The following is a 230686-nucleotide window of genomic DNA, read 5'->3' as shown; positions in this document are numbered from 1 at the left end:
ATAGTAAGTACGTCTACTGGATTAAACTGCCCAAATTTTTCCCCATAATTATGATTCCCAATCGTTGTATGTGCAGAATTTCTAATTAACTTTGAGGTTAATTGAAAAGAGGGAATATGATTAGTATTAACATAACTTTCTTCCATATCTATTGAACTATTATAATGTGCTAGAATTTCTTCTAAATACTTTGTTGGTCTCAATTCATTATGGGCGACAGATAACCTCTTATCACGGGCCGTTACATAAGCTTTCTTATCCATTTTTTGATTTTCTTTATATTCAGGACTAATTTCTATAGCAAACGATGCATAGCAATAACGCGAATCAATATTGATGTTTTCAAATAAATATTTACTATTAAATTTCTTAAATTGAAGAAAGTCTATGTTTTTATTTACTAAGACATTTTTCACATTATATAAAAGGTGCCCAGCATCAAGAAATGAAGCATAAAGAGAAAATTCACTATAAAATCTAGTTAGATTTAGTACATCACTTAAACCAAAAATGTATAATCTATCTCTCTTATAAATACTTGAATCTATTTCACTATGCGAGACAAGCAACAATTGATCATCATAAATATTGTAATAGTAGAACAATCCATCTATAAGAAATAGTAATTTTGCCGTGTGTAGACTCCTTACAGATGGGGAATTATTGTGATCATGATAATAACTCAGAATATCGTATCTCTTTATCTTAAGCGTATGTTCAATTACATCATTAATTAACTGTATATATTGTTCAATATGACCATGATGTTGGTTGTCTCTATTGATGTATTCTTTGTTAAAAGGGGTCAGAATATGAAAGCTGGAATCGTCCGTATTTATATAGCGATCAGCGGAGTAACTCTGATAATATTCCGTTTCTAATTTACGAATACTTGTATTATGGGAAAGGGTGTGGTTCACGATTCATCACCTCAGTTTCGCCATTTAGACCGTTTAACACGACAGCTTGTTTAATTCTGTCGCGATTAATATTTTGGTACAAATAACCAAATCCTATATTTTGCATGGTTGGAGCAATTATTTTCACACAATTTAAGCCTAGATTTTTTAAGGTATTACTTGATAAATTAGCTTGGTAAATTTCATGATGTTTCGTTAACTTTGTAATAAGTGCGTCAAATAGCTCACCTTGATTTGAAAATCTGTTTAAATAGGTAGACCGTTTTTTTATCAATTCCTTAGCATCCATTACCAGATCAGTTTGAATAGCAAAATCAAAAGCAAATCTCATCCTTGGTGATGAATACAAGTAAAGATGGTCCTCGAGCTTCTCTATTTTTTTATAATCCTCTACAAAGTCAGTCGGATCAATACCTTTGTATATTCGTTTTTGATACATCATGAACGAGCGTATTGATGTTGACGCTTCCACAAGTGCAGATTCGATAGCATCCTCAGGATTAATGTGTGTCCCAGCTGTTGTATAAAAAGCAATTTTTTCTTCATCATCTTCTACTAGTTCAATTAAAACCCAAAAAGAAGGTACTTCACTTTCCAAGGTTACATCAAATATATGGACCTTATATCCGATAGATTGCAAGTAGGCAATCATCAAATTGATGTTTTTATTTCCTAGATTCGTGATTCCTTCTACTTTTATTGGACTGGATTTGGAGTACCAATGAACTAAAAAGGAATCCCGTTCAATAATCTCAAATATTCCACCAAGAGCTGCCTCAATCGTATTTGAGCCCAGGGCAATACCATTCGAACTATCCAGTAGGTACCTTTTATTATGTGGTTTATCATAAAAGTCATGTGTAGAGAAGTAAATAACTTCTTCCGGAATTAACATATACTTCTTTTGATTGAAGGAATACGCATATCGCCAAAAAATATCAGTGTTATTTGAATATTGCTCAACTTGCACAAATTCTTCTGAGAACAATGATTCAGGTAAATGACTAAATCGATAAAGCGATACAAAATCTTCCATTTGCTCCGCAAGATATTGTTCGCTAGCATAATATCCACTTGTTGATGGAGGGGCAACTCCATGGAACCTTTCAAGCCCTTCTAACAAAGCTGTAAAGAAGGAACCCTTATAGGTTTCTTGTCTACCATGTGCATCAAATTTTCTTCTTCCTAATGTGACGTACAAACTGATAAGCGGCATACTATCCGAAATGTTCCGACTATGTGTGTCAAAAAGACCGAACAATGGATGTAAAAAACTATCCATATCTTTAAGAAAAACACGAATTGTCTCATCAAATGACTTTGTTCTATATCCGTAATTCATTATATCGTTTGTTGGAATAATAGCATTTTCCTCTAGCAGTCTAATTGTTTCTTCTTCCGCACAAACATTACATTGAGGATATTTAATCATTAGCAACTTATTAATTTCTTTCGTCAGTAGATTATATGCATAGTAGTAATGTCCTTCTTCCTTAATAACCTCCTGCTTTAATTGTTCCAATATCTTTAAATCAAGTTGATCCATTTCACGCATAAATGAAGAGGTATGATATAAACCTTTGTCTTCAATCCTTTTTCGAACACATTCTATGCAACCTAATTTATGAGACTCGTATGCTACAACAGTAAATTGATTAACTTCATAAGTAACTAAACCCTTCTCCCTAGACGCTAACATTTTGATAGGTCTTCACCTCAATCTTTCGAACAACCAAATTTAATTCGCTTAATTGTTCTTCATACTTCCATGCATGTTCTACTGTGTGCAGGTTAGAATGCTTAAATAAACGTAATCCATTCTCTATAAAACTTTTTTCGTCGGGTGCTTCAAAACTATTTAACACACTATAATCCATTCGTAATAAATCTTCTATTTCTGAATGGGCAGTAGGTCTTATAATAGTTGAAATTGTTTTTTGAGGATTATTCTTTATTAAGATGTAATGTAATGCCAACTCAAACATTTTATGTTCCATATTTAACGTCTTTTTTCCATCTGTATACAACTTGTCATTTTCCCTATCGTATAGGTAGACTGTATACGAATTGGAGTTGCTATACTTCTTAACAAAAAATTCCGGAGCAATGTTAAGTGTATGTAAATACTGGGATAATTTTTTATTGGGATAATTCGTTTGCTCAATCTTATAAATCGTGTAAGGTTCTTCCACAGATTGTAATAGTAATAGCACTTTATCCAGATAATAAGAATCTGGAGTAGACACCATCCAATCTGCTTGTTTTAAATCCTTATTCAAATAGTAAGATAGACCGTTTACAATAGATTTCATGGCTGTTTCAATGTAATCTAAACCTGCATATACAAAAGTATCTTTTGTTACACTATCAGTTAAGGAATAGGTAGCGAATCCCATTTGAAATAAGTCACCATGAAGATCCTTCCAACCCGAAACAGAAATCGGTATATCTGGATTCCGATTAATGAACGACTCAAAATCCCCAATATAATCCAAGTCTCCCTTAGAATGTGTTGGTTCTGGAAAAGAAAACTCTTCCACAGTTTGCTTGTAATCTTCTATATCTAAATCATATTCATAAAACTTTCCTTCTTTATTTAAGGAAAAAGTTGAGAGGGATATGCCAACGATAGATTTTATCATGTACAACATGGCATAATATGGACCCACTTTATATAGTAGGGATTCCCTAGAAAGCATATTACCCTTAACCATCATAGATTTATTATATGGTGCTTGATTGTTAGTACGATTTATACCGACTAATTTGTCAGCTGATAAAGATAACTCGATGACACGTTGATGTGTATCGACATATTCCATGCTGATGACCCAATCATTATTCTTAAGTTCTCCTCTCATTTCTCGGGAAACAGTTACATCATTTTCAACTAACAACTCTTTTAATGCAGGAAATTGTCGATCCACTTCTGGGGTGATGTAAACTAATACTTCATCCAACAAACGACAACTTTGTAGAATATCTTTATTCGTAGGTAGATATTGTAATAACACCCTAAACCAACTATATTGGAAATAGTTTGATAAATTATAAGAAGTAGGATAGATTAAGATGGATCCAGCATCATATAATACTTTTAATAGTTTCATTACATATTTTTCATCTTCGTATTCTTTTAGTAGATCACGAATTGCAATCTCACTTCTGGAGGTATTTAGTAGTTCTATTAGTAATTCATATTGTTCCTGAGACGTTTCAATGGATATCTCTTTAAAATACGTTTTAATAATACTTTTATTTTCATCAAAATAAACCATTGAATTTTGCCGATTCAAGATTAAGAATCCTTCCATCTTCCTCTCCACCCTTCTGATAAATTTCATAATTTAGTTCTTTCGCATAGGGACCAGAATTACTTAAATACTCTTCCATAAATAATAATTTTAATACGGACTTATCAAATCCATCGACGACTTCTTTTTCAAATACTTTAACAGATAAGGGATTCTCTATATTAATATAGAGAGGTTTAAACTTAAGAAGCTCCTCATCATTTAATTGTGTGCTTCGATCAATTACAATAAAGAATTCTTTATCAAGTTCTAATTTTGAGAAAACTATATTTAAACGTTTGTAATACTCAAAATCACTTTCCATTTCTTTTCTAGTTATTTCATCTTGAATGAATGTTAAACAAACTCTCTTTCTAGTAAGAATAATATTGTCATACGTTATTCTAGGAATATGTTCTTTCTTAACCATCTCGCCTAATTTGTAATACATTGCCCCAGATGTGAACATCTGTAGTAATATCGCAATATACCCAGGCATATAAGTTGGAGAAAGGGATCCTCTGAAACAAATTTTTGCTTCCTTACCATTCTTATCAATAAATCTTAATAAGTTGTCATGTATGTCCACTTTAAAGTCTTCCACCATATGAAGAGATTCATCATTCTCCATTGTAAATCTACGAGTTCCAACCCCAAGTGTGTAGCATTCTCTACTAAGTCTTTGTTCCTTCACATTGCCATTAAAACCGTATGTGTCTGTTAATTCGTAGTAGTTGTTATCATCGTAAAAATCTCTTATATAATTCTGATAGTCGTCATCCTCATGTAAATAGTCTTTAAAATAGTTCATGAATCGAGCCAAATATCTTTCTTGCCCTTCATATAACGAATTTATGATTAGGTTGTCTTGATTGATTTGAGCAAAGACACCAGTACTTATTCCTTTTTCCAGTCGGACCTTATCGGGTATTTTTTGAATATATGTATCAATCAAATCTTTGATGTCAATAGAACTTGACGTATCATTTTTACAAAGTTTATTTATATCCTCTATAAAATTATGTTTTAAATTGTCCAATTCCCTTAGCTCTTCTGATTGAAACTGTTCAGAGGCAATATATGCTGGATTTTCCCAATAGTTCATCATATCCTTTGATAATTCAAACAATATAGAGAAAAAATCACTATCCATTTCTAGGTAATCCTGAATACCTAAGCTTTTTAATCTCGCAGCAAATTCATATCGTAATCTAATACTGGTATCAAAGATTAGTGTAAATTTCTGTATTTGCTTGAGTGGACTCAAGAATTGATTCAAAACCTTACTCTCCATAAATTCTACATCGGAATAATAGCCGTCCTCATAAAAGACTTGATTAGAAGAAAAATTAATACCTGTTGTATCTTTAATTTCTTTCAAAATAGAGTTAAGTCTTTTAAAGTAGGAATGTTTTTCATGTATATCTCCTGCAGAAGATATTTGCTTGGAAGTTTCGTATATTTCATCAAGATAGGTGATTAGTTTGATGTAGGCTTTCTCTTCTAATATGTGAATTAACTTATTTTTAATATCTTCAACTAAAGCCTGATAATTTTTTTCATTAAATCCAATTACAGGTATTAGTAATCCGATTTTTAAATAGTTGCGAATAATAAAACGGATCTTTTCTTTTGGAATTTCTTTCCCTAGTACCGAGTGAAGTTCATCAAAGGATAAATTGTTATCCATATCCTTCTCATTGAAAAGGTCAACAAGGGACTTTGGTATCTTCAACTTTCCTAAGCGTTCCTCTGACAGATACACTTTTGCTCTTTCGGTGTTATCCTTTTTTGAAAGGAACTCGATATAATGCTGTCCATTTTCTGTAGAAATGGAAAACGGTGGAATAGTATAAGTAATGTTTTCAATGAATAGATTGGAATTATATAAATAATAGAAAGTCATTTTATAAACAAACGTATAGTTTAACGAAACGGATTTATGATAGTTTTCAGCGACAATATTACGATCAGAGAACTGAACTCTACCAACATTTGTTATATCACTAAAAGGACTTGTTTTAAGAGCTGATCGACTAATGAAATTGTATAACGTACTTTCTATCTTACGATGTTTACTTTTATGCTCCTCAAGAGGTGTATGTATATAGGATGTTAATTTAGAATAAATCTGTGGGTTAACCATGTGCAATCCTTTTGATATAGAAGGATTTTCTTTCAAGATATCTATAAATCGTTGCCTCACTTCTGTCAAACTATTGCTATACATAGATTCTGCACTCTCTGTTAAAAAAATATATTGATTAAACAAACTATTAAATTTCACAATTTCTTCATTTAGAATTTCTGGAACGAGTTCTTGTATCTCATAAGAACTATTAACAAATCTATGAAACTTATTTTTTCTTAGATATCTAATGGAATTCAACATTAATGAATTATTTGTTTTCTTCAGTAGTTCATTAAGATTGTCAATAATTTTCTCACGGGAATTGTTTAATAATTTTTCTAAATGATCTATTTCCTGAAAAATACCGGTATCAAATTCATGTCTTATTGCGCTTTTTTCTAATATATTTTCTCTTTTTAACACAAAAGGATTTACATTCATTATTAAACCTCCAACCCTTTATTTGATTGTATAAAGGACTTCACCATTAAAATAAGCTTCATAATATTTTACAACAGAGTAGGCATAGAATTGTTTCTCAGCCATACTTTGTTCAAATAACGGGAGGCTTAAGTAAAATAAATTTACGATGTCCCTAAATATAAGCATTTTTTTAGAATGAATAAATTGCGCTAGTTCACCCGTTTCATCTAAACTCAATAGATCACTATGAAATTCATTGTTTAAAGGAGCAATTTCTCTTTTTAATAGCTCAAGCTGCGGCTTTAATCCTACTCCCTCTTCAGGATCATCATAATTTTCTAATCTAAAGTTTTCATTCATTTCTTCAGCTATACTAGTCCACTTAGCTTCCCACTTTTGCATCAAAGCTTTCAAATCATCTCGTAGTATTATTTCATTGTTATTAAATAGTTCAGTTCTTTTTTTCTCAAAGTTTTCCTTGATATTACTTTGCAAACCTCTAACTTCAATATTAGATAAGAATCCTTGAGCATGGGATAAAAATGTTAGATGACCATTTTTCGGTCCTTCCTCATATAGTGTTGCTATAAAACGGAATTGATGTAAAAATAGATGTGCTTTTTCTTTGACCGTTAAATCTTTAAATTTCCCTAAGATTTCTAGGTAAATTTCGTTTAGCCTAATTCTATATTGGTCAAAGATTTTGCGATGTTGTTTCGAATTATAGATTCCACTCTTTTTAGGTCTTATATGGACTTGTCCATGTTCAAATAATACATCCACATTAACATTATCTCGATATTCAACTTCTACTAATGTTTTTTGCTTTTCCCTATATAAATCTTGTCTTTGTTTAAGATAATCCTTATCTATTGGATTTCTATTTGTATATTCCTGTACAAAGTCTTTTAATTCATCTATCAAATATTTTTCTTCTGAACCATTACGGAATACGATCATTGTGTTTGGCCCATGCTGCCAATCATTATCAAGATAATAACTATCTTTTAAATTCTTAAGAGTAGTATTATTCGTGATTTCCAGGATAAGTGGTATTTTAACTTTCTCATAGTTATAAATACTAATAGGCATACAAGAACACTCCTTTTTAGATCTACTAATCTAGTTCTACAAATTACGTATAAAAGGCAATCTCAGTTAATTTACTACTGATATCCGTTTATTATTAAGGTAGTTCAATTCTACTAGCCTACCTAATGTGTTTTCAAATAACGCTTCTGCTTGGGTCCGATTAACTTCAAATTTATTAATTAGTTCTTCTCTTATCGATTCATTAGAAGCACCTTTTAATAATCCTTCGAAAACCATTGCAACAATTGAATTGATTTTTAATAACTTAAAACTTCTACTTTCAATGATAATTGGCGTCTTTTGTATGAACACAAGATAAACATGTTCTTTTACAAAAGAATTACCTTTCGACATAGCGTTTGAAAAAATATGCGATTTACATGATGTTGATACGGCTACATCACGGAAGTTGGTATCTTTAAAAAGAGAAACATTCTGCAGCAAGTATTTGATGACATTGGAAGCATTTATATATTCATCAATATATTGGTGTTTCCTTCTAATTTCACAAAATTGTTCTCTACTCATAAAATCGGGTAGCATAGCGCATTTGGAGCAACTATCTGTTACCGGGCACTTGCTACAACCCCGAACCTCTTGCTCTTCTTCCGTTATTTGGACCGCGTTACTAACTACATTAATATAGGAGCTTGTAAGATTACCAATTGTTCCACTACATCCTCCACAAGGTCGGATAGTTTGATTGTCATCCAGATGGAACCGATGTAGTTTCGTTAGGTGACATTGTTCAGGGCCACCCCACCTGCATCCATCCATTAAGAAGCTCGAAATCTCATACAAGTGACGAAACTGTCCGGTTTGTATAAAGTGTTCCATATCAAGAAGGAAGTGTTCTAAGTCTTCTTGTGTGTGAATAGATAAGAAATTATAGTCATCTAATAGGCCTACATCATTTGCTTTCCTATAGGGCGCTTTTAGGACCTTGATTTGTGCATAACGGTTATGATCGTCTATCTGAAGTTTCTCTACATACATCTCATCAGTCTGGTAAACTTGATGGTAATGCGGTAGAAATGTCCCATGTTTCCTTGCTTCATCCATGTTATGGTCAAATATATCATTTTTCTCACGGACAAAATCATCGTGGATGCTATAGAACAAGTCCTTCCCTGTAGATGAATCTTGTTGATTTGTTGTATTAATGATTGCACTATTTATCCCAAGAAATTTACTTAAATTATGATAAATCTTAGGACCTAAGTATTTATCCTGAACTCCTATATGCTTACTATTACCGCCAGTAAAATTATAAGGATAGTAGCCACTTAAAAAAGAAATATAGCCATTAACAAGGGCTCCTTCTGGTCTTATAGATAACAGTTTATTTTGATTAAGAAAATACTTTACTAAAGATGGTGGATACTCTCGCCGAAAATTCATTCCACTTGAAATTGCAATTGAACTGCTATGGGGCAAATATCTCACTTTCCCAACTATTTCTTCTGTGTCATTTAGCCTATTAATTATAAAAAATAGTTCTTTCCTCTTTACACCCGAAATATTTTCTGGTAAATTAATACTATATAAAATATTCAATTTATTAGAATCTACTATCTTAGTAATGGTTTTCATTTTAGAAATTGCATTTTCATAATCTGATTCATATAAATGAATCTCTAGATGACTGAAGTTATGTAGTATGAGCGACTGAAGAATATCGATTGATAGTTTGTTCAAACTGACTTGTCCAGAAAATGCAAATGAATATCCTGCTGATTTTACAGATTTTAAAAAGGTATTGAGTAACTCTACGTTAGCAAGCATGTCATGATCTAAGAATTTAATCGTTCCTTGTATACCTTGTGATTGGAACAAACGGAAATCTTCCAAAAGTTGATTAACGATATATGTAGAATCTAGTGCCAGAGAATTGTTCAGGGTAGATACATCTAATCGAGTGCCATAGGAATTCACTTGTTTTGCTAGTATATTTCCCGTCTTATATGGAGATGGTGTATATCGAGTAGTTTGATTTATTGATAAGTACGTATCCCTGTTATGAAAGATGGTAGTTTCTTTTCCAGGATTACCACTTAAATTCTTTAACTCAAGGAATATATTTTCAGCTAAATTAGTAGTAATGACTATATCATAAGTATTTTGTTTAGATATGTATTCCCTATAATTACTAGAAATTAACCCTGTCCAAATTATCGTATAATGGGAATCAAGTTGTTTTAACTTGCGAGTGAAAATCTGGGTAACATCATCATTCTTCTCATCCAGATAAAATATAAATACTCTATTATCTATGGTAACCATATCATCTATTAGATTGTGTATTAATGTAGGATTTTGTTCGAGATACTGGGTCGTATGTATTCCTTTATCAGCCAAGTAATTTCGTATATATGCTAAATCAAAATGGTTATGTGCTGTTATAAGATTGTCACTATCTTTTTTAAAATAAACAAGTGTAGCAAGAGAATTTATTTTGAACATCGAAGTCACAACCTTTAAATGAATTTACGAATTTATAAAATCGTTCAATAATAAGATTTAGAAGGGTCGGCAAACCCATAGCATTGCACAACCCTTCTAAAACATGTTTACCATAGAAGTGGAATCATGTTGTAGAAGAGCACGCCCGAGCTTGAGCACTCAAAACATGTTTTACCTTGGGAGTAAAATCATGTTGTAGAAGAGCACGTAGAGCTTGAACCACACGTAGAGCAGCCGCTACTAAATGCTGAGCCACTAGTAGCTGCCGTCTCTGGTAGAGCTGTTGCTTCGTTGATATCGATGAACTCAAGTTCTTCGATATCCGCAAACAATTGGTCAATTTTTGAATTTTCATTGACTTTCTCAAGAACGTTTGACATATTTATCACCTCCTTTAAATAATTAAACAACTGTGTAGCCATAGTCTATAACAATATTTTGGCCCCTAATACCATCACTTTTTTCAGACATTAAAAATTCGATGGCATTAGCAACTTCGATAGGTGTTACTAATTTTTTATAAGGGATTCTATTAACTAGCTTTACACCTGGGAAACTTTCAAAATAAACTTTGTTTTCCTCTGTTATTACATAAGTTGGAGAAACACAATTTATCTTAAAATCCTTATTTGAGTATGTTGCAAAATCAACGGTTAGATTCTTTACTAGTTGGATAATAGCTGCCTTTGATGGTCCATAATCAACACGATCCTCATGTCCTACAATCCCGTTTTGTGATGCGACACACACTACAGAAACTTTATCCGAAAATAAGTTGTAAACTCGTTTTAAGAATTTTACAATTCCAAATAAATTTATATCGAATGTTTCTTGCCAAGAATCTGCTGTCGATGTAAAAAAGTTCCGCATATAATTAACACCCGCTAAATATATCACACCATCAATACTCAAATTCTTTTCTTTAATCACTTCATAAACCTTATCAAGCTCTGTTTCTGATGTAATATCATAAGATAATTGAATAGCTTGGTTACCTTCAAAGATTTCTTCCTTGAAAGATTTATCTATACGAATTTGAAAATGATCCTTTAAAGTATTCCTAACAGCTTGTCCAATTGTTCCCTCTGAACCAATGATTACAATATTCCCCAATAACTACACCTCAATCAACATTTAAGTTCCTATGATATCCTTTCAATAAATTCATAAAAATATTTCTTAATGGACTTATGTTTATCCGGAATGTATTTTTGCAATTCCATAGAATCCATATTGTTCTTTAAATAGTACTCTAGCAAAAGTAAGAATACTTTATTTATTTTATAATTCCTATTTATGGAAATATTATATAAATAATATTGATCGTCTATAACTAAACCAATTAAATTAAAGTTTTTATGTTTTTGTAAAAAACTTTTACTAAAGAATGTATTAAACGGGGTAACCATATACATCTGCTTTTTTTCTAGTAAAGCTGAAATGTTAATAACCATGGGGTATATTGCCATTGCTGGAGTAATCATATTATTCTTCATGTAACTTATGAAGTTTACCAATACGTAAAAGTCTTCATCAAAGTTTGTAGTTATGCGGTTTTTCCTACCATAATCTCTGTAGATGCCTTCTTCAAAATAGAATAATCGATTATTTCTTTCAATGTTCATTATGGTTGAATAATCAATAATGCCATTAGTAATTTGATGATTCAACACTTTCCCACTATCTTGAAAGGATTTTATACCTTCCAAAATTTCTTCTTTGTCCATATGAATAAGATTCATTGATTCTATTTTTTCTTTCTCTTTTTGGAAGTTTACCATTATTAGAAATAGATTCGATGAGATATTCATATCAGACTTATCATAAAAGATTATTGCATTGATAGCACAATTCTTTAGAATACTATTATCTATACAACTTAATAGTTCTTTTTTTTCAACATACAAGTGTTTTATGAGATTATTTTTAATGTTTAAAGGATAATGGCCAGTTAACATCAGATGCAACTCATTCTTTATGGGGGATGTATCCTTTTTAAAATTAGCATATGAATCTAATTTGTTAGGAAACAATACTTGGAGGTTCTTTTTTAACAGAGTAGTAGAATGACCAGTTTTCAATTCTAAATTATTATTTAATGAATGGAAACGGATAGGGTAGTTACTGTTTAAAAAATCCACAAATTTATGTATTCTATCGCCATCACATATAACCACATAATCCGTTACGTTAAGATATTCAAGAAAGGAATAAAAATCATTTGGTGTGTTAACGTTAAAATCAATTAAATCAATAGAGACTAGCTCATTAACAGTAGATCCTAATAATTGATTTGCCATATGAAACATTCCATTTGCGTCCTCATACACGTATCCCACAGCAAGCACTCTATAAACAACACCTTTTTTAATGTATTGTTATTTTCGTCTCAATTCTATCACCTCTATGAAAATAAGTAAATAAGTTTTTATAAAATTTTTATAACTTATAATATTTCTTGAATTTAAATAACTATTTAGCTATATTAACATTAACTTAAAAAATTAATAGAATGATAGATTATCAATGTTAAATACTTATTGGGTTATATTTTGAATAAAATAGAATAGAGAGGTGTTTTAATGAGTACGAAGAAAAAGCTTTATCCATATGTACACCCCTTAAAACCAGTATCATATGGACTTAATTTACCAGAAATAATTCGAGGGGAGGGAATATACATCCAAGATACACAAGGGAAAGTCTATATAGATGGGATAAGCGGTCTATGGAATGTTTCAATGGGTTATGGCAATCCAAAAATTAGAGAGGCTATAATAAATCAGTTAGACGAAATTCCTTATGTCAATCCTATACAACATAGCAACCCTACTACTGTAAGGTTTGCAGAACTATTATTGGAGCTTGTCCCAGAAAATATAGTAAATGTTGTCTATACGTGTACTGGTTCAGAGTCTACAGAGCTAGCAATTAAAATTGCCCGTAAATACAACCAACTTAGAAGTAGACCTCATAAAAACAAAATTGCCACACTAGATTTATCCTACCATGGTACGTATTATGGATCCATGAGCATCAGTGGAGTTGATCGCGTAATATCGGAAGACTATGGTCCTAATTTAACAGGTATGCTATTTTTACCTACCCCCGTTAAGAAATACCCTAATAAAGATAATAGTAATACCCTTGAAGAGATTGAGGAAGAATTGCATAATATTTTTAATAGAGAAGGGCAAAACATTGCAGCACTTATAATGGAACCCGTACTTGGTTCCGGGGGTTCAATTCCTCTTCCAATAGAATATGTTCAGATGTTAAAGGAGTTCTGTCAGGAACATGATATTTTGTTGGTTATAGATGAAGTAGCTACTGGTTTTGGGAGGACTGGAAAAATGTTTGGGTTTGAGCATTTTAACATTGAACCAGATCTCATATGCTTGTCTAAAGGAATAAATAATGGATATCTACCTTTAGGGGCTACTTTAATTAGTAATAAAATCTACGAGGCCTTTGCAGACCAAAACACCCAAATCGATCATTTGTCTACACAGAATGGTAATCCATTGGCTTGTGCCGCGGGAATAGGCACGTTGCAATTAATTAATGACACAACGTTACTAAATCATGTGACGAATATAGGCGAATACTTAAGAAGCGAAATCCATCATACACTATATGACCATAAGAATTATTCCGAAATCCGTGGTAAAGGTCTTATGATGGGTATTGAATTGGTCAAAAATAAAAAGTCTTACGATTGTCTCAGTTATGAAAATATTAGTGAACTTGTTCAGATTTTTACTCAAAAAGGACTAATTGTTTATCCATTTTACAATCATCCTCGTACAACTGGAATACATTTATTCCCTCCATTTACCTTAACTAAAGAAGAGGCAGATGAAATAGTTATGATTATCAAAAAGGTATTCAATCAAGTAATTTTTTGATTTTCATTGTGTGAATTTAAGCCAACATAACTTATTACGAAATCATAGCATTGTGAAAGGAGAGTTCCCTCACGTATTCGGTAAATAGTGGGACAGTTCCTCAGCGCTTTAAAGTGATAAAGCACTGAGGGACTGTCTCCTAGGTATTTAACTCCTTTTTTCAATCGTAACCCTTCTTACAATCAAAAAGGAAACGATGAAAAGTAACAGTCCAACTCCTAGTATTTGATAAAAGAACAATATATCTGTTTGCTTTAAAAGGTCAGCAATAAATTCGTAAATCCACCCTTTAGCAATTCCAAATAATAAGGCAATCGCAAGGATCCCCGCCACTGCTCCCCCACCAGCGAACCCATATTTATAGAATAATAGACCTATAACAAACATAAAGGAAAGTAAGAAAACCATAATACAAACGTCAATTAATACTCTGTTTATCCAGGTATCCTCAACAGCCATTGCTGGATGAAGAAACATAAAGGATGTTAAATCAGTATTCTTGGCAAGGAGTACTACAAGTTCTTGAATCGTACTTGCAATGATTGCCTTGAGTACTGCTAGACTTAGAAAGAATAAGCCAAGACTAATATAAATATTTTTACGAGTGGCTCCTATTTTAATTGCAAATGGTATATACTCCTTCACTGTCATAAACCCTAAAACAGCACAGTAAAAGTAAATTGCAAACGGAAAGCCAAATGCCATCATTCCATCCTCTACACCTATTAGATAATAGGCAAATGCAATGGCAACTACTAAAACTAAAAGTAGAATGGACCAAAATATTAAAATACTACGCTTAAGATCGTTAAAGTAAAAATATAATAAGCCTTTCACTTGATTATTCATAACTAAGCCCCCTTCTTTTCTGTTAGGTAAATCATCAATTCTTGTATTGGTACACCTTCAGCAGAAAGACCAGCAATTTTCGCCTCTTCCACTTGCCCAAAAATATATGCCGTCATCATACCTGCAAGTTTTTTTGTTGTAATTACTTCTTTGTTTTTAATAAATTCCTCTACCTCTTGAATAGTTCCAGACACCGCACAAGCACGATTTCGCAAAATATCTGCATCTTCTTGTAATGCTAATTTTCCATCTTGTAAAATTAGTACTTCTTCAAACATTAGGCTTACTTCATCGATCAAGTGAGTAGAGAATATAATAGTTCTTGGTTCTTCCTCGTACTCCCTTAATAAAATATCGTAAAATTTCTTCCGTGCAGCTGCATCAAGTCCAATATATGGTTCATCAAATACAGTAATTGGCGCTTTACTAGCTAGGCCAACAATAATACCTAGCGCCGATTCCATTCCTTTAGATAGTGCTTTTACTTTTGCTTTTAGATCCAGATTGTACTCCCTTACTAGATCTTGGGCTAACCTTTCATCCCAACACGGGTAGAAATAGGAACTAATTTTTAATACATTTTTTATCGATAATTCCTTTTTAAAATTTTGCCCTTCTTTAATTAAACAAATCGATTCAGTTAATCTTTGGTTATCAAAAGAAATTTCCCCATCTATTAAGATTTCCCCACTCGATGCAATAATTTGGCCTGCTAAGATTTCCATAAACGTAGTCTTACCTGCACCATTACGACCTAGAAGTCCATAAATTTTAGGTTCCTCTAGAGTAAATGACACTCCCCCTAATGCTAATTTACTACCATATTTCTTTGTTAAATTTTTAACTTCAATCTTCATACCTGTTCCCCCTTCATCATATTCATTAAGTCAGCTTCACTAATATTGAGTTTTTTAGCTTCTTCTTTTAATGGCAAAATATAATGTTCAAAAAATGTTTTTTTACGCTTTTCAATCAAAATCTCTTTCGCATTGTTCGTAACAAACATGCCGACACCCCTTCTTTTATACAAAATTTCCTCCGTAACAAGCTCATTAATCCCTTTTGCAGCTGTAGCTGGATTAATCTTATAAAAGGCTGCAAATTCGTTTGTTGATGGGACCCTCTCCCCCGCTTTTATGTCGTTATTAATAATCGAATCTTCTAGTTGTTCTTTAATTTGAAGGAATATTGGCTTGTTATCATCCAAATTGTTTTTCATCTTCAAGCTCCTTCGTTAAGTGGTTAATTACTTATGTAACTAACCATATAACATATCGTATTTTATGTCAACATAATTTGTTAATATTCTTTTATTAATAAAAGGGACAGCCCCTCACCAATTTATCACTTTAAAGCGGTGAGGGACTGTCCCCTTAACTCATATCATTTACTTTCTAGTAGTCCATGAAGTGGTGTCTTTTGTGGATAAATAAGATAGTTTTCTCCCTCTGTATGAACAACTAAATCTCCATATACTGCAGTAGAAAATATATTCGTTTCTAGATCAAATAGCTTTTTTATGACACGATTTACCGGGTGGCCATAATCGTTGTATTTACTGTACGTTATAATTGCTACATCAGGCTCAACGATTTCAAGAAATTTTTCTGAGCTACTTGTTTTTGAACCATGATGGGCAATTTTGATAATTTCTGCACGAACATCATATTTTTTAGCAACTTTTTCTTCTTGCTCGTCTTCAATATCTCCTAAAAACAAAAAATCTATATCATTATAGCTAAGTTTTAAGGCAATTGATGATTGATTATTATTCTTCCTTTTGCCATAAGCATTTAGGATTCTAAAATCAATTAAGGAATCAATCGATATATTTTCCCCTTCTTTCGCAACTACCAGTGGGATTTCCTGTTTCCGTACCTCATTCATGTAATTGGCATATGCCCTTGTAATATGAAGCTTTCCCGAGTCCAGTATTTTCGTGACCTTGAATTCCTTCATTACCGCAGGAAGCCCACCTATATGATCCCTATCTGGATGTGTAGCAATCAGCAGATCAATCTTTTCGACTCCCAATTCCTTTAAATACTTGACTACTTTCTTTCCAGCCTTAGGTGACCCACCATCAATTAATATAGTTTTCCCGTTTGGAGTTTTTACAACTATACTATCCCCTTGACCGACGTTAATAAAATGCACTTCCATCTTTTTGGCTGGCTGACTATGTGCAGGTGTACTGTCTAACGCCGCAAAAAATAGGAAAAATGCAATCAAAAAAGAAAAAAATCTTCTGTATTGCAGCATGACGGATACATCCTTTATAAAAGAGTTCGTTATTATCTTTTCACGTTCTTGGGGAATTATGATGTGAAACCTTTTTAATTTTTGTTCGTAAAAGTAATTAGACTAAAAAATAGGGGATGTTTAGATTTGTTTAGGGGGCTCACATTAGTTGGGAAAATAAGTTTTTGGATTGGGATTCTTTCTGTTGTATTAGGCATTATTCTTTTTGTTGAAAATAATGTACCAATAAAGGAGCAATATTTATCCTTTAGTTTCGTATTTTTGGGGATTGCTTCTTTATTGTCTGCTTATTTAACTAAAAAAGAATAACTGCTGGAAAAAGAAGGATATTCCATACTAAATGTTTTAGGGGGAATTGTTATGAGTAAAAAACTTCATACTTTAGAGGTATTAGCTAAGTTAGAAAATTAAATAAAGGTGGAGATTTTTATTAGCGTCGCTATGGTAGAAGTTACTGTGTCTAAAGAAAATCATGATTTAAATGAACGGGAATTAAAAATTGTAGAAGTATTACTATTAAATTTAGCTGCACATGCCAATATGATAGCAACTAAAGGTAATATGATGTTCAATCCTTTGGATAAACAAAATCATGATTTATTTTCTTTCCAGTTTACTTGGCAAAAATCAATAACAGAAGAAACATATAAAGAATTTATTGAGACTCTGGAGAGACGATATCATACAGCTCTTATGATGTGTGAATTGGAAGATATTTCGATTCGTCATCAGGAGAATTCTTATTTACTAAAAAAGTAAGCTGTTGCTTGCTTTTTTCTTTACAAAAAAACGCATTGGAAACTAATCCAATGCGTTTTAACTTTCCCCGAATAAATTAAGCTTTACTTACGACTACTTCTCCATTCTTCACAGCTACATGGAATTTATCCACATTTCCTTCTTCTAATAGAAGATCTGTTAAAGGATCCTCAATTTTATCTTGGATGACACGGCGAAGTGGACGAGCGCCAAATTTAGGGTCATATCCAAGTTTAACAAGTACTTTTTTCGCGTCATTTGTAATGGTAATTTCAATATTATTTTCCTTAATTGTGTTAGTAAGTTCACCTAGCATTAGATCAATAATGCTCATTAGGCTTTCTTCTGTTAATTCATTGAAGTTAATAATAGCATCAATTCGGTTTAAGAACTCCGGTTTAAAGTAAGCACTTAAGTTCTCCAACACAGATACAGACTCATGTTTTTCTTTGTTAAAACCAACAGTGATTGGTTTTAAACCAGTTCCCGCATTACTTGTCATGATAATAACTGTATCTTTAAAACTAACCTTTCTACCTTGAGAATCTGTTAGATGACCATCTTCCATGATTTGAAGGAACATATTTTGAACATCCGGATGTGCTTTTTCAATCTCATCCAATAGTACGATGGAATAAGGTTTACGACGTACACGCTCTGTTAATTGGCCGGCCTCGTCATGTCCAATATATCCTGGAGGAGCTCCAATAAGTTTAGACACGGAATGTTTCTCCATATATTCACTCATGTCAAGACGAATCATTGCCTCACGATTACCAAATAATTCTTCAGCAAGTGCTTTAGTTAGCTCGGTTTTACCAACTCCAGTTGGACCAACAAATAGGAATGTTCCAATTGGGCGATGCTTTGATTTTAACCCTGCACGGCTGCGACGGATTGCTTTCGCTACCTTGTCAACCGCTTCTTCTTGTCCAATTACTTTTTTTAGGAGATTTTCACCGATGTTTTTCATTTTTTCTTGTTCGTCTGCTTGTAGTTTTGTCACAGGAATACCTGTTTTTTCTTCTACAATCAATTGGATATCGGATACATCCACATCTATTACTTGTTCTTCGCCTTTTGCTTTTTCAAGTTGTTTCTGTAATTGTATTTCTTGATAGCGTAGGTTTGCTGCTCTCTCATAATCTTCTTGCTCTGCAGCCGCTTCTTTTTCATTTATTACTTCATCTAGTCTATTTTGGATGGAGTTTGAATCTTTTTGTGCGTTTGCTAAATTCAAACGGGAACCAACTTCATCCATTAGGTCAATCGCTTTATCTGGTAAGAATCGATCTTGAATGTAACGATCTGATAATGTTACAAATGCTTGGATTGCTTCCTCAGAATAACGGACTTCGTGGAAAATTTCATATTTATCTTTAATACCATTTAAAATTTGCACTGCTTCTTCAGTGGATGGTTCCTTGACGATAATTGGTTGGAATCGTCGTTCAAGTGCTGCGTCTTTTTCAATTTGTCGATACTCTTTTAAGGTTGTAGCACCTATGATTTGTAGCTCACCACGAGCTAAAGCTGGTTTTAGTATATTACCTGCATCCATTTGAGAGCCTTCAGCAGTACCAGCACCAACTAGTAGGTGAACCTCATCGATAAACAGAATTGTCTCTTTGCGTTGTTGTAATTCTTTAATTAGTTGTTTCATTCGCTCTTCAAACTGGCCACGAACCCCAGTATTTGCAACAAGGGATGCAACATCTAAAATATATACTTCTTTATTCATTAATTTTGCCGGTATTTGACCTTCTGTAATTTTAAGAGCTAATCCTTCCGCAATTGCTGTTTTACCAACACCAGGTTCACCAATAAGAACTGGGTTGTTTTTTGTTCTTCTATTTAAAGTTTCGATGACACGCTTAACTTCTTGGTCACGGCCAATTACCGGGTCAATGTCACCCGCACGTGCAGCGTCTGTTAAGTTTCTACCTAATTGATCTAATAATCCATTTCGTTTAGTTTGTTTTTGTTTCGTTTTTGTCGTTGTATGTGAATTCATTTCACCATTACTTTGGAAAAAGTTTGACGCAAAATCATTTTCATGACTGCCCGAAAATGGGTTTTGGAAAAATCCATTTTCACTCATCATATTATCTTGGATTTCACGGAAACATGAATTGCAAAGGTGCATCTGCATCTTCTCGTTATTCATTTGCATTGCCATATTGATATTTGCTTCATTGACACCACATTTTTGACATTTCATATCTTCCATTCCTCCTAATTCAATCATTTCAAGATCAAATTTGACTTTGACTATCTTTGACCTTATGACTTTATTATACTCTGACCTTTTTTGACTTTCAAGTATTTTGAAGAATTTTTTGTGGTGGTTCTGGAAAAAGATAGTACAGTTATAGTTGAAACCCTTGCTATGAGTCATTCTATCCAAATATCATGGCAATATGATGTGTACAACCATCATATATTTTTTTTCAACCTAATCATCATGTCAACATGATGCATACAACTCTCTTATACTTCAATTCAACCAGAGGTTCCTTGTAATAAGATGTAAACAACCCTTCCATACTTCACTTCAAACCAACAGAAAAAGCAACCAAGTCCGGCTGCCTTTCCATTCAATCTATTGAGAAACCTTCCGTTCTGTTTCTCTCTTCCGCAATTCAACTCGTCTAATCTTTCCAGAAATTGTCTTCGGTAATTCTTTAATAAACTCTATTTCCCTAGGATACTTATATGGTGCGGTTTGATTTTTTACATAATCCTGAAGTTCTTTTACAAGCTGTTCATTTTCACCTTTTACATTATCTTTCAGAACAACAAAAGCCTTTACAATACTTCCACGTACTTGATCTGGACTTGCGATTACTGCGCATTCTTGAACATATGGATGCTTTACAAGAGCATCCTCTACTTCAAAAGGTCCAATGGTATATCCTGAGCTAATTATAATATCATCACTTCTGCCTTCAAACCAAAAGTAGCCATCCCCGTCTTTTCGTGCCTGGTCCCCCGTTATATAAAAGTCGCCTCTACGGGAGTGATTCGTGCGCTCTTGGTCTTTGTAATATTCCATAAACAGTGCAGGACTGTTCAAGCGAACAGCGATATCACCAACCTCATTCACTCCAACAGGTTCTCCAAACTCATCGACAATTTCCACATCATTACCTGGAGTTGGCTTCCCCATGGAACCAGGCTTTACCTCCATACCTTCCATTACACCTAGCAATAACGTATTTTCAGTTTGACCATAGCCGTCACGTACTGTTACATTAAAATACTTACGGAAGGTATTTATCACCTCTACATTCAATGGCTCACCTGCAGAGACCGCGCTATTTAAATTAGGGAGTTTATACTTAGATAAATCGTCAACTTTAGCCATTAGTCGATATTCTGTTGGTGTACAGCAGAGTACATTAATTTCTTGTTCTTCTAATAGACTTAAATATTTTTCTGCATTAAATCTACCATTATAAATAAACCCAGTTGCACCCATTCCTAGAACAGAAAGAAATGGACTCCAGATCCATTTTTGCCAACCTGGTCCTGCAGTAGCCCATACTTTATCCCCAACATTCACACATAGCCAGTGTTCTGGTGCGGTTTGCAGATGGGCAAATCCCCACCCATGTGTATGGACAACTCCTTTTGGATTTCCTGTTGTTCCTGATGTATAGGAAATAAAAGCTATATCATCACGTGTAGTTTCTACTATAGGTAACTCATTCGAGGCACCGTCCATTAATCCAGTCAAGTAATGCCACCCCCCTACTGGATCCCCAACTGAAAATTTGGTTAGAGAGTCATATTCGTTCAGATTTATGTATTGCTCTGTGAAGCTAGAGTAACTAACAACACCGTTAACTTCTCCATGGCTAATTCGATATTGAAGGTCTTTGGTTTTTAGCATTTCTGAACTTGGAACAACAACAATTCCCACTTTCAATGCCGCTAAGTACACTTCATAGGCTTCAATTCTCCTAGGAATCATGACAAGTAATTTATCTCCTGGTTTTAGACCATTTTCAAGGAATACATTTCCGATCTTATTTACATTTTTCATTAATTGCCCATATGTAATTTCCGATTTATTTCCTTCTTCATCTTGCCATATTAGAGCTTTCCTCTCCTCGTCTTTGGCATGTTTCTCAAATTCCATAACGATGTTGTAATTCTTAGGAGCAATTAGATCTTCTCGTTTCATTCTATCAACTCCCTATTGTTATTTAGGGAACATTATAACAATAATTTAGAAATTTTAAAATAATTATTTTTTACTATATAGGAGAGACAACGCATGAATAAGTAAACTGAAAGAAAAATGCTCCCCTCTCAGCATTATCGTGATGTAAGGGGAGCAATTCTATTTAAACTTATGATTAGTAACCATAAATCGGTTGCGGCAATTTTTCCTTTAATACAAAATCATCTAAACTTTTGAAAGTGTAACCTTCCTTTTTCAAATCTTGGATTATTTTACCTAGTGCTTTTGCATTATCCTCAGAAACTGCATGAAGTAGGATAATGGCTCCTGGATGTACTTGATTCATTACTTGATCATACGCGTACTGCCACCCTTTTTGAGCATTTGTATCCCAATCAATAATTGCTATTGACCAAAATACATGAATATATCCTAATTCGTTTGCCCACTCAAGGGTTTGTTGATTAAACATTCCTTTAGGAGGTCTAACATATTTAATGTCTTTTTGCTTAGAAGCCTTCGAAACAGCTTGTTCTAACGTTTCTAATTCTCGCTTCATTACATCTTTATTGACTGTTGTAAAATCTGGATGATGATAGGAATGGTTCCCTATTATATGGCCTTCATCAACCATTCGCTTTATTAAATCAGTTGCTGAATTTACGTAGTGCCCTGTTACAAAGAAAGTAGCAGGAACCCTCTCCTTCTTTAATACATCCAAAATCTCATCGGTAAAGCCTTGCTCATAGCCATTATCAAACGTTAAGTATAGTGTTTTTTCACCGGATCCATCTACATAATATGCACCATGTTCTCGTAGAATTTCGCTATACTTGCCGACATCCGGAATTTCATGATTTGAATTTTTCTTGTATCCCCAACCATAACCCCGAGCTTCTACCTCATTAAAATGAACACAAAAAAAGGCAAGAAAAAATATCAGGGTGGTTACCATTAATTTACGCATAGATACCCCACCTATTTTTTTCTTACCTTTTGCAAAAACCAAGATTTTTATTCTACAAAAATAATGATGCTGCCCAACCAAAAATAAATAAAGGAATATTAAAATGGATAAACGTTGGTACACAGGTATCCCAAATATGGTTGTGCTTACCATCCGCATTCAATCCTGACGTCGGTCCTAATGTACTGTCAGAAGCTGGAGAACCAGCATCCCCAAGGGCACCGGCTGTACCAATTAATGCAGCAGTTGCTAGTGGTGAAAAACCAGCAGCCACGCAAATCGGTACAAATAATGCTGCGATAATTGGAATCGTACCAAAGGATGAGCCAATTCCGATTGTAACAACTAATCCCACTAGTAAAAGCACAAAAGAGATCAATACTTTATTATCCCCTAAGAACCCAGATGAAACCTCGACTAACGCATCTACTGCACCTGTTTCTTTTAAAATTGTCCCGTAGCCAGATGCAACAAGCATCACAAATGCAATCGTACTCATCATACTGACACCATCAGCAACAATCTTATCACTCTTAGAAAACGGAACAACGATGAAGGCAACCATCAAGATAAGTCCGGTTAATGCACCTACAACTAGGTTTCCTGTGACAATTTGTACGATAAGCGCACCTAAAATGGCCACAATTGTAAGTAAATGTTTTCTATTAAAGGTCACTTTTTCTTCCGTCGGTTTAACGAAATCAGCCATACCTTCTACATCAAGAAGGGCATCTTTATCTTTACGATATGTAAAGAATACACCAATTAATAATCCAACTATCATCCCTAACCCAGGGATTAGCATTGCTAGTGATACTTGACTCAAGGTAATTTCTGCACCGTTTTGCGTCATGCCGTCAAGAATAATTCCATGGAATATAAGTCCAAACCCTGCAGGTATCATGACATATGGAGCTTTCAGACCAAATGTTAGTGCTAGTGCAACTCCTCGTCGGTCAATACGCATCTGATCAAATAGCTTTAATAAAGGTGGTATCAGAATTGGTATAAATGCAATATGAACTGGTACTACGTTTTGTGATAAGGAAGCAACACCTGCGATGGCAAGTAATAACATTGTCTTCTTACCTGTTAAGATTCTGATTAAGAAATTTACTAATAATGTTGTAATTCCTGTATAGCTAATAGCTACAGCAAAGGCACCTAATAGCACATAACTTAAGGCGGTATTGGCTTGCCCACCCATTCCACTAACTAGCATTTCAATTGATTCTATTAAATTTAACCCTGCCATTAATCCAGCTACAACTGCTGAAATGATAATGGCCACAATAACATTCACTCGAAACAAACTTAAAATTGTCATTAATAATACCGAAACAACTACTACCCATTCCATTTTCTCTTCCCCCTAAGAAACTATCACTTTATTACTTTATCATACTAAAGCATTAAAGTGATAAAATCAACCCTAAATTTAGAAAAAATTAATGATCCTATCTATTTTTCCTAATGAAAAGCTAAGAGTCATTTAATCTTAAGCATTTTTGGTTTTTATTCATTCTTCTTTTTGCATGGTTCTGTAGTCGAAATGATGTATAGTAAAAAGCCCTGCACACGTACAGAGCCTTTTTACCGATACATAGCTACTTTATCTCAACCGAAAACGATACATGGTCTTGAATTGGAATCCAAGCACCAATTCCTTGCTTTGTAACATTTTTAATAACTAGTGATTTTTTGGTGCCTTTCAACTGGATATAAACTTCTCCAAATGTTACCTTCCCTTTTTCATTTACAGCTGGAGCAAACGCATGTAAATAACCATATTTTTGTTGTGGAACACTATAGGAATTTCCTTTTTTTGTCCCTGCTCCAATAGTTGTTGCATAGGAAAGAGGTAATTTTGTTTCTTGTTTTGCTTTCATAATCATCATTTGCTTCACATCATCTGGGTTGGCAATTTTATTTGTCAACGCACCTTTAATTTCCTTTTGTGCCTGCTGGTTATAGCTTAATTTTTGAGCATCTTTGCCACCAATATTATTTAGCTCATTAACATTTATATTTTGATACTCCCAATTAATATTGGTATCATCAGATTCGTAGTTAAGTGGCCAGCGTCCCAAAAAGACCATTCCACGATAACCAAAACCAATTGGTGATGGATCAATGGTCGATTCATTTAGCATTTTTATCAGATTTGGATTACTTATTGGGACCTCTGTGCTATCCATTAATTCTTTTGTCAATTCGCTTGGCTCAATTACTTCTTCGTCTTCTGTAGAATTAGGAAATGTATTTTCTTTTGAAATATCCACGACATGACTTGGTATTTCAAATTCGTTCTTAGTTTCAGCCTTTTTTTCTGCAGCAGAGATCATAATTGGAGCTTGGAGCACTAGTAGAAATGTAATTAATGCTATGATATATTTATTCTTCATCTGTCCATTCCTCTCTTTTTGGCAGTACAGGAAGTATAAAAACTTTTCTGTCCTGCATAAGTGCAACTAAGGCATCCGCCTAAAAGCTAATACCTTAGTTTTCTAACCTTAGTTTTTCGAGGGTTATTATTTTTATACATATATGTCATCTTTAGGGGGAACAAAATGATTTTAAATCGATTTCGTTTTTGGATTCTTATAGCACTTGTCATGATTTCAGGGTTATCTCAAGGCATGCTTCTACCGCTTCTTGCAATTATTCTAGAGCAAGGGGGAGTTTCTTCCGCTTTAAATGGGTTACATGCGACAGGACTTTATATAGGGGTCCTCTTAGCATCACCATTTATGGAAAAACCCATGCAGAAATACGGGTTTAAACCCATTATTATCATCGGTGGTTTACTCGTTATTATTTCGTTAGCATTATTTCCGGTTTGGCAATCACTTTGGTTTTGGTTCATTTTACGGGTTGCGATTGGAATTGGCGATAATATGCTACACTTTGGTACACAAACATGGATTACTTCCACAGCAGATAAACATACTCGTGGAAGAAGTATCTCCCTATATGGAATGTCATTTTCATTTGGGTTTGCGCTTGGACCTCTGTTGACAAGATTACTTGAAGTAAATGAAGCACTTCCATTCATCGTTTCTGCATTATTGAGCATGATTGTTTGGTCCCTCATGTTATTTGTAAGAAATAATTGGCCAAATACAGAAGAAGATATGGGTGTTACAACAACAAAAGAAAGTTCACTTAAAAGATTTATTCAAACAACAAAAATAGCATGGATTGCCCTGCTTCCCCCATTAGCATATGGATTCTTGGAAGCAACATTACATGCAACATTTCCAATCTACGGATTACGTATTGGGCATGATGTACATCTACTCTCCCTGATTATTCCTTGCTTTGCGGCTGGGAGTCTGATAACACAGTTACCACTTGGGATATTAAGTGATCGCATTGGTAGAAGAAAAATACTGTTGATTATCCTAACCTTGGGCCTACTTTGCTTTATCGGGGCAGCATTTTTAGAAGAATCTGTTGTTGCTTTATTTACGTTCTTTACTTTAGCAGGGATGTTCGTAGGCTCAACTTACTCCATGGGAATTTCCTATATGACAGACCTTCTTCCACCATCTCTACTGCCTGCCGGAAACTTACTATGTAGCATCGCTTTTAGTATTGGTAGCCTTGGAGGACCTTATATCGGTGGATTATTTATTCAATTTTTGCCAGGAGTATCATTCTTTTATATGATTGCTATTGTGTTGGGATTTATCATTATAGCGATGGTGTTGAAGAGGAATAATGTTACAGCAATTAGAGGCTGATTACTACTTTGCAAAAAGGGAACAGCACCTTTCTCTCAAAAAAAACAGGAGGTCCAAAATCATTGGATCTCCTGTTTTATATATTTTCCATATCTAGTCTCAAGGCGATTTTGTAGGAAGGATATTGCAATACCAATTGGCCAGTAGATTAATGCTACTAAAATATACATGGTCATTGCATCAAAAGTACGTCCTGCTACAATCTGAGATTTTTGGAATAGCTCTGGAACCGTAATAATCGCAGCTAATGATGTACCTAGCATGATACTTAAAAAGACATTTGCTAATGGAGGGATTGCAATACGAATAGCTTGAGGCAATATGATAACTCTCATCGCTTTCCAGTATCCAATATTTAATGCCTTAGCTGCTTCCCACTGTCCTTTATCAACACTTGATAAAGCTGCACGATAAATCTCTGCAATATAAGCAGCACTATTTAAACCAAAAGCAATGGCAGCAGCTACGAATGCGGTTAGTTCAATTCCTATAATCGGAAGACCGTAGTAAATCAGAAATAAGAATACAATAATTGGTGTACTCCTCATGAAAGAAATGTAGATTCTTGAAGGCCATCTTAATAAAACAGCATTCGAACTCCTGCCTAATGAAATAAAGAACCCTAAGAGCAAACCGATCACCATTCCAAGAATAGCTAGGGAAATGGTCATTGGTACACCTTCTAGTAAAAAAGGTAAACTTTCCCAAGCTAATTGGAAGTCAAACAAGTTTTTTAGTTGTACGTGATCAATTTCAAACATAATATCTCCTTACTCAATGCCTTCGATTTCAATAACTTCCTCTTCTGGTTCCTTAGAAACATCAAGTCCCCCGAAAAACTCTGCTGAAATCTCCGTTAAAGTGCCATCTTCTTTCATCTCAGCAATAATCTCATTCACTTTCCCTAACAACACTGTTGCATCTTTTTGTACGACAACATTATTTGTTGTTGGGTGGAATTTCAAATCAGGATGCAACGTAATATTGAAATCAGGAAATGCTTGAATCGCAAGACTTTGTAGGTAATAATCATTAATTACTGTATCTGTTCTACCATTGTGAACATCTCGTAAATATGCGTCATTTGTCACATTACCATATGTAACTACTTCAGCATCAAATTTTCTTGCAATATCACTATATACTGTTGTAGCAGCGCCACCTGCTTTTTTCCCTTTTAAATCTTCCAGGGTATGAATACCAGATAAATCGTCTGCACGAACAATCATAGTTGCAAAGGAATGTTTAACAGGTTCTGAGAATGCAAACTTTTCACGACTTGCTTCTCTTGGCCCTGCTTGAATCATATCAACGCGACCACTTTGCAGTGCAGAAAGCATCGCATCAAATGCCATCGTCTCAAATTTAACTTCTACTCCTAATCGTTCTCCAATTTCACGAAAAACCTCAACATTATACCCTGTTAATTCATCCGAACCTTCAGGATAATAGGATGCCGGATATAACGTTCCAGCAGTACCGACTACAAGTTCACCAGATTCTTGAATGGAATCCCAAATTTTGTCTTCCGCTTTTTCTTCATAAGAATCATTTCCACAAGCTCCTAATATTAGTAACACCGTAAATAACATTGACAAAACTGTAAACTTTTTCATTCAAAAGCTCCCCCTTTTTCATCTGTTATACCTATTATAACGATTCTGATTGTAACAGGAGAAATTAGTTAAATCAAATACTTTGATTAAGATAAAAATTCTGTTATTGAATTATTATTAAATTTTATGAAACAATATATAGTTTATACTTATTCATTGACTCTAAAAGTAGTTGTGATAAAATTAAAATATATACTAATTAATAATAATTCTAATCTAGTTGTAAATGATTATTAATTTCATTTAGGAGGGGATAAACATGGAAGTTAAGAATAGTATCTCACCATTATTTAATTCAAAACGTGAGGAAAAGAGCTTTTTAAATAAAGTTCAACCTCATACGGAACTTATTGCAGCACTTATTAGCGGTGTTATTATTCTTTTTACATGGCTTTCAGAAAACTATATTTCTGATTCTACGTTTGTTATCTTACACCTACTTGCCTTTGCAATAGGTGGGTTTGCAAAAGCGAAAGAAGGAATTACAGAAACAATAAATAATAAAGAGCTTAATGTTGAAATGTTAATGATTTTTTCTGCTATTGGATCCGCAATCATTGGTTACTGGACAGAAGGTGCTATTTTAATCTTCATATTTGCTCTATCAGGAGCTCTTGAAACATACACCATGAATAAAAGTAAAAATGAAATCTCTTCTCTACTAAAGCTCCAACCAGAAGATGCTACAAGAATTTCAAATGGAACAGAAGAAGTTGTTTCCGTAAATAAATTAATTATAGGAGATTTAATTTTAGTTCGGGCTGGAGAAAGAATTCCCGCTGACGGTACGATTACGAAAGGATCGACTACAATTGATGAGAGTGCTATAACAGGGGAATCAATTCCAGCAACTAAAAATATAGAGGATGAGGTATTAGCTGGAACCGTTTCACTTGATGGAACAATTACGGTAAAGATAACTAAAGCTGCACATGAAACTATGTTCCAAAAAATTATTAATATGGTTCAATCTGCACAAGAAGAAAAATCCCCTTCTCAGTTATTTATTGAACGTTTTGAGGGAACTTATGTGAAGGTTGTTTTAATTGCTTTTGGGATTATGATGTTTTTACCATATTTTCTTTTTAACTGGTCATTAGAAACTAGTATATATCGAGCAATTATTCTCCTTGTTGTCGCATCACCATGTGCGCTCGTTGCATCGATTATGCCTGCAACTCTATCCGCAATTTCAAATAGTGCTCGAAAAGGTGTTTTATTTAAAGGTGGCATCCATTTGGAAAACCTAAGCCAGATTAAGGCGATTGCCTTTGATAAAACAGGTACATTAACAAATGGGAAATTAATCGTGACGGATGCATATTTCACTTCCGATAGTGATGAAAATGAAGTTATTACAATATCTGGAGCAATCGAAAATGAATCTACACACCCAATTGCTAAAGCTATAACAGCCTATAGCCATGAAAAAGTCGGCAATATAAAAATACAAGTTAACAATATGAAAACTATTCACGGAAATGGCGTAGAGGCGGAGATTGATGGTAAGCTTTGGCAAATTGGCAAACCGGATTATGTTGGTAAACAACTTGCTGAATCATTCCATGATGGAGTCTTATCCAAATTAGCAACTGAAGGGAAAACAGTAGTATTTGTTAAAACGGAAGGAAAAATTGTCGGTGTCTATGCTTTAAAGGACACCATTCGAAGAGAAGCGAAGGTTGCTATTAAAAACCTCCAAACTCAGGGAATTAAGACCATCATGTTGACTGGGGATAACGACCTTACTGCTAAAGCAATCGCGGATGAAGCTGGTATTGATTCGTATATTGCTAACTGTCTCCCAGAAGAAAAGGTTAACCATCTTAAACAATTACGTGACATTCATCATAATGTTGCCATGGTTGGTGATGGGATTAACGATGCACCTGCTTTAGCAACTGCGAACTTAGGGGTTGCTATGGGAGAGGGTACGGATGTTGCGCTTGAAACTGCGGATGTTGTTCTGATGAAAAATGATTTGTCTAAGATTACGAATGCTATTGAGCTTTCCGGTCGGATGAATAGGATTGTGAAACAGAATGTTGTTTTTTCTATTGGTGTTATTGCTATATTGATTCTTTCAAATTATTTAGAGGTATTGGACCTTCCTTTGGGGGTTATTGGGCATGAGGGGAGTACGATATTGGTTATATTGAATGGGTTGCGGTTATTAAAATGAATTTATATTACTTTCTGGCCGTGACCTTGGCCCGGATACACTGCACTTTTACTTCCAGTGCAGGGGTAACATCTGCTCGAAAAGACCTCGCAGTGTATACCTTGCCACGGGCGGCTTGTGAGCCTCCTCGCTCGTTCCGTGCTGCCTTGTCTGACCGATGCCTTTCCTCCCATAGGAGTATCCGTGTATTCGGCCCACTCAAGTTATAAACCTAAATTTATCCAACTACACTATACAAAACCATTATTAACAACACAAACCAAAAATGGAGCCACGCTTTTTAAGTCAGGCTCCGTTTTTGATTTTGCTTAGGGTTGCGTTGAGGATGCCACCTACTATGACGATGAAGGCGGAGATGTAGAACCAGATCATTAGTGTTATGACTGCTCCTAGGCTTCCGTATGTTGCGGAATAATGACCTAGGTTCGAGACGTAGAATGAGAATACATAGGATGTTAATTGCCAAGCTACTGTTGCAAACAGGGCACCCCAAAATGCCTCTCGAAAGAATACTCTAACGTTTGGTGCAATTTTATATAGAAACAGAAAAACAATAAAGAATACGACAGATGTAAGTACCCAGCGTAACATTTCCCATACAGATAGAAAGTCATCAGATAATCCCAAAAAGGAAAATAAATAAATACCAATCATTCTACCAAGTACGGGGAGTAGGATGGCAAGTACGAGTACTCCAATCATCGCAAACGTTAGACCTATAGCAATAAGTCTAGATACAATGAAAAACCGGTCCTCCTCTACCTCATAAGCACTATTCAACACCCTCATAATGGCATTAATCCCATTGGATGCTGCCCATAATGTACCGATAATTCCTATCGATAATAGTTGTCCATTTTGTTGTGAAACTAAATTCATTACGTTTTCCTCAATTATTTGCATGGAGTCGGCAGGGGCAACTGATGCTAGCATACGAATTAAAATATTTGCATCAACTGGCAAATAACCGACTAATGTAATGACAACAACTAGTAACGGAAAAAGTGATAATAGAAAGAAATAAGCTAATTGTGCGGATAAGCCAAATGCTTCTTCTTCAAATATTCGCCCAATTAGCTTTTTTATAAATGTAATGATTTGATTCAAACTCCAACCTCCTATATAGGCTTCAGCCTTCTAGTCTTTTTGGTTTTGAAGTTACTCTAGCTATTGAATTCTCTACAGTTTGCAGAGCATTAGCGGCATTTTCCGTTTGATACACAAGGCTTTCACTAAATTCCTCCATTGCGATTCTTGCATTATGGATAGATAAGACAGGATTCTTAATAATATCTGTAGATTTATCCTTTGCTACTGAAAGTTTATGTTTCGTATAGTTTCTCGTTTCCCAATCAAATAATGCTGCTGCACCACCTAAAGCTGCTCCAATAGCAATACTTGAAATCAATCTTCTTTTACCCATGTGGACCACTCCTTTTTGTTATATGTTATGCATTTCCTTAATATACGAAAGAAGTTTAGAACATCCTTCCATAACTAGTTCATATGTGTAATCAAAGTTACCTGTATAGTATGGATCGGGAACTTCCTGCTCTCTAGCTTCCTCCACAAAGTCCATTAATTTCGCAACAACTATTTGCTCATTCTGCGAGTTAATGTTCCGTAGGTCTTTTATATTTTGGTCATCCATCGCAATAATATAATTAAAATCATCCCAATCTTTTTTAGAAACTTGTCTAGCCTTTATTCCCTCATATGAAATATTTAGTTGATCTAATACTTTTCTCGTACCTTGGTGAGGCATCTCACCAACATGCCATCCACCTATACCGCCAGAATCCACTTCCATTATATTCGTCATCTTTTCTTTTACGATCAAATCCCGAAAAACCGCTTCCGCCATAGGAGAACGGCAAATATTGCCAAGACAAACAAATAACACTCGAATCATTAGCCTAACCACCTTTCAAACCTATTATAATCAAACTTGTTCACAGAATTAAGTGAAATGATTAAATAGTATGTAATTTATATTGAATGTTCTAAATATTATATCTATAATAGGACAAAAGGGAGGGAAAAATATGCAAGAGATAATCAACAATATTAGTAGTTTTGTCTGGGGACCACCAACACTCATATTAATTGTTGGTACTGGTATATACTTGACACTACGATTAGGATTTTTGCAATTTCGTACACTTCCATATGCTTTACGACTCGCATTTAGCCCTAAAAGACAAGACAAAGCTTCAAAAGGAGACATTAGTCACTATGAAGCCTTAACCACCGCCATGGCGGCCACGATTGGGACAGGGAATATCGTTGGGGTAGCAACAGCGGTAGTACTAGGTGGGCCGGGTGCCGTTTTCTGGATGTGGATTACCGCATTATTTGGAATGGCAACAAAATACGCCGAAGCCATCTTAGCGGTAAAATACCGTGTGGAAAACAGTAAAGGTGAAATGTCTGGTGGACCGATGTACTACTTAGAAAAAGGATTAAATGCGAAGTGGCTTGGTATACTTTTTGCAATCTTTGGTGCGATAGCTGCATTTGGTATTGGAAACATGGTACAATCTAACTCCGTTTCTGATGCGTTAGAAAGTTCCTTTAGCATTCCAACTTGGGCAACAGGTATTGCTCTAACATTATTTGCAGGTTTAGTTATTATTGGTGGTATTAAGAGTATTGGAAAAGTAACTGCTTTCTTCGTTCCGATTATGGCTTTATTTTATGTACTTGGTGGACTTGTCATTATTGTAATGAATTTTGATATTGTACCTGCAGCAATTAGCTTAATCTTTACGGATGCCTTTTCAGCTAGTGCTGTTGGTGGTGGTATACTAGGTACCGTAATTCGTTATGGGGTTGCACGTGGAGTATTCTCCAACGAGGCAGGACTTGGTTCTGCGCCAATTGCAGCTGCTGCTGCCAAAACGGACTATCCTGGCCGTCAAGCACTAGTATCCATGACACAAGTATTTATTGATACTATTATTGTCTGTTCTATTACAGGAATTACGATTGTTATGGCAGGATTAGCCGGTAATGGCTTAGAGGGCGGACCACTTACACAAGCATCCTTTGCACATTTCCTAGGTGACTGGGGTGGCTACATCGTAACGATTGGTATTGTACTATTCGCCTTCTCTACACTTGTTGGTTGGTCTTACTATGGTGAAAAATGTTTTGCATACTTATTTAACGATAAAGTAGTTCCAATTTATCGTGTTGCGTTTGTTATCGCTATTTTCTGGGGAGCAGTACAGACTCTAGATCTAGTTTGGGGTATTTCCGATGTCATGAACGCATTAATGGCAATACCGAACTTAATCGGTCTACTCGGACTTTCCGGTGTAGTTGTTTATGAAACAAAGAAATTCTTAGAAGTTGCTAAGCAGGAAAAAGAACAAGAAAGACTCGCGAAAACTTCTGGAGAATAAGTAATAGTTACTGGGTAGTGGTTAAAATAAATAAAGGGCAGTTTTTCTCTCATGTGGGAGAAAAATTGTCCTTTTCTTCTTGAATAGCATTGTGTTGGATTGGTTTGTGTTTCTATTAGATAGTTTTTCTGTTTTTACCAGGACTCTGTCCTTAAGAATGGTTCTATTAGACAGACTCAATGCTTTACTAGGGATTCTGTCTTTGAAAATAGCTCTATTAGATAGTTTCACCTACACTGCCATGTGAAGCAAACAAACCACTAACATCATATCAATCCTCCAACAAATAACCTGCTTGTCTTAATGCTTCACATGCCTCATCCAATTGCTTCTCATTATCCGCTTCAATCGTATGTAAATGAATTCCTTCTGTTAGCTTTGATAAGAGGGAAGCCCCTGTATTCTTCAATTCAGTTAAGAAAACATCTGCTTCTCGTCTATTTTTTATCATTAAGGAACCAGTAATATCTCCGTATATTGGATGTTCCACCATAACATTTCGTATTGTAACTCCATAATCGACTAGTGTATAAAGCTCATCGGCTGTTTGTTCAGGGGTATGTCGAACGACTACAACTCTTGATTTTGTTTGTTCAAGATTACTTTCTTGTAAATACACATATCCTCTTGCAGTTGCAATGATTGGTTCACCTGTGGCCTTTAGCAAAGAAATATCTTGTACAATCACTTGGCGACTTACATTTGTTCGGGTAGATAATTCTTTACCAGTAATAGGATCAACCTCTTCTTTCAACCAGGACAAGATTAATTGCCTGCGTTTCTCCCCAAGAATTTTATTTGATTCCTTGTTCATTTTCAGAACCTCCGTATAATATTTAGACGATTATCTAATTAATAACGTATCTACTATTATATCCTATCACGCTTTGCTCGCAACAAACCAAAAAAAACAAAATTAATGATTGATTTCTAGCTCAAGATGTGTAAATATATGTGTAAAGACACATGTAAACGACAGTCTTGTTTTACTATTAATCTACTAAAGGAGACAAACGAAATGAGTAAAAAACTTTCAAAGAGCATTTGGGGATTTGTGATTATTGTAACAATCCTCCTCGCTTACATTATTCCATATACCGTATTATCTGATGTGCATGCTTGGTATGGGAGTTTCTTATTCTGGGGAATAGCTGGTCTTGTCATCATACTTGCAAACATTGTTCTTACTAGAGATTGGAGAGAGTAATTTGAATACAAGCTTAATTATTTGGGGAATTATTATTTATATTATTATCGCTTCAGCTATTGCATTGTTATCCCGAAAAGGAAATCTCCCTGGAATGTCAGGATACTTTATTGGAAACCGAAAAATGAACGGTATATTATCAGCCCTTAGCTATAGTGCAACAACCTATAGTGCTTTTATGATGGTAGGTTTAGCAGGACTTACTTATCAAGGTGGAGTTGGTGCACTAGGTTTTGAAATTATATATTTTATTGGGGTTTCCTTAATACTAATTTTCGGACCTAGATTTTGGTTAGCTGGGAAGAAGAATGGTTATGTGACACCGTCTGAAATGCTTGGCGATCGTTATCAGAGTAAAACGGCAGCTGCAGTTATTTCACTAATGAGTTGTTTATTTTTAATTCCTTATAGCGCGGTACAATTAGCTGGGGTTGGATATCTGTTACAAGGAATGACCGATAATGCCATTCCATTTTCAGCTGGGGTCATTATAGCGGTTGTTTTAGCAGTATTCTTTTCTTATACAGCAGGGATTAGATCCGTTGTTTGGACTGACTCACTACAAGCAATTTTCATGATTATTACATCAACCACTGTTGTTATTATCATTGTTCATTCACTTGGGGGCTTTGGTCAATTTTTCGAAAACCTTCAGGTAAATCAACAAGGGACCTTATCTGTGCCAGGAAATGGTTACTTTAGCTTCCTAACTTTCTTGGGATTAACAATACCATGGTTCTTCTTTAGTATTTCTAATCCACAAGTAAGCCAGCGGTTATTTATGCCGAATTCCTTTAAAGGTCTTCGACAAATGTTAATTGGTTTTCTTGTTTTCGGTTTTATTTATACCTTTGTTTCTGTAATGTGGGGATTTTCTGCTTTACAACTATTCCCAGATTTAGAAAAAGCAGACCTTGCAACGCCAGCATTACTATCATCAGATGTCGTACCACCACTTTTAGGTGTCATTGTTATGGTAGGAATCTTAGCTGCAGCAGTATCCACCATCGACTCGATTATGTTGACATTATCATCTATGTTTGCACGAGATGTTTATGGAAATATGAAAAGCCGTCCAGATGATAATAAGCAACTAAAAGTAGGTAAAATTGTTATTCCTGTCATTGCCATCTTAGCCTATGCTTTTGCTGAATTAGAATTGAACCTAATTGCCGTATTATCAGTAGCTGCTTCTTCCGGATTAATAGTTGGAGTACCAGCCATTGTAGGTACATTTTTCTGGAAACGTGGAACAGCTGCTGGCGTAATCGTCAGTGTAATTGTTAGTGCATTAATTGTATTAGTACTTGAAGCGACCGGGACAAAGCCACTTGGATTAGGTTCTGGCATTTGGGGGTTAATCCTATCAACGGCTTTATTTGTTGGGATTAGTCTTGTCACACAAGCACCTAAAGAGAAAGCGGAAGAATTTTTAAGTTTGATGAAGGAACACCGTAAAAAGACGATATAACTATAGAAAGTCCGTGACTACTAGCTTGTGTCACGGACTTTTTGTTTAAAGAGATGTTAAGCATGTGAATCACTTTATACCATTTTCTTTAAAGCCCCCTAGCTACTCTGCTAACGGTACAATACACGACTCATCATTATTCTTCGCTGCATTTACATAACTCGAAACATTGTATGCTGTAAGCTCTTCTGGTTCTACATGAAAGAGAAATTCATGTGCCTCAACTGGCTCCATACGTTCTGGCGCAATCCACTCATCTTCCTTTTCCTTAGGTAAAATAATGGGCTCACGATGATGAATTTCTTTCATAAACGGATTAGCGTCGCGGGTTAAGATCGTACAAGTAAATAGATCCTTATTATTATGACTCCATTTATCCCACAATCCTGCAAATGCGAACAACTTACGATTAGCAATGTGGATACGTTTCGGTTGTTTACTTCCATCTTCATTTCTTTTCCACTCATAAAAACTATCGGCTATAACCAAACATCGTTTTCGGGACATAAGATTTTTAAAGCTCGGTTTTTCATGTGCGGATTCACTTCTAGCGTTAATCATTTTGTAACCAATTTTTTCATCCTTTGCCCATGAAGGAACGAGTCCCCAGCGCAGGTAGCCTGCACGTTTCTTTTTCCCGTCATGAATAATTGCAAGTACATTTTGCCCTGGTGCGATATTGTAACTTGGATGATAATCTCTAATCTCTTGTTCAATTCCAAATTCCTCTAGAATTTCTAGTTCATCTGCTAGCATCGTATATCTTCCGCACATATCCTAATCCCCCAATCAAAAAATACTTAAATCCCATTGTGATGCGATATGCTTTAATAATTTCATCCCTGCAATGCTGTTTCCTCTGTCTTCTAGTGCGGGGCCATATACGCCAATTCCACATCCTTCTATAAAAGGAAATTGAGCAGTTCTCACCCGTGGCGGTGAAAGGGCTACAATTCCACCTGATACACCACTTTTGGCTGGGATACCGACATAGGTTGCAAATTTTCCGGATGCATCATACATCCCACATGTTAGCATTAACGCTTTGGTAATTCGAGCGATTTGCCGTGGGATTATCTCCTCTTCACTATCAGGATCTTCTCCATCATTTGCCAAAATTAACCCTATTCTAGCTAAATCCGCGACCGTGGTCTCGATTGAACACTGTTTAAAGTAAGTTTCCAGGGTTACTTCAAGGGATGACTCAAGAAATCCTGTTTCTACTAAATAATAGCCAATAGCTCGGTTTCTTGCAGAGGTTTCATCTTCTGATATAAAGACCTGCTGATTAATGTTTGGTCGATAACCGATAATTTTCTCCAGTAAACCAAAGACTGGCTCTAGTTTCTCCTGTGAGTTTTCCCCTTCTAATAGTGAGGTAACCGTTATAGCCCCAGCATTTACGAAGGGATTAAAAGGTTTATTCAGGCTTTTCATCTCTAAGTGCATAATCGAATTAAATGCCTCACCAGTTGGTTCTACATCTACCCGGTCCAGTACATAACCAACCCCTCTTTCCATACAAGCAACAATAAAGGTTAGCATTTTAGAGATACTTTGGATTGTAAATGTAACATCAGTATCACCGGAACTTATAGTCATACCGTTCTTTCCATAAATAGCAATCCCAAGGTGATCTGGGTTAGCTTCAGCTAGTACTGGGATATAGGAAGCCACTTTACCTTCTTGAGTTGTCTTTTGATAAAACGCTACCCAATCATCCACATAATTTTGTAACCATTCTTTATCTATTTGTGTATTTAAATTCATTGTACCTTGAACCATAAAACTCACCTCAACTTCTAAACATTACATCCTACTATTTCTAGTATGCATCGATACGATTGGGATAATGATTTTATTTGTACAAAAAAACAGCGGGAAAACCATCCTCCCAACTGTTTGTATATTCCCAGATGTATGTTATCGTGTAGTAATTACGAATTCCTCTTTTATTTTTTCCTGTTTGTTTGTTTGAGGTAGCCCTGACTGAACAATGTCTTGAAGCTCTTTAGCAAGCTCTGCACTTTTTAATGATGCATAGTTTTCTGGAAAAATTGGATCATGAATAGTCATGCTTACTGATGTACCATTAACTCGTCCATTATTCTCCTCAAGCATCTTATAGGTTCCATTAATTGTCACCGGAACAATAGGAACATTTGCTTTTGTTGCCAAACGAAGACTCCCAGGCTTAAACTCATTAAGCTCTGCCCCTTTACTTCTAGTACCTTCTGGAAAAATCACAAGAGAATAACCGTTTTTTAGATTTTCAATTCCTTGATTTATTGCGTTCATAGACTGACGACGGTCTGTACGGTCAATAAATACACAATTTAATAATCCCATCCAAGATCTAATAATTGGTAGCTTGTTAATTTCTTTTTTTGCAATAAAGCCAATTGGCTTATCTAGATGTCCTAAGAAGGATAAAATATCAAATAAACCTTGATGGTTTGCAACGTACAGCACGGCTCCCTCTGGTACTTTTTCTCTTCCTGTTACCTGGACAATCGTACCGGTTGCTTTCATAACCTTTGCAGAAACATTCTGTGGTGTTTCAAATATCTCTTTTCTTATTTCAGCTGTTGTTGGTTGTTGGTATAATCGCTTTGCTTTTTGTAATTTAAAAATACTGCCTATAACTAAAATAACTGCATATGTATAAATCTTGATTGTAAATAACATAATGTTCCCCCCAAGACTTTATTATACTGCTAAAACGATGATGTTCAAGGAACATTTTCTTACCTGCTAATAATCATCATTAATCCGTTATTCCATTTTCTTAATAATCTCTTCTTTAAGTTCTCTATCATTAAAGAGATCGTACCAAGAATTGTCTCTAGCTAGTACTTGCAAATCTAATAATATAAACCCAATTATTTCTAAACTTTTCTTTACGGATGTTTCTTCCTCATCTGTAATGGTTCCTTTTTTCAGTGCTTCTTCCAGGATGAGTTGAACGTCCCTAAGCATATTTCCAATCTCATGAATATTGTTAGAAGGCTTAAAGTACATCTTTTGTTTGTCTTGCAATTCTCTAATATAGCTAGACAGAAATTGTTTTCCACTATCCGTCTCGAGTGCCTCTTCCAAATTTGTCTCTTTAATCTCCCTAACAAAATAGCGTGTATCACTTACTAAGTGATAATAGTCCATGCCAGTTTCATTTTTCATGTTTCTTATTTCTTTATATAATGATGAACTTAAGAGCATCAGTAGAAAACAAGATAAAACTAATATCCCAATTACCATATTTTTTTTCATCAAATCCCCAATATTTGCTAGATTATCTTATTAATTTCACTACAAAATTCTGAAAAAATACCAATGAGAAAAAGGACGGTATTCCTAGAATACCGTCCTACACTACTTACCAATAAATTGTTGGGTCCAAACAATATCTTCTTTTACGAAACCTACGCCAATATGCGTATAGTTAGCATTCAAAATATTTTCACGGTGCCCCTCACTATTCATCCAAGCTTCCACAACTTCCTCAGGAGTAAACTGGCCTCTTGCTATATTTTCTCCTGCAGTATAGTACGTAACACCAAATTGATCCATCATATCAAAAGGGGAACCGTATGTTGGACTTGTGTGGTCAAAATAATCTTGTTCCGCCATATCGACTGACTTTGCACGGGCTGTCTCCGCAAGCTTTGCATCCACTGACAATGGTGCTAAACCATGTTTTGCTCGTTCCTTATTTGTTAATTCTACTACCTGTTTTTCAAATACCCCTTGATTAACCGTGTTATCAATACGTTTTATAAACTGCTGTGTCCAATGAAATCCATCCGCAGAAAAGCCAACACCTATATGTGTAAAATCTGGATGTAAAATGTTTTCCTTATGACCTTCACTAGTCATCCAATCCTGCACCACCTCTATCGGTGATGTTTGCCCTCTTGCAATATTTTCACCTGCCGAGTAATACTTCACTCCAAAACTATTCATCATATCAAAAGGGGAACCATACGTTGGACTATCATGGGAAAAATAGTCATCACCAGCCATATCGAGCGACTTTTCTCGTGCAACTTCTGCTAATTTCTTATCTAGCTTTAAATGTTTTAACCCTCGTTTTTCTCTTTCTATATTAGTAAGCCTTAGGACCTCTTGTTCAAACTCAGTTTGATCGACAATTATTTTTTTCGGAGAACTTTTTTTCTGCTTGGGCTGTTTTTCTTTAATTTGCTTTTGTTCGACATTAGGTTTGTCCTCTTGTTTCTCAGGTTTTTGAACAATAACTTCTTGTTCCGTTTCCGTTATCACTTTTTCTTTCTTTATAGCCAATACTTGTTTATTTAGTTCTTTCCAATCTATCTGTGCTAAGAGATCCTTATGCATATCTTGTGGTATGTGAAAATATTCATCTATTGTGGAAGCAGTATATTTATAGAACGATCCATCCTTGAAAATGTATCTTTCAAATCCTTTATTTTCTGCTAATACGAATCCTGGTATTACAAAAATTGTAACAAATAAAAAGAGTAATCCTACTCGTATGTATTTATACTTCATGTTGCTTGCACCCCCTTACATGAATTTTCTACAAGGATTCGACAAAGCTAATTTCATTATCGCATGTTATTACATCAATGGATTTTCCAGTTTTATTACAATTGTTTAAAAATGTAAAGCAATTGAAACTTGAGTTCGCGCTGAAAATACCTTATTTTATATAGTAGCGTCACTTTTTTAGACTTAACCCAATTATTGCTAATAATGTTAACTAGATTGCAGATAATAATAATATATTGTCTTTTAACACCCATAAATTATTTGTCGAACTAGAATGTTATATCGAAATACTATTCGTCATCATTGGAGGAACTCATTATGTTTTCTAATGCAGAAATCGGAATCGATTTAGGAACTGCAAATATACTTATTTATTCAAAGAATAAAGGAATTATCTTAAATGAACCATCGGTTGTAGCAATCGATATTAATACAAAGCAAGTTGTGGCAGTTGGACAAGAAGCAAAAGAGATGATTGGTAAAACACCGAGAAACATTGTACCAATCCGCCCATTACGAGATGGGGTTATTGCGGACTATGATATTACCGCACAAATGCTAAAGGCTTTCTTGAAAAAAGTAAGCAAAAAACTCGGCATGTCCATGCGTAAGCCAAATGTAGTTGTTTGTACACCATCTGGTAGCACAACCGTCGAAAGAAGAGCAATTCATAATGCGGTGACAAGCTATGGTGCTAAAACTGTTCATTTAATTGAAGAACCTGTAGCTGCAGCAATTGGTGCTGATCTACCGGTTGATGAACCAATCGCTAACGTGATTGTTGATATTGGTGGAGGTACTGCTGAGATCGGTATTATTTCGCTTGGAGGAGTAGTTTCTTCTAGCTCTGTTCGAGTTGGTGGAGACAAGATGGATGATGAGATTATCCAGTACATCCGCAAGAAATACAATATTTTAATTGGTGAACGTACTGCTGAAAATGTGAAAATGGAAATTGGATATGCACATCCAAATCACAAAGAAGAGTTTGTGGATATTCGTGGCCGCGATATGGTCACTGGTTTACCAAAAACTATCTCCATTTCTTCGCAAGAGGTTTATGAAGCAATCAAAGAATCTCTTGAGCGAATTTTACATGCAATCCGTGTAACACTGGAAAACTGTCCACCTGAATTAAGTGGTGACATCGTTGATCACGGAATCGTTATTACTGGCGGTGGCTCTTTATTAAAAGGTATGCAAGAATGGCTTGCAAATGAACTATCAGTACCAGTTCATTTAGCACCAAATCCTTTAGAGTCCGTAGCGATTGGTACTGGTAAAGCGATTAAGATGATTTCTAAGCTTGAAAAGGCTGCAAAGTAGTAATCTAACGGGGGTTTTTGGCTCCCGTTTTTTTGTTAGACTATGATTGGGGATTTAATATATGTCCTCTTGTTCGGGCGGATGCTTCCGGAACTTGGGTATGGCTCTGTTGCTCGGGTGCATGATCCGAATCCTCGAGCACATGGTTCCGAAGCTCAGGTGCATACTCGGAATTCTCGGGCTCATCTATTTTAGGCACATCCCCTCCCTCATCATAATAAACTCATTAAAATTATACAATACCTGTTTACAAATTTTTCAGAATACATTAAACTATATGAAAGAGTCATGTTAAAACGCTTACACCGTTCGTCCGCATGACCTTTCCTGAATTTTTTTGAAGTTAATTTTACTGCCTAGCTTGTTCACAGCTCAAATCCTGATCTGTTTCAACAAGCCTTAAGCCAGTTCAAGATGATTACAGCAATTTGCTGTTTTCATTTTGAATTGGCTTTTTTTATTGAAAATAGAAAGGAGTGAAGCCGTGTCAGGAGCTTTAGAGAAAATAAGAGTTCTTGATTTAACTCGGGTCCTTGCAGGTCCGTACTGTACGATGATTCTTGGGGATCTCGGTGCTGAGGTTATCAAGGTTGAAGCACCTGGTGGAAGTGACGAAACGCGGAAATGGGGGCCACCATTTCAGAACGATGTTAGTGCCTATTATCTGTGTGCAAACCGCAATAAAAAAAGTATCACGCTCAACCTTAAATCAGAAGAAGGCATCGAAACGATTAAAAATCTGGTAAAGGAATCAGATGTTATCATTCATAATTTCAAAACAGGAACCATGGAACGTTTCGGAATTGATTATGAACAACTAGCCCAGATAAATCCGGGCATTGTTTACTGCTCCATCACTGGTTTTGGGGAAACTGGTCCATATAAAGATTTACCTGGCTATGATTTTATCATTCAAGGGATGAGTGGGTTGATGTCCATCACAGGAGATGAGCAATCTGGACCGCAAAAAGTTGGTGTGGCAATTACGGATATTCTAACCGGCTTATATGCAGCAATTGGTATCCAAGCCGCATTATTAGAACGAGAAAAGTCTGGAAAAGGGCAAAAGCTTGATCTCTCACTATACGATACTGCTGTTAGTGCACTGATTAACATAGGTAGTAATTACCTAATGTCTGGAAATATCCCATCCCGACTTGGAAATCATCATGCCAATATCGTGCCATACCAAACGTTTCAAACAATGGATGGAGAAATGGTGGTTGCTGTTGGAAATGACAATCAGTTCAAAGCTTTTTGTACTATTTTAGGAAAAGATCAATATAGTGAAGATGAGCGTTTTAAGACAAATCCAGCTCGTGTGGAAAATCGTGACATCATTGTTCCGCTAATCCAGGATGTCCTTTTGACCAAACCTACCAGTTACTGGCTAGATAAATGCCATGAGAATAATATTCCATGTGGGCCGATTCAAAACTTGGAGGAAGTCACGGAAGATCCACAGTTACATGCGCGAGACATGTTCCTGGAAGCAGATCATCCAACTGCTGGACTTATCAAAATGATTGGTAGTCCATTAAAACTATCTCGGACTCCTGTTTCATTGCGACACCACCCTCCAAATGCGGGTGAGCATAATCATGAAATCTTACATTCTAACAAATCTAATTTTAATTAATAGGAGAGATGACAAATGAATTTTAATTTTACAGAAGAACAAAACATGTTACGAGATACGGTGAGAAGTTTTGTAGATAAAGAGATTATGCCGTATATTGCTGATTGGGACCGGCAAGGACAATTTGACCCAAATATATACAATAAGCTAGCTAACCTTGGCTTAATGGGTGTTTGTATCCCTGAAGAGTATGGTGGAAGTGGCATGGATTATAATGCTCTCGCCATTGTGTGTGAAGAGCTTGAACGTGGGGATACTGCATTCCGTACAGCTGTTTCTGTTCATACAGGTCTTAATTCTATGACTCTACTACAATGGGGAAATGAAGAGCAAAAGCAAAAATATCTAACACCTCAAGCTAAAGGTAATAAAATTGGGGCTTTCGGTTTAACAGAGCCTGGTGCTGGATCTGACGTTGCAGCCTTACAATCTACAGCAGTTAAGGATGGGGATCATTATATTTTAAATGGCTCAAAAACATGGATTTCCCTATGTGATGTTGCAGACCATTTCCTAGTGTTCGCTTATACAGAAAAATCGAAAAAACATCACGGTATTTCTGCATTTATCGTAGAACGAACTTGGGATGGATTCTCTTCAAAAGCAATCAAAGGAAAACACGGAATTCGTTCCGGTAATACTGGTGAGATTTTCTTTGATAATGTAAGAGTTCCTGCTGAAAACCTACTTGGTGAAGAAGGAGAAGGTTTTAAAATTGCGATGTCTGCACTTGATAATGGTCGCTTCACTGTTGCTGCAGGTGCAGTTGGTCAGATCATGGCTTGTATCGAATCAAGTGTAAAGTATTGCCATGAACGTGAAACGTTTGGCAAATCAATTGGCCGCCATCAACTAGTACAACAAATGATTGCAAAAATGGAAGCTGGTCTACAAATGAGTCGCCTTCTAGTATATCGTGCTGGAGAACTAAAAAACGAAGGAAAGCGTAATACTAGAGAAACTTCTCTTGCAAAATGGCAAGCATGTGATTTTGCCAATAAAGCAGCAGACGATGCTATGCAAATTCATGGTGCTTATGGTTATTCAGATGAATATCCAGTGGAGCGTTACTTACGTAACTCAAAAGCTCCAGTTATATACGAAGGAACACGCGAAATTCACACAGTCATGCAAGCAGAATATGTTCTTGGTTACCGTACAGATAAGCCATTAAATAAAATGCTACCAGCATGGAATCCAGATAAAGAATTAGTCTAAATTAACCCATAAAAAATCGCACCTGCAAATTGATAGAATAATGCAGGTGCGATATGCTTATTTATAGAATAAAAGATATTTTGGGGAGGATTGTACATGATTTCAACGTTAACAAAGAGTATCTATATAAATGGAGAATGGCGTGAAGTGGATGAATCAAAGACACAAACTGTCTACAACCCAGCAACCCTAGAACCAATTACAGACGTGTCATACGGTGGACAAGAAGAAACTAAGGAAGCGATTGAAGCAGCATCTAAGGCTTTCCCTGCCTGGAGTGAAATGACCGGAAGACAGCGTTCTCGTGTACTATATAAAGCAGCAGAACTCATGCGCAAAGATGCAAAACGACTGGGTGAAATTTTGACTAGAGAACAAGGAAAACCACTAAACGAAGCGATTGGCGAAGTAAAAGGAGCCGCGGGATTTTTACTTTGGTATGCAGAAGAAGCATCCCGCGGTTACGGGGAGTGGATTCCTTCTTCCGTTAAATCAAAGCGTATGTTAGTTATTCCTAAACCGATTGGTGTAGTTGGAGCAATCACACCGTGGAATTTCCCATCATCCATGATTACGAGGAAATTAGGTCCCGCATTAGCTGCAGGATGTACGGTTGTATTAAAGCCATCACCAGAGACTCCTCTATCAGCTATTGAGATTGTAAAGATTTTTGAAGAAGCTGGCATGCCTCCAGGTGTTGTTAACTTAGTAACTGGAGATGCACAAGCTATCGGAAAAGAAATGCTAACAAATAAAGATGTAAAGCTTATTACCTTCACCGGCTCTACTGCTGTTGGAAAATACTTAATGCGTGAAGCTGCAGATCAAGTGAAGAAGGTATCCCTTGAGCTTGGAGGTCATGCACCAATCATCGCCTTTGAAGATGCTGATATAGACAAAGCGACTACGTTGTCTATCGCAAGTAAATTCCGTAACAACGGGCAAACTTGCATTTGTGCAAACAGACTATATGTTCATGAATCGATTGCGGATGAATTTACTGCTTTATTAAAGGAAAAGTTAGAGAAGATGAAAGTTGGTTCTGGACTAGAAGATGGTGTAGAACTTGGACCATTAATTAGTGAGCAAGCTCGTGAAAAGGTTGAAGCTCATCTTGCGGATGCCCTTGAAAAAGGTGCTGAAATTGTATCTGGTGGAAACAAATGGGACGGTGAGTTACAAGGTTATTTCTGCCCACCGACTATTGTTAAAAACGCAAAAGATGATATGGTGGTAATGAACCAAGAAACTTTTGGACCACTTTTCCCTATTCAATCGTTCACGGATGAAGATGAAGTGATTAAAAAAGCAAATAACACGGATTACGGCTTGGCTGCATATATTTTCACAGAAAACACGAGGCGCACATTACGCGTTGCAGAAAAACTTGATTATGGTATGGTCGGTGTGAACGATGTCTTCCCTTCTGTTCCAGAAGCGCCATTTGGTGGCATTAAGCAATCTGGTAGTGGTGGTAAAGAAGGCGGACATCATGGAATGGATGAATTTTTGGAGAAGAAGTTAGTTTCGATAGCGATTGATTAATTACAAAGATCGGTATAGCAGTTTTACTATACCGATCTTTATCTAATATTCAACAATCAATTCTCCGTGAGGACCTAATTGGTACTCATACAACTTTCCATCTTCATGATAAAAACTAATTTTGTAGGAATCTATTTCATTATCTTCGTTCCATGTAATATATAGTTGAGCCTGAGTCCTATTATCTTTTGTTTCCTTATGTTGCTTCACTTTTCCACCCTCGAAGTAAGACAGATCACCTTCACGGAAATTAAATTGCCACTCTTCATCAATGGATTCAGACTCTGCTTTAACATAAAGTTCACCTATTAATTGTTGAATGAATTCCTTCGTCATACCTAATGTAATATTTTCACTAATTGCCATTACCATTTCATTATCAAATCTTGTTAATATTTCGCCCGTATTTTTGGGATCATCTTGAAAATCCGCAAGAGTGCCCTTTGTAAGATTTAAAATTAAACCTGATTGATAATCTCCTGTTAGCTCAAATGATATTTCTTTCTTATCTTTAATATTAAGGAAATATTGGGATGATGTATAAAGTGTTTCACCTTCTTTATTCATTTTTCCTGCTTGCTTCTCCTTGATAATTACTTCCAAGATAACTGGGTACTCTAAGTCTATATCATCCTGAGTGATCTGAAATTCAAAGGATCCACCTTGTTTTATCGATGACCCATTGGCATTCATATTACCTTGGGTAGTTAATTTCTCACCCTGATATATATTTAATTCCATTGAAGGAATTTCAGAATTTGTGTTATTTATTACCTCGATTTTTACCGCTTCTTCACTAATTGTTCCCGAACTGGAATCCTGTGAACCAACAATTCCATTATTGCTTATAAAAGGAAGATCGTTATTACTCAATAAGGAAGTGACTACAACAAATAAAAGAAATAACGTAATGGCTGATGCAATATAGTATTTCCATTTAGTTATAAGCTTTTTAGATTTATGAGGACTATCGTTAATACTGAAATTTATACTATTAAATAACTCCATTCTCTCTTTTTCTGAAAGACTTACCTTTCGACTAATGGATTTAAAGTTTTTATTAAACTCATCTAAATCGAACCGTTTCATGTCGATAGTCCTCCTTCTCTAATTGTTTTCTTAGTGCAGACAACCCTCTAAATAATTGTACCTTAACTTTATTTTCGGTCCATTCCAAAATCTGTGCAGTTTCTTTAATAGAAAACTCCTTTATTTTCCTTAGTATAATGACATCACGATATGAGCGTTTTAGTTTACCAAGAGCCATATATAATTCCTTCTCTGACTCATTCAAAACTGCCATTTGCTCTGGTGTTGGAGCATTTTCCTTTAGGATTGCAAAGGAATCGGTTAGATATGTAATAGGCTTTTTCTTGCGTATGAAATCTATTGTTAGGTTCCTAGCGATACGGAAAAGCCACCCTCTTGCGTTCTCGCCTTGAAAGGTTTCAAGATTACTATAAGCTTTAATAAACGTGTCCTGTAAGATATCTTTTGCTAGCTCATGATCACCTATCAAAAAGAATACGTAATTATAAATATCATTACTATAGGATGAATACCACTCGCTAATCTGCTCTTTCCTGAAGTGTTGGTCCATGACCTCAAGTCCTCTCAAAATATGAATTCACTTAAACAACGAAGCGGGCTTTAAAAAGTTACACCTGACAATTTCTTTTTTTATAAACAAAGGCGCTCTATAATGAGCGCCTTTAGATTTTCAACCTCTTCATTAAATGGATAAACATATTTAAATCCATTCCACCCAATATTTATAATGTATATACAACAAACTCTTCAAACTTCTCTTCTTCCTCCGAAAAAGGATTATGATTACTCTCCTCAAATATCGTTAAAGAAGCATTCGGGATTAGCTCAGCAATCTCTATCCCAAACTTCATAGGGCATTGTGCATCATATTTACCTGTATAAATAAAACTTGGTAGATTTACACTTCTAAGTTCCTCTCGAATATCATAGGTTGGATACTCTACTTTTCTAAAATAATCTAATCTTGGTCCCACTGTCTTACCGCTATTTGGCTTCTTCATTGACTCTTGAAGTTTCTCTTCAGAATAATAAGACATTAGTGCCCACTCGTATCCTACTTCTCTCCGTTTTTCAATGGGAGTAGTCGGGTCTTCTAATAAATTCATAATCTCTACGATTCGATTAAAGTTTGGATTCTTACTACAATAAATGGAATCCGGATCTGCACCATACTCATAGCTTGCTGCAGCCCCACCTGCAATAATCTTGGTTAATGAATCTGGACTATTAATTGCATATTTTAAAGCAAGCATGCCTCCCGTTGAATGTCCAGCAATTCCCCACATTTCATGACCTAGCGCTTCTCGAATTGCTTCTAAATCCAATACAGTATTATCCATACTATACTCACTCTCATCAACAGCTTGAGCAGAGTTTCCTGCCCCCCTCAAATTAATAAGGTATACATGATAATGTTCGGTAAATGGGTTGGCAAAAGAATTACCTTTTTCGTTATAGGCACTATAATGATGAGTTACCGCAAGAGGCTCTCCTTCACCTTTTTCGAATAGCTCAAATACTCCTCTATTTGTTTCTATTAATCTCTGTTTCCACATAAATAATTTCCCCCTTGTATTTTTTTATCTTATTAAATTCTAGCAATATAATCATTGATGATGGGTATATCAGGAGGGCTAATATTATCAGGAAGGTCTTGTAAACTAAAAAAGTTCAGTTCTTCCACTTCACTCTCTTCCTTTTTTAGCCCACCCTCATAGTTTTTACAAGTAAAAACAGCTACAACATTATGAACCTCATCACCATGAGGATATTTATAGTAGAACTCCTCACCAGAATAAACATTTAATAGGTTTAAACTTTTCGCAATAAGTCCTGTTTCCTCTAGTAACTCTCTTTCAGCAACTTCTTGTAACGATTCACCTGGTTCCATTGAGCCACCAGGTAAGCCCCAGCAGTTATTATCCTTTCTCAGCTGTAGTAAAAGTCTATCTTTCTTATCAATCACAAGCACGCATGCTCCTACCATAATTAGAGGCTGTGAGCCTACCACTTTCCTTAACTCTTTTATGTATCCCATATGTACTCTCCATTTATATTCAATCTATTTTTTGAATCTATTTTTTTCATTTCACTCAATATATAATCTCTTAAACAAAGAAGCCCTTTTTTATCTATTTTACTAGTATCAGATTTGCCGGAATAATCATTAACAATATTTTGTATAATACTTTTCAGCTTGGGAGGTAATATATGTAACCCCCACTCCCCTGCTTCCTGTTTAGAAGAAATTACTCCTTCCTTAAGATACCAATACACACGAAGCAAATTTAAAGAACAATATATAGGGTTATCTACTATACCTACTAAGCAATCTTCAAAGTCTTCCATAATAGAAGATAAGTAATCTGATTTAGGAACTGAAGGGAACACTTCAACAATTGGCTTTCCCTCTAAACATATTCCCCGATGGTTAATTATCATTATATAAGCTGCTAAATCCGGATCCAAATTGATTGAATCATTTATAAATTCACCTGTTGCCCTATTAATATCATCCTTATACCGTTCTCTCCAATGCTCACTAAAATGAAAATCAAATGGACATGGATGTTGCCAGTTATGTAATTGGCTCATATTCAGAACGCTAATTTCGATTGGAAAGGGAGAGTTAGAATGCGAAAGAAAAAGCTGTGCCAATCTCCTTTTAGTTTTCCTAGATATAGGTTCCTTTGTAACTAGTATAAGATCTATATCACTTCTATTTGGGTTAAATCCTCCCATAGCTAATGAACCATGAAGGTATATACCAATGATATTATGATTACAAATCTCATTAATCTCTGCCTGCAGAGTTAAAACAAATTTTTCTATATTTGAAGTACGCGTTTCCCACGAATAAGACATTTAGATTCCTCTATCTATATAATATTTTGGTCCAACCATGCTTCCACTATCCGAAAGAACCTATCTTCCTTCCACAAAAGCAATGTATCCATTTCACCAATCTCTTTTTCAAAATCCTGAAACATGCAATCAGCTACAAAATAACCTAACCTTGTGAAACCAAAAGTTTCCCCTCCATTAATGGAAAACCACTCTTTAAAAATCTCTTTATTCGATCTACCACTACGCAGATCCTCCGTAAACTTTTTTAATAGTACTTGCCTATTTCCTCTAGCAAATTTCAGCCACTCGTCCCCATTATCCGTATAAGAAAAATATATAGAATCATTTAAATCTGGAACAATCTGTTTTGAAAAATGAGTCGCTGTACCTTCTTGTAGCAACCATGTATATGGATGGTCCCACTGAACTAATTTCCAATCCATGTGATGCTTATTGGAAAAAATATTATGTGCAGCATGTCCAAACTCATGTGCAATCAATACTTTTAGCGGATCCTCTTTATAGGTTAATCTCTCCATTGCCAACGTAATATCTGGGATAATTTTATGATTCGTGTAGCCATTAGAACCATATGCACCCACAATTAGGTTAACCGTAATAGGAAAATTAAGTTGATAGTTTGATTGATATGCTTGTTCAACAATTTCTATCAGCTTAACAATACGGTCATGAACCTTTTCTATCGAATCCCAATCAGTTGGGTATTTTTGAATGGCTTGATTAAGCCGTATATCAGTATTCTTACAATGAATTTGAAAATAGAAATTGAAAATATCAGGGTGTTTTTCATAGTACTGTCTTAAGCTTTGAATAGTAAGGTTATCTGGAAAGGAACCAAATGTATCATTAATATTCATTCTCTTTATCCACCTTTCTACTTTTTTCACTATACTGTAAGATTAATTACCTAGAACAACAGTGGAAATCAGCTAAAAACAAGATGTTTGTCCAATTGTACCCTCAAGTTTTGAATAAACTATCACGTAAGATAATTTATAGATAAGGAGGGATAGAAGTGAAATTATACCTTGATCCCGGTCATGGTGGATCTGACCCCGGTGCACAGGGAAATGGCTTAAGGGAAAAGGATATTAACCTTGATATAGCTTTAAACATTCAAAGTCTCCTTACAAACCAGTATGAGAATGTATCCGTTAAGATGAGTAGAACTAGTGATATTACTAAAAGTTTAGTTCAGCGAACAAATGAAGCCAATTCATGGGGCGCGGATTATTATGTATCTATTCATTGCAATGCTTTTAATGGATCTGCACAAGGCTATGAAGATTATATTCATAGCGCTCTAACTGACTCCTCTCAGACCGCTAAATACCGAGATATACTTCATGCAGAAATTACTAGTGTAAATCAATTACAGAACCGCGGGAAGAAGAAAGCCAATTTTCATGTCCTACGAGAATCTACTATGCCTGCAATTTTATCAGAAAATGGGTTTATTGATAATAATCATGATGCTGCTTTGATGCGTGATCCTTCATGGCGACGGAAAGTTGCCCAAGGACATGTTAATGGCATTGCTCGTGCATTCAATCTGAAACGAAAGGATACAAATCCAGGTCCTTCTGTTTTGTACCGTATTATTGCTGGGTCCTTCCAATCGATAGACAATGCGGAAGAACGTGTCGCACATCTCAACAGACACCAAATTGACTCCTTTATTTCCTCCGTTACGGTTTCCGGAAAGCGTTGGTTTCGAGTGCAAGCAGGCGCATTTACAAACCGTAATAACGCAGAGGAACATCTTGCAACTGTAAAACGTGTTGTTTCGGATGCTTATATTGTACAGGAGTAACATTAATGAAAAAAAGAATAGTCAATGATAGTTCACTTTCGGTTTAAAAAATAGACATTGACTGGTTCCTGTGACATTACAAGGTTAAGCCCGATTCGAAGCTGGAATTGGGCTTATCCTTTCCCTTTAATCAAGTTTTTGTAATTGTAACCTTTCCTTCTCTATTATTTTCATGATCCCATTCCACTTGAATCTCAAACGTTCCTTCTTCAAAAAATAATGGAAACCGTCTTTTTATTGATATTTGCATTGGGAGTTTTAGAGCTTCTTCTTTGTCCACCCATACAACTTGCCCCTCGGGGCCATCTTCTATTAATTGACCTTTATAATCATTAGTTATGTAATTGAAAATCATATAACGATCATTCGCGACAGGATTTACATATTCATACAATCCTTTATATTTAAGATTGCTTACTTCTAATCCTGTTTCTTCTTTCACTTCACGGATAGCACTTTCCACAAAACTCTCCGGAAATTCAACCTTTCCACCTGGTGGTATAAACCCTTTAAAACTATCATGTTGACGATCTAGTAGAAGCACCTTATTACCAGTTTGAATCATACAAACTGTCCAAAATTTGTAGTTAATAGTACTGCACATTTACTTCACCTAATTGTCTAATTAATATTTATTATCTTTATTCTAACAAAAAATCAGTACTCCACCATTCATTTTTAGAAAATTTCTATCATTAATTACTCAAGTATTATGCTATTATTGAATTATCTATAATATATTGGTATGAAGTTCTAGATTAATTGATTTTAGGAAACTAAGGGGAGAAAAATCAATGTCAGAAAATCAAGATGTTTTATTTGAAAAAGAAGAGACAGAGAAAGTCAGTACTGGTAGTCAAAGGGTAGAAGGAGAGCCTACTGCGGCATTTAAAGGTGCATCATGGGCAGCCTTATTAATTGGTGTATCAGCTTACTTTATTGGCTTGTTTAATGCTACAATGCAGCTGAATGAAAAAGGATATTATTTTGCTGTTTTAGTCTTTGGTTTGTATGCTGCAGTATCTTTGCAAAAGGCTGTAAGGGACAAAGAAGAAGGTGTACCAGTTACTAATATTTATTACGGGATTAGTTGGTTTGCATTAATCATAGCCATATCGTTAATAGCTATAGGCTTATATAACGCTGGAAGTATTACATTAAGTGAAAAAGGGTTTTATGGAATGTCATTTGTTCTAAGTATATTTGCTGCAATAACCGTTCAAAAAAATATCCGAGATACACAAAAAGCAAGAGAAAAAATTATGTTATAGATTACATAGAAATTTCTAGCGTTATTAAAAAGAAACAGAAACCATCATGGAGGATAGTTTCTGTTTCTTTCATGATAAACAAACTCCCTTACAAGGATGAAGCGCCCTTCCTCTTTTCCAAATAAACCCCATACTGCTTATGCAAATCTTTAAGCGCGGAAACAATTGCATTGCCGGCTTTTCCCATGTAATGCCTTTTCACCGATTTAATGGGATCCTCTATCCCATCCTGCAAACTATATCCACGTAATAATTGATGAACAAAGTCACGACCATGTTCGGTTGCAAGGGTGCAACTCGCGGCCACAATCACACCATATTTTCGATCTATTTCAGCTGTGATGGTCAAGGTTTCATACATATTCTGTGCTGCCATTCCGGCCGGCAATCTAGCATGTCCTGCAATAAAAACTGTATTCATTTAGTCTACCACTCCTTGAATAAAACCACGAAATCCTAGTTTCCTAGATATAACTGCAGCTGTTTCCTTTGACTTCGCTTTGATTGTTTTCAGATTATCACCTTCGAAGTATGTAGATAAGCCACTAATCGTTAAGGCTGCAATAACACGATTATGATAATCATAGATTGGATAAGAGATACCAGTAGTATTTTCATCTTGTTCGCTAATACTATAAGAGTAGCCTTCCAAACGAATTCTTTGGAGTTCATCTTCAAATTTTATCCGGTTTATTCTACCCTTTGTTTCAGCTTGATTAAGGATCACTTCTTGTTTCTCTTTTGGTAGATTAGCCAATAAAAGCTTTGGCCCTGAACCAACATATAAGGGGGAGCTCTTACCAATCCTCGTGTATAAACGAATGGCTTTTGAGCTTTCCACTTTTTCTATATAAATTGCTTCGTTATGGTTGATGACCACCAAATGGACTGCTTCTTGAATTTCATTTGCCAAGGTTTCCATATAGGGATATGCAACTCGCCTTACTTCCAACTGGTCGGAAACAAGTTTTCCTAACTCCAAAAGCTTCAGCCCTAAACGATAGCGACTGTCATGCTCATTTTCCTTTAGCTTATAAACGAAGTTCATCGATTCAAGGGTCGTAAGCAAACGATAGGCCGTTGGTTTTGGAAGATTGGCACGTTCGGAAATTTCCTTAAGGGAAAGCTCATAGGTTTTTTCATCAAATAAATTTAATAGATTGAGTGCTTTCTTTACACTTTGATTCATTTCTATTCTCCTTGCATTCGCAATTAGAAAAAGGTCCCTCCGCGGTGCGCGCAGAGGGATAACCTTTATGCTTTAACCTTGGAACTAGATGTCACCAAAGATTCCTTAATTTGAACTCCCCGTTTTGCCATCTCGTTAATGTAGACATCACCAGGTACACTTTGTTCTGGTGGATATACACCCTTTTTAGCAATTGTTCCATTACCAATCATTTGGGCAACAACGGAGATGGTATTTGCTGTTGCTCTTGCCATAGCTGTTACGTTATGTTCGCGATCCTTAAACGTTGCCATTTCATATTGATAAGTAGTTTCTTCTCCATCCTTGACTCCAGAAACAACTACACGTAGAAGCACCGCATCATCTCGATCGCCTAGTTCAACAATTGGATCAAGAACTTTTAGGAAAACTTCTCTTGGCTTAATTTTTTGACCTCTTAATTCAATCTCATAATCATTGCGAGTAAGATTTAAGTCAACCAGTAATTGAAACTTCTCCGCATGACCTGGGTAACGAATAGTCTTATATTCGAGTGTTTCAATGTCAGGATATGAGATGGAAAGTGTTGATGTTCCACCAGAAGTATGGAAAGCCTCTAATGGACCAAACTTTTCAAAATGAAGACGCTCCACTTCGGATAGAGAAGGAACTTCCTGTTTTACACCGTTTCGAATAATTAAGGACGGATCTGTGTAATGATCAAACAGACCTTCCATCGAGAATACATGGTAGTACTCTAGTGGTGGTTCTGGCCTTACTGGAATTCCACCTACATATAGTTTAATAGATTTTAATTCGTCTAGTTTGCTTGCTCCATAGCCTGAAAGAATGTTAATCATTCCGGGTGCTACTCCAAGGTCAGGAATTAAGGTTACATTTGCAACTTCAGCATCTTCGTGCATAGCTAGAACTTTATCGGTTATATGTCCGATATGGCCGCCTAAATCGACGGAACTTACTCCAACTTGGATTGCTGTTTTGGCTACGATTTCGTTAAAGGAGTAAAATAGTGCATTTATTATGACGTCATATTGGCGCATGAAGTTTGCTAGTTCTTGTTCGTCTGATGCGTTTACTTGGAATGCGGTTAGTTTTGGTGAGTTTAGTTGGTCTACTACTTGTTGTGCGCGTTGTAGGTCGATGTCTGCTAGGCCTATTGCTGTTACTCCTTCGCTTTGTGTTAGGTCTCGTGCTGCTTCTTTTCCCATTAATCCTGATCCTAATACTCCGACTTTCATCGAATCACTCCTTTTGTGAATTATCATGATAATATTTTATTAACTTTCTGGTCAGGTCCGCGGTGGGAATAGACTTCGCTTTCCGTGGGCGGCTGGTGAGCCTCCTCAGAGCTAAAGCTCTTGCGGGGTCTCACCGATGCCTATCCTCCCACAGGAGTCTCCGTGTATTCCCACCGCTCAGTGCATCTATATCTGTTACTTTAAATCACATTACACTACCATTTAAAAAGTAATACTTACTCCACATCAATCTGTGCTCTTTGTAACTTTCCACTATAATCTACATACACGGATTTCCATTCGGTGTAGACGTCTAGGGCTTGGATGCCGGAGTCGCGGTGGCCGTTTCCGGTGCCTTTTGTTCCTCCGAATGGTAGGTGGATTTCAGCTCCTGTTGTTCCGGCGTTTACGTAGACGATTCCTGTGTCTAGGTCGCGTTGTGCTTTGAATACGCGGTTTACGTCTTTTGTGAAAATAGAGCTTGATAGACCGTACGCTACGCTATTGTTTACCTCAATAGCTTCTTCAAAGCTTTTAACTGGAACAAGTGATACTACTGGACCAAAGATTTCTTCCAGTGCGATGCGCATTGTGCTTGTTACATCCGTGAATAATGTTGGTGCAAAGTAGTTTCCATTTGCATGGTCACCTTCTGTTAACTCAAATCCACCGGCTAGAAGTTTTGCACCTTCTTCTTTTCCTATTTCGATATATTGCTTTATCTTCTCGATACCAGCTTTATTAATGATTGGTCCAACTTTATTAGTAGAATCTAACCCATTGCCAATGGTTAATTTTTCCATTTCAACTAGTAAACGTTCTTCCAATGCTTCTTTTACATCTTCATGAACGATGACACGACTACATGCTGTACAGCGTTGACCACTTGTTCCAAAAGCACTCCATAGGATACCTTCTACAGCAAGGTCTAAGTCTGCATCATCCATTACGATTACTGCGTTCTTTCCTCCCATTTCTAGAGAAACCTTCTTCAACTGGCGACCACATTCCGCAGCAATATTACGTCCAACATCATTTGACCCTGTGAAGGAGATTACACGAACATCATCGTGATGAACCATAGCATCTCCAACTTCTGAACCACTACCGAATACAACGTTTATAACACCCTTCGGTAGGCCTGCTTCTTCAAATATTTTTGCAAGTTCATATGCCATAATTGGAGTTTCTGTTGCCGGTTTCCATACCACTGCATTACCGGCTACAATTGCCGGGAAGGACTTCCAAGTCGCAATCGCAATTGGGAAGTTCCACGGGGTAATAATTCCAACCACTCCGATTGGAGCACGAACACTCATGGCGAATTTATCTTTTAGTTCAGCAGGTGTCGTTTGACCAAATAGGCGTCTACCTTCACCCGCCATATAAAATGCCATGTCGATTCCTTCTTGAACTTCCCCACGAGCCTCCTCAATAACCTTTCCATTTTCCATTGTAAGAAGCTGTGATAATTCTTCTTTTCTGTCCTTTAGAAGATAACCAACACGATATAATACTTCTGCGCGCTGTGGTGCAGGAACTAATGCCCACTCTTTTTGTGCCTTTTTTGCAGCCTCAACTGCTGCATTTACACTATTAGCATCTGATAACGGAACATCTAGAATTGTTTCGCCAGTTGCAGGGTTAATAACAGGGGTAGTTTTTTCAACTTCCACCCATTCTCCATTAATAAAGTTTGCTAGTTTTTTTGTTTTCACTTCTGCCATTTTGTAATAACCTCCTAATAATATTTGCATTATTTATAGTTATTGGGACTATCCCCTCAATGATGATATGGTTGATGTGACTGAGATATTCTCTACATCCGTCATGATTTCAATCACTGTAGGTAAACCACTTGTCAAAGCTTGAGTTAGCGCATTTCGAAATTCATCTATGGTAAATACCGTGTAGCCCTCTGCTCCAACTCCATTTGCCAAAACTCGGAAGGAAACCACTCCTAAATCTGTTCCTATCACTCTTTCGGGATAATGCATTTCCTGATGCATACGGATTGTTCCATAGCTGTTATTATTGAAAACTAGTGCAATAACAGGTACTTTCTCCCTTACAGCAGTCTCAAGTTCTTGGAATGTCATCATAAAACCCCCATCACCTGAGAGGGAAACAACGGTTTGATTTGGCACAGCTAGCTTTGCACCAATTGCCGCTGGAAGCCCATATCCCATTGCACCAGAGGTTGGTCCGACATAGGTATTCTTCTCCGTAAAAGGATAGAATCCATGTAACCACCCCGCAAAGTTACCGGCATCATTCGTGATTAATGCATCTTTAGGCAACATCTCTACAAGTGCTTGTATGACATGTTTGTTAATAACATCTTTATCGGTAACTTCTAAACTACTTACCCCTACATAACGTAGTCGACTTTCTTCCGCCCATGATGGCCACAAGCTAGTAAGTTCCACCTCAACTAATGCCTCTAACGCCTGTTTCATATCAGCAATTATACCTAAGTCAGGAGGATAAACCTTGCCTATAACATCTTGCTCGATATCAATATGGATAAGCTTCTGTTCCGCTGATAACAAAGAATAGTCCTGTGTGGTTACTTCGGATAATCTAGTGCCTAATGCCAAAATCACATCTGCTTCCTTCACCGTTTCCAAAATTCTTTTAGGAGTTCCTAAACCTAAATGTCCAACATACAGATCGTGGTTATTTGGAAATGCATCGTGACGACGAAATGCAGACATAACTGGAATTTGTAATTTTTCAGCAAAACAGACCAATTCTTCTTCTGCCTGTGAAAGCTTCACACCACCGCCAGCAATAATTAGTGGCTTTTGAGCTTCTTGTAATATGTTCTCTACTAGAATGATTTCCTCTTTGGAAGGGGAAGGTTTGGGTATCGTTATTTCCGGACCAAAGTGCATTTCCGTTTCAACTGGTAACACATCCTCCGGTAGCGAAACAACTACTGGGCCTGGTCTTCCCGAACGAGCAATTCGAAATGCTCTTCCAACTATCTCCGGCATTCGCTCCGGGTCCTTTACTTCAACTGCCCATTTTGATATCGGCTTGAAAAATTGATCCAAATCTACTTCTTGGAATCCTTCGCGACCACGGAATTTACTATGTACCTGCCCTAGGAAGACAACCATTGGTGTGGAGTCCTGATAAGCTGTATGAACTCCAATGGATAAGTTAGCAGCCCCAACTCCTCTTGTCGCAAGTACCACACCCGGTTTATGAGAAGCTTTCGCATAACCCTCCGCCATAAATGATGCTCCGCCTTCATGCCTTGCTGAGACCAAATCTATGGATGGTTCATCATAAAGTGCATCTAAGAGAGGCAAATAGCTTTCACCTGGTACACAAAACACCTTTTGAATGCCCTCCCTTTTTATACATTCAACGATTGCATGTGCCGCGGTCATTTTCGTTTTCAACTGAGTACTCATGACAAACTCACACCCTTACTTGTAAAATCTTTCATTCTTCTGATTACCTCATCAATACGTTCAAGCTCTACAGATAGAGAAATTCGAATATACCCTTCACCAGACGGACCAAAAGCAGTACCTGGAGTTACAATGACCCCTGCTTCTTCCAAAAGTTTCTCTGAAAATTCCGCTGATGTATATCCTCTTGGAATCTTCGGCCAAATAAATATCGAGCCTCGTGGCTTTTCAACTTGAAAACCAGCTTCTAGTAAGCCTTGATACATACGTTCCATTCTTGCTTTAAATATTTCATTATGTTTTTTCACATCTGATAAATCGCTTCTTAAAGCAAGTGCTGCGGCCTTTTGAATGGCTAGAAATTGGCTAGTATCAATATTACTTTTGTAGGTGTGAAGAGCCTTAATTAACTCTTTATTTCCTACAACATAACCAATCCGCCATCCCGTCATATTAAAACTCTTGGATAACGAACCAAACTCAACAGCTACTTCCTTAGCATTTGGAACTTGAAGAATACTTGGTGACTTGTATCCGTCAAACGTAACTAAATCATAGGCAGCATCATGAATAACTGCTATGTTATTCTGCCGTCCGTATGTAATCGCTTCCAAAAAGGTATTTAATTCGACAGTTGCTGCTGTTGGATTACCTGGATAATTTAAGAACATTAGCTTGGCATCCTGTTTATCCTGTTCCGATACTTGATCATACATTGGTACATAGCCATTTTGTAAATCCAACGGAAGATATGCACTATTACCACCGGCTAAATGTACCGCTGTTTTGTATACGGGATAACCTGGATCAGGAATAAGAACCGTGTCACCAGGATTAATAGCAGCCTGAATAAGATTGGCAATTCCCTCTTTAGAACCAATTAACGTTAACACTTCTGTCTCCGGATCTAACTCAACCCCATAGTGGCTCTGATAAAAATAAGCTACTGCTTCTCTAAATTCTTTACTACCATCATAGGGGGAGTATCGATGATTAATAGGATTTTGTACTTCCTCACAAAGCTTCTCCATAATAAACTTTGGAGTTGGTAGGTCTGGTGCGCCGATCCCTAAATCAATCACATCCATACCAATGGCCTTCAGTTCCTCTTTTCTCTTTTGAAACCTAGAAAAAAGATATGGCGGTAAGTCCTTTACCTTGTTTGATACGTACATGGTTCTACCCATCCTTCCGTTTCAACATACGAAATGCTATTTCATATATCTGACATTAGTATAAAGGTATTAATTAAAATTTTCAATTATTATTAAAAAACTAAATATTTTTGTTACAATAAATACAGAAAGCGCTTACTTATCTAAAAAGAGGTGATCATAGTGAATACTAGTAGAGAGTTCGCTCGTATCTTAGATCAAAATGATTCTTTAAAAGATTTCCGAGAAGAATTTTATATTTCAAATGAAAAGATTTATTTGGATGGAAACTCTTTAGGTCTCCTGTCCAAAAGATCGGAGAAGGCTGTTTTAGATATCCTGAATTCATGGAAAACATTAGCAATCGATGGTTGGACAGAAGGAGAATACCCTTGGTTTTATTTATCCGAAGAAATTGGAAAGCAATTTGCCTCTCTTGTTGGCGGAGAATCTAAGGAACTTATTGCTACTGGCTCTACCACCACAAACCTACATCAACTGCTAGCAAGTTTTTATCAACCAGAAGGTAAGAAAACTAAAATCCTTGCTGATGAATTAAATTTTCCATCGGATATTTATGCTATAAAGAGTCAGATCCAATTAAAAGGCTATGACCCCAATGAGCACCTAGTACAAGTGAAAAGCAAAGAAGGTCATTTGCTTGAAATAACGGATATAATTGATGCTATGACAGACGATATTGCATTAATCGTTCTTCCTGGTGTTCTTTACCGCAGTGGACAAATTCTGGATATGCAGGCTATTACACATGCAGCACATGAACGAGGTATCCTAATTGGCTTTGACTTATGCCACTCTATCGGTTCTATTCCACATGAATTATCCAAATGGGGTGTTGACTTCGCCTTCTGGTGCACATATAAGCATCTAAATGGAGGTCCAGGTAGTGTTGGTGGAATTTACGTAAATGAACGACATCTTGGTATGGAACCTGGACTTTCTGGGTGGTTTAGTTCTGCAAAAGAAAAACAATTTGACTTAGAGCATGAATTAACTCCCGCATCAACGGCAGGTGCTTTTCAGATAGGCACACCACATGTTTTAAGCATTGCACCGCTTATTGGCTCTCTTACAATATTTCAAGAAGCTGGGATGGAATCTATTCGTAAAAAATCACTACAATTAACCGACTATCTTATCAACCTAATAGAAGCTGAGTTAAAAGACTATAGCTTTGAAATTACCTCTCCAAGGGAACATGATGCTCGTGGTGGTCATATTTACTTAACACACCCACAAGCAGCGAGTATTTGTAAGGCTTTAAAAGCAGATAGAATTGTTCCAGACTTCAGGAGCCCTAACGGAATAAGATTAGCCCCGGTTGCCTTGTATAATACGTTTGAAGAAGTTTGGCAAACTGTTCTAACCCTAAAAAAGATCATGAAAGAAGCCCGTTATAGAAAATATGAAAATAGAAGAGGAGTAATTGCTTAATGACAAAATGGATTGATATTACACAACCCTTAACAAACGATATGGCGCACTGGCCCGGTGACAGACCTTTTAAGTATGAAGTAGCTGCTACCAAAGAACAAACCGGGTCTGCTAATATTGGAAAGATTACAACCAGTGTCCATATAGGAACCCATGTTGATGCTCCTTTTCACTTTGATAATGATGGAAAGACAATGGAACAAATTCCTATCGATATTTATATCGGGAAAGCACTTGTCATCGATGTAAGTGAATATAAGACTATAACACCTGAGGTGCTGGATAAATATAATTTAGATGGCGTGAAACGATTATTAATTCGAACTTCACTTACAAATAACCCAAAATTATTTCCTGAAGTCATTCCTTTATTAGACTCTAGCATTGGTGAATACCTAGCAAGAAAAGGTGTAATTTTACTTGGTGTAGATATGCCTTCTGTTGATCACATAACTAGTAAAACACTAGACACCCATCATGCTCTTCACCGAAATGGGATTCACATTCTAGAGAACATTATGCTTGACGATGTGGAGACCGGGGAATACGAGTTAATTGCTCTTCCCTTAAGAATTGTTGGTGGAGATGGTAGCCCTGTCAGAGCGGCACTTAGACCCCTTAAGGAGGAAAATTAACGTGCGAGAGGAATATATGTGGGAGTTACACTCCGATGACACAGGTGCCCATACGGATTTTAAAGAAAAGATGACCTATGGTGACTATTTACAGCTTGAGCTACTACTGGATAGCCAAAAAAGGCTTTCTGACCATCATGATGAAATGTTATTTATCGTCATACATCAAGTAAGCGAGCTTTGGTTAAAGCTAATGATCCATGAAATAGAGGCTGCGACTGTTGCAATTCAAAAGGAAGAATATCAATCCGCTTTTAAGATGCTTGCCCGTGTATCTAAGATTCAATCACAAATAATACAGTCCTGGGATGTACTTTCCACCCTAACACCTGCTGAATACATGGAGTTTCGTAATTTCTTAGGTAATGCATCTGGCTTCCAGTCCTATCAATATCGTTTGGTTGAATTTGTATTGGGATACAAAACACCCCATATTGTAAAAATCTATGAAAAGAATCCCATACTACATAAACGTTTAAAGACAGCGTTCGAGGCACCTGGACTTTATGATGTTTCCATTCAAACGTTAAGTAAACAAGGATTCAGTATTAACGAGTATGTTTTAAATCGAGATTTCTCTAAAAAATATGAGCAAGATCCTACAGTAGCTGATGCATGGTTAGAGGTTTATCGTAATAAGGATACATACTGGGATCTTTATCAATTAGCTGAGAAACTTGTTGATATTGAAGACTGGTTTCAACAGTGGCGATTCCGACATATGAAAACAGTAGAGCGGATTATTGGCCATAAAATTGGTACTGGTGGTACTTCAGGTGTTGGATACCTGAAGAGTGTATTGGATCATTACTTTTTTCCGGAGTTGTGGGAGATTCGAACGAAATTATGAAAAAGTGCTTAGAGGTTTCGATTAGACCTCTAAGCACTTTTAACTACTTAGTTATTACCGTTCCCTTTATTACCATTTCCATTATTACCTTTGTCATTATTTCCGTTATTGCCTTTGTTTTCTTTCTTCTCTGCTTTTTCTATTGCCTTTTCAGCCTTTTCTTGTTTTTTCTCTGCTTTCTTTTCTGCCTTTTCTAAAGCTTTTTCTGCTTTCTTTTGTACTTTTTCAAGTTCTTTTTCTGCTTTTTTATTGTCTGGTTTTGCAACTTCCACTATTTCTAGATTTTTTGTTTCTTTTGTGATTTCCTGTTTCTCTTCTGTTATTGGAGCTTCAACAGTTAGTGTTGCTTCTCCTTCAGAGTCTTCAATTACAATTTTTTCATCATCTGTTATAATTTCTTCTTCTAATTCAACTTCGTCTTTATTCACTATTTTACTAGCTCGTTTTTCAAGTTTATCTGCTAACTTAGCAAATGATTTTTCAATATTTTTCATAATTGCAGCTTGTGCTTTCGGATTATCGATTTTTGCAAGAACTGCTGATAGAGCATTGATGTTGTTAGCAATTTTCACTTTAACCTGTGCAACATCTTCATCCTCAACCACTACTTCTTCGTCTTCCTTTACATCCTCTTCTTCTACTACTTCATCATCGGTATTTTCAGTTGCTCCTTCTGTTTCAGATGATTCTTTACTTTCTTCTGCAGTACCTTCTTCAGTAGCTTCCTCTTCAACATTATCACCAAGTGTTAATTGTGCTTTTTCATTATTATCAAGAGCTGATTGAAGCAATTCACCGGCTTCATCATATTTGCCTTCTTGAATGAGGGCATTTGCTTCTGCAATACGTTCCGCAGCAAGTTCTGCTAATAATTGACTCTTTTTATAATCATTAAATGTTAATGCTAGTTGGATTTTTTCTTGCATTACTTCAACAAAGTAAAAAAAGTCTCCAGGGATAAGTCCTACTTCAACTTCCTCTTCTTCTGTTGCTTCTTCTTCACTTACTTCTTCTTCAGTTGGATCTTCTTCAACTGTCTCTTCGGTATTTGCTTCTTCCTCAGATGTAACGGTTTCTGATGATTCTTCTTCTTTAATTACTTCATCCGTGTTTATTTCATCTACTGTAGAATCTCCATTCGTTGTACCTTGTGATTCTGTGACTGTTAAATTTCCCTGATCACTTTCATCTGCTAGTACAGTAGCTGCCCCGGATGTTACTACTACAGATACTAGCACTGTACTAGTTACTAGACTTGTTAGTTTGTGTGAAAATTTCATGTATACATTTCCTCCCCAGAATTTTGTTTAAATAATTGCATTAAGAAAATTCGGGGTGTTGGACAAATATATGTCTTAATTTGATGAAAAACATAAAAATGTTACTATTTTCCTATGCTTCCTTTAGATAGAAACAAAAGAAAAGGCCCCCTATTTTGGGGGCTTTAGCATTAAAGATCTTCAAGGATTCGGAAGACTACTTTGTACTTTTCTTCGTCCATTAAGTCTGTGATGTGAACTTGTTTACCATGGCCGAAAATTACTTCTGTATCTGTCATAGCGATTACCATTGTTTTGGTGTTGTTTTCAACGTCTAGAAAAACATCGCCAACTACTGGTTTGACTACATCTTCATCACTATCGGTTAGATAGGTGATGGATTCGTCTTGTATCTGTTGTTCTTCTGGGACGAGGCTTTTATCGTAATATGCGATTTCTTGGCTTGCTTCTTGCCTTCCTGGAACCATTACGACATATTCATGATGTTTTACCCCATTATCCCTTGTAGTAACAACATTTCCATCTTCAATACTTGATACCTTTTCAATTGAATTTAGAGAATAGTGATCTAAAAAATCTGGAGCAGGTTTTGTGATTAATATATAATCACCAGGATTCGGTTTCTTATTCTCATCAATCGTATATCGCTTGCCATAAAAAATAAATGTGTCATTATGTTTTGGCTTGTAGAATGAAATATCAATGGCACTCGTTAATACCTGTTTCATATCTTTCAACCGATATAGATGGACTGATTTTTTAAACATTGGTTTAACAGCATATACTTTATGTAACTCATTTTGATAAAAGACAAACTGACCTTTACGAACTTGAAATAACTTCACAGGAATTCCTCCTAGGAAAGAATTTGAATAACGGATAAATAAAGACTATCCTTATCATTTGTAACAATTACAGATTTAAACATATTATCTTCCATCATCGTACATTCTCATCCATATGAACAAAAGGAAGATCTGTATTCACTGTTCCTAAAATTTGCTTTACCCTTATTTTCTCACCTTCTAACCATTTTCCAAAATCAAAAATAATCGGTTCCCGATCACCGCCCAATACAAACCAGGCCATTAATTCTTTAGGGAAATACGCAGAGGTGTGAATAGTGCCTGCCCAATTTTTATATTGGTCAGAAAAAATTCCTTTATCAGAATCATTCATCATACGAAATGCCAGATATGCATCTGTTACGAGTTGCTCTTGTTTCTCAATTGCCTCCATCCGCCTATAAGAATCATCCAAATGGTAACGATTTTCATGTGTTAACACCTCAAAATGATTCGTACAAACGTTTGATTGACGCACATGAGTCCCTCGTGGAGTCGCTTCTACGATAAAGGTCTCTCCAGATTTGTCTAATACAATATAACTAAAAGAGTGGCGATGTGGTACTTCTTCAAGCATATGAACAGCCTCATTCACATTAGCACAATTTTCTAATATCATTCTTCCAATCATATTACAAATGAAGCCATCCCCTGGTTTCTTACGATGCATAAAATTATAACCCATAGCTAGACCTTTCTCATTCATACCATCCATTCTTCCGGTAATTCGCTGAGAAGGACCAATGACAGCATATCCTTGGTCTGTCGGAGCAAAGATGGTATATCTTCCCTCATAAGTCTTAGGGTGATAATCATAATTTCGAATCATATAATCTGAATCAGTAAAAATGGAACAACCACTCCGCATATAATGAAGACGGTAGCCACCAAACTCACGAAGAACTTCACCGATATCCCACTCTAGAGCATCTTGTAATCCTAATAGCTCCTCCCAAATACCAGGGGCAAACGGTAGTATCGCATTTTTTACTTCTTGCTCATCAATAATGAAGTGTTGTTTCCTAATTTTCCAGATTCGTTTTCTATTTTGTATTGTTAAGGAATCCTTTAACAATTCCCCTTGCATAAATCCAAAGTCATAGTGAGATCCTCGAAATTGTATAACATCACTGTAGATATGCTTCACATTGATCACCCCTTGCATAAATAATTAGGATAGAACCAACCAATGATCCTATCCTAATGTTAATTTTCTAGTTCTTCTATCAATAAGGAAAGCTCTTCCCAGCGTTCCATTTTCGCATCTAGCTCTTCTTGTATCTTTTGTTGTTCAGCAAATAAGTTTTGAACTTTTTCCGAATCACTTCCTGCCTCCACAATTCCTTCCTCTAGCTCTACTATTTTTTCTTCTAAAGATGCAATTTTGTCCTCAATCTCATTCCATTCCTTCTGTTCCAGGTATGAAAGTTTCTTTTTTTGTTTTGGCTTCGTATCTTCTCTGGTTATCTTGGGGCCATTCTTTTCTACCGGTTGTGCATCTTCTTGATACTCACTATAATTACCATAAAAAAGACTTATCTTACTATTCCCCTCAAATACTAGTAACTTCTCCACTACGCGGTCTAAGAAGTATCGGTCGTGGGAAACGGTAATAACAACGCCTGGAAAATGATCTAAATATTCCTCTAACACACCTAAGGTTTGCGTATCCAAGTCATTAGTGGGCTCATCAAGAAATAATACATTAGGCTCATCCATTAATATTTTTAAAAGATATAGACGGCGGCGTTCTCCACCAGAGAGCTTGCGAATATAATTATATTGTTCAGAACGAGGAAATAAGAACCGCTCTAGCATTTGTTCAGCTGAAATGGCATCCCCATCTTTTGTATATATTACTTCCGCTACTTCTTTGATATAATCCACCACACGCATTTCACCATTTAATTCTTCATCACCTTGTGTATAATAACCTATTTTCACTGTTTCACCGATGATTACTTCTCCGTTATCTGGTTGAATACGATGCGCCATAATGTTAAGTAGTGTTGTTTTTCCCGAGCCATTAGGTCCGATAATACCAACTCTATCTCCAGGGATGATTAACTGGCTAAAGTTGTTTATGAGCTTACGTCCCTGGAATGACTTTTCAATTGCTTCTAATTCAATAACTTTTTTACCAAGGCGAGCAGACCCTACATGGAACTCGACATTATGATGGTCCGTATTGAAGGTTTTTTCTTTCATATCATGGACTCGTTCTATTCGAGCCTTCTGTTTTGTTCCTCTAGCTTTAACACCAGCTTTTAACCAAGCTAGTTCTCTTCGCAACGTATTGGCATGCTTTTGTTGGTTGCTGCGTTCTAATTCTTCTCTTTCTGCCTTTTTCTCTAGGAAAATCTCATAATTTCCTTCATACATATACAGATTCCCTTTATCTAACTCAAAGATTTTATTGTTTACTCGGTTTAAGAAATATCTATCATGCGTTACAAGTAATAGAGCTCCCTTAAAACTTTGCAAATATTTTTCTAACCATTCCACAGTTTCATTATCTAAGTGGTTTGTAGGCTCATCTAATATTAATAAATCAGCAGGTTGAATTAACGCTTTAGCGATGGCAATCCGTTTACGCTGGCCACCAGAAAGCTCAGTAACACTTTTATTAAAATCAGTTATTCCCAGCTTCGTTAAAATTGTCTTTGCAGTAGTATTAGCCTCCCAAGCTTCATACTCATCCATTTTTTGCTGAGCTTTCATTAAAGCTTGTTGAACCTTCTCATCTTCTGGTGCTTCTGCTAATTTTTGCAATGTCCGTTCATATTCGCGCATGACTTTCATGATCATTGCATCACCATAGTAAATCTGCTCAATTACAGATAAGTTAGGATCTAACCAAACTTCTTGTGGTAAATACTCTATCCGATAGTCTTTTGGTGCTTGGATGCTTCCCGCTTCAGATGAATCTATACCAGCTATCACTTTTAAAAAACTCGATTTTCCCGTACCATTAACTCCAATTAAGCCAATACGGTCCTGTTCTGTAATCGTACATGTTAAATCTTTAAATAAGATCTTATCTCCATAAGATTTTTGTAGATTGTCAATTGTTAGCATAGAAAAGCCCTTCCTTATTAACATGCATAATATGCCCTGAATCAGACATCACCTGCATTTTCTACTTTAAAACATTGTAATTAATTTGAATTCTTTTTACTTCGAATGACTTCTTTCACGCATAGTACAATTAATAGTAGTAGCCATGATGTCACAATATAGAAGATCATTTTACTCAATTGATTCATTTCATCTAAGAAAAATAGCATACCTATCCAAACAGCAGCTATGATTAAAATTTGATATAGTAAAGGTTTCATCTTAGTTCCCCCTCAGATTCTAAATAATAGTTTACATGACACATTTATATTTTACCATTTGTATGAAAAAAACGGGGATAACAACTAATTGTTGCCATCCCCGTTTTATTAAAATTGGTTTATTATATTTGCCATCTCGATAGCTGATATAGCAGATTCTGATCCTTTATTACCGGCTTTTGTTCCAGCACGTTCAATGGCTTGCTCAATCGTTTCGGTAGTAAGTACCCCAAAGATTACTGGTTTCTCGGTTTCTAATGATACGCGCGAAACTCCCTTTGCCACTTCACTACTTACATAGTCAAAATGTGGTGTTGCCCCTCGAATAATAGTTCCTAAAGTAATGACCGCATCATATTTTTCATTCTGAGCCATCTTTTTGGCTACTAATGATATCTCAAATGCGCCTGGAACCCAGGCAACATCAATATTTTCCTCTTTTACATCATGTCTTTTCAATGTGTCAATTGCACCATCTAATAACTTGCTAGTAATAAACTCGTTAAACCTTCCTACTACGATTCCAATTTTTAAATTACTTCCAACTAACTTTCCTTCGAATAAATTTCCCATTTATCTATCTCCTTTATTGTTCCTTTGTTATTGTGTCACCTGTTTTTTTTGATTTTGGCGATATACGACTAAATCTTCAATGGATATTAGTTTTAGATCTAGTTGTTTGGCCATTTCAACTAAATCTGGTAATCGGGCCATCGTTCCATCTTCTTTAATAATTTCACAAATTACACCAGAAGGTGATGCACCGCTTAAGATTGCGAGGTCAATAGCAGCCTCTGTATGACCTCTTCGAACCAGAACACCACCATCCTTCGCAATAATAGGGAACATATGGCCTGGCTTCTTAAAATCTGTTCTCTTGGCATTAGGGTTAACAATTTCTTGAATCGTTCTAGAACGTTCTTCTGCACTAATCCCTGTTTTGGTGGTTATATGGTCAACACTTAGGGTAAAAGCTGTTCCAAGAGGATCTGTGCTTTGTTCCACCATTATTGTAAAACCTAATCTATCAGCAAGGTCTTTTTGGATGGGTACACAAACTAATCCTTTTCCATATGTGATCATAAAATTTATAATATCCGGTGTTGCTCTATCTGACAAAGCTAAAAAATCACCTTCATTTTCTCGATTTTCATCATCAACTACAATAATCGGTTTTCCTGCTTTTAAATCTTCAACTGCTTCATCAATTTTATTAAACATTCTTTCCACCCTTTACATAAAACCATTTTGTCTTAATAAATCTGTCGAAATTCCTGTTTTTTGTTGTGTATTATCCTGGTATTGATTAAATAAATGATGAACATATTTTGCCAGCGTATCACATTCAATATTCACTATTTCTCCTTGCTTCTTTTCGCCGACTACAGTTTCATGAACAGTATGAGGTATCAGTGATATGGTCACAACATTTTTATTAACATTAAAGATTGTTAGGCTTGTTCCATCAACCGTTATCGACCCTTTTAACATTAAGTATTTTTCTAACTCTTCCGGGACCCTTATATCGTAATAAATGGCATTTTCTTTTCTATTTCTTCTTATAATCAAGCCAGTCCCATCCACATGCCCAGAAACAAAGTGCCCGCCAAATCGACCATTTGCAGCCATAGCTCGTTCTAAATTTACCGTTGACCCACTACTTAAGTCCTTTAACGATGTAGATTTAAATGTTTCCGGCATAACATCAACCTGAAATTCCTTCGATGTAAAATTCGTAACCGTAAGACAAACTCCATTCACAGAAATACTATCTCCAAGCTTTACATCATCCAATATTTTCTGTGCTTCAATAGCCATCTCAATAGAGTTCTCAGATACTTTTTGAACACTTTTTACGGTACCCTTCTCCTCAATAATTCCTGTAAACACTTCTGTCACCCTTTCGCGTCTAATTAAAAACAATGCAAAAAACCCCTGAATATTCATCAGGGGCATAAGGACAGAATTTTTTAGTAAACAAAACAAGCATAGGAATATACAAATGCTAAAAGCATAAGACACTCCACGCCTATAAGTCTCCTACAAAATTCCTTCTCCCATCCAGACTATACTGTCGGCTCTGGATTTGCACCAGATCCACCGTATGAACTAAAATGCTCACACGGGTCACGGACTTAGAAGTTTTAACTTCATCACCGCCGGTCGGGACTTTCACCCTCCCCCGAAGGAATACGTAAAAATATTCGATTGTGTTTAGTATAAATCCTTTTTATATCAGATTCAAATCCTTTGCACTAAATTACAATTAACTACGTGATTATCTAGTCATTATCGGTCATAATATAAGTATTGAAATATACAATGGGGGAATTCTCATGGCATTACAAAAGGGTGAAAAAAATTGTATCACGGATGTTCAGGGTGTACTAGTAGGGCATAAAACATTATATAAAAAGCTTAATGAGGAAGAAACTATTTGCACAGGGGTAACCGCAATCCTACCACACCCTCGTAATCTTTTCTATGAGAAGGTAAGGGCGGCAAGTCACGTTATAAATGGGTATGGAAAAACTAGTGGACTCGTTCAAATGGAAGAGTTAGGTTTAATGGAATCACCAATTATGCTGACTAATACTCTAAGTGTGGGTCCAGTCATGGAAGGTACAATTTCTTACATGTTAGAGCAAAATAAAGAGCTTGGTACTTCTGCTGGGACATTAAACGTAGTCGTAGGAGAATGTAATGATGGTTTTTTAAATTCGATGCGACTGCAAGCGGTAAGACCTGAACATGCAATCGAAGCCATTCAAAACGCAAAAAGTAGTGCAACAGAGCAGGGAGCAATTGGTGCTGGGAAAGGAATGATTTGCTTTGGTTATAAAGGTGGAATTGGTACTGCATCTCGTATTGTAACAGCAGCGGAGGAAAAATATACAGTAGGATGCTTAGTACTAAGTAATTTTGGAGAAGGTGATAATGCGCTATTTGCAGACTTTCCAAAAAAGAAGAACCCAAATAGTACGGATGGATCGATCATGATGATTGTTGCTACAGACGCCCCACTTTATGATAGACAACTAAAGCGAATGGCAAAACGTACTGCAGCAGGGCTTGGTAGAGTCGGTAGCCATATGGATAATGGAAGTGGGGACATTGCAATTGCTTTTTCTACAGCCAATACATACCAACATAATGCTAATGGTCACCTAGATTCAATATCTTATCTTCGGGATGACCACAAAGCAATGAACCAATTATTCCAAGCAGTAGTTGAGGCGACTGAAGAAGCAATAATAAATTCGTTGAGATATGCTGAGACCACGGTTGGACAACGTGAGAGAAAAATAGAGAAGGCACCACTTTGATGTGGTGCCTTTGGTTTTTTCAATTTTAGGGCACATGGTCCGAGCTCCCGGGCTCATAATCCGACTGTTCAGGCGCATGGTCCGGATTCTCGGGCCCATGCTCAACCCCTAATATCGCTAGGAATTTACACCCAAATCACTTCCTACTTTTCACCATAAACAACTTAGGCTCATCTGCCCTAAATAACATCAATTTATCCGTAACTGGATGATTAAATGATAATATTTTTGCATGAAGACCTAATCTTCCAATTTCATTTGTCTTTGCACCATATTTTTTATCCCCTACAACAGGATGACCCATGTCACTCATATGCACACGGATTTGGTTTTTACGCCCTGTTTCTAGTTTTGTCTCTAGGAGAGTGAATTGTTTATTCCCTTGGATTCGGCGGTAATGTGTGATTGCTAGTTGGCCTCCCTTATCTTGAACCGAGTACATTTTATGAGTTTTACTTTCCTTTAACCATGATTTTATGGTTCCTTCTGGCTTCTTTACTTCCCCTTCCACCAATGCTACATAAGTGCGTTCTTTGACGATTTCCTTCCAATTATCTTGGAGCTTTCGTTTTACTTTTTCACTTTTTGCAAACATCATGACACCAGAAGTTTCTTTATCCAGTCGATGAACAACAAATACGCGATTTCCCGGATTCTGTCGTCGAACATGTTCCATTAACTGGTGTAGTACGGTTCTTCTTTTTTCTTTTTCTGTGGCAATCGAAAGGATTCCTGCATCCTTATTGATAACGATGATGGAATTATCTTCATATAAGATTTCCAATCCAATTAGCGTGCTTTCTTTAACTGCGACCTTGTTTTTTAATACGCTAACTTGTTGGCCTGGTTGTAGTAGGTAATTGTGCTTTGTCTCAATATGATCATCAATTTTCACCTGTCCACGAGTTAAGATGGATTTGACAGAGTTTCTACTTCGATTAGACATCTGTTCTAATAAAAATGGTAACAATTCAACCTGTTTCTTTACCTCAAAGTTCATCGTACCGTTTCTTTGTTGCTCTTGTTTTCGAAATGACATGTTTGGACTCTCCTAATCTTCATCTTTTACATCAATGTCTTCTGGAATTGGTTCGTGTAAATAATCCTGAATCATCAATTTGTATTTTTCTACTTGTTCAAAATAAGTGGTAAACTGTCCTTTATTGACAAGATACTGTTTCCCATCATGGATTGCCCGAATTTTCCCTTGCAATATTAAAGACTTCACTCTCTGTTCATTTATGGATAAATATTCTGCTAGTTCTGGTATTGTTACGTACAACAAGAACACATCCTTTTCCCTGAAATTATCATGAAAGTGAATAACCAATCCTAACTTTACTAAATTATTCAATAGTAAATTTTTCCTATTTATACTATAATCACCTTATAAATAATTTACAGCAACTAACAGGAGAATTATACACGAATGCGTTTAAAATTAGAAAAGATAGATATAAACTATAATTTATATAATTCCCCAAAAAAGAATACAGAGTATATCGTTTTAATTCATGGTCTGGGTTTAGACTCAACAATGTGGGATCCACTAATCCCTTATTTACAAGAATATTATCATATTCTAACATTCGATTTGAGAGGTCACGGCACAACTAAAGGTCAAACCGATCATATCACGTGGGATCTGTTAATAGAAGACTTCCATACTTTACAATCAGAACTACGTCTGGAAAAATTCCATTTGGTTGGTCTAGGGTTTGGTGGCAACTTAGCTATTAAGTTCAATGAGACATACCCAGAAAAGGTAAAAAAGCTCATTCTTACTTCTACTTACATGTATTTTCCAGAAGTTATTACGCAAAAGGAATTACAAAAACGGAAAAATCTTGTCACTGACGGTAATATGTCCGAGCTTACCAAGAATATGATTCATCAAATTGTTTATAACCTCACACCTGAGACAGAATTTTTACTACTCATGGCTTATGCAAAAGTTGAACAAACCACTTATTTCAACTTATTGAAGATGCTTGCTGAAACGGTAAAACTAGATGACTTAAGACACATTGATAAAGAAGTTTTGCTTATTCAAGGTGATAAAGATCCACTTTTTCCAACCCAGCAGAACAATCTCTATCAAAATTATTTAAAAAACTCCGTAAACTATATCGTACCTAATTCCTCTAACCTCGTTCCATTAGATAACCCTTCTAGTTTTATCACTCTGGTTGGACATTTCATTAAAGAAGGAATTAACGGGAACTTCAATGCGATCATGGAACAAGAATTTACAAACAACTATGAAGATCTACTATTAAAGCCATTTAATACGTTTGAAATAAATATCCTGAATGGTTTTTCCGTAAAGTACAAAGGTGTAGCGGTTGAAGGAAAATGGAATCAACGTAAAGCAAAAAATTTATTAGCCTATCTTGCTTATCATAATCCTTCTACAAGAGAAGATTTGATTGAAGAATTTTGGAGGGAAAATGATTTAAATAGTGCAAAGAATAATTTACGAGTCGCACTTAATCATTTGAAAAGAATTTTACAAAAGCATAATTTAGAATCACATTTACAAATTGGCCGTGACCAGATTAGTTTAGTTGGGGACATATCTTTCGACCTATCTAACTACATGCACCTACTTCAAGTTTGCAGTGTCGAAATAAATCCCATTAGAAAAAAAGCTTTATTTGATGAACTATCTCACTTATATCAGGAAAGAATGTTTCTTGATATGTACGATGACTGGCTGCTTTCCATTCAACAAGAAATTGATATTAGGATTCACGCAATTTCTAAGTTGATGAAAAAGAGATAAGAAATATTACAATCAGTTAATACAAAAGGAAGCTTGGGACAATTAGTAAACCCCAAGCTTTTTTGATAATTTTTTTTAATACATGATTTATTATCTTTATTAATCTAATTATTGAGGGAGCGTTGTCTATATTCTAAAAACTCGACCTTAGGTACATCCAAAGCACTACAAAGTGCATCGATTGGATAAAGGTTTTTCAAGGATTCAATTGCTTTATACTTTTCCTCTTCCCCTTGAAGAATCATTTGCAAGTAAGATTTTAATGCCTCTACTTCCATTTTTAATTCTTCAATCTGTTTTTCAACCGAATATTCATTACTTGTTTTCTCCACATGATGAATAGATCGTTCAAAGGCATTAGGGCCTTCTTTTTTGTATTTTTTAATCCATTCATAAACGTTATCACGATGTCTAATGCCTAAGTCTTGGATGACCTCTTGAACAGGTTGATCCTCGTCAAGAACACGTCGAATCGCTTCTAATTTTATCTGTTTACTATATCGGCTGTATGGCTGTCTATTTTCCAACCCCATCACCCCTATTACTGAAAAGTTACCTTAGTTCAAAGTGAGATAGATTTATCATACTATATGCACCATTACACATTCATTACAAGACACAGCACTGAGAAATTATTATGTTAATCCTTCCTTCTAGAAGCATTATTTCCCGCCCCGATAGCAATTCCTATCGCAATGCCAATGGCTAATTATCCAATGCAACTCCAAAAGCGACACCCAACGCAATACCGAGAGCTATTCCACCGCCATTATACTTTTTGCTTTTCTTTTCGCTCATCCTCCTCACCCCACACATATCTTTACGATTATACGTAGCCCTATGTTTCACTTTTCATAGCCTAACTTTCTCCAATTGAATAACTTCCCGGGGTCTACCTTTCTTTTCGGTGCATAATCGTCATGTCCAATTACATGATATCTATCTTTTGGAATCGTTGGATATCGATTATGCAGAGTATCCAATAATAACGATAGTGAGTTATATTGATCTTCTGTGAATCCAATAAAACTAGGATCAAGGTTATTGTAAATCTCCTCTGAAATACTAGGGACTAATTCATCTTTTGTGCCGATTCCCATTAATTCAATACCAATCGAATACTCATTCATGTCATGGTCGAAGAATGGAAGATTGGGTAAACTATTTCTACCAGCATGGTAAGCAACCCGATTATCTGATACGAATTGATAAATATCGCCTTCACGGCCAATTACATAATGTGTGGAAACCCCATACTCTGCTAATAAAAAGTATATATCTACAATGTTAAATGGAGAATCTGGCTTCGACTCGATATTACTAATAGAATGAATAACAATATGTGTTATTGGCTTTATTCTCGTTTCAGAATATTGAATTCCTAAAGGGAGTTCTTTAGTGGATAATGCATCTTTTGACTGAGCGGATATAGAGTAAAATGGTATGAATGCTAGTAGGAATAAACTTGTTATGATTCTTCTGCTCATAAGGGTCCTCCCCAGTTATGATTACTACCTCTTAACCATTCTTTTTGTGATTCACCAAAAAAAAGCTTACAATGTGTTGGAGGAAAGGAGATACATCTATGAATATAAACTACCCATTACCCAACGAAATCACTAATCTTTTAAATCAAAAAAGAAACAGTCCCGATACATTTCAGGAGTTAATTAGACCAGGTGGTTATATGCCACCAACCATCGATTTACTTATGGATGCCATTACCGCATTAAGTATGGGAAAAAACATTTTACTAAAGGGTCCTACAGGAGCTGGTAAAACAAAGTTTGCTGAAACACTTTCCAACCTGTTTAACCAACCTATGTTTAGTGTGAACTGTTCCGTCGATTTAGATGCAGAAAGCTTACTCGGTTTTAAAACATTGGCCTATCAAGGAGAGAAACAGGTTATCGAATTTATTCCAGGCCCAGTCATCAACGCGATGACACATGGTACTTTTTTATACATTGATGAGGTAAATATGGCAAAGCCAGAGACACTACCCTTAATAAATGGTGTACTCGATTACCGGAGAACCATCACGAATCCATTCACCAATGAAACAATTACAGCAACTGGCGGCTTTGGTGTAATCGCAGCAATAAATGAAGGATATATTGGAACGGTGCCATTAAATGAAGCCTTAAAAAACCGCTTTATCGTATTAGAGATTCCTTATATTGAAGGGCAACAATTAAAACAGCTAATTCAGTCGAATACAAAGTTGACGGATGAAACAATGGTTAACCTATTTGTGAAATTGTCTTCTGACTTAATCCAAGCTGTCACACAGGGAAAGCTTTCTGAGGATGCCGCATCCATTCGAGCTTTATTAGATGCTTGTGATTTAAGTGTACTTATCCCTCCAAAACGTGCTATCCTTCGTTCTATTGTGGACAAGCTAGATGAGGAAAGAGAAAGGGAATTTGTGAAGAACTTAACGGAAACTTATTTTTAGTTAGGAGAATTAGCATGCATGTCTTTAATGATGCAAGGGTCGATACAAATCTTTTCTTACAGCTTCAAGACCTTGCTACCGTTTTATCTGGTGATGTGGATCTAAAATTCGACTATAATTATGGTTCATTGATCGATCTTGTCGATTATAAACTCACGGCCAGTAGCTTTTGGGATAATACCAATCCTAGCATTAAAGAACCTGGTCTTAAGACAGATGTTTACCTACGTGCACTTGGTACGTTGAGACATTCCACTTTACCGGAGATGAAAGTTTTCGTGGAATCCATCACTGAATCCCACTTGCCTAAATTTGCTTATCAATTATTTGCTCTGCTTGAAGATCTCCGTCTAGAGGAAATTATTAAGCATGATCGACCTGGGACTGTACAAGCATTTTCAGTTAGAAGAAAAGCATACCAGCATTATTTTGGAACCCAATTAGTCGTTAATGCAAATCGAAATTTCCAATTAGATGAACTCTTTTGTTTAATTTACCTGCAACTTGCAGCAGACAATCCTGAGCCTGCTTTTCCAAAGGCAACAACTAGTCAGATTCAACAGTTGGAAGAGCTTAAATCACTTCTATTTCAAGTGTTTGAAGCAAGAACCACCTCTGAAACAGCTAGAATTGCCGAACAAATCGTATTTCAGCTATCGGGATATAAGGATACATTAAATGAGTACTTTGTCTTCCCTGTCAGTCATATAGAACGCTACGAAAAAAATACATTATTTGATGAACTGACTCGAACAGATCCTCTTGCAAATTGTGATTTTGAGATGGTGGACCAAGATGAAAGTGAATACTTTGATCAAGAATTTTCCACTTGGCACCGTGAAAATAAAAATGAAAATCGCAAGCAGAACTTCCTTCAATTTGAGCTAGAGCAAGGTACGAAAACAAGTATTTTAGGGGGAGGTGCTCGCGAAACCGAAGATGGTGACCAAGCAATGGCTTCTATTCAAGGTGCATCAAGTCAAAGTAAGCAAAATGACTACTCTGAAATGGAAGCACTGGAAAAAGAAGAGACACCTCATAAGGGTGGCCAGTCTGATGAATTTGGCGAGGAAAATAAGGATGCTGTAAAAATTGATAAAGTGGCAACAAAACCTACTAATGACGATATGGAAACTTATCAGATTTTCGTAGCAGATATAGAGCCATATAAACGAAAGCTAGCGAAGACGATTGAGAAGACCATTGAGCATAAAAAGAATCAGCCTAGACAGGACCTTATTTTCGGCAGGTTATCTAAGAAACTACTACCTATCGTATTAGAGGAAAATCCAAGAGTTTTTTACAAAAAGCATGAAGATTCCAAGGAATTTGATGCGGCATTTACGTTGCTCGTGGATTGCTCTGCGTCTATGCATAACAAAATGGCGGAGACAAAACGTGGAATTGTGCTTTTCCATGAGGTATTAAAGCACTTAAAAATCCCTCATTCCATTGTTGGATTTTGGGAGGATGCAAATGAGGTCAAGGAAGATTATCAACCTAATTACCTGCACAGAGTTCATTCATTTACCGATTCGTTTTACGAGCAAAATGGACCAAAGATTATGCAGTTGGAACCAGAGGAAGATAACAGGGATGGATTTAGCATTAGGGTCATGTCAAAGGAACTTATGGATAGAAGAGAAAAGCATAAGTTTTTACTTGTATTCTCTGATGGGGAGCCCGCCGCTGCAAATTACGACCAAAATGGCGTTGTGGATACGAATCTAGCCGTAACGGAAGCACGAAAGAAAGGAATTAGCGTTATTGGTATGTTCCTAGCCAATGGAGAAATCGAAGAACGCCAAGACCTAACCATGCAAAATATATACGGAAGAGAACGGGTCATGGTCCCAAGCGTCCAAGAACTGCCAGACCACTTTGCCCCCCTGTTGAAGAAACTCCTACTGAAATTGGTGTAGAGGTGCCTGTCACTTCCCGAATTATGTCGAACCACCTCCCTTTCCCCGAATAGCATATAGCATATTTATGTTAATGGGGAGTGAAGAGAAAGTGGGATACTTCCAACACTTCAACCTGGTTATAATTATTATGCATTAGCACAGCTGTTTTCATGATAAATAAAGAATATGAGAAATACATTCAAGTCTATGAAGAAATAGAAAGACTAGCCCGTGTTATGGCTGACGCAATTTCTGATGCCATGATCAAATATTACCTAAATATGTTTTAATGAAAAGCCTGTTACTCCTCCGACAAATTTCGAGGAGTGACAGGTACCATATTCCAACTTTTTAATAGTAGTTTAATTGCTTCTTCGAGTGCTGTTTCGGGTATTCCTGCAAATCCTAATATGATTCTTGGTTGGGTATTGTTTTGTTTCTCCATCGTATAGGTGGATAGTGGGTATATTTTGATACCCTGTTGTTTTGCCCTTGTAACCAATTCCTCTTCACCCATACCGTTATTAACTTCTAATACAACATGAAAACCCGATATATCTCCTGCTACTTTTACTTTTTTTGGATATAATTTTAATAATTCTACGGTTGTCTCCATTTTCCTCCGATAAACTTTCCGCATGCGGTTAAGGTGTTTTTCAAATTCCCCTTGTTTCATAAACTGTGCTAGAATATGCTGGTCAATCCTTGATACAGTGCATTGGAAAAATGATAACTCCTTCTGATAGCGCTCCATCAATCCTTTAGGAAGTACCATATAACTTATTCTAATCGAAGGAATCAATGACTTTGAAAAAGTTCCTAGATAAATCACTTTTCCACCTTGGTCCATACTCTGTAAGGAAGGAATGGACTTTCCACTATAGCGAAATTCACTGTCATAATCGTCTTCTATAACAAAGCGATTGCTTCGATTGGCTGCCCAGTTCAATAGTTTTATTCTTCTATTTGCCGAAAGCACGGAACCATATGGAAAATGATGAGAGGGGGTTACATATAGTACATCGATCTTTATGTGTTCAAGAGAATCTACTTGAACCCCGCTATCATCCACCTTAAGTGAACAAACCTCATTCGGATAGTTTTTAAGAATACTAGAAATCACATGATAACCAGGATCCTCTACACCATAGGATACCTTATGTCCTAGCAACAGAATCAACTGCTGTAATAAAGTTTCTACCCCAGCACCAAGAATAATATCGTCTGGTGAAGAGTGGACCCCTCTAGCTTGATAGAGATAATTTGCAATCTCTTCTCTTAGCACATATTCCCCTTGCCTATCTCCCATTAAAAGCAGGGACTGATGTTCTTGATTCAACATATTTTTGGTGTACTTCCTCCATTTTACAAAGGGAAAGTTTTCTGTATCTATCTTACTCGGATGGAAATCATATCGGATTTCTTGATTCTTTTGCTTAGGAGTTTTTTCCTGTCGATTAGCTGTTTGAACATACTCTAAATCCTCATAGGTCAAAACGAAATATCCTTTTCTTGCTATTCCCTCCACATAGCCTTCCGCTACCAATTGGTCATATGTTGTTTCCACTGTATTTTGGCTTATTTTAAGAAATTCAGCTAACTTCCGCTTTGATGGTAATTTCGTCCCATACGGGATCCGCCCTTCCAAGATTTCATTTTTAATAAATGCATACAATTGTTCATACAGTGGTATTTCATTTTCTCGATTCAGATTACAAGATAACATATCCATATTTACTAATCCCCCTTAACTGGCATCATCAAAGTCTATTAATCTGACACTTTCAACAATGCCAACTACCTACTATAATAAGATAAAATTTTAAAATTAATCAACTAAATGAATCGATTGGAGTGTTAGATTTGGAAAGACAACTAGGAACTGAGGTTGTAAAAAGAGGAATGGCTCAAATGCAAAAGGGTGGCGTCATTATGGACGTTGTCAATAGAGAGCAAGCAATGATTGCTGAAGCAAGTGGCGCTGTTGCAGTAATGGCACTGGAACGAGTACCATCCGATATTCGTGCAGCTGGTGGTGTTGCTAGAATGGCAGATCCACGGCTAGTCGAGGAAGTGATGAGTGCCGTCACCATTCCAGTTATGGCAAAAGCACGTATCGGTCATATTGTGGAGGCACGTGTATTAGAAGCGATGGGTGTAGACTATATTGATGAAAGTGAAGTATTAACACCTGCCGATGAGGAATTTCATCTTCTAAAAAGTAATTTTACTGTACCATTTGTGTGTGGTTGTCGAGATTTAGGTGAGGCAGCAAGACGTATTGGTGAAGGTGCTTCTATGCTTCGGACAAAAGGGGAACCTGGGACAGGAAACATTGTAGAGGCAGTACGTCATATGCGTATGGTTCAAGCACAGGTGCGTAAAGTTACTTTGATGAGTGATGATGAATTAATGACAGAGGCTAAAAATCTAGGCGCACCTTATGAAATCTTAAGACAAATAAAAGATGCTGGAAAATTACCAGTAGTAAACTTCGCTGCAGGTGGTGTTGCAACACCGGCAGATGCCGCACTAATGATGGAAATAGGTGCAGATGGTGTTTTCGTTGGTTCTGGTGTATTCAAATCAGATAGTCCAGAAAAATTTGCAAGTGCCATTGTCCAAGCAACAACTTACTACAATGACTATGACCTAATCGGAAAACTCTCTAAAGAACTAGGAACGCCTATGAAAGGCATAGACATTGCCAAACTAAGCCAAGAAGAAAGAATGCAAGAACGCGGCTGGTAGCCCTTTGTATGCTGCTGGAGCCTGGTTTTAGGGTGCCACTTCCCGAGTTATGTCGAATGAAAAATAAGGTTCCAGGCACCAATTGATTTTGTTGAAAGGTTGTGAGTTTATGAACCGTATGAAGATTGGTGTTCTTGGGCTACAGGGTGCTATTCAAGAACATATAAAACAAATTGAAGCTTTAGGCTGTACCGGTGTTATTATTAAACATCCAGAACAATTAGAACTCATTGATGGGTTGATTCTTCCTGGTGGGGAAAGCACTACTATGAGAAAGCTAATTGATCGATACGGTTTTTTCGAACCTATAAAACAGTTTAGTGCCAACGATAAACCTATTTTTGGAACTTGTGCTGGCATGGTATTGGTTGCGAAAGAACTATCCGAATCACACGATGGTCATCTCGGTTTAATGGACATCTGTGTAAAACGAAATGCCTTTGGTAGACAAGTAGAAAGCTTTGAGGCAAAACTTGATGTGAGTGGTATGGAAATACCTTACCCGGCTGTCTTTATCCGGGCACCTTATATTGAGAAGGCATATACAAACGTCGATGTACTAGCTACCTATGAGAATAATATCGTTGCTGCTAAACAGGACCATATTTTAGTAAGTGCATTCCACCCAGAACTCACTGGAGATACCAGATTTCTACAGCTTTTTGTAGAAATGGTGAAAGATTCTCGGAAGACTGCGACAAATTAAGGAAATAAACAAACCAAAAGGTATAATTCCACTTGGTTTGTTTTTTACGCATACTAACTTATAATCCAATGAAACTTTCCCTGTTACAATTCGTATATTATGTATAACTTTCTTGGGGAGGGAAGAGAATGGAAATGGGTTACTCAATGGATCCAGGTTTTAGTTTTTTTGAAGATTTATTTCCTATAATTTTCGGTCTTATTTTTATAATAATTTTACTAGTCTTTATTACTGGAGCATTTAAAGGGGTTTCAGAGTGGAGGAAAAATGAACAATCTCCACAATTGTCAGTACCAGCTATTATTAAAAGCAAGCGCACTAATGTAAGTCATCATCACGGCAATGACCACCATGGACATACGAGTACTACATATTACGCAACATTTGAATTTGATAGTGGTGACAGACAAGAATTTCGTCTATCCGCTAGAGAATATGGTCAGATCGCTGAGAATGACCTTGGTATTCTTACATTTCAGGGTAGTAGATTTTTAGGATTTGAAAGAAGTAGAGAATAGAAAAGTGCCAGGCACCCTAATGACAAATTGTTCGTGGTACCTGGCACTTTATCGATTTAATCTAATTATTTTGGTATTTAACGCCTGAGTCCTTTTTCACATTGCTCGCTGCTTCATCAACCATAGAAAGTAAGGTGCCCCTATGATTGCAACCAATATCCCTGAAGGAATTTCATTTGGCGCTAATACCGTACGACTAAATAAATCTGCAGTTACTAATACCATGCCACCAATTAATGCTGTTACAGGCAATAAACGCTGACTGGTAGGACCCATTAATAATCGAGAGAAATGCGGAGCAATTAATCCCACAAAACCAATTGTCCCCACTGCCGCAACACTAAATGCAGCCAAAACAGTTGCATAAAATGCTAACTCGAAACGGGTAGACATCACGTTTACACCTAATCCTTTCGCCGTATCATCCCCAAATGCTAATATATCCATTCCTCTTAGACGATATAGCAGAATTGGAAATAGAATCACAATCGGCCAAATTAATAATTGGAAGAACTCCGCCCAGCCTCTAGCATATGTAGAACCCGAAAGCCAAGTTAAAGCTGATGCTACGGCTAAATCTGATTGTACAACTAAAATTTGTATAATTGCTGAACCAAGAGCTGAAATCCCAATACCTAGTAGTGCAAGAATAGTTGGCTGAAACTTAGCTCGTATAGCTAATATCATGATAAGGATAAAAAATAAAAATGCCCCAATGATTGCCCCTACCGGAATCCAAACTGCAGATACCCCAACCACAAACATCGTGAGTAAAGCACCAACACCAGCACCAGAAGTAATCCCAATCACTGAAGGATCTGCCAGTGGATTACGTAACACTCCTTGAAAAATTAAACCACTTACTGCCAAGGCCATCCCCGCAAGCAAAGCTACTAATGCTCTAGGCAACCGAATTTCTAATACCAAATTCTGCATAAATTCATTTCCATCTCCGAAAAAAGCCTGCCATGTCAGAATGGGCTCAAACCCATAGTTTCCAGATGCCAAACTTATTCCTAGTACCATCAATATGGAAACCCCTAAAACAGTTAGAACAGTAGGCAATGAATATTTTGATGCACTTTTCCCTGCAATTACGGATGTATTCTCTTCTCCATATTTCGTCTTATTCATTTTAAGCACCAAATAAATTAGCCAAGGTGCTCCAATAAGTGCGGTAATGGAACCGACTGGAAGTTCTGAGAAGGAAGGATCTATTATCCGAGCTAAGACATCTGCAAACAACAAAACATTTCCACCCCAAATAAATGAGGCAATTAATAATGGCAAATGCTTTCGATAACCAATTAGCTTAATAATATGTGGTGCCACTAAACCAACAAACCCAATTGGACCAACTACACTAACCGTTACAGCAGTTAATAATACAGCTAAAGTAACCGAGGTAATCTTAACAAAAGCTACCTTTTGCCCTAAAGCAGTTGCAACATCATCGCCTAGTGACAGCGTATTTAATTGATTTGTCATTAATAGGAGTAAAACTAACCCAACCAAAACAATCGGAAGTGAAAACTGGACACCAGACCAATCATTTTGAACAAGTGTACCAGACCCCCATAAGAATAGTCCCGCAGTTTCATTTTCATAAAAGATTTGAAGTACACTAGTTAAAGATGAAAATAAAAGAGAAACTATCATTCCTGCTAGGACCATACGTACTGGTGTCGCTTTATTACCACCAGATAAGATGTATACAATAAAAAAAGTAATGATTCCACCTAAAAAAGCAATACTAATCCCATTCCCCATTAAGGAGGCCGGGAAGAATACTGTAGCAAGTACAACCGCAAAATATGTACCAGAATGAATTCCTAATGTACTTGCGGATGCTAAAGGATTTCGTGTAACAGTTTGGAGGATAACTCCAGCTACAGCTAAAGCTCCTCCAGCAACAATACCTATTACCGCACGTGGAAGTCTCAAGCCTCTTACAGTATAATGTGCTAAGTTATCCTCTGGTTGGAAAATTGCGTCCATAATAGTACCTAGCGGAATAGCAACACTCCCCTGATTAAGATGAATAAACGTTAATATACATAAAAGGGCGGTTCCACCACCAAAGGTAAGAACCGCTTTTATTAATTTTTGAACAGATATATTCATTCAAATCACTCTTTTACCATAGCATTAACAAGTTGCTCGGTTAAAACTTTTGCTGATAGTACACCACCAAATGTCCATGTATCACCAGGTAATGCATGCATATTATCATTTTGCACAAAGCTCAATTTCTCCCAAACAGGATTACCCTTTAACTGATTCTCAAAGATATTATCTTCTTCCTGAACAATATAAAGGAACTGAGGATTTTTATCTTGGAAGTTTTGCAGTGTTTCAACTGTTACTTCACTGTAGCCATATATTTCAGCTTTATCAGATTGGTAAGCATTTTCAAATCCTAAATTGCCCATAATTTTTGCAACCATTGAGTTATCAGTAAACAGTCGAATAACTGGCGTGTTTTGAGATGAGTATGCTTGGGTTGCAAGATAGGTTGAACTTTCAATATTGGCATCAGTCACACGTTGTTTCTGTTCTTCTGTAAAGCTTTCTAAATCAGTTAGTACTTCTTTTGCCTCGAGCTCGTTATCCACAATCTTAGCTACCGTATTAAACTCATTAATCATATTTGCATAATGATCTTTAACTGCTTCTTCCCCATATGGAGAAAAAGTGACAACAGGTGCTATATCTTCTAGACTGTCAATAAATTGTTCATGGCGAAAATCCACTGCAATAATTAAATCTGGATTCAATCTGGATATCGCTTCTAAGTTTGGTTCTTGACGAGTACCCACATCTACTACAGAATCGTCAAATTCTTTTTCAATATTTACCCATTGATGAAATCCATCTAAATCAGCAACACCAACTGGTTGAATCCCAAGTGCAAGTAAATGTTCCGCAAATGACCATTCTAAAACAACGATACGTTCAGGAGTACCATCAATTGTTTGTTCTCCATAAGCGTCTTCTATTGTTATAGTTCTTTCTTCCATATTTGAATCCGTATCTTTTTCACTGGACTCGTTATCTTTTGAATCATTGGTAGAACCACAAGCTCCTAACAACACGACTAAAACTAATCCTAAAAACATTACTAATTTTTTCATCACACACGCTCCTCCACCTTTAAGTCTGATTTTACCCATTCGATTTTATGTTCAATTGGAGTTCTTTCTTTTCCTTTTGGCACTTTATTTGGATAACCAATCTGTACGACTGCTACCAATTTATGTTTTTCAGGCGAAAGTCCGATATCACGTATAAAAATCTTATCACGAAGCGTTTCTTTCGCTGTCCACATACTCCCTATTCCCTTTTCCCAAGCAAGTAATTGAAGGTTCTGGATATATGCACATACAGCAGCAAAATTTTCATCGTCCAAATATCCATTGTCTTCTTTTTCTATGTAAAATAGAATGTGATGCGGAACTGATTTGAAAAATCTATCATACGCAAGCCGTGCTTGTTGAAGCTTATCAGCACTTAATGTTTTCAAGTATCCTAATCTTATGTAACTATCGACTATCTTTTCTCCAAAGGATGATCTTGCATCATCCTCGTAAATTCTTATTTTCCAAGGTTGCTTCATATAATGATTCGGTGCATAAGCAGCACCATTCATAATCTCTAACAGTAATTCCTGGCCAACTTTTTCTGGTTTATAATCTAAAATCGTACGCCTCTCACGTATTACCTTTCTTACGTCGATTATCATCACCGCCCATTAATTGAAAATGATTCTCATTATCACACGCTTTATTATAATTGGTATTTTGTATTTGTCAATTATATTCTTATTATTCCTCGAAATAAAAAAACCATCAATGGATGGTTTAACTATTATTTCTTTTAATGTTGGAGATTGCTGGGAGTATTTGGCGTCCATTTCCATGTGGAATACACATTGGTGTACCATAAATAGGATCAAATACAACATCACATTTTAATCTAAAAACTTCTTCCACTAAATGACAGGTAACAATCTCTTCGGGTTTCCCTTGAGAACTCACCTTTTTATCTTTAATCGCAATTATATGATGTGCATAACGACATGCTAGGTTTAAATCGTGCAGGACCATAACAATGGTGCGCCCATCTTTTTCATTTAAATTATATAATAAGTCTAGTACATCAATTTGATGGGTCATATCCAAATATGTGGTTGGTTCGTCTAACAACATAATTTCAGTCTGTTGTGCCAATGTCATCGCTATCCAAGCACGTTGCCTTTGACCACCAGATAGAGAGTCTACGCTCTGGTCTTTTAAATCAATCATATTGGTTAATTCAAGTGCCTCATGTACTGCCTCTTCATCTTCATTGGTCCATTTCTTAATAATACCTCTATGTGGATGCCTTCCTTGTTTCACGAGATCTAAAACAGTAATACCTTCAGGTGATATAGGTGTTTGTGGTAATATGGAAAGCTTTTTCGCCACTTCTTTCGTTTTCATTTTGGCAATATCTTGGCCATCTAGCACAACGCCACCATTTTTCGGTTTTAACAGACGTGCCATTGACCTTAATAGTGTAGATTTCCCACAACCGTTTGCACCGATTAGAACAGTGATTTTCCCCTTTGGAATCGTTATATTTAAGTCATCTATGATAAGCTTATCCCCATAACTGATCGATAAGTCCTTTGTCGATAATGTCTGCATTGGATTCGCTCCTCTACATCCTGCTTGCGTAATCTTTTATTACATCTATATATTATATAGCTTTTTCTTATTAATCATAACCTAAGTGTATGGTGTATTAGCCTAATAGTCAATGATAATCATTTTCATTTAGAATGGATTTCATCTTTTAAATGTTCATGAATCTAATATATACTAGAATATAATACTAAATATGATACCTATTAAAAGGAGAAAGATCCCATGTCCTTATCATCTGATATCGTAATCACTGGAAATAAAGTGTTTACAGGAACTACTGACCAACCGGTACCAGCAGCTATATTAATTCGTCAAAATAGAATAATAAACGTGATTGAAAAAGAGGAAATAAATCATTATATCTCAGAAAAAACCAAGCTACATGATTTTGGTGATAAACTTATCATGCCCGGATTTCATGACTTTCATATTCATTTATTATTAGGTAGCATGTTAACGAATAGTGTTCAGCTTCAAGCTGCAACTTCGGCGTTAGAAGCTGCCAATCTCGTAGGCAAATATGCATTAGAGAACCCAGACCTCCCCATTATTATTGGAAGTGGATGGGATAACAATGCTTGGCTGGACAATGGAATTGTGCATAAACGTTATTTAGACGAAGCAGTGTCAAATCGTCCAGTAATACTCTATCAAGCTGAATTCCATAGTGTTTGGGTAAACTCTACCATGTTGGAGTTGGCAGGGATTAATGGACAAACCCTTAATCCCGAATTTGGGGAGGTAGTCATAGATGAGAATGGTGAACCCACTGGTCTATTATTAGAACATGCAGTCGGGATAGTAACAAGAGCTATGCCAATGGATACAAGACATAAAGAACAGCTATTAGAACAGTTTTTGCAAGAAGCTGCACAATATGGTGTCACCTCTGTTCACGATTTACTAAGATTACCCGAAATGAGCACAGAGGAAGCTACTATTTATGCAGATTTTGAAGAAAAAAGAAAACTAACTGCGCGGGTTCATTTTGTTGCTCCATTAAATGGAGATATATCTGAAGCAAAAAGACTTCGAGACATGTATCATTCCAATATGGTTCAGTTTACTGGTTTCAAGCAATTCATTGATGGCGTAATTACTAGCTATACTGCGTATTTGGAGGAACCATATACTAATAAACCAGAGACTTTTGGAGGAACTGTTTTTCCTGAAGATTTAATTAAAAAATGGACAGTTGAAGCAGACAAGGAAAATTTCCGTGTTCGTTTCCATTGTATCGGGGATAAAGCGGTTAAATTAGCATTGGATACTTTTCAAGAAGCACAACAACAAAATGGAAAACGAGATGCAAGACACGCTATTGAACATATCGAAATGATTAAAGAAGAAGATATTCCACGGTTTGGGGAATTAGGAGTATTAGCCTCCATCCAACCAGAACATATAAACGGCTCCTCCTATGAGGTCTTCCAAAATTTAATTGGAGAGGAACGCATGAATTTCTATATGCTACAGAAAACCTTAAAGGATGCTGGTGCTACATTAGTATATGGTAGTGATTATCCTGTAGTTGGATTAAATCCATTAACGGCTATTTATCGTGCAGTTACTCGACTTGATGATGCGGATGTTTGTTGGAATAAAAATGAGAAAGTAACATTAGCAGATGCCTTAAGAGCATACACATTTGGACCAGCTTATGGGGCTTTCCGTGAACAAGAATTAGGTACATTGGAGATTGGAAAACTAGCTGATTTGATTGTTTTAGACCGTGATTTATTCAGTGTTCCCCCTGAAGAGATTATGTCTACCAATGTAATTTTTACTATGGTAGATGGAAAAGTAGTTTATGAAAAGGATTAAATGCAAAAGCCAGTTCAAATGAACTGGCTTATCTTTACAAAACATTCTCCACAAAAACTTGCACAATTATAGCAATAGTAACGATCCTTAAAATCGGCTTCAAATAAGTCGGTTTTAATTTTTCTGCTAAACGTACCCCTATTTGCGCACCAATTACAGAACCACAGAGTAGTGTTAATGTTAATCCCCAAATAATTACTCCTGAAGAGATGTACATCATGGCAGCACCAATACAACTCGAAAAAGTGGCTAACCTTGTATAGCCTACAGCTCGAATATAATCAACCTTTAAATATGCAAATAGGTAAAGCATCAATGTCCCCTGTCCTGGTCCGAATAATCCATCATAAATTCCAATACTATAAAGGCCAGGGATACTTATTCTGGTTGGCTTCAATATATTGCCTCCGGTAAAATTCCGCTTCCCAAGCATTGAGGTGACCAAGGCAAAAAATAATAGAATAATTGCAATCACATAAAGGTGTTCAGCTGATATTAAGGATGCAATGAGGCCTCCACTAATACCACCAATAACGCTAATTGGAATAATCCAATAGCACTCCTTCATTGCCATTTTCTTTTGCCTTAACAAATGAAAAAAGCTAGAAAAAGCACTGACCGTATTGGAAACTTTATTCGCCCCAATGCTTGAATGAATAGGAACTCCTAATAAAAGCATCATTGGTAAACTTATTAATCCTCCCCCACCAGCAATAGTACCTAATGTAGTGGAAATAATACCTGTAAAAAAGATAATCAAGTATTCCATCTGCACCGCCTCCTGTATTAAGTATAGTCTTCTTATAGTATAAGTGAAAATACTAATTTAATATCAACATATATAATTAATACTTATCGGAACAAAAATAAAAAACACTTGGCTAATTGGTACACAAAAATAACCAAGCATTTTTTATCTATATTTTTTCTTAATAATTTCTATAAATTGATTATCTATTCCAATGACGATGCTGTGCCACTGCTTCAACAAACCGATTGGCAAAATTAGTACTATCATCAGTAATAACACCCGGTTTATTGGTAAACTTGTTAACATGCAACCAGTGTACTCCTTCACCAGTAGCCCCAATTGTTTTTTTATGGCTATAAGCCTCATCAAGGAAATGTGCAACCTTCTGATTAAACCTCACATCCTTACTGCTTCCTCGCACCATATAGACGGCATCATATAATACAGAGTCTGTCGTATAAACGTTTTGTGTTGCTTCTAACTGTACACCATTTGTGCCTGCTACAACTCCTTGATCCTCACTTATTATTTCTAGCACTAACCCTTCTGCATTCCAATAATTATGCACCGATTTTACTATAGGACCATTAAAACCCTCTGAAAGTATTACGGCAACTTTTCTCGTTTTAGCTGCCATAGGCGTATTTAATTGCTAAGGGCTGGAGATGACTTTGTAACGGTTGATTCCCAACTTTTTGGTGGTGCGACCCCAACATTCCAGTTGCTCATCTTAACGGTCATTTTTCCGCTTATCTGTCATTGAACCTACCTCCCCATTCATTGATATGATTTAGAAGACAAATTTATCCATATGAATTGAACTAAACAAGTAAAGCGCATACTAAAACATAAAAATATGTAGAGGAGATATTTTATAATGGGAGCAATAGAAAGAAGTGGTTATCGATTTGAACCAGAATTTAGTGTGATTGAACAAAATGGTGCGATTCATGTTTATCATGATGGTGAATTTCTGGAGGAGATTACCTTTACTTTTTCGGGAAAATATCCACTTGTTGATAAGATTGAAGAGTTAGTGGATGAGTATTGTTTAGAGCATGGATTGTAGATAAGTGTATTTGGTACGGAAGCTAAGGTTTCTGTTATTGGGCATATGATTGGATAATTTGGGCACCAGGTTAGCTTTTCAGATACAAACTTATAAACAATAGGAGCATGATTTCAATTTAAGGGAGCATGTTCCTACCAAAAGGTAGTATGAATTGATATTTCATTCCCATAGTCGACTATCCTCAACTAAAAAGCCCACCTCATAAGGTGGACTTATCACTCAACATTAAACTAATTTATAATTCTTATGGTTAATCACAGTCTTTATCGGTTCATCGCGTACTTTATTATGGCCAATCTCCACAATCACAGAGTTTTCTCGAACTACAAGAACTTTACCTTTTTTCCCTTTATGTTCTCCAGTCATAATTTCAATTAAATCGCCTTCATTTGCCTTTGTTTGTTCTGTCATAACATTACTCCTTCATTGCTTCATTTTACATTGTTACTAGTATGACTCATGACATCCGTTCAGATTCACAAAAAGTTATAATAAATACATATGAATTCCCTCCAACTGAATAATTATATCACTTTATTTCCGTTCAGTTTCAGGATAAGTCTTCTACTATATAAATAAATCTATGATTGCTTCAATCGTATCACTTTCTAGCAATACCTTCATTCCAATCCCAATAAAAACAACTGGAATGAGTATCCGTTGAAATCGTTTTACAAATCGATAGATGTTTTTCATTGAACCCACCATATGCCAAATCCCACACCAGATAGGAATCATGATGAGAAAAGTGATGATTGCAAGGATGATTTCATTCCAAGTTAGGGAAGTGAAATAGGGAACATAAATTGCCAATTCTTCTGCACCACCTACTACAGCAATTATCGCAACCCTTAAAGTGAGGTTGCTGAACATCGATATTTTGTTCAAAATCCCAGGACTTTCATTGTCTTCATCATTTTCCATTAATTCCATAACTCCTATAATGATTGGCAGTAACCCTAATAAGCCTGTCCATTTTCCAGCAAAAGAAGATATCCCAGAAATTGCAATAATTGCTAATACAAGAATGAAGGTCATTCCAATTTGTTGACCTATATATACTTGTCGTATTTGCTTTTGGTTCCTAGCATGGGCAAATAATAAAATTAAAACAAGCATTTCATCGATACCAGTAGCGATAAATGTTATGATCATTGTCATGATTGTAGCCATCAATTTATTTCCCCCTAATATAAGCTTGTACTAGAATTATAAGCTTTGTTATAGAGGAATAGACCATGATTACATATAGTCTTTGCATATATTTAAATCTAGAGCAAAAAATAACTTCATATTACTTATTCTCGGGAGGCAAACCATGAAGGCTGTCACATATCAAGGAAAATATGAAGTTGCGGTTAAAGATGTTGAAGCACCAATGATACAAGATAAAGAAGATGTAATAGTAAAAATTACATCCACTGCGATTTGTGGTTCTGATTTACATTTGTATCAGGGGAATTTTCCATTGCCGATTGGATATGTTATTGGACATGAACCGATGGGAATTGTGGAAGAAGTCGGACCTGATGTTACAAAGGTTAAGAAGGGAGATCGAGTTATTATTCCATTTACGGTCTCTTGTGGTAAGTGTCATTATTGTAACCATGATTTAGAAAGTCAATGCGATAATTCAAACCCTCATTATGACTCAGGGGGCTACTTTGGTTACTCTGAGAAGTTTGGAAATTATCCAGGTGGACAGGCTGAATATTTACGCGTCCCATTTGGAAATTTCACCCCTTTTAAAATTCCAGAGGATTGCGAGCTAGAGGATGAATCCCTTCTGTTCCTATCTGATGTACTGCCTACTGCATATTGGAGTGTGGTAAATGCCGATGTTAAAAAAGGGGACACGGTTATTGTCCTTGGTTGTGGACCAATAGGGTTGATGGCCCAACAATTTGCTTGGAAACAAGGCGCTGAGCGAGTTATCGCAGTTGACTATGTTACAAATAGACTGGAACACTCTAGACAGATGAATAAAACGGAAGTATTCGACTTTACACAAGATGAGGATATGGGTGAGACCTTAAAAGAAATAACCAAAGGTGGAGCTGACGTCGTAATTGATTGTGTTGGCATGGATGGTAAAAAGTCGCCTGCGGAATGGGTTGGGCAGAAATTAAAGCTTCAAGGTGGAACGTTAGGACCGATTCAAATTGCTACAAAGGCAGTTCGAAAAGGCGGTACTCTACAGATTACCGGCGTTTACGGTGGCCTTTACAACATGTTTCCACTAGGACCATTCTTTACTCGAAATATAACCATTAAAATGGGACAGGCACCAGCAAGACATTTCATGCCCCATTTATATGACATGATCATAAATGAAAAAATTGATCCTAAGAAAATTATCACACATAAACTGCCTTTAGCAGAAGCCTCTCACGGGTATAAGATTTTTAATGATAAAGAGGATAATTGTATTAAGGTAGTCCTGAAACCTTAGGTGGTTTTGGTCGATGCAGTGTTGCTTCTGGTTGATGCTTTTATTAACTTAGTCTTTTAAGACCATTATTATAGACAGATTTTATGCTTTTCCAGTAACTTTGTCTTTTATAGCCGCTCTAATAGACCGATTTTTCGATTTTCCAGAGGCTTTGTCTTTTACAAACTGACAGTTGTTCCAACATTTCATTGAGGGATTAACAATAAAAGGTGCTTTTCCACTAAATATGGATAAGCACCTTTCATATTATTATTGAACAAATTCATTTGTTAAACGAATAAATTCCTCAGTATCTTTTACCATTAACTGAATACCAGCTGACCAGAAGTCTTCTTTTGTGATATCTACTCCAAGATGTTTCTGTGCAAGATCTTCTACTTTCATGGAACCTGTGTCTTGCAGTAATGCAATATATTTATCCTCAAAGCCCTCTGGTTTTTTCAGATATTCTGCATAGATTCCTAAGCTGAATAGGAAGCCAAAGGTGTACGGGAAGTTATAGAATGGTACACTATCGATGAAGAAGTGTAACTTGCTGCACCAGAAATGTGGATGATAGCTATCTAGACTGTCAACATACGCTTCCTTCTGTGCTTCTACCATTAATTCATTCAATCTTTTCTCCGAAACAATCCCTTTAGCACGCTCCTCATAAAAAGCATTTTCAAATAAGAATCGAGCATGGATATTCATGAACATTGCTGTCGCATTTTCTAATTTAGAGTTTAGCAATGCAATCTTTTCTTCATTTGTTTTTGCATTTGTCACGGTAGCATTACCGATAATGGTTTCTGCAAAAGTGGAAGCCGTTTCCGCAACGTTCATGGCATAACGACGGTTTAATGTTGGTAAATCTTTCATGACATGGCTATGGAATGCATGCCCTAACTCATGTGCTAATGTACTTGTGTCAGAAGGTGAGCCTGTGAATGTCATAAAGATTCTTGATTCACCAAACTCCGGCAAACTTGTACAATATCCTCCCGGACGTTTATTTGGTCTATCCTCTGCTTCTACCCAACGGTTTTCCAGAGCATGTTTTGAAAAACCAGCAAGTTTTTCACCAAATGATGCAAAGTTTTCAATGACAAAGTCACTAGCTTCATCGTAAGTGAAACGAGTTGGTTCTGTATTGCCAATTGCTATTGGTGCATCCACATCCTGCCAACCTAGTTTTTCCATACCTAATAGTTTTGCTTTTTGGCCTAGGAAATCTAAGAAAGGCTGTTTATTATTTGAAACCGCAGACCACATCGCATTAAGTGTCTCTTCTGACATACGATTGTACTCCAAAGGCTCTTCCAAATGGTTTTTATAATCATGACTTTTTTGAAGAGTGATTCTATATCCATCTAAGTGATTAATCGTATCTGCAAAGATTGGACCAAACTTTGTCCAGGCAGCTTCCCAGTTTTCAAATAGCTGCTTACGAACTTCAGGGTCTGGATCTGCATACATTCTGTTCATTGCTTGCCCAACTGATAATTCCGTTGTTGTTCCTTCTTTATCGGTAAACGGAATCGTCATAATGGAAACAGTTGTATCATATAAATTGCTCCATGCTGATAGTCCATCTTTATTTAATTCTGCAATAAGCTTCTCTTCCTCTTCTGATAACAAACGCTTGCCGTCGTTACGAATTTCATTTAATGAGAAAGAAACTTCTTGTAAATCATTGTCTTCTAATAGTGTTTTCCAATCTTCATCTGAGATGGCGACTAATTTCTTCGTGAATGTGTTTGAAAGTTTTTGAACTTCACTATATAGATTCATAATCTGTCCCATTACTACGTTTGCATTCTCGTCATTCATATAAGCATCATGCCACATTTGGACAAATGTTCTTGATTGGCCAAGGCCTTTACCGATTTTTTCTTGGTTTTGTAAGATAGCTTTAAAAGCATCAACAGAATTAGTATCCCAATCCTTTAATAGCTTTCCAAGCCCCTCAATATCTTCTTCAACAGTCTTTAGTTTAGCCTGAAGTTCCTCAGACTTGGTTCCCCCAGGGAATATTGTATCCAAATCCCAAGTATCAACGTATTTCATCTTACCCTCTCCTTTTCAGTGCCTGTCACTCCCCGAATATTGTCATATCTTGTCGAAGCGACACGCTAGCCCTTTTTTACTTTGCTAATTCATAAATAGCTTGTGCATAAATCGCTGATGCTTTAAATAAATCTTCGATGATCGCATATTCATCCTTCTGATGCATGACATCTTCACGGCCTGGGAACATTGCCCCAAAGGCAACTCCTTTATCTAGGGCACGAGAATAGGTTCCGCCTCCGATTGCAAGGAGATCTGCTTTTTCACCAGTTTGTTCTTCATACACTTTTTGTAATGTCTTAATCAGTGGATCGTCCTTTTTTACATATGTAGGCTTAGAATCCGTAAAGTTTTCCAATTGAAGTCCCTTTTCTTCTATTGTCGCTTCAATTTTCTTCTTTCCTTCACCTATATCAAATGTAACAGGATAACGCATATTTAGTCCAATACGGCCACCTTCTTTTTTACTAAAACTCATAACACCAACATTAATGGTTAATTCACCTGATTCTTCATCTGCATATTCAATGCCAAATACTTCCCCACGAGACTTCTCATGAAATTCTGATACTGTATCTACATATTTAACACCAGCATCATCTAAGTCTAGTGTTTTTAGATATTCTGCCAGGAAGGTTCCAGCATTTTTCCCATTACGTGGTTCAGCACCGTGTGCACTCTTTCCAACTAGCGTCAATACTAATTCACTATCTACAAAATTGGCATCGCCCTCAAATTTCATTTCCTTTAGATAAGCAAGGTAGTTCTGAATTTCAGCGGTATCCGCTTCATCAACTTTAAGATGAACTTTTGCATAATCTGGAACCATGTTATAGCGACGTCCTGATTGGAAAGAAACCATTTCATATTTCGCATTGGATTTACCCTCTTGAAAAGGTTGTACCAAATCATAATCTGAGATTCCTTTTTCGGCAAAAATAATAGGGAAGTCAGCATCCGGAACGAAACCAGTTGTTGGCATCTCCTCGTGTTTAAAATAGTGGTCTACACAACGCCAATCACTTTCTTCATCTGTCCCAATAATTAAACGTACTCGCTTGCTAAGTGGTAAGCCTAATTCATCTACAATCTTCATACCATAATAGGCTGCTATTGTTGGCCCTTTATCGTCACTAGAACCACGTGCATATATTTTCCCGTCTTTTACTTCGCCACCATACGGATCGATACTCCATCCGTCTCCCTCAGGCACAACATCTACATGACCAAGAATGCCAACTAGCTCTTTACCTTCCCCCATTTCGACGTGACCAGCAAGATTTCCAACATTTTTACTTGTAAATCCGTCCTTTTCGCCTAAATCTAACATATATTGAAGTGCATCTTTTAATCCTTGTCCAAGTGGTGCATCTTCTTTGGCATTTTCTTCGTCTAATACACTTTTAATTCTTAATAGACCTTGTAAATCACTAATGAAATCATCTTTTCTTTTTAATACCTCTTCTAGCCAATTAACTGAACTCATGCTGTGTACACTCCTTTTCTATGATTCAAACAAACGTTTGATTAGATGTCTTTTACCCTTCTACCTTATCTATTTTACCCCTTCGATTCTCTTTTACATAATGCAATGTATTATTAGGTTTGTTTCAGCCTCATTTCCAACAATTAAAGCCTCGGGTCAACCGGATCCGATTCCATGGCAAGTGCACCTAGAACACATTCATGGACCCTTTCAATGGACTCACCATTAACAAACCTGTTAATCCCTTCTACTCCGAGGGCAAATTCTCTGAGTGCAAGCTTTTGTTTTTTTGATGTGTTTCGCTCCTTCAATCTTGTAAGGTTATCTTGGTTTAAATAATCCATCCCATAAATGATGTTTAAATACTTTCTTCCTCTAACCTTCATTGCTGGTTGGATTAGTTTTCCTTTATGTTTTGAGATAAAGAATTCAGGCTTTATCACAATTCCTTCATGACCATTCGTTGTAATAGCTTCCCACCATTGAGTAACCGCTTCCTCACTTGAATTATCCTCAATAACCATATACTCTGTTTCTACAAAAATATCGATCATCTTTGCAAACTCCCGATTCATCTCCATATGCCATGTATGGGCTTTATGGAAAAACGTCTGTTTACTATGAGCTAATACGTGAAACGGAGCGATTTGAATTTGTTTAATCCCTTCCACATCCCAGCAATATTTTTGAAAAACCTCATGAAAGACGTGTGCGTTATTCAATTTTTCTTCATATTCCTGTAGCCAATTCTCTACATCTGGATTACTATGAACAGTCTCCTTCAACTTATCTTTCAATATTCTTCTGTCCAAGATAGCATTTTCCGATACATGTGCATATTGATTACTAATTAGTTCTTTCGCCTTTAGATTCCAAGGCATAATCTCGGCATCTAAAAGCACATAATCGGTATCATACTTCCTAAAATAATCATTTGATCGTAGGCCCTTATTAATTTTTAGCAGGATTTCTTTTTCTGTTTCTTCCTTAAAAAATCTTCTACCTGTTCTAGTATAAATAACACCTAGTGTTTCTCTTCCAACGTAGTTAAGTCCTGTTTCGCGATCCTTAAATAGTAAGAGTACACCTCTACTACCCATGTGTTTCTTCTCTGCCACCATACGTTCAATTCCCATGCTGCGGTAATATTCTATTACCTCTCTTGGATGCTCAAGATAATCATCTAAAACAGATGGTTTTGGCGTCGGACTCATGGTTGGTGGAATATAGACAAGCTCTTCCATTGGAACTGTAAAATGGGATACGGTATCAATAGCTGGGATTGCATGTTTTTTAGGTACATGTATTTCTCCCATATCATCCGTTAAAACAGAATAGCCATTTACAAACTTAGTAATATTAGGCGGATTTAGCCTATTCTTCTCCCACTCTATTAATGGGTTATTACTTCCATCAGAGTAATCTTTCGCAGCTTTCACAGAAACAAATTCTTTTTCCGGATACTGAAAAGCAGTTAGTTCCCCTCCGAAAACAACCCCTTGATCAATATTAATCGTATTGTTAATGATAAGTGGCCTCGGTTTAGGATCATGCCCCCATACTATTAAACTATTAGTCTTATGGTGGATGGTCCAATCTTTTCTTATCGGTTTTCCACTCTCATCAAAACCACCTGTATCCCCATACCGACAAAAATCACTAATCTCATATGATTGCTTCCCAATAAATTCATCCTTAATCCCAGCATGGGTGCATACTACTATTGGCACAGAGTTTTTTGTCAGGACATAATGAGAAGGTGCATTCAGAAGTAATTGTTTTATTTGTTGTTTCAAATCTTTCGTTCGTTCTTCACCGTATTGCTCCTGAAATTGATTGATTTCCTCTTCAATTAGTTCATCGCCATGACTTAAGGTTACTTTTCTACCGTCTAACCATCTAGCAATTTTCCAACCATGATTACTGTCAATCATGTAAGCAAGGCCTACATTCACATGTCTCAAGAAAAATTCCATCGTATCTAATGATTTTGGACCCCGGCTCATGATGTCCCCAAGTGATAAAAACCTTCTGCCATCAGGGTGAATATAGTAATTCTCTCTATTTTTCTCATATCCTAGTTTTTCTAAGAGTAAAATCATCTCATCATAGCACCCATGAATATCACCGATGATATCTACACCATTATCAATATTGATTTCGATAGGGTTATTACTTTTTCTGATTAATGTAATGTCCTCCATGTCAGAGAGAAAGTAAGAAGCGATATAGCCTTCCTTTTTGATAAATCGCTTCTCCCTTTTAAATGTTTGGTATTGTTGTTTAATCCTTCGCTTTCCACGGGGATTTTCCCGTATATCATCTCTAGCAAGTAACGTATTCTGATCGATATCAAAAACAAGTGCCATAATTGGAACATGGCATTTCCTAGCTATCTGGATATATCGTTTACGATCATCACTGTGTAAATGGGTTGCGTCCACAAAGGTCATCTTGTTTAACAAACATCTTTTTTCAATAAGAGAGTCCATCAAGGAAAAGGCTTCCTTTGAAATAACTTGATACTGATCAATAATTCCATCTGCCTCATCCTTTGGTCGATTCTTCCAATCCATAAATTCTATATTACTTACAAGTACCCGAAAATCATCTGAACTAACAACCTCGGAAGAAAGGATCTGCTTGGTATCTATTAAGTTCTGTAAGAAAGTAGATTTACCACTATTTGAAGGTCCTACGAGTAATACGATTCCGGAATATGGTAATCTGATTTCCATCATTGATTCTCCTTTCTCGTGAACATACCCATTTGGGTCGGATATCCGAATGTTGGATGTTCTTCCCCAATACCCTCGAATGTTAATTCATAACTACCTGGGTTATGTGAATTGCACCATTCCTGAAATTCCACTCTTGTCCACTCAAACCGGTGATCGCTGTGCCTGTATTCTTTCCCCATATCATAAACTTGATTATATTCCTGGTTCGGTGTAGTAATGATTAACGTCTTAGGTTTGTACTCCCTTAAAATGGTGCCCATAATCTTAGGTAATCGATATTCATCAATATGTTCAATGACTTCACATAACACTATCACGTCTTTGGACTTCAGTCTCTCATCAAAATAAAAAAGAGAACCCATTACAGGGGTTGGTTGGAGAAAGTTCTCCTTACCCCTTAATTCTTCAAAACGTTTTAATGCTTTCAAAGCAGCAACCTCTGAAGGCTCTACTGCTAATATTTCTTTTACCCCTTTCACAAAACCTAAACGTACGGAAAGCTTGCCTTCTCCAGAGCCAAAGTCAACAATACTCTCTCTATTAGTAAGATTCTTGATGTAATCAATGATTTTCTCATACCTGAGATCATTCAACCGTACTCTTTTCTCCGCCGCTTTTCCTTCAGATTTGCTTTTAGCATCCATTTCCACCGAATCTAATAATTCTTTAAAACGAAGTGCCCGACGTAAGATAAACTCCCTTTGTGGATGAGTATCCATCCACCCCTCACCATATCTTTCAATCTTTTCAATTTCTTTTTCATCGATATAGTAATGCTTATAATTATCCAATACTGGAATTAACATAAAGATTTGTCTTATTCCATTCTGTAGAGTGGTTAATCCCTTTAACGTAACAAATCTAGCAGTACTCTTACTTTTTATATTAACTTGGTAATCTACCTTGCCATAAGTAATTTCCACTTCATATCCCAAAGGTGCAAACAAATCTATAATTTGTTTATCCGATAAGTCCGATGTCAATGGACCAAAACTAAATTGAAAATTGAAGGCATGATTTACCCATGATGCATATTCTTCCTTTGGCTTTCCGTTCAGAGCAGTACCAAGAGCAGACCTTAAGAAGGAGCAAAAAATGCTACTTACTACAAATTCTCTATCATTTATGTAAGAAGTAATATCATAGTTTTCCGAGCTATTTCTTGAAAGGTTGATTGGGTCAGGTGTTACAAAGAATGTCACTTCTACTTCTTCACTTGTAAACTTATTATAAAACATTCTAACTAAGTGACCGTTATTGCTTCGTTCATATAGATTATTAGGGTTTTTAGCAAGTAAATAGGAGATTACCTCAACATTACTGCCTGTTGCATGAATCGTTAACTGCATCGTAACACCTCTTTTATGTACCAATTTTATACAAATATACCATAAGAATTAGTAGGACACACCATCTAGTTCGGTAAAACTTTTGGCTGTTTTTATTATTATCACGTCTATAACAGACAAAGGACTAAGACAAGCTCCCCTAAGTCTCAGTCCTTTATTTCATCTTTTTTCCGTGCAGCCATTTCATCTTTCATTTCTTTCTCCATAGCAACGATCGATTGTTTTCGTCGCTCATTCTTTTGTTTTATAATTTCTTGTTCCTCTGGATTTGCAAATTCTAAACTAGTTTCAGCATCCTTTAATTTTGCCTGCGTATTTTCTATCATGTCATGTAAACGTTCCACGTTATTATTTCTATTATCGGGCTTTGGTTGTTTATGATTTGACATTATGAACCTCCAACTATTTCTAAACTTTATTTTAGTTTGGTTCTTTTTTACCTTTTGTATGCAAAGAACTATTCCATTGCTATTACCTTGAAATTGTCTATCGGTCCCCCAAAGCCTGTTATAAGGTATTTTATCTTCATTCGTCATTTTTCTAAGCTTGTATAGGTATATATATGATGAACATATCTTAATACATGAAAAAGCCTTCCTGATTAGGAAGGCTTACACACGACACGGTACATCTATTAATTTTTTCTAACAAATACTGTACAACAATCCAAATGCATCGTATGCGGAAATAGATCAACTTACTGAACCTCAACAAGCCTATCCCCCCAAAAAGTCTTAGGCTCCTGTAAAGGGGGGCAGACCCCGTAGTCCAAAGGAGAATCCTAACTGTTCGTGGAGTTATTCCTGAAAATGAGAATTTACAATTTAAACTTCCTAACAACTTCTTCTAGTTGGCTGGCTAGCTCTGATAACTTCACACTCGCACCAGCAACCTCCTCAACAGATGCAGTTTGTTCTTCTATAGATGCAGATGCTTGCTCAGTGGAAGCAGCATTTTCTTCAGCAATTGCAGAAAGTGATCTTAATACCTCAAGAATCTCTTCCCTCATTTGATTCATTTCTTTCCCAGATACACTTAGATTATGAACTAATTCAATTGCTTTCTTCATAGCAACCTCGATTGTTTGATATTTTTCTCTGTTGCTTTTAACACTGTTTGCCTGTTCTTTAGAAATCTCAACAGCTCGATTCATCGTTTGCACGGAATTATTGGTGTTATGTTGTAATTCACTAACAATCTCATCAATAACTTTTGTCGAATTGGAAGTTTGCTCAGATAATTTTCTGATTTCCTCAGCAACCACCGCAAATCCTCTACCAGCTTCTCCAGCACGAGCAGCTTCGATTGAAGCGTTTAAGGATAATAAACTTGTTTGCGAAGCAATTGATTCGATCAGACTACTTGCCTCACTAATCTTTCTAGAACTATCGTTTGCCCTATTAACTACCTCATAAATCTCTTCCATGTTCGAGGTGCTTTCCTCTGTAATCTTGCTTAAGGTATCAATTTCTACAATACCTTCTTCCACAACACTTCTTACTTGTTCAGAAGAGTCATTCACTTCTTTTATATAATCATCAACAGTCTGAATTGTTTTTTCTAACATGCTAGCTTTAGAATGACCTTCCTCTGTATTTCTAGCTTGCTCATTAGCTCCTTCAGAAATCTCTTGTACTGCTATAGAAACCTCTTGGGAAACTGCGGAGGATTGCTGTGAAGTGGCAGTTAGTTCTTTTGAAGAAACTGCTAACTGCTTGGAAGAATCACTAATATTATTTACGATATCTCTAAGCGCTTTTGTTAGTCCTTGAAGTGAATTTGCTAAATCGCCCACTTCATCCTTTTTCTTAAGGTGTTTTTGATCCATATCTTTTGTTAAATCTAATGCTGTAATTCTCTTAGAATGCTTAATAATCTCTACGATTGGATTCACTATTGATCTACCAATCAGGTATGTAAGAACAATACAAAGTATAATAATAACTATTGAAATTAATAAAATAGTTTTCTGTAGTCTTGGAATAGCCTCTAATACCTCGTCCTCAACAGCTAGAAGGATGTATGACCATTCTGTTCCTTTAATTGGTGCATAACCAGCTATGTAATTAATTCCATCATAGGTATAATCCGTTGTTCCGCTCTTCTCCGTTATAGCTTTTTCTACCATAGATGCTAAACTAGAAAAAGAATCATCCTCTTCCGCTGCTATAATTGGATTCATTTGCATAAATACATAATCAAGTACTGGGTAAGCAATAGTAGTACCATTACCGTCTACCATATAACCAAAGCCACTTTCTTTATATCCAATATCTGCAACTAAATCCGTTAAGTAAGCCCCATCTTGATATCCTACTATAGCTCCAACTACCTTGCCGTTTGCTTTAATAGGAACCGATTGCATTAATATTAGCTCTTCAGAATTCGAATCAACCCCAAAGTAGACGCCTGTTGAATCGCCATTTAGTGGTGCGCTGATTGAATGGGTTGAATCATATTTCACTGTATTACCTTTAGAATAAGTAACGGTCCCATCCATTTGCATGATTCCTATATCTGTAAACGATGAATTTTTCAATATATCTTCTATAAGAGCTTTTTGCTCATCCCAATTCATACTTTTAATTTGATTCAAGGATGATATTGACTCTATCGTTTCTTTATGGGATTCTAATCTTGCTGTTACTAGTTTCGCTTCTTCAGCAGCAACAGAAAGCACTGTATTTCTTGCCTCTTTTACTACAATATCACTAGAAACATTAATAGCAACTACACCGATGCTAATGGATGAAAGTAATAATAATATGGAGAAGGAAAGTATTAGTTTAAATTTAATGCCTGTTAGATTACTACGATTAAAACTTAATTTCTTAAACATCTAGATACCCTACCTTTATAGTATTCCCTCGTTGTAACTGGTAATGTGATGATGTTTACTTTTATCATTATAGGACATATAGCACAGGTATTAAGGCCTATATAAAAACCAAAATAAAATAGCTCCCTGTAAAGTAAGGTTCTGTGATAACTAAATCCTTACCAATTACGATAGAGCTAAGAATCCAAACCGTAATTAATGATTAATCTCTATATCTATTTCAATAATCATTTAAACTATTATCTAGGTCTTACTATGTACTCATGAATTAATCCATCTTTAAGAGTCGCACAGCCAACACATTCTAATTTAACATCACCAAGATAGACATTATATTCAATTGAATTATTATTTACTTTAACAATTTCAGCACGAACTTTATTATTTTCCCACACAGATTCAAATGCTTTTTTCACTGCTTCTCTTCCATCAACTACTAAATCATCTACATTTATCGTTCTTGCTCCACCATCATTAAAATGACAGTCTTCCGTGAATAGGTTGGAAATACCTACAAAATCACTCTTATTCATTAATGCAATATAGTCTTCTAAAATCATTTGAGCCTCTCCTTGTTGTGTAATTTATAGTCTAATAGTCTAATAGCCCTAAATGATAAAAATAACATCATAATGACTATTCTATTGATAACTTCTATACACTGTCAACATGGAAAATTACTCAAATTTAGGTCGAGGTTTATCTCTCCATTTTAAAATATAGTAATCATCCTCTTTTCGACTTATAAAGATTATTACTAAAAAGCGCCCGAAAGACGTATGGTAGAATAGGTTTCCGATCCATCCATAGGTTTTTCAAGCGCTCTATTAAAATTTCCATATCAAAGAATTCTTACATTTCACCATTTAAGTCTTCTAAATCATTACTTAAAACTAACAATGCCACACACTCCACATGCATCGTATGCGGAAAAAGATCCACCGGCTGAACTTCAACAAGTTCATATCCAAATGCCTCAAGCTCCTTAATATCTACAGCAAAGGTATCCGGATTACAAGAAACATAAACTACACGTTCCGGTTGAGCACGTCCAATACGACGCATCACTTTACCACCAGCACCAGAACGAGGTGGGTCAAGTAACAATAACTCCGGAATTCCAAAGCTCTCTAATACTTCATCAATTCCTCTTCGTGCATCTTTTGCTAAGAAATACGTATTTTCAATTCCATTATCCTTCGCATTTCGCTTTGCAGATTCGATGGAAGTTTCCACAATCTCAATACCTGCTAACTTACCAACTCTGCTTGCAAATGGTAGGGAGAATGTGCCAACACCACAGAACAAGTCAATCATTTTCTCAGTTTCTTTAGGTTTGCCCATTTCCAGTGCCAACTCAACTAACTTTTGCGCTTGAGTAGGGTTTGTTTGGAAGAACGTGTCGAACCAAATACGATAACGGTAACCTAACATTTCATCATAAATGAAGTCGCGTCCTGCTAGTGTGTGAGTTTCTTCCGCTTGTGTACGGTCAGCCCAATCGGTATTTTTAAACCACATTAAGCTCTTTACTTCAGGGAATTTCTCTGTAATTCTTTCTTCTAAATCTTTTGCTGCAGCTTTAAGTTCACCATATGGAGATTCTGTTGCAAATAAACCTAGCATAACTTCTCCAGTAGCAAATGACTGTCGAACCATTAAGTGACGAAGAAGTCCCTCATGGGTGTCTTTATCATACCCTGATAATTCATGATCCTCCGCCCAATCTGCGACCTCCATAGTAGCTTCTACCATTTCCTTACCAGCAATTAAGCATGTCTCTAAAGAAATGACCTTTCTCCAGTTTCCAAGCTCATGAAGCCCTAAAGAACCATCCTTGGCAAAGGTAAATTCCATCTTATTACGGTAATGCCATGGGTTGTCCATTCCAATAGTGTCATGTACTAGATTGGAATCAAAGCCCTGCTCTTCCAAGACCTTCTTTACATGGTCCGTTTTTTGGTTTAGCTGTCCCGTATATTTCCAGTGTTGCCATACACAACCACCACATCGTTCAAAATGTGGACAAGGGGCTTCTACTCGTTCTGAATGAGCTTCCACTATTTCTTCTGGCATGACTCTTGTTCTCTTTTTCTCAGGTTGTCCAACGGTAACCCGAACTTTTTCCCCAGGTAACGTTTGCGGTATGTTAAGTTTTAATTTCCTGGGGTTAACCTCACCAATATCACGCCAAACAACGGATCGCCCTGAACCCTTCTTATCTAAATCATTAATTTCTGCGATATATGTTTCACTTTTTGTTGTAGTCAAGATTTGCTCCTCCTCTCAAGCTTTGCTTATCTATAAAAATGTCTCTAGCATTCAATCTTAACTTATTAGCAATTTTGCATACTTACCTATTATAGCGGAACAATGCTTAATTGAAAATGACCATTCATACATAATCCGTAATTCTAGAAGGATATTAGTATAGATAAACAAAAGGAGGTTTATTACTTGTTCCGGTTACTTCCATTCATCATGACGATATGTATTCTTTTTCCGATAGTTACTTTTGCGAGTACCAATAATACAAAAGCTACTTTTATTCGAGACGGGAATCTTTGGACGCTTATTGGCGACAAAGAAACACAAATAACGAAAAAGAAGAAAGTATTTAATCCTAGGTGGTCGACTGATGGAAAATGGATTCTGTATCAAGTTGTATCTACTAATAAATTTGGAGAAGAAAATGAAATTTGGGTATATAACCTCGAAACAAAAGAAAGGAGACGTGTCGCTCGAAATGGATATTCTCCTACCTGGGCACCAAATAAAAATGTTATTGCCTTCAATGACAGGAGTATTTTGGATATTTCCGATTTAGAGAAGTTTTATAATATCGCAATGGGTGTAAATGATTTTACCTGGTTGCCAGATGGTAGTGGCTTTCTACTCTCCTCTTCCGGTTTTCTTAAGCCAGATGGATGGACCAGTGCAAACATATACACAAAAAAGGTAAATGAAAACTATGAAGATATCCCCATAATTGGGGAGGTTGATTACTTTTTTACCTTACCTAAGGAAATTAGAAATGGCAACGAAACCATATTGGCTATAAATGCAGGGGATTTTGTATATTCTCCGAGCGGTAATTGGATTTCCTTTATCGTCTCTCCAACCGCTTCCTGGGCAATGGATAGTAATATGCTTTCTGTAATAGACAGAAACGGAAAAAACTTTGAAGTATTAGATGAGATAACGACCTTCAGTGTAGGAATGCCAAAGTGGGCACCATCTACTGATACGATTGCCTTTATTGCTGGTGGAGGTAGGCTTACTTTTGGTTTTAAAAATAAGGACTTGAAAATACATGAAATGCCTACATCCGTCCAGTACACACCGGAAAATTATGTCGATATAGACTTTGATTGGGTATCTGATGATCTGATTGTTACTTCTAGGATGGAAGAAGGGAAATGGTCTGAACAACCATTACCAATACTGTATTCCATTAATATAGAAGATAACAAGCAAGTAGCAATAACCACCCCCCCAAATGGGTATGGGGATTATAATCCACAATTTGTAGAATCACTTAGGAAGATTATTTGGTTGCGGGGAAAATCAATTACGGATGAAGAATCAACGCTTTGGAAGTCAAACCCTGATGGCACCAAGGCAGAAGCTTGGATTAAGAATATTGATTCAATTGAATTTTACGGAAAGTAAAAGAAGAGCTGGGACAAAAGAGTTTTAGTTGATGAAAATCCTAACGAATTTGACAAGCGCGTAGACCCGCTCCGGAAATATATTATTCTTTGGCGAATCGTTCAGGTCTTCAACTTAACCTCTTAATTATGTCCCAACCTCTTCCTCAGACAGGTTTATCATTTAATCGTTATTAGATACTTACATCCCTCTTCTTAAAGAACAAGAAGGAGAAGAATAAGAATAAAATTAGATAAACGATTAGTACCGCAACGGAGAAACCGAGGGTCATTCCTTCAATTAATGGTCCATCTGTAAAGTATAACTCTAAGTTGGTATTTGCAAATAAGGAATATTTAGCCCAATCTGTAAACAATGCTAATATACCTGTTGCAGTACTTCCAATGAATAACAGCATTACGGATAATGCAATTGCAATTGTTTCGCTTCTAAATATAGTTGATATCATAAATGCCATCGCTGTTAACATTAGAACGGAGACAGAACTTGCCAAATAACTTAATCCTAAGAACAAGATTCTAGAACGCTCTGTAACTTCACCATCAATAGCTGATAAATGCACGGAAGAACCATCGAAACCGAATAATATACTACCAATAATAAATGAAAGTACAAAAGTTATCGCTAATAGCAAGATACCAAACAATAATGTCGTAATGAATTTTGATGCAAGTATTTGGTTTCTTGATGCAGAGCGTACCAATAGTAATTTAATAGTCCCTTTGTTAAACTCATGTGCAACAATAGAAGACCCAACAATAATTACAAATACCCCTATTAATTGGATTAATAATATATTCGTATCCATATAGGTCCATACATTGGTTTCTTCGTGTGGAGAAATATTGTTCTCTATTCGGTAATTATTGATTGCTTGCTGATTTATCGCATAGGATTCGGTAAAATAATTAAAAGCTTCTTCCTCTGTTTGTTTATACGATTCATTTGATATTGTTAGTTCTTGCTTCCAGTCCTCTTCACTAGGCAAGTCACTACTTTCCGTTTGGTTAAAGAAGATGACAACTGCTGTAAGAACAATACCTAATAGTAATATGCCAAGCATCACATACGTACTGACACGATTAAATAATTTCATCCATTCATTTTGAATTAACTTTAGTAATAACATTAGGAGACCTCCCCATTTGTAGCCTGTAAGAATCTTTCTTCTAGCGTTTGCTTTTCTCTTATTACTTGGTAGAGAATAATACCTTTACTTGTTAAGTATGTAATGAAACTACCAATCTGCTCTTTTGTAGCATCCACTTGTAATAAGTTATCGTGAATTTCAATAGCTATATCTGGATATTCGCTCAGCAAGATATCCTTGGCTTTCTCCACATCATTCACCTCAAAAATATGGCGGTTAGCTATATCTGCTTGTTCTTCACTAGAGACATCTTCTACTTGAACAAGTTCTCCCTTTTGAATAATTGCAAAACGGTCACACATTAACTCCATCTCTGATAGGACATGACTCGATACAAGAATGGCGATTCCCTCTTCTTTGGCAACTTTACGTAAATAGTCACGCATTTGCCTTATACCTGCCGGATCCAATCCATTTGTTGGTTCATCCAAAATGAGAATTTTAGGATTGTGAAGCATAGCTTGGGCAATTCCTAAACGCTGCTTCATACCAAGAGAAAAGCGAGCTACTTTCTCATCTTTGACATGATCTAGATTTACTAATTCTAACCGATGTTGAATATCCTCTTTGGTAACATTGTTACTCATACGACCAAAATGGATTAAGTTTTTCCTTGCTGTCAGGTACGGATATAACTCCGGATTCTCTACAATTGCACCAATATTTTCAATCGCCTTTTTATAGTTTTTACTGATGCTGTTACCATTAACGATTATTTCGCCAGATGTAATATTGGTTAGGCCTACTATCATGCGAATAGTTGTCGTTTTACCGGCCCCATTTGGGCCAAGAAATCCAAATACTTCCCCTGGATATACATCAAATGAAAGATCCTTGATGATATGGTTTTTTCCGATTTTTTTATTCACTTTCCTAAGTGATAAAATAGGTTCACTCAAACATAACACTCCTTTTAGCAATTAATAATACAAATTACTTATTATCCATATCAATTTGCATTTATTTATTTCGACATATTCTTTATACGTTTGTATTATGTTTTTGGTTTCATTGAGATTTATTTTTTATAGAAATTTACATAGACTCATGTGATTAGTACCAGTCCGCTAATTCATTTAGAGAACTGGTATTTTTATTATACTTACTTATTTTGTAATACTAATTTATGATTCTCAATAGAATATACCTGGTCTGCTACATTGTCTACGAATGTCTGATCATGAGACACCAGTAATACCGTTCCTTCATATCCTTTTATAAATTGTTCTAACGCTTCCATACAAAAAACATCTAAGAAATTAGTTGGTTCATCTAGCACCAGAACATTATACCTTCCTAAAAACAGACTACATAAAACTAACCGAATTGCTTCACCTCCACTTAAATCCTTAACATGCTTCTTAAAATCATTCCCAGTAAAATTCATGGAATGAAGGACGGCACGAATCTTACTTTCTTTAAAGTCACTCCTTTCCTTCATATAAGCTATAACCGTTTGGTCTTGTTTGAATTGATAATTCATTTGCTCATATGCTCCAAACACCACTTTAGGAGAAATCGTTAGTCCTTCACCTTGCTGTAAAATATGTCGAATCAACGTTGATTTTCCTGCACCATTCTTCCCAGTAATCGCAATTGATTTACCTAATGAAAACTGAAAACTTGCTTCTTCAAGAAGTGTCTTATCCCCTATTGTTATAGTCAGACGTTCTGCCATAATTGGAAACTTATTGTGTAATTTCAGTGATTCTGACTGATGAAAACGAATAAGCCGTTCCTCTTTTGGAGCATCCACCACTTCTAATTGTTCCACTCTGTGTTCCAGTGCTTTCGCTGCCCGTTGTACGGACTTTTGACTAGTACCTTTCGATTTCGTCATAAAAGTCTTATTAGGTATATCATTTACTTCTCTTTTGGACATTTGTCCATTAGCCTTCGTAATCTTTGCTGCCTTCATCATCTTTTGCTCTGCAGCTTTCATCAATCGATTCTTTTCCTTTAAATAGTTTTCATGCCCTTCTAATTGTTGTCGTTTTTGGAGTTCCTTCTGTGCCACATAATCAGAATAATTACCTGTATATTCAGTTACTCTACTGTCTTCTACTTCCCAAATTTTTGTTACTAGCTTATCTAAAACATAACGATCATGGCTGACAAGTACTAGTGCACCATAATAATACGATAATTCTTCAATAAAAAATTTAATTCCTTCTTGATCTAAGTGTGTCGTTGGTTCATCGATTAATAATCCTTCATGATAAGTTGAGAAGAGTTGGGCTAACTTTAATCTTGTTTTTTCTCCACCACTAAATTTATCAATCACCGTTTTCGGGATAGATAGCCTACCTAATAATTCAGGCTCTACTTCACTTTCTTCCGGTGATGACAATTGGTCAAAGTAAGCAAAATCCGCAAAATGTTTTACTTGCCCTTTATCTGGATGAATTTGGCCATCCATCAGCTTTAGTAACGTACTTTTACCTGCACCATTCTTTCCAACAATACCAATACGGTCAAATTGATGCACAACCAATCTCGAAATGTCTAACACTAATCTATCCAAAAATGATAGCTCCAAATTTTCAATTTCAATACATACCTTTTCCACTTTTCCTACCTCCAATTAAAAAAATCACAAGCTCTGCCTGTGATTTGGAGTAAAGAGAAATAGACCTATCCTTATTCAGTTAGGGCTTTTAGAAGCCTTCTTAATTTTACCTACCTATTAAAAGGGTAGGAACATCTTTGAATATAAATAAAGAAAGGCAGAAAAATCCGCCTTTCTATACATGACATATTTAATATGAAATGAAGGTTATTAAAAAAGGACAGACTAATCCCGTTTACTCTGTATGCACAAACAGAGCCATTTAAACTATGAAGTTACTAGTTTAAAGTTGGGAAACGTAGTCTCATCGCGTGTGTCACCTTTTTAATAATCCTCCTTAACGTTTATAATTTACAGCTTTCATTATAGGGAGTCTTATGGAATATGTCAATACTACTTCCTGTTTAATTCCATAGCTTCATGGATAAGAGAAATGAAATATTCTGGATTAATATCTTCCATCTTTTTCATTCTAATATGTCTCATTGTTTTTCCTGACCCTTGTAATAGGTTCTCCTGATCTTTATCTTCTAGCTCATTACCTTTTTGAAAACCAAGATTTACATGTTTTTTACTAGCTTGTAAATAACAAACCAATCCATTATATGAGTAATTAGGCATAGACCATTTATACTCTTCTATTAGTTCTGAAGACGTGTTAAGAATAATTTCTCTTAAAGAACTTGTAATAGCTTGAATTTCTTCTGGTAAATTTGCAATATACTGATCAACCTCTTGTATTTTTCTTCCTTCATTACTCATATAATAGCTCCTTTACTACTGAATATCGATATTATCATTATAGCTATGTTCTAATAATAAATCACTATTTGGTACTACATTTTTTCCTATTTCATGCTAGACAAAGCAATCATTTACTTTTTATCACAAGATATAATTTAACTTTTTAAGTTTTTTCATCAAAGTATTGAATACCTGGGTCCATCGTATAACGTTGGGATGGGAAGAGTATTTTTTCTAGATAGGGTGTTGAGATATTGTTGAAAAGATAATTTGCTTCTGTTTCCGCCATAAAGTATTTCGCTTCATCTGCCGTACGTTTTCCTGTCACAATTTCATGAAACAAATTAACAGATAGAAAGTTCGCCTCTTCTTTATCACAAATAACAGTAACTTCGCCTCTTGTTCGATCTGGGTAGCAACTACCATCAAAACGAGCAATTTCTTCAAACTTTTCAATCGGTGTACGATAGTCAACCGTTTGTGCTAGAAAATCCATATGATTCACTGGTAAATTATGTGGTACAGCATCTCGCATTACAACCGTACGCTTCCAAGGACCATTATTATACCAAATTAATCTACTTGCTATGGCTTCCTGTGGGTATCCATACTTTTTTATAATTTTCAGGGCTCCCTCACGTTGCTTCTTTTCCCATGTGCTCAGAATCTGTTCAATATACTGTTGGTAATCATTATTCATTTACTATTACCTCCCAATATTTCATCCTTAACAATATATACGGGAGCCCATGAAATAGTTACTACATGAATACATGCTGTTCTTGAACCCTGCCATCATTTTTATTGTATTTAATCCTTCATCAAAAATACTTTGACGATTTCCGGGATTGACGTAATTCCCGGCCCATCCCTATTAACTTTGTAACTTGAAAAAACACAATTCACAATATCGAATTAAACTGGAATTTTTTTATACACTCGCATCCATGTGTTTCAAGCCCGTTAAGAATGCCTTCATTAATAGATTAAAGCTTTCCGTATGTTTTATCGACATGCCAAATCCACCTTTTTGTTCAAGGGAGGAAAATCCATGAAGAATACTTCTTAAACCTCTAACCGCATGAATCGCATTTTCTTCTGATAATTGAAAAGAACTTAAAGAATTAACTATTAACGTAATGATTTTATTTCCTTCTCTATCAATTTCCTCATCCTTAGGATGTGGAAGTGCAATCGTAAATTCATATAATCCAGGATGTTCCTGTGTAAAACGAAGATATGCATCTGCCATAGCAAAAGTTGCTTCTTCCCCGTTTTTATCTTTTGCAGCTTCCTGCAAACGTTCATGTAATCGTTTCACACCATATAGTGAAAGTTCTCTTTTTAGTTGAGGCAACCCTTTCACATGGTTAAATAATGATGGAGAACGAACAGATAATCTCCGTGCAATCTCTGCCAAAGTTACAGCCTCTGTACCACTCTGGTCTGCGATCTTTGCTGCTGTTTGAATAATTTGTTCTAAATCCAACCCGACTCTAGGCATCCATTATGCTCCCTTTCCTAATTTACTTAGACTACCTTCTGCTTCATTTATTGCCTTTTGAATACTTTCACAAGGATTTTCAATAATCCTTCCGTGGCCAACCGCAAGTATTGTAGGATTTAGTTTCAGTATTTTTCTAGCACTTTCTATTGATATTTCTTTATTCCATGTTCCAAACGTTGGGAAGGGGAATCTTCGTACCATTTGTCCACAAACTGCCAATCTACCTTTTGTTTGGAATGCATCTCCTGCAATTATTCCACCCTGATTCGTATCTAGTAAGGAAATGGAACCTGGTGTATGTCCAGGAGTTGCATACACTTCAAGTGAACCAACACGGTCTCCTTCCCCTAACAATCTATCAACCTTCGTTATTAATTTCTTAGGAACACCACCTTTGATAGGTGTTTGTGGTTCATTTGCCTCTAAGGATGTATCACCTTTTAACAATCTACTGTCACGTATAGAAATTGATACTATTGCATTAGGAAAAGTAAGCTTTAACCGATCTAATGCACCAACATGATCGCCATGACCGTGCGTTAAAACAATGTTCGTTAGCGGCTTATTAAGTTTCTTTACCAAGTTAACAATTCCTTTGTAGCTACTTGGAAGCCCGGCATCTATTAATGTTAGCTGCTCCTCTTCCTCATAGATATAACAATTCACCGGAAACAGACGCGGTAAAACTGTCAACTGATAAAGATTCAGACAATGAGTTACTTTCATACTATCATTCCTCCTAATTCATTTCCTACTAGAAAACTAATATCATTAGTTTTAATATAACTAATGGCATTAGTTTTAGCAAGTGGAAATTACCAAAAGAGGAATATTTTTTTCTCCTTATTGACATACAACCGAACCCCCATTATAGTTATATACATAACTATATAACTAAATCAGGATATAACCATTTTAGGATAGCGGGTGGCATTATGAGTAAGCTCTTTGAAGAAGACAAACCAATATACATTCAAATTAGAGAAAAGATTGAGGATCAAATTATCAATAAACAATTAAAGGAGGGAGATCAGGCACCTTCCACAAACCAATTAGTGAATTTCTATAAGATTAACCATGTTACCGTGTCAAAAGGAGTGAATCAGTTAGTTGATGAAGGGATTTTATATAAGAAAAGAGGAATTGGCATGTTTGTGGCTGAAGGGGCAAGAGAAATGCTTGTCCAGAAACGTAAAGAATCTTTTATAGAAGATTACGTTCTCAAACTTATTCAAGAAGCGAATAAGCTAGGCATTACAGAAAATGAAATCATTGGTTACATTAAAAAGATAAAAGGAAGTGATAACTTATGAATCTTGTAGTTAATAATTTAAGCCTAAACTACGGAAATTATACAGCGCTAAAAAATGTAAAATTTGAAATAAATAGCCCCAGAATTTATGGACTATTAGGGAGAAATGGAGCAGGAAAAACATCACTATTATCAATTTTAGCTTCATTCCGCAAAGCAACTTCTGGCTCAATTACCATAAATGGTGAATCTCCATTTGAGAATGCGGATATCATGCAACAGATTGCCTTTCTATATAATAAAGACTATAAGGATGAAACAGATAATATCAAGAGTATATTGCAAGATAACGAACGATACCGCCCAAATTTTGATAAAGAATATGCAAACTACCTAGTTAACCGATTTAAACTAGATCAGAAAAAACCAGTCAAAAAATTTTCTAAAGGAATGCAGTCAGCTCTTAATGTCATCATAGGACTAGCGAGTAGAGCACCAATAACTATTTTTGACGAGGTCTATTTGGGCATGGATGCTCCATCACGCGATATGTTTTATAAGGAACTACTAAAGGACCAACAAAATCATCCTAGAATTATAATCCTATCCACCCACCTCGTCTCCGAAATGGATTATTTATTTGATGAGGTGATCATGTTAGATAAAGGAGAAATTATCCTTTATGAAGACTATGATTCGCTGATGACAAAAGGTGCAAAAATTACCGGAAATGCTGAGTTAGTGGATGAATTTGTTCAAGCAAAACAACAAATCCATGCGGAACAACTAGGAAGTACAAAAGCGGTTATGATTTTTAGTGAACTTACTGACTTAGACAAGGGATCGGCTCGCGAGCTTGGACTAGAAATAGGACCTATTACGCTTCATGAGCTATTTGTGTATTTAACCAAGGAGGAAAACTAATGAAACAAAATGCCATTTATCTTAAAGTAGCAGTAGATATGTTCACTGCACAGTCTTTATGGGTGCTTGGGTTCTTAGGAGTAATGATAGTTGTTCATATCTTTCGAATAGTCTCATCTCTATTTGGAGATTTTGAAGTAGATACTTATTTCAATAGTGTTTTTATTTCTGCTAACATTGCTATGTTTGTCATTGGAATATTATGTTTTTATTTTCTGCCTCACTTTGTAGCAAATGGTGTAACAAGAAAGGATTACTTTAAAGGAGCAACATTAGCCGCAATTGGATTATCAGTATTTCTCCCAATTATAACCATAGTGTTTTCTGTTTTGAGTCAATTTATAATCAATCAAATTGACGGAATAACCATAAATAATCCTGATATTAATTCTGTTGTTCAAGATATAGATACGGACGGAAATATTATTGGCAACATCATCAGTAGTACTGTACAATCCTTCATTGTCCCTCCTTATATTGATCCAAATAGCAACTGGTTATTAGCTATTTCTATCGTTAGTATAAATATTTTCATTTATTATCTAATAGGTTGGATGATTAGTTCAGGATTCTATCGACTAGGTACAGTACCAGGGTTATGTTTTGTTTTTGTTGGGCTAATTATTTTAATCGCTAAAGATTCACTCTTAAGAATAACCTTAGATTTACCATTAGTGGAACAGCTAAAGTTTCTAGATATTCTGCCTAAAAGCATTGCTGCAATCACAGTCTTTTTACTCATAATAATGGTTATTGGAATAACTCGACTACTAACTAAACAGGTAACTGTAAAGCTTTAATACTAAAAAATGAAAGAGGCTTGGACATACCTGATAAAGAGATACTGTAAATTAACTTCGTCAAAATAGTTGAGTATTTTAAATTATGTTAGAGCCTCTTCTTTTAATATATTAATAAAATAGTAGTATGAAAATGGAGGACTGAATGGTGAGGAATATTCGTTTTTCTGAAAAGGTACTGATTCTTGGTTATTGCTTTATATTACTTTTTATGATTGTTCAAGACTGGGTTCCACTAGGATCGCTTAATGACATCCATGCAATAAAGCAAGAGAAAACGACTAACGAGTTAATCATCGTTACCTTAGTTGGAGTATTACAAGTAGCCTTCCTCATTTTTCTAATGCTATTGTTCATTGGTAAACGATACCCATTGTTTGTTAAGCTTTGGCTTGTCATTCATCCATCGTGTATTTTTGCTGGAGTATTGATGAGTTGGTGGATTCCTTATTTTACAGGTATTGGTGCTACAGAAAGGATTGCAAGCTATACGGCCATGTTTGGTAACACCCATACTTTCTTACCAGTAATGAACGGAATTGTACCAAATACATTTCATATCTTGTTTCACGTTACCTTATTTGTCTGTATTCTTGTCTCCGTTTATATTTTTGTTACGGAGTCAAAACGGACTAGTCAACATTCTAATGTTAAAGTCAGATAATGTAACTTGCTTCCATCCGCAAAACGTTTTCTTGCTATGTAATGAAAGGTAATAACTGTGAATGAAGACAATCTAAAGAAAAATGGTTCCGATTATTAATAATTAATAATCGGAACCATTTAATTACGAGCTATTATTTCTCTTCTTTTAACAGTCTGATAGATTCATCAAACTCTTTTTCAATTTCTGGATTAGGCTTGTAAGTTAGCAAGCTAATTACTACTGTAACAATTAAACTTAATACAAAACCAGGAACAATTTCATATAACATACCAGATAAGGATTCTGAACTTCCCCAAATCACTACGGTAACAGCACCTACTACCATACCTGCAAGTGCACCAAGTCCTGTGATTTTTCTCCAGTATAGAGATAATAGAATAGCAGGTCCAAATGAAGCACCAAATCCTGCCCAAGCAAAACCAACTAGGTCTAGAATTGTTTCATTCTTTGTCCAAGCAAAGAATAGAGCTGCAATCGCTACAACTAGAATTGAAATTCTTCCCAAAAATACATATCTTGCTTCCGAAGCATCCTTCTTTACTACCGCTTTATAAAGGTCTTCAATTAATGCTGATGACGTTACAATCAATTGTGATGAGATTGTACTCATAATTGCAGCTAATACAGCAGCAAGCATGATTCCAGCAATAAATGGATGGAATACCACTTGGCCAATAGCAATGAAAATTGCTTCAGGATCTACAAGTGTTTCCCCTGGGTTCTGTTGGAAATATGCAACACCGATTAATGCTACTAGAGTCGCACCTAATAGTGATAGAATCATCCAGCCGATACCAATTCTTCTTGCTTGTTTGGTTTCCTTCACACTCTTAATCGCCATAAAACGAACAATAATATGCGGTTGTCCAAAATAACCGAGTCCCCAAGCAACAGATGAGATGATTCCAGCAGTTGTAGCACCTGCGAATAAGCTTAGCAATTCTGGATCAACTGATTTAATAGAATCAACCGTTTCCCCTACGCCACCTGTTACAAATATTGCAATAACTGGAACGAGAATAAGTGCCAAGAACATGATTAGCCCTTGAATAAAGTCCGTATAACTAACAGCAAGGAATCCCCCAAATAAAGTGTAGGCAATAACCACAGCAGATACAATCAGTAACCCACTATGATAGCTTAAACCAAATGAGCTTTCAAAGAACACTCCACCAGCTACCATTCCGGAAGATACATAGAATGTAAAGAAAAGTAGGATAATAATTCCTGATGCAATACGAAGAATTTTCGAGCTGTCTTTTAATCGATTATCTAAGAAACTCGGTATTGTAATAGAGTCATTGGATACTTGTGTGTAAGTACGAAGTCGTGGTGCCACGAATAACCAGTTTAAGTAGGCCCCAATTGTAAGACCAATAGCAATCCAAACCTGGTCAAGACCATAAAGGTAAATAGCCCCAGGAAGACCCATAAGTAACCATCCGGACATATCCGCTGCCCCTGCACTAAGTGCGGTTACTGCTGGACCTAAAGAACGTCCTCCTAACATGTAATCATTCAGATTTGATATACGTCGGTATGCATACCAACCAATACCGAGCATCGCCCCCATATAAATTATTATGGCTATTAGCTGATATATTTCTTCACTCGACATAACTTCTCCTCCTTGTTTTAGACCTTTCATCCTAGTAAAAGACATCTGGCCTATATTTTTTATAATCAATGACAAAAAGCCATTTGCCCCCAAAACGAAACCGCTTTCACTTTGTATTGTAAAGGAACGTTTTTTGAACATTTCATATATTGTATATAATATATTAGTATTCACTAATTTGTCAATTATTTGTTGAATATTGTCAATGCGCTTAAGTAATTTATGCTAAGCTTCTAAACAGGCATAACCGAACTAAAAAAAAACCATATTCATGAATGAACATGGTTTTCGTGTATACTAATATATGCTCTATACCGGACAACTATTCGGTTAGTTTTGCATTGGTCCCTGTTCGTCATCCACATAATAATTCTTCTCCCCTAGCTGAATATCTGTAACATCCCCATCATGAAGAAAAAACAAACGATTTTCAACCGTACCATCCTGATGTCATTCTATGCAGTTAGGAAATCTTTAGTACTTTTTAATCATCCTACTTCATAACTACTATTAATTTAGTTAAAATTTTTTACTACTGTTTTTTATGCAATGTTGCCACCATGCATTGAAAATATATAAAAATCTTCATGATCTGTTAGAGTCCAACCGTCAAAATAAGAACTGTCATGAAACACATCGATAAAAATATTGCCACACTGAATGATTAGGAGTGGACATTGTTCAAATAACTGTACATCTTCTATTATCCTACCAACCAATAACTCTTCTATTGTTTTCCATTCCCTTTGGTTTGATTGAATATCTGTTTCTCCCAATATGATTCCACCTGTATCACGGACTCGCCAAGGGCACTCGATGATTATTGCACCTTTTTCTAACTGAATGATGAAATGTACCTCCGAATCAATGGCAGTGATCCTTTGACCAATAAATTCCTTAAAAGTAATTTTGCTTAATTTCATATGCCAAATCTTACGGGCATGTGCAATAATCATTTCATTGATTTTTTCCAAGGTATAGCCATAATAATTATCTCCATATTGAAAATCATCAATGGCATCACTTATTTCTTGCCATTTCATCTGTTCCTCGAATAAATCATGTTCTATTGTGCAATCATATATCTCTTTCACAATCAACATAGCATTTTCAACAGGTAATAAAAGTTGTGAATGTAGTTTTTTCATATGATAATCCAAGCATTGCTCTTTTAAAGGTACTTCCCATTGAATGTTTTTCATGGCATCTTCAAACATCTTTTCCATTTCAAATATATTTAATTTTGCTTTCCTATTCATACTAGCAAGCTTATTTATTTCACGTACGTCCATATGCAAACTATTAGTTGCCCACTCTACATAATCAGAAGGCTGTACCGTTCCTATGTATCTTTTATAATATAATTCTAATAAATCTATTGAAATCACCTCGTTAAATTCTGGTTAGACATTCCTAGACTTGCCAAACCTGCCGTCTCTCTTTATCATAAAGATTCCCTAATTCTAATTGACTTTCTACCTTTATTCATAGTAGTATTATGACCGGTTAAGCTCTCTTTTGCTACATATCAGTCTCCTGGAAGTTCATTCAATACCCAGGAAATTTTAGCCTCGAAATCTAATTGTAAAACAGGGCTTGGGAACTCATCATGTACAAACGTGAACTCTTTATTAAATCCTAACGTAAAATTTCCTATTTTAGCTGTATTGGTTCCATTCCAATCAGAATCGGTACAATACTCCCCTTCTACTAAATTTCCAACTATATGATAACAACCCATGTATAAACGAAAATCCTCTACTTCACCATATTCAGATAAATGGCTTGGCTTTGAAGGATTAATTTCTAATGTTTTTAAGACTTTCAATAGGCAAGGATCCATTTGTTTACATGCTTCCATATAATTTTCACAGTATACACAGTCGCACAGTTCAATATCTTTGTTGTAAAATTCCTTCGTCTTATTTACATCCACTTCTAACACCCAATTCATAAGCCGTATTTGTTTCACTGGAATCTCTCCCCCGATGCTTGTTTCCTTGCCTGAATTTCATTGCAACACCATAGTTATTTTGCTTATTGTATCTTATACGTATTATACGAAAGAAAGTTTCCACTCTTCTACACAAAGACCACTAAGACTAAAACAGTAATAGCATTAAAAAGACCCAGAAATCGGAAATATTTATTTCACGAAAACCGGGCACAATTTTGATATTATATTTTTCAATTGGTAAAAATCATGAAACGATTGGGATTAACCACTATTCCTTCGTATCAAAGTTATCGAGCATTGCACGCACTTCATCTGTTGATTCTGTACTCATCAATTGATTTCTCAATTCACTTGCCCCACGGAATCCCTTAACGTATATCTTAAAAAAGCGACGAAGAGGTCCGAATGGACGCGGTTCTATTTTAGAATATTTGTCAAAAAGGTCTAGATGTACTCTTAAAAGATTAAGTAATTCTTCACTACTATGGTCTTTTGTTTCCTCTTCAAAAGCAAATGGATTTTTAAAAATACCACGCCCTATCATCACCCCATCTACACCAGATTGTTCTACGAGCTTCAAGCCTGTTTGACGATCTGGAATATCCCCGTTGATTGTCAAAAGTGTTTCTGGTGCCACATCATCACGAAGTTTTTTAATTTCAGGAATCAGTTCCCAATGAGCATCTGCATTGCTCATTTCCTTTCTAGTACGTAGATGTATGGAAAGATTTGCGATGTCTTGTTTCAGTACATGGGTCAACCAGTCCTGCCATTCATCAACTTCCGTGTAACCAAGCCTTGTCTTCACACTTACAGGCAATCCGCCTGCTTTTGCTGCTTGTATCAGATTGGCAGCAACTTCCGGATGGCGAATAAGACCTGCTCCCTTACCTTTAGCTGCCACATTTGGTACAGGACAGCCCATATTAATATCCAAACCTCGAAATCCTTGTTCCGCCATACCAATACTCATTTGGCGAAAATATTCAGGCTTGTCTCCCCATATATGAGCCACTATTGGTTGTTCATCCTCAGTAAAAGTCAAACGTCCGCGAACACTAGCCTTTCCCTCCGGATGACAATAACTTTCCGTATTTGTAAATTCGGTAAAAAATACATCCGGTTTGGCTGCAGCACTTACAACATGTCGAAAAACAACGTCTGTCACATCTTCCATTGGTGCGAGTATAAAAAACGGTCGTGGTAAATCACGCCAAAAATTATCTATCATAATTAAACCCTCTCATTATGGATACTAGTTCAAACTCTTATCCCAAAATTAAAAAGCAAAAAATATCTTTGCTCCATTTACACTTATACCATGCTTAAGCCACTTTTATCAAACTATAGAGAAATCAAAATGTTTAATTAGTTTGTGAAATCGATATGTAGGTAAATCTAAGGAACCTTGGATTGACAAGAGATTAGCATAAATAGACCTTGAAAACAAATTATTACATCCAATGACGAAGAGAAGTTTTTTACGTTATTATTTCCGGTTTTGTATGAACATATTAACTCTTTCGAAAGAATAATCTTTCAAAGGGAACCAACCCAATTGTACTCAAAGATATCCCCATTAAATTCTTATGAAACAGGGCTTTTTGAAACGTTGAATATAATGGTACAATAATGTCCCTATTAATTAAATCTCCTTCTAACTGTTTTAGCAGATTAATTCGTTTTCCTTCCTGTTCTTCCATCATAGCTTTATCAACCAATTTGTATACTTCATCTATATTACACAGTTTAGAAAATGCGCTACTATCAGAGAGAAATAAATTATATAGAGAAACCTCTAAGGAATTTTCAGAAACAAACTCGGATAGAACTAAGTCAGCTTGTTTCGACTTTTCTATAAAACTTGAATAAGGCACTTGGATAATATCAAGTTCTATATTATGCTTGGCAAGTTCAGTCTGTATCCATATAATATCATCTTCATTAGGAGTTAATTCGTATGTCATGAGAGTTAATGTTTCATGTAAACATGTGTAATTTTGATTACTGAAAGACTTGGGCTCTTGAAGGTATTCTTGTCCACTAATTGAGTTTACCTTTTGAAATCTTGGATACCCTAAATCCCTCACCATCTTGTCCTTATTTATGATTGAGGTAATCCTATTTCTCAATGAACTGTTAGATATAATATTGCCTTTATTCATATTCCACATAAGATACTTTACTGATAGATTATCACGTTGAATATAATTATATTTACGATTACCATCATCTTTTGTTGAAAATGGAATATAGAATAAAGGTTCTTGTTCCATTATTTCAGCTTTAAAATACTTTTCAATCGTTGGTAATACAAAAAATGAAATTTCGTCAATGTTTGCTCTCCCTTTAAAACAAGAAGAATGCACACTTAAATTTAATAAGTTTATATCATGTTTTTTTACCATATACGGACCAGTCCCTATAGGGGATTTAGCAAACACTTTTTCTTCCTTACCGCCATAATTTTCAGGGACTATTGAACATTTAGGTGATGTCAAAAGCAGATCCCAACAATACATCGGCTGAGAAAATTCAAATCGTATAACATGCTTTCCAATACAATTAATAGTCTTTAAATGTCTAACTATCCATTGTGAAGGAGTTTTCCTAAGCCTTTCAAAACTAAATTTTACATCCTTAGAAGTAAGGGTTTTATTATTGTGAAAGTAAATACCCTTCCTTAAATAAAAAGTCCATTCTTTTCCTTCATTAGCCTGTTCCCAATAATGTGATATACTTGGCACTATTTTTTCATTTCCATTATCGTATGTAACTAAAGTATTAAAAATTTGTTCGACCATGTGCCTTTCCGACTGCCTTTCAACAGCAGCAGGATCTAATGAATTAAAAGGGCGGAAATACGGAACCTTTAAGTGTTCATAATCATTTTGTTCTTCGGTTTTCATTGATAAGGTATGAGCTTTTAGCCCAAAAAGCTTGAAAATTATATCAAAATATACCTGTTCTCTCTCACGATATAAACCATTAGTTTCTAAGAGTGATATGAACCTAATAATATCATCATATTTAGGTGATTCGCTTTCATAATAATCCAGCATTTCTTCGATTGTTTTTAAAAAGACTATTGTGGTTGTATTACCTCGCCCTTCACCCTTGTTTCTCTTTATCCATTTTTTATCCGTCATCTTATTCAATATATTGGTTACAGTTCTTTCTGAGCACTGCAATTCATTGCTTATCTCAATTCTCGTTAAGTTAACCTTTTCAAAAGGTATACACTTTGCAAAAATAGCAAAAAGATTAAGGTAGTGTTCTATTAGTTTCATAATTGTACAACCCTCTCTATAAAAGGTGAAAGTATTGTCTATAGTTTTCACTTTTTGTTCTCCCTTTACTAACTATAATTATAAGTACGGGCACTGTAAAATTTAATATTTGGAAATGAGAAAATTATAAGTTGGCTTAAGGAGATTAACCAAATGAACGAATTACAAAAAGGACATATGTTCAATTTGCTTTCTGTTTTAATGATGGCAGTGGGGCCATTATTATCAAAATTTGGATTATTAGAGATTTCCCCTACTAAAGCATCTATTATTAACACGATTACTGTTATACTGGCAAGTTATTTATTGGGCTTAGTACTACGTAGGAAGGTGAATTTTTATTTTGAAAAAGAAATAATATTGTTAGCACTATTTAATTCTATTGGGGTTATCTTTTTATTTCTAAGCACTAATTTACTTTCACCTGTTGAAATAGGTTTCATTGGGAGATTTTATACTGTATTTGCTGTCTTATTATCGGTATTAATTCTGAAGGAAAGATTAAGTAAAAACGAAATAATATTTATAACCTTAGCTATTTTTGGGGCATTTTTATTTGTGGATAAAGGTGATAATCTTCAATCTAATATGTTAGGTAGTTTCTTTGCAGTTTTATATACGTTCTTTTTCGCATTAACAAATATATTCATTAAAAAAACCATGTCTAAAGACAGAGACTCAAATTCTATTTTATTCACTAACAATTGTATTACCTTAGTGTTCGTTTTACTGTATGCGATGGTTAAAGGTGAGTTTCTCAGTCTTGATTATTCATTGACAGGAACAGGGTATATTGTTTTATCTTCACTTCTCACTGGATTTCTCGGAACACTTCTTTTATATAAGGCACTGGAACATTTACGTTTCTCCATAGCTAATGTAACCAGAGCATTCAGTCCATTACTGCTTGCACTTATCTCCTTTCCATTCTTCCCAATAGAGATAACAATCCAGAATACATTTGGGGCTATTGTATTAGTAGTTTCAATACTTTTGTTATCATTAGGAAAAGGGAATAAAGAGAAATCTAAAACCTAAGACGCATACAAAAAGGTTTCAAATTAACCTATAACCCTATAGGTGAAAGAACATTATTCATTTTAACTGGATAGTGTTTTTCCTTTTTAAAATAAAGTTCTCCGAGATTATTGAATGCGGAAACATGAATCTCCGATAGGACAAGGTACGGGCATAAAAAAGACCCGGAAATCGGAAATGTTTATTTTCAAGGAAACCGGATCTGAATCGGTAATGTTTATTTTTACTAGGAGATGTTAGTTAGACACATCTGTTCATCCTACTATTATATGATTGGCTTCATAACAGTATAAAAAGGGAAAAAGAAAAAGCAGCTGGTATCTACCAACTGCCTTATCTTCCATAGCTTTATTCAATTAACTACTAATTAACGAAGTCCACTCATTTGTCCTTGTGCCATTTGAACTAATCGTTTTGTAATTTCTCCACCAACCGAACCATTGGCACTAGAAGTCGTTTCAGCTTCTAAATTGACACCAAATTCTTGAGCAATTTCATACTTCATTTGCTGAAGTGCTTGTTCAGCACCCGGAACTACTAATTGGTTGTTATTGTTGTTTGCCATGTCAGTTCACATTCTGCCTATAGGTTTTTTCGTTTGCCTTTCTTTTATGTATGGGAAATGAAGGGAATGAAAAATGAGCATATTAATTGTAACCGAATAAGAATAAAAGAAAAAGCGACCTTATAAGATTGCCTTCATTGAGTATTGCATTCATTAGTAAGCATAAAACTTACGATTTTTTCCCTTCTTCGAACATATCCTTGAAGTATTGGAATACATATCTTTTGTACACTTCTTCCAATTTCTCCATAAGTATTGAACCATTGGGGAGTGCTGTCCATGCATAATTAGTTTCTTCTTCTAGTGCTTTCTTCATTGCTAACAGTATTTCTTTTTTAAAATCCTCTATTGTTGGATTAGACAATGCAGTTGTAATAAATTGATATACCCTATTATCTCTACCCGGAGCATCTAGAAGGTTAATTACTTCACATCCTAATGCCACTAATGCACCTTGTTTTACGATTTCCATGTGTCTTTGATACCAATTCATTTCTTCATCAGTACTAGCAAAGAGAAATCTCTCATATTCAAAATGTTCAAAATCAATATCATGACCGAATCCACTATAATTTGTAATCATATCATAGTACATCCACTGTACTTTACCGAATTCTATTTGAAACTCTCTATAATTATTAGCCTGTAAGATAAAAAATTCTTGCTTCACACGTTCACCCCCTTATACTTATATATTCCTATAACAAAAATATACCATTATTAAAATATTCAATAGAAGGAAAAGCAAACATAATACCACTCCGTTTTAGTTTGGAGAGGTTTTATTCTAGTTATTTATTTTAGTTAATTCAACCTCTTCCTTATTTCAAATTTAAACTACATACTCGAAAAATAAAAAAATAGGATAATTTATCTATGTTTTCCCTGTAGTTTTGACAATATTTTACAAATTTAGATATTAATACAGGGGTCTATTGGTGGTGAAAGGCAAAATGTATAATATTTCATTCCTCAAACATACAAATAACAACAAAAAATGTAGTGGAAACCCCAATGAGGATGGCACTACAGTCATGCTGATATTTAAACATTGTCAGAAGGGAAATTGAAGGAACACGGAACTCACAAGGGTTTGGACATGAAAAGACCCCGAAATCGCAAATGTTTATTTTAACGAAATCAGGGTCGGACTAGCAAATGTTTATTTTAACTAGCAAGAGAGTTTTTTAATTAGACACACGCTTCTCCAACCAAGTCACACACTCTATATGCATACTTTGAGGGAACATATCTACTGGTTGTACTTCTTTTGTTTCGTAACCACCATCTTCTAAAATGCGTAAATCACGAGCTAGGGTTGATGGATTACAGGATACATATACAATCCGCTTCGGTCCCATTTCAACCATTGCATTTAGCAAGCCTTCATCACAGCCCTTACGCGGAGGATCAACAACAATTACATCTGGTCTTAGCCCAGATTCCTTCCATTTAGGCATTACTTCTTCAGCAGTCCCTACTTCAAACTCTACATTCGTCATCCCGTTCAATTTTGCATTAACACGAGCATCTTCAATCGCCTCAGGTACAATCTCAACTCCATATACCTTTTTCGCTTTTTGAGCTAGGAAAAGTGAGATAGTTCCAATTCCACAATATGCGTCAATAACTGTATCATTTTCACCAATAGCAGCATATTCTAATGCCTTTTCATATAGTTGTTTCGTTTGGGTAGGATTCACTTGATAGAATGATTTAGCCGAAATGGCAAAACGGATGGAACCTATCGAATCATAAATATACTCCTGGCCCCAAAGAACATTCGTTTTATCGCCTAAAATTACATTTGTTTTTGCTGAATTTATATTATGAATAATGGATTTCACATTCGGATACGTCTCTGTTAATTCGCGAATAAGATCTTTTGCGTGAGGTAACTCCTTAGTTCTTGTAATTAGCACAATCATGGTTTCCTTTGTTTCTCTACCAGTTCGAACCATGATATGACGTAGAACACCTGAATGACTTTTCTCATCATAGGCTTCTATTCCAATTCGGCTGGCAATTCGTCGAACCGCTTCAACCATCCGGTCATTCAGATCCTCTTGTACCACACAAGTATCCATGTCTTCGATAATGTGATGGCTTCGCATTTGGTAAAAACCCGTTATTAGTTCTCCGTCTTTTTCGCCAACTGGAATAGCTACTTTATTGCGGTACCTCCACGGATCCTCCATCCCAATTGTTGGGTGAACCGGTACATGCTCCAAATGAGCAACCTTTCGCATCACATTCTTCACTTGTTGTTGCTTCATCGATAGCTGCAAATTATAGCTCATATGTTGAATTTGACAACCACCACATTTGTAAAACACATCACAAGGGGGTTCTACACGTTCAGGACTCGGATTTTTTACTTCTAATAGTTTTCCAAAACCAAAGTTTTTATTTACCTTCACTACTTTCACGGTTGCTTCTTCACCGGGTAAACCATATGGGACAAACAATGGATAGCCATTTATCTTCCCTACACCATTCCCCTCATGGGTAAGGTCCTCAAATCGTATTGTCACGGTTTCATTCTTTTTTACTGGGGCAGATTGTTTTGCCATTTATGTATCTTCCTTTACGAACTATTTGCTATTCTTTATCTTATCATGAACAAAGGAGACTACCAATTATTCAGTAGTCTCCCTATTTAGATAGGATTCTGGAACAAAAATATCAATATGTTGTTGTAGATTACGGAATTCTCCTGGTAAGAGTCCGCCATATTCCCCATCAATATTTAATTGCATTTTTTCTTCCGGTGTCACGATAATATGTTTGGCCTTGGAATAGATGACGTGTTTATCTTCTAAGTGTGCTCCCCTTAATGCCATACTTGCAATTCGAATGAACTCTGCTAAATTCGTTTTACGCAATATCAATAAATCAAAGTAACCATCATCAAGACAAGCATCTGGAGCTAGCTTTTCAAATCCACCAACAGAGTTCGTATTAGAAATTAGGAAAAGCATGATATCCTCTTCAATAACATTTCCATCATATTCAATTTTTACACGAGCTGGTTTTAACGATGGCAACATTTCAATACCTTTAAAATAATATGCCATCTGTCCAAGCATTGTTTTTAGTTTACTTGGTACTTCATACGTCAGTTCCGTAAGCTTCCCGCCACCCGCTATATTTATAAAATATTGGTCATTTACTTTACCAATATCTAAAAACATTGATTGGTCCTCAATTATTACGTCTACAGCTTTTTGAATACTATCTCGAGGGATAGTTAATGCTCTAGCAAAGTCATTTGTTGTTCCTACTGGAATGACACCTAGTTTAGGGCGGTATTCCTGTTCTGCAAGACCATTTACAACTTCATTGATCGTACCGTCACCACCTGCAGCAATAACGATATCATATTTCCGTTCAACAGCAATTCGAGCTGCTTTGACCGCGTCCCCTTCACCAGTTGTGGCATGTGCTGACGCTTCATATCCTGCTTTTTCTAGTTTTTCTAGTACTGCCGGTAATTCCTTTTTAAATGCTTCACGACCAGAAGTTGGATTATATATAATACGGGCCCTTTTCATCTTACATGTCCCCTCTCCAATGTTACATTATACCTTATAAATGCATTATATTATCTCTTTCATTAATTGGATATTTTTACATGCATATCTATTCTAGCCATAATTTATGAGTTTGAAAAGTTTTTGGACTAAATACATCGGATTTTTATCATTCTGATTGATAGATTGAGTGCATGGTGTATGGGATTAAGAGCTTGTGCTTGATTCCACGTCAAATGTGACCACTTTATTTGAACTTGTGCCTGATTTTGAATACCATGGGACCGCCATACTCGAGCTTGGGTCCGATTCTAGTTACCTTGGGACCGCTCCGCTAGAGCTTGTACCCGATACCGAATACCTTGCCCACTCCACATAATGCACAACTTCCTATCCATAAAAAAATGCCCTATGGGGGAAAATCCCCCATGATAGGCATCCTTATCGTTTATTCATTTCCTCAATTAAAATCTTATTTACCATTGGTGGGTTTGCTTGACCTTTTGTAGCTTTCATTACTTGCCCTACTAAGAAGCCAAGTGCTCTGTCTTTACCATTTTTAAAGTCAATGATAGACTGTTCATTTTCATTTAGAATACCCGTGATAACCTCACGTAATTGGCCTTCATCTGAAATTTGAACCATGCCTTTTTCTTTTACAATCTTTTCTGGGTCTCCGCCTTTTTCAACTAATTCCGCAAATACTTTCTTGGCAATCTTAGATGAAATCGTACCATCCTCTATTAATTGAATCATCTTTCCTAATGATTCTGGTGTTAACGCTAGGTCATGAAGTTCTTTATAATGTTTATTCATGTATCCTGAAACTTCACCCATTAACCAGTTAGAGGCTTGTTTAATATCTGCACCATTGTTCACGGTCTCTTCAAAGAAATCAGCCATTTCCTTAGAGCTCGTTAAATTGGCAGCATCATATTCGGATAAACCTAACTGCTCGATATAGCGTTGTTTGCGAGCATCTGGAAGTTCAGGAATCTCGCTACGAACACGTTCTTTCCATGCATCATCAATATAAAGTGGTACAAGGTCAGGCTCTGGGAAATAACGATAGTCATCAGAACCTTCCTTGACACGCATTAGGATTGTTTCTTTTGTTTTCTCATCATAACGGCGTGTTTCTTGTAGGATTTCTCCTCCAGACAACAACACTTTTTCTTGACGCTTCTCTTCAAATTCAAGTCCTTTTTGAACAAAAGTAAAGGAGTTTAAGTTTTTAAGCTCTGCTTTTGTGCCAAACTTTTCTTGTCCATATGGGCGAAGCGAAATGTTCGCATCACATCGAAGGGAACCCTCTTGCATTTTCACATCAGAAACACCGGTATACTGAATAATAGTTTTTAATTTTTCAAGATAGGCATATGCTTCCTCAGGAGATCGCATGTCTGGTTCGGATACAATCTCAATTAAAGGTGTCCCTTGACGGTTAAAGTCTACATAGGAATAACCATCATCACCATGGGTTAGTTTACCAGCATCCTCTTCTAAGTGAACACGGGTAATACCAATTTTCTTTTTCTTGCCTGCAACATCAATTTCAATCCAACCATGCTCCCCAATTGGTTGATCGAATTGAGAAATTTGAAATGCCTTTGGATTATCTGGGTAGAAATAGTTTTTACGGTCAAATTTTGTATCTGTTGCAATTTCACAGTTCAGTGCCATTGCAGCTTTCATGGCAAAGTTTACTGCTTCTTCATTTAATACCGGAAGCACTCCTGGATATCCTAAGTCAATTGGGTTTACATTTGTATTTGGTTCCGCCCCAAATGCATTTGGGCTTGGGCTAAAGATTTTTGATTTTGTTTTTAATTCTACGTGTACTTCAAGACCTATAATCGTTTCAAAATTCATTAGTTAGCACCTCCGATTTGAGGTCGTTTCGTATGATGGTCAGTAGCTTGTTCATATGCATGTGCTGCACGATAAACCGTATTTTCATCAAAATGCTTACCGATAATTTGCAATCCAATTGGTAGTCCTTCAGGAGAGAAGCCACATGGGATTGATATTCCCGGTACCCCAGCTAGGTTTACTGGTATTGTTAAAATATCATTTGCATACATGGTTAATGGATCATCAATCTTTTCTCCAACTTTGAATGCAGGAGTTGGTGTTGTTGGACCAATTACGACATCATATTCCTCGAATATTTTATCAAAATCATTCTTAATTAAGGTACGTACTTTTTGTGCTTTTTTATAATATGCATCATAGTAACCAGAACTTAACGCAAAAGTTCCAAGCATGATACGACGTTTAACCTCTTCACCGAATCCTTCGCTACGAGACTTTTTAAACATATCAACCATGTTCTCTGCGTTTTCTGAGCGAACTCCGTAGCGTACGCCATCGAAACGTGCAAGGTTTGCTGAAGCCTCAGAAGAAGAAAGTAAGTAGTAAGTAGCAACTGCATATTTAGAATGCGGTAAGGAAACCTCTTCCCAAGTAGCACCTAGTGATTCATATACTTTTAACGCTTCTAAAACTGCTTCCCTTACCTCTGGGTTAACCCCTTCAGCTAAGTATTCTTTTGGAACCGCGATTTTAAGGCCTTTCACATCACCCGTTAATGCTTCCGTATAAGACGGAATCTCTACATTTGCACTTGTTGAATCCATTTTGTCATGTCCAGCAATTACTTCTAACACGCGTGCATTATCTTCAACTGAACGTGTTAATGGACCAATTTGATCAAGGGAAGATGCAAATGCAACTAAACCAAATCGTGAAACAAGGCCATATGTAGGCTTTAATCCGACCACACCACAAAAGGCAGCTGGTTGGCGAATGGAGCCACCAGTATCAGAACCAAGTGAGAACAGAACTTCTCCAGCAGCGACTGCAGCCGCTGAACCACCACTTGATCCACCCGGAACATGGTTGATATTCCATGGGTTACGAGTTGGTGTGAAGCTTGAGTTTTCATTGGATGAACCCATTGCAAACTCGTCCATATTTAACTTTCCGATGTTTACAATTTTTTCTGCGTTTAACTTTTCAACAACGGTCGCATCATATAGTGGATCATCAAAGTTTCTTAGGAATTGACTTGCACAAGTTGTGCGCAGCCCTTTTGTTACGATATTATCTTTAATACCAGCAGGGATACCAAATAATTTTGCTCCTGCATCTTCGGTAGCATCAAGTTCTTCAGCTTTTCTTCGTGCATTCTCTTCATCTAGTGTTAAGAATGCGTGAACCTTATCTTCTACCTCATGAATACGTTTATAAGATTCATCAACAAGGTCACTTACCGTGATTTCTTTATTATGTAACTTTGCTTCTAATTCTTTTATGCTATGGTCAAATAGAGACATATGACTTTCCCTCCTTATTCTTAGAAAACTAGCATTCGCACTTTGTTAAGCGAATTGCTTAGTTGCACGTATGCAGGCGAAAAGTAAGAATTACCTTTTCACTCGGCAAGTATTGATGGTACACGGAATTGCCCATCCTTATGATCAGGAGCATTCTTTAATGCTTCTTCTCTTGTAGTCCACTGTCTAGGCTCGTCCTTACGCATTACATTTTTCAAATCTAATACGTGTGTTGTTGGCTGAATTCCTTCCGTATCTATCTCATTAAGCTGTTCAGCAAATTTAATAATAGAACTTAGTTGCTTCGTGAACATTTCCGCTTCTTCTTCTGACACCTCTAGACGCGCTAAATTCGCCACATGCTTAACTTGTTCTTTTGTAATTTCTCCCATTTTTTGCACCTCCGTCAAGCTATAGTTTATCATCCATAATTTCGATTAAAAAAGCATTCACAATACTATTGATAATAGCAGAATATCCTAGTTCTAGGCAACTTATCCAGTGTGATGAAGAATTCTTAAATAATATTAGAAAAACTCACATTCGCTCGCCTTTAGGAGAATGTATTAGTTTTTCTAATACTTGGGACGTTAAATTTTTTACTACGCCGAGCCTACTTTACAACTATAATTTTATACTTTATAACATAAAAAAAGACCTGAAGTAGTTTCCACACTACCTCAGGCAAAGTCTATCATATAGTAATAGGGTAAAAAACATAGATTGCTGACAAGCTTAAGTAAATTGATTCAATTATTACAGGTTGACTAGTGAGGAAACTGACATCTTTAAGATGCTAGGTTCAGCTTCACCATGTGCCACATCAGTTGGTTGATTTTCTTGCATGAATAAAAATCCTCCCATAAGAATTGTTCCCAAAGCTACTGAAGCAAATAGTTTTTTCAAATTTATCCCCCCTTTACAAGTTAACTATTTCCTCATAGGTGAGGTTTGCTAGTTTATAGTATTTAACAGAGTCCTTATACTTCCCTACCGATTCAAAATGCTTTGCCACCATATTGGAAAATAGAATTAAATTTCCATGATCCTTATGTTTTTTCAAGTAGGGGATAAGATCCTCTATTACTAACGTAGTAAATTGATCGTACTGTTCATTAATAGCATATATATATGAATGAATGATATAGTAATATAACTCATAAAAAACATTATTTTTCGCTAAATCCAATAATTCCTTTGCTTTTTCAATCACTTCTAATGCTTTTTCAAAATTATATATTCTGTAATATTCCTTAATTAGATTCGTTGTAGCTATCAATCTCTCATTCAAACCAACCTCTTCAGAATCTATAGCATTAAGATAATGTTTAATTGCTTCTTTAGAGTCACCAATTGCAGAATATAGATAGCCAAGGTTTTGGTTCGTTAGCTGAATAATTGTGTTATTCTTGTTAAGTTCACCTAAGTGTTTTGCTAGATTATAGTGTTTTATAGCTTTTTCATACATTTTAATTCTTCTATAGGAAATCCCCAGTAGAATGTGGCATTGTGCACATCGTAAAAAATTATATTCCTTTTGAAATATATCAATCGCTTTATTAGAGTATTCAATTACCTCTAAGGTATTTAGTAATTTACTATGTGTCACAGCTATAGTGTATTGCAGATCAGCTACTTCAGAATCTGATAAATGTATTTGATTAATTTTATCTTCTGCGAGTTTAAATGATTTCATTGCTTGGTTATATTCATTGTTAAAAAATGCATAGTTTCCTTTAAACTTATACCAATAAAATAAGTGAAGATTATCAAATGTACCAGATACTTCATTTAAACTATTAATCTGCTCTAGTGCATTATCATATTGTTTTAAAACAATAAAATATCTTATCTTATGAATCTCAAATAGCATCAAACTATCAGAACGAACTAATGTCATGAGTTCATTTAGTTCATTAAATCTTTCAATGATTTCATCTTTATCATTCACTTCGAAAAGCATATTGAACCATTGTTCACATTTTTCCTTGATCGTAATGTTTGTCTCACTATCCAGTTCAATGCCTAAACGTGTGCATAGCATGCTAATTACTTCAGGACTTGCTTCTGTACGAAGGTTTTCGATCTTTGACAAATAGCTCATAGAAACAATTCCTTCTGCTAGTTCTTCTTGAGTCATTCCTTTTTTGACACGTTGCAATTTAATAAAGGAGCCTATTTCCATGCTACTTTCCTCCTATTATTTGCTTCTATTTCTATTTGTTACCTATATGATAGCATATTTTTTTTATTTGCATATTGGGAAAGTTGCGGGCAAAAAGTACTAATAAAGCCCAAAAAACTTTCCTACTTTCCTAAAATGAGGAAAGTAGGAAAGTTTTGATAGAAAATAAACCTAAACTTTGTATAATATTGTAGAATCATGTCGAAATGTTATCAATTTATGTATGGATTTTTCCTATCTTTCATAGAAATGTAAAAAGCCTCTTTCCAAAAATTTGAAAAGAGACTTAATATTTATATTAAAGCATTTCAGATGTTGTTTTACCTTGCATATGTTGGACTAAGTAATCAGGTCCTCCAGCTTTTGAATCTGTTCCTGACATATTGAATCCACCAAATGGTTGATATCCAACGATTGCAGCAGTACATCCTCGGTTGAAGTATAAGTTTCCAACATGGAAGTCTCTACGTGCTTGTTCTAAGTGCTCACGATTATTGGTGATTACTGCACCAGTTAAGCCATATTCTGTGTTATTTGCAATTTCAATAGCTTCGTTGAAATCTTTTGCTTTTGTCAAACCAACAACTGGTCCAAAGATTTCTTCTTGCATAATACGTGCTTTTGGATCAAGATCTGCGATAACTGTTGGGTTAACAAACCAACCTTTAGAGTCATCACCAGTTCCACCAACTAGAAGATTACCCTCTTCTTTACCAATCTCGATATATTTCATGATTTTATCATAAGAACCTTGATCAATAACTGGTCCCATGTATTGGTTTTCTGTTGGATCTCCAACTGTTAACTCTTTTGTTAATTCAACAATGCGCGCCTTCACTTGATCATATACTTCCTCATGAATTACTGCTCGAGAACAAGCAGAACATTTTTGTCCTGAGAATCCAAATGCAGAATGCACGATAGACTGTGCTGCTAATTCTAGATCAGCTTCTTTATCCACAACAATGGTATCTTTACCGCCCATCTCTAGGATAGTACGTTTTAACCAGATTTGGCCGGGCTGAATTTTTGCTGCACGTTCAAAGATATTTAGTCCAACTTCGCGTGAACCAGTAAAGCTAATAAAGCGAGTACGTGGGTGATTAACTAAATAGTCTCCAACCTCACTACCTGGACCTGGAATAAAGTTAATGATTCCAGCAGGCATACCTGCTTCCTCAAGTACTTCCATAAATTTATAAGCAACAACTGGAGTTACACTTGCAGGCTTTAATAATACTGTGTTACCAGTAACCATAGCTGCAACTGCAGTACCTGCCATAATTGCAAAAGAGAAGTTCCAAGGGGAAATAACTAGCCCAACTCCTAATGGAATATAATCAAAACGGTTATGTTCAATAGGACGACTGTTTACTTCCATACCGTCTTTAAGTTTAAGCATTTGGCGACCATAAAACTCTAAGAAGTCAATCGCTTCAGCAGTCTCTCCATCTGCTTCCTTCCAAGGTTTACCAGCTTCTTTTACAAGATGTGCATTAAATTCATGCTTACGACGGCGTACAATTGCTGCTGCACGGAATAGGATACCTGCACGGAACTTTGGATCTGACATTCTCCAATAGTTTTGGAACTTCTCATCTGCTACTTTCATCGCTTTTTCTGCTAGTTCCTTGTTTGCTTTTGATACATATCCGATTACTTCTTCTTTGTTCGAAGGGTTTACGGATACAATTTTATCTTCTGTAAAGATGCGTTCACCGTTGATAATTAGTGGATATTCTTTGCCAAGGTCTGCTTCAACCTTCTTTAGTGCTTCGAGTATCTGCTGTTTGTTTTCCTCCACTGTAAAATCAGTAAAAGGCTCATGCGTGTACGGTACTACCATAAAATAAAACCTCCTTAATTAATATGCAATATATCACATATGGCTCCGCTTACAAAAAGTTCTAAAAATTATGTCGAACTACACTGAAGTATATATTTAAAAACGGAGTGGAATGTATCCACTCCTTATTCTAACGTAAGATAGAAAACTCTTCAAACAATCCAATAGTTTTAATCGAAAAGATGAACGACTGGGTTTTCTTTACCTGCCTCTCGATAAACATATCCCTCTAGCTTATCGCTAGAAGTAATTTGTATTTCAATATCATAATTATTAGGGAATTTATCCCTTACCAAACCATACGTATATTGGGCAAAGCCAATAACCTCAGCTTTTCCATTAAAGTCAATTGGCACTTCTATTGTCAATTTTTGAAGTTGTTCATTCACATAGAATCCTTCTCCAATGTACCCTACATAATTTGGGAAGAATTCTGCAATTTCTATCCCAAAGGTATTGACAATTTGAGCATCATCAAAATATTTTTCTTCAGCTTCATTAGAAGGAAATAGAATATAATCTTCTTCTATACCTTCCCACTCATCAATACTCATGTCACCTTGTTCGACAAATGTTCTTGCAACAAAGTTTCCCGGCACTGCCGACCCACGCTCTTCCTCTCGATAAATCGCAAACATGATTGGAACATTTTGTAGGCCGTCTATTTGTCGAACTCTTTCTAGAACCGTTTGTGCCACTTCTCGACCTTTTTCTAGCATTTCAGCTCTTGGAATATTTTCATAATAATATGTTCCACCAATTTCAGTCTGAAAACGATATTGTGATTTTAAAGCTAATCCAATGGAAACACCAACTAATTCAACTGAATCTTCATTTCTTTTAATAAAATTTTGTTCTAGAATATGCGATAAGTATCTTGGATTATCTTCATATACTTCCTTCTCAGAACCTTCCTCCACTACTGGATTCAATTCATTGATCCACGAATATACCGTATCCAAATCGATGTATTGCCCTTCTTCAAAATACACTTCATTGGGATCAAAGTATTCCTTGGAATGACGCATTAGACCTTGTTCCACCTCATCAATATCAAGACGGTTAGCTATCTGGTTCGTAGTAGCACCTCTAGCTTTACTTGTACGGTAGGGTAAAACGACACGATAGTCATCTTCCGAAAGTTTGTATGTTGGAACAATAGAAGGTTGGCCAGTTGGTTCTTCTTCGTTTTGCATAACTTCATCCTCATCTTCTTTTACGTTAGGTGTGCAACTCGCAAGTAAGAGGAGTGTACAAAGTAATGCGATATTAAATTTCTTCAAGTGCGACCTCTCCTTTAACCTTCAAGCATTTTCAAGAATTGTTCTTCGTCCCAAATGGTAATTCCAAGTTCTACAGCCTTATCATATTTGGAACCTGCATCTGCTCCTGCAACTAGAATATCGGTTTTCTTGCTAACACTTCCTGTTACCTTGCCCCCTAGAGCTTCGATACGGTCTTTTGCTTCTGGTCTGGACATTTGCTCCATTTTACCGGTTAATACAACAGTCTTGCCAACGATTGGATTAGCATCATCACTCACTACTACACGCTTAGGTCCCTTATATTCCATATTTAGCTGTAGGTCTCTTAATTCGTTAAGTAATTCTGTAACCTTTTCTTCAGCAAAATATTGCACCACGGAATCAGCCATCTTATCACCGATTTCATCGATAGCTACCAATTCCTCATAAGTTGCCTTTTGCAGATTATCCATTGTTTCAAATTCTGTTGCAAGAGTTTTTGCTGCTTTTGCTCCAATAAAACGAATTCCTAGCCCAAATAGTAATCGTTCTAATGAATTTTCTCTTGAGGTTTCAATTGCATGAAGCAAATTATCAACTGACTTTTCACCCATGCGTTCTAATTGTAGCAGTTCATCACGATTTAATCGGTAAATATCAGCAATCGTATGAATTAATTTCTCATTAAATAGCTGATTAATAACCTTTTCACCAAGTCCATCAATATTCATTGCATTTCTAGATACAAAATGAATAAGTCCCTCTTGAAGCTGTGCTGGACAATTTGGATTGATGCAACGTAATGCTACTTCCTCTTCTAATCGGACAAGTTCACTACCACATGCAGGGCAATAATCCGGCATTTGGAAAGGCTCTTCTACCCCGGTACGTTGTTCTGTAATTACTCGAACTACCTCTGGAATGATATCTCCAGCCTTCTTAATGACAACTGTATCACCAATACGTATATCTTTTGCTCGGATGAGGTCTTCATTATGCAATGAAGCACGTTGAACAGTGGTACCAGCTACCCTTACAGGATTAAGTATTGCTGTAGGGGTAATGACACCAGTACGACCAACACTCAGTTCAATATCCTTAAGCTTCGTCACAACTTCTTCTGCTGGGAACTTATAAGCGATTGCCCAACGTGGACTTTTTACTGTAAAACCTAATTCTTCCTGTTGAGCTAAATCATCTACTTTAATAACAATTCCATCGATTTCATACGGCAGATTGGGACGTTCTTTTGTCCAATACTCAACATATTCTAGAATTTCTTCAATAGAATCACATTTTTTCCAATCAGGGTTTGTTTTAAATCCAAGTTCTTTTAACTGTTTAAGGCGATCACTATGCGATTCAACGGTATCTGCTTCCCATTCCCCAATAGCATATAAGAAAACATCTAAGTTACGTGATGCTGCTATTTTAGGATCTAATTGCCTTAAGGAGCCTGCAGCAGCATTTCTTGGATTAGCAAATAGCTCTTCCCCATTTTCCTCTCGTTGCTTATTCAGAGCAAGGAAGGATTTATGCGGCATATAGCACTCCCCACGGACTTCGATCTTCCGTTTTTCTTTAATCGAAAGTGGAATACTTTTGATAGTCCTTAAATTACTGGTAATATCCTCACCTGTCGTTCCATCACCACGTGTTGCTCCCCGAACAAATTGACCATTTTCATAGGTAAGGGAGATGGCAAGCCCATCTATTTTCAGCTCACAAACATACGACAAGGCATTATCAGTCCCTTGACTTGCACGTCGAGCAAAATCATGTAGATCTTGCTCATTAAACGCATTGCCAAGACTTAGCATAGGAATTGTGTGTTGTACTTTTTGAAACCCTTCAAGTGGTTGCCCACCAATACGTTGGGTCGGTGAATCACTTGTAATTAGTTCCGGGAACTCTTCTTCTAATCTTCGAAGTTCCTCTAGTTTTTGGTCATATTCTGAATCAGGCACTGATGGATTATCTAACACATAATAATCATGGGCATATCGATTCAATAACTCTTTTAAGGATGCTACTTTTTCCTGTGCTTGCGCTATCTCCATGCATCAAGCACCTCCTCATTGTTTCATAATTGGTGCAAATTTTGCTAATAGACGTTTAATACCAGTTGGTGCCGGAAAGGCAACATCAAGTTCCAGTTTATCTCCTTCACCTTGAACCTTCACCACAGTACCGACACCCCATTTCTTATGCTCCGCCTTATCACCTGGTTTCCACGTTTCATTTTCAGCACCGGTCGTTGGTTGTACTCGTTGTGCACTGCGTCGTGGCGGTTGGGTCGGCTGGTTAGTGGTTGCTTGTGTCCTTGGGCTACCAAACGGATTTCGTTGTTGACCACCACCAAAATCATTTCCAAATGGAGAGGAGCCAAACATAGACGCTCTCGCTTGTTCTATTCCTTCTACTAATTCTTCTGGTATTTCATTAATGAATCGACTCATTGGATTCATATTCGTTCTTCCGTAAAGGGTACGCATCTTTGCATTCGTTAGATATAGCTGTTTTTCTGCACGGGTAATCCCAACATATGCAAGACGGCGCTCTTCTTCCATTTCTTCCTCATCAAACATAGCACGACTATGAGGAAATACATTCTCTTCCATACCAATTAAAAATACGACCGGGAACTCCAGTCCTTTCGCAGCATGTAATGTCATTAACGTTACTTTTTCTTCGTTATCTGGATCTTCTTCATCAACGCGGTCTATATCAGCAATTAATGCTAAATCTGTCAAGAAAGCTATTAATGTTTTATCCTCACTAGTTTCCTCGAAATCTTGCGTTACTGTCATGAACTCTTCCAAGTTTTCCAAACGACTTTGTGATTCAATCGAACGTTCATTTTTCAACATTTCTTCATAACCTGAACGTTCCAGTACCTGTTCCACCATATCGGTTGCAGTTAAAAAGTCCTGTTGTTGGTTTAGAGTTTTAATTAGGTTTCCAAATTCAGCTAATGCATTCGCAGCCTTTTTGGGAACTCCTGTAAAGTCTACAACCTCTACTGCCTGATAGAATGACATGTCATTATCTGCAGCATATGCTCTTAAACGATCGATGGATGTTTTTCCAATACCACGTTTTGGTTCATTAACCACACGTTCAAAGCTCAAGTCGTCATCAGGGTTCGTAATTAGGCGTAGATAGGCAATCATATCCTTAATTTCTTTACGATCGTAGAATCGCATACCACCAACCATTTGATAGGACACACCTGATTTCATTAAAGTATCCTCGACAGCACGGGACTGTGCATTTGTACGATAAAGAATAGCAACATCACTTGGCGTATATCCTTCTTCACGAACTAATTCACGTATTTTATCAGTAATGTATAATGCCTCATCTTGCTCTGTTGCACCTTGATAATACATGATCTTCTGTCCATCAGGATTTTCTGTCCAAAGATTCTTCGGCTTACGTCCAGGATTATTTGCGATTACCTTGTTTGCAGCTTCTAGTATCGATTTTGTTGAACGGTAGTTTTGCTCCAGGAATACCGTTTTTGCTTGCGGATAATCTTTCTCAAAGGAAAGGATATTAGCAATATCCGCTCCACGCCAACGATAAATCGACTGATCAGAGTCCCCAACAACACAAAGGTTTTGAAAACGATTGGCTAATTGTTTTACTAAGGTATATTGTGCATGGTTTGTATCCTGGTACTCATCAACATGAATGTACTGGAATCTACGTTGATAGTATTCCAACACCTCAGGAACTCGTTTAAACAAATGAATGGTTTGCATAATTAAATCATCAAAATCAAGGGACTGGTTTTTACGAAGTACTTTTTCATACCCTTCAAAAACACGTGCCACTTGGCGGTCATAGAAATTACCAGCTTTATTACTGTACTCCTCAGCAGTGACTAGTTCATTTTTCGCACTACTGATTTGATTTTGCATCGCACGGGGTTCAAATTGTTTGTTATCAATATTTAATTCTTTTATAACTTGCTTTATAACAGATAATTGATCCCCACTGTCTAAAATCGTGAAGTTACGACTATAACCAATACGATCAATATCTCTACGTAAAATGCGGACACACATGGAGTGGAAAGTGGATACCCACATGTCTGTAGCCTCTGGTCCAACAAGCTTACTAACACGATCTTTCATTTCTCGAGCCGCTTTATTTGTGAATGTAATTGCCAAGATATTACGGGGTGAAACATCTTTTTCCCCCATTAAGTATGCTATACGGTGTGTTAGCACACGAGTCTTACCACTTCCAGCACCAGCCATAATTAATAATGGACCTTCTGTATGTTTGACAGCTTCTTGTTGCTGTTTGTTCAATCCTTTTATCAACTCATCAATTGTACGACTCATGTTAAAACACCTTCCTAGAAAATCAATTATCTTTTACTGCTTGTACGGTCTTTAATGCTTCTTTTAAATTTGTATAAATGCTATTCCCAACTACAATAACATCTGCATATTCCTTCATTTCTCTTGCCTGTTCAGCGGTCTCAATTCCCCCACCATAGAAAAGAAGTGTATCATGGAGTTCGCCTTTTACCTTCTTTATTAATTCAGGATTACCATATTTCCCACTGTATTCAACATAAAAAATTGGTAAATGAAATATATTTTCAGCCATATAAGCATAGGCGACAACATCTTCGTCTGTCGGTAGCTTACAGTTTGTGTGCTGGAATGCTTTTGCTTCTTCATTTAAGATGCAGTAGCCTTCAACAAATATTTCATCCCAATTCATTATATCCTTATATTCTTTTATTGCTTCATGGTGTATATCCATCATCCATTTTTTCTCGTTACTATTCATGACCATTGGAATATGGTAGTAATCAAATCCTGGTGTGATTGCTTCCATGTTAGAGATTTCTAGGACTACTGGAACGGTATATCGGCGGATGCTTGATAATAGGTCTAATACAGCATCTAGGGTTATGTTGTCTGTTCCACCTACTATTATTGCATCAGTGCCTGATTCACAGACTAATTCTAGGTCTTCGTCTGAAATTTCTTTTGCTGGATCTAGTTTAAATACATGTTTCCATTCTTTCATATTGGTATACAAAGGTCTAGTCCTCCATTATTGTTTTCCATTAGTTTATTATAGCAAAAAATAGGGCTTTGATTTAGTGATATGTATAAATTTCACAAGTAAAATAAATGGTTCTCTTACAGTATGTTTTTATTGATAGAAACTGTGCGGTAACTAAGGATTTTGGATTCAGCATCATACCCGCTACGGAAATACACTCCGCTAGAATAGAGTAAATAGTTTAACGCACACATAACTAAAAATCATAATGCTACAACTATCTATAATTAGAAATTTAAACTAGCGCAGGCAGAATACGGAGACTCCTGCGGGAATAGCACGTGTCCGAAGACCCCGCAGAGGCGAACTTTCCTCGAGGAGGCTGAGGCCGTGCCCGCGGAAAGCGGAGTATTCTGCCGGAGCGGTCGTATTACACTATACTCATTAATCATGGGAGAAGTTATAGTAAGTACCCACATTTTCTATCAACTATTTGTTAAATTAAACTAACCTGAAAAACAAAAGTCTTTTAGAAAACTACCTTTTTCTAAAATAAAGGTTTAAACAACCTTTTTTATAAATACCACTTTCAAATAATTACCATCTGGATATTCTTTGATTGTTCGAAAGTCGTTTGGTAGGGTGAATTGCTCGAGTATTTGGTATTTATGACCTGTTTCTTCGAAGGCTTTTTTGATGAATCCTTTGAATTTGGACATTCCGAATGCGCTTGAGTTAGTTGATGCTACGATGACTCCGTTGTCTTCGGTGATGGCGATTGTCTCTTTTAATAGTTTGGTGTAGTCTTTTTCTGCACTGAATACTACCTTTTTAGACCTTGCGAAACTTGGTGGGTCTAGTACTACTAAATCAAATTTCAGATTTTTTCTTCCTGCGTATTTAAAATATTGAAAGACATCTTCTACGATAATGTCCTGTGCCTCGAAGTCGATTCCATTTAGGCTAAATTGTTCGATTGTTTTTGATTTGCTTCGGTTAGCTAAGTCTACACTGGTTGTTTTTGTTGCTCCGCCTAATGCTGCAAAAACGGAAAATGCTCCTGTATAGGAGAATGTATTGAGCATATTGGTCCCATTAGCATACTTATCCCGTATTATTTTTCGCACTTCTCTTTGATCTAAAAACACACCAACCATTGCACCTTCATTTAAATAAACCGCAAATTGAACGCCGTTTTCTTTTACGATAAGTGGAAAGTCCCCACGCTCTCCTGCAACAAAATCATCGTCTTCAAGGTACTGACCCTTCGTATCAAATCGTTTCTTTTGATAAATTCCTTTGAATTCAACTGACTCTTGAAGGGCAGCAAGTATAGCTTTTCGATAGTGATATATCCCTTTACTGTACCAGTTAATTAAATAATATCCATCGAAGTAATCAATGGTAATACCACCTACTCCGTCTCCTTCTCCATTTAAGACGCGAAAGGTGTTTGTATGTTCATCAGTAAAAAAATTCTCTCTTCTATTAAAAGCAGCAACTATTTTATTTTTGAAAAAGTTCTTATCAAACTTTTCATGTTCATTCTTACTTAGAACCCAACCATAGCCCTTGTTTTGTCTTCCGTAATACCCTTTTGCTATAAACTTGTTTTTCTCATCAACAAGGTTCACGATAGTTCCTTCTTCTATTAAGTCTTTTTGATTCATGATAGCCTCGGTCAAAATAAGTGGCAAGCCACTTCGATATTTATTTGCAAACTTTGAATTAACTTTTAAACGTACTTCTTGCATGTGATTCAAATCCAATCTGTTTGTATTTTCTTGATTGTAACATAAGGACTGATTTCTTCTAAATTTAGAGAGATTTCCTAAACATAAAAGGAAGAGAAATTAAAGCAATTCCTCTTCCTTGCCATTGAACTTTTAATATTCTCTACTTTAAGTAGAGTCATTTTACTTTACTTAGAACATTCTTTTTTGAACGGAAATAGTGAATTTAAATATTTCCGTTCAAATATACTAAAAAATTAACTATTCTATTTCCTCTACAACGGAAGGGATAGGCGTTCCATTTCTATAAACATACCCGGCAAAATTGACAAGCCAATATCCGTTTACATATTCTCCACCAGCCCTACTTAAATACCCACTATAAACACCATCATTATAATAATAATATTGTGGTGGATACGCTTTTGATTTATATCCATATGTTACATACTTTCTATCTTGTTGTATTTCAGCGCCTGAATTAATTTCATTTGCAAATACACTTTGTGCTCCTAAAAATATTGTGAATGCTGTCAGAATACTTACCGAAATTTTAAATACCTTTTTAGTCATTTTTATCTTCCTCTCCGTTTTATCTCGTTTCCAAATTAATTAATCATTTTTTCCGCTTATTCCAAAAAGAGATCCATTTAACTTTTTCAGTAACTCCCCCCTCAATGTATATTTGGCGCCTTTTCTCTAATTTCACCATAACATATTTTTACAATTTTTTTTATTGGGAAACTATTAAGTAAAATTACCTGTTTTTTTGCCAATTCGACATGTTTCGCGGAAAGGTTGGAAAGTTTTTATAATAATTCTAAAAAGAGGAAATCTACAACACAATATTAAAGGCCTATATCTTTAAAACTTGATACAGGCCATTTGATATAATACAGCTTTAATTTTCGATATTAATCCTTCTCCAACGTACGTTCCAATACTAGCTTATATCCATCACTTCCATAATCAATACAACGTCTTACCCTTGAAATGGTAGCAGTCGATGCTTTTGTTTCTTTTTCTATTGTTTTATACGTATATCCCACTGTAAGCATTTTAGCTACTTGGAGTCTTTGGGAAAGGGATTGAATCTCACTCATTGTTGCAATGTCATCAAAAAAACGGTAGCATTCTTCTCGATCTTTTAACGATAAAATGGCATCAAATAAATGGTCTAGTTCTTCCCCACGTAATTTATCAATTTGCATGATGAAACCTCCTACTCCCTACTCTCCAGTAATCGTAACAGAATTATCCATTCCTGGGTTAGTTGGAACTACATTTATCCATGTCTTACCAGGAACAAAGCCAATGACTTCTCCGTCTTTAACAGGTATTAGCTGTCCATCACGGTTTTCCCACTCAACCTGTTGTACTTTCCCTTTTTGAATAAGATAAGCATTTCCACCATCATAGAAGTCTATGGCACGGCGTCCTGCATCATCAATTACTTCATGGTATGTCTCAATGATAAATATATTATCTACTTGTATAGGTTCATTCGTTTCTAGTTCAACCGTCATTTCCCCATTGTTATAGCGGTTGTACTTTTCAGTAGTAGGGTCATACTCAAATTCCACTGTGTTCACTGGTTTATTAGAGTAAACAATCTCCACATGATTTGCCGAGTCCCCACTAATTGTCCCTACTTCGTCTTCAGATAGAAATGGCATTGGATTGTGTTCAGCAGTCACTTCATAACCAATATCACTTGCTACCTTGTGTACATTTTTAAATAACAAATAGGAATTATGTGGTGCTACACGGAAAGATTCTCGTTTAAATAGATTACCATCATTGTCGTAAATAGCTCCATCAAGATGATCAATGTTACGATTATCAAGCATATCATTCACGAATCCTGCTGCTCCATGGTAGATATAAAGAGCATGATAGCGATTAGCTAGATCAAAGTAATACTCACGAGCACTACGAACCGGACCAACTACTTCTGGTTGTTCACTATGGAAAATAGCTAGGAATCTAGTGATCATACCTTCAGCCAATACCTCGAATACAATGTCTGCTTGTGAGAGTCCAGTTTGTGGACGGGCTTTCGAATGATTATTGACCATAATACCGACCGCGCGATGATTGACATCTTCATTGGTCTTTATACCTGTAAATGGATAAACATTAGAATATTGTGGCTCTGATTCTTCTATTTGTTCTGGTTCCGTTACTTCCTCAACATCTTCTTTTGGGTTTTCATCTTTATTTGCTTTATCAGTACAAGCCCCCAAAAGAAATAGAATACTTGCTACTAATAGCAAAATCCACTTTCTCATATTCCCAACACCTTTTATCTAGTAATTTATGTCCTAAGTCCTACTACTATTATATGTTAACGCATGGTCGCTGGGAAGAGCACTTCTCGTTTTTTAATATCTATAATACCTTCTTGTGTAATTCGGATATATGGCAAGTGGGTAGAGGATAAGAATAGAATGCTATAGATTGGATCATTAAATTGATAGCCAAATTCCAGAAATTTTTTCTTTAGCTCCTGTTCTTTTTCGATTAATTCTTCCATATCACCGGCAAACATTTTACCCGCGAGCCTTAATGGAAGTTCAGCAATTATTTCCCCTTCATGAACAAGGACAATTCCACCACCTAGCTCCTTTAGTCGTTTCCAAGCTAGGAATATATCTTGTTTGTCTTTTCCGATGAAAACAAAATCACCTGTTTGCGAAAAAGAACTTACTAATCCACCAAGATTCTTTGTAAAGCCACGAATAGTAGTGTTTACACGCCATTCTCCCTTTTTATCCAATAGTAATAGAAAGGCATCATCACGATTTTCCGGTAATTTATCTACCGTTATATCCGTTTGAATCGCATATGGTTTAATGATGACATCGTTAACCATGTCTAACCCAATCGGTGTAGAAAATTGCAAATCACTTATCTCCAATTCCCAATCAAACTTAAGTGGCTCGATATTATACTTTTCCCAGTCAATATAAGTAGGAAGTTCTTGAACATCACCATCTCTAACAATCCATTTTCCTTTAGCTAAGACACTTTCCGGATTGGGATTGTCTTTCCGTTGTAATATGTTAATATTGGCAATCCGGCCAGGTGCTATACATCCTAGTTGTTCTCCTAAATGGAAATGCTTCGCCACGTTAAACGATGCCATGCGATATGCATCTTCTACAGATACACCTTTCTGGATTGCAATATCGATACATACATTCATTAGTCCGTTCTCATAAAACCCTGGTGTGCCACCATCTGTTGTCATGGTAAGCTGATCAAAGTTAGTTAATCCAGCTTCAATAATTTCCTCTAATAGCTGAGGAAGGTCCGGTCGTATAGAAGAATAACGTAGCCCAACTTGATAGCCTAGTCGTAATCTCTTTAACACATCTTCTCCACTTATCGATTCATGATCAGCTGATACGCCTAGAAGTTTCAGTTTGGTGAGTGTGTTTTCAGAAGCACCTGGTAAATGTCCTTCGATCGGTTTTCCTTTTCGCTTCGCCTCCTGAATCCAATAAAGTAATCGATCATCCCCATTAAGTAGGCTCGGCCAACCTGTTAGCTCCCCACCTTGAATAACACTCGGGTGTGATAACCAATCCATCATATCCTCTGTATTAAAAAGCCTTTCCTCATCAAGAAGTGCAGTTTGTGGATCTAATCGACTCCACCAAAACATGGAGATTGGTAGTTTATTAAATTCATATATAATAGAAAACGCTTTCTTTTTATCTAATAAAAAAAGCCACGTTAAATTATCATTAACTAATGTGGTTGTTCCAAATTTTGCGGCATGTGTCGCTAATATCTCTGGGTTATATAATTGAAATGGGTGTGCATGTGGCTCCATATAACCAGGAACAACAAACTTACCTTCACAGTCTATTATTTCAGCAGATTGTTCTGGAAGTTTCTCACCAACATAAACTATCCGCTCCTTATAAACCCAAATATTTGCCGTTAACCATTGATTTACATACATATTTAAATAGGTTGCATTCTTTAATACAAGAGTTGGTGTAATATCCCCCTCTACTACCTTCACATGCTTTCTCAGCTCATAATTTCTCCAATATCCATTCTCTAACATAGGGCAACTCTCCAAATTTATTCTTTTTCTAATTGTATCACAATTCACGCTTTATTACTGTAAAGTTTTTGTTAAGTACAGTGAAAATTTTGTGACAATGCTTTTAAGATTTAACTTTAGAATGAAGAGTGAGAGTTGTTTACATTTCATATTGGACTTGAATTCGGGGTGAAATGACGAATGAGGGGGCTCTATACTTCATTTTGACATCGAGTAAAGGTTGGAATGAGGAATAGGATTAGTTTTTATAAAGCCAGTAGAAAGACGCTCCTATCCAAGAGCGCCTTTCTTAGTTTTACCAATATCTGTACGATAGAAAAATCCGTCTAGCCCCTCATTTGGAGGGAGGTTTCCATATAATAATCTACCAGCCAAGTCCAAAGAACAGCCCTTCGCCCCAACTAGTAGTACACGGCCACCATTGGAAACATAGCCATTTTCTGATTTATTAACACCAGCATAAACAACAAATGAATCACCATTTGCATTTAGGTTAGGTAATTTTATCCCTTTATTGTAGGCTGCAGGATAGCCAACCGATGCCAGTACTACGCCCATACAAAATTCATTTTCCCATTCTAGCTTTGGATCCTCACCATCAAGCACGTCTAACATTACTTGTAGTAAATCATTTTTCAATAGCGGTAATACCACTTGAGTCTCTGGGTCTCCAAATCTAGCATTAAATTCAATTACCTTTGGTCCAACATCTGTCATAATTAGACCTGCATATAAGATACCTGTGAATGAACGACCTTCTGCAGCCATCCCAATTGCTGCCTTTTGCAAAATCTCCCTAGTTGCAAAATCAACCATTTCTTTCGTAATATCTGAGACTGGTGCATAAGCACCCATTCCACCAGTATTCGGTCCTTCATCGTTATCCAATGCTCGCTTATGGTCTCTTGCCGGTATCATTGGGTAGACATTCTCTCCATTTACAAAAGCCATTAAGGAAAATTCCTTACCAACTAGGAACTCTTCCACTACAACTGTTGCTCCAGCGTCTGAAAAAGACTTGGAAACTAGCATATCATCAATTGCTTCGAATGCGATTTCCTTCGTTTCTGCAACCACTACACCTTTTCCAGCAGCTAAGCCATCAGCTTTGATTACGATGGGGGCACCTTTTTTATCCACATATTGTTTCGCCGCAACTGGATCAGAAAACGTTTCATAGCCCGCTGTTGGAATCTGATACTTCATCATAAATTCCTTTGCAAAGCTTTTACTCCCTTCAATTAATGCCGCTTCTTTACTAGGAGCAAATACCCGAAGTCCTTCCGCCATAAAATTATTAGAAATCCCATCCATTAATGGATTCTCTGGTCCAATAATCGTAAGTTCTATCTGATTTAACTTTGCAAACTCAATCAGTTTAGCACTATCTGTTTCCTCGATTGGTACTATTGTTGCAAGACTTTCCATTCCAGCATTACCAGGTGCAGCAAAAAGCTTATCGACCATGGTACTTTCAGAAAGCTTCATTATAATACTATGTTCACGTCCACCGCGTCCAACTACCAAAACGTTCATTATTGGCCTCCTCATTAATGTTTAAAATGGCGCATACCTGTGTACACCATTGCAATCCCGTGCTGATTACATACATCAATAGAATCCTGGTCACGTTTCGAACCACCAGGTTGAATAATCGCAGTAACACCGGCTTTAATAGCTTCCTCAACTGTATCTGACATCGGGAAAAATGCATCAGATGCCATAACCGATCCAATCGCATTTTCACCTGCTTGCTCGATAGCTATTCTAGCTGCTCCTACACGGTTCATTTGCCCTGCTCCAACACCAATTGTTTGCTTATTCTTGGCTAAAACAATCGCATTGGATTTCACATGTTTGACTGCCTTCCATGCAAACAATAGATTATTCATTTCTTCTTCAGAAGGAATTCTTTCTGTAGCCACTACAAGATTATTTTCCTTTATTACGCCATTGTCCCTACTTTGTATAAGTACACCACCATCAACAGTTGTTAGCTTATAAGAGGTTGCATCCTTCTTGGACATTTCCGTGGATAATAGGCGTATATTTTTCTTTCTCGTTAGGATTTCGAGTGCTTTTTCTGAAAAGCTTGGTGCAATAACAATCTCTAGAAAAATGTCGCTTAGTTGCTCAGCAGTTTGTGAATCAACTTCACGATTCAAGGCAACAATGCCGCCAAAGATTGAAATAGGATCCGCTTCAAATGCTATAAGGAAGGCATCCGAAATGGATTCACCCATTCCAATACCACAAGGATTCATATGCTTCACCGCAACAGCTGTCGGCTCACCGTACTCTGCTAATATTTCTATAGCAGCATTTGCATCTTGAATATTATTGTACGAAAGTTCCTTACCATGTAGCTGTTTTGCAGTAGCAAGACTCATCCCATTTTGAATTGGATTTTTGTAAAATGCCGCTTCTTGATGAGGGTTTTCTCCATAACGCAGAGATTGAACTTTTTCATATGTTACCGTATAGGTTTCTGGGAACTTTTCCCCTGTTTGGGTAAGAAAATAGTTTGCAATCATTGCATCATAATTCGCTGTATGGCGAAATACTTTTGCAGCAAGTTTTTGATGGAATTCTAGGTTAATAGAATCATTTCTTAATGCCTCAAGAATCGAATCATAATCTCCAGGGTCAACTACAACCATAACATCGGCAAAATTCTTTGCAGCAGAACGCAACATAGTTGGGCCACCAATATCAATGTTTTCAATAATATCTTCCTTTGAAACTCCATCTCGTTCAAGCGTTTGTTTGAACGGGTAAAGGTTCACCACAACCATATCAATTGGTTCAATATGATTATCTCCTAGTTGCATAAGGTGGTCTGGATTAGAACGTTTCGCTAACAATCCACCATGTATCATTGGATGGAGTGTTTTCACACGACCATCTAAAATTTCAGGGAATCCAGTAACTTGATCAATGGCAGTTGCCGGAACACCAGCACCTTGAAGAACGCTTAAAGTTCCACCAGTTGAAATAATCTCATATCCCAACTCTACTAAGCCAATGGCAAATTCTACGATGTTCTGTTTATCTGAAACACTGATTAGTGCACGCTTTTTCATGTTTTCACTCCTTGGTTTCGCATTTCTACGGTTGAGTTTATTGTTTACTAGGTTTAATTATCTTGGGTTTGGGTTGATGGTTTCCAGTTTTGGGTGTAAGGATCACTTTATTAGGTGCATAGTTTGCTTCCCAGGCACATGCTCCTCCCCCTTGGGCGCATGGTCCTCTTCCTCGGGCTCATGCTTCACTTTTCTAGGCGCATGGTACAATCCATCAGGCACATCCTCCGATCCCAGAGCACATTAATCACTCCACTGGCCATAATCGTTCCTTCCGTACTACCTGATTAATAACCTCCGGATACAGCACATGCTCCGCCTTCTGAATACGGTATTTCAATGTTTCCTCAGTGTCCTCTGGTAAAACCTTAACCTGCTTTTGAGCAATGATTGGACCAGTATCCATACCTTCATCAATATAATGAACGGTTACTCCTGTAATCTCAGCGCCTGCAGCGAGGGCCTGACCTATTGCGTCCTTTCCAGGAAACGATGGAAGTAATGATGGATGGATATTCAATATTTTTTCTTCATAGGCATTTAACAGAGTATGGCCAATCAGGCGCATGTATCCTGCTAGAAAAATCCATTCTGCGCCAACCTCTCTTACAGCCCGAAGCACTTCTGTTTCATATTCCCGTTTGTCATTAAACGCCTTTGGATTTAAAACAAACGTTTGTACACCGAAATATTTTGCCTTTTCTATTACACTAGCTCCGGGTTTGTCACATACTAGTAATACAATCTCACAAGCTAGCTCTTTACAATTCATCATCGCTACAAAATTACTACCCGTTCCGGAAGCAAAAACTGCCGCTTTCACTTTACTCATAACGGAAATGTACTCCCTTATCCACTACAACTTCCCCAATGACAGTTGCCTCTTCATCTGCTTCAGCTAAAGCTGATAATGCCGTATCGACCTCTTCTTTAGAAACAACGAGGGCCATGCCAATTCCCATATTAAAAATACCGAACATGTCATCTAAGGAAAGCTCACCTTTATTTTGTAAAAACGAAAAAATCTCCGGAATTTCCCAACTTCCTACAGAAAACTTCACTCCTAATTCTTCCGGCAACATTCTTGGAATATTTTCATAAAATCCGCCACCAGTGATATGAGAGATTCCTTTCACATTTACCTTTTTCATCAATTGATTTATCGGTTTAGCGTAAATTCGGGTTGGCTCTAGTAACCACTCAGCAAGAGACTTTGACAGCCCTGGGTAAACCTCGTCAAACTCCAATCCAGCAACAAGCTTCCTCACCAAGGAATATCCATTCGAATGAATTCCACTTGATGGCAGACCAATTACGACATCCCCAGCTTGAATAGATTCACCAGTAATTAACTTTGATTTCTCTGCAATCCCAACAACAAATCCAGCTAGATCATATTCATTTTCCCCATACATACCTGGCATTTCCGCTGTTTCCCCGCCAATTAATGCCGCACCGGCATGAGAACATCCTTCAGCAACTCCAGAAACAATTTGTTCAATACGAACTGGGTCATTTTTTCCACAAGCGATATAATCAAGGAAAAACAGAGGCTGTGCACCTTGAGCAACAATATCATTTACACACATTGCTACTAAGTCAATCCCAACGGAATCATGTTTATCCATCTTAAACGCTAGTTTTAGTTTTGTGCCGACTCCATCTGTACCAGAAACTAGTACTGGCTCTCGATATGAAAAAGAAGTTAGATCAAATAATCCAGCAAAAGCACCAATTCCTCCGAGTACTTCTGGTCTGGTTGTTTTAGCGATATGCTTTTTCATTCGTTCAACTGCTTCATAGCCAGCTTCTACATCGACCCCTGCCGCCTTATATATATTCGACACATTGACACACTCCTTAGCATTTCGTATAGGTAACTTCTAATTGTCCATGTTCTGTAACGGGATATTTTCCAGTCATGCAAGCCATACAAACACCTTGATCAATCGAGTCCACTGAAACAATGGCTTTTTCTAATCCATCGCTTGATAAATACGCCAAGCTATCCGCACCAATCAGTTCACATATCTCATCTAGAGAATAATTTGCAGCAATCAGCTCTTTTTTTGTAGACATATCGATTCCGTAATAGCATGGATTGGTGATGGCTGGTGAAGCAATTCTCACATGTACCTCTTTTGCACCAGCTTCTTTTAACATGCGAACAATTCGCCTACAAGTTGTTCCACGAACAATAGAATCGTCAATCATAATGACGCGTTTTCCTTCTACAATCCCACGTACTGGTGATAACTTCATTTTTACCCCTTGTTCACGAAGTTCCTGGGAAGGCTGAATAAACGTTCTACCAATATAACGATTCTTGATTAATCCAATCTCATATGGAATTCCACTTTGTTCGGCATAGCCTATTGCTGCTGAAATACTAGAATCCGGAACACCTGTCACCACATCTGCTTCAACAGGCGCTTCTTTAGCAAGCTCAATCCCCATTCGCTTTCGGGACGCATGAACATTTACATGGTTCAAGTTACTATCAGGACGCGAAAAGTACACATACTCCATGGCACACAATGCGCGTTTTTCCTGGACGGCAAAACGAGTAGATTCCAGTCCAGAATCTGTAATGGTTATTAGCTCACCAGGTAAAACTTCCCGTTCGAATTTGGCACCGATAATATCAAAGGCAGAAGTCTCGGAAGCTACAACATAGGATTCTCCTAATCTTCCGATAGATAATGGTCTTAATCCCCGAGGGTCAAGTGCAATATGCATGCTATTTTCCATTAACAACACAAAGGCATATGCACCTATTAATTGGCTTAAAGCATTCTTTAAGCCGGCGATTATATCCATTTTTCCATTTCTTTTTAATAAGTGAGCGAGTACTTCTGTATCGGAGGAGGTCTGCAAGATACTACCCGCAGCCTCTAGTTCACCACGTAACTCGTAAGCATTCATGATGTTACCGTTATGTGCTAATGCCATACTTCCAGTTTGGGAACGAAATAGAAGTGGTTGCACATTATCTATCGTTCTTTCTCCTTGGGTTGCATAACGGACATGCCCAATAGCCGCATGCCCACTGAGTTTCGAAAAATCAAACCGCTTAAAAACATCATTCACGAGTCCTTGCCCTTTATGAAGCTTAAGTTCATGACCATCTGATGTCACGACACCAGCACCTTCTTGGCCACGATGCTGTAGGGCATGTAGACCATAATAAGTTAGTTCCGCAGCTTTTTCATGACCCCAAATCCCGAAGACACCACATTCTTCATTCAAGCCTCTTATTTCAGCAAGCATGGGATTGCCCCTTTCCAAAGGTTCACTAACTCCTCTACTTCCTCTGACAAAATGATGTCATCCTTATTTCGGATGGTTAACTTCCCATCTGCTGTAACGACACCAATCGCAATTGCATCTTCCACAACTTTTTCAAAAGCTTCTTGCTGTTCCACTTTTACACTGACAAGGAAGCGAGATTGTGTTTCACTAAATAATTCAACCGTTGCATCACCAGCCACCTGTATATCTGCACCTAATAATGAATCCGCAAATAAACTTTCTGCTAATGCAACACCTAATCCACCTTCTGCTAAATCGTGAGCTGAATTAACTAACCCTTGTTGAATAGCATGAAGTAGTTGATTCTGTCGCTTTGCCTCTACCTCTAAATCAATTGCGGGTGCTTTACCTTGATATCTTCCTTCCAAGACATTCTGAAGTTCACTTCCTCCAAATTCTGGTCTAGTCTCACCAATCATATAAACTAGGTCACCAGCCTCTTGGAAAAAGCTCGGGGTAATATGATCCGTTGACTCATGTAATCCAACCATTCCGACAATAGGTGTTGGGAAAATTGCTTTCCCTTTTGATTGGTTATATAACGAAACATTTCCACTAATAACTGGAGTACCAAGTGCTAGACACGCAGCACTCATTCCTTCTACACTTTTCTCCATTTGCCAAAAAACTTCTGGATTTGTTGGGTTTCCAAAATTCAAGCCATCCGTTAACCCAAGTGGTCGTGCACCGGAGCAAACAATATTTCTCGCAGCCTCAGCTACCGCAATCTTTCCACCTGTTTCCGGATCTAAATAAATATAACGAGAATTACAATCCGTTGTTATTGCAAGAGATTTATTCGTACCTTTAATTCGTACAACTGCCGCATCCGACCCTGGCCCGGTAACGGTATTCGTTTGTACCATGGAATCATATTGGTCATAAACCCATTCTTTGCTAGCGATAGTTGGTTGTTGTAATAATTGCTTGAGTACTCCGCCATAATTAGCTACCTTTAGTAATTTATTCCCAATCTTCTGAAACTCTTGATAATACTTCGCCTCTTGAGATGGTAAATGGTAGACTGGTGCCTCCTCTGCTAGAGCATCAACCGGGATTTCTGCTTTCACTTCACCATTTTGTGTGATACGGAATACTTTCTCCTCTATAACATGACCAACAGCAACTGCTGAAAGCCCGTAACGTTCAAACACTTCAATAATTTCTTGCTCTCTACCTTTTTTTACTACTAAAAGCATGCGCTCTTGAGATTCCGAAAGCATTAGCTCATAGGCAGACATATTCTCTTCACGTTGTGGAACTAAATCTAAATTCATATGCATACCTGTTCCAGCTTTACTTGCCATTTCACTCGCTGATGATGTTAAGCCAGCTGCCCCCATATCTTGCATACCAACAAGGGCATCAGAATGAATTACTTCCAGACAAGCCTCAATAAGTAATTTTTCCATGAATGGATCGCCAACTTGAACGGCAGGACGGTCTTTAGCTGCATCATCTGCTAAATCATCAGAGGCAAACGTTGCTCCATGTATGCCATCACGACCTGTAGGAGCACCAGCATATATAACCGTATTACCAATCCCAGCCGCAATACCATTTTGAATATCATCATGATTTATTAGGCCAATACACATAGCATTGACTAATGGATTATCTTCATAGGAATCATCGAACTGAACTTCTCCACCAACCGTTGGAACTCCAACACAGTTGCCATATCCTGCAATTCCATTTACAACTTCGGAAAATAAATATTTCACGCGATCAGTAGTTAAATTTCCAAAACGAAGTGAGTTCATTAAAGCTATTGGACGAGCACCCATAGAAAACACATCACGAATAATCCCGCCAACACCCGTTGCAGCGCCTTGATATGGTTCTACAGCCGATGGATGGTTATGACTTTCTATTTTAAAAACAACCGCTTGGTTATCACCGATATCAATAATTCCAGCCCCTTCACCAGGACCCTGAAGAACATGCGGTGCTTTTGTTGGGAATTTCTTTAGTAATGGTTTCGATGTCTTATAACTACAATGCTCCGACCACATCACTGAGAAAATACCAGTCTCTGTAAAATTTGGAAGACGTCCTAAGATTGTCTTTACCATTTCAAATTCAGAATCACTTAGCCCCATGCCTTGATAAAGTTTTTCTGTTTCGATTTGTTCTGGGCTAATCTCATGCGTTTGTAACATAATAGGACTCCCTCCAATTTTTCACGATTGATTGGAATAGCTTTAATCCATCATTACTACCTAAAAGCGCTTCTACAGCCCGCTCCGGATGTGGCATCATTCCTAATACATTTCCTTCTTTATTGATAATTCCAGCAATATTTTCTACCGAACCATTTGGATTATTTTGATAGGTAAAAAGAATTTGGTTGTTCGCCTTTAATGAAGACAAGGTTTCTGGGTCACAATAATAATTTCCTTCACCATGTGCGATTGGAAAACGTACAATTTCCCCTTTTCCATATCCACTAGTAAACATCGTTTCATTATTTTCAACGAGCAATTCTTCTTGATGACACATGAAGGAAAGCTTTTTGTTTCGCATTAATGCACCTGGTAATAAGCCAGCCTCGGTTAAAATTTGAAATCCATTGCATACGCCAAGAACAGGCTTTCCTTTTGTAGCATGCACCTTCACTTGATTCATCACATCAGACGTAGCAGCGACCGCACCGGACCTTAGGTAATCACCATAAGAAAATCCACCAGGTAGTAAAATGCCATCATAGTTTTCTAGATTGCTATTTTGATACCAAACTAAATCTACCTCTTCACCAAGTATCTCTTTCACCGCGTGATACATATCGTGATCACAGTTCGAACCCGGAAAAACAATTACAGCAAATTTCACGAGTGAACAGCCTCCCCCATATCGACGTGGTAATCCTCAATTACTGGATTAGCAAGCAACTTATCACACATTTCACGTACTCGTGCTTCAAGATTTGGTCCATCTTCTACTTGTAATTCAATGTACTTTCCAACCCTAGCCTCTTGAATCTCTTTATAACCTAAAGCGTTTAATGATTCTTGTATCTGCTTTCCTTGTGGGTCAAGCACACCCTGTTTTAGTGTAATAAAGACGGTCACTTTTCTCATACCCTTGCCTCCAGTCGTTGTAGTAGTTGTTCATAAACGGTAACTAAATCACCAGTACCCTGGCGAAATACATCCTTATCCATCTTTGCATTTGTCTCCAAATCCCATAAACGACATGTATCAGGAGAGATCTCATCAGACAAGACAATTCTGCCATCTGGCAATCGGCCAAATTCAAGCTTAAAATCAACTAATGTAAGATTGCTAGTGTAAAAGAATTCACGTAACACGGTGTTTATTTCTAGTGCCTTTACTTTTATTTCACGTAGTTCCGCTAAGGTAATATCGGTTAAAAGCAGAGCATGATCATCATTAATTAACGGATCATCTAATTCGTCATTTTTATAAAAAAGTTCAATAAGTGCGGGATTGAAAGGTGTCTTTTCCTTAAACCCTAAACGTTTTGTAATACTACCTGTTGCTAGGTTTCGAACCACAACCTCTAGCGGGATAATTTCCGTCTCTAGAACCAGTTGTTCTGTTTCGTTTAGTCTTTTTATAAAATGACTACGAATACCATGGTTATGTAAGTAAGGGAAAATCAAGGAAGATATTTCATTATTTAATCTTCCTTTCCCAGGAAAACTTTCTTTTTTCTTTCCATTAAAAGCTGTTGCATCATTTTTATAGGCTAAAACCAGCTTCTCAGAATCTGTTGACGAACGATAAACCTTCTTCGCTTTCCCCTCATACAATAGCTCTGCCTTCACGTTAATCACCTCAGTTTAAGCCGATGCGATCAAATATCACATCAACATTTTTTAAATGGTACGTATAATCAAAGCAATCTTTAATTTCTTCCTCTGATAATAATGTAGTGATGCGCTCTTCATTTTTTACTAGTTCACTAAAGTGTATTTCTGTCTCCCATGCTTCCATAGCCTTAGGTTGTACGATATCATAGGCTTCTTCACGGCTCATACCTTTATCAATTAACGCAAGAAGTACACGTTGTGAGAATATAACGCCATGTGTTTTATCAATATTTCGCTTCATGTTTTCCGGGAAAACCGTTAAATTCTTAATGATATTTCCAAAACGATTCAACATGTAGTCAAGAGCAATGGTTGCATCCGGTAATATAACTCGTTCTGCAGAGGAATGTGAAATATCACGTTCATGCCAGAGCGATACATTTTCATAGGCTGTTACCATGTAACCACGAATTACTCTTGCCATTCCTGTCATATTTTCAGAACCAATCGGATTACGTTTATGTGGCATAGCTGATGAACCTTTTTGGCCTTTCGCAAAATACTCTTCTACTTCACGAGTTTCGGTTTTTTGTAAACCGCGAATTTCTGTAGCAAATTTTTCAATTGTTGTTGCGATTAATGCAAGTGTTGACATATAAGCTGCATGACGATCACGTTGTAAGGTTTGTGTGGACACAGGTGCAGGTGTCAGTCCAAGTCTTTCACAAACAAATTGCTCTACAAATGGGTCAATATTGGCATACGTCCCAACTGCACCAGAAAGCTTTCCAAATTCAATATTCTTAGCAGCTAATTCAAATCGCTCCAAGTTTCGCTTCATTTCCTCATACCACAATGCCAGTTTCAACCCGAAAGTTGTTGGCTCTGCATGAACACCGTGTGTTCTTCCCATCATCACGGTATGTTTATGTTCAATTGCTTTATTTTTCAAGATTTCGATGAAGTTATTAAGATCTTTTCGAATGATTTCATTTGCTTGTTTTATCAGATAAGAAAGAGCAGTATCAACAACATCTGTTGAGGTTAATCCGTAGTGAACCCATTTACGTTCTTCACCAAGTGTTTCAGAAACTGCACGCGTAAAAGCTACTACATCATGTCTTGTTTCTTTTTCAATTTCATAAATTCGATTTATATCAAATGAAGCATTGTTGCGAAGTTGTTTTACTTCTTCTTTCGGAATGACACCAAGCTCACACCACGCTTCACAAGCAAGAATTTCAACCTCTAACCATGCTTTGAATTTATTTTCTTCCGTCCAAATTTTTCCCATTTCTTCTCTTGTATAACGTCCAATCATTGCATTGCCTCCTCAAACTTTTCTAACTGGTGTTCTGCATCTTCTCCAATAAAAGTAATATGCCCCATTTTCCGTTTTTCTTTTACTTCGCCTTTTCCATATAAGTGGATAAAACCTTGATTTGAATTAGGAATAGCCTTTAGTGTAGATTCAACATCTTCACCTAAAATATTAATCATAATAGCTGGTTTCAATAGTTCTACTGGAACTAATGGTAGACCACATATCGCTCTTATGTGTTGAGCAAATTGTGAAATATTACATGCCTCAATCGTGTAATGACCTGAATTATGAGGACGAGGTGCCATTTCGTTTAAGTAGATTTCTTCACCAGTGACAAACATTTCAATGGCAAATGTACCAACGATATTCATTTTCTCTGCCAGTAGTCCTGCTGCATGACGTGCCTTTTCTTGAACATCCACTGACACACTTGCAGGAACTGTTGTCCGAAACAGAATATGGTCCTTATGAACATTTTCCGCAACTGGGAAAAATTCAATTTCACTAGTTACAGTCCTAGTGAAAATCACCGATATTTCCTTATCGAACGTTAACCAAGACTCCATTATGCAGTGCTTGTTCTTATCCACAAATTTTATTGCCTCTGGAATATCAGCCTCTGATTCTAGTTTAAGTTGCCCTTTTCCGTCATAACCACCACGACATGTCTTAATCACAACAGGAAATGTTACTTTTTTCAATGCATCTTCACATTCCTTGCCACTATGAACGATGGTAAAATCCGGCACTGGTAAGTTTAGCTCTTTCATTAACTGTTTCTCTTTTTCGCGATTCTGCGTAATCTCTAATGCATAGGTACCTTGTGGAAGCTTCCCAAGATTCTCAATATAACTAGCCGCTTCTAAATCAACATTCTCAAATTCATAAGTGATGATATCTGAAACTGTGGATAATTCTTTAATAGCATTCAGGTCATCGTATGCCGCAACAATTTGCCCATCTGCTACCTGTGCAGTTGGACAATTTGGTGTCGGATCTAATACTAAAACATGATAACCCATAGACTTTGCAGCCATTGCCATCATGCGACCAAGCTGCCCACCACCAATAATACCTATTGTTTGTGGTGGTAGAACTACATTATTTTTTTGCAAGATCTTCCCTCATTTCTCCAACTTTTGCCTTCATTTCTAATCGATAAGTATCTAGTTTTTGTGCAATTTTTTCATCATATACGCCAAGAATTTGCGCTGCAAGAATTCCTGCATTTGTTGCACCTGCCTTCCCAATTGCAACCGTTGCGGTTGGCACTCCACCAGGCATTTGTACTATGGAAAGAAGTGAATCTAGTCCGTTTAATGCTCTACTTTGAACAGGTACACCAATAACTGGAAGTGTTGTTTGTGAGGCCACCATGCCAGGCAAATGTGCTGCCCCACCTGCTCCAGCAACAATCACTTTTAACCCACGTTCCCGGGCAGTTTTTGCATATGAAAACAATTCATCTGGTGTTCGGTGTGCTGAAATAACATCTTTTTCATAGGGAATGTTTAATTCCTCTAGCGTCCTGCATGTGTGCTGCATAGTATCCCAGTCAGAGATACTCCCCATAATTACACCAACTAAAGCCATTACTTTATCTCCTTCCATTTCCAGTGGAAATTCTTCTAAAATTACCACAAAAGAGGTCTATCCACCCTCTCAAATACTTTTGAGAGAAGATGAATAGACCTTATTATTGGTCGCCAAAAAAATCATGAGTTAAATCAATGATTCATCTTCCCTCATAGTCCAGCATTTACGGTGCCGGGTAGAGACTTCAAGGCCATATCCCAAGAAATATATGAGGGTCCGTATTCATTTGTTGATTAATTTTAGCATATCAAAGAATAATTAAGCGGTCAATAAAAATCGAACATTTTATAGATAACCTTTATCAATGTTCGGTTTTATGCATGATATTACATGAAAACGAACAAGTTCTCTTGGTCTAATCCGATTTTGATCCAGTAACTGTATCATCTTCTGCTTTTGCATTAGTAGTGCCATCTATTTTTTTCTTCGGATGAAATAATCGCCCTTTTCGAACTTGTTTTACCCAGAATCCTCCATGAATTTGTTTTGGTTCATATGAAATAATAAAAGCCTTAGGGTCAATTGTTTTTATATCTTCATACAGTTTCAATTCATATTTTCTTGGAGTTAATATTTGCATAGCAAGCCTGTCCCCATCCATTCCATAGGCAGACCAACTTGTAACCCCAAATCCCTTGTCGCGTAATTGGCGAGTAAAGCTCAAATCCGGATTCCCAGATATCACATTAACCGTTATGTAGCCAAGTGCTAGCTTTTCCTCGATCATGGAACCCACGACAACCCCAATTCCATAACCAAGTGCATATGCAATCACGTTTTGTATTTCATTTAAGTTGTCCAATACTAGTCCTAAACCAAAGATATACACGACTATCTCAAACATACTTACAAAGGCTGCTACATATCTACGGCCTTTTAGCGTTAATATCATTCGAATTGTAAACATCGATACATAGACAATATTGATAATCAAAATAATAGCAACCATTACGAGAGCATTTTCAAGCAAAATACAACCTCCTTATTGGGCATTCACCCATTTTTTAGAATTTGCATATAGTGTGATTATAATACTTTATAAATTGAGGTGTTGAACATGGATCCATTTCAACAAATGACAGATTGGAAACGGAATATGGACCACTTCTTTGGTGAGCAGTTTTGGGATCAATTTGAAGGCATCCTTAAACCAACCATTCCCCAAATCAATCTCTATCAAACGGACAATGAAATTCTTTGTATCGCAAATATACCAGGTTTAAATGATTTAGAAAAGATTGATATTTATGTAGATTATGCAACATTGGAGTTGCGCGGTGCAATTGATATTGGTCATAGTGGTGGTACTGTAGTAAAAGAGGAAATTTTGCAGGGAGTTTTTGAGCGTACCATATCTCTACCATTCCCAGTTCGTTCAGATAGAATTAAAGCTACTTATAATCATGGATTATTATATATTCAATTGCATCGTTTTATTTCAAGTTCTGGTCGGAAGAGTCGGGTTTCTGTTGAGCTTTTAGAGGATGAATAATAATTTGCCACCTTTTTACTAATATAATCGATTATATTAGATAAGAAGGTGGCGTTATTTAAAATACTTTCTAGACTGCCGTTTTCTAGCAAAATTTGGTTGAACTTTGATAAAATATTTTATCCCATTTGGTTAAAAACTATTTTAGCCAGCAGATGAAAAATATTGCAATCACAAAACAACGCGAGCTTCTTTATTAGGAACTCGCGCTGTAATTGTATGCTTCATATTACAGTATTCCTTTATTACTCTACTAGCTTTAAATTAATACTAGCTATACTTGATTAGTTTCCCTAGCTTTACCATATGCTGGTTGTTTCCAGTACAAAGATAGCACTATTCCTAAAGCTAGTACAATGGCCGCAAAATAATACGGGTAATCAATATCGATATCAAATAATATGCCGCCAACAATCGGGCCAAATATATTACCTAAACTAGTAAACATAGAGTTCATCCCTCCAACAAAACCTTGTTCATTTCCAGCAATATTGGAAAGATAAGATGTTACAGCTGGTCGAAACAAATCAAAACCAACAAAGACAACAAATGTTACAAGTAATATAGTTAGATAGGATTGAACGACAGTCATCATAAAGACAAGAACTGCTGATACCAGAATACTGTATTGTATTAGTTTAATTTCCCCTAACATTCTGGTTAACCGATCAAACAATACCACTTGTGCAACGGCACCAACAATAGCACCACCAGTTATAACTACTGCAATATCACCTGGTGAGAATTGAAACTTATGGTCCACAAATAAACCAAAGAACGAATCAAATGCCGCTAAACCGAATGAAGTAATAAAAATTAGAATAAGGGGAATGAAATACATAGGTGCAAAAATACGTTTTATTCCGACTGGACGCTTAGGATCTTGTTCAACTTTCTCTTCCACTCGCTTTGGTTCAGTTAATAAAATTATAGATAGGATAGCGGCAACCCCGCCAAGTCCTCCTGCAAAGAAAAATGGCACCCGAGTCCCAAATTCTGCTAAAAACCCACCAATTCCTGGGCCAATAATAAATCCTGTACTAATAGCAGCTGACATAAAACCTAATGCTTTAGGACGAGTTTCCTTTGTCGTAATATCTACAATAAATGCTGTGACAGCTGGCATAATGAAAGCTGCACTAATCCCACCTAAGATACGGGAAATAAATAATACTTCAATATCATTACCGATTCCAAATAGGATTTCCGAAAAACCAAAAATAAACAAACCAACCACTATCATAATCTTTCTTCCAAATTTATCTACGGCTTTTCCTGCAAATGGCGATGATACTAATTGAGCAATTGCAAATGCCGCAGTTAAATTACCTACTGTTTTACCAGTAATGCCTAATTCATTCATCAATGTTGGCATAACTGGAATGATTAAACCAATACCTAAAAAGGCAATAAATAGATTCATTAGTAATAACCATAAAGTAACATTATATATTTTCATTTTCTATTCTCCTTTAATGCTAAAAACTATATTAAACATGTAGCTAATGATGTTCAAAATGTAGTATTAATGATAAGCTACCTGAAATTACCAAGGCTTAAATAATATATTTACAATTTACTATCCTAATGTATATAGTAACTATATAGTCAAGGGCGGTGATGAAAATTTGAACGAAAAAAAAGAGAAATATTTGAGTACTGGAGAATTTGCAAAGCTCTGCAAAGTCAATAAACAGACACTAATTTATTATGATCAAATCGGTCTTCTGTCACCAGTGGTTAAAAATGAGAAAGGATACCGATATTATTCCATCCACCAATTAGAACTATTTAATGTGATTGATGTTCTAAAAGATCTCGATATGTCCCTAAAAGATATCAAACAATACACACAGAATAAATCACCTGAAGGCTTTTTAGATTTGATGTATAAAAAGAAAGAAGAGATTGTAAAAAAACGTCAAGAGATAGAAATGAAAGAAAGAATTATTGAAGCAAAAATAGAAATTATGGAAGAGGCTTTAAGTACTGATTTTAATCAGATTAAATTAGAACAATTACCAGAGGCAACTCTTTATTTAAGCCGAAACATAGAAAACATTTCAAATGAAGAATTTGTAGAGGTCGTTTCAGATTTTATTGACCAATTGTATATATCTAACCTTGATTCGGGATATCCTATAGGTGTCATAACGAAGAGAGAGCAAATATTGAAGGGTGAATTTACTAATTATAGCTATTTATATATTGAGCAACCAACCCCCAAGGAAGGGTATCCATATTTTCAAGCCGTTAAAGGTGAATTTCTTATTGGGTATCATGTCGGGGATGATAAAACGATACATCAAACCTATGAACGACTCTTTTTGGAAATGAATCGTTTAAATTTAGTTTTAGGAGATTATGTTTTTGAGGAATATATTTACGATACAATTGTAAAGAACTATGAAGAGGAATTTGTTACTAAAATCATGATGGCTGTTTACCATCAGGATAAGTAATTATAGGTCCACAGTGTTAGGATTTAATACATCATAAAACTCGCACTAGTAATTAACTGTGCGAGTTTTGAACCCATTCTAATAGTGGTTAATGCATTTATTCTTTTCTATATAAATTAGTGCATTCCTTTATTGAATATTCGCTTCTTAAAGATGCTTTATCAATTTTTCCAACATGGGTTTTCGGTAGTTCTTGCAAGAAATAAAATGTCTTTGGAACTTTATATCGGGTAAGCTTTTGATTGCAGTAATCCTTCAATTCTTCTTCGGTCAGTTCACCCCTTAATGAAACAAAGCCTGTAACAATTTCGCCCCATTTCTCATCCGGCAAACCGACAACTGCCGCTTCATCGATTAAATCATGCGCTTCCAGCCAATGCTCTATTTCCAGTGGATAAACATTTTCTCCACCAGTTATAATCATATCTTTCTTACGTCCGACAATATAGACATAGCCATCTTCATCTTGTTTAACTAGGTCCCCTGTATAAACCCAACCATCTTTTATGACTTCTGCGGTTTCCTTTGGTTTATTCCAGTAATATTCAAATGCGTGATAGCCACGTACGACAAGTTCTCCTACCTCATTTGCATCAGCGCACATCCCATCATCCTTCACGATTTTAATATCATTAAAGACCATTGGCTTACCGACTGAACCGATTTTTCGAACTGTATCTACCGGATCAATGTAAAAATTATTCGGGCCAGCTTCTGTTAGTCCATATCCTTCTTTAAATGCAAGCCCTTTTTCGCGAAAGGCATCATAAATTTTATGTGGGCATGGTGCCCCTCCAGAAACAAACACGCGTATATCTGGGAATGTAGCCTCCCCGAACTCTTTAGTTTGGATGATCATGTGATACATCGTTGGAACAAATAATACAACAGTACATTTATATTTTATTAAATCCTTAATAGCTTTATCCGGCTTAAAATCAGGAGAAAGAACTACTTTTCCACCTGCCAGTAAAAGTGGTAAAGTGTAAACATTCAATCCACCAGTATGGAACATCGGGGTAGAAATTAAGGTTACATCATCCGCACCTATATCCCAACTAACAATTGTATTTAAGGCATTCCAAAGAATGGACCTGTGGGAAAGAACTACTCCCTTTGGACGTCCAGTTGTTCCACCGGTATAAATCATGACAAGTGGATCTGCTTCATCTAACTCTACCTTTATATGGTGACGTTCATAATCTAGCTTCTTCCCATAATCATTATTATCAATATTGATGATAACAGCATCTATTACCATTTGATTTACTCTATGCAAGAAAGAAGGAGCCACTCCAATTATCTTCGGCTCGCAGTCTTGTAACACATATGTTAATTCATCCTCACCTAATCGCCAATTTAGCGGAATGAATATCGCACCAATCCGCATACAAGCAAAAAGGAAATCCAAATAACCAATATGATTCGGTGCCAAAATCGCAACACGATCACCCTTTTCAACACCTTTTGTCAAAAAGAAATTCGCTATTATATTTGCTCTTTCATGAAGTTCTTTATAAGTCCAAGAATCATCCGTTACAGCATCAACAACCGCTAATCTTTCTGGAGATATATTGACCCTACTCTGTAACCAGTCCATATTTGCATGCATCGCTATCCCTCCACTTTCTAGGAATAGTTTAGTGGAGGGGAGTTACATGAGGGTTACAGAGGGGATTTATTGTAAGGGGAAATAGTGAAAATGCTGAAGTTTGGCCTTTTCAATCGAAACTTTAGACAAACCTTTTATGAGGTCCGTGCTCATGCACTTTTTTAACCAAAACTCCATCATAATGTTTATGAGAGCTGTGCTCATGTACCTTTTCATCCAAAACTCCATCATAATGTTTATGAGAGCTGTGCTCATGTACCTTTTCAACCATAACTCCATCATAATGTTCATGAGAGTTGTGCTCATGCACTTTTTCAACCAAAAATCCATCATAATGTTTATGAGAGCTGTGCTCATGTACCTTTTCATCCAAAACTCCATCATAATGTTTATGAGAGCTGTGCTCATGTACTTTTTCATCCATAACTCCATCATAATGTTCATGAGAGCTGTGCTCATGTACCTTTTCAACCATAACTCCATCATAATGTTCATGAGAGCTGTGCTCATGTACCTTTTCATCCAAAACTCCATCATAATGTTTATGAGAGCTGTGCTCATGTACTTTTTCAACCAAAACTCCATCATAATGTTTATGAGAGCTGTGCTCATGTACCTTTTCAACCAAAACTCCATCATAATGTTTATGAGAGCTGTGCCAACATACTTTTTCAGCCAAATCCCTGCCAAACAATAAAAAATGCCAAACCTAGAACCGATTTGGCATTTTCCCTTTATATTAGCCTAATATTGCACGTTCCTCATCCGTAAACACCCTCGACCTAGTCAAAAATCGCTTTCCTTCAGGTCCTTCAACAGAAAACATGCCACCTCTACCATCAACAACGTCTATAATAAGCTGAGTATGCTTCCAATACTCAAATTGATCCTTGGACATATAAAATGGTGTATCCCCAATTTCTCCTAAAAGTACATCAGATTCACCAACCCGAAATTCACCACGAGGATAACACATTGGTGAGCTACCATCACAACAGCCTCCAGATTGATGAAACATTAATTCACCATGGATCTTTTTTAACTTTTTCAGCAGCTGATGTGTTTCATCAGTCCCTGTTACACGCTTTACCATTTTTAACACCTCTTTTTCTACTAATATATGTAAAAAAGGCGCTATCCTCTTTCCTTTAAAACAATCCAGCTGGTCCTTCACTATAGCTCACTAATAAATTCTTCGTTTGTTGGTAATGATCAAGCATCATTTGGTGATTTTCCCTTCCAATACCTGATTTCTTGTACCCACCAAAGGCAGCATGGGCTGGATACTGGTGATAGCAATTGGTCCATACTCTTCCTGCCTCAATGTCTCGACCAAAACGATATGCGGTATTCATATCACGAGTCCACACTCCTGCTCCTAAACCATATAATGTGTCATTAGCAATATGAATTGCTTCTTCCTTATCCTTAAATGTGGTAACTGAAAGTACTGGGCCAAAGATCTCCTCCTGGAAAATTCTCATCTTATTATTTCCTTTGAAAATCGTTGGTTTAACATAATAACCTTCCGAAAGTTCTCCTTCTAACTTATTAACTGTACCACCAGCGAGTACCTCTGCACCTTCTTGCATGCCGATATCTAAATAAGAAATAATCTTTTCCATTTGTTCTGTTGAGGCTTGTGCTCCCATCATTGTTTCTGTATCTAGAGGGTGACCTATTTTAATTTGATTAACTCGTTCAATAGCACGTTCCATAAAACGATCATAAATTGATTCATGAATTAATGCTCTTGATGGACAAGTACAGACTTCCCCTTGATTCAAGGCAAACATAACAAGACCTTCAACTGCTTTATCTAAAAAGCCATCATCTTTATCCATCACATCTTCAAAGAAAATATTTGGTGATTTTCCACCTAATTCTAATGTTACTGGAATGAGATTTTCTGATGCATATTGCATAATTAATCGACCTGTCGTTGTTTCCCCAGTAAACGCAATTTTAGAAATACGACTGTTCGAAGCAAGTGGTTTCCCAGCCTCTAGTCCAAAACCATTGACTATATTTAGTACACCTGGTGGTAGGAGGTCATGAATCAATTCCATTAACACATGGATGGATGCTGGTGTTTGTTCTGCCGGCTTTAATACGACACAATTCCCTGCGGCTAGTGCAGGTGCTAATTTCCAGGTTGCCATTAGTATTGGGAAATTCCATGGAATAATTTGGCCCACTACTCCTAATGGCTCATGAAAATGATAGGCAACTGTATCATTATCGATTTGACTTATCCCACCTTCTTGTGCACGAATTGCCCCAGCAAAATAACGGAAATGATCAATTGCAAGCGGTAGATCAGCTGCTAGAGTTTCCCTTACTGCTTTACCGTTATCCCATGTTTCAGCAATTGCGAGCATTTCCAAATTTTCTTCCATCCGATTAGCAATTTTATTTAAGATATTGGCACGTTCTGCAACCGATGTAGTTCCCCAAACTGCCTTTGCTTCATGCGCTGCATCAATTGCTGCTTCCACATCCTCTTTTGTAGAACGTGCTATTTCACAGAAAACCTGCCCTGTTACTGGACTAACATTTTTAAAATATTGCCCACTTGCTGGGGGACGATATTCACCCCCAATAAAATTATCATATCGTTCTTTAAAGTTTATTAATGCTCCTTCTGTATTTGGATTTGCATATTTCATTTTCTCAATTCCCCCTCATATTTTTTATCCAGAAACTAGAATTAGCCTCTATTCAATGGCTATTCCAACAGATAGAAAAATATTCCATAACTGAGGACATTGATGAGTAAATACATAAATTCCAATAGATACGTTATTCATTACTATTTAAACATCGTTTTTATATCAAAACCTTTGGATTTTATTCATTTTCATAAAATTCTGCTATTAATTACTGATGTCTTATAGTAAGATTAAATAAAAATAAAACCCTACCCACTATGAGGAAGGACGGGAAAACCGCATGAAAAAATTCCTTTTGATTATTTTGCTTCTACTAGTCCTAATGGTGCCATTTATTTGGTGGGGGGATCAATCCGATCTACCAAACGGGATACATTTTGAAAAACAGTCTGGTTCTATTGTTATGCAAGTTGATGATTCATTTACAGCACCCTTCCAAATTCCAGTGGTATGGGTAAAATCACATCCATGGGAAAAACCACCGGTAATTAATAATCTATTATTACTTAACCAATCAGGTGAGAAAATAGCAGCTATTAATGGAGAATACCATTTAGAGAATTCTTTATCGCAACGAAGCAATTGGTATGAAAGAGAAGTTAGGGGTGAAGTGGAGTTTATTCTAAACGGGGACAAAACAATGGATGACTTTGGATATACGACGAAGCCTATTTCAAATACTTTAAAGGAAAGTTATGTACCAACGGAGCTTCAACTAACTTATGAAGGGAATCCATACGTTTACACATTTGATAAATTATTAAAACTACTAACATTTCACGAAAATAACTATGAATTGAATAGTTCCTGGGAGATTGATAGCTTCTATTTCCACCACCAGGGTGAACCAGAACCAAAAATCAAAGGTCTTTTCTTGGAGGCTAATGTGATTCCAGATACAAAGCTAGAGGAGATTCTACTCTGGTTACCTGGTATGCCAGAGGATTACTTTGAAGAATATGCCCAATACACCTTTGATACAGATTCTATTCAAGCCAGTAACACTACAAGTTCGTTTGGAGGAAAACCGTTGACACTGCCATTAGAGATAAGTTCGTCCAACATCCTATTATACTTCCCTTTTACAGATGAAATGGTCGAGACCATTGGAGGTTCAACTCTAAATTTATTTCCTCATTTTAAGGTTGAAGACAAAAATGGCAATATTTTTTACCGGGATGGTGGAGGTATGGTAGGGAAATTATCTGATGAAGATGATCATAAGGAATTTCTATCCTTGACAACGGAATAATAAAAGCGCTGGACTTTCCATCCTATAGGTAAGTCTAGCGCTTCTCTTTTACATCATTATTCCACCATCCACATGCAACACATGTCCATTCACATAGTCTGATTCATCAGACGACAAGAACAGGTAAGCATTCGCAATATCTTCCGGTGTTCCAAGTCTTTGCATAGGAACCATCGCCTTCATTTTATCAATTACTTTGTCTGGCATAGCTGATACCATCGCAGTTGCTGTAAATCCAGGTGCAACAGCATTTACATTAATTCCTTTGCGACCTAATTCTTTCGCCCAGGTTTTTGTCATTCCAATTAAGCCTGCTTTAGCTGCTGCGTAGTTGGTTTGCCCCACATTTCCATATGTCCCAGTTACTGATGAGGTATTAACAATCTTCCCCTTACCTTGTTCAATCAAGAATGGTAAAACAGCCTGTGTACAATTAAATACACCAGTTAAATTAACATCTAGTACTTGTTGGAATTGCTCTAACGTCATTTTTGCTAACATGGCGTCCTTTGTAATACCAGCATTGTTGATTAAGATATCGATTCTTCCATATTCCGCTAATGCTTTTTCCACCATGGTGTTAACACTATCGCGATTGGCAACATTCACTTGTACAAACCTTACTGATAACCCTTCCTCTCTTAATGCCTTTTCACTTTCTAGCCCACTTTCTTCATCAAAATCAGCAATAATGACTTTTGCCCCTTCATTACCGAACTTTCTAGCCGCTTCAAAGCCAATTCCATTCGCAGCCCCAGTAATAATAGCCACCTTGTCTTGTAGTCTATTCATCTATTAAACTCCTCTTTTGGTTAAATTAACGTTTGCAAAGAAATCTTCCATTACAGCTAGTAACTGATCGAGATCATCAATTAACGGTGAATGACCAGTGCCTTTTAATTCTTTATATTCCGCTTTATCTCCAAAATCTTCACGTATCTCTTCTGTCATACTTTTGGTAACAACTAGGTCATTTTCACCCCAGGTAATTAGTGTTGGGATGTTGATATCTTTTACACGGTCCTTTCCTTCTGTTAGACCTTTGTGGAAGGCACTAATATTAAAGATATTGAGTGCCTGGTATACCTCAGCAAGATTTCTCTGTGTTGTCATGTCTTCTAAATACTTCTGGTAACGCTCTTCATCTGGTTGATTATGAGTGTAGATTACCATATTCCATGTTTGACGTAACACCTCATAATTCTTTGTATCATAAGCTCCCTGAACCGCAAGACGCTTCGTATCTTTGTACATATCATCTAAGTTTTGGATTCTATTATTGAAGTCTAGCTTACCATCCACACCCAGTGGATAGTACGGATATCCACGAGTTGATCCGGAAGATTGAAGGAATAGACCCTTACAGTAACCTGGATAATCCGCACAGAACTGCATGGAAACACAGCCACCAGTAGACCAACCAACTAGTATAAAATCCTTGATTCCAATTATGTCCACCCAAAGCTTTATATCATCAGAGAAGTCTTTTATAGCTGTTATTGGTTTGTTATAGCTAGATTCACCAAAGCCGCGCATGTCAATTGCATAAACCTTATAACGCTCTAAGAGATTTTCCATTACAAGATCCCAATGAACAGACGATGTCATATTACCATGTACGAGAACAACAACATCCTCACCACCTTCACGTTCCCGATAAGCAATCTCTTCCCCATTTGGTAAAGTAACCTTTTTTAACATTATACGAGCCACTATAATCCCTCCTCGTTATCCCCATTTAATAATATTTGCTCCCCATGCATAGCCAATACCTGCAGAGACTAAAACCACAATATCCCCTTTTTTCAATTTACCTTGTTGTTCTGCTAGTTCTAGTGATATGATTTGATCCATCTGCCCGATATGACCATAGTTTTCTAGATATATAGATTTGTCATGGCTTACACCAAGCTGATCTAATACATATAAATGAGCAGACTTTTTCATATGCAACATCGCAACATACCCAATATCTTCTTTCCTGTATCCACTTTTATCTAGTGCTTTTTCTATACATACAATAAAGTTTTCCATTGATTTCTGCTCTAGACGTTCCTTCATACCAGGCGGATCGAGAACATCTAGTTGATAGAGACCAGCCTCTAATGTTTCCTTTGTGACTGGATTTTTCGTTCCTCCAGTCGTCACATAAACATCTTCAGAAAAAGATCCATCCGTAATCAAGTGCGATTCTAGTACCTCGTTTTTATGGTGGCCATTCTTTAAAATAATTGCACCGCCACCAGCACCAAGATTAAACATAAATCGAGTTCGAGGATTTTGGTAATTAATAAAATCAACATTACGATAACCGCCAGCAAGAAGAACGGTGTTAATGCAAGGATCTGACTTCATCATATCTTTCGCTACTTTTAATCCCATAATGGTCGTGCCACAACGGAGTGCCGTATCAAATGCCCATGCATTTACTGCTCCCACTTCATGCTGGAGCTTAATTCCAGCAGTCCATAATGGATACTCTTTATGTTCTTCACCAATATAAATAACAAGGTCAATATTTTTCGGGTCAATGCCCGCCTTTTCAATGGCCTGTTTAGCAGCCCGTATGCCCATTTCTGCCGTATGATCATCTTCACCTGGAATAGGTTTTTCTTTTATTCCCATCTTTTGTTCGACAACCTCAAGTGGAATTCCTGCTTTGTCCGATATTTCCTTTGAAGTCATTCGGCTTTCTGGAATATATATACCTGTACTGACTACCCCTACGGTTTCCATCGCTTCCCCACCTTCCGTTACCCTGCCTTTTTCTTACTAAGCATTTTTTGCATAGATCCCCCAGATAGTTTGGAGCGAATGGTACCAACAATTCCTAATGGAAAGAAAATCACCACAAGGATGTAAACTGTACCGTATAGAATTATCCAACGTTCAAATATCCAGTGAACATTTGCTAGTCCAGAAATCCAGTGGTGTGCAAGTTCAATTAGTGCCGCACCTAAAATTGGGCCAACTAATGTTCCAACCCCACCAATAATGGTCATTAATAAAACATCAATCGTTACATCGGTATGGAAAACACTTGTGTTCACAAAACGGAGGGAGAGCATATATAAAACACCAGCAAAACTAGCTACAACACCCGAAACAACACTTACCATCACTTTATAATGAAGTACTTTGAACCCTAGTGATACAGTACGCTCTTCATTTTCACGAATCGCAACCAATACCCTTCCAAATGGAGATTGTGTCATCCTTCTTAGCCCAAAGAAAATTAATACTAGGCAAATAAGACTTACAATATATATGGTTGTCGAATCCCTTAAAAACTCTGGAACTTTAAAAGTAAATCCATCATTCCCTTTTGTTAATGTACGCCATTTTTCTGCCGCTACTAAAAATAAGCCAGCAAAGGCAAGTGTAAGCATCGCGTAAAAGTGACTTTTCAACCTAAGCGTCAATATACCAACAATAAAACTTACAATAGCTGCAAAAAGCACTGCAACTAATATCGCAATCAGTAATGCACCAAAGCTTGCATCAAAGCGATCCATAAAAATAGCTGTCGTGTAGGCACCTATCCCAAAGAACATCGCGTGACCAAAGGAAATAATTCCTGTATAACCTAATAAAAGATCATAGCTCATCGCAAAAATTGCAAAGATAAAGATTTGGGTGATCATAAACTGTACACTACGCCCAGTTAGGATAAATGGTAGTATTAGCAATATTGCCGAAACTCCAAGATAGATTAAATTGCTTTTTGTCATACTTTTTAATATCACGCCAATCACCCCTTCACCTTGAATAATCCTTGAGGTCTAAATATCAACACAACAGTCATTATGAGCATATTTACAGCTAATGAAAGTGCTGGAACATAATACGCCATAAATGCTTGTGCTAAACCAACAAGTATTGCTGCAAACAATGAACCTGTAAAACTTCCCATTCCCCCAATGACAACAACGATAAAGGCAAGTATCGAGAATTCCAGTCCCATTTCAGCATAGATAACACCTGAATATGGTGCATGAAGGACCCCACTAAGTGCAGCAAGTGCAGCTCCTACCATAAATACCGCCATGAATACAAAGCGGATATTGATTCCAAGTGTTTGTACCATTTCCCTGTCCATTACTCCCGCTCGAACAATTAAACCTATTCTTGTTTTCTTCAAGATTAAATAAATGGTTAAAAACAATAGAAAACCAATAGCAATAATAAATAATCGGTACTTAATCAAAATAACATCGCCCATTTGAAAGCTTCCTTCCAGCCATGCCGGAGGATGAACCGCCTTCTGATCCGGACCGAAGGCAACCTTGATTAATTCTTGAAGAACAAGCATAAATCCTAACGTAATCAAAATTTGTTGAATATGATTCCCGTATACCGGTCTAATAATCAATCTTTCCGTAATTAATCCCAGTACTAAACCAGTTACAATGGCTACAATGATAGCTAATAGGAAACTATTGGTTACATAATAAATCCAAACACCAGCATATGCACCCCAGATAAATAATCCCCCGTGTGCAAAATTCAACACGCTCATTAAACCGAATATTAATGTTAATCCAGCTGCAAGGAGGAAAATCAACATACCTGTTGCAAGTCCGTTAACTGTTAAACTAGCAATTAAATCCATGTTTCTTCCCCCTTAAGATACTCCAAGATATTTTTTCATTAATGCCTTATCTTGTTTTAGTTCTCCCATTAATCCGTTATGAACCGTCTGACCATCGTCGATAATATAGAACCTGTCACCTATTTTACTTGCCATTAGAAAATTTTGTTCTACTAATAGAATTGTAGTTTTTTCCTTCATTTGAAGAATCGTTTCCATTACCTTCTCTACAACTATTGGTGCGAGACCTTTACTAGGTTCATCAATTAGGAGTAGATCATTTTCATTTACGTAAGCACGGGCAATTGCTAGCATTTGTTTTTGTCCTCCACTTAATTGCCCACCAGGCTTTTTCCAAAATTTCTTTAAATCAGGAAATAAGTCTAAAATCCAATCTAAACGTTCGGTGGTTTCCTGATCTTCACGCTTCATGGCCACTCGTAAGTTTTCTCCAACAGTTAGGTCCCCAAATATCCCTTGATCCTCAGGCACATAACCAATACCTTTATTGGCTATTAGATGGGGCTTTAGGTTAGAAATATCCTCATTTTTAAAGACGACAGAACCCTTAGATACCGGGTTCAACCCCATAATGGTTCGTAAAGTCGTTGTTTTTCCTGCGCCATTTCTTCCTAGAAGGACGGTAACTTCACCTTTAGGCACCTCAAAATTGATATCATGCAAAATATGAAATTGCTGAATATAGGCTTCCACCTGGGAAAGTTTAAGCAAGCTGCTCATCGTACATTCCTCCTAGATATGCTGATTGGACGGTTTCATTTTCTACTACTTCTTCTGGAGTTCCTTTGGCAATCAATTCTCCGTGGAATAGTACAAGGACTTCATCTGATAAGTCCATAATCATATCCATCTTGTGTTCAATTAACACAATCGTTCTATCTCCCTCTGCTTTTATCTGCTTAATAACATCAATGATTGCAGGTACTTCCTCTAGAGACATACCTGCTGTCGGTTCATCTAATAATAAAATCTCTGTTTCTAGTGCTAACAACATTGCAATCTCTAACTTTCTTTTTTCTCCATGTGCTAAATTTGCTGCAATATGATTTGCTTTATCATCTAAAAGCACTCTTTCTAAAATGGTGAATGCTTTTTCTTCAAACTTCTTATAGTGCAAGAAGTGTTTAATCATTTGGTATCGTACATTAGCTTGGGATTGAATAGCTAATCTTACATTTTCTAAAACAGTTAAGTTTGGAAATACATTGGTTATTTGAAAGGACCTACCAATACCAAGTCTTGTTCGATCTGTTGCAGATTTCTTGGTGATTTCGTTCCCTTTAAAATAGATGGAGCCCTCTGTAGGAGATAGTTGGCCGCTTAGTAGATTGAAAAAAGTGGTTTTTCCAGCACCATTGGGGCCAATTATCGATGTGAATTTCTTTTCAGGTATTTGGACGGTGACATGATTTACTGCCGTATGACCACCAAATTTTATTGTAAGGTCTTTCGTTTCTAATACGTGAGTCATGTTGCTCCTCCTTTATGTTTTTTCCTTGTACTATTAGGAAGGGAACAACCCTCGCCTGGTGGCAAGGGTGTCCCAATTATTAATTCCTAGTTCATTATCGGTGGTGCTGTTTCTTCTGGTGTTAGTACACGTTTTAAAACGGGAACAGGATAGTCAAATTCATCGCTTTCTTCCAATGTAACCGAATACATTTCTTGTAATGCTTGGTGATCCTCTTCGCGGAGAGTCATGGTGCCTTTCGGCGTTTCAAAACTCATGCCTTCCATTGTTTCGATTAATTTATCTGCATCGGTGTCTCCGTCTGTCTTTTTAATCGCTTCTACAATTGCTAATGCTGCACTCATTCCTCCTGCGGTGAACAAATCAGGAACCTCATCAAATTTCTTTTTATGTTCTTCTACTAACCAATCATTTACATCGTTATCAGGTAAGGTATGATAATAAAGTGTAAAACCTTCCATACCGACTAATGGTTTCATAGTAGGTAGTGTTGCAATATCAGCTACTCCCGTAGTTACCTTTATCCCTTGTTCTTCTACTTTCATATCAACAATTTGGGTCCAAGGTGTATTTGCCCCTGCCCAAACAACATATAAGTAATCAGGTTTTGCCTCGATTATCTTTTGAATATTTGCAGTGAAATCTGTAGCATCTGGGGCTGCATATTCCTCATGAACAAGTTCAGCTCCTAGCTTTTCAGCTGCAGCAATAAATGCCTTTGCACCATCATGCCCAAATGAATAATCTGGAGCAAGTGTAGCTATTGTTACACCTTCACCGGCAACTGCGGCTGCGGCTGCAGCTGCATCCTGCGAGGAATTTCTTGCAGTTCTGAAAACATAATCATTATATTCTGATCCAGTTATACTATCTGCTGCAGCAGGCTCCACAACCATTATCGTTTCATATTCTTCTGCCAGTGGTGTTACAGCTAATGTATCACCAGAGCTTGAAGATCCAACTAAGAAATCCGCGTCATCATCTTCCAATAGTTTAAGTGCCTTTTGACGGGCTACTTCTGGATCTGTTTCTGTGTCCTCTATAACTACTTTAATTTCCTTACCAGCAACTTCCATGGTTCCATCTGTTGCATACTCTAGACCTAATTCAAAACCACGTACTGTTTGTTTTCCATATGATTCAAGTGCGCCAGTTTGGGAAGCAAGTAGCCCAATCGTAATCGTATCGTCAGAATCACCTGATGTACTGTCTCCACAGGCTACTAAAATCCCTACAACTAGGAAAGTAAATAAAATGCCCATTATACGTTTCAACTTCATTTTTAGGTTCCCCCCTGTTTTTTTAAAATCAGAACTTATTCAAATCATAAGTTCAACTAGTTACAAGTCAGTTACAAACTCCCTTACTTCTGCCACCGTATTGCAGTGGCAGCCCAGGTATAACCTGTTCCGGCTGATACGACTACAGCAATATCATCCTTTTGAAGTAATCCTCTTTGTTCTGCAAAATATAAACCATAACAGGGATCAAGTGCTGACATATGGCCATGATGCGTTAAATAGATTGCCTGCTTTTCGGTTAACCCAACTTCCGTGATGATTTCATTAAACATGGATTTTTTCGTATGTAGTGGTAGAAGTACTTTTAAGTCTGAAAGAGAGGCTCCACTTTTTTCTAGTGATTGTTCGATGACGGAAACAAAGTTGCGGACGGACACTGGATCGAGACGTTCCTTCATTCCTTTGGGATTGGGAACATCAATATAATGCATTTCTTTTTCGACTACATCAGAGCTTACCGGGTGTACTGAGCCTCCTCCTGGAATTAATACGTCCTTACTAAAAGATCCATCTGTGATAATTTTTGAGTCTAAAATTTCACTTTTCGTTGCATTTCTTGTTACAAGAGCAGCCGCTCCTCCATCAGCAAAGTTAAACATAAATCTTGAGCGGGGGTTGTCGTAATTTACAATTTGTGATTCTTTTGAGCCACCAACTAGTAAAATATTATTAATGCTATTATCGGAAACTAGCATGTCCTTACTCACTTTAACTGCTAAAGGAAAACAAGAGCTAACATTCATCATTTCAAAGGAATATGCATTCACTGTGCCTAGCTCATATTGTATTTTGGAAGAAGCTGTCCATACTTGGTAATCCTTAAACGGGCTACCAAAATAAATCACAACATCAATGGACTTCGGATCAACCTCTTGTAAAATCTTTTTTCCAGCAGCAATTGCCAAATCCGATGCATGCATGGTTTCAGGTGCAATTCTTTTCTCAAATAATCCGAATTTATCCCGAATAACGTGCTCGGGTATTTCTGTTTTTTCTGCAAGTCTTTCTGCAGTTTCTATTATTTCTGGTTCGTAAATACTCACCTTTTCAATTCCAATCATCCTTTAAACTCCTTCTTTGGTAGTTTCATAACACCTTCACCATCAAGAACGATATCCCCGTTTTGATTGATACAAGTTGTTTTAACGGTTATTAATCGATTACCATCATCCAATGCTAGAACTTCACCACAAGTTGTAATCGTATCACCGATGTATACAGGCTTAGTAAAAAATAAAGTTTGAGAGACATAGACGGATCCAGGTCCTGGAAGATGCATTCCTAGTAATCTAGAAAAAAAGCTAGCAGTCAATAATCCATGGCTTATTCGTTCCCGAAAGAAAGTATTGGTAGCATATTCCTTATCCATATGAATTGGATTGTAGTCACCACTCAATCCTGCAAATAGAATAAAGTCCGTTTCCGTTACAGTCCGAGAAAATTGTACTTTCTGTCCTATAGTAAAATTCATTAGGCTTTCACCTCTCTAGTTTGGTTGTTTTTCTAATGCCTTTTTATCTATCTTGCCGGTAGCATTCTTTGGTAAATCATCCATGATGAAAAATTGTTTCGGTACCTTGTACTTTGCTAAATTATCCATGCAATAATTTTTAACCTCCTCTATGGTCAAATAGCTACTTTTGTTAAGGGAAATGTAAGCTATCGGAACCTCTCCCCACTTTTCATGTGAGACGCCAATAACTGCTGCTTCGTTGATTTCAGGGAGCTCTTTCAAAATCTGTTCAATTTCCAACGGATAAATATTTTCTCCACCAGAGATAATCATGTCCTTCTTTCGACATGCAATATAAATAAAACCTTCTTCATCTTGCCTCATGAGATCTCCTGAATGAAACCACCCATCACGTATTGCTTCTGCTGTTTTTTCTGGTAATCCCCAATATTCCTTCATCACATGTGGACCTTTTATCAGCAATTCACCAATCTCACCATTTGGGACTTGATTTCCATCATCATCGACTAATGCTATTTCACAAAACATAACTGGCTTACCTATTGAACCTACCTTTCTCCTGTAATCCTCCTTTGATAACATGAAGATGGTTGGTGAAGTTTCTGTCATCCCCATTCCTTGTCCAAACGGTAACCCCCTATCTAAAAACGCCTCAATTAACTCGATTGGGCAAGGGGCTCCTCCACTATAAAACCATCGGACCGATTTAAAACTAGCTGTTTCAAATGAGGCATGTTTACGAATTGCATCATGGATTGTAGGTACACCCATAATTACCGTGATATCTTTCTCCTCAATCATGCGAATGGTTTCACCGGGATCAAACCGATTAGGAACAACGATTGTTCCACCAGCAAATAACGTTGGAAAAGCAAATAGACCAGTTCCTCCAATATGAAATAATGGTAAAAGGACAAGGGTGCGGTCAAAAGAAGTAATATCAATGGCATTTTGATTATTTATTGCATTCCAGAATATGTTCGCTTGGGTAAGAACAGCCCCCTTGGGCTTTCCAGTAGTACCTGATGTATAGCAAATAATATAAGGATCATTCTCTGTATCAATAAAGGTTTCCCTTACTCCTTCAATAGAACTTTCAAACTCACCCCCAAAATCGTAAGCATTTTCAATTTTAACCTGATTACTTAACTCTTTGAATTGTTCAGCTGTTGCAGTTTCATAAAGTATGGTCAAAGCCCCACTGTCCTTCATTTGATAAACTAATTCCGATACAGACAGACGAATATTCAAAGGTACTGCTACTAGTCCTAGCTGAGAAATGGCAAAATAGGCAATCATGTATTCTGCTCGATTCTGTGAAAGAATTGCAACCCTTTCTCCTTTCGAAAGTCGGAACTTATGTTGGAAAAAAGCAGCCATTTGCATGATTTCATTTGAAAGCGCCCGATAGGTGTATTCTTTATCCTCGCTTACTAGCGCCACTCTATCTGGTGTAATTAATGCCCGCTTATGAATCCAATAAGATATAGGCTCCATTACTTACCCCTCCAATTTATGATTTAACCCTTTAAAAATTATTTCCATTACCTCATCAAAAACAACTTCAGGGACAGATTCCTCTTCCCAATAAACCCAGCGCATACCAATAAACTGACCAATTCCCATTAAACAATAGGCAACTGTTTCCGCACTTAATGGCTTACATTCTCCCTCCTGTATTGCCTTATCAATCGACTTTATAAAACCCTCAGCAATTTTTTCGTAGTACCATCGATATAACTCTATATCCACAAGCACTGATTGTTGAATAATACTATAAAGATTTCGATGGTTAACCAACCACTCAAAAAACGCTTGGTATCCTGCCTTTTGCTTCGTTTCAAAAGATTGTTCTTTTTCCATTGCTACCTTAATTTCATAACGAAAGTCGGAACTAAGCTGTTTGATTAACTCCTCGAATACTGCTTTTTTGGTTGGAAAATAGTTATAATAGGTTCCTTGGGCAACTCCTGCTGTTAATGTAATTTCAGCTACGGAAGTTTCAAAATATCCCTTTTCCCCAAAGATTTGTTCAGCAGTATCCAATATTTTTTGTCTGGTCTTCTTTCCTTTTGTTGTTAATCCTGTCATTTTATTTTCTGACAACTGACTCACCTCTCACTTTTTATATTATAATGAGTATTCTGATAAATATCAAGTATCTTTTATATAGAATTTTTTCTTATACTCTGTTATTAATCAGGAGCCCAAGGCTGTATATATACGGTTATTGCCAGCGCAATCTTTAACAATCAACCTTTGCAAAAGAAAAACCCTCTACATTTTCATAGAAGGTTTTAATAATTATTCAATTCCTCTGACTCAATAATTAAATGATACATCTCATTCGTAGGGGGCATCGGATCGACACCTAATTCACTATCCAGAACGTCACAGCATTTTTCATACCACTTGATTGCCTGTGGACGGTTGCTTAGTTGATAATAGCTGTACATTAATAATCGATATGCTTCTTCCCATGTACGATCGATACCAATTATTCTTTCGCATAGCTCGATGCAAGAGTTAAAATCTTGTAATCTTATATTAATTTGGGCTAATTTTTCTGCTCCCCGTAAGTAGAGTGTTTGTATTCGTTCCCTTTCATTTTGACACCAAGTTGCAAAGCGGAGATCTTCCAGATAACTGCCTCGATAGAGTTTGATTCCCTTTTTCAACAATTCCTTGGATTGACTATCTTCTTTCTCCTCAATTCCTCTAGTGACCCAATTCTCAAAGTCAAGTACGTCCAATTCATAGCTTGATTCAGAATTTAAGCCATAATAGCTTCCTTTACGAATAATAAAATAGGAGTCTTCTCGGGCTTTTCTTTTTGGTTCAAGTGCCTTTAGAAGGGCATTAAATGATACCTTAAAATTTTTATTCGCGGTATCATGATCTTGGTTTGGCCATAAACTTGCAAAAATCTCTTCTTTTGATAATAGTTTTTTTCGATTGGTGACAAATAGTTCAAAAAGTTCCTTTGCCTTTCCTCGCTGCCAATCACGATCCTCCAACTGTTTGGAACCAATCATAACCCGCAAATAACCTAATGCTTCAATGGTTAACGTATAGCCGGGATGATTATTTATATCTTCATTCAGTTGTAACTCTGTCAGATATTTAGAGATCAACCGTGTCTCTACTCCAAGCTTTTTGGCCTTTATCAATAGCGGGGCAATATTTTGTAAATCAGTGGGACCAAATACGGTTTGTTTTTTCAGGAAAAAGTCATACCCCTCTGTGTGGACCTCCTGAAGAAACCGTTCTATTGCCTTTTTAAATGATTCATCATTTTCTTCCCTATAGGCAACATACGCGATCCAGAAAGCGGTTACCATAATGCCGTAGCGATCACCACAGCTGATGAAATCCTCATGAACCTCAGTAAGAATAGTTTCTGCTTTGTCATAGTTTTGATTATAGATTTCGATTAATAAGAGACTGACCTTAATTAAAGCACTTAGCCACTTATCTTTTACCTTCTCTGTCTCAGCAAGCCCTCTTTTGGCTGCCTCAACAGCACGTTCATACTCTAGGTTTCTACCAAATAAAATAGATAGTCCCATATAGGGCTCTGCTTTTCCTCTTGATATATTAATCTTTCCCATCATATCAAGGGAGGTATCATAGCACTCTTTTGCTAGCTTTGAGTCATACCGCTCCAATAATTGTACAGCATGTCCCATCCGCATCCAGCCACACGCCTCTACAAAAGGTGCCTGTATTGTGAGTCCTAACTGAATGGCATCTGAGGCAAGTTTTTTACTTTCTTCAGCGTTCCCCATAAAAGCCTCTATAAGTGATAAAATTAAATCAGTCTCTCGATGAGATTGTGGTAAATGCTTGGATAGTGAGGTACCAGATTGTACTTTCCGTTTGTGCAAGACTTCTTTTGCCTTTGCTAGTCTTCCAGTTCGAAGTAGAATTCTTCCCTCTAAATTTCCATCGTCAATAGGTATATTTAGAGATTTCGCCCGATCAAACCACGCCTCTGCCCTGTTCGCTTGCCCTAAATTCAATAGATTTTCTGCCAGCAATTGATACAACTGTGCCATCTCTTCTTTTGGCGCTTTTGCTTGTTCACGCATATTAATTGCTTGTTTTACAAAGCGCTCCGCCTGATCTGGTTGTATTGTATCTAAATATATTCTGGCTTTACCTTCAAAAGCAAGGCCAATTAAGTTAAAATGCTCCTGATCATATCCTGGAATAATACTAATTATCCGGTCAAAGTTTTTTTCCGCTTTATCATATTGGGAACGGTATCGTTCAATTTCTCCTTGATAGAAGTATAGAACAGGATATACTTCTTTATATTCATCTGGAATACTCGTCAATAGGTCATAAAGGTTTTGTAGCCTTCCTGATCGTAACATGGTTTGTCCATAGTCATGTAATAATGCTGCCATTTGGGGGAACTTATCTATTTTTCGATAGTGATATAAAGCACCCTCCACTTCACCTTGACGTTCAAAATATTGAGCAGCCCTTACATGTAAATTCTTATACTCAGATTGATAGATTTTTTGTAATCGGTTTTCCAAAAAGGCTTTGAACAACGCATGGTAGCGGAAATAATTTTCTTCCCCTTCTACTATAAATAGATTCTGCTCGAGAAGGCCATTTAAGATATCTTCCGAACCATTGATTTGCAATACATGGTCACAAGCCCTTGGTACTAAGACATCCATAATACTTGATTGTAGTAAAAACTGTTGAATGATTAATGATTGCTTACTTAGTACCTCAGAAGCTAAATACTCAAAGAGGTCTTCTAAGGAGGTTTGGCGATTTAGAAAAATGGATTCAATCGATGTTTCATCCACCAATTGCTGGGTCAGCATATTAAATGCAATTGCCCAACCTTCTGTTAATTCATAGATTTGCTCTACTTTATCATCACTTAATTCAATATTTAGCAAATCCTCTAAAACAAAGTACATCTCATTAGCCGAAAGAATCAAATCGTCTTGCGTTATTTCTAATAAATCTCCTCTCACTTTCAGCTTTGGTAGAATTGCCCATTTTGGCTTATTTCTACTTGAAATAACAATATGTACATTCGTCGGTGCATGTTCCAGTAAAAATAATGACCACTTTTCTATTTCATAAGAAGCATTCACATGATGATAATCATCTAGAATTATCGTTATATTCTCTTTTAAATCCATTAGTTCATTAATAAAGGTTGATGCTAATGAGTAAATTTGCTCCGTATCTACATAATGCCCCATCTCATTAAACTTTTGATCGATATTTTCCCCGAAAGTGGGATAAAGTAATTTAACCGATTCTACGATTTTTGTAAAGAAAGGTAGTATATCATCGTCCGTAGCTGAAATGGAGTACCAGCACGCCTTCACATTTGTATCGTGTAAATATAAAGAAAGTGCAGTACTCTTTCCATATCCTGCACCTGCATAAAGTAGTGTTAATGTGTGATTCGAAATAGCCGATAGCTTGCGATTTAAATTTCCACGCCTAATAAACCGATCCCGAATCGGCGGTGGGGCATATTGGCTCTGAACAATCGGAATACTTCGCATCACAGTCACTCCTTTCTTGATAAGTCATACAAAAGTCTTAATCTTCTATCATTTTAACACAAATAATAGCCTCGTAAATATTTTCCTTGTGTCAGTTGTTGCGAAATATGATATAGTTTTTTAATACTATATTCTATTTTCACACAAATTATGATGCAGCTTGACTGCAGTTCGGTATGGAGGAGATAAAATGACAACCTTAAGAAAAGCAACGTTTGCTGGTGGATGCTTCTGGTGTATGGTAAAGCCTTTTGATCAATGGGACGGTGTTCATGCAGTAATATCTGGTTACACTGGTGGCCATGTGGAAAACCCGACCTACCAGGAGGTTAAAACTGGTACGACTGGGCATTATGAGGCAGTTGAAATCACATTTGACCCTAGCATTATTTCCTATAATGAAATACTAGAAGTATACTGGAGACAAATTGATCCAACCGATGCAGATGGACAATTCCAGGACCGCGGCGATCAATATCGCACTGCAATTTTCTATCATGATGAAGAACAAAGAAACTTAGCCGAAAGATCAAAGCAAGCATTAGCAGAAAGTGGTAGATTTTCAAAACCAATTGTAACAGAGGTATTGGAAGCTGTGACATTTTATCCCGCTGAAGAGTACCATCAAGATTTTTACAAGAAAAGTGAAAAAGAATACAAAGAAGACCGTGCCAAATCTGGCCGTGATGAATTTATTACGGAGAAATGGAAGTAGGCAGTTGAGCATCCTCTACGGTAGGATGCTTTTTGTTTTAGATGGATGTGTGAAATGTGCTCATGGTTCTGAGGTTCGGGCGCATGTTCGGGTGTTGCGGACTCATGATTCACTGGTGAGGGCGTATGTTCGGGTGAAGTAGTAGCTCATAGTTCTCAGTTTCAGGCGCATACTCGACTGATACAGAATCATATTTTCAATTTCTGCATATTCTTCTATTCCCCAATCCCCCACAAAGTAGTATAATTACCTATTGAACTGCACTACAGAAGGAGCTGTCATCTTGGCAAAACATGGATCATTAATTCCGTTAAAAATGCTATTATTTAGTTTTCATGCTACAAATACAATTATATTAAGCTTTTTACCATTATACTTAGCATATAAAGGTTTGAATGGAACTGAAATTGGTTGGGTTTTAGCAATTGGCCCTTTGGCATCTATCTTTGCTCAACCGTTTTGGGGATATCTAAGTGATAAATATAAAACCGTGAAAAAAATACTGCTCATCTGTGTGATGGGTCTTCTTATCTTTAGTACTGTTTTCTTTCAGATGAATAGCCTTATTTCTATTATGTTTATGGGAGCGGTATTTTACTTTTTTACTACTCCAATCGGTGGTCTAGGAGATAGCCTTGCACAACGTAGAGCAAATGAATTGGGTATATCCTTTGGGTCCATTCGTACTTGGGGTTCTGTTGGTTTTGCAACATCTTCTCTTATTATTGGAGAGATTTTATCAAGATATGGTGTGCAATATATGATTTGGCCATATTTGTTCTTTGGTTTTATTGCCTTAATCGTTGTAACTCAAGTTAAGGACGTAAAAGTAGAAACTGAACCAGTTAAACTAAAAGATATAGGAGTTTTAATTAAAAATAAGGCATTCCTTTTTTTCCTCCTTGCAGTTCTGTTCCTATCTATCGGACATCGAATGAACGATAGCTTCATAGGGCTATATATTACCGAACTTGGTGGAAGTGAAGCTTTAGTAGGTTGGGGATGGTTTGCTGGAGTTATTACAGAAGCTTTAGTATTTGCAACAGCCGGTTTCTGGTATAGAAAATATCATCCTCTTATTTTTGTTATGGTTGCCGGTATTCTGTATAGTATTCGTTGGTTTATTTATGGGACAGCAGATAGTCCAATGTTTGTCATTGGGTTACAATTCCTACACGGTATTACATTTGGTGTATTTTATCTAGCTGCTCTGGATTATGTAACTAGACTAATTCCAAAACTGTTACAATCAACTGGCCATCTTGTCTATTATGCTGTTTTTTTCGGAATAAGCGGTATAATTGGTTCGCTATCAGGTGGAGCGATAATGGATCATTATAGTGGTGGTACCTTATATTATGTGATGGGCTTTGTTTCACTAGTTGGTACAATCGCAATATTTATCTATCATGTGATGTTTTCAAGAAATCGTACTGTTAATTATTAGGGAAAAATAAAGGGAGAGAAGCTTCTATCAGGCTTCTCTCCTTTTGTTAAAAGAAAATAAGAAGTAAAATTCCAACTATAAAACAATAATAAGTAAAATATACTAATTTTCCATTTTTCATTATTCCCATAAACCACTTCATTGCAAAATATGTCATGAAAAGTGTTGCAATAAATGCTGATAAATAAGGGATTGCTAGGTCTGATTTATTAGGTTCACTAAAAAAGTCCGATAAACCTAGAACCACACCTCCAAGGCTTACTGGAATATACAACATAAATGAAAATCTAAGTGCTGTATCTTGTTTCATCCCGACAGCAATGGATGAAATTATCGTTGCACCTGAACGGCTAATTCCTGGAGTTAATGCGGCAGCCTGTCCTAGACCAACAATGAACGCATCCTTAGCAGAAATCTCCCCCTCACCTTTAGTTCCCTGCCTATTGCGAATTAACCATATCGCAATTCCTGTTATAAACAGCATGATAGCAATGGTTTCCATTCTAACTTTATCAGCGATAAAGTCATTTAATAAAACTCCGAGAACACCCGCAGGTATGGTACCAATGACTATGAAGCAAACAAATCGAAATTCACTTTTATAGCGAGGATCTTTGGTTTTTATATAATTTATTGAATTACTTAGAAGTCTAACAATATCTTGTCTGTAAATAAAAAGTATTGCCAGAAGTGAAGCAGTGTTAGTAAGTATAGCAAACGTAAATCCTTGTTCACCGAGGCCTAAAATTTCACTAACAATCATGACATGTCCACTTGATGACACCGGGATTGGTTCTGTAAATCCCTGAACTAACCCGATAATAACCATTTTAATAATTTCTAGCATATCAAGTTCTCCCATTATATCCTCCCTAAATAGCTTTTATTTAAATAGTATCCTTTGGAAAATATACCCTAATCACGGTTGTAATTCTACTAAAATGAAGTTGCTTTTACCAATGTTACCTCCAACACAAAAACAGTGGAACCATCAATGATGATCCCACTGTCACACTTCTTTTTATAAGAAAATGAAATATAAGATAAAGACTACAAACAATCCGTACATGACAGGGTGAATCTCTTTCGCTCTACCTTTTACAAGCATGGTAATCGGATAGAAAATAAACCCAATAGCAATACCTGTTGCAATACTATACGTTAATGGCATCATTAATACGGTTAAGAATGCTGGCACAGCAACTGCAAAATCATTCCACTCAATATCTTTTAATACAGAAGCCATTAAAACACCAACAATGATTAAAGCTGGTGCAGTTACTGCTGTAGTAACAACACTTAGTAAAGGTGAGAAGAATAGAGCTAATAAAAAGAATCCTGCGGTAACTACTGATGCAAAACCAGTACGTGCTCCTACTCCAACACCTGACGTAGATTCAACATATGAAGTAGTTGTTGAGGTTCCTACTACTGCTCCTACTACAGTTGCAGCTGAATCTGCAAATAACGCTTTTCCTGCACGAGGTAATTTGTTGTCTTTCACTAAGCCTGCTTGTGAAGCAACAGCTACTAATGTACCTGCAGTATCAAAGAAGTCAACAAATAAGAAGGTTAAGATAACAACTAACATTTCTAGTGTAAATATATCACCAAAGTGTGTAATAGCTGCACCAAAAGTTGGAGCTACATCAGGAACACTTCCTACAATTCCATTAAATTCTGATAAACCAAAGATTAAACTTGCGATGGCAGTGATAACCATTCCATAAAAGATACCGGCTTTGATACCTAATGCTAGTAATATAACAGACACCACAAGACCGAAAACAGCAAGCAATACGGTAGGGGAAGTTAAATCGCCAATCCCTACTAAAGTAGATTCATTACCTACTACGATACCAGCGCTTTGAAGCCCAACAAAAGCAATAAATAGTCCAATACCTGCTCCTACTGCTTTTTTCAACTCAGCAGGAATTGCGTTAATAACTTTCTCACGTAGACCTGTTAACGTTAATACAACAAAAATAAGTCCAGATGCTAATACACCAGCTAATGCAGTTTCCCATGGAATTCCCATTCCAATAACAACAGAGAAAGCGAAAAATGCATTAAGCCCCATCCCTGGTGCAAGTGCGATTGGATACTTTGCAATAAGTCCCATAAATAGAGTACCTACTGCTGCAGCTAATGCAGTTGCCGTAAACACTGCTCCTTGATCCATGCCTGCAGCACTTAAAATATCCGGATTAACAAATAAAATATATGCCATTGCCAAGAAGGTTGTTAAACCTCCCATAAATTCTGTGCGAAAATTCGTACCTAGTTCTTCAAACTGAAAATACTTCTTCATTACTTTTCCTCCTAAAATAATTAGATAAGTGCAATAAAAAAAGCATGTATCTCCCTAAAATTTAGAGACGACACATGCGACCAGACCAGCGAGAAAAGTAATTTGACAGTAGAAAGCAATCAAAAATAGCAAACTATCATCATCTATATTACTTATCTGCGTAGTCAGACCATTTACGGCGGTCTGGTAGAAACTCTGGGCCATATTCCCTAAATTATACGCAAAAGATATAAAATAATATACTTACAGATGATATATTACTATTTTACTAGAAAGATGTCAACTATTCCCGAACGTTATTTTGTAAACTTTTTTTAATGTTCGTTTTTATTTTTAACATCCTAGTGTTTCCTAACTACTAAAAAAATAGGAGTACTATACCCATTAAAAAGGTAGTACTCCTATTAACAAACTATATCACAACTACAATATTATTTTTTAATATCTTCAATACCTTCCTCTTCTTCCACAGGTTGCTCAAGCTCTCCCTCTTCAACAGGTATTTCAGGTTCATCCTCGATAAAGTCTCCTGGATTAGGAGGTGCTGAGATATTATTACTAACTCTAATCTCTACTGTATAAGTCATGGATACAAATTCATTAAATTTACTCATACCAACCACTGTCCCTTTAACTTCAGGGGCGTAGACGTACTTAACTATATATTTTATATTAGCGCCTTTTGATTGATACTCGTCAAAAAATATTCTTGGCAATTCACCTTCTATTTGCCCACGAAAATCACCCAAATACGGCTTTCCTAGCGAGTAAGTTACCGTAACACTCTTATCATCTTTATCCGTTAATTTTGCACCTGCCTCAACAGATTGTGAAATCAGTCTTCCATAAGAAACATCTGCATGGAATTGCTCCTTCACTCTCAAATCCAAATCTGGATAATTAGCCATTGCTTCCTCTGCAGTCATTTCTGCAAAATTTGGAACTACTGCAGCCTTACCTACAGATACAACCACTTCCATCTTATCTCTTTTCGCAATTTTTTCATCTGCAGGTTCACTTTGACTAATAATATGTCCTGCTTCGACACTGTCAGAGTCCGTCTCTTCATAAGTCATCTCAATTTCATTGGATTCTGCCCACTTTTCCACTTCTTCTTTAGGCATTCCAACAAAGTCAGGTATGGTGATATTCTTTTCAAAGACTTCTACCCCTTTGGAATAATAGACGGCAGCACTATCTTTCCGTTGGTATTCTGATCCATCAATTCCAGTATCCCTAATGGTAAGCTTAATAAATGAACCTTCTTCAATTTCATCACTAAACTCTGTGACTATCTGCAGGTTTTCTGCTTTATTCTCATCAATCCAATTCCTTGCTTCTTCTTGACTCATAACTGAAAAATCAGGTAGGGGTATAGTCGCTTCCGGATCTGGACCTAAACTGCTAGTCAATTGGAGGGTCTTCCCTTTTCGGATTTTATCTCCAACAGATACACTCTGCGAAATAATTTGATTCGCATCATAATCCATACTATAATCTTGTTTTAATTCAACCTCTACATCATTTTCACTTGCCCAAGTACGAGCTTTTGAAACAGGTTGTCCCACAAAATCTTCAACCTTCACATGGACCAACAAATAGTAAATGAAGAATATCAACACACAAGCTAAAATAGATCCTGAAATAATCAGCCACATCTGACGTCTCTTTTTCCTTCTATAGTCAGGATCAATCTCTACTTCTTCTTCCCTATCCTTTTGTCGACTGTTGTTAAAAGAAAAAGGGTCTGACTGAAGCGGAATGTCAGGCTCAGGGTCTGTTTCCTCTATTTCCGCAGCAGAAGCTTGTTCTTCATACTCCTGCTGCGGTACTATTTCTTCCTGTTCCTCAGTTTTCTTATCTTGCTCATCATTTATTTTTTTGTCTTCTTGCTCATTCAGTAGGTCCTCATATTTATCTTTATTAAATTTTGATAAAAAGTCACTCATAGGAAGCCAGTACACCCTTCTTCAAAAGGAAAGCTTGATCAGACTGCAAGGCAATTTCATTGGAGTGTGTGACCACAATGACACATTTGCCGTGTTCATGTGCCAACTTCTTAAAGATATCAATGATTTCCTGCTCCATCTCTTCATCAAGGTTTCCTGTAGGCTCATCTGCAAGTATTAATTCCACATTAGTTGCAAGAGCGCGGGCAATTGCCACACGCTGCTGCTCTCCTCCAGAAAGCTTATTAACAGGACGATCTGCTTTACTTTTAACAATACCGATGTAATCTAATAGATTATAGGCTACTGACTTTGTATCTTCTGGAATTTCATTTTCTGTAATAGACATAGGAATCAGTACATTTTCCACTGCTGTAAAGGTTGGAATTAAATTATAGTTTTGAAAGATAATCCCGATATTATTACGGCGATACTTTTCATAGCCAATTTTCTTAATGTCTTCATCATTAAATAATACTTCTCCACTATGCGGCGAATCCAAGGCACTGAGTAACGATAACAAGGTGGTTTTCCCTGAACCAGACTGCCCTAAGATCGTATAAAACTTCCCCTTCTCAAAAGAGACAGATGTATCTTTTAAAATATAACGACGCTGCTCGCCATCTTGATAATAATAATTTAAATCCTTCGCTTCTAATATCATAATTTCACCTCTCTATTACATCAGTATTTTTTTCGGATTCAGCCTTACAATATAAACTAGCGGAATAACCGTTGAAATTAATATCGTTAACAAACCAATTCCATAGAATACTAGAATATAGTTTGAATTAAGACTTACCTCATAAGTATCCATGACATCTTCTGTTGTCAAATCTATTTGAAGCTCACTATAATAAATAACATCCTCATTAGAATTATTATTATCTGCTTTCATCAGCGTATCTGATACCTGGCTAGCTATGAAGTTTCCACTGAATAAGGATAAAGTGATACCAATTAGAGCAACAACCATTACTTCGATTAGTATTTGTCCAACAACGCGGCCCCTACTTTCTCCTAAGGATAAGTAAATACCCAATTCGCGTTTTCGATCCCGCAAGAATAGTAACACTACTAAGCCTGTTATCAGCACCGTTGCAATTACCGCTGCTATAAGAACATATTTTGATAGTTTTGACATTGACTCCATTGGACCTGCAATACTATCATATTGATCTGTAGCACTGACAACTTTATAAAATTCCGGCAATAACGGAAGTACTTCTTCCTCAAATGCTTCACTATCTTCCGGACTATTTAAAACAAACATTGGTGTGTAATATTCAAAAGATGCCTCTTCTTCCCCTTCCATCGCTTCTGCATATTCTTCATCTGTCTTCAAGTACTCTTCATACTGAAATTTATTTTCACTAATAACAATCTCATTCGGAACATACACTGTATTTTGGTAATCCATATCCATCCAATCTATCATTCCGCTATCCGAATCTGCCCCTACATCCTCTTTAATGGTTTGAGATTCAAATAATCCAATTACTTCCAATACTAGATCACGAGACGTAGCTATTTCCTCTTCACCTGTCTCCTCATCATAAGTATAGACTGCATTAGCTAACGTAAAGGTATCTCCAACCTGAAGATTATTTTTCTCCGCTAATTTTTTTGAAATAATGGCAACAGAGGTACCGCTATCCACTTCTTCTTGGGTAAAAACACGACCATCAACTAATTTGCCTTTTTGTTCTTCAAAATCAAGAACTGGAGCATAGTTTATTCCTTTTATCATAAAGTCCATGCTTGGCCCGTGGTGAACAAAATCTTCTTCCATATCACCCCGGTAAGCCTCAATGCTCTCTGATCCTAACCAGGTAGACACAGAGTAGTCATAATATTTCACATAGGAAAGTTCACCGACTTGTTTAATTAAATCAAGGCCTATGTTTTCAAGCTCTACATTCATCATTTCTTCTTCACTTAACTTATCGTATTCTTCCCAATCAAGTTCAAGTGTCGCGGCAGCCCCAAGTCTTTCTTTAACACTCTTCTCTACATTACTAGTTGCCTGCTGAATAGAAATAGCGCCAGATATAAGGCTTCCTAGAATAAAAATAACTGCCAATAAAATTAATGATTTTCCTTTTTTCCTTGTAATTCCTAAAAATCCTCGTTTAATAAAATTCATTACAAACCCCCTCATTAAAAAACTATTCTATTTATAATTTTCAAAAATATGTATCTAAACTGTATTATATTTGTAATACATCAGAAATACAACTACTATTTGCAAAATATTTCCATGCATTTTGTGAATCTATGTAAATTTTAGTCTATCCCAAATAATTGTCTTTCTAAGATAGGTCGTTTCTTAATTTTTAGAGATTAAATAATGCATTGCAGTTCCAATAATTATAAATACAAATACGCTATACAAAATTTAACCTTATTTCAACCTTCTTAATATTGATGTTTAGAATTTTGAATAACACATCAAAAAAACCTTAGAAATCCCTTTAAACAAAGGATTCTAAGGTTTTTTGTCTTATTCCCATTCAATTGTTGCTGGCGGCTTACTCGTTATATCATACACTACCCTATTAATATGTGCTACTTCATTAACAATTCGTGTAGAAACTTTTTCTAATACATCAAATGGAATGCGTGCCCAATCAGAAGTCATCCCATCAATAGATGTTACAGCACGAATACCTATGGTGTAGTCGTATGTTCTTGTATCACCCATAACACCTACACTACGGATGTTTGGAAGAACAGTGAAGTATTGCCAAATATCACGTTCTAATCCTGCGTTTGCAATCTCTTCACGTAAAATGGCGTCTGATTCACGAACAATTTCTAACTTTTCTTCTGTCACTTCACCTAATACTCGAATCGCAAGACCTGGACCTGGGAATGGTTGGCGCCAAACAATTCGATCTGGTAAACCTAATTGTGTACCAAGCTCACGAACTTCATCTTTAAACAAAGTATTCAGTGGCTCAATCAATTCAAATTGCATATCTTCAGGAAGACCACCTACGTTATGATGTGATTTAATGGTCTGTGCTGTTTCTGTTCCACTCTCAATAATATCTGTATAAAGTGTGCCTTGTGCTAGGAAATCGATGTCCTTTAGCTTTGCCGCTTCATCATCAAATACATAGATAAATTCATTACCAATAATTTTTCGTTTTTTCTCAGGGTCATCAACACCTTTTAATTTCCCTAAGAAGCGCTCCGACGCATCCACTTTGATGATATTCATATCAAAGTCTTCACCGAAAACCTTCATAACATCATCTGCTTCATTTTTACGAAGTAAGCCATGATCAACAAAAATACATGTAAGCTGATTGCCTATGGCTTTATGAATTAATGCCGCAACTACGGAAGAATCCACCCCTCCACTAAGTGCACAAAGCACTTTTCGGTCTCCAACCTTTTCTCTGATTACATCAATTTCTTGATCGATGAAATTTTCGATTGTCCAATCACCTTTTGCTTCACAAACATCAAAAACAAAACTACGTAGTAACTGATTTCCATATTCAGAATGGCGTACTTCTGGGTGGAATTGAACTCCATACATATTTTTTTCTTGATTACTAAATGCCGCAACTGGTGTTGAAGAGCTTGTTGCATCTACTGTGAATTCCGCTGGAGCTTCCACTACTTTATCCCCGTGACTCATCCATACGGTTTGATTATCTGGTGTTTCGGCAAATAATGTTGTGTTATTTTGTAAGGAGATTGTAGCTTTTCCATATTCCCGGTTTTTCGACTTGTCTACTTTTCCACCGTAATGTAAAGCCATTAGCTGCATACCATAGCAAATTCCGAGTACAGGAATGCCTAATTCAAAGATACGTTCATCTGGACGGAAACTATTTTCGTCATAAACGGAGTGTGGACCACCGGAAAGAATGATTCCCTTTGGATTCATGGCTTTAATTTGTTCAACTGTTAGTTTATGAGAATGTAGCTCACTATAAACACCAAACTCACGAATTCTTCTGGTTATTAATTGATTGTATTGACTTCCGAAGTCTAGTACTAGAATCATTTCATTATCCATTTTCATTCTCCCTATCTATGTTAGTTAAAATAAGTAATATGTTTAATACTCTATCACCGAAAACCTTTGATGCTGTCTTTTAGAATTGATCTATTAGACAAATTAAGCGAAAAATCCTTGAACCTGTCGTTAAAAATCATTCTATTAGACAAATTAGGCAGAAAATCTTTGAACCAGTCTTTTAGAATCGTTCTATTGACTAATGAGCCCAATTATATAAAAATGATACAAAAAAACCTGGACTCCACCTAAAATCTATACAATGCAAAGAAGCACCATACAAATAGAAAAAGGCAGAATTCCAGATAGTTCAAGATCTAGATATTCCGCCTTCATAGTCAGGGTATTTACGGTACCCCGGTAGAAACTTTCGAACCGTATTATCGAGGATATACGAAAGCGATTGTTATTTATTAAAAAGTTATACCTATTTTACGCATGCAAGTATGCTTACGTCAACCCAATATCTTTTTGATTAAATTTTTCCATAAGTTTGACAGCTCATCATCCACGATGTTTGGACTACCATTTTGGTAAATAAGTCTTTCATATCTTGTTGTTAATCGTCCCATTTCATCCGTGCTATAAAAATTATCAACTCGCATCGCATACTCTCTAAGCGTTTGATCAGGATCTTTTTGGAACCCTTTATGTCTTAACAGTCTAAGAACATAATGATACGCATCCTGATAAGCTGCCGCATCTTTTCGCTTTTGCATTTTTCTTTCTAAGAAATAGATTCGGAGCTGGTGTCTCTTCCAAACCACTACACCTATTAATACAAGGAAAATTACCGCAAGAATTATTCCGTGTGTCTTGGTAATTTCAAACTTGCTATCATTTTCACCTGTACTAGGATTAAATGCATCTTGAACATCCTGTTCTGGCTTCTCCAAATCTTGTTCTGGCATTTCTGGTGCTTCTGGAGCCTCTAGTAAATCATCTTCAGTTGATGTATCAACTGCATAATTATTTGGTGCATCAAACCCTTGTGTTGGTTCAAATGGTACCCAACCTACTCCTTCAAAGTATACCTCAACCCATGAATGTGCATTGGCATTGGTAACTTCATAAACATCGTCGCCTAGTTCGTTAACGTCTTCCTCTATCTTCTCCCCACTTGTAAATCCTTTTACCCATCTTGCAGGGATATCTAGACTACGTAACATGACAACCATTGAGGTAGAGAAATTGTCACAATAACCTGCCTTTGTATCAAATAAAAATTGATCGACATAATCCTGTTCTTCTGTGGGAACAGGGACATCCTCTATTTGATAAACAAAGCCATTGCCACTAAAATAACGTTCAATTGCACGCACTTTGTCATACTGACTTTCATGATTAGCGGTAATTTCTTTCGCTAATTCTCCGACTCTGTCAGGAAGATTGTTAGGTAATCTTGTATTTTTCCTAACTAATTCCTCATCCTCTGGCGCACCACTATTACGCATCAAATCAATTGGGTACGATGGACTATTGTATTTAATCGAATAGCCTCTTAAATTAACTGCATCATCATCTACTTCTGTCCTTATTTCACCAGTTTCTTCATTCAACAATAATGCAACATCCTCACTTTGGGCAACAACATGTCTTGCCCCATAAGGATATATCAGTTTAGGAATATTGGCGCGTTCATCAAAGGTTAATACTAATTCAGATGGATTCGATTCCACTGTTGAAGAAAACGTTTCAAAGGTAATATCCCAATCCACTTGTTCTACATAATCTCCCTCATCCGAATTGACCCATCCTTTACCAGTATAATAATCCTTCGACTCCACCCGGAAATAGTTTTCTTCCTGCATAAATGCTTTAAAAACTGGTGTATAATCTTGGACAAAGGATCCACCTAATGTCGAATCATTCTCGCCATAGCCAACTTTCTGGATAACCCCTCCGACTCCAATCCCATCACCATTTACCGCATTCTCCAAAAACGGAACCGGGTCAGGCCACTGTGGGTCTAACTTTGGTGCAGCATATCCAACAACAGAAGAAAATAACACAATCGCTACCAATGGAAGGATCCAAAGTGGTCTTGCACTTAATCGATATGATTGAAGACTTTCACTTTGAATTTCTTTTAAGACGTTTGCAATTCCCAATGCTAAAAATGCAATGACAAACGTTCGAATAATGGGCCAATCAGCATTGTAAACTGTAAAGGTATCTAGTAGTGTAATGTAGACAAAGGTTAATACACTGAAAATCATGACTCGCTTAATTTGAACGAACCAATAGTAAATCAAATAACTCATTAACCAAATAATGATTAAGAACAATAATGTTCGAAACATATTAGATAGATCAAACCACTGTCTAGCAAATAACGCCTGAATATTAAAACCAAAATCTGCGAACAATTCAGTGAACCAGTGTTTACTCCAAAAACTATGATCGGAATATACACCATTAAGGATAAAGAAAACACCGAACCCTTTTAAAAGTAAGGAAAGCCACCATTTCACTTGAAGTATACTAATAAAAAAGCAAAAAATCGTATAAATCACAAATATTCCAAGGAAGACAGTATCTGTTACTTCATCAACAGGATATAACCATTCCAAAAATAACAGGAGACCAGCGATATATAATATTGAGGTATAGATAAACGGTATATTCGTTTGATTTTTCTTACTCATAATGTGTTCACCTCAAGTACATCCATTACTAGTTCTTTTTCTGTTAATATACAAATTCCAATCCCTTCATTTCGAAGCCCATGAATAATTCTGTGCTCCTCAACCGAAATTCGATTATCTGCTTGAATAAAAATAATCAGTAGCTTTTTCTCGCGTAACCGAACATGCTGAAGTGTTTCCTTCAGTTCCTCATCTAGGTGTGTCGTTACTAAGACAACATAAAAGCTATTGGTTACTTTAAATAATTCTTCTTTCAGCTTTCTGGAAAATTTATATTTTCCACTAGGTTGAATTTGTGTTAGATGCTTACGAATCCACTCCATTTTCGTTGGGTCATGCTTAACAGGAAAGAAAACAGTCTCTTCACCAATGGATAAGAAGCCAACCTGTGAAGCTTGTTTTCGAATTGTCTCCATCAGGGAAATCCCCATTTCAACGGTAGCTTCATAGGCTAATAGATTCATACCATCATAGTAACAGCTATCCAAAATAATCAGGGTATCTGTGCTTTTTTCTTGTTCAAATTCCTTTGTCATAACATCATTCTTCTTTGCTGTTTGTTTCCAATCAATCCAGGAAAATTTATCCCCCGGCATATACTCACGGACCCCAGTAGCAACATTCGTATTCTTCAAGTTCATAGCAAATGAAGAAATGGATCCCTGTTCATAGCTGTTCATTTTTTCAATCAGATGAATAGATCTTTCCACTGGATATACAATTAATTCATTTCCTGCCGGATAAACATGTTCTTTTTTGATTAACCCAAAGATATCCCCAGTCTTCAATCGAATAGCAGGGATATCATGCTTTCCTCTTGGAAGTTGGTTAAGTTCATAGGAAACTTCAAATTTTCGCTTGAACCAAGGGAAGAACATTTTTTTTACATGACGACTTTTATAAAGTTTATTTGGTTGATCTAGATACTGATATTTAGCGTGTCGTAAATCCACACGATTCAATGTTTCCGGAAAAACTTCCTCTACAATACAATAAAATATTGGAAAAGGAATTCTACGATTTACCTGAATAGAAACCTTCACCCGATCACCTGTCGCAACAACATGCTTTTGTAGCTTTCTCTCCACAGTCCACTTTGAAATTGGATAAAAGGATAGCCCAATTAGGTACAGGAAGATTGGTAGGTAACTATAGAATAAAAACCAGCTTGCAAATCCCCCTTGGAACATGGCATACGCAAATAGTATAACAAATAGAAAAATGATAAAAACAACATTACGTACGAAGCGAAACATCTTCATGAGACCCTAAAATTCCTTTCGAATTGGTACAAATGTTTGTTTAACTACCTGCTCCACTATTTGTCTTGCCGATTTACCATCATATTTTGCCTCAGCAGTTAAGATAATTCGATGTGTTAATACAAATGGAGCTAAATATTTCACATCATCTGGAAGTACAAAGTCACGTCCCTTAATAAAAGCATAGGCTTTTGCAGCTTTCATTAAAGCAATGGAACCACGAGGGCTTACACCTAGAAAAATAGATTCATGATTTCGTGTTTCTCGGACAAGATTAATAATATATTGCTGCACATTTTTTTCGATATATACATTACGAACTTCTTTTTGGATTATTACTAACTCTTCTTTGGACATGACAGGTGAAAGGCTTTCAATGGGGTGCTCTTTGGATGTTCTCTCTAACATTTCCAACTCGTCTTCTAATGATGGATAACCCATCGTTAGCTTTAAAATAAATCGGTCAAGCTGAGCCTCTGGTAGTGGATATGTTCCTTCATATTCAATCGGATTTTGGGTAGCCATTACAAAAAAGGGTTTTTGAAGTGGTATTGTTTCTCCATCAACTGTTACACTTTTTTCTTCCATTCCCTCTAGTAAAGCAGATTGTGTCTTTGGAGAAGTACGATTGATTTCATCAGCTAACACAACATTTCCAAAAATCGGTCCACCTCGGAATACAAATTCCATTTCCTTTGGATTATAAATAGAGATACCCGTTACATCAGAAGGTAATAGATCTGGGGTAAATTGAATTCTTTTAAAATCACAATCTAGTGACTTAGCGAGAGTACGTACAAGCATCGTCTTTCCGACTCCAGGTACATCCTCTAATAGAACATGCCCTTCTGCAAGTAAAGCTACTAAACTTAAAATTGCTACATCTTCTTTTCCAATCATTACTTTATTGACATTATCAATTACTTTTGAAATTTTCTCATTGTATACCATTGTCTCCTGCATCTACTAACGCCCCTCCATTTATGTTACTATTACCCTTTTACTATACTAAAAATGTCCCATTTAGTAAAAGGTTACTTAATATACATTATTTTCTTATAATTTGTTTTTTAAACTAGGAAACTAGTATTTATCTAACCTTCAGATAATGCTGCTTTATCTATATACACGTTCTTATGGACGTCCGAAACATATCTAGGGAGATGTAATGTTATCGAAACTTAGAAGGTATCATAACTGTTACTTGCGAGTGAGTGAGCCCGATTTGAATCCTATTGAAATGAGGAATGAGCAGCTTCTATGCACCATTTTAAAACTGAGAATTTCGTTGAAATTATGTGAGAGAATGAAATAGGACAGCCACCTTAACACTATAAGATGACTGTCCAATCACTATCTATATACGAGGGGCCTGTTCCTCTGTTATAAATTCTTTCAAAAAAGGGTTATTCATGGTATCTATCCATAGTGAAGTTTGTTCCAGTTGATAGGATAATTGTAGTAATCGATTCTCTTCCCCTTTGGATGCCATTACTTGAACCCCTAATGGGAGTCCTTGGTCTGATAGGTAAACCGGTAATGATACAGCAGGTTGACCTGTTAAGTTTGCGAGCTGTGTGAATGGTGTGTACGTTAAACTTGGTAAGAACATTTCATAAATCAATTCTTGTTGTCCTTGTTTATCCAACTTCTTCACCCGTTCGCGAAGCTCTAACTGTTTTTCCTCTGAGTGTGTAAGTTCACCAACTTTTGGAGCTGTATTAGCTGTTGCTGGTGTAATATAGAAATCAAACTCGCGATGTAGCGTAGCCATTTGTGCTGCCGCGGTATCCCATGAGGCAAGACTTGCTGTGAATTCAGCAGCTGTTACAGACCTACCTGCTACATTTAATAACCATGACTCAATTTCCATATCCTCTGCAGTCATCTCTCTTCCAAATGCTGACTCCAATCCTAATACTAGTGAGGACATTTCCCCACTGTTCATTAAATAATAATTACGCATTAATTGAACACCATCAACATCGTTTTCCTTTTCCTCTACACGGTGTCCCTCTGCCTCTAGCCAAGCCACCACTCTTAGAACTGCTTTTTTCGCATCTTCTGAAACTGGTGTCCCAACTGGTGATTTGGTAGTAAAAGCAATTTTCAACGGTTTGGTAAATGGCTTTTTCATTTCTTCCGAGAAACTCCCATGAAAAAGTGGTACCTGAAAAGCTGCTTCCGGTTGTACAACTTGTAAAACATCAAGTAATGCTGCACTATCACGAACTGTTCTAGATAAAGCAAAGTCAATGGATGCACCCTGCCATTGACGACCAGCACCTGGTCCAACAGGCGTACGCCCTCTAGTTGGTTTCAGTCCAAATAATCCAGAAAATGATGCAGGAATACGAATGGATCCTCCTCCATCACTAGCACCTGCCATTGGTACAACCCCGGCTGCTATAGCCGCTGCAGTACCACCACTTGACCCACCAGGGGAATAATCTGTATTCCACGGGTTTCTAGATGGCCCATAAAGAACTGGTTCAGAAATATTCTTTAGACCAAACTCCGGTGTATTGGTATGGCCAAGAAACAGAAATCCTGCCCGCTCTAGCTTGTCCACCAGATTAGAATTTCGTTTCGCAAAATTGGAACGCAATAGTCTTGAGCCAGATGTAATTGGCTCACCCTTTAATGCCTGCGATATATTTTTAAGTAAAAAAGGTACCCCAGAAAATCCTGTTTCCCCTACTTCAATAGTCTCCGCTACTTGCATAGCCTTTTCTTTCCTGTCGTGGATGACAGCGTTTAAGATTGGATTAACCTTTTCTAATTGATCATAGCTTAAGGAAACAAGTTCTTTTGGAGTAACCTCCTTTTGCTTAAGTAAAGCCGCCATTTCCGTTGCATCTAACGTTACATAAGTACGAAGATCCATCCTAACACCCCATTTTCCTATATTCTCCAACTTTAATACCACACTCAGTTTATCATGAAAAAAATAAAAGTCCATTTACATGCCGTTTTTCCTATCCAACTGAAAAACACTTGTGTATAGCCTAATGGACCTCGAACTATTCTGGTTATTAAGGGAGAGTTCACCAATTCAAACTAGTATCTTTTATCTATCCAAGCCATTTGATAGGGGTAAAACTACCCGTTAACTTGTAATAAATAGGAATAATGTAAAACGACCTATCATACTATGATACGAATATAGGAACCTTCCAATCAATGGGGAAAGGAGTGGCTCTCATGACAAAAAATCCGCTTCTATCTGTCAATCAATTAAAGACATACTTTTATTTAGATAGAAACAGAGTAGCAAAAGCTGTTGATGGTGTTTCCTTTTCTGTATCTCCCGGTGAAACAGTCGCAATCGTAGGGGAATCCGGAAGTGGAAAAAGTATAACCGCCTTATCTATCATGCAACTAATTGAAAAGCCAGGGAAAATTATTGATGGAACCATCCATTTACATGATACCGAGATTTCTAAACTATCATCTAAACAAATGACAAAGCTGAGGGGAAACGAGATTGCAATGATCTTCCAAGAGCCGATGACAGCATTAAACCCTGTCTTTACTATCGGTAATCAAATTACAGAGATGCTCCGCAAGCATAAAAGGATGGAAAAGAAAGCAGCACAAATGGAAGCTATTAACCTATTAAAAACTGTTGGAATATCTAGAGCAGAAGATGTAATACATGAGTACCCCCATCAATTATCTGGGGGAATGCGTCAGCGCGTGATGATCGCCATGGCGATCTCGTGTAACCCTAAACTTCTGATTGCCGATGAACCTACAACAGCATTAGATGTCACGATTCAAGCGCAAATCCTAGATTTAATGGTCGAGATGAAAGAAAAATTTAATATGGCCTTACTGCTCATTACACATGATCTAGGAATAGTATCTGAATACGCTGATCGAATTATTGTCATGTATGGTGGGCAAATAGTGGAAGAAGCACCAACGAAAGAATTACTTCGTACAACTGAACATCCTTATACAAAAGGACTATTAGAAAGCTTGCCAAATCTTAAGGAAGATGTTGACCGTCTAGGAACAATTAAAGGTACTGTTCCTCCTGCATACGACCTTCCGAGTGGATGTCGCTTTTATGATCGTTGTCCGTTTGCTATGGAAAAATGTAAGCAAGCAAATCCACCTATTTATCAACTCACTAAAAATCATGCTGTACGCTGCCATCTTCATGAAAAGGAGGGCACAGAATGACAAGCCTTACACAAAACAAACTAAAAAAAGAAAAACTCCTAGACGTTCACCATATAAAAAAATACTTTCCAATCAAAGGAGGGATTTTAAAACGAACAGTTGCCCATTTAAAAGCCGTGGATGATGTGTCTTTTTCGGTTTTGAAGGGAGAAACCTTAGGAATTGTCGGTGAATCAGGTTCAGGAAAGTCGACATTGGGTCGAGTCATTTTACGATTGCTTGATCCAACAGAGGGTGAAGTCTACTTTAACGGAGATGAAATCTCTAAGCTAAAACAAAGGCAAGTTAGACCCTACAGGCGAGATATGCAAATGGTATTCCAGGATCCTTTTGGTTCACTCAATTCCAAGATGAGTGTTGCTGAATTAATTGAAGAACCACTTCTAGTGCAAACAAATCTTTCGAAACAAGAACGGAAAGAAAAAGCTATTGAAATTATGGAAAAGGTAGGACTTCGGGCAGATGACCGTTTAAAGTATCCACATGAATTTTCCGGGGGTCAAAGGCAACGTATTAGTATTGCAAGAGCATTAATCATCAACCCACAGCTAGTTATCTGTGATGAACCTGTTTCCGCATTAGATGTTTCTATTCAGGCACAGGTACTTAACTTAATGAAGGATCTGCAAGATGAGTTTTCCTTAACATACCTGTTCATCGCGCATGACTTAAGTGTTGTTAAACATATCAGTGACCGAATAGCCGTTATGTATCTTGGACGGATTGTAGAAATTGCTCCAAAGAAAGCTCTATACGAAAATGCATTACATCCTTACACCCAGGGTTTACTTGCTTCCATTCCAATCATTGATTCCGATGACACGAAGCTAGAAAGGAAGAAAATCCGTATCACAGGTGATCTACCAAGTCCGGTAAATCCACCATCTGGATGTCCATTTCGCACTAGATGCCCGTTAGCACATGATAGGTGTTCTGTTGAAAGGCCCGAACTTAAAGGTCCCGAAAATGATGAGCACCTGGTTGCTTGTCATTTATATACTTAGTTTCATGTGCATCAAAAAACTCTTTGATTGAAATGATTGATATTGCCATTTGGCTAATATCACTTTAAAGGAGGTGATGTGTATCGATTAACGCCAGTATGTCGACATATCACTACTACGAATAAAAAAGGGGGACAATGTTTTGTATAAACACAGGTTACGTTTGTTGGTCATTTCGTTATTACTCTTGTTGGGACTTGTATTAGCAGCTTGCGGAAACGATGATTCTGCTGAACCACAAGATGATCCAGGTGAAACGGAAGACGCAAACAAAGATGACGAGAAGAAAGAAGAAGAAAAAGAAGAAGCATCTGGTCCAACATCTGGTGGTACTTTAACCGGTGCGATGTACTCTGCTCCCGCAGGGATGTTTAACCCGATTTTCTATGAAGAAGCCTATGAAGCAAATATCCTTTCCTTCACACATGAAGGCTTAGTTGGTCAGAATGAAAGTCTGGAATTTATTCCTGGTTTAGCTAAGGACTGGGAGACGAATGAAGATCAAACAGAGTTAACGATGTATCTAGAAGAAGGGGTAAAATGGCATGACGGTGAAGAATTCACAGCAGATGATGTGGTATTCACCTATAAATCAATTTCAGACCCAGACTATGTAGCTTCTGGAGGAATCCGGACTGCATACGTAACACCACTATTAGGTTATGAAGAATATGTAAGTGGTGAAACAGATGAATTCCAGGGTGTGGAAGCAGTGGATGATTATACAGTCAAATTTAAATTTGCAGAGCCTAATATCAACCCACTGTACTATGCTAGCTTCACCATTATCCCAGAACATATCTTCGCCGATATTCCAGTATCAGAAATGCCAGAGGCTCCTGAATCTAGACAGCCAGGTCAAGTTATTGGTACAGGACCATTTAAATTCACCGAAATGGTTGAGCGTGAGCAATATGTTCTTGAGCGACACGATGATTACTGGCAAGGTGCTGCTTATTTAGACAAAATTGTTTGGAAAGTCGTTGCACAGTCAGTAATGTCTGGTTTACTGGAATCCGGTGAGATCGATTTTGTAGCAGATCCTAACGGTATCCAACCAGCAGATTTTGAAATGGTTCAAGGTCTTGGAAATATCACCATTATTGAACAACCTGACTTTGGTTATCAAATTATGGGATTCAAGCAGAACCACCGGACCGCTGACGATGTCGAAAGTGGTACATTAAATCCTGACAACTGGGTTCCAAATGAAAAAATATCTAATCCAGAAGTACGCCAAGCGATTGCTTATGCAATTAATCGTGAGGGCCTAATTGATGGTCTGTTATATGGACGTGGTGCGATATTAAACTCTCCAATCGCCAAGCAATTCTGGGCGTATGATGAGAGCGAAACAACAAATTACACCCATGATCCGGATAAAGCCGCATCCATGCTAGACGAATTAGGCTATGTGGATACGAATGATGATGGCTTCCGTGAAGACCCTGATGGAAATGAATGGGTACTAAACTTTGATTACCCGACCGGTAATGAGCTACGTGAAAAGTCAGCCCCATTAATCGAGCAAATGCTTGAAGAAGTTGGAATCAATGTAAACTTGCGTCAACCAAAAGAGATGTCTGCTTATGTAGAGGACTTGACGAATGACAATAGTGATTGGGATTTATATCTTATTGGTTGGAGCCTAGGTAGTGCTGATCCGGATCCAACTGGTTTATGGGGAACAATGGCAGCTTATAACTTCTCCCGTTGGAACAATCCTGATTCTGAGGAACTACTACAACAAGCACTTAAAGCTCCAGATGCATTTGAGCAAGAATATCGTAAAGAAGTCTATAAAGAATGGCAAAAGCTGTACTCTGAAGACTTACCTGCTGTAATTTTATATGCGCAAAATAGCTTATGGGCGTATAACAACAGGCTTCAAGGTGTAGAACCACTACCATTCACCATGTATAATGACCCTCACCTATGGTGGGTTAATGACGCAGAGTAATACAACAAAAGCAGAAGCGCCCGGATAGAGACTACAGAGGAAGACTCACTAGTCCTTGGGCGTAGGAAGTAGTCGCTAAAATATAATAGAGGATGTCTAATCAGGTCTGTATCCTATTAGACATCCTCCTCCTTCATAAGGGGGGGTTTTCTTGTACAAATATATTATTAGAAGAATATTAGTTTTTATACCGATGCTCATCGTGCTTTCCATGATAATATTCGGCCTTGCAAAAGCAGCACCAGGTGATCCTTTTACGGGCAGAATGTTAGACCCCACCATTGATCCAGAGGTATATGAACAACAGCGTGAAGCATTAGGGCTTAATGATCCGGTTCCAATTCAATATGTTAACTGGGCTTCGAGAATGGTTACAGGAGACTTCGGAGAATCCATGTATTATAAAGGCAGATCTGTCGCAAGTCTTATTTGGGAGAGAATGCCCAACACACTCTATTTAGGTTTATTTGCACTTGCCATTACGTTAATTGTTTCTATTCCTATTGGTATTTACTCAGCACGTAACCCTTATTCTATCTTTGATTATGGGGCAACGACTTTTGGCTTCTTCGGGCTTGCTGTTCCTAACTTCTTCTTTGGGCTAATAGCTATTTACCTCTTTGCTATTAAACTCGGGTGGTTTCCCTCACAAGGAACAATAACCGGTACAGAAGTTACAGGACTTCAAGAATTTTTTGATCGTATACACCATATGGTCCTACCAGGAATAACGTTAGGACTTGCTGGAACCGCTTCTTATATGCGTTATATGCGTTCAGAGGTATTAGATGTTCTTAGCAGTGATTATATTCGAACTGCAAAGGCTAAGGGCATGAGTGATAGAAATGTACTCTATAAGCACACACTTCGCAATGCGATGATTCCAATCATTACTTTAATGGGTTTTGAATTTGGTGCTTTATTAAGTGGTGCCATCATTACAGAACAAGTCTTTAGTTATCCAGGACTAGGCACATTATTTATCAATTCAATAACGAATCGAGACTATCCAATCATAATGGCAATTGCTTTATTACTTGGAGTAACCATCCTCATCGGAAATTTATTAGCCGATATTTTCTACAGTATTGTGGACCCGAGGATACGTTATGACTAGAGGTGAGAAGAATGAAATCTCATAGAAAAATCAAACGAGCCCAAAGCCCATTACAATTAGCCTTACGCCGGTTTATCAAGAACAAGTTAGCCTTAGCCGGAATCATTGTACTTGTATTAATCACACTTGGAGCGATATTTGCTCCGCTCTTATCAGAACACGACCCAACGTATGGGGACTTGCTAAAAATCGAAAAAGTACCATCAGATGAACATATACTCGGTACAGATGGATCTGGTCGTGACAATTTTGCAAGATTATTGTACGGAGCGAGAATTTCATTAATCGTCGGGTTTAGTGCTATGCTTTTCACCTTAATTATTGGGGTAGTACTAGGTGCCCTGGCTGGCTACTACGGAGGAAAAGTTGATAACCTCATTATGCGGCTAGCCGATCTCATCTTAGCAATTCCATTTCTAGTACTAGCCTTAACTATTATCGCCCTATTAGAGAAGGTGACCATCACGATTTTCGTTACCGTCATTGCTGTAACAACCTGGCCATCTTTAACGAGAATTGTGCGAGGAACATTTCTTTCATTAAGAGAGCAAGAATTTGTTCTCGGAGCACGTGCAATCGGTGCAAGTGATTTGCGAATTATCTTCAAGCATTTTATCCCGAATGCGATTGGCCCAATCATCGTTAATGCTACACTAATGATGGCATCTATGATAATAATTGAATCCGCATTAAGCTTTATTGGAATGGGGATTCCTCAACCGACTCCTACATGGGGAAATATGATATCCGAAGCACAAAACATCAGGATTTTACGGAATCACCCAGAGGCATGGATTCCGCCTGGTTTAGGGATATTATTAACGGTACTTGCCATTAACTTCATTGGCGATGGTCTACGAGATGCATTTGATCCGAAGAGTAATCGGAGATAGAAGCTGCGGTTATCTTAGCTTATGCTGGGATGACCGTTTTTTTGATAGATGTTGAAATTTCTGATTTGGTAAAGTTCTAAGCACCTCTTTTCGTCCATGAAATTTAAAGGAATATTTAACAAACCCAAGGTCACAATACTAGCAGGAGGTGCATATATGAGCAAAGGAAAAGACAAGACACCAGAAAAGTTTAAGACGGAGCTTGGTGGAATGGGACTATACGGAACAACTTCGAACACTGAAATAGCCGGTTACATGGCAACGGGTGACATTGAAAATGCTGGTCAACTAGATAAAGGGTTTAAGAAACTTAATAGAGAATCAGGTGCTTCAGCTTCACTAGATGATTCCAATCCTGGAGATGAATAAAATATATCTGAAATGGGGAAGAGATGATAAATCAACTTCCCCTGTTTACCTATTAATATTTTCTTCATTAAGAAATATTATCTTATCGGATACTTTTAGAATAGCTACTACATAATAAATAAAATAGGCTGCTCACTCCAGTGAACAGCCTATTTGATAGAATTTATTTAACGTCTTAGTTGTAATCCAGTAAATGTTAGTGGCCCGATAAGGAATATGTCAGGGTCCTCCGCCTTAATTGATAGCACATAAGTTACATTAGTTTCATCCTGTGTGACTACATCCACATGAGCAAATGGTGCTACTGTCTCATCATCATTATCACCATCGATATCAAAATCACTACGATAGATTTCCTTTCCATCGATTAACACTGGTGATTGTCCTTTGAAGATGCTAATTTCCACATCTGTCTCTGGATCGCCAGCTTCACTTTCTAATCCAACAACACCATTTAACCATACGACATCACCTGCACGCAATTTAGGAAAAGTAATAGTTGCAACTTTTTTCTTGCGATTTTCTGGTAGTCGCTCTCTATACTTATCTTTATTTGGATCCAGTTTGTCCCAACGGAAGTCAACAACATTATTTACATTTCGTGAATGACCACAATGCTTGTTGTCATGTTTGTTATCATGTTTGTTATCATGCTTTTTATCATGTTCATGTCCACGTCTATCCATTTCACCCATCACTCCTCTTTCGTGATCCTTATAATTTCTACTCATTCATTTTCACCTCCTTACACTTTATTACATGCAAGGAGTGTTCTAGTTGATAGAGACAATAGTTTATCCTTTACAAAATGTATGTATATCTCTATGAATTTCTTCTATACGCAAAAACTAGACTATAAAACAAACGCACTACTCACTTACCGCATAAACTGTAGGAACTACGAATAAAAGGGGTGAGAATATTGGATAGGCATAACAAACATCGCTGTTATGATGAAAATTGTGTTTGTGAGGTAGTTGAAAAAATAGTTGAAGCACAAAACAAAGTAGCACAAGAAGCAACAAATTGCGACATAAGTTGTCATCAATCAATTCGCGATTTACTATCACCAACTAGAGAGAACGAAAATACCACAATACCTTTCATCTTATATTGCAAAGAGGGTTGCAAGCCATTCATTGCTAGTGGTGTTCATAAACAACCAATCGAGGGGTTTCCTCATGATAAATATTATGCATGTGTTGAAACACCAGTTTTACGTGCTAAACAATTTACAAAGAAAGGCCGTTGTTGTGTAAAGGTAGAGCTATTAAGACCAGTAAATGCTAATGGTCGACCAGTTGCAGATAAAGGAAAGGATCTATGTGACTTCTTCCATGAAAAAACTCCATACAAAACCATTCAATTCCGAGAAACTGGTATCTGTTTAACATTGGACTTAAAAGATTTTGTAGGTATTTCTTGTTTAGATGCTACTAGACCCCTTCCTAAATAGAAGTAGTCAATGTAACTATATAACATGCTAACCTTGTAAAACTTTGTGATAGTAATGTAGTACCGTGTAGGGATGTTTAAGATGGGAAGCACTATAATAATGAAATTACATCTATCTCTGGGGTCATAATATTAAGTTGTGACCCTTAAGATGTGATGAATCTTCATAAGTCCATAAAAGTCTAGACAATAATAAAGATTAATTTATATTTTAAAAAACCATCCCCTATTCTAAGTGGAGATGGTTTTGTTTTTACGAGTCATTAACAGATTTTTGACCATGGATTTTCATAATAAGCTTGGAGAATTATCTACAGACTAATATTTTACCGAGCTAGACTTATAAATGATAGATTCTAGTTTCACACCTCACCTTCCCTATTAACAATTCATAGCGCAGGTTTGTCTGTCGAGCATTTTCTACCGCTTAGTATTCTTACATTTAAATTTTAATATGTAGAAAAATAGGTATCTGCTATATCGTTTGCACCAATAACAGCATAAAATACATTATTCCTTCTACTCTTCCATTCATTAGTTTCAAGTTCATTTTTTTATTATCAATAAAAGCTATTAAAGTATAACGAATATCAATCCTAAACATTTGAGGTGCATATTGTGAGCTTTGAGTTTATCATTTTAGGATTTATTGTTGGGGTATTAATAGGTGTAGCTGGAGTAGGTGGGGCGTCTCTTCTTACACCTAGCTTGATTTTCATGGGAATACCCCCTGTAATCGCTATTGGTACTGACTTTTTATATAACTCTATAACAAAAGCATTTGGAACATTGCAGCATTTAAAACAAAAAACAGTAGATATTAAACTTGTAAAATACTTTTCTATTTGGAGCCTCCCCTCTGCTATTATTGCTAACTTTCTCTTTCACTATTACTTATCTGATTACTATAATGAATCCCTTATTCTTCTTTTATTAGGTATCGTCTTGGTCAGTATTTCTCTTATAACTCTCATACAAATTGTTTTTAACTTTGAAATAATAGGTACATGGAAGGAAAAAGAAATTAAAGAAAAAAAAACATTAATAATTGTACTTGGAATAGTCCTTGGAGTAATCGTAGGGATAACTTCAGTTGGAGCAGGTAGTATCTTCGCATTGATTCTTCTGTATTTCTTTAATTTAAAGTCTTCAGAGCTTGTTGGAACAGACATAGCACATGCATTTATTCTTACCACTATACCTGGTATATTAATGGCGTTTTACGGCCATATTGATTTCAGCTTATTACTACTTCTTCTATCAGGGTCCATTCCTGGAACAATTATTGGAAGTAAATTAACCTTAAAACTCTCATCTAACTTTATCCGACTCTTTATCCTTCTCATCATCTTCTTTACCGGGCTTAAATTAATCATTGGATAAAAGAATATCACCATGCTGTTCACCTTTGCTAGAATTTTATACAGACATAAGAAAATGCGCTTATGAAAAGCGCATTTTCACACTAAACTAATTTCTGACCACAATTCGAACAGAAATTTGCTCCATTTGTTTTCTGTCCGCAGTTTGGGCAGAAATTTGGAGCTTTATTAGTTCCTTCTGATGGATGACTAGTCTGAGCTTGGGAGGATTGGTTCTGATTATGTTGACTCTGGTTTTGTTGCTGACTTTGATTTTGAGAATTGTTCTGATTCATGTTCTCCATCATTTTATTTGCCATTGTCATCCCCATCATCATTCCAGCCATGTCGCTCGCAGTTCCAGATCCTTGAAGCTTACCTGAAGCCATTGCGTCTGTAACGGAAATCTGTTGATATTTAGAAACATCTCCCACCATACCATGGGAAGCATTTTTGTCAATCATATCTTGAACTTGTTTTGGATAATTAAAGCTTCCTACACTGAATCCTGTAATGGTCATACCCATGTCATGAATTTCCATATCCAAGTCTTCTTTGATACCCCTGGATATTTCCAAACTATTCATTTGTAAATTAAAGATGTCCTTTCCTTCACGGGTAATCCACTTCATTAATAACTGATCTAATATGGAGGTGATACGGATTTTAACGTCATCCACGAGATAACGGTTCTTGATACCAGCAATATTATCAATAAGTGCAATATAATTATTTACTTTAAATTCAAAGGTACCGTTTGCCCTTATTGGCAAGCCACCTGGAAGTGTTGGTGTTGGAATATTAATGGAATTTCTAGTACCCCACTTCACATTGAAAATCTTCGTATTGATAAAAATGACTTCTACACGAAGTCCACTATTAAAACCAAATTTAAAGCCTTTTAATGTGGATAAGAATGGGATGATTTCTGATTCAATATTATAATCTCCTTCATCCTTAAAGATACCTTCAATTTTCCCATTATAAAGAAAAATGGCATCTTGTCCGGGACGAATGATTAATCTACTTCCCTTTTTAATTTCTTTATTGCTCCATTTCCAAAAGATCATATCATCACGGAACTCATCCCATTCAATGACATCAGCAAATTGGTTTCTGAAAAAAGACATATGCAACTTCCTTTCGCTCTATTATTTAAGATGTTTCAATTAGAACTTCCCTCGACTTCCACTATACGAGTGACCTCCACTGGTGACTCCACCACCACCGCCACCTTTGTTATTATTCTGTGGCTTTCTACGTTTGGTGACGCTTTTCGTCAAATAAATATCCTTTCGCTCTAAAACCTGAAAATTTCCTGTATATGTTCTTTCATTGACTGTGACTTTACCTCCAGAATTATAAGCCATCGATCCAACTATTAATCCGGCAACTCCTATTGCCGCTAAAAGATGAAACCACGTTTTTAATAGAAAACTATCTGGATTAACTCCAGGCATGTATTCCATGTATTCAGAACTAAGTTCAATATATTGGGTAAATGCCTCAAAGTAATTGCCACTTGATAATCTTGGGGTTATTTTTTCCCGGATTAACGTTGCCCGTTGATCGTCAAGATACTTTTCCCCCTTATAAAACCCAGCTATCATGACATCTCTTTCACTCATATCCAGCGCAAGGATTGCAGAGTTTCCATGTGGCTTATCAAAACCAAATGCCATTTCATCATAAAAGTCTTCTATAAAAGGTCTGATGTCCTTACCATCAGCATCCTGTGTAGTAACAATAATAAAATCCATCTCATGTTCTTTACCATGTTGAAAAGCTAAATTCTCTAATCTGGCTATTTCATCATCTGATAATAGATTTGCATAGTCAAAAACTCTTTGTTTCGATTCATCTGCAAAAACATTATTAAAAAATCCAAATATAAAAACAGCAGAAAGAATACTAGTTAGAAATAATACCTGCATTTTCACCAGATATCCCCCCCTACAATAAGTGTAAGGATCTTAGCTGTGATGAAAGTTGCTGCGGCGATACTGCCAAACCAAGCAGAAACTTTCGCCATACTTAGCGGAGGTTTTCCAACCACTTTTCCATTAACACCATTCATGGCAAAGGTGTGTTCTTGCTTGTCATAATCATAATATACCATCCATACCGGAAGAAGAACGTAGTGTGCATTTGTTTCCTTAGTGTTCACACGCTTTTCTTCATATCGGACAGAAGAATAACCACTAATCGTTGAGCTAATATACTTATCAATATAACCGCTAACCTTTGATTTCACGCGAGGAAATAAGTCTTTGTTATTATAATTATACTTTTCTGCTAAATATCCTGCTAAATAAGGCGTTTTAAAATCTTTCAAACTTCCATAATCATATGGTTCCAATTTATCCATTAAGTCATCATTCATTTTCTCTGAGGCATCAACCGGAACTTTATTAAAGGTTAAGTCTATTTTACGGTGTACGTCATAGTACTTTGTTTCTGTATAGATATAGTTTCCTTGCGTATATTCCCGCACTCTGGTAGCTCTTGCATTGACATTAGCAACACTATGTAAATCATAGAGCCAAAATGGAACATATATTCCAGTAATTCCTTTTATACGGTCAGCCGACATAAAACCTTTTGGAGTCAGCCTACCATTTTTGCACCATTTCTTGAATGCTTGGATAGCTTCTTCCTTACTAATTTGAAATGGAATAACCTTATCTGGTGCGTGGATGCCAGAGACCCGATCAGCTAAGACTACCGCTGCTCCACAAAAACTGCACGATGTTGCTGAAGTATCTGCATCTGTTATAACCGAAGCACCACAATTATTACAAACATATTCTTTCGCTTCGTCATCCGAAAATCTAGTCGTAATAAACTCATCAGAAAAGCCCTCTATCGCATCCGTACGTCCGCAGCTACCGCAAGAAAGCTTACCTGATTCACTGTCAAATGCCATGTCATCCCCACAATTTGGGCATTTATATTGAATAACCAATTCTCTTCCCCCTATTCACTCTCATTTTTTCATAGAAAAAAGTTATTTTAGTTTGTCTTTTAATTCTACTATTTCTGCGTCTACATCCAAACTTTTATCATACTGTGAACCTAGCTTATCTATGTCATAATCTAATCCTTTTCTCAACTGTTCTAAAGCCTCTGCTTCTGCCAATGCCCTATTCGCTTTTTCCTCCAATTGGTCAAAAGTAGTTAAACGAACGTTTGATTGAGAAAGACCAATCTCATTTGCTTGTTGTTTACTCTTGGCTGTAGCCAACTTTCCAAAAATGATATCACGTTGATTGGAGAGAACTGCTAAGTCTTGGGTAAGTTTGTCAACTGCTAACGACATTTGTTCCACTTTAATTGTAGCTAATTGATATTGTTTTTCATATTCTTGCTGTTTTGGTTTTAAACTAGCTTTTTCTTCCAAAAATTGACGTGCTTTATCTTCATCATCATTCTCTAATGCCTTTACCGCATAACGCTCCATTTTTTTTATTTCAGATTCGCATTCATGGAGGTTTCGCTTTGCCCGATTCATTAAAGAAGTGGAAGCTTCAACCTCCCCCCTAAATTCTCTATAGTCTCGTTCCATTTCCCTTATATAATTGCTAATTTCCATTTCTGGATTTTTTGTACTTTCGATTTTTGCGTTAATATTGCTCGCTAAGATATCTCGTACTCTTTTTAGCATACTCATTCCAATCCCGCCTCCATCTAAGATAATAGTACCTATTTATACGTAAATATGGAATATAAGGTTTCAGTAAGTTGAAAGATGGACAGCATGACCGAGAAACTCATCCCTCGCAGTCATTAAAATGTATCTCCCACCGTAACAAGGAATAAAAAAGGCTTCCCACAAGTTTTAATAACTTATGAGAAGCCTTTCTTTTTAATCCCTAATGTCTGCCTGAGTAACGTAAGATTCCATTGTCTTATATCAACTTTAAATAATACCAAACTAAATAAGTCATTGTGCTTAATTGTGATTTCATTGGAGACTGTTCATAGGATTCCTTGAATGGCTTCAATAATGCTTGGATCACTTTTTTACGAATTCGTTCTCTTTTAAGTTCTGATACAATCGCATCAAAGAGGTCCCTTTGTTCTATTGTAAATACTGCTTGCTTCTCAATTTCTTTTGCTAAATGCAAGATTTCTTCTAAAGTAACCACTTTTTGTTCAATTTTAGAACGGAGAAAATCAATTTCAGAAAAGTTTAGTAGATTACTTTTCTTATCAATCATCGTCGGTATCATACTTTCAACATAGGAAAGCAATACACCAACAACATTATCAATGGAACTAGAATTATTGGATACTCGCATAATTAAAAGAAGGGAATGTAACATTCCAAGGAATAATATAGAGAGTTCAAAGGCATATGGCCTTATATGTTCACCATAAACTTCAACCATCCGTTCAGATATCCACTCGGTTTCGTATATACGATGTTGTAACACATACTTTTTAAGGTCTGGTTCATTTGAACTTAAAATAGCCTCAAATAATTCACTTATTTTTCTTTCTTCATTAAGTCTAATTACAATGGAAATTTGTTCAATTAAAACTTGACGATCTGACTTGTCCTTTCCAATTTGCAATTCTACCCGTAATTGGCTTCTATCATAACGTATATCTTCCAGAATTTCTGCAATACAATCATTCTTCGTAGAAAAGTAATTGTAAAAAGTACCTTTTGATATTTTAGCCTGATCGATGATTTCTTGAATAGACGTCTGCTGAATACCTTTTTCTACAAATAATTCAAATGCAACATCTGCTACATGCCTTTTCCGTTTATTCATATATCCTCCTCAAACTTATTTCCTTTAAGAAAAGTATAAAATTGTTGCTACAAAATATCAATTTTGAACTCTATGTATAAAAGTATTGATTTTATTGTACTATTAGTATAAAATCCATAAAGTGATATAAAATGTCAGTGAACCAATCGGACCTTTCCAGACAATCTGACCCCTACTTTTCCTTCTTGGGTTGAAAAGTGGGGGTCTTACTAGCCGTAAAGGCAGAATAAATATAGAAGAGGGGATAAAATGAATTCAACAATAAATCAACAAACAAAACCTCCATATATTATGTTAGTCGTATTATTTATTGGAGCATTTGTATCTTTTTTAAATAACTCATTATTAAATGTCGCATTGCCGACTATTATGACCGACTTGAATGTTGAATACACAACAGTACAGTGGCTTGCGACAGGATATATGTTGGTAAGTGGAGTATTAGTTCCTGCTTCCGCATTTTTAATTGTCCGCTTTACAAATCGACAATTATTTATTACTTCTATGGTGATTTTTACAATTGGGACAGCAATGGCTGCAATAGCCCCAAACTTTAGCATCTTACTTATAGGACGTATGGTTCAAGCAGCTGGTTCTTCTGTCATGGGACCTTTATTAATGAATATTATGTTGGTCAGCTTCCCACGTGAAAAGCGAGGTGCCGCAATGGGCGTCTTCGGATTAGTTATGATTACTGCACCTGCTATCGGACCAACATTATCTGGTTATATTGTACAGTATCATGATTGGCGTTTTCTTTTTGAAATGATCTTACCTCTCGCCATTGTTTCACTAGTTTTGGCAATTTGGAAAGCAGAAAATGTGATGGAAACATTCAAAAATGCTACCATTGATTATTTATCAGTGATTTTATCAACCATCGGTTTCGGTGGGTTATTATATGGTGTAAGTACAGTAAGTTCAAATGGCTGGACAGATCCTATTGTTTTAACAACCTTAATCGCTGGCGCCATTTGCTTAATTTCTTTCATCATCCGTCAATTAAAAATAGAAAAACCATTATTAGATTTACGTGTATATAAATTTCCTATGTTTGCATTAGCATCCATCATTTCTGTTGTTAATGCGATGGCAATGTTCTCAGGTATGATTTTAACACCTGCCTATGTACAAGATGTTCGTGGTATTTCTCCACTTGATTCCGGATTAATGATGTTACCTGGAGCCATTGTAATGGGGATTATGTCTCCAATAACTGGTAAATTATTTGATAAATTCGGGCCAAAGATTTTAGGTATTGTTGGCCTTACTATTACCGCAGTCTCTACGTACCTATTGTCCGAATTACAAATTGATTCATCTTATGCTTATATTATTTCGATTTATACCCTACGTATGCTCGGAATGTCGATGGTTATGATGCCAATTATGACAAACGGATTAAATCAATTACCTACTCGTTTAAATCCACATGGAACAGCAGTAAACAATACTGCCCAACAGGTAGCTGGTTCAATAGGTACAGCCATTTTCGTTACCATTATGAGTAATGTAGCCACAAATAAAGGAGAGAGCTTGATGGCTACAGTAGATCCAACATCTATGACAGCGGAATCGGCAAAATTGATTGAGCATCAATCCTTACTTGCAGGAATCCAGTATTCTTTCTTTATTGCCGTGATTGTGAATATCGTTGCTTTGATTTTAGTATTCTTTATTAAACGTGTCGATGTGAGCGATGAAGCTATTCAAAAACTAGAAAAAGCGAATGAAAAAGTGGACTCAGTAACAAATTAAGAAACAGCCTTGACTTCTTTATCCAATGAAGTCAAGGCTGTTTTATTCAATGTTGTAAAATTACCTTGCCTGTGTAAGCAATAAGGGAAACCGTAGTTTATATTATAAACATCCTGTATCCGTTGTTTCGCTTTTCCGTATACTACGGGATAAGGAAAACTATTATAAGATTATTTCAAATTCCCATCGACAAGAGTACAGGGCTGGTCACTAATGGTTACATTATATTTAGAAGGTGATTAAACAGATGAAAGAGAAATTAATGGAGATGTTGGAATCACGAAAAGATGAAATGATTAAGATTCGTCGTTATTTGCATAAAAATCCAGAGCTTTCGTTTAAAGAAGAAAAAACAGCTACAGATATTGCAGATTTTTATAAAGATAAGGATATTGCTATAGAAACAGATGTAGGTAATGAACACGGGATAGTTGTCACCATTAAAGGTGGACAAGAAGATTCCTGGTTCTTATTTCTATATTGGTTGTACACCAAAAGCGTAAAAGAACCTTACTTTAATCATCATTCCAAATTTGATATTGTTGAAGACGCAATACTCGTAGCAGCAAAAACTGTTGGGCATGTAACATGTAGCTATTTAGAGGATTAATTTAAATAGGCTCCTTGAGGAAAGTAACATCTGTGTAATATACCTAAAAGTGGAAATGATTTTCCCACTTTTTGGGCACATCGAATCCGTCCCTTTCTCCAATTAAACTCTTTCAAGTCCCTTTACATCAAAATAAACATTTCTGTTCCTAAAGGGAGCTGGACTTGTATATTGCAACCTAACTTTTTCGAAATCAGTTATCCGCTTAGAATGATAATATGGCTTATTAAACTCTAACTTTTCATGCCTAAGCCAATTAGGCACTTCTATATTATTAATTTGTAAGTAATAGTCTATTAAAGCTGATATTTTGGTTAAATACTCTAATTCCTCATCATTACATTGTTCTAAATCTACTGGCACACCGAGGCTTTCCATAAACTCTGCATTTTTTGATTTAAGCAGTTCAAGGATCTGGTTAAAACTCGTATCTTCATCAGGATACTCAAATAATGATTGCAAATTCTTATTCCCAATCATAGCCTAAATCATCTCCTAAATACTTAATAAAATTCATTTGTCTTTCTCCGATAAGACTTAATGGTACATAGTCTTTGAAAATATTTAACAGTTCCGATTTTGTTGTAATCTCCAAGTCCTTACATAGTATATATGCATCAATAAAGTCTTTAGCAGGTTCTGGTCTTGCTGCCAAAATCTTCATAGCTAGTAATTGTTCTGCCCTAGGTTTAATTATTTTTAAGTTAGAATACACTTTATAGGTTTCTTTGTCTTCCTTTAAAATAGATTTTAGTGGCTCCTTAATCTCCTCATTAATCCATCCATCGGTAAGATTAAAAGTAAACTTCACTTGGCCTAATATATTAGCTAATAATCTTGTATTAATTTCACTAAATACACAATCTATGTCTTTGGTTGCTGGCCTATTATCATAAACTAATGTCATAATTGAACCACCATAAATTGTTATTTCAAGATGCAATTGATTTTCCTTTAATCTCTCATTTAGATAATCAAATATCTCTAATAACGTATCTTTATCCATTAATCCAATATTATTAGAATTAGACATATTATCCCGCCCTTAACAAGATTTTCTATACTTTCATTATAGCATTTATAATATCAAGTATATAGCATCTCTCTAAGGTTTCCATTTCTGACCAAATCCTACTTCACCCCTTGTCATACCCTTCCTTCTTCCATGGAGGATCACCATTTTCATGTAGCTTCTTATTAATTTTGTAAACTGCATATGGTATAGCAAAAGCCAACACTGTACAAATAAATACAAGTTTGTCTGGTAAAAAGCCAAACAAAAAATCCCACACAAAGATCACACTTCTTTCTTACTTTTTTGATTTCTCTACAACACCATCGGAGTGGACTTCTGCCTTTACCGTTACATTTACAGTACTTTGAGCAAAGTAATTTTCACCTTGTTCCCAGTCCTTTTTTATCTCTTGCCATGTATCATAATGGAATTTTTCTAAGTTATCCCTAAACCCAAAGATATCCGCTTCAAGTTCTTGTTGTGCTTTTTTAATAGACTGAGTGGCAATTTCCTTAACTACATTAGAGATTTCCTTTTCCAATGCTTCTATTACTCCAGCTTTTTGGAGTAGGACTGTCCCAAAGGTTTCCTGTATTTCGCCTTCCAATTTTATTTGTATATCTATCTTAATATCTTCAGGGTTATGTGTATCTATTTTAATCTTACTATTTTCTTCCCTTAAGGAATAGGTTGTTAAATGATTATTAAAATTTACTAAAATTGGCCCTTGCACCCTTTGATCTGTTATTAGTTCAAAACCAATCATCTCTTTCAAATTTAGGCTTCCGATTAGTTTATCAGCGTCACCTTTATAGACCGCTCCTCCTTCAAAATATATGCTTGTTTCGTCGGACGTCACCTCAGATAATACAAAACTAGTCTTTGTAAGCAAATATTCATGTATATCTCCAACTCTAACTGGTTTCAATTCACTAGTTTTTGTCAGACTATTGTCAAGTATTCTATCGATATACTTACTAGGCAGTTTTTCAATTTCAGGCTGTATATTTAAAATATCCTTCGCCTTCCCTTTTGCTATGATGACCTTAATTCCTCTACGTGTATCTCTATTACGGATAAAAACATCCATAACATTTGCAAAAAGCTGTGGTATAGCTGCAACCTCTTCAGAGACGATAACAATTTTTATATGCTCAAAAAATGGTATTTTACTTGTTTGGTTAGCCAAATCTTGGGCAATATCATAAATACTTTCCCCACTTGCTGAAATATTCATAAATGCCTTCTCACCACCCCCACCTCCCCCGCTAGGAGTGCCTAATCCTGGTGGTGCAACAAATTGATTGGATAATATTAATTGATAATTTCCATTTGTTTTCGCTTCTTCAGCTGTATTTATAAGCAACACAAGCAATAAAATAATAGTAATAATTGGAAAAAATATGATATTAAGACGAAACAAGGCCGCTCTTGATCCGGCTACTGCGTAGACCACAACAAGCAAAAACGATACGGTTACAATCTCTACCGGTGTATGGTTAAATAAATATTGCTGAGATATATGCCCAAGTACACGCATATCATAAGCCGCAAATGAGATAAAAGAAATTGCAAATAAAAAGGTAAGTACAGTAGCTATAGGCTTAGAAACAATAATTGATGCATAAGAAAGAAAACTGTGATGTGGAAAGCTTGCTGCTAGTTTAGCCATTAGCCAGACCGTTAAAATGCTAATTCCGCCAGTTAATACTATGACTATCCATCCATCTGATCCAGTCATAATACTAGAGATATTTCTAGGTAATGAGAGAACACCGACACCAATCAACATGGAGGGAATCGCAATCATTAATTCTATCCCACCAATTTTGTCATCACCATATTCGAAAGATCTCATGAATCTTTTACTCCTTTATTTGCAGATTTTGAATCTTCTGTAGCCAGAAGATTTGGGCGCTTAGTTAACATAGTCATTGGCGCACGTATGATAAGATCTTTCCAATCTTTTACCATTGTTGGAGCAAAGGGTGTTGAATATGGTAATCCAAAACTTTTCAAGTTTACCACATGGATATTAATCATAATGTAAACAAGAATGATGCCAAATAACCCTAAAATTGAGGCAGTAATTATAAATCCAATACGAAGAATACGAAAGGTTATTCCAATTCCGAATGATGGATTTGCAAATGCCGCAATCGCTGTCAGCCCTATGACAATCACCATTATTGGACTAACAATACCTGCCGATACTGCTGCATCTCCTATCACTAACCCACCAACAATTCCAATCGTCTGCCCAATTGGTGTAGGCCCAGCCTCTTGTAATAATTCCATCGTAAATACCATTAAAAATGCTTCTACAACAGGTGGAAAAGGAACACCCTCCCTCGATGCAGCGATGGAAAGTGCCAGTTCAGAGGGTAATAGTCCCGGATGAATATTTACTAATGCTACGTATAATCCCGGCAGAAGTAATGCTATAAAAGCTGCCAAATAACGTAAGGATCGCAGTAATGAACCGATTAACCATCTTTCGTAATAATCTTCTGGTGATTTTAACATGTCTCCCAAAACAACTGGTGCAATTAGTACAAAAGGTGTACCATCTAACAGGATTACCACCTTCCCTTGCATAAGTGCGGTGGCTGCCCTATCCGGCCTTTCCGTATTATTCATTTGCGGAAAAGAGGATAGGAAACTATCTTCAATCCATTGTTCTATAAATCCAGACTCGGGCGCATTATCAATATCAATCGTCTCAAGTCGTCTATTTACTTCTTTAACTATTGCTGGATTAATAACACCATCAATATACGCAACGATTAGACTTTGCTTACTTCGTTTGCCAATTTGATGTGTCTTAAAGCGTAAATCCGTGGTATGAAGTGATTTCCTTAGAAGTGACAAATTTGTTCCAAGACTTTCAACAAATGCTGTTTTGGGTCCCCGAACAACTGTTTCAGCAGTAGATTGTTCAATCGACCGACTCTCCCCGCCTTTTGTATCCATCAATAATACCGAATCCATTTTTGGATTTTTTATACAAAAAGAGAACAAGTCTGAACAGTTCATATGCCAATAAAAAAATTTTAATAAAAGGTATTGCAAAATATTCAAAAACGTTATAATATGGTCTATAAATTTAATGATGAACTTTTAAAAAGCAACGAAAAGGATATGGGTTACAATATTTCAGTTTACAGAGAGGGGTGGATTTGCTGGAACCACCCTAACTAAGAATAGTAACTTACCACCTTGGAGCTGTTTGGGATACTATACTAACCAATACCGTATTGCTGCGTTAAAGCACTGGAGCCATAGGATAATCCCTATGGGAAGTTAGGTGGAACCACGGGTAAACATACTCGTCCTATTTGAGGGATGAGTGTGTTTTTTTTTCAAAATGATTAATAGCTATGAAAAGGACATGAATTATTTTACCAGTTTGACAGAGAGGGAAGACACTGCTGAGAACTTCCTATACTATGGGAAATAATTTACCACCTCGGAGCTGTTTGGGATTTTATTCTAACCAATACCGTATTGCTGCGTTAAAGCACTTGAGCCATAAGAATTGCTTATGGGAAGCTGGGTGGAACCACGGGTTAAACATACTCGTCCCTTTTGAGGGATGAGTATGTTTTTTTTTAGTAGTTAAGAAAGTATAAAAAACTTACCGCCGACATAAGAAAAACTAACACATTCGTAAAAGGACGAGCGAATGTGAGTTTTTCAAATATAAATGGAAAGAAGAAAGTGAGGGATGGTGTGTCACAGCTTTACTAATTACTAATTAATTTAGTGTAGTTGTTTGAAAGATAAATATATATGGAGGTCATTTAAATGAAAAATGTATTAATTAAATGGAATCAAGTAAGTCTAGTAAAACGAATTCTTATAGGTTTGGTTCTAGGTGTTCTCTTAGCATTAACAGTTCCAAATGGAGCAAGCTGGATCAGCGTTTTCGGTGATTTATTTGTGGGGGCATTAAAGGCAATTGCACCAGTATTAGTCTTTATCCTTGTTATTCACGCCATCTCAAATCATAAAAAAGGCAATAAAACAAATATGAAATCTGTTATTGTCCTATATGCTGTCGGAACATTTCTAGCTGGCCTAGCAGGAGTTGTTGCTAGCTTTATTTTTCCAGTTTCATTAACTCTTACTTCTGGTGCGGAAGATTTAACTCCGCCAAGTGGGATTATGGAAGTAATAGAAACATTATTGTTTAATATTGTTGATAACCCTGTAAATGCCCTAATAAATGCGAACTATATCGGTATCCTAACTTGGGCAATACTCCTTGGGATTGCATTAAGAAGTGCCGCTGAAACTACTAAAAATATGCTTGAGAATTTCTCCAATGCTATATCCACATTAGTAAAATGGGTAATCAATTTAGCACCTATAGGAATCATGGGGCTAGTCTTTGATGCTATTGTAACTAGTGGGCTTTCAGCACTGCTAGGCTACGGAAAATTACTTTTAGTTTTACTAGGATGTATGTTTTTTGTAGCTTTAGTTGTTAACCCTTTAATAGTCTTTATAAATATTCGTAAAAATCCTTATCCACTAGTCTTTACTTGTTTAAGGGAAAGTGGTATAACAGCCTTCTTTACTCGAAGTTCAGCTGCAAATATCCCAGTTAATATGCGGTTGTGTGAGAAATTAAATTTGGATAAAAACACATATTCCATCTCCATTCCTTTAGGTGGTACTATCAATATGGCTGGTGCAGCTGTTACAATTTCTGTCTTGACTCTAGCGGCAGTTCATACACTGAACATTGAAGTCGATATTTTTACGGCTGTTATCCTTATCGTCCTTGCAGCAATATCCGCAGCTGGTGCCTCTGGTGTCGCGGGAGGGTCTTTATTACTTATACCTCTTGCATGTAGCTTATTTGGAATCTCAAATGATGTCGCGATGCAAGTAGTTGCTATTGGTTTCATCATCGGTGTTTTACAGGACTCTTGTGAAACTGCACTTAATTCATCAACTGATGTACTATTTACAGCGACAGCTGAGTATGCTAAAGAGCGTAAGGGAGGAGGGGAACTTATTACAAAAGTCCTTTAGAGAATAATGGATAAGTACGTGCTATTCATTATTTTAAATGGGGTTGAAATGAAGTTTGGAAGTACACTAAATTTTCCTACCATTTTAGAAAAGTAACCCAAAAGACCACAACCTGAGTGGCCTTTTGGGTCATTTCTTTAAACGGACTTACGATTCCAATGTCGATGTTCCGCAATTGCCTGAGTAAAGTTCTTTACAAACGTCACACCCGATCCTTCTACTATTCCTGGATTTCCGGTAAAATTGCTTTCTTCTAAGAACATCATTCCATCGTGTGAGGCAGCAATAGGTTTATAATGTTTATATGCCTCTTTTAAGTAATAGGTTGTATGCTTATGAAACTCCGTATTTTGATCCGCTCCTGATGCGATATAAATCGCATCGTATAGTACTGGGTCCGTAGTTGTAAATGTGTGATTAACCATTAAGTCCCCACCACCTGTACCTTTTACCTTTCCTTGCTTTTCGCTTACAATTTCATAAATAACACCTTCCGCATTAAGTCCATGCAAGATATCAATCACTTCTTTATCATTAAAGGCATTGTTTAGAATTACACCAACTTTTCGGGTTGCAGCTGTCTTTACGGTATTCAGCTGACTCAATGACGGAAAAGTCTTTGTCTCTGTTGTAACTTGCCCATCCTTTGGAGGTTCTACACCAATGTTTTGAGCGATTTGAGTTGCTAAACTTACATCTACATTTGCAAACATATCTACCACTTGTTGACGTACCTTTATATCCTTTACATGCCCAACTTCGAAGCTAAAGGCATCAATCGTGTGCTGCTTTTCTGGGTCACTCATACTATTCCAAAAGATTTTTGCTTGAGAGAAATGATCCGCGAAGCTTGCACTCCTTTGACGTACCTTCTTCCCTTCTACCTTTTCTTGATAATGGGCATAGCCACCTTTGTCCTCACTTATAGGAGTTGGGGTATCATTTGCCAGAGAATTACGATGGTAAGATACTTGCCCTTTATTAATGGTTTGACGATGGTACCCATCACGTTGATTATTATAAAATTGTACAACTGGACGATTAATAGGAATCTCATGGAAGTTGGGTCCACCAAGTCGAATCAACTGAGTGTCAGTATAAGAGAATAATCTTCCTTGTAATAATGGATCATTAGAAAAATCAATTCCGGGTACAACGTGACCAGGATGAAAAGCTACTTGTTCCGTTTCTGCAAAGAAATTATCGACATTTTGATTTAATGTCATCTTCCCAATTATTTTTACAGGCACTTCCTCTTCCGGCCAAAACTTTGTAGCGTCTAGAATATCAAAATCAAAGGCGAATTCATCTTTTTCCTCGATCATTTGCACACCTAATTCATACTCAACAAAATTTCCCATCTCAATTGCATCATAGATGTCCCTACGATGAAAATCAGGATCCTTACCACTAATTTTTTGCGCCTCGTCCCACACTAGAGAGTGTACACCCAGTTTTGGCTTCCAATGAAGTCTTATAAAACGAGCAACTCCTTCTTTATTTACAAATCGAAAGGTATTTATACTGAATCCTTCTACCATACGATAGCTTCTTGGTACCCCTCTAGGTGACATGAGAAACATGATTTGATTGGCTGTCTCCTGATTATTTGCTACAAAATCCCACAATGTATCATGAGCAGCAGTTGCTTGTGGAATCTCGTTATGTGGTTCAGGTTTAATGGCATGAACAATATCAGGGAATTTAATACCGTCCTGAATAAAAAATACAGGGTGAATATTGTTCACTAAATCATAGTTTCCCTCTTCCGTAAAAAACTTCGTCGCAAACCCACGTACATCCCTAACCGTATCAGCAGATCCACGCGACCCCACCACTGTTGAAAATCGGACGAATACAGGTGTCTTTTTTCCCGCTTCTGATAAAAATTTAGCTTTTGTGTATTTTTCCATAGACTCATAAGCTTCAAACTCACCATGGACAGCGAACCCACGGGCATGTACAACACGTTCCGGAATACGTTCATGGTCAAAATGTGTCATTTTTTCACGAAAATGAAAGTCTTCCATCAGAGTAGGGCCTCGTTCTCCCGCTGTTAAGGAAAATTCATCCTCAGAAATTTTTAATCCTTGATTGGTTGTCATATCTTGGCTTGAATCATTAACTTTAAAGTTCTCTAGTTGCTGTTGTTTACTCTTTTCATTCACTTTATCTTTTTCATGCATAAAACATTTCCCTTTCATTTATGTACTACTAGGTAACTTTTCCAAAAAGGGAAATACTATACTTGATTGCTAGGATTTTAAAGAGGGAAGGTGTATTAAATATGAGTCCTAAAGGGGTCGAAAAGTAATATATCGTTCTAGTCTACTTCAAATCTTTTGCTTGGGAAATAGAAAGAGGCATATGGATTCCCCATTTGCCCCTTTTTTTAAAATGGATTATAAAAACGACTGCCATCATAAAAAGTAATAACTAGTGATGCTATTAAAATGATAAAACCTGCAACTAAAACTATATAATCTACTTTCCGAAATGGCATTCCATTATACCAAGTTCGCTTTTTCTTTTTCCCAAACCTTCTTAATTCCATCGCGTTGCTGATGACCTCAATTCGATCGAGTGTTGAAAATATTAGTGGAAAGATAATGGAAGAAGCATTCTTAATCCTCTTCAAAAGCTTTTCTTTTCTTGATATATCTATTCCTCTTGCTTGCTGTGCTTGTGCAATGATACGAAAATCACGTTGGATATCTGGGATATAGCGAAGCGCCAGTGAAACTGAATAGGCAATCTTATAGTTAACACCAATTTTATTTAGTGATGCAGCGAATTCACTCGGATGGGTCGTCACAATAAACAATAATGCAGCCGGAATCACGACAAAGTATTTTAACGTTATATTGAAATGATAAAATAATTGCTCCCAGGTAACATTGTATCGCCCTACAATCTCAAATAATGCATGACTTGAACCATAAATCTTTACGCCTTCTTGTGGAGAAAAAATATAAATGGCAATATTATTTAATAACAGAAATGCTAGAATGAATGCTAATATAAACCCGATCTCCCGAATACGAATCTTAGAAATAATGAATATAGCAACACTAATAACGAAGAGCCCCACTAATACCCTAGTATCATAAGTTAGCATGGCAGCTGTTGAGTATAACATGAAAATAATTAACTTAGTTGACCCTGATAAGGAATGAACAGGCGATTTTCTTTCAATATAACTTAACATTTCTACCGCCATATTACCCGTGCCTCCTTATCATAATCTATAAATCTTGTAACAAAATCTATTGGATTTTTAATTCCAGCTTTAACTGCCAATTCAAAAAGCGACGTGACTTTTAAATTTGTTTTTTCTACTACCGCTGAATTCGTCAAAAGATTAACAGCAGAATCATCTGCTATGACTTGTCCATCGGCAATCGCAATAGCCCGTAGAGTATATTCTAACATCAAGTGCATATCATGAGTAATCATCAAAATAGTCATACCTTGACTATTCAGTTCAGTTAAAAAGTCCATAATTTCCGTATAGTGTCGAAGATCTTGACCTGCAGTAGGTTCATCAAGTATCAATACCTCGGGCTTAAGTACCAAAATAGAAGCAATTGTTACCCGCTTCTTTTGTCCAAAACTCAGTGCCGAAATCGGCCAGTTTCGAAAAGCATATAGTCCGCAAACCTTAAGTGTTTCTTCTACTCGTTCTTTTATCTCTTGCTCCGGTACACCACGCATCATCAAGCCAAGTGCCACCTCATCATAAATCATATGCTTGGAAATCATATGGTTCGGATT

At 36.6% G+C, this 230686-nt stretch carries 205 protein-coding genes, 3 pseudogenes, 4 riboswitches and 1 other annotated feature (2 of these 213 only partly in view); of the genes and pseudogenes, 49 read left to right on the top strand and 159 right to left on the bottom strand.

The features are described from left to right. The 9 genes from TY11_RS01245 to TY11_RS01205 form a co-directional block, all read right to left on the bottom strand. Nucleotides 1–920, bottom strand: partial view of a hypothetical protein gene (locus TY11_RS01245; RefSeq protein ID WP_042142093.1) — the 5' portion only. It extends 430 nt beyond the left edge of the window; only the first 920 of its 1350 coding nucleotides appear in the window; its start codon is at nt 918–920; its stop codon lies beyond the left edge, outside the window. Next, nucleotides 898–2619, bottom strand: a complete 1722-nt coding sequence (locus TY11_RS01240) for a YcaO-like family protein (RefSeq protein ID WP_042142092.1) — start codon at nt 2617–2619, stop codon at nt 898–900. The genes TY11_RS01245 and TY11_RS01240 overlap by 23 nt, the downstream gene beginning before the upstream one ends. Continuing rightward, nucleotides 2606–4234: a hypothetical protein gene (locus TY11_RS01235; protein ID WP_042142091.1), complete on the bottom strand. Its 1629-nt coding sequence runs from the start codon at nt 4232–4234 to the stop codon at nt 2606–2608. The genes TY11_RS01240 and TY11_RS01235 overlap by 14 nt, the downstream gene beginning before the upstream one ends. Continuing rightward, nucleotides 4185–6785, bottom strand: a complete 2601-nt coding sequence (locus TY11_RS01230; RefSeq protein WP_042142090.1) for a hypothetical protein — start codon at nt 6783–6785, stop codon at nt 4185–4187. Before TY11_RS01230 ends, TY11_RS01235 begins: the two co-directional genes overlap by 50 nt. A gap of 18 nt (nt 6786–6803) precedes the next feature. Next, a complete protein-coding gene (locus tag TY11_RS01225; protein ID WP_042142089.1) occupies nt 6804–7859 on the bottom strand; it encodes a hypothetical protein in 1056 nt (351 codons plus the stop codon). Nucleotides 7860–7925: 66 nt separating this feature from the next. Then, nucleotides 7926–10322 carry a hypothetical protein gene (locus TY11_RS01220; RefSeq protein ID WP_042142088.1) on the bottom strand — a complete coding sequence of 799 codons (2397 nt, stop codon included), beginning with the start codon at nt 10320–10322 and terminating at the stop codon, nt 7926–7928. A gap of 188 nt (nt 10323–10510) precedes the next feature. Next, the gene (locus TY11_RS01215; RefSeq protein ID WP_042142087.1) at nt 10511–10702 is read right to left on the bottom strand and encodes a thiazolylpeptide-type bacteriocin; all 192 of its coding nucleotides are present in this window, start codon (nt 10700–10702) and stop codon (nt 10511–10513) included. A 22-nt stretch (nt 10703–10724) separates the two neighbouring features. Beyond that, nucleotides 10725–11435: an SDR family oxidoreductase gene (locus tag TY11_RS01210; protein ID WP_042142086.1), complete on the bottom strand. Its 711-nt coding sequence runs from the start codon at nt 11433–11435 to the stop codon at nt 10725–10727. Nucleotides 11436–11464: 29 nt separating this feature from the next. Continuing rightward, the gene (locus TY11_RS01205) at nt 11465–12622 is read right to left on the bottom strand and encodes a hypothetical protein (protein ID WP_155982642.1); all 1158 of its coding nucleotides are present in this window, start codon (nt 12620–12622) and stop codon (nt 11465–11467) included. Between the two features lie 282 nt (nt 12623–12904). Between TY11_RS01205 and mpaD the strand changes: the two genes are divergently transcribed. Then, nucleotides 12905–14230: a daptide-type RiPP biosynthesis aminotransferase gene (gene mpaD, locus TY11_RS01200; protein WP_042142084.1), complete on the top strand. Its 1326-nt coding sequence runs from the start codon at nt 12905–12907 to the stop codon at nt 14228–14230. 147 nt (nt 14231–14377) lie between these two features. Here mpaD and TY11_RS01190 read toward each other — a convergent pair whose 3' ends face one another. The 4 genes from TY11_RS01190 to TY11_RS01175 form a co-directional block, all read right to left on the bottom strand. After that, the gene (locus tag TY11_RS01190; protein WP_042142082.1) at nt 14378–15079 is read right to left on the bottom strand and encodes a hypothetical protein; all 702 of its coding nucleotides are present in this window, start codon (nt 15077–15079) and stop codon (nt 14378–14380) included. A gap of 2 nt (nt 15080–15081) precedes the next feature. After that, entirely contained in the window at nt 15082–15936 is an 855-nt protein-coding gene (locus tag TY11_RS01185; RefSeq protein ID WP_042142081.1) for an ABC transporter ATP-binding protein, read from the bottom strand. Then, nucleotides 15933–16298 carry a GntR family transcriptional regulator gene (locus tag TY11_RS01180; protein ID WP_042142080.1) on the bottom strand — a complete coding sequence of 122 codons (366 nt, stop codon included), beginning with the start codon at nt 16296–16298 and terminating at the stop codon, nt 15933–15935. Before TY11_RS01180 ends, TY11_RS01185 begins: the two co-directional genes overlap by 4 nt. A 164-nt stretch (nt 16299–16462) precedes the next feature. Continuing rightward, nucleotides 16463–17341, bottom strand: a complete 879-nt coding sequence (locus TY11_RS01175; protein ID WP_042142079.1) for a ComEC/Rec2 family competence protein — start codon at nt 17339–17341, stop codon at nt 16463–16465. 126 nt (nt 17342–17467) lie between these two features. Here TY11_RS01175 and TY11_RS01170 point away from each other — a divergent pair, with 126 nt between their 5' ends. Both TY11_RS01170 and TY11_RS01165 read left to right on the top strand, forming a co-directional pair. Continuing rightward, nucleotides 17468–17650 (top strand): hypothetical protein, encoded by a 183-nt coding sequence (locus TY11_RS01170; RefSeq protein ID WP_042142078.1) that lies wholly within the window; start codon nt 17468–17470, stop codon nt 17648–17650. Nucleotides 17651–17782: 132 nt separating this feature from the next. Beyond that, complete coding sequence (locus tag TY11_RS01165) at nt 17783–18100, top strand: hypothetical protein (RefSeq protein WP_042142077.1); 318 nt, start codon at nt 17783–17785, stop codon at nt 18098–18100. Nucleotides 18101–18176: 76 nt separating this feature from the next. Here the strand turns inward: TY11_RS01165 and TY11_RS01160 are convergent, their stop codons facing one another. The 5 genes from TY11_RS01160 to TY11_RS01140 all read right to left on the bottom strand — a co-directional run bounded on the left by TY11_RS01160 (nt 18177) and on the right by TY11_RS01140 (nt 25661). After that, nucleotides 18177–20321: an ATP-dependent Clp protease ATP-binding subunit gene (locus tag TY11_RS01160; RefSeq protein WP_042142076.1), complete on the bottom strand. Its 2145-nt coding sequence runs from the start codon at nt 20319–20321 to the stop codon at nt 18177–18179. 381 nt (nt 20322–20702) lie between these two features. Continuing rightward, nucleotides 20703–22289 (bottom strand): acyl-CoA synthetase MbcS, encoded by a 1587-nt coding sequence (mbcS, locus tag TY11_RS01155; protein ID WP_042142075.1) that lies wholly within the window; start codon nt 22287–22289, stop codon nt 20703–20705. 175 nt (nt 22290–22464) lie between these two features. Next, nucleotides 22465–23256, bottom strand: coding sequence for a delta-lactam-biosynthetic de-N-acetylase (pdaA, locus tag TY11_RS01150; protein WP_081755782.1), 792 nt, complete (start codon nt 23254–23256; stop codon nt 22465–22467). Between the two features lie 52 nt (nt 23257–23308). Beyond that, the gene (locus tag TY11_RS01145) at nt 23309–24616 is read right to left on the bottom strand and encodes a Na+/H+ antiporter family protein (protein WP_042142074.1); all 1308 of its coding nucleotides are present in this window, start codon (nt 24614–24616) and stop codon (nt 23309–23311) included. A 247-nt stretch (nt 24617–24863) separates the two neighbouring features. Then, a complete protein-coding gene (locus TY11_RS01140; protein WP_042142073.1) occupies nt 24864–25661 on the bottom strand; it encodes a YfkD famly protein in 798 nt (265 codons plus the stop codon). Nucleotides 25662–25826: 165 nt separating this feature from the next. Between TY11_RS01140 and TY11_RS01135 the strand changes: the two genes are divergently transcribed. Then, nucleotides 25827–27002: an MFS transporter gene (locus tag TY11_RS01135; protein WP_042142072.1), complete on the top strand. Its 1176-nt coding sequence runs from the start codon at nt 25827–25829 to the stop codon at nt 27000–27002. A gap of 59 nt (nt 27003–27061) precedes the next feature. Here the strand turns inward: TY11_RS01135 and TY11_RS01130 are convergent, their stop codons facing one another. Then, nucleotides 27062–27763, bottom strand: a complete 702-nt coding sequence (locus TY11_RS01130; RefSeq protein WP_042142071.1) for an amino acid ABC transporter permease — start codon at nt 27761–27763, stop codon at nt 27062–27064. Between the two features lie 9 nt (nt 27764–27772). Continuing rightward, nucleotides 27773–28618, bottom strand: coding sequence for a transporter substrate-binding domain-containing protein (locus TY11_RS01125; protein WP_042142070.1), 846 nt, complete (start codon nt 28616–28618; stop codon nt 27773–27775). A gap of 259 nt (nt 28619–28877) precedes the next feature. On the opposite strand from TY11_RS01125, the gene TY11_RS01120 reads away from it, so the two are divergent. Continuing rightward, nucleotides 28878–30800: a heavy metal translocating P-type ATPase gene (locus TY11_RS01120; RefSeq protein ID WP_197025039.1), complete on the top strand. Its 1923-nt coding sequence runs from the start codon at nt 28878–28880 to the stop codon at nt 30798–30800. Nucleotides 30801–31085: 285 nt separating this feature from the next. On the opposite strand, the gene TY11_RS01115 is transcribed toward TY11_RS01120, so the two are convergent. Genes TY11_RS01115 through TY11_RS01105 form a run of 3 tightly spaced genes read right to left on the bottom strand, consistent with a single transcriptional unit; the run spans nt 31086 to nt 32712 of the window. Further along, nucleotides 31086–31907, bottom strand: a complete 822-nt coding sequence (locus TY11_RS01115; protein ID WP_042142068.1) for a YihY/virulence factor BrkB family protein — start codon at nt 31905–31907, stop codon at nt 31086–31088. Between the two features lie 22 nt (nt 31908–31929). Further along, nucleotides 31930–32223 (bottom strand): hypothetical protein, encoded by a 294-nt coding sequence (locus TY11_RS01110; protein WP_042142067.1) that lies wholly within the window; start codon nt 32221–32223, stop codon nt 31930–31932. A gap of 18 nt (nt 32224–32241) precedes the next feature. Then, complete coding sequence (locus TY11_RS01105) at nt 32242–32712, bottom strand: low molecular weight protein-tyrosine-phosphatase (protein ID WP_042142066.1); 471 nt, start codon at nt 32710–32712, stop codon at nt 32242–32244. A gap of 133 nt (nt 32713–32845) precedes the next feature. Between TY11_RS01105 and TY11_RS01100 the strand changes: the two genes are divergently transcribed. After that, entirely contained in the window at nt 32846–34207 is a 1362-nt protein-coding gene (locus TY11_RS01100; RefSeq protein WP_042142065.1) for an alanine/glycine:cation symporter family protein, read from the top strand. Nucleotides 34208–34478: 271 nt separating this feature from the next. Here the strand turns inward: TY11_RS01100 and TY11_RS01095 are convergent, their stop codons facing one another. After that, nucleotides 34479–35021 carry a transcription repressor NadR gene (locus TY11_RS01095; protein ID WP_042142064.1) on the bottom strand — a complete coding sequence of 181 codons (543 nt, stop codon included), beginning with the start codon at nt 35019–35021 and terminating at the stop codon, nt 34479–34481. 204 nt (nt 35022–35225) lie between these two features. Here TY11_RS01095 and TY11_RS01090 point away from each other — a divergent pair, with 204 nt between their 5' ends. Beyond that, nucleotides 35226–35414: a hypothetical protein gene (locus TY11_RS01090; protein ID WP_042142063.1), complete on the top strand. Its 189-nt coding sequence runs from the start codon at nt 35226–35228 to the stop codon at nt 35412–35414. 1 nt (nt 35415) lies between these two features. Beyond that, nucleotides 35416–36885 carry a sodium:solute symporter family protein gene (locus TY11_RS01085; protein ID WP_042142062.1) on the top strand — a complete coding sequence of 490 codons (1470 nt, stop codon included), beginning with the start codon at nt 35416–35418 and terminating at the stop codon, nt 36883–36885. Nucleotides 36886–36987: 102 nt separating this feature from the next. Here TY11_RS01085 and TY11_RS01080 read toward each other — a convergent pair whose 3' ends face one another. The 6 genes and pseudogenes from TY11_RS01080 to TY11_RS21065 form a co-directional block, all read right to left on the bottom strand. Further along, nucleotides 36988–37659: an SOS response-associated peptidase gene (locus TY11_RS01080; protein ID WP_042142061.1), complete on the bottom strand. Its 672-nt coding sequence runs from the start codon at nt 37657–37659 to the stop codon at nt 36988–36990. A 15-nt stretch (nt 37660–37674) separates the two neighbouring features. Further along, complete coding sequence (locus TY11_RS01075; protein ID WP_042142060.1) at nt 37675–38670, bottom strand: glutaminase; 996 nt, start codon at nt 38668–38670, stop codon at nt 37675–37677. 138 nt (nt 38671–38808) lie between these two features. Next, entirely contained in the window at nt 38809–39573 is a 765-nt protein-coding gene (locus tag TY11_RS01070; RefSeq protein WP_042142059.1) for a lysophospholipid acyltransferase family protein, read from the bottom strand. Nucleotides 39574–39660: 87 nt separating this feature from the next. Continuing rightward, nucleotides 39661–40155 (bottom strand): hypothetical protein, encoded by a 495-nt coding sequence (locus TY11_RS01065; protein WP_042142058.1) that lies wholly within the window; start codon nt 40153–40155, stop codon nt 39661–39663. Between the two features lie 102 nt (nt 40156–40257). Continuing rightward, nucleotides 40258–40626: pseudogene (locus TY11_RS20770) on the bottom strand (CAP domain-containing protein); the annotation flags it as partial. A gap of 48 nt (nt 40627–40674) precedes the next feature. Beyond that, nucleotides 40675–41241, bottom strand: a pseudogene (locus TY11_RS21065) (CAP domain-containing protein); the annotation flags it as partial. 492 nt (nt 41242–41733) lie between these two features. Between TY11_RS21065 and mreBH the strand changes: the two are divergent. Next, the gene (gene mreBH, locus TY11_RS01050; RefSeq protein WP_042142057.1) at nt 41734–42741 is read left to right on the top strand and encodes a rod-share determining protein MreBH; all 1008 of its coding nucleotides are present in this window, start codon (nt 41734–41736) and stop codon (nt 42739–42741) included. A gap of 40 nt (nt 42742–42781) precedes the next feature. Here mreBH and TY11_RS20335 read toward each other — a convergent pair whose 3' ends face one another. Then, complete coding sequence (locus TY11_RS20335; RefSeq protein WP_155982641.1) at nt 42782–42940, bottom strand: hypothetical protein; 159 nt, start codon at nt 42938–42940, stop codon at nt 42782–42784. Between the two features lie 285 nt (nt 42941–43225). On the opposite strand from TY11_RS20335, the gene TY11_RS01045 reads away from it, so the two are divergent. The 3 genes from TY11_RS01045 to TY11_RS01035 all read left to right on the top strand — a co-directional run bounded on the left by TY11_RS01045 (nt 43226) and on the right by TY11_RS01035 (nt 47143). Then, nucleotides 43226–44380, top strand: coding sequence for a CaiB/BaiF CoA transferase family protein (locus tag TY11_RS01045; RefSeq protein ID WP_042142056.1), 1155 nt, complete (start codon nt 43226–43228; stop codon nt 44378–44380). Nucleotides 44381–44395: 15 nt separating this feature from the next. After that, entirely contained in the window at nt 44396–45598 is a 1203-nt protein-coding gene (locus TY11_RS01040) for an acyl-CoA dehydrogenase family protein (RefSeq protein ID WP_042142055.1), read from the top strand. A 96-nt stretch (nt 45599–45694) separates the two neighbouring features. Continuing rightward, complete coding sequence (locus TY11_RS01035; protein WP_042142054.1) at nt 45695–47143, top strand: NAD-dependent succinate-semialdehyde dehydrogenase; 1449 nt, start codon at nt 45695–45697, stop codon at nt 47141–47143. Nucleotides 47144–47185: 42 nt separating this feature from the next. On the opposite strand, the gene TY11_RS01030 is transcribed toward TY11_RS01035, so the two are convergent. From TY11_RS01030 to TY11_RS01005, 6 genes are all read right to left on the bottom strand, one after another. Then, nucleotides 47186–48232, bottom strand: a complete 1047-nt coding sequence (locus TY11_RS01030) for a hypothetical protein (RefSeq protein WP_042142053.1) — start codon at nt 48230–48232, stop codon at nt 47186–47188. Continuing rightward, nucleotides 48210–48743 (bottom strand): RNA polymerase sigma factor, encoded by a 534-nt coding sequence (locus tag TY11_RS01025; RefSeq protein WP_042142052.1) that lies wholly within the window; start codon nt 48741–48743, stop codon nt 48210–48212. The genes TY11_RS01030 and TY11_RS01025 overlap by 23 nt, the downstream gene beginning before the upstream one ends. A 172-nt stretch (nt 48744–48915) precedes the next feature. Then, nucleotides 48916–49749: an alpha/beta hydrolase gene (locus TY11_RS01020; RefSeq protein ID WP_042142051.1), complete on the bottom strand. Its 834-nt coding sequence runs from the start codon at nt 49747–49749 to the stop codon at nt 48916–48918. Between the two features lie 32 nt (nt 49750–49781). Then, nucleotides 49782–50231: an NUDIX hydrolase gene (locus TY11_RS01015; RefSeq protein ID WP_042142050.1), complete on the bottom strand. Its 450-nt coding sequence runs from the start codon at nt 50229–50231 to the stop codon at nt 49782–49784. Continuing rightward, nucleotides 50219–51058, bottom strand: coding sequence for an aminoglycoside adenylyltransferase domain-containing protein (locus TY11_RS01010; protein WP_052345682.1), 840 nt, complete (start codon nt 51056–51058; stop codon nt 50219–50221). Before TY11_RS01010 ends, TY11_RS01015 begins: the two co-directional genes overlap by 13 nt. A gap of 14 nt (nt 51059–51072) precedes the next feature. Further along, nucleotides 51073–51918, bottom strand: a complete 846-nt coding sequence (locus TY11_RS01005) for a DUF5700 domain-containing putative Zn-dependent protease (RefSeq protein ID WP_042142049.1) — start codon at nt 51916–51918, stop codon at nt 51073–51075. A gap of 158 nt (nt 51919–52076) precedes the next feature. On the opposite strand from TY11_RS01005, the gene TY11_RS01000 reads away from it, so the two are divergent. Then, nucleotides 52077–52874 (top strand): N-acetylmuramoyl-L-alanine amidase, encoded by a 798-nt coding sequence (locus tag TY11_RS01000; RefSeq protein WP_042142048.1) that lies wholly within the window; start codon nt 52077–52079, stop codon nt 52872–52874. A gap of 130 nt (nt 52875–53004) precedes the next feature. Here TY11_RS01000 and TY11_RS00995 read toward each other — a convergent pair whose 3' ends face one another. Next, a complete protein-coding gene (locus TY11_RS00995; RefSeq protein ID WP_042142047.1) occupies nt 53005–53478 on the bottom strand; it encodes an 8-oxo-dGTP diphosphatase in 474 nt (157 codons plus the stop codon). Nucleotides 53479–53668: 190 nt separating this feature from the next. Between TY11_RS00995 and yiaA the strand changes: the two genes are divergently transcribed. Next, nucleotides 53669–54145 (top strand): inner membrane protein YiaA, encoded by a 477-nt coding sequence (yiaA, locus tag TY11_RS00990; RefSeq protein WP_042142046.1) that lies wholly within the window; start codon nt 53669–53671, stop codon nt 54143–54145. Nucleotides 54146–54233: 88 nt separating this feature from the next. Here the strand turns inward: yiaA and TY11_RS00985 are convergent, their stop codons facing one another. The 6 genes from TY11_RS00985 to TY11_RS00960 form a co-directional block, all read right to left on the bottom strand. Further along, nucleotides 54234–54566 carry a DUF3870 domain-containing protein gene (locus TY11_RS00985; protein WP_042142045.1) on the bottom strand — a complete coding sequence of 111 codons (333 nt, stop codon included), beginning with the start codon at nt 54564–54566 and terminating at the stop codon, nt 54234–54236. Beyond that, nucleotides 54567–55334: an IclR family transcriptional regulator gene (locus tag TY11_RS00980; protein ID WP_042142044.1), complete on the bottom strand. Its 768-nt coding sequence runs from the start codon at nt 55332–55334 to the stop codon at nt 54567–54569. It abuts the gene before it with no gap. A gap of 65 nt (nt 55335–55399) precedes the next feature. Then, nucleotides 55400–56599, bottom strand: a complete 1200-nt coding sequence (locus TY11_RS00975; RefSeq protein WP_304413169.1) for a saccharopine dehydrogenase family protein — start codon at nt 56597–56599, stop codon at nt 55400–55402. A gap of 209 nt (nt 56600–56808) precedes the next feature. Beyond that, on the bottom strand, nt 56809–58299 hold the full coding sequence (locus TY11_RS00970) for an aldehyde dehydrogenase family protein (RefSeq protein ID WP_042142042.1): 1491 nt from the start codon (nt 58297–58299) through the stop codon (nt 56809–56811). Nucleotides 58300–58347: 48 nt separating this feature from the next. Beyond that, a complete protein-coding gene (locus tag TY11_RS00965; RefSeq protein ID WP_042142041.1) occupies nt 58348–59997 on the bottom strand; it encodes a thiamine pyrophosphate-dependent enzyme in 1650 nt (549 codons plus the stop codon). Further along, nucleotides 59994–61172, bottom strand: coding sequence for an LL-diaminopimelate aminotransferase (locus tag TY11_RS00960; protein WP_081755781.1), 1179 nt, complete (start codon nt 61170–61172; stop codon nt 59994–59996). The genes TY11_RS00965 and TY11_RS00960 overlap by 4 nt, the downstream gene beginning before the upstream one ends. Before the next feature lie 162 nt (nt 61173–61334). Between TY11_RS00960 and kynU the strand changes: the two genes are divergently transcribed. Genes kynU through kynA form a run of 3 tightly spaced genes read left to right on the top strand, consistent with a single transcriptional unit; the run spans nt 61335 to nt 64091 of the window. Then, nucleotides 61335–62606 carry a kynureninase gene (kynU, locus tag TY11_RS00955; RefSeq protein ID WP_081755780.1) on the top strand — a complete coding sequence of 424 codons (1272 nt, stop codon included), beginning with the start codon at nt 61335–61337 and terminating at the stop codon, nt 62604–62606. Further along, complete coding sequence (gene kynB / locus TY11_RS00950) at nt 62606–63241, top strand: arylformamidase (protein WP_042142039.1); 636 nt, start codon at nt 62606–62608, stop codon at nt 63239–63241. The genes kynU and kynB overlap by 1 nt, the downstream gene beginning before the upstream one ends. A 16-nt stretch (nt 63242–63257) precedes the next feature. Then, nucleotides 63258–64091, top strand: coding sequence for a tryptophan 2,3-dioxygenase (gene kynA, locus TY11_RS00945; protein ID WP_042142152.1), 834 nt, complete (start codon nt 63258–63260; stop codon nt 64089–64091). A 47-nt stretch (nt 64092–64138) separates the two neighbouring features. On the opposite strand, the gene TY11_RS19715 is transcribed toward kynA, so the two are convergent. The 8 genes and pseudogenes from TY11_RS19715 to ribE all read right to left on the bottom strand — a co-directional run bounded on the left by TY11_RS19715 (nt 64139) and on the right by ribE (nt 71444). After that, a complete protein-coding gene (locus TY11_RS19715; protein WP_052345681.1) occupies nt 64139–65371 on the bottom strand; it encodes a DUF5667 domain-containing protein in 1233 nt (410 codons plus the stop codon). Nucleotides 65372–65541: 170 nt separating this feature from the next. Then, nucleotides 65542–66216 carry a hypothetical protein gene (locus tag TY11_RS00935; RefSeq protein WP_042142038.1) on the bottom strand — a complete coding sequence of 225 codons (675 nt, stop codon included), beginning with the start codon at nt 66214–66216 and terminating at the stop codon, nt 65542–65544. A gap of 94 nt (nt 66217–66310) precedes the next feature. Further along, entirely contained in the window at nt 66311–67363 is a 1053-nt protein-coding gene (locus TY11_RS00930) for a C45 family autoproteolytic acyltransferase/hydrolase (RefSeq protein ID WP_042142037.1), read from the bottom strand. Nucleotides 67364–67422: 59 nt separating this feature from the next. After that, nucleotides 67423–69294 carry an ABC-F family ATP-binding cassette domain-containing protein gene (locus TY11_RS00925; protein ID WP_042142036.1) on the bottom strand — a complete coding sequence of 624 codons (1872 nt, stop codon included), beginning with the start codon at nt 69292–69294 and terminating at the stop codon, nt 67423–67425. A gap of 80 nt (nt 69295–69374) precedes the next feature. Next, nucleotides 69375–69554 carry a hypothetical protein gene (locus TY11_RS00920; protein WP_042142035.1) on the bottom strand — a complete coding sequence of 60 codons (180 nt, stop codon included), beginning with the start codon at nt 69552–69554 and terminating at the stop codon, nt 69375–69377. Between the two features lie 108 nt (nt 69555–69662). Continuing rightward, nucleotides 69663–70127 (bottom strand): 6,7-dimethyl-8-ribityllumazine synthase, encoded by a 465-nt coding sequence (gene ribH / locus TY11_RS00915; protein WP_042142034.1) that lies wholly within the window; start codon nt 70125–70127, stop codon nt 69663–69665. Between the two features lie 30 nt (nt 70128–70157). Then, a pseudogene (ribB, locus tag TY11_RS00910) lies at nt 70158–70775 on the bottom strand (3,4-dihydroxy-2-butanone-4-phosphate synthase); the annotation flags it as partial. Nucleotides 70776–70787: 12 nt separating this feature from the next. Then, entirely contained in the window at nt 70788–71444 is a 657-nt protein-coding gene (gene ribE, locus TY11_RS00905) for a riboflavin synthase (protein WP_042142149.1), read from the bottom strand. 155 nt (nt 71445–71599) lie between these two features. Next, a riboswitch (FMN riboswitch) is annotated at nt 71600–71748 on the bottom strand. A gap of 142 nt (nt 71749–71890) precedes the next feature. On the opposite strand from ribE, the gene TY11_RS00900 reads away from it, so the two are divergent. Further along, nucleotides 71891–72880, top strand: coding sequence for a DmpA family aminopeptidase (locus tag TY11_RS00900; protein WP_197025038.1), 990 nt, complete (start codon nt 71891–71893; stop codon nt 72878–72880). A gap of 136 nt (nt 72881–73016) precedes the next feature. Here the strand turns inward: TY11_RS00900 and TY11_RS00895 are convergent, their stop codons facing one another. Together TY11_RS00895 and TY11_RS00890 are read right to left on the bottom strand one after the other, a co-directional pair. Continuing rightward, nucleotides 73017–73919, bottom strand: a complete 903-nt coding sequence (locus TY11_RS00895) for an RluA family pseudouridine synthase (protein ID WP_042142032.1) — start codon at nt 73917–73919, stop codon at nt 73017–73019. Between the two features lie 12 nt (nt 73920–73931). Further along, nucleotides 73932–74162: a helix-turn-helix domain-containing protein gene (locus TY11_RS00890; RefSeq protein ID WP_042142148.1), complete on the bottom strand. Its 231-nt coding sequence runs from the start codon at nt 74160–74162 to the stop codon at nt 73932–73934. A 147-nt stretch (nt 74163–74309) separates the two neighbouring features. On the opposite strand from TY11_RS00890, the gene TY11_RS00885 reads away from it, so the two are divergent. Continuing rightward, complete coding sequence (locus TY11_RS00885) at nt 74310–75665, top strand: alpha/beta hydrolase (RefSeq protein WP_042142031.1); 1356 nt, start codon at nt 74310–74312, stop codon at nt 75663–75665. A 104-nt stretch (nt 75666–75769) separates the two neighbouring features. On the opposite strand, the gene TY11_RS00880 is transcribed toward TY11_RS00885, so the two are convergent. The 3 genes from TY11_RS00880 to TY11_RS00875 form a co-directional block, all read right to left on the bottom strand. Further along, entirely contained in the window at nt 75770–76192 is a 423-nt protein-coding gene (locus TY11_RS00880) for a transposase (protein ID WP_042142030.1), read from the bottom strand. Nucleotides 76193–76370: 178 nt separating this feature from the next. Next, on the bottom strand, nt 76371–76463 hold the full coding sequence (locus tag TY11_RS21160) for a glycine zipper domain-containing protein (RefSeq protein ID WP_491630649.1): 93 nt from the start codon (nt 76461–76463) through the stop codon (nt 76371–76373). A 47-nt stretch (nt 76464–76510) separates the two neighbouring features. Continuing rightward, entirely contained in the window at nt 76511–77152 is a 642-nt protein-coding gene (locus tag TY11_RS00875; RefSeq protein WP_042142029.1) for an N-acetylmuramoyl-L-alanine amidase, read from the bottom strand. Between the two features lie 98 nt (nt 77153–77250). Here TY11_RS00875 and TY11_RS00870 point away from each other — a divergent pair, with 98 nt between their 5' ends. Together TY11_RS00870 and TY11_RS00865 are read left to right on the top strand one after the other, a co-directional pair. Continuing rightward, nucleotides 77251–78123, top strand: a complete 873-nt coding sequence (locus tag TY11_RS00870) for an AAA family ATPase (protein ID WP_042142028.1) — start codon at nt 77251–77253, stop codon at nt 78121–78123. Nucleotides 78124–78137: 14 nt separating this feature from the next. After that, nucleotides 78138–80045, top strand: coding sequence for a vWA domain-containing protein (locus tag TY11_RS00865; protein ID WP_042142027.1), 1908 nt, complete (start codon nt 78138–78140; stop codon nt 80043–80045). A 283-nt stretch (nt 80046–80328) separates the two neighbouring features. Here the strand turns inward: TY11_RS00865 and pdxR are convergent, their stop codons facing one another. Then, a complete protein-coding gene (pdxR, locus tag TY11_RS00860) occupies nt 80329–81759 on the bottom strand; it encodes a MocR-like pyridoxine biosynthesis transcription factor PdxR (protein ID WP_042142026.1) in 1431 nt (476 codons plus the stop codon). A 131-nt stretch (nt 81760–81890) separates the two neighbouring features. Between pdxR and pdxS the strand changes: the two genes are divergently transcribed. The 3 genes from pdxS (at nt 81891) to TY11_RS00845 (ending at nt 84002) form a co-directional block, all read left to right on the top strand. After that, on the top strand, nt 81891–82778 hold the full coding sequence (gene pdxS / locus TY11_RS00855) for a pyridoxal 5'-phosphate synthase lyase subunit PdxS (protein WP_042142025.1): 888 nt from the start codon (nt 81891–81893) through the stop codon (nt 82776–82778). Nucleotides 82779–82896: 118 nt separating this feature from the next. Next, nucleotides 82897–83484: a pyridoxal 5'-phosphate synthase glutaminase subunit PdxT gene (gene pdxT / locus TY11_RS00850; protein WP_042142147.1), complete on the top strand. Its 588-nt coding sequence runs from the start codon at nt 82897–82899 to the stop codon at nt 83482–83484. A gap of 128 nt (nt 83485–83612) precedes the next feature. Beyond that, nucleotides 83613–84002, top strand: a complete 390-nt coding sequence (locus tag TY11_RS00845) for a DUF2500 domain-containing protein (RefSeq protein WP_042142024.1) — start codon at nt 83613–83615, stop codon at nt 84000–84002. A 96-nt stretch (nt 84003–84098) separates the two neighbouring features. Here the strand turns inward: TY11_RS00845 and TY11_RS00840 are convergent, their stop codons facing one another. From TY11_RS00840 to TY11_RS00825, 4 genes are all read right to left on the bottom strand, one after another. After that, entirely contained in the window at nt 84099–86126 is a 2028-nt protein-coding gene (locus TY11_RS00840; protein ID WP_042142023.1) for an iron ABC transporter permease, read from the bottom strand. A gap of 5 nt (nt 86127–86131) precedes the next feature. After that, the gene (locus TY11_RS00835) at nt 86132–87136 is read right to left on the bottom strand and encodes an ABC transporter substrate-binding protein (RefSeq protein ID WP_042142022.1); all 1005 of its coding nucleotides are present in this window, start codon (nt 87134–87136) and stop codon (nt 86132–86134) included. Next, nucleotides 87136–87744, bottom strand: a complete 609-nt coding sequence (locus TY11_RS00830; RefSeq protein ID WP_042142021.1) for a nitroreductase family protein — start codon at nt 87742–87744, stop codon at nt 87136–87138. The genes TY11_RS00835 and TY11_RS00830 overlap by 1 nt, the downstream gene beginning before the upstream one ends. A gap of 118 nt (nt 87745–87862) precedes the next feature. Beyond that, complete coding sequence (locus TY11_RS00825) at nt 87863–88690, bottom strand: ABC transporter ATP-binding protein (RefSeq protein WP_042142020.1); 828 nt, start codon at nt 88688–88690, stop codon at nt 87863–87865. A 222-nt stretch (nt 88691–88912) separates the two neighbouring features. Here TY11_RS00825 and TY11_RS00820 point away from each other — a divergent pair, with 222 nt between their 5' ends. Beyond that, a complete protein-coding gene (locus TY11_RS00820; RefSeq protein WP_042142019.1) occupies nt 88913–90514 on the top strand; it encodes an amidohydrolase in 1602 nt (533 codons plus the stop codon). 34 nt (nt 90515–90548) lie between these two features. Here TY11_RS00820 and TY11_RS00815 read toward each other — a convergent pair whose 3' ends face one another. Together TY11_RS00815 and TY11_RS00810 are read right to left on the bottom strand one after the other, a co-directional pair. After that, nucleotides 90549–91283 carry a sulfite exporter TauE/SafE family protein gene (locus tag TY11_RS00815; protein WP_042142018.1) on the bottom strand — a complete coding sequence of 245 codons (735 nt, stop codon included), beginning with the start codon at nt 91281–91283 and terminating at the stop codon, nt 90549–90551. Nucleotides 91284–91464: 181 nt separating this feature from the next. Then, nucleotides 91465–91902: a DJ-1/PfpI family protein gene (locus TY11_RS00810; protein ID WP_231495750.1), complete on the bottom strand. Its 438-nt coding sequence runs from the start codon at nt 91900–91902 to the stop codon at nt 91465–91467. Between the two features lie 240 nt (nt 91903–92142). On the opposite strand from TY11_RS00810, the gene TY11_RS00805 reads away from it, so the two are divergent. Continuing rightward, nucleotides 92143–92334 carry a YbxH family protein gene (locus TY11_RS00805; RefSeq protein WP_042142016.1) on the top strand — a complete coding sequence of 64 codons (192 nt, stop codon included), beginning with the start codon at nt 92143–92145 and terminating at the stop codon, nt 92332–92334. Nucleotides 92335–92562: 228 nt separating this feature from the next. Here the strand turns inward: TY11_RS00805 and TY11_RS00800 are convergent, their stop codons facing one another. Further along, nucleotides 92563–92748 carry a DUF2187 family protein gene (locus TY11_RS00800; RefSeq protein WP_042142015.1) on the bottom strand — a complete coding sequence of 62 codons (186 nt, stop codon included), beginning with the start codon at nt 92746–92748 and terminating at the stop codon, nt 92563–92565. 156 nt (nt 92749–92904) lie between these two features. After that, on the bottom strand, nt 92905–93510 hold the full coding sequence (locus TY11_RS00795) for a cadmium resistance transporter (protein WP_042142014.1): 606 nt from the start codon (nt 93508–93510) through the stop codon (nt 92905–92907). Nucleotides 93511–93655: 145 nt separating this feature from the next. Between TY11_RS00795 and TY11_RS00790 the strand changes: the two genes are divergently transcribed. Beyond that, complete coding sequence (locus tag TY11_RS00790) at nt 93656–94789, top strand: zinc-dependent alcohol dehydrogenase (RefSeq protein ID WP_042142013.1); 1134 nt, start codon at nt 93656–93658, stop codon at nt 94787–94789. Between the two features lie 249 nt (nt 94790–95038). Here TY11_RS00790 and TY11_RS00785 read toward each other — a convergent pair whose 3' ends face one another. The 8 genes from TY11_RS00785 to rlmD (TY11_RS00750) all read right to left on the bottom strand — a co-directional run bounded on the left by TY11_RS00785 (nt 95039) and on the right by rlmD (TY11_RS00750) (nt 107524). Next, on the bottom strand, nt 95039–96838 hold the full coding sequence (locus tag TY11_RS00785; protein ID WP_042142012.1) for a M3 family oligoendopeptidase: 1800 nt from the start codon (nt 96836–96838) through the stop codon (nt 95039–95041). Nucleotides 96839–96914: 76 nt separating this feature from the next. Continuing rightward, nucleotides 96915–98324 carry a dipeptidase PepV gene (gene pepV, locus TY11_RS00780; protein ID WP_042142011.1) on the bottom strand — a complete coding sequence of 470 codons (1410 nt, stop codon included), beginning with the start codon at nt 98322–98324 and terminating at the stop codon, nt 96915–96917. A 143-nt stretch (nt 98325–98467) separates the two neighbouring features. Continuing rightward, a complete protein-coding gene (locus tag TY11_RS00775; protein ID WP_042142010.1) occupies nt 98468–101062 on the bottom strand; it encodes a polynucleotide kinase-phosphatase in 2595 nt (864 codons plus the stop codon). Next, complete coding sequence (locus TY11_RS00770) at nt 101062–102414, bottom strand: methyltransferase domain-containing protein (RefSeq protein ID WP_042142009.1); 1353 nt, start codon at nt 102412–102414, stop codon at nt 101062–101064. Before TY11_RS00770 ends, TY11_RS00775 begins: the two co-directional genes overlap by 1 nt. Before the next feature lie 146 nt (nt 102415–102560). Beyond that, a complete protein-coding gene (gene tlp, locus TY11_RS00765) occupies nt 102561–102803 on the bottom strand; it encodes a small acid-soluble spore protein Tlp (RefSeq protein ID WP_042142008.1) in 243 nt (80 codons plus the stop codon). 428 nt (nt 102804–103231) lie between these two features. Then, nucleotides 103232–105253, bottom strand: a complete 2022-nt coding sequence (locus tag TY11_RS00760; RefSeq protein ID WP_042142007.1) for a methyl-accepting chemotaxis protein — start codon at nt 105251–105253, stop codon at nt 103232–103234. Between the two features lie 239 nt (nt 105254–105492). Next, the gene (locus tag TY11_RS00755; protein ID WP_042142006.1) at nt 105493–105813 is read right to left on the bottom strand and encodes a nuclear transport factor 2 family protein; all 321 of its coding nucleotides are present in this window, start codon (nt 105811–105813) and stop codon (nt 105493–105495) included. Nucleotides 105814–106105: 292 nt separating this feature from the next. Beyond that, nucleotides 106106–107524, bottom strand: coding sequence for a 23S rRNA (uracil(1939)-C(5))-methyltransferase RlmD (gene rlmD / locus TY11_RS00750; protein WP_042142005.1), 1419 nt, complete (start codon nt 107522–107524; stop codon nt 106106–106108). Between the two features lie 186 nt (nt 107525–107710). Here rlmD (TY11_RS00750) and TY11_RS00745 point away from each other — a divergent pair, with 186 nt between their 5' ends. Then, nucleotides 107711–108925, top strand: a complete 1215-nt coding sequence (locus TY11_RS00745) for a hypothetical protein (RefSeq protein WP_052345680.1) — start codon at nt 107711–107713, stop codon at nt 108923–108925. 172 nt (nt 108926–109097) lie between these two features. On the opposite strand, the gene TY11_RS00740 is transcribed toward TY11_RS00745, so the two are convergent. The 7 genes from TY11_RS00740 to TY11_RS00710 form a co-directional block, all read right to left on the bottom strand. Then, entirely contained in the window at nt 109098–110054 is a 957-nt protein-coding gene (locus TY11_RS00740; RefSeq protein ID WP_042142004.1) for an ABC transporter permease, read from the bottom strand. Next, complete coding sequence (locus TY11_RS00735; protein ID WP_042142003.1) at nt 110054–110974, bottom strand: ABC transporter ATP-binding protein; 921 nt, start codon at nt 110972–110974, stop codon at nt 110054–110056. Before TY11_RS00735 ends, TY11_RS00740 begins: the two co-directional genes overlap by 1 nt. A 203-nt stretch (nt 110975–111177) precedes the next feature. Further along, entirely contained in the window at nt 111178–112644 is a 1467-nt protein-coding gene (locus TY11_RS00730; protein WP_042142002.1) for an Msr family ABC-F type ribosomal protection protein, read from the bottom strand. A 393-nt stretch (nt 112645–113037) separates the two neighbouring features. After that, a complete protein-coding gene (locus TY11_RS00725) occupies nt 113038–113406 on the bottom strand; it encodes a DUF1801 domain-containing protein (protein WP_042142001.1) in 369 nt (122 codons plus the stop codon). Nucleotides 113407–113551: 145 nt separating this feature from the next. Beyond that, the gene (locus TY11_RS00720; protein WP_042142000.1) at nt 113552–114088 is read right to left on the bottom strand and encodes a hypothetical protein; all 537 of its coding nucleotides are present in this window, start codon (nt 114086–114088) and stop codon (nt 113552–113554) included. A gap of 231 nt (nt 114089–114319) precedes the next feature. Further along, nucleotides 114320–114892 carry a TetR/AcrR family transcriptional regulator gene (locus TY11_RS00715; protein ID WP_042141999.1) on the bottom strand — a complete coding sequence of 191 codons (573 nt, stop codon included), beginning with the start codon at nt 114890–114892 and terminating at the stop codon, nt 114320–114322. A 3-nt stretch (nt 114893–114895) separates the two neighbouring features. Further along, on the bottom strand, nt 114896–115621 hold the full coding sequence (locus tag TY11_RS00710) for an MBL fold metallo-hydrolase (protein ID WP_042141998.1): 726 nt from the start codon (nt 115619–115621) through the stop codon (nt 114896–114898). Nucleotides 115622–115830: 209 nt separating this feature from the next. Between TY11_RS00710 and TY11_RS00705 the strand changes: the two genes are divergently transcribed. The 4 genes from TY11_RS00705 (at nt 115831) to TY11_RS00690 (ending at nt 118535) form a co-directional block, all read left to right on the top strand. After that, complete coding sequence (locus tag TY11_RS00705) at nt 115831–116208, top strand: GntR family transcriptional regulator (protein WP_042141997.1); 378 nt, start codon at nt 115831–115833, stop codon at nt 116206–116208. Next, nucleotides 116205–117071, top strand: coding sequence for an ATP-binding cassette domain-containing protein (locus TY11_RS00700; RefSeq protein ID WP_042141996.1), 867 nt, complete (start codon nt 116205–116207; stop codon nt 117069–117071). Before TY11_RS00705 ends, TY11_RS00700 begins: the two co-directional genes overlap by 4 nt. Then, entirely contained in the window at nt 117071–117871 is an 801-nt protein-coding gene (locus TY11_RS00695) for a hypothetical protein (RefSeq protein WP_042141995.1), read from the top strand. The genes TY11_RS00700 and TY11_RS00695 overlap by 1 nt, the downstream gene beginning before the upstream one ends. A gap of 145 nt (nt 117872–118016) precedes the next feature. Further along, nucleotides 118017–118535, top strand: a complete 519-nt coding sequence (locus TY11_RS00690) for a hypothetical protein (protein WP_042141994.1) — start codon at nt 118017–118019, stop codon at nt 118533–118535. 133 nt (nt 118536–118668) lie between these two features. Here the strand turns inward: TY11_RS00690 and putP are convergent, their stop codons facing one another. The 5 genes from putP to TY11_RS00665 all read right to left on the bottom strand — a co-directional run bounded on the left by putP (nt 118669) and on the right by TY11_RS00665 (nt 125454). Continuing rightward, nucleotides 118669–120156, bottom strand: coding sequence for a sodium/proline symporter PutP (gene putP, locus TY11_RS00685; RefSeq protein WP_042141993.1), 1488 nt, complete (start codon nt 120154–120156; stop codon nt 118669–118671). A gap of 542 nt (nt 120157–120698) precedes the next feature. After that, nucleotides 120699–121544 carry a hypothetical protein gene (locus TY11_RS00680; RefSeq protein ID WP_231495749.1) on the bottom strand — a complete coding sequence of 282 codons (846 nt, stop codon included), beginning with the start codon at nt 121542–121544 and terminating at the stop codon, nt 120699–120701. A gap of 140 nt (nt 121545–121684) precedes the next feature. After that, entirely contained in the window at nt 121685–122128 is a 444-nt protein-coding gene (locus tag TY11_RS00675; protein WP_042141992.1) for a hypothetical protein, read from the bottom strand. 253 nt (nt 122129–122381) lie between these two features. Further along, the gene (locus tag TY11_RS00670; RefSeq protein ID WP_042141991.1) at nt 122382–123344 is read right to left on the bottom strand and encodes a tRNA dihydrouridine synthase; all 963 of its coding nucleotides are present in this window, start codon (nt 123342–123344) and stop codon (nt 122382–122384) included. Between the two features lie 283 nt (nt 123345–123627). Beyond that, nucleotides 123628–125454: an ABC transporter substrate-binding protein gene (locus tag TY11_RS00665; protein ID WP_042141990.1), complete on the bottom strand. Its 1827-nt coding sequence runs from the start codon at nt 125452–125454 to the stop codon at nt 123628–123630. A gap of 102 nt (nt 125455–125556) precedes the next feature. On the opposite strand from TY11_RS00665, the gene TY11_RS00660 reads away from it, so the two are divergent. Then, nucleotides 125557–126441, top strand: a complete 885-nt coding sequence (locus tag TY11_RS00660) for a DMT family transporter (RefSeq protein ID WP_042141989.1) — start codon at nt 125557–125559, stop codon at nt 126439–126441. A gap of 367 nt (nt 126442–126808) precedes the next feature. Here TY11_RS00660 and TY11_RS00655 read toward each other — a convergent pair whose 3' ends face one another. The 32 genes from TY11_RS00655 to TY11_RS00505 form a co-directional block, all read right to left on the bottom strand. Further along, nucleotides 126809–127006: an alpha/beta-type small acid-soluble spore protein gene (locus TY11_RS00655; RefSeq protein WP_042141988.1), complete on the bottom strand. Its 198-nt coding sequence runs from the start codon at nt 127004–127006 to the stop codon at nt 126809–126811. Nucleotides 127007–127175: 169 nt separating this feature from the next. After that, nucleotides 127176–127676: a hypothetical protein gene (locus TY11_RS00650; protein ID WP_042141987.1), complete on the bottom strand. Its 501-nt coding sequence runs from the start codon at nt 127674–127676 to the stop codon at nt 127176–127178. Nucleotides 127677–128193: 517 nt separating this feature from the next. After that, a complete protein-coding gene (rlmD, locus tag TY11_RS00645; RefSeq protein WP_042141986.1) occupies nt 128194–129579 on the bottom strand; it encodes a 23S rRNA (uracil(1939)-C(5))-methyltransferase RlmD in 1386 nt (461 codons plus the stop codon). A 66-nt stretch (nt 129580–129645) separates the two neighbouring features. Then, entirely contained in the window at nt 129646–130560 is a 915-nt protein-coding gene (locus TY11_RS00640) for a diacylglycerol kinase (RefSeq protein WP_042141985.1), read from the bottom strand. Between the two features lie 420 nt (nt 130561–130980). Further along, nucleotides 130981–132411: an Asp-tRNA(Asn)/Glu-tRNA(Gln) amidotransferase subunit GatB gene (gene gatB, locus TY11_RS00635; protein WP_042141984.1), complete on the bottom strand. Its 1431-nt coding sequence runs from the start codon at nt 132409–132411 to the stop codon at nt 130981–130983. Further along, on the bottom strand, nt 132411–133877 hold the full coding sequence (gatA, locus tag TY11_RS00630) for an Asp-tRNA(Asn)/Glu-tRNA(Gln) amidotransferase subunit GatA (protein WP_042141983.1): 1467 nt from the start codon (nt 133875–133877) through the stop codon (nt 132411–132413). Before gatA ends, gatB begins: the two co-directional genes overlap by 1 nt. Nucleotides 133878–133975: 98 nt before the next feature. Then, complete coding sequence (gene gatC, locus TY11_RS00625) at nt 133976–134269, bottom strand: Asp-tRNA(Asn)/Glu-tRNA(Gln) amidotransferase subunit GatC (protein ID WP_042141982.1); 294 nt, start codon at nt 134267–134269, stop codon at nt 133976–133978. A 364-nt stretch (nt 134270–134633) separates the two neighbouring features. After that, nucleotides 134634–134783, bottom strand: a complete 150-nt coding sequence (locus TY11_RS20325; protein ID WP_155982639.1) for a hypothetical protein — start codon at nt 134781–134783, stop codon at nt 134634–134636. 13 nt (nt 134784–134796) lie between these two features. After that, the gene (locus TY11_RS00620) at nt 134797–136062 is read right to left on the bottom strand and encodes a helix-turn-helix domain-containing protein (RefSeq protein WP_042141981.1); all 1266 of its coding nucleotides are present in this window, start codon (nt 136060–136062) and stop codon (nt 134797–134799) included. A 298-nt stretch (nt 136063–136360) separates the two neighbouring features. After that, nucleotides 136361–137908, bottom strand: a complete 1548-nt coding sequence (pruA, locus tag TY11_RS00615) for an L-glutamate gamma-semialdehyde dehydrogenase (protein WP_042141980.1) — start codon at nt 137906–137908, stop codon at nt 136361–136363. 170 nt (nt 137909–138078) lie between these two features. Further along, on the bottom strand, nt 138079–139191 hold the full coding sequence (locus TY11_RS00610) for a CamS family sex pheromone protein (RefSeq protein WP_042141979.1): 1113 nt from the start codon (nt 139189–139191) through the stop codon (nt 138079–138081). 14 nt (nt 139192–139205) lie between these two features. Beyond that, on the bottom strand, nt 139206–141212 hold the full coding sequence (gene ligA, locus TY11_RS00605; protein WP_042141978.1) for an NAD-dependent DNA ligase LigA: 2007 nt from the start codon (nt 141210–141212) through the stop codon (nt 139206–139208). A 15-nt stretch (nt 141213–141227) separates the two neighbouring features. Continuing rightward, nucleotides 141228–143507, bottom strand: a complete 2280-nt coding sequence (gene pcrA / locus TY11_RS00600; protein WP_042141977.1) for a DNA helicase PcrA — start codon at nt 143505–143507, stop codon at nt 141228–141230. A gap of 22 nt (nt 143508–143529) precedes the next feature. Then, nucleotides 143530–144207: a heptaprenylglyceryl phosphate synthase gene (gene pcrB / locus TY11_RS00595; protein WP_369797378.1), complete on the bottom strand. Its 678-nt coding sequence runs from the start codon at nt 144205–144207 to the stop codon at nt 143530–143532. 539 nt (nt 144208–144746) lie between these two features. Beyond that, nucleotides 144747–145940 (bottom strand): class I SAM-dependent rRNA methyltransferase, encoded by a 1194-nt coding sequence (locus TY11_RS00590; RefSeq protein ID WP_042141975.1) that lies wholly within the window; start codon nt 145938–145940, stop codon nt 144747–144749. Between the two features lie 240 nt (nt 145941–146180). Continuing rightward, nucleotides 146181–146492: a hypothetical protein gene (locus TY11_RS00585; protein WP_042141974.1), complete on the bottom strand. Its 312-nt coding sequence runs from the start codon at nt 146490–146492 to the stop codon at nt 146181–146183. A 341-nt stretch (nt 146493–146833) separates the two neighbouring features. After that, nucleotides 146834–147130: a YerC/YecD family TrpR-related protein gene (locus TY11_RS00580; RefSeq protein ID WP_042141973.1), complete on the bottom strand. Its 297-nt coding sequence runs from the start codon at nt 147128–147130 to the stop codon at nt 146834–146836. 18 nt (nt 147131–147148) lie between these two features. Then, nucleotides 147149–148210, bottom strand: coding sequence for a DUF3048 domain-containing protein (locus TY11_RS00575; protein ID WP_042141972.1), 1062 nt, complete (start codon nt 148208–148210; stop codon nt 147149–147151). Between the two features lie 56 nt (nt 148211–148266). Beyond that, nucleotides 148267–150000 carry an adenine deaminase C-terminal domain-containing protein gene (locus tag TY11_RS00570; protein ID WP_042141971.1) on the bottom strand — a complete coding sequence of 578 codons (1734 nt, stop codon included), beginning with the start codon at nt 149998–150000 and terminating at the stop codon, nt 148267–148269. Between the two features lie 270 nt (nt 150001–150270). Next, nucleotides 150271–151536 (bottom strand): phosphoribosylamine--glycine ligase, encoded by a 1266-nt coding sequence (purD, locus tag TY11_RS00565; RefSeq protein WP_042141970.1) that lies wholly within the window; start codon nt 151534–151536, stop codon nt 150271–150273. A 14-nt stretch (nt 151537–151550) separates the two neighbouring features. Next, nucleotides 151551–153083, bottom strand: a complete 1533-nt coding sequence (purH, locus tag TY11_RS00560; protein ID WP_042141969.1) for a bifunctional phosphoribosylaminoimidazolecarboxamide formyltransferase/IMP cyclohydrolase — start codon at nt 153081–153083, stop codon at nt 151551–151553. A 247-nt stretch (nt 153084–153330) separates the two neighbouring features. Then, nucleotides 153331–153915 carry a phosphoribosylglycinamide formyltransferase gene (purN, locus tag TY11_RS00555; RefSeq protein WP_042141968.1) on the bottom strand — a complete coding sequence of 195 codons (585 nt, stop codon included), beginning with the start codon at nt 153913–153915 and terminating at the stop codon, nt 153331–153333. After that, nucleotides 153908–154930: a phosphoribosylformylglycinamidine cyclo-ligase gene (gene purM / locus TY11_RS00550; protein ID WP_042141967.1), complete on the bottom strand. Its 1023-nt coding sequence runs from the start codon at nt 154928–154930 to the stop codon at nt 153908–153910. The genes purN and purM overlap by 8 nt, the downstream gene beginning before the upstream one ends. A 13-nt stretch (nt 154931–154943) precedes the next feature. After that, the gene (gene purF, locus TY11_RS00545; RefSeq protein ID WP_042141966.1) at nt 154944–156353 is read right to left on the bottom strand and encodes an amidophosphoribosyltransferase; all 1410 of its coding nucleotides are present in this window, start codon (nt 156351–156353) and stop codon (nt 154944–154946) included. Next, nucleotides 156338–158557 (bottom strand): phosphoribosylformylglycinamidine synthase subunit PurL, encoded by a 2220-nt coding sequence (gene purL / locus TY11_RS00540; protein WP_042141965.1) that lies wholly within the window; start codon nt 158555–158557, stop codon nt 156338–156340. Before purL ends, purF begins: the two co-directional genes overlap by 16 nt. After that, on the bottom strand, nt 158541–159227 hold the full coding sequence (gene purQ, locus TY11_RS00535; protein ID WP_042141964.1) for a phosphoribosylformylglycinamidine synthase subunit PurQ: 687 nt from the start codon (nt 159225–159227) through the stop codon (nt 158541–158543). The genes purL and purQ overlap by 17 nt, the downstream gene beginning before the upstream one ends. Then, entirely contained in the window at nt 159224–159475 is a 252-nt protein-coding gene (gene purS, locus TY11_RS00530; RefSeq protein ID WP_042141963.1) for a phosphoribosylformylglycinamidine synthase subunit PurS, read from the bottom strand. Before purS ends, purQ begins: the two co-directional genes overlap by 4 nt. Further along, complete coding sequence (purC, locus tag TY11_RS00525) at nt 159472–160185, bottom strand: phosphoribosylaminoimidazolesuccinocarboxamide synthase (protein WP_042141962.1); 714 nt, start codon at nt 160183–160185, stop codon at nt 159472–159474. Before purC ends, purS begins: the two co-directional genes overlap by 4 nt. Before the next feature lie 10 nt (nt 160186–160195). Then, entirely contained in the window at nt 160196–161491 is a 1296-nt protein-coding gene (gene purB, locus TY11_RS00520; protein WP_042141961.1) for an adenylosuccinate lyase, read from the bottom strand. Next, entirely contained in the window at nt 161488–162609 is a 1122-nt protein-coding gene (gene purK, locus TY11_RS00515; RefSeq protein ID WP_042141960.1) for a 5-(carboxyamino)imidazole ribonucleotide synthase, read from the bottom strand. Before purK ends, purB begins: the two co-directional genes overlap by 4 nt. Beyond that, nucleotides 162596–163087, bottom strand: coding sequence for a 5-(carboxyamino)imidazole ribonucleotide mutase (gene purE / locus TY11_RS00510; protein ID WP_042142144.1), 492 nt, complete (start codon nt 163085–163087; stop codon nt 162596–162598). The genes purK and purE overlap by 14 nt, the downstream gene beginning before the upstream one ends. A gap of 135 nt (nt 163088–163222) precedes the next feature. Further along, nucleotides 163223–163322, bottom strand: a riboswitch (purine riboswitch). Nucleotides 163323–163445: 123 nt separating this feature from the next. Beyond that, nucleotides 163446–164060 carry a DUF2179 domain-containing protein gene (locus tag TY11_RS00505; RefSeq protein ID WP_042141959.1) on the bottom strand — a complete coding sequence of 205 codons (615 nt, stop codon included), beginning with the start codon at nt 164058–164060 and terminating at the stop codon, nt 163446–163448. Nucleotides 164061–164147: 87 nt separating this feature from the next. On the opposite strand from TY11_RS00505, the gene TY11_RS00500 reads away from it, so the two are divergent. After that, the gene (locus TY11_RS00500) at nt 164148–164582 is read left to right on the top strand and encodes an Hsp20/alpha crystallin family protein (RefSeq protein ID WP_042141958.1); all 435 of its coding nucleotides are present in this window, start codon (nt 164148–164150) and stop codon (nt 164580–164582) included. A gap of 274 nt (nt 164583–164856) precedes the next feature. On the opposite strand, the gene norA is transcribed toward TY11_RS00500, so the two are convergent. Continuing rightward, nucleotides 164857–166041: a multidrug efflux MFS transporter NorA gene (norA, locus tag TY11_RS00495; RefSeq protein WP_042141957.1), complete on the bottom strand. Its 1185-nt coding sequence runs from the start codon at nt 166039–166041 to the stop codon at nt 164857–164859. Nucleotides 166042–166210: 169 nt separating this feature from the next. Between norA and TY11_RS00490 the strand changes: the two genes are divergently transcribed. Beyond that, the gene (locus TY11_RS00490) at nt 166211–167044 is read left to right on the top strand and encodes a MerR family transcriptional regulator (RefSeq protein ID WP_042141956.1); all 834 of its coding nucleotides are present in this window, start codon (nt 166211–166213) and stop codon (nt 167042–167044) included. A gap of 97 nt (nt 167045–167141) precedes the next feature. Here TY11_RS00490 and TY11_RS00485 read toward each other — a convergent pair whose 3' ends face one another. From TY11_RS00485 to adh, 4 genes are all read right to left on the bottom strand, one after another. Next, the gene (locus tag TY11_RS00485) at nt 167142–168656 is read right to left on the bottom strand and encodes a class I adenylate-forming enzyme family protein (RefSeq protein ID WP_042141955.1); all 1515 of its coding nucleotides are present in this window, start codon (nt 168654–168656) and stop codon (nt 167142–167144) included. A gap of 121 nt (nt 168657–168777) precedes the next feature. Then, nucleotides 168778–169284: a hypothetical protein gene (locus TY11_RS00480; protein ID WP_155982638.1), complete on the bottom strand. Its 507-nt coding sequence runs from the start codon at nt 169282–169284 to the stop codon at nt 168778–168780. 111 nt (nt 169285–169395) lie between these two features. Continuing rightward, the gene (locus TY11_RS00475; RefSeq protein WP_042141953.1) at nt 169396–169749 is read right to left on the bottom strand and encodes a DUF779 domain-containing protein; all 354 of its coding nucleotides are present in this window, start codon (nt 169747–169749) and stop codon (nt 169396–169398) included. A gap of 55 nt (nt 169750–169804) precedes the next feature. Then, nucleotides 169805–171325, bottom strand: coding sequence for an aldehyde dehydrogenase (gene adh, locus TY11_RS00470; RefSeq protein WP_042141952.1), 1521 nt, complete (start codon nt 171323–171325; stop codon nt 169805–169807). A 283-nt stretch (nt 171326–171608) separates the two neighbouring features. Here adh and TY11_RS00465 point away from each other — a divergent pair, with 283 nt between their 5' ends. After that, complete coding sequence (locus TY11_RS00465; RefSeq protein ID WP_042141951.1) at nt 171609–172580, top strand: hypothetical protein; 972 nt, start codon at nt 171609–171611, stop codon at nt 172578–172580. Between the two features lie 48 nt (nt 172581–172628). Here TY11_RS00465 and fabG read toward each other — a convergent pair whose 3' ends face one another. The 13 genes from fabG to TY11_RS00400 form a co-directional block, all read right to left on the bottom strand. Next, the gene (fabG, locus tag TY11_RS00460) at nt 172629–173372 is read right to left on the bottom strand and encodes a 3-oxoacyl-ACP reductase FabG (RefSeq protein ID WP_042141950.1); all 744 of its coding nucleotides are present in this window, start codon (nt 173370–173372) and stop codon (nt 172629–172631) included. Between the two features lie 3 nt (nt 173373–173375). Then, nucleotides 173376–174293 (bottom strand): intracellular short-chain-length polyhydroxyalkanoate depolymerase, encoded by a 918-nt coding sequence (gene phaZ / locus TY11_RS00455; protein ID WP_231495748.1) that lies wholly within the window; start codon nt 174291–174293, stop codon nt 173376–173378. Nucleotides 174294–174308: 15 nt separating this feature from the next. After that, nucleotides 174309–175316: a 3-oxoacyl-ACP synthase gene (locus TY11_RS00450; protein ID WP_042141949.1), complete on the bottom strand. Its 1008-nt coding sequence runs from the start codon at nt 175314–175316 to the stop codon at nt 174309–174311. A 17-nt stretch (nt 175317–175333) separates the two neighbouring features. Further along, on the bottom strand, nt 175334–176311 hold the full coding sequence (locus TY11_RS00445; RefSeq protein WP_042142142.1) for a branched-chain amino acid ABC transporter permease: 978 nt from the start codon (nt 176309–176311) through the stop codon (nt 175334–175336). A 20-nt stretch (nt 176312–176331) separates the two neighbouring features. Continuing rightward, on the bottom strand, nt 176332–177192 hold the full coding sequence (locus tag TY11_RS00440; RefSeq protein ID WP_042141948.1) for a branched-chain amino acid ABC transporter permease: 861 nt from the start codon (nt 177190–177192) through the stop codon (nt 176332–176334). 12 nt (nt 177193–177204) lie between these two features. Beyond that, entirely contained in the window at nt 177205–177912 is a 708-nt protein-coding gene (locus TY11_RS00435; protein ID WP_042141947.1) for an ABC transporter ATP-binding protein, read from the bottom strand. Then, nucleotides 177896–178663 carry an ABC transporter ATP-binding protein gene (locus tag TY11_RS00430; protein WP_042141946.1) on the bottom strand — a complete coding sequence of 256 codons (768 nt, stop codon included), beginning with the start codon at nt 178661–178663 and terminating at the stop codon, nt 177896–177898. The genes TY11_RS00435 and TY11_RS00430 overlap by 17 nt, the downstream gene beginning before the upstream one ends. An 86-nt stretch (nt 178664–178749) precedes the next feature. Continuing rightward, complete coding sequence (locus TY11_RS00425) at nt 178750–179943, bottom strand: substrate-binding domain-containing protein (RefSeq protein ID WP_197025037.1); 1194 nt, start codon at nt 179941–179943, stop codon at nt 178750–178752. An 83-nt stretch (nt 179944–180026) separates the two neighbouring features. Next, complete coding sequence (locus TY11_RS00420; protein WP_042141945.1) at nt 180027–181025, bottom strand: 3-oxoacyl-ACP synthase; 999 nt, start codon at nt 181023–181025, stop codon at nt 180027–180029. Next, the gene (locus TY11_RS00415; RefSeq protein ID WP_042141944.1) at nt 181022–181435 is read right to left on the bottom strand and encodes a MaoC family dehydratase; all 414 of its coding nucleotides are present in this window, start codon (nt 181433–181435) and stop codon (nt 181022–181024) included. The genes TY11_RS00420 and TY11_RS00415 overlap by 4 nt, the downstream gene beginning before the upstream one ends. A gap of 15 nt (nt 181436–181450) precedes the next feature. After that, the gene (gene menE, locus TY11_RS00410) at nt 181451–182935 is read right to left on the bottom strand and encodes an o-succinylbenzoate--CoA ligase (protein ID WP_042141943.1); all 1485 of its coding nucleotides are present in this window, start codon (nt 182933–182935) and stop codon (nt 181451–181453) included. A gap of 3 nt (nt 182936–182938) precedes the next feature. Further along, nucleotides 182939–183553: a TetR/AcrR family transcriptional regulator gene (locus tag TY11_RS00405; protein WP_369797376.1), complete on the bottom strand. Its 615-nt coding sequence runs from the start codon at nt 183551–183553 to the stop codon at nt 182939–182941. Between the two features lie 182 nt (nt 183554–183735). After that, nucleotides 183736–186987 carry a BTAD domain-containing putative transcriptional regulator gene (locus tag TY11_RS00400; protein WP_042141942.1) on the bottom strand — a complete coding sequence of 1084 codons (3252 nt, stop codon included), beginning with the start codon at nt 186985–186987 and terminating at the stop codon, nt 183736–183738. A gap of 190 nt (nt 186988–187177) precedes the next feature. Here TY11_RS00400 and msrA point away from each other — a divergent pair, with 190 nt between their 5' ends. Further along, the gene (gene msrA, locus TY11_RS00395; protein WP_042141941.1) at nt 187178–187702 is read left to right on the top strand and encodes a peptide-methionine (S)-S-oxide reductase MsrA; all 525 of its coding nucleotides are present in this window, start codon (nt 187178–187180) and stop codon (nt 187700–187702) included. A 283-nt stretch (nt 187703–187985) separates the two neighbouring features. After that, nucleotides 187986–189149, top strand: coding sequence for an MFS transporter (locus tag TY11_RS00390; RefSeq protein ID WP_042141940.1), 1164 nt, complete (start codon nt 187986–187988; stop codon nt 189147–189149). A 46-nt stretch (nt 189150–189195) separates the two neighbouring features. Here TY11_RS00390 and TY11_RS00385 read toward each other — a convergent pair whose 3' ends face one another. From TY11_RS00385 to TY11_RS00340, 10 genes are all read right to left on the bottom strand, one after another. Continuing rightward, the gene (locus TY11_RS00385) at nt 189196–190011 is read right to left on the bottom strand and encodes an undecaprenyl-diphosphate phosphatase (protein WP_042141939.1); all 816 of its coding nucleotides are present in this window, start codon (nt 190009–190011) and stop codon (nt 189196–189198) included. A gap of 159 nt (nt 190012–190170) precedes the next feature. Then, complete coding sequence (locus TY11_RS00380; RefSeq protein ID WP_042141938.1) at nt 190171–191460, bottom strand: NCS2 family permease; 1290 nt, start codon at nt 191458–191460, stop codon at nt 190171–190173. A gap of 141 nt (nt 191461–191601) precedes the next feature. Further along, nucleotides 191602–191702, bottom strand: a riboswitch (purine riboswitch). 189 nt (nt 191703–191891) lie between these two features. Beyond that, the gene (locus TY11_RS00375; protein ID WP_042141937.1) at nt 191892–193409 is read right to left on the bottom strand and encodes a PASTA domain-containing protein; all 1518 of its coding nucleotides are present in this window, start codon (nt 193407–193409) and stop codon (nt 191892–191894) included. Continuing rightward, nucleotides 193402–194073: an ABC transporter ATP-binding protein gene (locus tag TY11_RS00370; protein WP_197025036.1), complete on the bottom strand. Its 672-nt coding sequence runs from the start codon at nt 194071–194073 to the stop codon at nt 193402–193404. The genes TY11_RS00375 and TY11_RS00370 overlap by 8 nt, the downstream gene beginning before the upstream one ends. Before the next feature lie 15 nt (nt 194074–194088). Next, a complete protein-coding gene (locus TY11_RS00365; RefSeq protein WP_042141935.1) occupies nt 194089–195555 on the bottom strand; it encodes an ABC transporter permease in 1467 nt (488 codons plus the stop codon). 357 nt (nt 195556–195912) lie between these two features. Beyond that, nucleotides 195913–197451 (bottom strand): glutamine-hydrolyzing GMP synthase, encoded by a 1539-nt coding sequence (guaA, locus tag TY11_RS00360; protein ID WP_042141934.1) that lies wholly within the window; start codon nt 197449–197451, stop codon nt 195913–195915. A 309-nt stretch (nt 197452–197760) separates the two neighbouring features. Next, a riboswitch (purine riboswitch) is annotated at nt 197761–197862 on the bottom strand. 38 nt (nt 197863–197900) lie between these two features. Next, complete coding sequence (locus TY11_RS00355) at nt 197901–200093, bottom strand: transglutaminase domain-containing protein (protein ID WP_042141933.1); 2193 nt, start codon at nt 200091–200093, stop codon at nt 197901–197903. Beyond that, nucleotides 200090–201349 carry a DUF58 domain-containing protein gene (locus TY11_RS00350; protein WP_231495747.1) on the bottom strand — a complete coding sequence of 420 codons (1260 nt, stop codon included), beginning with the start codon at nt 201347–201349 and terminating at the stop codon, nt 200090–200092. Before TY11_RS00350 ends, TY11_RS00355 begins: the two co-directional genes overlap by 4 nt. A 12-nt stretch (nt 201350–201361) precedes the next feature. Next, complete coding sequence (locus TY11_RS00345; RefSeq protein ID WP_042141931.1) at nt 201362–202318, bottom strand: AAA family ATPase; 957 nt, start codon at nt 202316–202318, stop codon at nt 201362–201364. A 394-nt stretch (nt 202319–202712) separates the two neighbouring features. Then, entirely contained in the window at nt 202713–204242 is a 1530-nt protein-coding gene (locus TY11_RS00340; RefSeq protein ID WP_042142139.1) for an amidase, read from the bottom strand. 317 nt (nt 204243–204559) lie between these two features. Between TY11_RS00340 and TY11_RS00335 the strand changes: the two genes are divergently transcribed. The 6 genes from TY11_RS00335 (at nt 204560) to TY11_RS00310 (ending at nt 210889) form a co-directional block, all read left to right on the top strand. Further along, nucleotides 204560–205546, top strand: coding sequence for an ABC transporter ATP-binding protein (locus tag TY11_RS00335; RefSeq protein WP_042141930.1), 987 nt, complete (start codon nt 204560–204562; stop codon nt 205544–205546). Beyond that, nucleotides 205543–206550 (top strand): ABC transporter ATP-binding protein, encoded by a 1008-nt coding sequence (locus tag TY11_RS00330; RefSeq protein WP_042141929.1) that lies wholly within the window; start codon nt 205543–205545, stop codon nt 206548–206550. Before TY11_RS00335 ends, TY11_RS00330 begins: the two co-directional genes overlap by 4 nt. Before the next feature lie 142 nt (nt 206551–206692). Continuing rightward, nucleotides 206693–208510: a peptide-binding protein gene (locus TY11_RS00325; protein ID WP_042141928.1), complete on the top strand. Its 1818-nt coding sequence runs from the start codon at nt 206693–206695 to the stop codon at nt 208508–208510. 151 nt (nt 208511–208661) lie between these two features. Further along, complete coding sequence (locus TY11_RS00320; RefSeq protein ID WP_042141927.1) at nt 208662–209627, top strand: ABC transporter permease; 966 nt, start codon at nt 208662–208664, stop codon at nt 209625–209627. Nucleotides 209628–209638: 11 nt separating this feature from the next. Continuing rightward, nucleotides 209639–210520, top strand: coding sequence for an oligopeptide ABC transporter permease (gene opp4C / locus TY11_RS00315; RefSeq protein WP_042141926.1), 882 nt, complete (start codon nt 209639–209641; stop codon nt 210518–210520). Nucleotides 210521–210676: 156 nt separating this feature from the next. After that, nucleotides 210677–210889 (top strand): hypothetical protein, encoded by a 213-nt coding sequence (locus tag TY11_RS00310; protein WP_042141925.1) that lies wholly within the window; start codon nt 210677–210679, stop codon nt 210887–210889. Nucleotides 210890–211056: 167 nt separating this feature from the next. Here the strand turns inward: TY11_RS00310 and TY11_RS00305 are convergent, their stop codons facing one another. After that, the gene (locus tag TY11_RS00305) at nt 211057–211620 is read right to left on the bottom strand and encodes a hypothetical protein (protein ID WP_042141924.1); all 564 of its coding nucleotides are present in this window, start codon (nt 211618–211620) and stop codon (nt 211057–211059) included. A 191-nt stretch (nt 211621–211811) separates the two neighbouring features. Here TY11_RS00305 and TY11_RS00300 point away from each other — a divergent pair, with 191 nt between their 5' ends. Both TY11_RS00300 and TY11_RS00295 read left to right on the top strand, forming a co-directional pair. After that, nucleotides 211812–212345: a CotY/CotZ family spore coat protein gene (locus TY11_RS00300; protein ID WP_042141923.1), complete on the top strand. Its 534-nt coding sequence runs from the start codon at nt 211812–211814 to the stop codon at nt 212343–212345. A 617-nt stretch (nt 212346–212962) separates the two neighbouring features. Beyond that, entirely contained in the window at nt 212963–213727 is a 765-nt protein-coding gene (locus TY11_RS00295) for a sulfite exporter TauE/SafE family protein (RefSeq protein WP_042141922.1), read from the top strand. 82 nt (nt 213728–213809) lie between these two features. Here TY11_RS00295 and TY11_RS00290 read toward each other — a convergent pair whose 3' ends face one another. The 5 genes from TY11_RS00290 to TY11_RS00270 form a co-directional block, all read right to left on the bottom strand. Then, the gene (locus TY11_RS00290; protein WP_042141921.1) at nt 213810–214835 is read right to left on the bottom strand and encodes an SPFH domain-containing protein; all 1026 of its coding nucleotides are present in this window, start codon (nt 214833–214835) and stop codon (nt 213810–213812) included. Nucleotides 214836–214874: 39 nt separating this feature from the next. Beyond that, nucleotides 214875–215639, bottom strand: coding sequence for a TPM domain-containing protein (locus TY11_RS00285; RefSeq protein ID WP_052345683.1), 765 nt, complete (start codon nt 215637–215639; stop codon nt 214875–214877). A 2-nt stretch (nt 215640–215641) separates the two neighbouring features. Continuing rightward, nucleotides 215642–216670 carry a TFIIB-type zinc ribbon-containing protein gene (locus TY11_RS00280; RefSeq protein ID WP_042141920.1) on the bottom strand — a complete coding sequence of 343 codons (1029 nt, stop codon included), beginning with the start codon at nt 216668–216670 and terminating at the stop codon, nt 215642–215644. Nucleotides 216671–216712: 42 nt separating this feature from the next. Next, nucleotides 216713–217375 (bottom strand): PspA/IM30 family protein, encoded by a 663-nt coding sequence (locus TY11_RS00275; RefSeq protein ID WP_042141919.1) that lies wholly within the window; start codon nt 217373–217375, stop codon nt 216713–216715. 238 nt (nt 217376–217613) lie between these two features. Continuing rightward, entirely contained in the window at nt 217614–218486 is an 873-nt protein-coding gene (locus TY11_RS00270) for a TetR/AcrR family transcriptional regulator (protein ID WP_042141918.1), read from the bottom strand. Nucleotides 218487–218735: 249 nt separating this feature from the next. Between TY11_RS00270 and TY11_RS00265 the strand changes: the two genes are divergently transcribed. Together TY11_RS00265 and TY11_RS21060 are read left to right on the top strand one after the other, a co-directional pair. Next, on the top strand, nt 218736–220244 hold the full coding sequence (locus tag TY11_RS00265) for a DHA2 family efflux MFS transporter permease subunit (RefSeq protein ID WP_042141917.1): 1509 nt from the start codon (nt 218736–218738) through the stop codon (nt 220242–220244). 247 nt (nt 220245–220491) lie between these two features. After that, nucleotides 220492–220854 carry a hypothetical protein gene (locus tag TY11_RS21060; protein ID WP_042141916.1) on the top strand — a complete coding sequence of 121 codons (363 nt, stop codon included), beginning with the start codon at nt 220492–220494 and terminating at the stop codon, nt 220852–220854. A gap of 102 nt (nt 220855–220956) precedes the next feature. Here the strand turns inward: TY11_RS21060 and TY11_RS00255 are convergent, their stop codons facing one another. The 4 genes from TY11_RS00255 to TY11_RS00240 all read right to left on the bottom strand — a co-directional run bounded on the left by TY11_RS00255 (nt 220957) and on the right by TY11_RS00240 (nt 224860). Further along, nucleotides 220957–221334: a hypothetical protein gene (locus tag TY11_RS00255; protein ID WP_042141915.1), complete on the bottom strand. Its 378-nt coding sequence runs from the start codon at nt 221332–221334 to the stop codon at nt 220957–220959. Continuing rightward, the gene (locus TY11_RS00250; RefSeq protein WP_081755777.1) at nt 221321–221887 is read right to left on the bottom strand and encodes a DUF6036 family nucleotidyltransferase; all 567 of its coding nucleotides are present in this window, start codon (nt 221885–221887) and stop codon (nt 221321–221323) included. Before TY11_RS00250 ends, TY11_RS00255 begins: the two co-directional genes overlap by 14 nt. Nucleotides 221888–222164: 277 nt before the next feature. After that, nucleotides 222165–223727: a Ger(x)C family spore germination protein gene (locus TY11_RS20600; RefSeq protein WP_052345679.1), complete on the bottom strand. Its 1563-nt coding sequence runs from the start codon at nt 223725–223727 to the stop codon at nt 222165–222167. Then, the gene (locus TY11_RS00240) at nt 223724–224860 is read right to left on the bottom strand and encodes a spore germination protein (RefSeq protein ID WP_042141914.1); all 1137 of its coding nucleotides are present in this window, start codon (nt 224858–224860) and stop codon (nt 223724–223726) included. The genes TY11_RS20600 and TY11_RS00240 overlap by 4 nt, the downstream gene beginning before the upstream one ends. Before the next feature lie 130 nt (nt 224861–224990). Further along, nucleotides 224991–225209: a binding site (T-box leader), on the top strand. A gap of 467 nt (nt 225210–225676) precedes the next feature. Between TY11_RS00240 and sstT the strand changes: the two genes are divergently transcribed. Then, nucleotides 225677–226912 (top strand): serine/threonine transporter SstT, encoded by a 1236-nt coding sequence (gene sstT / locus TY11_RS00235; protein ID WP_042141913.1) that lies wholly within the window; start codon nt 225677–225679, stop codon nt 226910–226912. A 137-nt stretch (nt 226913–227049) separates the two neighbouring features. Here sstT and TY11_RS00230 read toward each other — a convergent pair whose 3' ends face one another. The 3 genes from TY11_RS00230 to TY11_RS00220 form a co-directional block, all read right to left on the bottom strand. Next, entirely contained in the window at nt 227050–229098 is a 2049-nt protein-coding gene (locus tag TY11_RS00230) for a catalase (RefSeq protein WP_042141912.1), read from the bottom strand. Nucleotides 229099–229304: 206 nt separating this feature from the next. Further along, on the bottom strand, nt 229305–230132 hold the full coding sequence (locus TY11_RS00225; RefSeq protein WP_042141911.1) for an energy-coupling factor transporter transmembrane component T family protein: 828 nt from the start codon (nt 230130–230132) through the stop codon (nt 229305–229307). Further along, on the bottom strand, nt 230123–230686 hold the end of the coding sequence (locus TY11_RS00220; RefSeq protein ID WP_042141910.1) for an ABC transporter ATP-binding protein. Its footprint extends 1149 nt past the window's final position; the window shows 564 of its 1713 coding nt (coding positions 1150–1713); the start codon falls outside the window, past its right edge; it ends in the stop codon at nt 230123–230125. Before TY11_RS00220 ends, TY11_RS00225 begins: the two co-directional genes overlap by 10 nt.

This window comes from Paucisalibacillus algeriensis, assembly GCF_000577245.1.
GTDB lineage: Bacteria > Bacillota > Bacilli > Bacillales > Amphibacillaceae > Ornithinibacillus.
Note: the sequence above shows the minus strand (reverse complement) of the source record. Positions and strands in the feature narration are given on the sequence as shown.

Coding starts and splice junctions, on each gene's coding strand:
- TY11_RS01240 (WP_042142092.1), bottom strand. CDS start 2,619: ATGTTAGCGTCTAGGGAGAAGGGTTTAGTTACTTATGAAGTTAATCAA.
- TY11_RS01235 (WP_042142091.1), bottom strand. CDS start 4,234: ATGGAAGGATTCTTAATCTTGAATCGGCAAAATTCAATGGTTTATTTT.
- TY11_RS01230 (WP_042142090.1), bottom strand. CDS start 6,785: ATGAATGTAAATCCTTTTGTGTTAAAAAGAGAAAATATATTAGAAAAA.
- TY11_RS01225 (WP_042142089.1), bottom strand. CDS start 7,859: ATGCCTATTAGTATTTATAACTATGAGAAAGTTAAAATACCACTTATC.
- TY11_RS01220 (WP_042142088.1), bottom strand. CDS start 10,322: ATGTTCAAAATAAATTCTCTTGCTACACTTGTTTATTTTAAAAAAGAT.
- TY11_RS01215 (WP_042142087.1), bottom strand. CDS start 10,702: ATGTCAAACGTTCTTGAGAAAGTCAATGAAAATTCAAAAATTGACCAA.
- TY11_RS01205 (WP_155982642.1), bottom strand. CDS start 12,622: ATGGCAAATCAATTATTAGGATCTACTGTTAATGAGCTAGTCTCTATT.
- mpaD (WP_042142084.1), top strand. CDS start 12,905: ATGAGTACGAAGAAAAAGCTTTATCCATATGTACACCCCTTAAAACCA.
- TY11_RS01190 (WP_042142082.1), bottom strand. CDS start 15,079: ATGAATAATCAAGTGAAAGGCTTATTATATTTTTACTTTAACGATCTT.
- TY11_RS01185 (WP_042142081.1), bottom strand. CDS start 15,936: ATGAAGATTGAAGTTAAAAATTTAACAAAGAAATATGGTAGTAAATTA.
- TY11_RS01180 (WP_042142080.1), bottom strand. CDS start 16,298: ATGAAAAACAATTTGGATGATAACAAGCCAATATTCCTTCAAATTAAA.
- TY11_RS01175 (WP_042142079.1), bottom strand. CDS start 17,341: ATGCTGCAATACAGAAGATTTTTTTCTTTTTTGATTGCATTTTTCCTA.
- TY11_RS01165 (WP_042142077.1), top strand. CDS start 17,783: ATGGTAGAAGTTACTGTGTCTAAAGAAAATCATGATTTAAATGAACGG.
- TY11_RS01160 (WP_042142076.1), bottom strand. CDS start 20,321: ATGAAATGTCAAAAATGTGGTGTCAATGAAGCAAATATCAATATGGCA.
- mbcS (WP_042142075.1), bottom strand. CDS start 22,289: ATGAAACGAGAAGATCTAATTGCTCCTAAGAATTACAACATCGTTATG.
- pdaA (WP_081755782.1), bottom strand. CDS start 23,256: ATGCGTAAATTAATGGTAACCACCCTGATATTTTTTCTTGCCTTTTTT.
- TY11_RS01145 (WP_042142074.1), bottom strand. CDS start 24,616: ATGGAATGGGTAGTAGTTGTTTCGGTATTATTAATGACAATTTTAAGT.
- TY11_RS01140 (WP_042142073.1), bottom strand. CDS start 25,661: ATGAAGAATAAATATATCATAGCATTAATTACATTTCTACTAGTGCTC.
- TY11_RS01135 (WP_042142072.1), top strand. CDS start 25,827: ATGATTTTAAATCGATTTCGTTTTTGGATTCTTATAGCACTTGTCATG.
- TY11_RS01130 (WP_042142071.1), bottom strand. CDS start 27,763: ATGTTTGAAATTGATCACGTACAACTAAAAAACTTGTTTGACTTCCAA.
- TY11_RS01125 (WP_042142070.1), bottom strand. CDS start 28,618: ATGAAAAAGTTTACAGTTTTGTCAATGTTATTTACGGTGTTACTAATA.
- TY11_RS01120 (WP_197025039.1), top strand. CDS start 28,878: ATGGAAGTTAAGAATAGTATCTCACCATTATTTAATTCAAAACGTGAG.
- TY11_RS01110 (WP_042142067.1), bottom strand. CDS start 32,223: ATGGGTAAAAGAAGATTGATTTCAAGTATTGCTATTGGAGCAGCTTTA.
- TY11_RS01105 (WP_042142066.1), bottom strand. CDS start 32,712: ATGATTCGAGTGTTATTTGTTTGTCTTGGCAATATTTGCCGTTCTCCT.
- TY11_RS01100 (WP_042142065.1), top strand. CDS start 32,846: ATGCAAGAGATAATCAACAATATTAGTAGTTTTGTCTGGGGACCACCA.
- TY11_RS01095 (WP_042142064.1), bottom strand. CDS start 35,021: ATGAACAAGGAATCAAATAAAATTCTTGGGGAGAAACGCAGGCAATTA.
- TY11_RS01090 (WP_042142063.1), top strand. CDS start 35,226: ATGAGTAAAAAACTTTCAAAGAGCATTTGGGGATTTGTGATTATTGTA.
- TY11_RS01080 (WP_042142061.1), bottom strand. CDS start 37,659: ATGTGCGGAAGATATACGATGCTAGCAGATGAACTAGAAATTCTAGAG.
- TY11_RS01075 (WP_042142060.1), bottom strand. CDS start 38,670: ATGGTTCAAGGTACAATGAATTTAAATACACAAATAGATAAAGAATGG.
- TY11_RS01070 (WP_042142059.1), bottom strand. CDS start 39,573: ATGTTATTTACAATCAAGATTTATACATATGCAGTTATTTTAGTTATA.
- TY11_RS01065 (WP_042142058.1), bottom strand. CDS start 40,155: ATGAAAAAAAATATGGTAATTGGGATATTAGTTTTATCTTGTTTTCTA.
- mreBH (WP_042142057.1), top strand. CDS start 41,734: ATGTTTTCTAATGCAGAAATCGGAATCGATTTAGGAACTGCAAATATA.
- TY11_RS01040 (WP_042142055.1), top strand. CDS start 44,396: ATGAATTTTAATTTTACAGAAGAACAAAACATGTTACGAGATACGGTG.
- TY11_RS01035 (WP_042142054.1), top strand. CDS start 45,695: ATGATTTCAACGTTAACAAAGAGTATCTATATAAATGGAGAATGGCGT.
- TY11_RS01030 (WP_042142053.1), bottom strand. CDS start 48,232: ATGAAACGGTTCGATTTAGATGAGTTTAATAAAAACTTTAAATCCATT.
- TY11_RS01025 (WP_042142052.1), bottom strand. CDS start 48,743: ATGGACCAACACTTCAGGAAAGAGCAGATTAGCGAGTGGTATTCATCC.
- TY11_RS01020 (WP_042142051.1), bottom strand. CDS start 49,749: ATGTGGAAACAGAGATTAATAGAAACAAATAGAGGAGTATTTGAGCTA.
- TY11_RS01015 (WP_042142050.1), bottom strand. CDS start 50,231: ATGGGATACATAAAAGAGTTAAGGAAAGTGGTAGGCTCACAGCCTCTA.
- TY11_RS01010 (WP_052345682.1), bottom strand. CDS start 51,058: ATGTCTTATTCGTGGGAAACGCGTACTTCAAATATAGAAAAATTTGTT.
- TY11_RS01005 (WP_042142049.1), bottom strand. CDS start 51,918: ATGAATATTAATGATACATTTGGTTCCTTTCCAGATAACCTTACTATT.
- TY11_RS00995 (WP_042142047.1), bottom strand. CDS start 53,478: ATGTGCAGTACTATTAACTACAAATTTTGGACAGTTTGTATGATTCAA.
- yiaA (WP_042142046.1), top strand. CDS start 53,669: ATGTCAGAAAATCAAGATGTTTTATTTGAAAAAGAAGAGACAGAGAAA.
- TY11_RS00985 (WP_042142045.1), bottom strand. CDS start 54,566: ATGAATACAGTTTTTATTGCAGGACATGCTAGATTGCCGGCCGGAATG.
- TY11_RS00980 (WP_042142044.1), bottom strand. CDS start 55,334: ATGAATCAAAGTGTAAAGAAAGCACTCAATCTATTAAATTTATTTGAT.
- TY11_RS00975 (WP_304413169.1), bottom strand. CDS start 56,599: ATGATAATTCACAAAAGGAGTGATTCGATGAAAGTCGGAGTATTAGGA.
- TY11_RS00970 (WP_042142042.1), bottom strand. CDS start 58,299: ATGGCAGAAGTGAAAACAAAAAAACTAGCAAACTTTATTAATGGAGAA.
- TY11_RS00965 (WP_042142041.1), bottom strand. CDS start 59,997: ATGAGTACTCAGTTGAAAACGAAAATGACCGCGGCACATGCAATCGTT.
- TY11_RS00960 (WP_081755781.1), bottom strand. CDS start 61,172: ATGTACGTATCAAACAAGGTAAAGGACTTACCGCCATATCTTTTTTCT.
- kynB (WP_042142039.1), top strand. CDS start 62,606: ATGACAAAATGGATTGATATTACACAACCCTTAACAAACGATATGGCG.
- kynA (WP_042142152.1), top strand. CDS start 63,258: ATGTGGGAGTTACACTCCGATGACACAGGTGCCCATACGGATTTTAAA.
- TY11_RS19715 (WP_052345681.1), bottom strand. CDS start 65,371: ATGAAATTTTCACACAAACTAACAAGTCTAGTAACTAGTACAGTGCTA.
- TY11_RS00925 (WP_042142036.1), bottom strand. CDS start 69,294: ATGCTAACAATTGACAATCTACAAAAATCTTATGGAGATAAGATCTTA.
- TY11_RS00920 (WP_042142035.1), bottom strand. CDS start 69,554: ATGAAACCTTTACTATATCAAATTTTAATCATAGCTGCTGTTTGGATA.
- ribH (WP_042142034.1), bottom strand. CDS start 70,127: ATGGGAAATTTATTCGAAGGAAAGTTAGTTGGAAGTAATTTAAAAATT.
- TY11_RS00900 (WP_197025038.1), top strand. CDS start 71,891: ATGGCATTACAAAAGGGTGAAAAAAATTGTATCACGGATGTTCAGGGT.
- TY11_RS00895 (WP_042142032.1), bottom strand. CDS start 73,919: ATGTCATTTCGAAAACAAGAGCAACAAAGAAACGGTACGATGAACTTT.
- TY11_RS00885 (WP_042142031.1), top strand. CDS start 74,310: ATGCGTTTAAAATTAGAAAAGATAGATATAAACTATAATTTATATAAT.
- TY11_RS21160 (WP_491630649.1), bottom strand. CDS start 76,463: ATGAGCGAAAAGAAAAGCAAAAAGTATAATGGCGGTGGAATAGCTCTC.
- TY11_RS00875 (WP_042142029.1), bottom strand. CDS start 77,152: ATGAGCAGAAGAATCATAACAAGTTTATTCCTACTAGCATTCATACCA.
- TY11_RS00870 (WP_042142028.1), top strand. CDS start 77,251: ATGAATATAAACTACCCATTACCCAACGAAATCACTAATCTTTTAAAT.
- TY11_RS00865 (WP_042142027.1), top strand. CDS start 78,138: ATGCATGTCTTTAATGATGCAAGGGTCGATACAAATCTTTTCTTACAG.
- pdxR (WP_042142026.1), bottom strand. CDS start 81,759: ATGGATATGTTATCTTGTAATCTGAATCGAGAAAATGAAATACCACTG.
- pdxT (WP_042142147.1), top strand. CDS start 82,897: ATGAAGATTGGTGTTCTTGGGCTACAGGGTGCTATTCAAGAACATATA.
- TY11_RS00845 (WP_042142024.1), top strand. CDS start 83,613: ATGGAAATGGGTTACTCAATGGATCCAGGTTTTAGTTTTTTTGAAGAT.
- TY11_RS00840 (WP_042142023.1), bottom strand. CDS start 86,126: ATGAATATATCTGTTCAAAAATTAATAAAAGCGGTTCTTACCTTTGGT.
- TY11_RS00835 (WP_042142022.1), bottom strand. CDS start 87,136: ATGAAAAAATTAGTAATGTTTTTAGGATTAGTTTTAGTCGTGTTGTTA.
- TY11_RS00830 (WP_042142021.1), bottom strand. CDS start 87,744: ATGATAATCGACGTAAGAAAGGTAATACGTGAGAGGCGTACGATTTTA.
- TY11_RS00825 (WP_042142020.1), bottom strand. CDS start 88,690: ATGCAGACATTATCGACAAAGGACTTATCGATCAGTTATGGGGATAAG.
- TY11_RS00820 (WP_042142019.1), top strand. CDS start 88,913: ATGTCCTTATCATCTGATATCGTAATCACTGGAAATAAAGTGTTTACA.
- TY11_RS00815 (WP_042142018.1), bottom strand. CDS start 91,283: ATGGAATACTTGATTATCTTTTTTACAGGTATTATTTCCACTACATTA.
- TY11_RS00810 (WP_231495750.1), bottom strand. CDS start 91,902: ATGGCAGCTAAAACGAGAAAAGTTGCCGTAATACTTTCAGAGGGTTTT.
- TY11_RS00805 (WP_042142016.1), top strand. CDS start 92,143: ATGGGAGCAATAGAAAGAAGTGGTTATCGATTTGAACCAGAATTTAGT.
- TY11_RS00800 (WP_042142015.1), bottom strand. CDS start 92,748: ATGACAGAACAAACAAAGGCAAATGAAGGCGATTTAATTGAAATTATG.
- TY11_RS00795 (WP_042142014.1), bottom strand. CDS start 93,510: ATGGCTACAATCATGACAATGATCATAACATTTATCGCTACTGGTATC.
- TY11_RS00790 (WP_042142013.1), top strand. CDS start 93,656: ATGAAGGCTGTCACATATCAAGGAAAATATGAAGTTGCGGTTAAAGAT.
- TY11_RS00785 (WP_042142012.1), bottom strand. CDS start 96,838: ATGAAATACGTTGATACTTGGGATTTGGATACAATATTCCCTGGGGGA.
- pepV (WP_042142011.1), bottom strand. CDS start 98,324: ATGAGTTCAGTTAATTGGCTAGAAGAGGTATTAAAAAGAAAAGATGAT.
- TY11_RS00775 (WP_042142010.1), bottom strand. CDS start 101,062: ATGGAAATCAGATTACCATATTCCGGAATCGTATTACTCGTAGGACCT.
- TY11_RS00770 (WP_042142009.1), bottom strand. CDS start 102,414: ATGCAGTTAACGATTCATGCAACAGGCAGTAATGTTGAGGTAATCTCC.
- tlp (WP_042142008.1), bottom strand. CDS start 102,803: ATGTCAAATCATAAACAACCAAAGCCCGATAATAGAAATAATAACGTG.
- TY11_RS00760 (WP_042142007.1), bottom strand. CDS start 105,253: ATGTTTAAGAAATTAAGTTTTAATCGTAGTAATCTAACAGGCATTAAA.
- TY11_RS00755 (WP_042142006.1), bottom strand. CDS start 105,813: ATGATTTTAGAAGACTATATTGCATTAATGAATAAGAGTGATTTTGTA.
- TY11_RS00740 (WP_042142004.1), bottom strand. CDS start 110,054: ATGTTATTACTAAAGTTAATTCAAAATGAATGGATGAAATTATTTAAT.
- TY11_RS00725 (WP_042142001.1), bottom strand. CDS start 113,406: ATGAGTAATGAAGGAAGAAAAATACAAGAGGTTGATCAGTATATTGCA.
- TY11_RS00720 (WP_042142000.1), bottom strand. CDS start 114,088: ATGAATAATGATTACCAACAGTATATTGAACAGATTCTGAGCACATGG.
- TY11_RS00715 (WP_042141999.1), bottom strand. CDS start 114,892: ATGCCTAGAGTCGGGTTGGATTTAGAACAAATTATTCAAACAGCAGCA.
- TY11_RS00710 (WP_042141998.1), bottom strand. CDS start 115,621: ATGAAAGTAACTCATTGTCTGAATCTTTATCAGTTGACAGTTTTACCG.
- TY11_RS00705 (WP_042141997.1), top strand. CDS start 115,831: ATGAGTAAGCTCTTTGAAGAAGACAAACCAATATACATTCAAATTAGA.
- TY11_RS00700 (WP_042141996.1), top strand. CDS start 116,205: ATGAATCTTGTAGTTAATAATTTAAGCCTAAACTACGGAAATTATACA.
- TY11_RS00695 (WP_042141995.1), top strand. CDS start 117,071: ATGAAACAAAATGCCATTTATCTTAAAGTAGCAGTAGATATGTTCACT.
- TY11_RS00690 (WP_042141994.1), top strand. CDS start 118,017: ATGGTGAGGAATATTCGTTTTTCTGAAAAGGTACTGATTCTTGGTTAT.
- putP (WP_042141993.1), bottom strand. CDS start 120,156: ATGTCGAGTGAAGAAATATATCAGCTAATAGCCATAATAATTTATATG.
- TY11_RS00670 (WP_042141991.1), bottom strand. CDS start 123,344: ATGATAGATAATTTTTGGCGTGATTTACCACGACCGTTTTTTATACTC.
- TY11_RS00660 (WP_042141989.1), top strand. CDS start 125,557: ATGAACGAATTACAAAAAGGACATATGTTCAATTTGCTTTCTGTTTTA.
- TY11_RS00655 (WP_042141988.1), bottom strand. CDS start 127,006: ATGGCAAACAACAATAACAACCAATTAGTAGTTCCGGGTGCTGAACAA.
- rlmD (WP_042141986.1), bottom strand. CDS start 129,579: ATGGCAAAACAATCTGCCCCAGTAAAAAAGAATGAAACCGTGACAATA.
- TY11_RS00640 (WP_042141985.1), bottom strand. CDS start 130,560: ATGAAAAGGGCCCGTATTATATATAATCCAACTTCTGGTCGTGAAGCA.
- gatB (WP_042141984.1), bottom strand. CDS start 132,411: ATGAATTTTGAAACGATTATAGGTCTTGAAGTACACGTAGAATTAAAA.
- gatA (WP_042141983.1), bottom strand. CDS start 133,877: ATGTCTCTATTTGACCATAGCATAAAAGAATTAGAAGCAAAGTTACAT.
- gatC (WP_042141982.1), bottom strand. CDS start 134,269: ATGGGAGAAATTACAAAAGAACAAGTTAAGCATGTGGCGAATTTAGCG.
- TY11_RS00620 (WP_042141981.1), bottom strand. CDS start 136,062: ATGGAAATAGGCTCCTTTATTAAATTGCAACGTGTCAAAAAAGGAATG.
- pruA (WP_042141980.1), bottom strand. CDS start 137,908: ATGGTAGTACCGTACACGCATGAGCCTTTTACTGATTTTACAGTGGAG.
- ligA (WP_042141978.1), bottom strand. CDS start 141,212: ATGGAGATAGCGCAAGCACAGGAAAAAGTAGCATCCTTAAAAGAGTTA.
- pcrA (WP_042141977.1), bottom strand. CDS start 143,507: ATGAGTCGTACAATTGATGAGTTGATAAAAGGATTGAACAAACAGCAA.
- pcrB (WP_369797378.1), bottom strand. CDS start 144,207: ATGAAAGAATGGAAACATGTATTTAAACTAGATCCAGCAAAAGAAATT.
- TY11_RS00590 (WP_042141975.1), bottom strand. CDS start 145,940: ATGCAAGAAGTACGTTTAAAAGTTAATTCAAAGTTTGCAAATAAATAT.
- TY11_RS00585 (WP_042141974.1), bottom strand. CDS start 146,492: ATGACTAAAAAGGTATTTAAAATTTCGGTAAGTATTCTGACAGCATTC.
- TY11_RS00580 (WP_042141973.1), bottom strand. CDS start 147,130: ATGCAAATTGATAAATTACGTGGGGAAGAACTAGACCATTTATTTGAT.
- TY11_RS00575 (WP_042141972.1), bottom strand. CDS start 148,210: ATGAGAAAGTGGATTTTGCTATTAGTAGCAAGTATTCTATTTCTTTTG.
- TY11_RS00570 (WP_042141971.1), bottom strand. CDS start 150,000: ATGTTAGAGAATGGATATTGGAGAAATTATGAGCTGAGAAAGCATGTG.
- purD (WP_042141970.1), bottom strand. CDS start 151,536: ATGAACGTTTTGGTAGTTGGACGCGGTGGACGTGAACATAGTATTATA.
- purH (WP_042141969.1), bottom strand. CDS start 153,083: ATGAAAAAGCGTGCACTAATCAGTGTTTCAGATAAACAGAACATCGTA.
- purN (WP_042141968.1), bottom strand. CDS start 153,915: ATGAGTAAAGTGAAAGCGGCAGTTTTTGCTTCCGGAACGGGTAGTAAT.
- purF (WP_042141966.1), bottom strand. CDS start 156,353: ATGCTTGCTGAAATAAGAGGCTTGAATGAAGAATGTGGTGTCTTCGGG.
- purL (WP_042141965.1), bottom strand. CDS start 158,557: ATGTTACAAACGCATGAGATTAGCCCAGAACAAATCGAAACAGAAAAA.
- purS (WP_042141963.1), bottom strand. CDS start 159,475: ATGAGAAAAGTGACCGTCTTTATTACACTAAAACAGGGTGTGCTTGAC.
- purB (WP_042141961.1), bottom strand. CDS start 161,491: ATGATTGGACGTTATACAAGAGAAGAAATGGGAAAAATTTGGACGGAA.
- purE (WP_042142144.1), bottom strand. CDS start 163,087: ATGGCTTTAGTTGGTGTAATTATGGGGAGTATCTCTGACTGGGATACT.
- TY11_RS00500 (WP_042141958.1), top strand. CDS start 164,148: ATGGATCCATTTCAACAAATGACAGATTGGAAACGGAATATGGACCAC.
- norA (WP_042141957.1), bottom strand. CDS start 166,041: ATGAAAATATATAATGTTACTTTATGGTTATTACTAATGAATCTATTT.
- TY11_RS00485 (WP_042141955.1), bottom strand. CDS start 168,656: ATGCATGCAAATATGGACTGGTTACAGAGTAGGGTCAATATATCTCCA.
- TY11_RS00475 (WP_042141953.1), bottom strand. CDS start 169,749: ATGGTAAAGCGTGTAACAGGGACTGATGAAACACATCAGCTGCTGAAA.
- adh (WP_042141952.1), bottom strand. CDS start 171,325: ATGAAATATGCAAATCCAAATACAGAAGGAGCATTAATAAACTTTAAA.
- TY11_RS00465 (WP_042141951.1), top strand. CDS start 171,609: ATGAAAAAATTCCTTTTGATTATTTTGCTTCTACTAGTCCTAATGGTG.
- fabG (WP_042141950.1), bottom strand. CDS start 173,372: ATGAATAGACTACAAGACAAGGTGGCTATTATTACTGGGGCTGCGAAT.
- TY11_RS00450 (WP_042141949.1), bottom strand. CDS start 175,316: ATGGAAACCGTAGGGGTAGTCAGTACAGGTATATATATTCCAGAAAGC.
- TY11_RS00445 (WP_042142142.1), bottom strand. CDS start 176,311: ATGACAAAAAGCAATTTAATCTATCTTGGAGTTTCGGCAATATTGCTA.
- TY11_RS00440 (WP_042141948.1), bottom strand. CDS start 177,192: ATGGATTTAATTGCTAGTTTAACAGTTAACGGACTTGCAACAGGTATG.
- TY11_RS00435 (WP_042141947.1), bottom strand. CDS start 177,912: ATGAGCAGCTTGCTTAAACTTTCCCAGGTGGAAGCCTATATTCAGCAA.
- TY11_RS00430 (WP_042141946.1), bottom strand. CDS start 178,663: ATGACTCACGTATTAGAAACGAAAGACCTTACAATAAAATTTGGTGGT.
- TY11_RS00425 (WP_197025037.1), bottom strand. CDS start 179,943: ATGAAGTTGAAACGTATAATGGGCATTTTATTTACTTTCCTAGTTGTA.
- TY11_RS00420 (WP_042141945.1), bottom strand. CDS start 181,025: ATGATTGGAATTGAAAAGGTGAGTATTTACGAACCAGAAATAATAGAA.
- TY11_RS00415 (WP_042141944.1), bottom strand. CDS start 181,435: ATGAATTTTACTATAGGACAGAAAGTACAATTTTCTCGGACTGTAACG.
- menE (WP_042141943.1), bottom strand. CDS start 182,935: ATGGAGCCTATATCTTATTGGATTCATAAGCGGGCATTAATTACACCA.
- TY11_RS00400 (WP_042141942.1), bottom strand. CDS start 186,987: ATGCGAAGTATTCCGATTGTTCAGAGCCAATATGCCCCACCGCCGATT.
- msrA (WP_042141941.1), top strand. CDS start 187,178: ATGACAACCTTAAGAAAAGCAACGTTTGCTGGTGGATGCTTCTGGTGT.
- TY11_RS00385 (WP_042141939.1), bottom strand. CDS start 190,011: ATGGGAGAACTTGATATGCTAGAAATTATTAAAATGGTTATTATCGGG.
- TY11_RS00380 (WP_042141938.1), bottom strand. CDS start 191,460: ATGAAGAAGTATTTTCAGTTTGAAGAACTAGGTACGAATTTTCGCACA.
- TY11_RS00375 (WP_042141937.1), bottom strand. CDS start 193,409: ATGAGTGACTTTTTATCAAAATTTAATAAAGATAAATATGAGGACCTA.
- TY11_RS00370 (WP_197025036.1), bottom strand. CDS start 194,073: ATGATATTAGAAGCGAAGGATTTAAATTATTATTATCAAGATGGCGAG.
- TY11_RS00365 (WP_042141935.1), bottom strand. CDS start 195,555: ATGAATTTTATTAAACGAGGATTTTTAGGAATTACAAGGAAAAAAGGA.
- guaA (WP_042141934.1), bottom strand. CDS start 197,451: ATGAAAATGGATAATGAAATGATTCTAGTACTAGACTTCGGAAGTCAA.
- TY11_RS00355 (WP_042141933.1), bottom strand. CDS start 200,093: ATGAGTAAGAAAAATCAAACGAATATACCGTTTATCTATACCTCAATA.
- TY11_RS00350 (WP_231495747.1), bottom strand. CDS start 201,349: ATGTTTCGCTTCGTACGTAATGTTGTTTTTATCATTTTTCTATTTGTT.
- TY11_RS00345 (WP_042141931.1), bottom strand. CDS start 202,318: ATGCAGGAGACAATGGTATACAATGAGAAAATTTCAAAAGTAATTGAT.
- TY11_RS00340 (WP_042142139.1), bottom strand. CDS start 204,242: ATGGATCTTCGTACTTATGTAACGTTAGATGCAACGGAAATGGCGGCT.
- TY11_RS00335 (WP_042141930.1), top strand. CDS start 204,560: ATGACAAAAAATCCGCTTCTATCTGTCAATCAATTAAAGACATACTTT.
- TY11_RS00330 (WP_042141929.1), top strand. CDS start 205,543: ATGACAAGCCTTACACAAAACAAACTAAAAAAAGAAAAACTCCTAGAC.
- opp4C (WP_042141926.1), top strand. CDS start 209,639: ATGAAATCTCATAGAAAAATCAAACGAGCCCAAAGCCCATTACAATTA.
- TY11_RS00310 (WP_042141925.1), top strand. CDS start 210,677: ATGAGCAAAGGAAAAGACAAGACACCAGAAAAGTTTAAGACGGAGCTT.
- TY11_RS00305 (WP_042141924.1), bottom strand. CDS start 211,620: ATGAGTAGAAATTATAAGGATCACGAAAGAGGAGTGATGGGTGAAATG.
- TY11_RS00290 (WP_042141921.1), bottom strand. CDS start 214,835: ATGTCTTTTTTCAGAAACCAATTTGCTGATGTCATTGAATGGGATGAG.
- TY11_RS00285 (WP_052345683.1), bottom strand. CDS start 215,639: ATGCAGGTATTATTTCTAACTAGTATTCTTTCTGCTGTTTTTATATTT.
- TY11_RS00275 (WP_042141919.1), bottom strand. CDS start 217,375: ATGAGTATGCTAAAAAGAGTACGAGATATCTTAGCGAGCAATATTAAC.
- TY11_RS00270 (WP_042141918.1), bottom strand. CDS start 218,486: ATGAATAAACGGAAAAGGCATGTAGCAGATGTTGCATTTGAATTATTT.
- TY11_RS00265 (WP_042141917.1), top strand. CDS start 218,736: ATGAATTCAACAATAAATCAACAAACAAAACCTCCATATATTATGTTA.
- TY11_RS21060 (WP_042141916.1), top strand. CDS start 220,492: ATGAAAGAGAAATTAATGGAGATGTTGGAATCACGAAAAGATGAAATG.
- TY11_RS00255 (WP_042141915.1), bottom strand. CDS start 221,334: ATGATTGGGAATAAGAATTTGCAATCATTATTTGAGTATCCTGATGAA.
- TY11_RS00250 (WP_081755777.1), bottom strand. CDS start 221,887: ATGTCTAATTCTAATAATATTGGATTAATGGATAAAGATACGTTATTA.
- TY11_RS20600 (WP_052345679.1), bottom strand. CDS start 223,727: ATGAGATCTTTCGAATATGGTGATGACAAAATTGGTGGGATAGAATTA.
- TY11_RS00240 (WP_042141914.1), bottom strand. CDS start 224,860: ATGGATTCGGTATTATTGATGGATACAAAAGGCGGGGAGAGTCGGTCG.
- sstT (WP_042141913.1), top strand. CDS start 225,677: ATGAAAAATGTATTAATTAAATGGAATCAAGTAAGTCTAGTAAAACGA.
- TY11_RS00230 (WP_042141912.1), bottom strand. CDS start 229,098: ATGCATGAAAAAGATAAAGTGAATGAAAAGAGTAAACAACAGCAACTA.
- TY11_RS00225 (WP_042141911.1), bottom strand. CDS start 230,132: ATGGCGGTAGAAATGTTAAGTTATATTGAAAGAAAATCGCCTGTTCAT.